Annotated in this window: 188 protein-coding genes, 3 pseudogenes and 1 riboswitch (1 of these 192 cut by a window edge); of the genes and pseudogenes, 77 read left to right on the top strand and 114 right to left on the bottom strand. The window is 67.5% G+C overall.

The genetic code is table 11. The features are described from left to right. The 4 genes in view from EX20_RS25665 to EX20_RS25650 are tightly spaced (at most 26 nt apart) and all read left to right on the top strand, a layout consistent with a single transcriptional unit that may run on beyond the window. A protein-coding gene (locus EX20_RS25665; RefSeq protein ID WP_034195164.1) for a transporter substrate-binding domain-containing protein crosses the window boundary here: on the top strand, window positions 1-271 show its 3' portion. It extends 533 nt beyond the left edge of the window; 271 of the gene's 804 nt are visible here — the last part of the coding sequence; the start codon falls outside the window, past its left edge; it ends in the stop codon at window positions 269-271. Between the two features lie 5 nt (window positions 272-276). Beyond that, entirely contained in the window at window positions 277-1,011 is a 735-nt protein-coding gene (locus tag EX20_RS25660; protein WP_034195163.1) for an ABC transporter permease, read from the top strand. Beyond that, the gene (locus EX20_RS25655; protein WP_014725212.1) at window positions 1,008-1,775 is read left to right on the top strand and encodes an ABC transporter permease; all 768 of its coding nucleotides are present in this window, start codon (window positions 1,008-1,010) and stop codon (window positions 1,773-1,775) included. The genes EX20_RS25660 and EX20_RS25655 overlap by 4 nt, the downstream gene beginning before the upstream one ends. 26 nt (window positions 1,776-1,801) lie before the next feature. Further along, entirely contained in the window at window positions 1,802-3,184 is a 1,383-nt protein-coding gene (locus tag EX20_RS25650; RefSeq protein ID WP_034195270.1) for an LLM class flavin-dependent oxidoreductase, read from the top strand. A 413-nt stretch (window positions 3,185-3,597) separates the two neighbouring features. Here the strand turns inward: EX20_RS25650 and EX20_RS32280 are convergent, their stop codons facing one another. Continuing rightward, a complete protein-coding gene (locus EX20_RS32280) occupies window positions 3,598-3,786 on the bottom strand; it encodes a hypothetical protein (RefSeq protein WP_072465314.1) in 189 nt (62 codons plus the stop codon). 156 nt (window positions 3,787-3,942) lie between these two features. Between EX20_RS32280 and EX20_RS25645 the strand changes: the two genes are divergently transcribed. Continuing rightward, window positions 3,943-5,130 carry a porin gene (locus EX20_RS25645; RefSeq protein WP_034195162.1) on the top strand — a complete coding sequence of 396 codons (1,188 nt, stop codon included), beginning with the start codon at window positions 3,943-3,945 and terminating at the stop codon, window positions 5,128-5,130. Window positions 5,131-5,366: 236 nt separating this feature from the next. Here EX20_RS25645 and tssE read toward each other — a convergent pair whose 3' ends face one another. From tssE to tssC, 4 genes are read right to left on the bottom strand one after another with little or no spacing between them, the layout of a single operon-like run. Further along, window positions 5,367-5,798 (bottom strand): type VI secretion system baseplate subunit TssE, encoded by a 432-nt coding sequence (gene tssE / locus EX20_RS25640; protein ID WP_011882424.1) that lies wholly within the window; start codon window positions 5,796-5,798, stop codon window positions 5,367-5,369. A 12-nt stretch (window positions 5,799-5,810) separates the two neighbouring features. Next, on the bottom strand, window positions 5,811-6,473 hold the full coding sequence (locus tag EX20_RS25635) for a DotU family type IV/VI secretion system protein (protein ID WP_011882423.1): 663 nt from the start codon (window positions 6,471-6,473) through the stop codon (window positions 5,811-5,813). Then, window positions 6,470-7,816 (bottom strand): type VI secretion system baseplate subunit TssK, encoded by a 1,347-nt coding sequence (gene tssK, locus EX20_RS25630; protein WP_072465318.1) that lies wholly within the window; start codon window positions 7,814-7,816, stop codon window positions 6,470-6,472. The genes EX20_RS25635 and tssK overlap by 4 nt, the downstream gene beginning before the upstream one ends. Window positions 7,817-7,872: 56 nt before the next feature. Further along, entirely contained in the window at window positions 7,873-9,195 is a 1,323-nt protein-coding gene (gene tssC, locus EX20_RS25625) for a type VI secretion system contractile sheath large subunit (RefSeq protein ID WP_034195160.1), read from the bottom strand. 289 nt (window positions 9,196-9,484) lie between these two features. Between tssC and EX20_RS25620 the strand changes: the two genes are divergently transcribed. The 11 genes from EX20_RS25620 (at window position 9,485) to EX20_RS25580 (ending at window position 26,270) form a co-directional block, all read left to right on the top strand. Beyond that, on the top strand, window positions 9,485-11,968 hold the full coding sequence (locus tag EX20_RS25620) for a type VI secretion system Vgr family protein (RefSeq protein WP_034195159.1): 2,484 nt from the start codon (window positions 9,485-9,487) through the stop codon (window positions 11,966-11,968). 414 nt (window positions 11,969-12,382) lie between these two features. Continuing rightward, window positions 12,383-13,252 carry a T6SS immunity protein Tli3 family protein gene (locus EX20_RS31410; protein ID WP_230939056.1) on the top strand — a complete coding sequence of 290 codons (870 nt, stop codon included), beginning with the start codon at window positions 12,383-12,385 and terminating at the stop codon, window positions 13,250-13,252. A 7-nt stretch (window positions 13,253-13,259) separates the two neighbouring features. Beyond that, window positions 13,260-15,236 (top strand): T6SS effector phospholipase Tle3 domain-containing protein, encoded by a 1,977-nt coding sequence (locus EX20_RS25615; RefSeq protein ID WP_014725202.1) that lies wholly within the window; start codon window positions 13,260-13,262, stop codon window positions 15,234-15,236. Window positions 15,237-15,256: 20 nt separating this feature from the next. Then, window positions 15,257-16,546, top strand: coding sequence for a hypothetical protein (locus EX20_RS25610; RefSeq protein ID WP_034195158.1), 1,290 nt, complete (start codon window positions 15,257-15,259; stop codon window positions 16,544-16,546). Then, window positions 16,546-20,082 (top strand): ImcF-related family protein, encoded by a 3,537-nt coding sequence (locus EX20_RS25605; RefSeq protein WP_034195157.1) that lies wholly within the window; start codon window positions 16,546-16,548, stop codon window positions 20,080-20,082. The genes EX20_RS25610 and EX20_RS25605 overlap by 1 nt, the downstream gene beginning before the upstream one ends. Before the next feature lie 16 nt (window positions 20,083-20,098). Then, entirely contained in the window at window positions 20,099-21,913 is a 1,815-nt protein-coding gene (gene tssF, locus EX20_RS25600) for a type VI secretion system baseplate subunit TssF (protein ID WP_034195156.1), read from the top strand. Window positions 21,914-21,975: 62 nt separating this feature from the next. Beyond that, window positions 21,976-22,992: a type VI secretion system baseplate subunit TssG gene (tssG, locus tag EX20_RS25595; RefSeq protein ID WP_011881747.1), complete on the top strand. Its 1,017-nt coding sequence runs from the start codon at window positions 21,976-21,978 to the stop codon at window positions 22,990-22,992. A 46-nt stretch (window positions 22,993-23,038) separates the two neighbouring features. Continuing rightward, entirely contained in the window at window positions 23,039-23,680 is a 642-nt protein-coding gene (gene tssJ / locus EX20_RS25590) for a type VI secretion system lipoprotein TssJ (RefSeq protein ID WP_011882412.1), read from the top strand. A 128-nt stretch (window positions 23,681-23,808) separates the two neighbouring features. Next, window positions 23,809-24,078, top strand: coding sequence for a PAAR domain-containing protein (locus tag EX20_RS31405; protein WP_224056530.1), 270 nt, complete (start codon window positions 23,809-23,811; stop codon window positions 24,076-24,078). A 311-nt stretch (window positions 24,079-24,389) separates the two neighbouring features. Beyond that, window positions 24,390-25,868: a sensor domain-containing diguanylate cyclase gene (locus EX20_RS25585; protein ID WP_034195155.1), complete on the top strand. Its 1,479-nt coding sequence runs from the start codon at window positions 24,390-24,392 to the stop codon at window positions 25,866-25,868. Window positions 25,869-25,937: 69 nt separating this feature from the next. Then, the gene (locus EX20_RS25580; RefSeq protein WP_011882409.1) at window positions 25,938-26,270 is read left to right on the top strand and encodes a cupin domain-containing protein; all 333 of its coding nucleotides are present in this window, start codon (window positions 25,938-25,940) and stop codon (window positions 26,268-26,270) included. 89 nt (window positions 26,271-26,359) lie between these two features. Here EX20_RS25580 and EX20_RS25575 read toward each other — a convergent pair whose 3' ends face one another. Together EX20_RS25575 and EX20_RS25570 are read right to left on the bottom strand one after the other, a co-directional pair. Continuing rightward, entirely contained in the window at window positions 26,360-27,280 is a 921-nt protein-coding gene (locus EX20_RS25575) for an alpha/beta hydrolase (protein ID WP_034195154.1), read from the bottom strand. A 61-nt stretch (window positions 27,281-27,341) separates the two neighbouring features. Further along, window positions 27,342-28,445, bottom strand: coding sequence for an OpgC domain-containing protein (locus tag EX20_RS25570; protein WP_034195153.1), 1,104 nt, complete (start codon window positions 28,443-28,445; stop codon window positions 27,342-27,344). A gap of 389 nt (window positions 28,446-28,834) precedes the next feature. On the opposite strand from EX20_RS25570, the gene EX20_RS25565 reads away from it, so the two are divergent. Continuing rightward, a complete protein-coding gene (locus tag EX20_RS25565; protein WP_011882406.1) occupies window positions 28,835-29,989 on the top strand; it encodes a porin in 1,155 nt (384 codons plus the stop codon). 55 nt (window positions 29,990-30,044) lie between these two features. On the opposite strand, the gene EX20_RS25560 is transcribed toward EX20_RS25565, so the two are convergent. Then, the gene (locus EX20_RS25560; protein WP_034195152.1) at window positions 30,045-30,431 is read right to left on the bottom strand and encodes an ester cyclase; all 387 of its coding nucleotides are present in this window, start codon (window positions 30,429-30,431) and stop codon (window positions 30,045-30,047) included. A 53-nt stretch (window positions 30,432-30,484) separates the two neighbouring features. After that, window positions 30,485-31,381, bottom strand: a complete 897-nt coding sequence (locus tag EX20_RS25555) for a LysR substrate-binding domain-containing protein (RefSeq protein ID WP_034195151.1) — start codon at window positions 31,379-31,381, stop codon at window positions 30,485-30,487. 517 nt (window positions 31,382-31,898) lie between these two features. Here EX20_RS25555 and EX20_RS25550 point away from each other — a divergent pair. From EX20_RS25550 to EX20_RS25540, 3 genes are all read left to right on the top strand, one after another. Continuing rightward, a complete protein-coding gene (locus EX20_RS25550) occupies window positions 31,899-32,759 on the top strand; it encodes a peptidoglycan DD-metalloendopeptidase family protein (RefSeq protein WP_034195150.1) in 861 nt (286 codons plus the stop codon). Between the two features lie 216 nt (window positions 32,760-32,975). Beyond that, a complete protein-coding gene (gene bla / locus EX20_RS25545; protein ID WP_011882401.1) occupies window positions 32,976-33,875 on the top strand; it encodes a class A beta-lactamase in 900 nt (299 codons plus the stop codon). Window positions 33,876-34,028: 153 nt separating this feature from the next. Next, window positions 34,029-34,901: a LysR substrate-binding domain-containing protein gene (locus tag EX20_RS25540; RefSeq protein WP_034195149.1), complete on the top strand. Its 873-nt coding sequence runs from the start codon at window positions 34,029-34,031 to the stop codon at window positions 34,899-34,901. 25 nt (window positions 34,902-34,926) lie between these two features. Here EX20_RS25540 and EX20_RS25535 read toward each other — a convergent pair whose 3' ends face one another. The 3 genes from EX20_RS25535 to EX20_RS25525 form a co-directional block, all read right to left on the bottom strand. Beyond that, a complete protein-coding gene (locus tag EX20_RS25535; RefSeq protein WP_014724751.1) occupies window positions 34,927-35,262 on the bottom strand; it encodes a hypothetical protein in 336 nt (111 codons plus the stop codon). A 359-nt stretch (window positions 35,263-35,621) separates the two neighbouring features. Then, window positions 35,622-35,930: a hypothetical protein gene (locus EX20_RS25530; RefSeq protein WP_034195148.1), complete on the bottom strand. Its 309-nt coding sequence runs from the start codon at window positions 35,928-35,930 to the stop codon at window positions 35,622-35,624. 336 nt (window positions 35,931-36,266) lie between these two features. Beyond that, a complete protein-coding gene (locus EX20_RS25525) occupies window positions 36,267-37,202 on the bottom strand; it encodes an NmrA family NAD(P)-binding protein (protein ID WP_034195147.1) in 936 nt (311 codons plus the stop codon). A 117-nt stretch (window positions 37,203-37,319) separates the two neighbouring features. On the opposite strand from EX20_RS25525, the gene EX20_RS25520 reads away from it, so the two are divergent. Continuing rightward, window positions 37,320-38,216 (top strand): LysR family transcriptional regulator, encoded by an 897-nt coding sequence (locus EX20_RS25520; protein ID WP_034195146.1) that lies wholly within the window; start codon window positions 37,320-37,322, stop codon window positions 38,214-38,216. A 147-nt stretch (window positions 38,217-38,363) separates the two neighbouring features. On the opposite strand, the gene EX20_RS25515 is transcribed toward EX20_RS25520, so the two are convergent. The 8 genes from EX20_RS25515 to sapR all read right to left on the bottom strand — a co-directional run bounded on the left by EX20_RS25515 (window position 38,364) and on the right by sapR (window position 45,628). Next, window positions 38,364-38,618, bottom strand: a complete 255-nt coding sequence (locus EX20_RS25515) for a GlsB/YeaQ/YmgE family stress response membrane protein (RefSeq protein ID WP_011882395.1) — start codon at window positions 38,616-38,618, stop codon at window positions 38,364-38,366. Window positions 38,619-38,755: 137 nt separating this feature from the next. Beyond that, on the bottom strand, window positions 38,756-39,517 hold the full coding sequence (locus tag EX20_RS25510; RefSeq protein WP_034195145.1) for an ABC transporter ATP-binding protein: 762 nt from the start codon (window positions 39,515-39,517) through the stop codon (window positions 38,756-38,758). Next, window positions 39,514-40,428, bottom strand: coding sequence for an ABC transporter ATP-binding protein (locus EX20_RS25505; RefSeq protein WP_034195144.1), 915 nt, complete (start codon window positions 40,426-40,428; stop codon window positions 39,514-39,516). Before EX20_RS25505 ends, EX20_RS25510 begins: the two co-directional genes overlap by 4 nt. A gap of 1 nt (window position 40,429) precedes the next feature. Next, window positions 40,430-41,344, bottom strand: coding sequence for a nickel transporter permease (gene nikC, locus EX20_RS25500; protein WP_011882392.1), 915 nt, complete (start codon window positions 41,342-41,344; stop codon window positions 40,430-40,432). A 66-nt stretch (window positions 41,345-41,410) separates the two neighbouring features. Beyond that, window positions 41,411-42,481, bottom strand: a complete 1,071-nt coding sequence (locus EX20_RS25495; RefSeq protein WP_014724756.1) for an ABC transporter permease — start codon at window positions 42,479-42,481, stop codon at window positions 41,411-41,413. Window positions 42,482-42,491: 10 nt separating this feature from the next. Beyond that, window positions 42,492-44,093, bottom strand: a complete 1,602-nt coding sequence (locus EX20_RS25490; protein ID WP_011882390.1) for an ABC transporter substrate-binding protein — start codon at window positions 44,091-44,093, stop codon at window positions 42,492-42,494. A gap of 64 nt (window positions 44,094-44,157) precedes the next feature. Then, on the bottom strand, window positions 44,158-44,721 hold the full coding sequence (gene ddpX, locus EX20_RS25485) for a D-alanyl-D-alanine dipeptidase (RefSeq protein ID WP_034195143.1): 564 nt from the start codon (window positions 44,719-44,721) through the stop codon (window positions 44,158-44,160). A gap of 16 nt (window positions 44,722-44,737) precedes the next feature. Next, window positions 44,738-45,628, bottom strand: a complete 891-nt coding sequence (sapR, locus tag EX20_RS25480; protein ID WP_034195142.1) for a sap1 transcriptional regulator SapR — start codon at window positions 45,626-45,628, stop codon at window positions 44,738-44,740. Window positions 45,629-45,883: 255 nt separating this feature from the next. Here sapR and EX20_RS25475 point away from each other — a divergent pair, with 255 nt between their 5' ends. The 4 genes from EX20_RS25475 (at window position 45,884) to EX20_RS25460 (ending at window position 50,443) form a co-directional block, all read left to right on the top strand. Continuing rightward, window positions 45,884-46,132: a helix-turn-helix domain-containing protein gene (locus tag EX20_RS25475; RefSeq protein ID WP_011882387.1), complete on the top strand. Its 249-nt coding sequence runs from the start codon at window positions 45,884-45,886 to the stop codon at window positions 46,130-46,132. Between the two features lie 3 nt (window positions 46,133-46,135). Continuing rightward, window positions 46,136-47,470, top strand: a complete 1,335-nt coding sequence (locus tag EX20_RS25470) for a type II toxin-antitoxin system HipA family toxin (protein ID WP_034195141.1) — start codon at window positions 46,136-46,138, stop codon at window positions 47,468-47,470. A 314-nt stretch (window positions 47,471-47,784) separates the two neighbouring features. Next, a complete protein-coding gene (locus EX20_RS25465) occupies window positions 47,785-49,041 on the top strand; it encodes an oxalate decarboxylase family bicupin (protein WP_034195140.1) in 1,257 nt (418 codons plus the stop codon). A 94-nt stretch (window positions 49,042-49,135) separates the two neighbouring features. Continuing rightward, window positions 49,136-50,443 (top strand): Nramp family divalent metal transporter, encoded by a 1,308-nt coding sequence (locus EX20_RS25460; RefSeq protein ID WP_034195139.1) that lies wholly within the window; start codon window positions 49,136-49,138, stop codon window positions 50,441-50,443. A gap of 211 nt (window positions 50,444-50,654) precedes the next feature. On the opposite strand, the gene EX20_RS25455 is transcribed toward EX20_RS25460, so the two are convergent. From EX20_RS25455 to EX20_RS25440, 4 genes are all read right to left on the bottom strand, one after another. Continuing rightward, window positions 50,655-52,244 carry an ABC transporter substrate-binding protein gene (locus EX20_RS25455; protein ID WP_011882383.1) on the bottom strand — a complete coding sequence of 530 codons (1,590 nt, stop codon included), beginning with the start codon at window positions 52,242-52,244 and terminating at the stop codon, window positions 50,655-50,657. A gap of 103 nt (window positions 52,245-52,347) precedes the next feature. Further along, complete coding sequence (locus EX20_RS25450) at window positions 52,348-52,680, bottom strand: hypothetical protein (RefSeq protein WP_011882382.1); 333 nt, start codon at window positions 52,678-52,680, stop codon at window positions 52,348-52,350. Window positions 52,681-52,877: 197 nt separating this feature from the next. After that, a complete protein-coding gene (locus EX20_RS25445; RefSeq protein ID WP_011882381.1) occupies window positions 52,878-53,798 on the bottom strand; it encodes a bestrophin family protein in 921 nt (306 codons plus the stop codon). 12 nt (window positions 53,799-53,810) lie between these two features. Beyond that, entirely contained in the window at window positions 53,811-56,135 is a 2,325-nt protein-coding gene (locus tag EX20_RS25440) for an FdhF/YdeP family oxidoreductase (RefSeq protein ID WP_034195138.1), read from the bottom strand. A gap of 162 nt (window positions 56,136-56,297) precedes the next feature. Between EX20_RS25440 and EX20_RS25435 the strand changes: the two genes are divergently transcribed. Then, window positions 56,298-57,719 carry an aminotransferase-like domain-containing protein gene (locus tag EX20_RS25435; protein ID WP_034195137.1) on the top strand — a complete coding sequence of 474 codons (1,422 nt, stop codon included), beginning with the start codon at window positions 56,298-56,300 and terminating at the stop codon, window positions 57,717-57,719. A 76-nt stretch (window positions 57,720-57,795) separates the two neighbouring features. Here EX20_RS25435 and EX20_RS25430 read toward each other — a convergent pair whose 3' ends face one another. The 6 genes from EX20_RS25430 to EX20_RS25405 all read right to left on the bottom strand — a co-directional run bounded on the left by EX20_RS25430 (window position 57,796) and on the right by EX20_RS25405 (window position 62,267). Then, a complete protein-coding gene (locus EX20_RS25430; protein ID WP_034195136.1) occupies window positions 57,796-59,235 on the bottom strand; it encodes a DHA2 family efflux MFS transporter permease subunit in 1,440 nt (479 codons plus the stop codon). Beyond that, window positions 59,232-59,795, bottom strand: coding sequence for an isochorismatase family protein (locus tag EX20_RS25425; protein ID WP_011882377.1), 564 nt, complete (start codon window positions 59,793-59,795; stop codon window positions 59,232-59,234). Before EX20_RS25425 ends, EX20_RS25430 begins: the two co-directional genes overlap by 4 nt. A 70-nt stretch (window positions 59,796-59,865) precedes the next feature. After that, window positions 59,866-60,321, bottom strand: coding sequence for a MarR family winged helix-turn-helix transcriptional regulator (locus EX20_RS25420; protein ID WP_011882376.1), 456 nt, complete (start codon window positions 60,319-60,321; stop codon window positions 59,866-59,868). Window positions 60,322-60,436: 115 nt separating this feature from the next. Continuing rightward, a complete protein-coding gene (locus EX20_RS25415; protein ID WP_034195135.1) occupies window positions 60,437-60,673 on the bottom strand; it encodes a DUF7661 family protein in 237 nt (78 codons plus the stop codon). 30 nt (window positions 60,674-60,703) lie between these two features. Continuing rightward, window positions 60,704-61,795 carry a serine hydrolase gene (locus EX20_RS25410; RefSeq protein ID WP_034195134.1) on the bottom strand — a complete coding sequence of 364 codons (1,092 nt, stop codon included), beginning with the start codon at window positions 61,793-61,795 and terminating at the stop codon, window positions 60,704-60,706. Window positions 61,796-62,000: 205 nt separating this feature from the next. Continuing rightward, complete coding sequence (locus EX20_RS25405) at window positions 62,001-62,267, bottom strand: hypothetical protein (protein WP_414629614.1); 267 nt, start codon at window positions 62,265-62,267, stop codon at window positions 62,001-62,003. A gap of 69 nt (window positions 62,268-62,336) precedes the next feature. On the opposite strand from EX20_RS25405, the gene EX20_RS25400 reads away from it, so the two are divergent. Further along, window positions 62,337-63,212, top strand: coding sequence for a LysR family transcriptional regulator (locus EX20_RS25400; protein WP_034195132.1), 876 nt, complete (start codon window positions 62,337-62,339; stop codon window positions 63,210-63,212). A gap of 71 nt (window positions 63,213-63,283) precedes the next feature. After that, window positions 63,284-63,568 (top strand): hypothetical protein, encoded by a 285-nt coding sequence (locus EX20_RS25395; protein WP_034195131.1) that lies wholly within the window; start codon window positions 63,284-63,286, stop codon window positions 63,566-63,568. 47 nt (window positions 63,569-63,615) lie between these two features. Here EX20_RS25395 and mgtA read toward each other — a convergent pair whose 3' ends face one another. Together mgtA and EX20_RS25385 are read right to left on the bottom strand one after the other, a co-directional pair. Further along, window positions 63,616-66,399 (bottom strand): magnesium-translocating P-type ATPase, encoded by a 2,784-nt coding sequence (gene mgtA / locus EX20_RS25390; protein ID WP_072465321.1) that lies wholly within the window; start codon window positions 66,397-66,399, stop codon window positions 63,616-63,618. Between the two features lie 720 nt (window positions 66,400-67,119). Beyond that, complete coding sequence (locus EX20_RS25385; protein WP_034195130.1) at window positions 67,120-68,766, bottom strand: S8 family peptidase; 1,647 nt, start codon at window positions 68,764-68,766, stop codon at window positions 67,120-67,122. A gap of 429 nt (window positions 68,767-69,195) precedes the next feature. Here EX20_RS25385 and EX20_RS25380 point away from each other — a divergent pair, with 429 nt between their 5' ends. Next, window positions 69,196-70,092 (top strand): glutamate/aspartate ABC transporter substrate-binding protein, encoded by an 897-nt coding sequence (locus EX20_RS25380; RefSeq protein WP_011882367.1) that lies wholly within the window; start codon window positions 69,196-69,198, stop codon window positions 70,090-70,092. An 87-nt stretch (window positions 70,093-70,179) separates the two neighbouring features. Here EX20_RS25380 and EX20_RS25375 read toward each other — a convergent pair whose 3' ends face one another. Beyond that, entirely contained in the window at window positions 70,180-70,719 is a 540-nt protein-coding gene (locus EX20_RS25375; protein WP_011882366.1) for a hypothetical protein, read from the bottom strand. Between the two features lie 422 nt (window positions 70,720-71,141). Here EX20_RS25375 and EX20_RS25370 point away from each other — a divergent pair, with 422 nt between their 5' ends. Beyond that, complete coding sequence (locus EX20_RS25370; protein ID WP_034195129.1) at window positions 71,142-72,389, top strand: multidrug effflux MFS transporter; 1,248 nt, start codon at window positions 71,142-71,144, stop codon at window positions 72,387-72,389. Window positions 72,390-72,436: 47 nt separating this feature from the next. Here the strand turns inward: EX20_RS25370 and EX20_RS25365 are convergent, their stop codons facing one another. The 3 genes from EX20_RS25365 to EX20_RS25355 form a co-directional block, all read right to left on the bottom strand. Beyond that, complete coding sequence (locus EX20_RS25365) at window positions 72,437-73,117, bottom strand: hypothetical protein (RefSeq protein ID WP_011882364.1); 681 nt, start codon at window positions 73,115-73,117, stop codon at window positions 72,437-72,439. Window positions 73,118-73,241: 124 nt separating this feature from the next. Then, on the bottom strand, window positions 73,242-75,470 hold the full coding sequence (gene pbpC / locus EX20_RS25360) for a penicillin-binding protein 1C (RefSeq protein ID WP_034195128.1): 2,229 nt from the start codon (window positions 75,468-75,470) through the stop codon (window positions 73,242-73,244). A gap of 10 nt (window positions 75,471-75,480) precedes the next feature. Further along, complete coding sequence (locus tag EX20_RS25355; protein WP_034195127.1) at window positions 75,481-81,531, bottom strand: alpha-2-macroglobulin family protein; 6,051 nt, start codon at window positions 81,529-81,531, stop codon at window positions 75,481-75,483. 302 nt (window positions 81,532-81,833) lie between these two features. Between EX20_RS25355 and EX20_RS25350 the strand changes: the two genes are divergently transcribed. The 5 genes from EX20_RS25350 to EX20_RS25330 all read left to right on the top strand — a co-directional run bounded on the left by EX20_RS25350 (window position 81,834) and on the right by EX20_RS25330 (window position 86,992). Further along, a complete protein-coding gene (locus EX20_RS25350; RefSeq protein ID WP_011882361.1) occupies window positions 81,834-82,340 on the top strand; it encodes a sugar dehydrogenase complex small subunit in 507 nt (168 codons plus the stop codon). Then, window positions 82,340-83,959, top strand: a complete 1,620-nt coding sequence (locus EX20_RS25345; RefSeq protein WP_011882360.1) for a GMC family oxidoreductase — start codon at window positions 82,340-82,342, stop codon at window positions 83,957-83,959. The genes EX20_RS25350 and EX20_RS25345 overlap by 1 nt, the downstream gene beginning before the upstream one ends. A 2-nt stretch (window positions 83,960-83,961) precedes the next feature. Further along, on the top strand, window positions 83,962-85,239 hold the full coding sequence (locus EX20_RS25340) for a c-type cytochrome (protein WP_034195126.1): 1,278 nt from the start codon (window positions 83,962-83,964) through the stop codon (window positions 85,237-85,239). A 166-nt stretch (window positions 85,240-85,405) separates the two neighbouring features. Next, on the top strand, window positions 85,406-85,825 hold the full coding sequence (locus EX20_RS25335) for a DoxX family protein (protein ID WP_014724781.1): 420 nt from the start codon (window positions 85,406-85,408) through the stop codon (window positions 85,823-85,825). 63 nt (window positions 85,826-85,888) lie between these two features. After that, on the top strand, window positions 85,889-86,992 hold the full coding sequence (locus EX20_RS25330) for a porin (protein WP_034195125.1): 1,104 nt from the start codon (window positions 85,889-85,891) through the stop codon (window positions 86,990-86,992). Between the two features lie 85 nt (window positions 86,993-87,077). Here EX20_RS25330 and EX20_RS25325 read toward each other — a convergent pair whose 3' ends face one another. Further along, window positions 87,078-88,400 carry an MFS transporter gene (locus EX20_RS25325; RefSeq protein WP_034195124.1) on the bottom strand — a complete coding sequence of 441 codons (1,323 nt, stop codon included), beginning with the start codon at window positions 88,398-88,400 and terminating at the stop codon, window positions 87,078-87,080. A 42-nt stretch (window positions 88,401-88,442) separates the two neighbouring features. Then, window positions 88,443-88,676: a hypothetical protein gene (locus EX20_RS25320; RefSeq protein WP_034195123.1), complete on the bottom strand. Its 234-nt coding sequence runs from the start codon at window positions 88,674-88,676 to the stop codon at window positions 88,443-88,445. A gap of 180 nt (window positions 88,677-88,856) precedes the next feature. Here EX20_RS25320 and EX20_RS25315 point away from each other — a divergent pair, with 180 nt between their 5' ends. Both EX20_RS25315 and EX20_RS25310 read left to right on the top strand, forming a co-directional pair. Next, window positions 88,857-89,759, top strand: a complete 903-nt coding sequence (locus EX20_RS25315; protein WP_014724784.1) for a LysR substrate-binding domain-containing protein — start codon at window positions 88,857-88,859, stop codon at window positions 89,757-89,759. Between the two features lie 163 nt (window positions 89,760-89,922). Then, window positions 89,923-90,243 (top strand): pyrimidine/purine nucleoside phosphorylase, encoded by a 321-nt coding sequence (locus tag EX20_RS25310; protein ID WP_011882353.1) that lies wholly within the window; start codon window positions 89,923-89,925, stop codon window positions 90,241-90,243. A 120-nt stretch (window positions 90,244-90,363) separates the two neighbouring features. Here EX20_RS25310 and EX20_RS25305 read toward each other — a convergent pair whose 3' ends face one another. From EX20_RS25305 to EX20_RS25290, 4 genes are all read right to left on the bottom strand, one after another. Continuing rightward, window positions 90,364-90,696 carry a hypothetical protein gene (locus tag EX20_RS25305; RefSeq protein WP_174479779.1) on the bottom strand — a complete coding sequence of 111 codons (333 nt, stop codon included), beginning with the start codon at window positions 90,694-90,696 and terminating at the stop codon, window positions 90,364-90,366. A gap of 401 nt (window positions 90,697-91,097) precedes the next feature. After that, window positions 91,098-92,885, bottom strand: a complete 1,788-nt coding sequence (locus tag EX20_RS25300) for a chloride channel protein (protein ID WP_034195122.1) — start codon at window positions 92,883-92,885, stop codon at window positions 91,098-91,100. 28 nt (window positions 92,886-92,913) lie between these two features. Further along, a complete protein-coding gene (locus tag EX20_RS25295) occupies window positions 92,914-93,327 on the bottom strand; it encodes a MarR family winged helix-turn-helix transcriptional regulator (RefSeq protein ID WP_011882350.1) in 414 nt (137 codons plus the stop codon). A 103-nt stretch (window positions 93,328-93,430) separates the two neighbouring features. Further along, window positions 93,431-94,606, bottom strand: a complete 1,176-nt coding sequence (locus EX20_RS25290) for an HPP family protein (protein ID WP_034195121.1) — start codon at window positions 94,604-94,606, stop codon at window positions 93,431-93,433. Here EX20_RS25290 and EX20_RS33220 point away from each other — a divergent pair. From EX20_RS33220 to EX20_RS25280, 3 genes are all read left to right on the top strand, one after another. Then, window positions 94,545-94,673, top strand: coding sequence for a hypothetical protein (locus tag EX20_RS33220; RefSeq protein ID WP_258959640.1), 129 nt, complete (start codon window positions 94,545-94,547; stop codon window positions 94,671-94,673). The genes EX20_RS25290 and EX20_RS33220 overlap by 62 nt on opposite strands. 294 nt (window positions 94,674-94,967) lie before the next feature. Continuing rightward, complete coding sequence (locus EX20_RS25285; protein WP_011882348.1) at window positions 94,968-95,936, top strand: LysR family transcriptional regulator; 969 nt, start codon at window positions 94,968-94,970, stop codon at window positions 95,934-95,936. A 171-nt stretch (window positions 95,937-96,107) separates the two neighbouring features. Continuing rightward, window positions 96,108-97,013: a LysR family transcriptional regulator gene (locus EX20_RS25280; protein WP_014724790.1), complete on the top strand. Its 906-nt coding sequence runs from the start codon at window positions 96,108-96,110 to the stop codon at window positions 97,011-97,013. Between the two features lie 79 nt (window positions 97,014-97,092). On the opposite strand, the gene EX20_RS25275 is transcribed toward EX20_RS25280, so the two are convergent. Further along, a complete protein-coding gene (locus EX20_RS25275; protein ID WP_011882346.1) occupies window positions 97,093-98,181 on the bottom strand; it encodes a calcium:cation antiporter in 1,089 nt (362 codons plus the stop codon). Window positions 98,182-98,710: 529 nt separating this feature from the next. Between EX20_RS25275 and EX20_RS25270 the strand changes: the two genes are divergently transcribed. From EX20_RS25270 to EX20_RS25250, 5 genes are all read left to right on the top strand, one after another. Further along, complete coding sequence (locus EX20_RS25270; protein ID WP_034195120.1) at window positions 98,711-100,264, top strand: 3-hydroxyacyl-CoA dehydrogenase; 1,554 nt, start codon at window positions 98,711-98,713, stop codon at window positions 100,262-100,264. A gap of 58 nt (window positions 100,265-100,322) precedes the next feature. Next, window positions 100,323-101,645 (top strand): phenylacetate--CoA ligase PaaK, encoded by a 1,323-nt coding sequence (paaK, locus tag EX20_RS25265; protein ID WP_034195119.1) that lies wholly within the window; start codon window positions 100,323-100,325, stop codon window positions 101,643-101,645. 40 nt (window positions 101,646-101,685) lie between these two features. Then, complete coding sequence (locus EX20_RS25260; RefSeq protein ID WP_034195118.1) at window positions 101,686-102,486, top strand: enoyl-CoA hydratase-related protein; 801 nt, start codon at window positions 101,686-101,688, stop codon at window positions 102,484-102,486. A gap of 115 nt (window positions 102,487-102,601) precedes the next feature. Next, window positions 102,602-103,276 carry a MarC family protein gene (locus EX20_RS25255; RefSeq protein WP_011882342.1) on the top strand — a complete coding sequence of 225 codons (675 nt, stop codon included), beginning with the start codon at window positions 102,602-102,604 and terminating at the stop codon, window positions 103,274-103,276. 164 nt (window positions 103,277-103,440) lie between these two features. After that, on the top strand, window positions 103,441-104,421 hold the full coding sequence (locus tag EX20_RS25250) for an aldo/keto reductase (protein WP_034195117.1): 981 nt from the start codon (window positions 103,441-103,443) through the stop codon (window positions 104,419-104,421). 48 nt (window positions 104,422-104,469) lie between these two features. On the opposite strand, the gene EX20_RS25245 is transcribed toward EX20_RS25250, so the two are convergent. The 4 genes from EX20_RS25245 to EX20_RS25230 form a co-directional block, all read right to left on the bottom strand. After that, window positions 104,470-105,336, bottom strand: coding sequence for a CPBP family intramembrane glutamic endopeptidase (locus EX20_RS25245; protein ID WP_034195116.1), 867 nt, complete (start codon window positions 105,334-105,336; stop codon window positions 104,470-104,472). Between the two features lie 86 nt (window positions 105,337-105,422). Continuing rightward, the gene (locus EX20_RS25240) at window positions 105,423-106,079 is read right to left on the bottom strand and encodes a VC0807 family protein (protein ID WP_011882339.1); all 657 of its coding nucleotides are present in this window, start codon (window positions 106,077-106,079) and stop codon (window positions 105,423-105,425) included. Between the two features lie 450 nt (window positions 106,080-106,529). Beyond that, window positions 106,530-107,594 (bottom strand): 2,3-butanediol dehydrogenase, encoded by a 1,065-nt coding sequence (locus EX20_RS25235; protein WP_034195115.1) that lies wholly within the window; start codon window positions 107,592-107,594, stop codon window positions 106,530-106,532. Between the two features lie 494 nt (window positions 107,595-108,088). Continuing rightward, on the bottom strand, window positions 108,089-109,288 hold the full coding sequence (locus EX20_RS25230; protein ID WP_034195114.1) for a GNAT family N-acetyltransferase: 1,200 nt from the start codon (window positions 109,286-109,288) through the stop codon (window positions 108,089-108,091). A 168-nt stretch (window positions 109,289-109,456) separates the two neighbouring features. On the opposite strand from EX20_RS25230, the gene EX20_RS25225 reads away from it, so the two are divergent. Beyond that, window positions 109,457-110,962, top strand: coding sequence for a MocR-like pyridoxine biosynthesis transcription factor PdxR (locus tag EX20_RS25225; RefSeq protein WP_034195113.1), 1,506 nt, complete (start codon window positions 109,457-109,459; stop codon window positions 110,960-110,962). Between the two features lie 140 nt (window positions 110,963-111,102). On the opposite strand, the gene EX20_RS25220 is transcribed toward EX20_RS25225, so the two are convergent. After that, window positions 111,103-112,356, bottom strand: coding sequence for an MFS transporter (locus EX20_RS25220; RefSeq protein ID WP_034195112.1), 1,254 nt, complete (start codon window positions 112,354-112,356; stop codon window positions 111,103-111,105). 154 nt (window positions 112,357-112,510) lie between these two features. Here EX20_RS25220 and EX20_RS25215 point away from each other — a divergent pair, with 154 nt between their 5' ends. The 3 genes from EX20_RS25215 to EX20_RS25205 all read left to right on the top strand — a co-directional run bounded on the left by EX20_RS25215 (window position 112,511) and on the right by EX20_RS25205 (window position 116,719). After that, the gene (locus tag EX20_RS25215) at window positions 112,511-113,386 is read left to right on the top strand and encodes a LysR family transcriptional regulator (protein ID WP_034195111.1); all 876 of its coding nucleotides are present in this window, start codon (window positions 112,511-112,513) and stop codon (window positions 113,384-113,386) included. 275 nt (window positions 113,387-113,661) lie between these two features. Continuing rightward, entirely contained in the window at window positions 113,662-115,290 is a 1,629-nt protein-coding gene (locus EX20_RS25210) for a trypsin-like peptidase domain-containing protein (RefSeq protein WP_034195110.1), read from the top strand. Window positions 115,291-115,516: 226 nt separating this feature from the next. After that, the gene (locus tag EX20_RS25205) at window positions 115,517-116,719 is read left to right on the top strand and encodes an MFS transporter (RefSeq protein ID WP_034195267.1); all 1,203 of its coding nucleotides are present in this window, start codon (window positions 115,517-115,519) and stop codon (window positions 116,717-116,719) included. 126 nt (window positions 116,720-116,845) lie between these two features. Here the strand turns inward: EX20_RS25205 and EX20_RS25200 are convergent, their stop codons facing one another. The 7 genes from EX20_RS25200 to cobA all read right to left on the bottom strand — a co-directional run bounded on the left by EX20_RS25200 (window position 116,846) and on the right by cobA (window position 122,927). Next, on the bottom strand, window positions 116,846-117,544 hold the full coding sequence (locus EX20_RS25200; RefSeq protein ID WP_034195109.1) for a fumarylacetoacetate hydrolase family protein: 699 nt from the start codon (window positions 117,542-117,544) through the stop codon (window positions 116,846-116,848). Window positions 117,545-117,672: 128 nt separating this feature from the next. Continuing rightward, entirely contained in the window at window positions 117,673-118,641 is a 969-nt protein-coding gene (locus EX20_RS25195; RefSeq protein WP_014724805.1) for a helix-turn-helix transcriptional regulator, read from the bottom strand. 132 nt (window positions 118,642-118,773) lie between these two features. Beyond that, window positions 118,774-119,556 (bottom strand): YkgJ family cysteine cluster protein, encoded by a 783-nt coding sequence (locus EX20_RS25190; protein ID WP_034195266.1) that lies wholly within the window; start codon window positions 119,554-119,556, stop codon window positions 118,774-118,776. Between the two features lie 61 nt (window positions 119,557-119,617). After that, window positions 119,618-120,223, bottom strand: coding sequence for a uracil-DNA glycosylase family protein (locus EX20_RS25185; RefSeq protein WP_034195108.1), 606 nt, complete (start codon window positions 120,221-120,223; stop codon window positions 119,618-119,620). Window positions 120,224-120,335: 112 nt separating this feature from the next. After that, on the bottom strand, window positions 120,336-121,379 hold the full coding sequence (locus tag EX20_RS25180) for a CmpA/NrtA family ABC transporter substrate-binding protein (RefSeq protein WP_034195265.1): 1,044 nt from the start codon (window positions 121,377-121,379) through the stop codon (window positions 120,336-120,338). A gap of 5 nt (window positions 121,380-121,384) precedes the next feature. Further along, on the bottom strand, window positions 121,385-121,978 hold the full coding sequence (locus EX20_RS25175) for an ANTAR domain-containing response regulator (RefSeq protein WP_011882325.1): 594 nt from the start codon (window positions 121,976-121,978) through the stop codon (window positions 121,385-121,387). Between the two features lie 178 nt (window positions 121,979-122,156). Next, window positions 122,157-122,927, bottom strand: coding sequence for a uroporphyrinogen-III C-methyltransferase (gene cobA, locus EX20_RS25170; RefSeq protein ID WP_034195107.1), 771 nt, complete (start codon window positions 122,925-122,927; stop codon window positions 122,157-122,159). 671 nt (window positions 122,928-123,598) lie between these two features. On the opposite strand from cobA, the gene EX20_RS25165 reads away from it, so the two are divergent. From EX20_RS25165 to EX20_RS25140, 6 genes are all read left to right on the top strand, one after another. Beyond that, the gene (locus tag EX20_RS25165; protein WP_011882322.1) at window positions 123,599-124,924 is read left to right on the top strand and encodes an MFS transporter; all 1,326 of its coding nucleotides are present in this window, start codon (window positions 123,599-123,601) and stop codon (window positions 124,922-124,924) included. A 21-nt stretch (window positions 124,925-124,945) separates the two neighbouring features. Beyond that, complete coding sequence (gene nirB / locus EX20_RS25160) at window positions 124,946-127,519, top strand: nitrite reductase large subunit NirB (protein WP_034195106.1); 2,574 nt, start codon at window positions 124,946-124,948, stop codon at window positions 127,517-127,519. 37 nt (window positions 127,520-127,556) lie between these two features. Then, complete coding sequence (gene nirD, locus EX20_RS25155) at window positions 127,557-127,904, top strand: nitrite reductase small subunit NirD (RefSeq protein ID WP_014724812.1); 348 nt, start codon at window positions 127,557-127,559, stop codon at window positions 127,902-127,904. Between the two features lie 16 nt (window positions 127,905-127,920). Continuing rightward, window positions 127,921-132,129: a bifunctional nitrate reductase/sulfite reductase flavoprotein subunit alpha gene (locus tag EX20_RS25150; RefSeq protein WP_034195105.1), complete on the top strand. Its 4,209-nt coding sequence runs from the start codon at window positions 127,921-127,923 to the stop codon at window positions 132,127-132,129. Between the two features lie 524 nt (window positions 132,130-132,653). After that, window positions 132,654-135,248, top strand: a complete 2,595-nt coding sequence (gene mprF, locus EX20_RS25145; RefSeq protein ID WP_011882318.1) for a bifunctional lysylphosphatidylglycerol flippase/synthetase MprF — start codon at window positions 132,654-132,656, stop codon at window positions 135,246-135,248. Continuing rightward, window positions 135,245-136,525 (top strand): virulence factor family protein, encoded by a 1,281-nt coding sequence (locus EX20_RS25140; RefSeq protein ID WP_034195104.1) that lies wholly within the window; start codon window positions 135,245-135,247, stop codon window positions 136,523-136,525. Before mprF ends, EX20_RS25140 begins: the two co-directional genes overlap by 4 nt. Window positions 136,526-136,704: 179 nt before the next feature. Here the strand turns inward: EX20_RS25140 and EX20_RS25135 are convergent, their stop codons facing one another. Further along, window positions 136,705-138,138 carry an aminotransferase-like domain-containing protein gene (locus EX20_RS25135; protein WP_034195264.1) on the bottom strand — a complete coding sequence of 478 codons (1,434 nt, stop codon included), beginning with the start codon at window positions 138,136-138,138 and terminating at the stop codon, window positions 136,705-136,707. Window positions 138,139-138,367: 229 nt separating this feature from the next. Here EX20_RS25135 and EX20_RS25130 point away from each other — a divergent pair, with 229 nt between their 5' ends. Beyond that, on the top strand, window positions 138,368-139,504 hold the full coding sequence (locus EX20_RS25130) for an extracellular solute-binding protein (protein ID WP_034195103.1): 1,137 nt from the start codon (window positions 138,368-138,370) through the stop codon (window positions 139,502-139,504). Continuing rightward, window positions 139,501-141,276: a diguanylate cyclase domain-containing protein gene (locus tag EX20_RS25125; protein WP_034195102.1), complete on the top strand. Its 1,776-nt coding sequence runs from the start codon at window positions 139,501-139,503 to the stop codon at window positions 141,274-141,276. The genes EX20_RS25130 and EX20_RS25125 overlap by 4 nt, the downstream gene beginning before the upstream one ends. 105 nt (window positions 141,277-141,381) lie before the next feature. Here EX20_RS25125 and EX20_RS25120 read toward each other — a convergent pair whose 3' ends face one another. The 4 genes from EX20_RS25120 to EX20_RS25105 all read right to left on the bottom strand — a co-directional run bounded on the left by EX20_RS25120 (window position 141,382) and on the right by EX20_RS25105 (window position 143,275). After that, complete coding sequence (locus tag EX20_RS25120) at window positions 141,382-141,684, bottom strand: DUF4148 domain-containing protein (protein WP_011882313.1); 303 nt, start codon at window positions 141,682-141,684, stop codon at window positions 141,382-141,384. Between the two features lie 218 nt (window positions 141,685-141,902). Further along, complete coding sequence (locus EX20_RS25115) at window positions 141,903-142,163, bottom strand: hypothetical protein (protein WP_011882312.1); 261 nt, start codon at window positions 142,161-142,163, stop codon at window positions 141,903-141,905. Window positions 142,164-142,271: 108 nt separating this feature from the next. Then, window positions 142,272-143,111: a sulfite exporter TauE/SafE family protein gene (locus EX20_RS25110; RefSeq protein ID WP_034195101.1), complete on the bottom strand. Its 840-nt coding sequence runs from the start codon at window positions 143,109-143,111 to the stop codon at window positions 142,272-142,274. Continuing rightward, window positions 143,108-143,275 carry a hypothetical protein gene (locus EX20_RS25105; RefSeq protein WP_156126951.1) on the bottom strand — a complete coding sequence of 56 codons (168 nt, stop codon included), beginning with the start codon at window positions 143,273-143,275 and terminating at the stop codon, window positions 143,108-143,110. The genes EX20_RS25110 and EX20_RS25105 overlap by 4 nt, the downstream gene beginning before the upstream one ends. Before the next feature lie 52 nt (window positions 143,276-143,327). Between EX20_RS25105 and EX20_RS25100 the strand changes: the two genes are divergently transcribed. After that, window positions 143,328-144,224, top strand: coding sequence for a LysR family transcriptional regulator (locus EX20_RS25100; RefSeq protein ID WP_034195099.1), 897 nt, complete (start codon window positions 143,328-143,330; stop codon window positions 144,222-144,224). Between the two features lie 125 nt (window positions 144,225-144,349). Continuing rightward, window positions 144,350-144,982 carry a LysE family translocator gene (locus tag EX20_RS25095; RefSeq protein ID WP_014724823.1) on the top strand — a complete coding sequence of 211 codons (633 nt, stop codon included), beginning with the start codon at window positions 144,350-144,352 and terminating at the stop codon, window positions 144,980-144,982. Window positions 144,983-145,119: 137 nt separating this feature from the next. Here EX20_RS25095 and EX20_RS25090 read toward each other — a convergent pair whose 3' ends face one another. The 4 genes from EX20_RS25090 to EX20_RS25080 form a co-directional block, all read right to left on the bottom strand. Then, complete coding sequence (locus tag EX20_RS25090; RefSeq protein ID WP_014724824.1) at window positions 145,120-146,823, bottom strand: purple acid phosphatase family protein; 1,704 nt, start codon at window positions 146,821-146,823, stop codon at window positions 145,120-145,122. Between the two features lie 488 nt (window positions 146,824-147,311). Continuing rightward, window positions 147,312-148,700 carry a DHA2 family efflux MFS transporter permease subunit gene (locus tag EX20_RS25085; RefSeq protein WP_011882307.1) on the bottom strand — a complete coding sequence of 463 codons (1,389 nt, stop codon included), beginning with the start codon at window positions 148,698-148,700 and terminating at the stop codon, window positions 147,312-147,314. Window positions 148,701-149,164: 464 nt separating this feature from the next. Beyond that, entirely contained in the window at window positions 149,165-149,536 is a 372-nt protein-coding gene (locus tag EX20_RS32275) for a hypothetical protein (RefSeq protein WP_131929060.1), read from the bottom strand. A 277-nt stretch (window positions 149,537-149,813) separates the two neighbouring features. Next, the gene (locus EX20_RS25080) at window positions 149,814-150,893 is read right to left on the bottom strand and encodes a linear amide C-N hydrolase (RefSeq protein WP_034195098.1); all 1,080 of its coding nucleotides are present in this window, start codon (window positions 150,891-150,893) and stop codon (window positions 149,814-149,816) included. A gap of 462 nt (window positions 150,894-151,355) precedes the next feature. Between EX20_RS25080 and EX20_RS25075 the strand changes: the two genes are divergently transcribed. Further along, window positions 151,356-151,559 carry a cold-shock protein gene (locus EX20_RS25075; protein WP_011882304.1) on the top strand — a complete coding sequence of 68 codons (204 nt, stop codon included), beginning with the start codon at window positions 151,356-151,358 and terminating at the stop codon, window positions 151,557-151,559. Between the two features lie 461 nt (window positions 151,560-152,020). After that, complete coding sequence (infA, locus tag EX20_RS25070) at window positions 152,021-152,284, top strand: translation initiation factor IF-1 (RefSeq protein ID WP_011882303.1); 264 nt, start codon at window positions 152,021-152,023, stop codon at window positions 152,282-152,284. Between the two features lie 277 nt (window positions 152,285-152,561). On the opposite strand, the gene EX20_RS25065 is transcribed toward infA, so the two are convergent. Next, a complete protein-coding gene (locus EX20_RS25065; protein ID WP_034195097.1) occupies window positions 152,562-153,950 on the bottom strand; it encodes an MFS transporter in 1,389 nt (462 codons plus the stop codon). Between the two features lie 374 nt (window positions 153,951-154,324). Here EX20_RS25065 and EX20_RS25060 point away from each other — a divergent pair, with 374 nt between their 5' ends. Continuing rightward, window positions 154,325-154,573 carry a hypothetical protein gene (locus EX20_RS25060; protein WP_014724831.1) on the top strand — a complete coding sequence of 83 codons (249 nt, stop codon included), beginning with the start codon at window positions 154,325-154,327 and terminating at the stop codon, window positions 154,571-154,573. Between the two features lie 20 nt (window positions 154,574-154,593). On the opposite strand, the gene EX20_RS25055 is transcribed toward EX20_RS25060, so the two are convergent. Next, window positions 154,594-155,757 (bottom strand): MFS transporter, encoded by a 1,164-nt coding sequence (locus EX20_RS25055; protein ID WP_034195096.1) that lies wholly within the window; start codon window positions 155,755-155,757, stop codon window positions 154,594-154,596. A gap of 278 nt (window positions 155,758-156,035) precedes the next feature. On the opposite strand from EX20_RS25055, the gene EX20_RS25050 reads away from it, so the two are divergent. Both EX20_RS25050 and EX20_RS25045 read left to right on the top strand, forming a co-directional pair. Further along, the gene (locus EX20_RS25050; RefSeq protein ID WP_034195095.1) at window positions 156,036-156,680 is read left to right on the top strand and encodes a DUF1326 domain-containing protein; all 645 of its coding nucleotides are present in this window, start codon (window positions 156,036-156,038) and stop codon (window positions 156,678-156,680) included. Beyond that, window positions 156,677-157,468: a DUF2182 domain-containing protein gene (locus EX20_RS25045; RefSeq protein ID WP_034195094.1), complete on the top strand. Its 792-nt coding sequence runs from the start codon at window positions 156,677-156,679 to the stop codon at window positions 157,466-157,468. The genes EX20_RS25050 and EX20_RS25045 overlap by 4 nt, the downstream gene beginning before the upstream one ends. Window positions 157,469-157,616: 148 nt before the next feature. Here EX20_RS25045 and EX20_RS25040 read toward each other — a convergent pair whose 3' ends face one another. After that, the gene (locus EX20_RS25040) at window positions 157,617-158,081 is read right to left on the bottom strand and encodes an Lrp/AsnC family transcriptional regulator (RefSeq protein ID WP_034195093.1); all 465 of its coding nucleotides are present in this window, start codon (window positions 158,079-158,081) and stop codon (window positions 157,617-157,619) included. A 115-nt stretch (window positions 158,082-158,196) separates the two neighbouring features. On the opposite strand from EX20_RS25040, the gene EX20_RS25035 reads away from it, so the two are divergent. Then, a complete protein-coding gene (locus tag EX20_RS25035; protein ID WP_011882285.1) occupies window positions 158,197-158,835 on the top strand; it encodes a LysE family translocator in 639 nt (212 codons plus the stop codon). Window positions 158,836-158,915: 80 nt separating this feature from the next. On the opposite strand, the gene EX20_RS25030 is transcribed toward EX20_RS25035, so the two are convergent. From EX20_RS25030 to EX20_RS25015, 4 genes are all read right to left on the bottom strand, one after another. Continuing rightward, window positions 158,916-160,844: a TonB-dependent receptor domain-containing protein gene (locus EX20_RS25030; RefSeq protein ID WP_034195092.1), complete on the bottom strand. Its 1,929-nt coding sequence runs from the start codon at window positions 160,842-160,844 to the stop codon at window positions 158,916-158,918. A 210-nt stretch (window positions 160,845-161,054) separates the two neighbouring features. Next, window positions 161,055-161,247: riboswitch (cobalamin riboswitch) on the bottom strand. Between the two features lie 246 nt (window positions 161,248-161,493). Next, entirely contained in the window at window positions 161,494-162,471 is a 978-nt protein-coding gene (locus tag EX20_RS25025; protein WP_011882283.1) for a threo-3-hydroxy-L-aspartate ammonia-lyase, read from the bottom strand. Window positions 162,472-162,516: 45 nt separating this feature from the next. After that, complete coding sequence (locus EX20_RS25020; protein ID WP_011882282.1) at window positions 162,517-163,155, bottom strand: helix-turn-helix transcriptional regulator; 639 nt, start codon at window positions 163,153-163,155, stop codon at window positions 162,517-162,519. Continuing rightward, window positions 163,152-163,673: a YbaK/prolyl-tRNA synthetase associated domain-containing protein gene (locus EX20_RS25015; protein ID WP_011882281.1), complete on the bottom strand. Its 522-nt coding sequence runs from the start codon at window positions 163,671-163,673 to the stop codon at window positions 163,152-163,154. Before EX20_RS25015 ends, EX20_RS25020 begins: the two co-directional genes overlap by 4 nt. A 396-nt stretch (window positions 163,674-164,069) precedes the next feature. Between EX20_RS25015 and EX20_RS25010 the strand changes: the two genes are divergently transcribed. Continuing rightward, window positions 164,070-165,656 (top strand): isocitrate lyase, encoded by a 1,587-nt coding sequence (locus EX20_RS25010; RefSeq protein WP_011882280.1) that lies wholly within the window; start codon window positions 164,070-164,072, stop codon window positions 165,654-165,656. A gap of 680 nt (window positions 165,657-166,336) precedes the next feature. Then, window positions 166,337-168,202, top strand: a complete 1,866-nt coding sequence (locus tag EX20_RS25005; protein WP_034195091.1) for a phosphoenolpyruvate carboxykinase (GTP) — start codon at window positions 166,337-166,339, stop codon at window positions 168,200-168,202. A 166-nt stretch (window positions 168,203-168,368) separates the two neighbouring features. On the opposite strand, the gene EX20_RS25000 is transcribed toward EX20_RS25005, so the two are convergent. The 3 genes from EX20_RS25000 to EX20_RS24985 form a co-directional block, all read right to left on the bottom strand. Continuing rightward, the gene (locus EX20_RS25000) at window positions 168,369-170,033 is read right to left on the bottom strand and encodes an acid phosphatase (protein WP_034195090.1); all 1,665 of its coding nucleotides are present in this window, start codon (window positions 170,031-170,033) and stop codon (window positions 168,369-168,371) included. Between the two features lie 678 nt (window positions 170,034-170,711). Continuing rightward, on the bottom strand, window positions 170,712-172,118 hold the full coding sequence (gene otsA / locus EX20_RS24995; RefSeq protein WP_014724847.1) for an alpha,alpha-trehalose-phosphate synthase (UDP-forming): 1,407 nt from the start codon (window positions 172,116-172,118) through the stop codon (window positions 170,712-170,714). A gap of 806 nt (window positions 172,119-172,924) precedes the next feature. Continuing rightward, window positions 172,925-174,946, bottom strand: a complete 2,022-nt coding sequence (locus tag EX20_RS24985) for a TonB-dependent receptor (protein ID WP_034195089.1) — start codon at window positions 174,944-174,946, stop codon at window positions 172,925-172,927. 474 nt (window positions 174,947-175,420) lie between these two features. On the opposite strand from EX20_RS24985, the gene adhP reads away from it, so the two are divergent. Continuing rightward, complete coding sequence (gene adhP / locus EX20_RS24980; RefSeq protein WP_014724850.1) at window positions 175,421-176,449, top strand: alcohol dehydrogenase AdhP; 1,029 nt, start codon at window positions 175,421-175,423, stop codon at window positions 176,447-176,449. Window positions 176,450-176,516: 67 nt separating this feature from the next. Here the strand turns inward: adhP and EX20_RS24975 are convergent, their stop codons facing one another. The 3 genes from EX20_RS24975 to EX20_RS24965 all read right to left on the bottom strand — a co-directional run bounded on the left by EX20_RS24975 (window position 176,517) and on the right by EX20_RS24965 (window position 179,778). Beyond that, the gene (locus EX20_RS24975) at window positions 176,517-178,001 is read right to left on the bottom strand and encodes a sialidase family protein (protein ID WP_034195088.1); all 1,485 of its coding nucleotides are present in this window, start codon (window positions 177,999-178,001) and stop codon (window positions 176,517-176,519) included. A 431-nt stretch (window positions 178,002-178,432) separates the two neighbouring features. Further along, a complete protein-coding gene (locus EX20_RS24970) occupies window positions 178,433-178,864 on the bottom strand; it encodes a MarR family winged helix-turn-helix transcriptional regulator (RefSeq protein WP_034195087.1) in 432 nt (143 codons plus the stop codon). Further along, window positions 178,861-179,778: an alpha/beta hydrolase family protein gene (locus tag EX20_RS24965; protein ID WP_034195086.1), complete on the bottom strand. Its 918-nt coding sequence runs from the start codon at window positions 179,776-179,778 to the stop codon at window positions 178,861-178,863. The genes EX20_RS24970 and EX20_RS24965 overlap by 4 nt, the downstream gene beginning before the upstream one ends. 299 nt (window positions 179,779-180,077) lie before the next feature. Here EX20_RS24965 and EX20_RS24960 point away from each other — a divergent pair, with 299 nt between their 5' ends. Continuing rightward, complete coding sequence (locus EX20_RS24960) at window positions 180,078-181,043, top strand: ABC transporter substrate-binding protein (RefSeq protein WP_034195263.1); 966 nt, start codon at window positions 180,078-180,080, stop codon at window positions 181,041-181,043. A 275-nt stretch (window positions 181,044-181,318) separates the two neighbouring features. Here the strand turns inward: EX20_RS24960 and EX20_RS24950 are convergent, their stop codons facing one another. The 16 genes and pseudogenes from EX20_RS24950 to EX20_RS24875 all read right to left on the bottom strand — a co-directional run bounded on the left by EX20_RS24950 (window position 181,319) and on the right by EX20_RS24875 (window position 197,042). Next, window positions 181,319-182,251 (bottom strand): ABC transporter substrate-binding protein, encoded by a 933-nt coding sequence (locus EX20_RS24950; RefSeq protein ID WP_011882269.1) that lies wholly within the window; start codon window positions 182,249-182,251, stop codon window positions 181,319-181,321. Between the two features lie 34 nt (window positions 182,252-182,285). Beyond that, complete coding sequence (locus EX20_RS33215; RefSeq protein ID WP_072465326.1) at window positions 182,286-184,070, bottom strand: amino acid ABC transporter permease/ATP-binding protein; 1,785 nt, start codon at window positions 184,068-184,070, stop codon at window positions 182,286-182,288. A 67-nt stretch (window positions 184,071-184,137) separates the two neighbouring features. Continuing rightward, window positions 184,138-185,496, bottom strand: coding sequence for an LLM class flavin-dependent oxidoreductase (locus tag EX20_RS24935; RefSeq protein ID WP_034195085.1), 1,359 nt, complete (start codon window positions 185,494-185,496; stop codon window positions 184,138-184,140). 7 nt (window positions 185,497-185,503) lie between these two features. Continuing rightward, the gene (locus tag EX20_RS24930; protein WP_034195084.1) at window positions 185,504-186,553 is read right to left on the bottom strand and encodes an LLM class flavin-dependent oxidoreductase; all 1,050 of its coding nucleotides are present in this window, start codon (window positions 186,551-186,553) and stop codon (window positions 185,504-185,506) included. A gap of 35 nt (window positions 186,554-186,588) precedes the next feature. Beyond that, window positions 186,589-187,530, bottom strand: a complete 942-nt coding sequence (locus EX20_RS24925) for an ABC transporter substrate-binding protein (RefSeq protein ID WP_034195083.1) — start codon at window positions 187,528-187,530, stop codon at window positions 186,589-186,591. Between the two features lie 67 nt (window positions 187,531-187,597). Continuing rightward, on the bottom strand, window positions 187,598-188,158 hold the full coding sequence (locus EX20_RS24920; RefSeq protein ID WP_034195082.1) for a GNAT family N-acetyltransferase: 561 nt from the start codon (window positions 188,156-188,158) through the stop codon (window positions 187,598-187,600). Between the two features lie 371 nt (window positions 188,159-188,529). After that, complete coding sequence (locus EX20_RS24915) at window positions 188,530-189,087, bottom strand: hypothetical protein (protein ID WP_231572289.1); 558 nt, start codon at window positions 189,085-189,087, stop codon at window positions 188,530-188,532. 200 nt (window positions 189,088-189,287) lie between these two features. Then, the gene (locus tag EX20_RS24910; protein WP_034195080.1) at window positions 189,288-190,322 is read right to left on the bottom strand and encodes a succinylglutamate desuccinylase/aspartoacylase family protein; all 1,035 of its coding nucleotides are present in this window, start codon (window positions 190,320-190,322) and stop codon (window positions 189,288-189,290) included. A gap of 207 nt (window positions 190,323-190,529) precedes the next feature. Further along, window positions 190,530-190,805 (bottom strand): hypothetical protein, encoded by a 276-nt coding sequence (locus tag EX20_RS24905; RefSeq protein ID WP_034195079.1) that lies wholly within the window; start codon window positions 190,803-190,805, stop codon window positions 190,530-190,532. A gap of 246 nt (window positions 190,806-191,051) precedes the next feature. Next, window positions 191,052-192,605 carry a sensor domain-containing diguanylate cyclase gene (locus tag EX20_RS24900; RefSeq protein WP_011882260.1) on the bottom strand — a complete coding sequence of 518 codons (1,554 nt, stop codon included), beginning with the start codon at window positions 192,603-192,605 and terminating at the stop codon, window positions 191,052-191,054. 536 nt (window positions 192,606-193,141) lie between these two features. Further along, entirely contained in the window at window positions 193,142-193,294 is a 153-nt protein-coding gene (locus EX20_RS32635) for a hypothetical protein (RefSeq protein ID WP_014724861.1), read from the bottom strand. A 445-nt stretch (window positions 193,295-193,739) separates the two neighbouring features. Then, window positions 193,740-193,823, bottom strand: a pseudogene (locus tag EX20_RS32270) (peptidoglycan-associated lipoprotein); the annotation flags it as partial. A gap of 94 nt (window positions 193,824-193,917) precedes the next feature. Next, window positions 193,918-195,063 (bottom strand): porin, encoded by a 1,146-nt coding sequence (locus EX20_RS24890; protein ID WP_226102887.1) that lies wholly within the window; start codon window positions 195,061-195,063, stop codon window positions 193,918-193,920. A gap of 520 nt (window positions 195,064-195,583) precedes the next feature. Further along, window positions 195,584-196,161 (bottom strand): annotated as a pseudogene (locus tag EX20_RS24885) (zinc-binding dehydrogenase); the annotation flags it as partial. A gap of 183 nt (window positions 196,162-196,344) precedes the next feature. Next, window positions 196,345-196,569 (bottom strand): hypothetical protein, encoded by a 225-nt coding sequence (locus tag EX20_RS24880; protein WP_011882255.1) that lies wholly within the window; start codon window positions 196,567-196,569, stop codon window positions 196,345-196,347. A 269-nt stretch (window positions 196,570-196,838) separates the two neighbouring features. Continuing rightward, window positions 196,839-197,042 carry a cold-shock protein gene (locus tag EX20_RS24875; RefSeq protein WP_006485974.1) on the bottom strand — a complete coding sequence of 68 codons (204 nt, stop codon included), beginning with the start codon at window positions 197,040-197,042 and terminating at the stop codon, window positions 196,839-196,841. A gap of 224 nt (window positions 197,043-197,266) precedes the next feature. Here EX20_RS24875 and EX20_RS33045 point away from each other — a divergent pair, with 224 nt between their 5' ends. From EX20_RS33045 to EX20_RS24855, 5 genes are all read left to right on the top strand, one after another. After that, the gene (locus EX20_RS33045) at window positions 197,267-197,551 is read left to right on the top strand and encodes a hypothetical protein (RefSeq protein WP_124259677.1); all 285 of its coding nucleotides are present in this window, start codon (window positions 197,267-197,269) and stop codon (window positions 197,549-197,551) included. Next, the gene (locus EX20_RS24870; RefSeq protein ID WP_034195078.1) at window positions 197,548-198,477 is read left to right on the top strand and encodes a TauD/TfdA dioxygenase family protein; all 930 of its coding nucleotides are present in this window, start codon (window positions 197,548-197,550) and stop codon (window positions 198,475-198,477) included. Before EX20_RS33045 ends, EX20_RS24870 begins: the two co-directional genes overlap by 4 nt. Before the next feature lie 43 nt (window positions 198,478-198,520). Then, on the top strand, window positions 198,521-199,576 hold the full coding sequence (locus EX20_RS24865; protein ID WP_011882253.1) for an ABC transporter substrate-binding protein: 1,056 nt from the start codon (window positions 198,521-198,523) through the stop codon (window positions 199,574-199,576). A gap of 73 nt (window positions 199,577-199,649) precedes the next feature. Next, window positions 199,650-200,645: an ABC transporter ATP-binding protein gene (locus EX20_RS24860; RefSeq protein WP_034195077.1), complete on the top strand. Its 996-nt coding sequence runs from the start codon at window positions 199,650-199,652 to the stop codon at window positions 200,643-200,645. Next, entirely contained in the window at window positions 200,642-201,529 is an 888-nt protein-coding gene (locus EX20_RS24855) for an ABC transporter permease (RefSeq protein WP_034195076.1), read from the top strand. The genes EX20_RS24860 and EX20_RS24855 overlap by 4 nt, the downstream gene beginning before the upstream one ends. A 294-nt stretch (window positions 201,530-201,823) precedes the next feature. On the opposite strand, the gene EX20_RS24850 is transcribed toward EX20_RS24855, so the two are convergent. Continuing rightward, the gene (locus EX20_RS24850) at window positions 201,824-203,233 is read right to left on the bottom strand and encodes an aminotransferase-like domain-containing protein (RefSeq protein WP_034195075.1); all 1,410 of its coding nucleotides are present in this window, start codon (window positions 203,231-203,233) and stop codon (window positions 201,824-201,826) included. A gap of 212 nt (window positions 203,234-203,445) precedes the next feature. Here EX20_RS24850 and EX20_RS24845 point away from each other — a divergent pair, with 212 nt between their 5' ends. After that, complete coding sequence (locus tag EX20_RS24845) at window positions 203,446-203,628, top strand: hypothetical protein (protein ID WP_034195074.1); 183 nt, start codon at window positions 203,446-203,448, stop codon at window positions 203,626-203,628. Between the two features lie 123 nt (window positions 203,629-203,751). Next, window positions 203,752-204,393, top strand: a complete 642-nt coding sequence (locus EX20_RS24840) for a LysE family translocator (protein ID WP_011882249.1) — start codon at window positions 203,752-203,754, stop codon at window positions 204,391-204,393. A gap of 5 nt (window positions 204,394-204,398) precedes the next feature. Here EX20_RS24840 and EX20_RS33275 read toward each other — a convergent pair. From EX20_RS33275 to EX20_RS24745, 20 genes and pseudogenes are all read right to left on the bottom strand, one after another. Beyond that, window positions 204,399-204,562 (bottom strand): annotated as a pseudogene (locus tag EX20_RS33275) (ISNCY family transposase); the annotation flags it as partial. A gap of 225 nt (window positions 204,563-204,787) precedes the next feature. Then, window positions 204,788-206,233, bottom strand: a complete 1,446-nt coding sequence (locus tag EX20_RS24835) for an NAD-dependent succinate-semialdehyde dehydrogenase (protein WP_034195073.1) — start codon at window positions 206,231-206,233, stop codon at window positions 204,788-204,790. 157 nt (window positions 206,234-206,390) lie between these two features. After that, a complete protein-coding gene (locus tag EX20_RS24830; RefSeq protein WP_011882247.1) occupies window positions 206,391-207,707 on the bottom strand; it encodes a c-type cytochrome in 1,317 nt (438 codons plus the stop codon). Between the two features lie 14 nt (window positions 207,708-207,721). After that, window positions 207,722-209,941, bottom strand: coding sequence for a xanthine dehydrogenase family protein molybdopterin-binding subunit (locus tag EX20_RS24825; protein ID WP_034195072.1), 2,220 nt, complete (start codon window positions 209,939-209,941; stop codon window positions 207,722-207,724). A gap of 1 nt (window position 209,942) precedes the next feature. Next, the gene (locus EX20_RS24820; protein ID WP_011882245.1) at window positions 209,943-210,398 is read right to left on the bottom strand and encodes a (2Fe-2S)-binding protein; all 456 of its coding nucleotides are present in this window, start codon (window positions 210,396-210,398) and stop codon (window positions 209,943-209,945) included. Between the two features lie 143 nt (window positions 210,399-210,541). Beyond that, window positions 210,542-210,841 (bottom strand): putative quinol monooxygenase, encoded by a 300-nt coding sequence (locus EX20_RS24815; RefSeq protein WP_011882244.1) that lies wholly within the window; start codon window positions 210,839-210,841, stop codon window positions 210,542-210,544. Between the two features lie 85 nt (window positions 210,842-210,926). Next, window positions 210,927-211,985, bottom strand: a complete 1,059-nt coding sequence (locus tag EX20_RS24810; protein WP_034195071.1) for an NADP-dependent oxidoreductase — start codon at window positions 211,983-211,985, stop codon at window positions 210,927-210,929. Between the two features lie 187 nt (window positions 211,986-212,172). Continuing rightward, window positions 212,173-212,793: a TetR/AcrR family transcriptional regulator gene (locus tag EX20_RS24805; protein ID WP_034195070.1), complete on the bottom strand. Its 621-nt coding sequence runs from the start codon at window positions 212,791-212,793 to the stop codon at window positions 212,173-212,175. Between the two features lie 202 nt (window positions 212,794-212,995). Continuing rightward, window positions 212,996-216,157 carry a multidrug efflux RND transporter permease subunit gene (locus tag EX20_RS24800; protein ID WP_034195069.1) on the bottom strand — a complete coding sequence of 1,054 codons (3,162 nt, stop codon included), beginning with the start codon at window positions 216,155-216,157 and terminating at the stop codon, window positions 212,996-212,998. A 142-nt stretch (window positions 216,158-216,299) separates the two neighbouring features. Beyond that, window positions 216,300-217,949: an ABC transporter ATP-binding protein gene (locus EX20_RS24795; protein WP_034195068.1), complete on the bottom strand. Its 1,650-nt coding sequence runs from the start codon at window positions 217,947-217,949 to the stop codon at window positions 216,300-216,302. Then, window positions 217,946-219,073: an ABC transporter permease gene (locus tag EX20_RS24790; RefSeq protein ID WP_014724877.1), complete on the bottom strand. Its 1,128-nt coding sequence runs from the start codon at window positions 219,071-219,073 to the stop codon at window positions 217,946-217,948. Before EX20_RS24790 ends, EX20_RS24795 begins: the two co-directional genes overlap by 4 nt. Next, window positions 219,027-220,079, bottom strand: a complete 1,053-nt coding sequence (locus EX20_RS24785; RefSeq protein ID WP_011882238.1) for a microcin C ABC transporter permease YejB — start codon at window positions 220,077-220,079, stop codon at window positions 219,027-219,029. The genes EX20_RS24790 and EX20_RS24785 overlap by 47 nt, the downstream gene beginning before the upstream one ends. Before the next feature lie 13 nt (window positions 220,080-220,092). After that, window positions 220,093-222,015 carry an extracellular solute-binding protein gene (locus EX20_RS24780; protein ID WP_131929062.1) on the bottom strand — a complete coding sequence of 641 codons (1,923 nt, stop codon included), beginning with the start codon at window positions 222,013-222,015 and terminating at the stop codon, window positions 220,093-220,095. A gap of 174 nt (window positions 222,016-222,189) precedes the next feature. Further along, window positions 222,190-225,015 carry a TonB-dependent receptor gene (locus EX20_RS24775; RefSeq protein ID WP_034195067.1) on the bottom strand — a complete coding sequence of 942 codons (2,826 nt, stop codon included), beginning with the start codon at window positions 225,013-225,015 and terminating at the stop codon, window positions 222,190-222,192. A gap of 345 nt (window positions 225,016-225,360) precedes the next feature. After that, window positions 225,361-225,936 (bottom strand): helix-turn-helix domain-containing protein, encoded by a 576-nt coding sequence (locus EX20_RS24770; protein ID WP_034195066.1) that lies wholly within the window; start codon window positions 225,934-225,936, stop codon window positions 225,361-225,363. A gap of 299 nt (window positions 225,937-226,235) precedes the next feature. After that, the gene (locus tag EX20_RS24765) at window positions 226,236-227,426 is read right to left on the bottom strand and encodes a tetratricopeptide repeat protein (protein WP_034195065.1); all 1,191 of its coding nucleotides are present in this window, start codon (window positions 227,424-227,426) and stop codon (window positions 226,236-226,238) included. A 16-nt stretch (window positions 227,427-227,442) separates the two neighbouring features. Further along, complete coding sequence (locus EX20_RS24760; protein ID WP_011882233.1) at window positions 227,443-227,874, bottom strand: ExbD/TolR family protein; 432 nt, start codon at window positions 227,872-227,874, stop codon at window positions 227,443-227,445. Between the two features lie 81 nt (window positions 227,875-227,955). Next, window positions 227,956-228,378, bottom strand: coding sequence for an ExbD/TolR family protein (locus tag EX20_RS24755; protein WP_034195064.1), 423 nt, complete (start codon window positions 228,376-228,378; stop codon window positions 227,956-227,958). Window positions 228,379-228,398: 20 nt separating this feature from the next. Further along, complete coding sequence (locus tag EX20_RS24750) at window positions 228,399-229,304, bottom strand: MotA/TolQ/ExbB proton channel family protein (RefSeq protein ID WP_011882231.1); 906 nt, start codon at window positions 229,302-229,304, stop codon at window positions 228,399-228,401. Between the two features lie 86 nt (window positions 229,305-229,390). Next, window positions 229,391-230,089 carry an energy transducer TonB gene (locus EX20_RS24745; protein ID WP_011882230.1) on the bottom strand — a complete coding sequence of 233 codons (699 nt, stop codon included), beginning with the start codon at window positions 230,087-230,089 and terminating at the stop codon, window positions 229,391-229,393. A gap of 302 nt (window positions 230,090-230,391) precedes the next feature. Here EX20_RS24745 and EX20_RS31370 point away from each other — a divergent pair. Next, window positions 230,392-230,686, top strand: a 295-nt coding sequence (locus EX20_RS31370; protein ID WP_156126944.1) for a helix-turn-helix domain-containing protein, incomplete at its 3' end; no start/stop codon positions are given.

The raw sequence follows: 230,686 nt of genomic DNA, 5'->3' as shown, positions 1-230,686 counted from the left end.
TCTGGTGTCCGGCCGCGTCGACTACGTGCAGGAAGGCAAGGGACTGTTTACGGCGTTCCTCGCGTCGCGCGACGGCAAGGACTTCGAGATCAAGGCCACATGCGCGGACAATCCGGTGCTGGGCCTCGGCATCGGCGCGGGCCTGCGTCGCGGCGATGCACTGCGCGACAAGCTGTCGACCGTGATCGCGCAACTGCAGCAGGACGGCACGTGGGATGCGATCACCGCCCGCTATCCGAACCTGAAGGGCTCGATCGAGAAGGGCCGCTGACGCCGATGGCCGCCGACGATTCACTACTTGCACTGCTCGCATTCGGCGACGGCGGTTATGGCCGCATGTTCGCCAGTGCGTTCGCGTTGACGGCCGGCGTCGCGGCAGCGTCGTTCTGCACCGGAGCGCTGCTCGGCGTTGCCGGCGCGCTGGGCAAACTGTCGCGGCACGCATCGCTGGCATGGCTCGCGCGGCTCTATACGACGCTCGTGCGCGCGCTGCCCGAGCTGTTGTGCCTGCTGCTCGCATTCTATGTGGTGGCGCCGGCCGTCGAGCGTGCGCTCCGCGACAGCGGGATCGTGTCCGACGGCTTCGCATTCGATCCGTTCGTCGTCGCCGCTTTATCGCTTGGATTCATTCAGGGTGCGTATCTGACCGACATTTTCCGTGCGGCCCTCGTCAACGTCCCGGTCGGTCAGGTCGAGGCCGCGCACGCGTACGGGATGACGCCGTGGCAGACACTGACGCGCATCCGCCTTCCGGCTGCTGCGCGGCTCGCATTGCCGGGCGTCGGCAACGTGTGGCTGAACGCGACCAAGGATGCGTCGTTCATCAGTGTGCTCGGCTCGTTCACGGATCTCCTGAAGGCGAGCCAGCTCGCGGCCGGCGCGACGCGACACTACGTATTCTTCTATCTGGTCACGGCCGCGCTGTTCCTGCTGCTCAGCATCGCGTCGACTGGCGTCTTCGCAGCGCTCGAGCGGCATGCGAATCGTGGGACGAGGCGCGCAACCGCATGATTTTCTCGCTGCCGTTCCTGCTCGATACGGTGATGCCGAAGCTGCTCGCCGCAGTGCCGACGACGCTCGCGCTGACGCTCGTGTCCGGCTCGGCCAGCGTGCTGCTCGGGGTACCGCTCGCGCTTGCGGCCGGCGCCCGCCATACGCCGCTGCGCTGGTCTGCACGCGGCTGGCTCATGCTGATTCGCGGCACGCCGCTGCTCGTCCAGCTCTACCTGTTGTATTACGGATTCGGCCAGATCGTGCCGCGCGAATGGATGCGCGACAGTTGGGCGTCGCCGCTGCTGCGCGACGCGTTCTGGTACGCGATCGTCGCGTTGAGCGTGAACGAGAGCGCGTATGTGGCGACGATCCTGCGCGGCGCGATTGCCGGCGTGCCGGCCGGCGAGATCGAGGCCGGTCACGCATACGGGATGACGCGCCTGCAGGTGCTGCGCCGGATCGTCGGCCCACGTGCTTGGCGACTCGCGCTACCGGCGCTCACCGGCGAGGCGATCCTGCTGCTGAAATCGACCGTTCTTGCGTCGACCGTCACCGTGTTCGACGTGATGGGGACGGCCAATACGCTGCGCTTCGAGACGCTGCGCGTGTACGAACCGCTGGCCGGCGCGGCGATCGTCTATGTCGTGCTGGTCGGGCTGCTCACTTTTCCCGCTGCTCGTCTCGAGAAGCGCGTCAATCGCCATCTGGCGCGTGCGCCCGAACCCGGAATGCCGGTCCAGCGCCGCCGCCCGTCATCCGGCGCGTGGGCGGCGCCCAATTGATTCCTGTCTTGATAGCGAACTACACGATGTCCGATCCTCGCCCCTTGTTGTTTTCCCTGTATGAGCAAGCCAGTGTCGGCTGCGGTGGCGCGCCGAGCCTGTGGACCCATCCGGCCGACGAGCGGCTGCGCGCCAATACGCTCGCGTACTGGTCGGACCTCGCGCGTACGGCCGAGCAGGCGGATCTCGACATGCTGTTCTTCGCGGACGTGCTCGGCCTGTACGACGTTTATGGCGGATCGGCCGACGCGGCACTGCGATGGGCGGTCGAGGCGCCCGCGAACGATCCGATGATGCTCATTCCGGCGCTCGTCGCGCAGACTGAGCGGCTCGCGTTCGGCGTGACCGCGAGCACGACCTATGAGCACCCGTTCGCGCTCGCGCGCCGCTTCAGCACACTCGACCATCTCAGCAACGGCCGGATCGGCTGGAACATCGTGACGTCGTACCTGACCAGTGCGGCGCGCAACTTCGGGCTCGACCGGATGATTGGCCACGACGAACGCTACGCGCGCGCCGAGGAGTTTCTCGACGTCGTGTACAAGCTGTGGGAAGGGAGTTGGGCCGACGACGCGGTCGTCGCCGACAAGCACGCGCCGTGCTACGCGCGCGGCGACCGCGTGCGGCCGATCGCGCACGAAGGCGTGCACTATCGCGTGCACGGGCCGCACGTCTGTGCGCCGTCGCCGCAGCGCTCGCCCGTGCTGATTCAGGCCGGCTGGTCGGGGCGCGGACGGGAATTCGCCGCGAAGCACGCGGAGGTGGTGTTCGTCGCGAAGTCGAATCCGCACGAGATTCGTGCGGGCCTCGACGAGATTCGGCGGCTCGCGACGGAACGCGGCCGTGCTGCGGACGACGTGAATTCGCTGACCGTGCTGCGGATCGTGACCGCGCGTTCGTCGAGCGAGGCGAAGGAGAAATATCATTCGCTGCAGCAGCACTATCACCAGCATGCGCAACTCGTCAGCTATGCGGGCGACACCGGCATCGACATCGACCGCTATGCCGACGACGAACCGCTGACGACGCAGACGGAAGGGCTCACGTCCTACGTGGTGCGCGCAGACGGAAGCGGCAAGCCGCTCACTGCCGGCGACGTGCGACGCAAGTTTGCGAGCGTCACGCGCGGCACCGACCTCATCCTCGTCGGTTCACCGGACGAAGTCGCCGACCAGATCGCCGAACATGCGCGACAGTCGACCACGAGCGGCTACATGCTCAATCCGCTGATCAGTCCCGGTACGCTCGACGATTTCGCCGAACTGGTCGTGCCGGAGTTGAAAAAGCGCGGCCTGTACCGGACCTCGTCGCCGGCCGGCACCTTCCGCTCGCGACTGACCGGTCGCGACAGGCTGCCGGATACCGCGCATGGCGCATCGTTCCGGCAATCGGCATCCGGCGGACGCTGACGAACGGTTAGCGACGGAGCAAAGATCGGCGCGTTGCGCGGCATGGATCGTGACGCGCTGTTCCGATTGCGAATCCGTCGCGCGCGCGAGCCGATTCTACCGGTGTCGCTAACGTGGCGAATGAGTGGAACGGTCCGATGCGCGGCGGTCGATCACATCGGCCGCCATTGCAGCCCATTCTCGCGGCGGCGAGCATCTGACGGTACGCTGACGAGCGACAAGACCGACGGGTCGTGCCGACGATCAGCTGCGTTTCCGTGAGCCGCACGGCGGCACTGCTCGTCGGCCGTGGCCGCCGCGATTAGCCGGCCCACGCAGCGGTGCCGGTATGTGCCGCGTCGATCCATGCGTGCCGACGGTGATCGGCGCGGTCCAACGAATCCCGCCACGATGCGCAGGCCCGTCGGTTTCTCTCACAGCGCACCGTGCAACGCGACGTGAGGCACGCCCCCGGCGAATCTGCCGCCCTGAATCGATGACGCTGTCAAACGAGAAATCTGGAAATCCATATAGATAAAAAGCGGATCGAGAGCTGCGGCTTGCACCGTATGGACACCGATGCGTTTGATGCACGCGACAAAGGACTCTTCCAGCTTTTGCACTATATCGAAACGTGCGTCGTCGCGAATATTTGCCGACTGGCAATCTTGCTTGCCGCAGCCGTGCTGCGTGGCCAGTGACAGAATCGTTCAAGCATGAATTCGTATTTACTAATTCGTAACCCGAATTGACGGTGACCGGAAGGCAGGCAGAGGAAGATGACGCAAGCAGCACTTTTCAGAACGAGCCATACCATTGCATTCGCGGGCGCGTTGTTGGCGACGACAAGTTCCGCGACGCAGGCGCAGAGCGCCGTCCAGCTGTCGGGGATCATCGACGCGGGCATTGCGTACGTGAACGATAGCGGCAATACCCACGGGCATCAGAGCGCGTGGCAGGCAAAGAGCGGGGACATCAACGGTAGCCGCTGGATCCTGTCGGGCAGGGAAGACCTCGGGGGAGATCTGAACGCGGCGTTCATGCTGGCGAACGGCTTTGCGCCGATGACGGGCACGGCTTCGCAGCAGGGCCGGCTGTTCGGATTCCAGTCCTGGGTTGCGTTGCAATCGCAACAGCTCGGCTCGCTGATTGCGGGGCGCCAGTTCGACGAGGTCGTGCAGTTCGTCGAACCGTTTTCCCTGGGAGGGACGCGATATGGCGGCACGGCGTTCGCGCACGTCTTCGACAACGACAACCTCGACAACTGGACGCGCATCAACAACTCGGTCAAGTACGTGAGCCCGCTGCTGGGCGGCCTCAAGCTGGGTGTGCTGTATGGCTTTTCGAACCGGGCCGGCGGCTTCGACGACAACCGCGCGTATAGCCTCGGCGCGTCGTATCAATACGGCAATCTCGATCTGGGCGCGGGCTATGTGCAGTTCAACAACGCATCGAACCTCTCCAGTGCCAACGTGAACGGCGCGGCACCGGCCGGCGCACCATTCAACGCGGCGCGCCAGCGCACCTGGGCCGCGGGTGGGCTGCTTCATTTCGGCAACGGTGCGGCCGGCTTCGTGCTCAGCGAGACGCGCCTCGATCACGCCACGTCGATCAACGACGTCGTGGACACGGCGGTCAGCCTGCCGGGCGACGATGTGCGGTTTCAGAACGTCGAGGTGAACGTGCGCTACAGCGTGCTGCAGAACTGGGACGTTTCGGCCGGTTATACGTTTACCGCGGGGCGCTTCGCGACGCCGGCGGGCGTTCGTTATCCGAAGTGGCATCAGGTCGGCATCGTCAACACCTACTTCCTCTCGCCGACGACGGACATCTACGCCGAGGCGGTCTATCAACGGGCCAATCAACTGGCCGGAACAGGTATCCGTGGCGCGCAGATCGCCAATTTTTCACGGGCGTCCGGCGCGAACCAGCTCATTGCGTCACTCGGTTTGCGACGCCGGTTCTGATCGTCTCGCCGGATGGGCACCTGTGGTGGATGCCGCGCGTTTTTCGTGGGCGGCTTGCATCCTGCGGCGAGTGGATACGCGAAGCGCTGCCGATTATGACTAAGGCCGGTACACGACGCCGGATCCATCTACGCCGCGAGCGGCACGCCGTCGTCGAGCGTGGACCGGTTGGCGTGCAGCGTGATGCAAGGTCGCCGATCATGATCGCGCTCATGTAACGCGTATTCGACGCTATTTCAGTATCGGTCGAGCGCTGCCTGCAGCATGCGCAGTCGGGTTTTGCCGTCCGGCATGAAGTTCGTGCCGAAGCGCACGAGCCCTGCCTGATGCAAATGACAGGCCATCGTGAAGCTGATCAACATACCAGGCTCGGGCGGATGAATTTCGATTTCTATTCGCTTCAGACGCGGTTCGTAAGCGAGCAGGGTCGCCTCGATCGCGCGCCGCAGCTTGTGCGCCGAGGACGGCAGATGCCGATAGATCTCCGACAGGTCGTCTAGGCCGTAGTCCGGAAGGTGCGCGAGAGACCCGCGCCGACTATTCAGGATGCGCTCGATGTTGTCGCGCACCGACAGGAAAACCTGCACTTCTGACGCGAAGTCGTCCACGCCAGAGCCGTCAGCGAAGTGCCCGGTAATCCGCTCGAATAAGCCAGGTCCTACCCACATCGTGGAGTTCCTTTATTGCGCGATCTGCGCAATCGACGCGATGAACCATCGATCGACCATGAACCAGGCGACGCCGACGGCGACGCACGAGGCGACCACCCAAGTCAGCGGAGAAATGCGCAGCGGGCGGGCGTTGGTGCGGTTCACCACGATCGAAGCAGGCGCTGCGTGGTTGTCCTCCGCTGCGGTCGTGCGCCCGAGTCGTTCGTCGAGGGTGCGAATAAGCGCCGCACGCGCTGTACTCCCGTCCATCGCAAACCGTCCGGTGAAGCCAAGCGACAGCACCGCGGCGAATATCGCAAGTAGCACCCGCGGCGACCGTGGCTCGAGCAAGCGATCCTCGATGCGTCGTACCAATTCCTCGCCGGCATCGTTTCTCGAGAAACGTTCCTCCTGGAGCGGCCGCTTCTCCCAGCTTTCGCGAGCTTCTCCCGTGAGGTGCTTCAATGCGGCCTCGTCGAGCAGCGCGCACAGCGCGTAGACCGCATCGTTGATCCCGTGATCCGGGAGGCCTCGCAAGCCCAGATCGGAGCGCAGTTGGTCGATCTGCGTGTTGCATTGGCCTCGAAGCGCGTCGAACGAAAGCGGCTCTTCGGCCAGTGCGGTGACCGTGCGTGCCGTGTCGCGTAACGCAACCGGGAGCAGGGGCGAATCTGCCATCGTCACCGCACTCATGACGGCAATACCGCATACAGCTCGAGCGACGCTTCAGGAATCGACGCCGGCACGTAGATCTGGCAGGCATGCGCGTCGATCATCCGCTTGAACGCGGCATCGTTGCTGTCCAGCGCGAAGTACTGGTTTTCTATCCGCACGGGAATCGCGGCAGGCAGGCGCGACATCGGTCGCAGTGCGATGCCGAGCAGTGCGGAATTGACGATCTGCTCGACTTCGTCCGGTGCGCCGACCTTGCAGAGGCGCGGCAGGTGCTCGATGAGGGCGTGTGCGGGCATGGCGGCCTGAACCGACAGATAGTATTCAGCGCCTTCCGTCAGCCGCTCGTCGTTGATTCGGCCGAGCCATGTGGTCGCGCGCACGCGCTCGAGTGCAATCGGCACGACTCGGGACGGAATCACGGCGTCGAGCAGTGTTCTGATCAGCGATTCGAGCTCGGCAAACATCGGCTCCGGCGCGTGGTGATCGTATAGCGGAATCGCCTGGAGCGACTCGGTCGTAGAGAACGTCAGCAGTGAGCCGGCCAAGCGGGCGAGCACGGCGTAGAGCCGTTCCGGATGCTGGTCCGGCGCCTGTACGAGACGGGCGAGTTCGGGCCAGGTGCTATTCACGCTATGTAACAGCCAGAAGAGCGCCACGTCGGACACGGCGAAATCGGCGATCTGATCCGAGCGCTCTTTGCGGCGCACCGCAAGGCTGGCGCTCTTGGCAGACAGGATTTCGGAGATGCGCTGCGCGCGATGCACGAGGCGATCGCTCGCCGACAGGAACAGGCACGGCGGGACGAAGCTCTTGTCCTGTTCGAACCGCCCTTGTGGCGTGCGCACGAGCCGCGCGATCGGACAGGTGACGTAGTCTCCGGCCTGCTCGAAGTCGAACAGAAGGGCTACCACGTTGCGCTCGACACTGATTTCTTCCTGTCCGTCGCCGTTCAGATCGGCAACGTGCTTGTATTCGCGGGTCACGCGCCGCGGCCGCGCAGGCTTTTCGCCGGGTTCGACGCAGTTGCCGCCCTGAGCGTCCATCAGTGCTACACCAGCAAGCACGGTCACACTGTCGACCGTTGTCGGCACGTCGTCGAGACTGCGTGCCGCAGGAAGCCAGTCGGCCGTTTCACTATCGATCAGCGTACCGTCCGGCAGGCGCAGCCCGAGCGCCGTGCACTGCAGTCGATTGACGCTCAGTGCTTCGCTGTCGAGCGCAACGTTGACGGCACCCCAAGCGTCGGGGCTCGCGATACGTGCTACACGGTCATGGACGTATTGTTCCCATATCGCCTGCTGCTGGAAGTGCTGCGGCGTCATGAAAATCCCCTTGGCCCACAGCGGTCTGGTTATCTTCATCTTGTTGGTTGTTCTGGAATGGAAGTAGCGGTGTAGAGGTGCGCGACGGAACGCGTTCAATGTTTCGCTTTCGGCATCTGCGAAACCAGGGAGAGGTTGATGTCGACGCCCTCGATCTGAAAATGCGGGACGATGAATAGCTTGATGCGGAAGAACCCCGGGTTGTCCTCGATGTCCTCGACCGTGACCTTGGCCTGCCGCAGCGGGTGTGCCGCCTGAAGTTCATCGCCGGGATCGGTCATTTCCGTGACAAGCGATTTAATCCAGGTATTCAGCTCGAGCTCCAGCAATCGGCTATCGCGCGTTGTGCCGATGTTTTCGCGCTGGATGAGCTTCAGGTAATGCGCGATCCGTGACAGCAAGAAGATGTACGGTAAGCGGGCATTGATCCGGCTATTCGCGGAGGCGTCGCGTGCATCGTAAGATCGCGGCCGTTGCGTTGAATGCGCCGAGAAGAAACACGTTTGATCGTGATTACGGGTATACGAAAGGGGAATTAGGCCGATATCGGCAAATTCATTCTCGCGAGTTTCTGAAATCAATGCGTCGGTGGAAATCTTACCCAGTTGCCCGGCGCCGAGGTTGTACCGATGCGCGGGAATGTCATTGATGACGCCACCCGCTTGCGGGCCGCGAATCTGCACACACCAACCGTTTCGTACGAAGCTGCGCACGATATTGACCGCAAAAGCGAACGCCGCGCTTGTCCACAGATATGCGCTGCGACCAGATTCCCTGACATTCTCGGTGTAATTGAATGCGCGCACGGGCGTCGTATCGAATCCGTACGGCAAACGTGCAAGGAATCGCGGCATTGTGAGCGCGATGTAGCGTGCGTCCTCAGTTTCGCGGAAGCCCTTCCACTTCAGGTATTCGGCTCGCTCGAACCAGCTCGGCAGATCGCGGATGCCTGCGACGGCTTCCATCGTGGTTTTCCCGAAGAACGCAGGCGAGACGGCGCCGATGAACGGCATATGGGCCGCGGCCGCGACTTTCGAGATATTGCGCAATAGTGCGATGTCCGGGCCGCCGTGATCGAATTCAAAGGCCGAGACGATCGCGGCGATGGGCTGCCCGCCCGGCATGTCGTATTCGCCGACGTATGTCAGCCGGAACAGGCCACTCTGGATGATGTCCGGTGCATCTTCGAAGTCTTGACGCAGCGCTTCTTTCGAGACATCAAGCACTTCGATTTTGACGTTTTGTCGAAAATCAGTCCGGTCCACCAGGAATTGCAGGCCGCGCCACGTCGATTCGAGTGTCTGAAATGCGCAGTGGTGGAGGATGGCATCGAGCTGTCTGCCGAGTTGATCGTCCAATTCAGCCAGATACCAATCGATCAAATCGGAATCGATGCACGCAATCGTATTTATGCGCATTTCAGAAGAAAATTTTGCGTCGGCGTATTGGTCGCACTGAGCGCCTTCACTCATCGGACGTTGCATCTGGCATGGCCGGATAACAGAGGAATGCGACATATAGCATGGCAAACATCTTAAAAATAGCGAAATACGTGAACAATTGTCAGACTTCGGACAAATACAACAAACGGCCTGAGTAATGCACGCTCGCTCTTCCACGACAAGTGCGAGTGTAGTTACTGTTCTTCCTCGGCTCTGAGCGCGATGCAGGTGTTTAGCAGCGCTATCTGGATACGGGGTTACAACAATGTCGAACCTGTTTGACGATACGAGGCGGTTCGTATCGGACTTGACCGGGGTGTCGGGGCGTCAGGCATATTTCTTCGAGGTGCCGGGGACCGAGAGCGCGGTTGCACTCTCGGTCGTGTCGGTGATGGCGGTCGAGCGGATGGGATATCCCACCGAGGTGCGAGTGGTGCTCACGCATCCGCTGCAGCTGGCCCGCACTGACTATCTGAATCGCGACGCGGTCTGCACGATCGTGCCTGACGATGGTGTGCCACATCGTTTCTCCGGTTTTATCGCGCGCTTCTCGACGCTGCAGACCACCGCGGACTTCACCAAGTACGAGATCGTGCTGAAGTCGCACTTCGCGCGACTGGAAGCGGTGAGCACCAGCCGTATCTACCAGCACCAGACGACGCCGCAGATCATTGAGGCAGTGCTGCGCAGCCATGGCTTGGAAGGCCACCAGTTCGCATTCCGGCTGCGCCGCGAGTATCCGAAGCACCTGTTCCGCTTCCAGTACAAGCTCGACGACCTGTCGTATGTTCAGATGCTGATGCAGAAGGCCGGCATCTACAGCTACATCGTCGAGACCGAGCATGGCGATCAGGTGGTGTTTGCCGACGACGTCGACCATTACCAGTGGGACCCGCACTTGACGGCGGCGTATCGCGAGACTGCGGGGCTGGAGGCGACCGGCGCCGAGGCGGTGACCGCACTCAAGACGCATACGGTGACCGTGCCGCAGTCGTTTGTCGTGGCCGATTACAACCCCGAGCAGGCGTGGGAGCGTTTCCGGGACGACGCAAACGTTGCACCGCAGGATCCGACCACGTACGGCCAGACCTACGTCTACGGCACTCACCATCTCGATCAGGACGGCGCGAAATGGGAGGCGCAACTGCGCCATGAAGCGGCGATCGCATGGCAGATCGTGTACGAAGGCGAGAGCAACGTGCTGGCGCTGCAGGCCGGGCGCGTGCTGAATCTCGACACGGTATTGCCCGATGCACCCGACGGACAGGTGGTGATCGAAGTGACGCATAGCGGCGCGCGCGATCGGGCTTACTCGAACAGCTACATCGCAATTCCCGCTAACCGGCGCTTCCGGCTCCAGCTCGAAGACGCGAAGTGGCCGAAGATTGCCGGGACGCTGAGCGCTCGGGTGACGAGCCCCGACAAGTACAAATACGCTTACCTGACCGGGGCAGGCTACTACACGGTTCGATTCGACGTGGACTTCGCGGACTGGCCGGCGGGCGGGGAAAGCGTGCCGCTGCGGCTGGCGAAGCCCTTCGCGGGCAAGTTGCAGACGGGCTTCCACTTCCCGGCGCTGGACAACGATGAAGCGGTGATCGCGTTCCGGGACGCGGACCCCGACAAGCCGGAGATCATCGGCTTCCACCATCACAGTCAGGCGCGCGATCTGGTGACGAGCGATCGCCGCTGGCTGTCGCGCAACGTGATCCGCACGCAGTCGAACAACAAACTGCGGATGGAGGACTGGGCGGGGCAGGAGGGCGTCAAGCTCAGCACCGAGCATTCGGGAACGAGCCATCTCGATCTTGGCTATCTGGTCAATCAGAGGCTGGAGTATCGAGGCGAAGGATTTGAGCTTCGCACTTCCGGTTACGGCGCAATCCGGGCGGGCAAAGGCCTGCTTGTTTCGGCGGACGACCAGCCCGATGCCGAGGGCAAGCAACTCGACATGAAGGCGGCCTCGACGCAGCTCAAAGAGGCGTTGCAATTGATGCGAAGCCTCGAAAAAGCTGCCCGTTCGGCCCAAGCTCAGGTGAACGCCGTCGAGCAACAGCGGCAGTTGCTTGCCGAGAGATTGGACCGCCTACAGCGTGCGGTCCTATTGGCGACTGCGCCGGAAGGTGTAGCCGTCACTAGCGGCGATCACCTTCAGTTGTCCGCGAAGACGAATCTTACGGCAACTGCGATCGAAAACGTCGATATTGGTGCGGGGAAAAACGTCTCGTTGTCTGCCGCCAACGCAGTATCGATTTTCGCGCAGAACGAAGGGGTCAAGGTCGTAGCTGCGAAAAATGATATTCAGGCCATCGCTCATTCGGGCCAGGTGCTGATGACGTCCGCGAAAGACATGAAACTCGTCAGCGTCGAAGGAGAGCTCCATGCGTTCTCCCGTAACGCAGTCGTCATCTCGTCTGGCGGTGCTTATATCAAACTATCGGGCGGCAATATTGAACTGGGGTGTCCGGGCTCGATCATTTTCAAGCGCGCCGGGACGTTTGCGCAGGGGCCAGCAAGTCTGCACGAATCGTATCCGCCGCTCGCCAATTCTGGGCCTAATTCACGCAAATTCGTACTTCATTATGACGGCCATCCTGACGATGTCATAAAGGGGCAGCGCTACCGCATTCATAAGGAAAACGGGGCGGTGATTGAAGGTGTGAGCAATGACAGCGGAGAAACGAGCGTTGCGCAAAGCGAGATCGCAGAAGTGGTCAGAATTGAACTGCTCGGTAAGGATAAATCGTGATTAAATTATTTAAAAATCGCGTGCGTGACGTAGGCCTAATCGCGGGAAGGCAGCGATTGTTCATGACTGCGTTGATGATGCCACTCTCTTTCACTGGGTCAATGAGTAATGGTCTCTATCGAGGCTATTGCGCTATTCGCTCTAGTCAAAAATACGTCGCCATTCCGTCGCTGGCATTTTCGGAAACACGGGAAATGCTTTTGCATATCAACTATTCTCACGACGGTGAGCGGACGTCTAGAGAAAAAATCTCGCATGGTGAATAACGTAACTATGAAAGTCGCGAAGCCAAAGTTCGCGGCTGAGTCCTCATGTGTTTCGGATGGCGGTGATGTGACGTTGGTGGCTGTTCCTTAACCAATACCGTGTATTTCATCTTCATCTATGGCATTGGCTCGGAGGGAGAGTGGTTTGATGGTGATGAAGTACGGCGAGTTTCATGCAGAGCAAGGTCGTGTTGATGCGTTAAATCAATCTGCTGGGAAAGGAGGGGTAATGCTTGGATTTCTCAAAAATGTTCCGTCCGGGCTGGATTCATTGGCGATGATGGTGCGATTTCGTTTGATCGCAGTGGTGGAAGTGGTCTCTTTGAGGCGAGGATTTATTTCGCCGATTATTTTAGTGTCATTTGCACTGGCGGCGTGCGCTAGTTTCGAGCAACGGAATGTACCTGTATCTTCCGCCGTTGACTTTCGCGAATACGAGGTTTATCGGATCGATAATAATCGCTACATTACGATTCGCAGCAGGCATCCTTGCATCGGCGGGCAAATGGATGGGCAAATTTTTTACTATGACGATAGCAAAAATGTTCGAACGCTTGTTTCATTTACGGGGGGTGAAAACACCGGGGTGTATCGTGGTTATTACGCCGTCCGTTCTTCGTCGAATTATGTTGCGATTCCCTCGAGGTCGGAGTCTGATGTAAGGGGTGGATTGTTGCACATCAATTACTCTCATGATGGGGGGCAAACGTTTCAGTGGTTTTTATTGGGGAATGATGACTCACATTATGCGGTAATTCAAAATGAGAGCGATCTTTATGTTACGAAGATTGATGATAAGGATCCGGCTGGATACTCGGATCGATATGATTATGTTCTAGATATTAATCAAAACGTGGATCCGGATGATTCGCATTATAGCAACACCCCACCAGCTCTCGGAAGATATGGTAAGCCTGTCTCTCGTCAGAAAATTCCATTAAGCATCAAATCTCCGTCTGGGGCTACTCATTGGACTTGCCCGGTGTTGCCTAAGGATGAAATATCGATCAGTAAGTGAATAAATTATGGAAATCGTGAAACCAAAATTTTCGGCTGAATCGGTATGTGTTCCCTGTGACGGTAATACTACGTTAGTGCCGGTTCCTCGCCCAATGCCGTGCGTTGTCATCTTTGTCCACGGTGTCAACTCAGAAGGTGAGTGGTTTGGGGATGCTGAGGTTGGTATAGTTAATGGTCTTAACGAGCGTCTTGGTCGAAGTGATCTCGAGGAAAATGGGTTTTCCAATGATGATCCTCGCTCTCTAAAATCATTGAATTTGAAAAATAGTCCGGTTATAAGATTTTACTGGGGGTATCGTGCACCCAAAGACCAAACGAATGCGGGAACGTTTCCGTGGCGTATTCCGCTCAAAACCCGGCTCGAGGCGAAGATAACGCCGAATAGTGCTCCCTACGCTTACCCGGCGTATTCATACAGACCAGATTCGCATCGTCCATCCACGCCGAATGTCCGTGGTGCCACATACTATTGGGGTGGTGGCCCTTTCCAGAATGGGACTAGCGCGCTGAGTATGTCGTGGTACGACGGCTTTAACCCGCACGTATTTGGTATCAATATCGGCAGTCCAATCATTAATCCGGAGCGCGACCGACCACTCAATGCCTGCCCCAAGCGCACCTACTACGTAAATGCCTCCAAGCGGCTCGCGAAGCTGATCGATACCATTTACGACAAGCATCCCAAAGATACGATCGCTGTCGTCAGTCACAGCCAAGGTACGATGATTGCGTCCCTTGCGATGTTTTACGTCAAGAAGGTCCCGGACACACTGTTCCTGTGTAACTCGCCATACCGGCTTAATGAGACCGCTATGGATGATTTCCAGATGGGAGACAAGGCACCTACTACAAAAGCGCGCGTCAAGACATTTTTCAATATGCTTGATCGCTTTCAGCAATCCCAGGCTGACGCCGAGGCCAAGGTGACACCCGAACAACTCGACGGCGTCGGCGGCTGGCTCGACAAGGCTTCGGTCATGCAGTCTTCTCGACCGGGCAGGATGTCTACGGGCGAGCAGCATGGCGGGACGGAGAGCGATGCCGAACTGGTACTCGAGGATCAGGCCGATGCCAAGCTCAAATGGAGCCCATCGATCCCGACCGAGGAGCCTGTTCAGGGCGACGCGATTTCAAGCCATCACAATCATGGGCGCGTGTTCATTTACTTCTCGCCACATGATCGCGTGATGGGATCGACGCCGCTTCAAAGTATAGGTTGGAAGGGCGTGGGCAAGAGTTTGCCTGATCCGGATCGTCCTCAATCTTTCGCCAAGATTGACCCTTTCGCCAAGTACAAGGGCGTGCTTTATCAGCGGCAATTCATGCGCTCGTCTGAAGTGGGCGGTGCACCCTGTGCGGAAACCTCCCGCTACCCGTCCAAGGGAGGAGGGCCGTGGAATCCGAAGCCTCCAAAAATCATGGGCGTCAAGGATGAGTTGACCGCCATCGATCCAAACGAGACGGTTAACGTCAATGGTCCTAAGGTTCCGTACCCTGTGCCGGCATACGATATGAATAACTTCGACGAAAATCACGAACTGGAAAACCATAAGACGCTCGCCACCGACGACGATTACAAATACTACAAGGAACTTTACGAAGATAAACCGAAGTATGTACCCGAGGCGACTTCACCTTACGACGTATCAAGCCAGACACGTTCGCGGCCCCAGACACCGAAAGAAGTGAACGATGAATTTGAGGCGACAATCGCCACGCCAACCAATCACAGCACGATTCTAAAGTACGGGAGGGGTATGCTCGTCGAACGCATTCTCGCCTACGACCTACCCATAGGTCGTGCCGACAGCTTCGCCGATCGCCCCTTCTGGAAACAGTTGCTAAAGATGGCTGATTGGCTCGAGGAAGATCCGGAATACGAGCAAGGTGGCGACTACGAAAATGCGGGTATTGCCCCGGAGGGCGTCGACTGCGAAACCAACGGTGACGTCCACGCGCGGTCGATTTATGCAAAATCTTGAGTTCAACTACTTAGACGTCTATGGCTATTGATGTCGACGCTCTTCCTCCGCGCATCGAATCGTACCCGCAGCCGCCATCGCTGCTGGTCTGGTCGATTATTTTCGTCGCCTGCACGGTGGGAGGCGGTACCGCTGCGCTCTTGGTCTGGCCCAAGCGGTTTCCTACTGCGACGCCCGTCTTCTGGATTGCCATAGTGATTGTCCCGCTTTTGGTGGCGGCTATCGTGACCCTCGTCCCTTTCCTGCGTCATGCCGGAAAGGTGCGCGCAATCACGTCATGGAATGATCGACGCGATCGCTATGTCGCGGGCGTGTTTGACGAGGAGAGTCGGCCTATAGCCGTGCTCGGAAGCTTCTGCCGATTTCCGGTCCACGATGCACGTAGTCCGGTTTCGAAAGTCGCTTCGGGGGAGATCGTTCTCGTTCCTCAACAGACGCCGGACAAAACTGCCACCGTTGCCGCGCGTTGGTTTGCGGCACCGGAGTTTTCCATCGAAACCGAGCCGCGTGAGTACGACGCGGATCGACAACGCGTCTTGTTGTTGGACCTCCTTTCCGGGATCCTCGATGCACTCGAACCCCGGATCGGCGCATTACCTGCGGCTCTGCCACTGAAAGTTGCGCTATTCATCGACGCGCCGTCGTTTGATGACGATATTCGCCAACATTTTCGGTCGTTCTGGAACGCCCGCGCGTTGCGTGCGTTCACGTTCGATGCCGAACAGAGCATCCCAGGCCTGATGTCGCTAGACCGGTGGTTGGACAGGCAGGCCGATAGCAATCCGGATTACGCGATGCTGCTGGTAACCATTCAGTTGCATGACCTGGTCACTCAATCTCCGCCGCCTGGCAGTGGCGAAGCCGCAATCGCGCTGCTAATGGCCCGGCACGACGTCGGAGAGCGTCCTCGACTCGGTGCCTCGGCGTATCTCCATCGTCCTAGACAGGGCACTCTTGCCTCGCTTCAGCAAGCGTTGTCGCTTGCGTTGAAATGGGGCAAAGCTAAACCAGCGGACATTCAACATCTGTGGCATACGGGCTTCGATAAGGTCGGGCAACAGGCGTTGATGGCGGCGGCGCGCACAGAAAAAGTTGCCCTGGTGGAAAGCCAGCAAGTGCCGGGCGAACACAATGTCGACCGTATCGTCGGCGACGCGGGTATTGCTGCCGACTGGTTCGCGCTCGCCTGTGCAGTCGAGTTTGCGCAGTCATTTGGTGGCCCGCAACTGGTGGCAAGGCACAACGAAGCCAACAGCATTGTGTCGGTCGTTCGTCCGGCCGTACCTTCTTCTCTTGAACCCAGTCTCTAATGGACCGCAAATTCTGGCTTGAACTCCTTTTTGTGGCGCTAGCGACCGCACTTGCAGCTCTGGGCATATGGCTCCTCGTGGAACTGGGCGGGATCAATACCGCTGATGCCGAGCGACTTGCGTGGTTGGTGCTGCTGGCCGTTGCGCTTCTGGTGCTCGTCGGTGTAATCGTGAGCTGGCGTATGCGCCATCGTTCCGCAGACGGCCGACTTGCGGGCTGGCCCGGTGTACGGCAAGCCGATTCTTTGGTCGAGGCCACCGACAAAAACACTCGCGCTCTGGCAGACCTGTCCCAGGTTTTGCGTTCGCGTTACGGCTTGCGCTGGCGCTATCGTTTGCCGTGGTTCCTCGTTGCTGGCGACGCCGCGACCATCGGGCGGTTTTCGCCCGAACTCAACGAGCAGGGATGGCTCCTTGCCGACGACGCAGTGCTGTTGTGTGCGCAAATCAAGGCCGACGGTAGGGTCGACGATATGTGGTTGACGCAGATCCGCCGCCATCGCACCGCCCGCCCCATCGATGCAATCGTGCTGGTACTCGACGAATCGACGATTCTGCCCGACTCGGTCCGAGGCACGAGCAGCCCCTGGGGCCTCCACCTCGCGCGCATCAGCAACTTGCTGAGGTGGGCCGCGCCAGTATTTGTGCTCGACCTTGCGGGTTCGGATGCCGTTCATCGTGCGGACACTCCCGTGAATGGCTGCGAGCTTTCACGAGCGAGCGATGCATCCGCCGTCGAAACCGCGCTACTCGAATTACGCAATCGATTGGCCGACGTCAGTGTCGGCCAGCTCGCGCACAACCCTGCCGACCGCTACGCGTCAGATCTCTCGACCCGTCTCGATACGCGTAGCGCACCGCTGGCTCGCTGGATCGCGAGTTTGTCCGACTGGCAACGTCGTGCCCAACCGGTTGCCGGTGTGATGTTCGCACCGTGGCCGGCATCCGGAGCGACGACAACGGGCACCGACAGTCTTCACTTTCCGTTGTGGCGCTATCTGACCGATGCAGCCAAGCGTACGCCGGGCCGCCGTACGGCGACGCATCCTCTCACGATGGTCTCGGGAATCGCGCTGGCGGCCGTCGGACTGTGGGGCGCCGGCATGCTCATCTCGGGCCTGACGAATGCCCGCGGCCTGGCGCTGACGAATGACGTGCTTCGCACGTTCAATGGCGCCAACAGTCCGGCGACCCGTCTGCGCGCCTTGCTCGCGCTCCAGCAGCGCATCGAGTTCTACGAAGCGCGCGTCGAGCGTCCGACGCTGTTCTCGCGCTTCGGCCTGAATCACGATCAGGACGTGCTCACCGCGTTATGGAAGCCCTATGTGCGCGAAGCGCGCCCGCAACTGCTTGCGCCCGTGCAACAGGACATCGAAGGGCAACTGGTCGATCTCACGCAGATGCCGACCGCCCAAGTCGATGACCAGGTCAATCGCCTCGCTCGCGACGGTCACGCCACGCTCAAGACGTACCTGATGATGGCGGACCCGTCGCGCGCCGATGCGGCGTTCATGACGCCGCAACTGGTGCGCCATTGGAACGGCGGCATCGGACTGTCTCCGGGCGAAAAGCTCGACCTGTCGCAGCGGCTGCTGGCGTTCTACGCGCAGCACCTCGGCGCGCATCCCGACTGGCGCATCGCCGCGCGTGACGAGCTCGTCGCGGGCGCCCGCCAGACCTTGCTCGCCGTGATCGGCGTGAAAAACTCGGAAGACATGATCTATCAGGGCATCCTCGAATCGGTCGGTCGCAAGTACCCGGACCAGACGCTCGCGTCTCTGACCGATGGCACCGACACGCGCGGACTGCTGAAAACCACGGCCAGCGTGCCCGGCGCGTACACGCGTCAGGCATGGGACGGGACCATCGAGGCCGCGATCGACGACATGGCGAAACGCAATGGCGTGACGGCCGACTGGGTGCTCGGCGCGACCGGCGCCAATCGCAACGCGTCGGCCGCGACGCCCGAGGCGCTGCGCGCGTCGTTGCGCACGCGCTACTTCGCGGACTATGCGGACCGTTGGCAAACCTTCATGAACAGCATCACGTGCGAACCGGCGCGGACCTTGCCGGCCGCCGTCGCGCAGTTGAAACTCATCGCCGATTCGCGGCAGTCGCCGGTGATCTCGCTGATGAAGTCGCTCGAGTTCCAGGGCGGAGCGGGCGTCGTGAAGACATCGCTGTCCGACACCCTGGTGAACAAGGCGCAGAACATGTTCGCGAGCAAGGACAATGCGCCGCAGCCGGCCGCGCCCGACCCGGCCGGCCCGCTCGGCGTGTCGTTCGGCCCCGTGTTGCATCTGATCGCACCGGGGAACGCTGCGACGGCAGGCGCAACGAGCGACCTGAGCCTGCAGCGTTTCATCGAACGCATCACGATGCTGCGTCTGAAGCTGCAACAAATCGCTGACAGCCCGGACGCCGATAGCGAGTCGCGACAAGTCGCGCAGTCGCTGTTCCAAGGCAAGAGTTCGGAACTGGCCGACACGCTCGCCTATGCGCAGCTTGTCGCCGCCAGTCTCGGCGAGCAGTGGGCGGGGATGGGGCAGTCGCTGTTCGTGCAGCCGGTCACGCAAGCCACTCAGGCCATTCTGGAGCCGGCACAGGCGAGCTTGAACGACGCATGGCGCCAGACCGTCGTCGCGAGCTGGAACCGCTCGTTTGCCGGCCGCTATCCGTTCGCCAACACCAACAACGACGCATCGTTGCCCGAGCTGTCGCGCTTCCTGCGACCGCAGGGCGGCTTGGTCGGCTCGTTCCTCGCCACGCAGCTGGCGGGCGTGCTGACGTTGCAGGGCGACCAATGGGTGCCGGCATCGAGCGGTTCGGGCGCGAGCAGCGCGGCGCGCACGATCGATCCGGCCTTTCTCAATGCGATCAACATGCTGCAGCGGATCGCCAATCACCTGCTGGCGCAGGGCGAGCCGCAGTACGCATTCGACCTCAAACCGGTACCCAGCCTCGGCGTGACGGACACGCGCCTGACGGTAGACGGTCAAAAGCTGCACTACTACAACCAGCAGGAGACGTGGCAGACGTTCACGTGGCCGTCGAACGAGCCGCAGAAGGCCGGCACGCGTCTCGAATGGCAGACCGAGCGAGCGGGCACGAACCTGAACATGGAATTCGGCGGCCGGTGGGCGCTGGTCCGGCTGCTGGAGCGAGCACACGTGAGCCCGGTGGATACGGCCACCTATCTGATCACTTGGCAGGCCGCGCCGCAGGCGCCGCAGTCGAAGGCAGGCGCCGCGAAGACGGACGATGGCGAGTCGTTGACCGCGCAGGCGCCGCTCGCTCCCGCGCCGGCATCGCTGGCGTATCCGCTCACCTATTTGATGCGTACCGATGTCGGCAAGGGGCCGCTCGAACTGCTGGCGTTGCGCGGGTTCGCATTGCCTTCACGCGTCTTTGTGCCCCGAACGACGCCGTCCCGAGCGGCCGGTACGGCGTTGCAGCCGCCGCCGCTTCCGCCGGGCGCGCTCGCCGCGGCGCGCCACGCGTCCGTGCCGATCCCCGGCGGGGCGCTGCCCGAATGACACAACAGGACACTGAATGACGAATCCGATCAAGGATAACGAGATCCTGCGCTATTACGAGGCGGAGATGCGCTATTTGCGCGACGCCGGCCGGGAGTTTGCCGATGCATTTCCCGATCGCGCGCGCGAGCTGGGCCTGGATCGCGGAGGCGAGCGCGACCCTCATGTGGAGCGGCTGCTCGAAGGCTTCGCGTTCCTGATGGGCCGCCTGCGTCACAAGCTCGACGACGAGCTGCCCGAGTTGACCGAAGGGCTCGTCAGCATGCTGTGGCCGCACTATCTGCGCATGATTCCGTCGCTGTCGATCCTCGAGCTCACGCCGGACATGGGTGCGCTGCAAAAGCACGAGACGCTCGGCGCCGGCCTCGAGGTGACGTCCGGACCGATCGCGACGGGCCACACAGACGGCGCACCCGCACACGTCGAATGCGTGTACCGCACGACGCAGCCGATCGATCTCTACCCGATCACGCTCACCGACGCAGGCGCGTGGGCGCGCGAAGACGGTCGCTCGGTCATCCGGTTGCGCCTGGCGATTCAGCCACAAGCTCAGCGTGAACGACTGCATGTACCGCGACTGCGGCTGTATCTCGACGCGGACCGGCCGATTGCGCTCGCACTGCATGCCGCGTTGACGGCGAAACCGCTGGCAATGCACGTGCGTGTGCCCGGTTTCCCGGAAGATCGCCCCGGTGCGCCTCAAGATATACCGGGGCTTCGGATCGAGGCGGCCGGCTACGCGGGCAACGAACGTCTGTGGCCGAAGGCCGACAACGCGTTCGGCGGCTACCAATTGCTGCTGGAGTACTTCACGTTCCCCGAGAAGTTCATGTTCGTCGACCTGCTCGGGCTCGACATCCAGGCGCTTCCACCGTCCGCGCCGCATGTCGACGTCGAGATCGTGCTGGCAAAGCCGTGGCAGGACGACATGCGTTTCAACGCGCAGAACGTGCGGCTCTACTGCACGCCGATCATCAACCTGTTTCCCGTTCAGGCCGATCCGGTCAAGGTCACGCAGTTCGAGACCGAATACCGGGTACGGGCGCGCGAGCAGCACGGCCCGTTGGTCGATATCTACTCGATCGACGCGGTGCACGGCATCGATCGCGGCCGACGCTTCGAATATGCGCCGTTCGCGGCATTCCGCCATCGTGGCGGCATGCTGCGCCATACGATGCCCGAGCGATATTTCCATTCGCACGTGCGACGCGCGCCTTCCGGACGGTTCGATACGTGGGTCGTGCTGGGCGGCCACGCTTGGGAAAGCGAGCATGCGCTGCCCCCGGAAACGCTGTCGCTGTCGGTGACGGGCACCAACGGCATGCTGCCGCGCAAGGCGCTGCGCGATGCCAGCATCACGCGGATGCGCGCGGGCTTCACCAACATCGCGGCAGTGCGCAATCTGACCGCACCGACGCTGCCGGTCTACCCGCCGACCGGCGATCGCTTCCAATGGCGTGTGCTGTCCCATCTGGCGCCGAACTATCTGTCGCTGCTCGATGCGGAAATCCTGCGCGGCTCGCTCGCGTTGTACGACTGGACGGACGGGGAGTTGAACCGGCGGCGCATCGAGGCGATCACCGACGTGCGTCACCGGCCATTGCAGAAGCTCGTGAAGGGCGGCTTGATGCGCGGCGTCGAGATTGCGGTGACGATCGACAGCACGCGTTTCGCGGGCAACGGCGATCTCGAGCTGTTCGGCGCCATGCTGAACCGGTTCCTCGGCCTCTATGCGACGGTCAACCTGTACACGAAGCTCGTCATCGTGTCGCAGCCGACCGGTCAGCGGCTCGAATGGCCCGATACGAAGGGCGAAGGAGCGCCGTTTTGAACGCACTTCCGACCCGGTCGGAACGCAGCTTGACGACCCTGCCGCCAGCCCACGCGGACCGGATGTTGTTGCCGGCGCTGTTGGATCAGGCGCATCGGATGAATTTCTATCGCTTCTGCGCGTTGATCGAACTGGCGTCACCCGATGCAGCGCCGCTCGGCGCCACCGATTCGCCCGCGACGGATCCGGTCCGGTTCCGCTCACGTGGCCAACTTGGGTTTCCGGCGCGCGAGATCGATGCAGTCGAATACGACGCGGACGATCCGGCGAAGCCGGTTGCGGTGCGTACGACGTTCCTCGGTCTGTACGGCGTCGACGCGCGGATGCCGACGTACTTCGTCGACGAAGTGGCGCAGAACCGCGACGGCGCCGAGCCGCTGTCGGCGTTCCTGGACCTGTTCCACCATCGTATTGCGACGCAGTTCTACCGGATTTGGCGCAAGTATCGCTATCCGGCCGGTTTCCGGCCGGATGGCTTCGACACGGTCTCCCGCGGTGTGCTCAGCTTTGTCGGTCTTGGGTTCCGGTCGCCGGACACACATGCGCCTGACTGGGGGCTGCCGCAGGGCGTTGGTGCACGAACGCTGCTGTCGATGCTCGGACTAGCCGCTCAGAAGACGCGTACCGCGGAAGGGCTCGCCGGCGTGCTGACACATGCGATACCGGATGCCGCGATCGACGTGGAGGAGTTCTATCCGGTGTGGCGTACCGTCAACGATTTCGAGCCTGCAGCGCTCGGCGAACAATGTCTGCTCGGACGCGGATTCTACGATCGGGCGAACACGGTACGCATCGTGATCACGCCGCACACGCGCGAATCGGTCACCGCGCTGGTACCCGGGCAACCGGCATACCGACAGATCACCGCGTTGCTGCGCTTCTACCTCGGCTACGAAAGCGAAGCGCTGCTCGAGATGCAGGTGCATCCTGACCTGATGCCGGAACCGTTGTTGGCCGCCGGTCAGGCGAACCTCGGCCTGACCACGCAGCTCGGGTCGCCGCCTGCGGTAGGGCGCGGACCCACTCGCGTGACACGGGTGCAGTTGGGGCGCTGGAGCGGGGCGACGGAAACCGTATAAGCCCGCAATACGATTCGCTGGCACAACGCGACGCAGAACTCGAAACATGGACAACAATCAGATGAACATTTTAAGGATACCGATTGGACGAAGCCTGGCCGGTGCAGTGGCCACCGTGGTGGTCGTTGCGACCGCCGGTTGCGGCGTCGGCCAGGCCGTGAAGGACAGCACGGTGGACGCTGCGAAATGGGCCTTCACGACGCAGGTGAAGACGATGAACCTGGACCTCGTCGCCCGCTCGTCGCTCAATGCCAACGCAGCGGGGCAGCCGTTGTCGACGGTGGTGAGGCTCTATCAGTTGAAGGACGCGAAGACCTTCGAGCAGCTCGACTATACCCAGTTGCAGACCAACGATCTCGATGTGCTGAAGGCGGATCTGCTTGCGACCAAGGATGTCGTGTTGCGCCCGGGCGCGAGCGCCAGCGTGGTCGAGCCGATGAACCCGGACGCGCAGGTGGTCGGCGTCGTGGCGTTCTTCCGTGAGCCGTGGGACGGCGCGGTGTGGAAACTGGCGGTGCCGAAGAAGCAGTGGAAAAAGACCGATCCGGTGAAGATCGAGGTGCGCGACAACACGCTTGTGCTGGTCGACGCGAAGGACCGGCCGATCGTGCGATCGGCGCCGCAGCAGAGCGCGCCGGCGCCGAAGCCGAAAGCGTCGGTGCAGCCCGGTACGCAGGATGAGGGTTGAGCAATTACGCTATTCGATCTTGAGCGGCGCAACGAGATGCGGTGTATCGGGCTACCGAATGATCCTGGATCGGCCGGATAGCAGATGACTGGGCTTGGAAAAATCGGAGGTAGCGGGAAATGCACAAAATGATGGCGCTGAAAGGCAATGCAACGACAACGGGCGGTCACGTGCTCGATGGTGACGAGTCCGATCTGGACCACGGACAACCCTATGCTTATCACATGGGCCGAGCGTCCTGCGGCCGTTGCGGCCAGACCGGGTCGATTTTCGGTACGGCGAAAACGTGGGGTGTAGGCAATACACACGGTGTACTCGACGGCGACATCGTCATGTGCGCATGTCCGCCCGGCGAAAATCGCGTCATTGCCCGGTCGACGTCGTACTACGGCGAATAGCCTGGCGGCCGGGAGTCTCACTTAGTCATATGCGGCCCCGGTAGGCATGGGTGCACCAAACGCCATCGAAACCGATCTGCATCAGCCCCCCGAAGTTCAACGCTTACCCGCCCACCCCGCACAGATCGCCCGCTTCACGCACTTGAACGATTTTCGATCCGCGTGAAAAAAATACAACCGGCGCCGGCCCCAACGCGCAACCCTCGCCCACGCACCAACTAACTCCGCCGCTTGATCTGCGCCCGCACCTTTTTTAGTATGAAGTAATCGAGGCATGCGCGTACGCACCCGTTCCGTCGCAAAGGAGACACATGCAGTCGAGGCCGGCGGCTCCCATAACCATCGTCGTGATCGGCATCGCGGTTGCCTGCGCGCTCATGGGCCTGTGCGTGCTGCAACTGTTCCAGAGCCGCACCGACGCGCTCGAGCGGGCAAGCGAAACGTCGCGCAACCTCGGCCTGATCGTCGAGCGCGACATCCAACGCAACTTCGAGCTCTACGACCTGTCGCTGCAGGCCGTCATCGACGGCCTGAAGCGTCCCGACGTGATGAATGCCCCGCCGAGCGTGCGCCGCGCAGTGCTGTTCGACAACGCGATGACCGCGCGCTTTCTCGGCTCGATGCTGGTGCTCGATGCCGACGGTAACATCGTCCTCGATTCGGCTACCGACGTGCCGCGCCGCGGCAATTTTGCCGATCGCAAGTACTTCACCGTCCACCGCGACCATCCGGATGTCGGGCTCTATGTCAGCGATCCGTTCGCGTCGCGGCTGCGCGGCGGCGCGCTGAGCATCGGCCTCACGCGGCGGATCTCGAATCCGGACGGCTCGTTTGCCGGCGTCGTCCTCATCGCACTGAACCTCGAATACTTCCACCAGCTGTTTGCCGGCCTGTCGCTCGGACAGCACGGCTCGATGTCGCTGATCCGCGACGACGGCGTCGTGGTGATGCGTCAGCCATACGATGCGCAAACCATCGGCCGCGACGTCAGCCGCGGGGCAACCTTCGGGCGCTTCCAGGCCGCGCGCGACGGCGTGTTCTCGGAAAAATCGTCGCTCGACGGCGTGCGCCGTCTGTACTACTTCAGGCATCTGCCGAAGCTGCCGCTGATCGTGATGGTCGCCGAAGCGGAGCAGGACATCTACGCGTCGTGGCGGCACCGCGCCGCGACGATCGGCGCGCTGGTCGCAACGTTCGGTGCGGCGTTCATCGCGGTGTCGGTGATGCTCGGCGCGCAGCTGCGGCATCGGATGCGCGCGGAATCGGAACTCGTGCTGCTCGCGCGCACCGACGGTCTCACCGGCCTCGGCAATCGCCGCAGCTTCGCGGAAGTCCTGGAGCGCGAATGGCGTCGCGCACGGCGCGCGCGCTCGGTGTTCTCGCTGTTGTTCGTCGACGTCGACCGTTTCAAGGCCTATAACGACACCTATGGTCATCAGGCCGGCGACGACGCGCTCGCGGCGGTGGCGCGCTGCATCGGCGACAACATTCGCCGGCCGGTCGACAGCGCAGCCCGCTACGGCGGCGAGGAGTTCGTCGTGCTGTTGCCCGACACGCCCGAGCCGGGCGCCGCGCGGATCGCCGAGCGCATTCGCGCGGCAATCGACGAGCTGGCGCTCGAACACGTCGGCAGCGAGCATGGGCACGTGACCGCAAGCATCGGCCTGGCCAGCTGGACGCCCGAGCGCGATGAGGAAGCCGACAACATGATCAAGGCCGCGGATCGGGCGCTATACCGCGCGAATGCGACCGGGCGAAACAAGGTTGCGGCGTTCCGGCCGTCGACATGACGCTGCGCGACAGTGGGCTACAGTGAGCGTCAACCGCCTTGACCCAAGGGCGAACACGAGGATCAGACGATGCAACTTCACACCGGCAACCTGTTCAGTCCCGAAGCAAGCCGCGGCAGCGACGAGCAGGTCGACGTGCTCGTCCACGGCGCGCGCGTCGATATCGAGCGAATCGTGTCGATGGGCCACGCGAGTCCCGCTGGGTTCTGGTACGACGATACGCGCGCCGAATGGGTGGCGTTGCTGTCCGGCGCGGCGGTGCTCGAGTTCGAAGCCGATGGGTCGCGGCTCGAGATGCGCGCCGGCGACTACCTGCTGATCGAACCGCACTGTCGTCATCGGGTCGCATGGACGCATCCGGACGAGCCGTCCGTATGGCTCGCCGTCTATCACGAACGCTGACGCGCAGGTCTGCCGCAAGCGATCGGCCCGTGACTGCGCCCACCGGTGCCAGCGCCGATGCCGGGCGGCCCGCGCAAGATCCCGCGTCCTTACCTCACGCATTCGAGTACGTATCTCAGCCCCTGGCCGAGCAGCCCGCGCCACACGTCCCACGTATGCCCGCCGTCGACGACGCGCAGTTCGGCCGGATTTTGCGCGCGGCGCAGCTGCGTGTACAACAGGCTCGATTCGGCCTGGATCGTGAGGTCGTCGTCGCCGGCCGCGATGAACATCGGCACGCGCCACGTGCGCGTGAAATAAGCGCGCATCAGCGCCGGATAGTTGAGCTCGTGCCATACGCGCGGATCGAATTGCCGGTCGCCGAACACGCCCACATAACGCGCGGCGGAATTCAGCGGCGGCTCGTTCGCGTAGATCGCGGGGCTCAGCAGCATCGCGCCGCAGAACAGGCCCGGTTCGAGCAGCGCGAAGCGCAGCGCGCCGAAGCCGCCCATCGACACGCCGCCGATCGCGCGGCCCGCGCGCTGGTTCGACACCGCGAAATGCGCCTCGACCTCCGGCAGCAGATCGTTGAGGAACGCGCTCTGCATCTTCTCCTTGCGGTCGACGTACCAGTCGGTGCCGCCCTGCGGCATCACGATCACGACGGGCGGGATCTCGTGGCGCTCGATCAGCGTGTCGGCCGTGACCTGCAGGCGGCCCTGCGTGATCCAGTCGTTCGCGTTGCCGGCGTTGCCGTGCAGCAGATACAGCACCGGATAGCGCGCGCCTTCCGCGTTGTAGCCGGGCGGCAGGTACACGGTGTACGACCAGTCGCGCTTCAGCGCCGCCGACCGGAACGAACGCAGCGCGATGCTGCTGCCCGGATTGAGCGCCGATTCCTGAGCGGCCGGCGCAGCCGCGGCGGGCGACGCGCTCGGCGACACCGCGGGCCCGCCGGGCGTGGCGTGAGCGGTGGCGAGCGTGGCGGCGAGCAGCACGGCGGTGATTGGCAGGACGAAGCGGCGCATGGCGAAGCGTTTCAATGGAGGCGACCGCTATCGTAGCAGCCGCGCATGACGGCTCGGCCGGTCATCGTCGCGAACGGAACGGCGACGGCAGCCGCGACACGAGCGGCCCATAGAGTTTCGCGACCAGATACAGCAGCCCCATCGCGACGACATCGGCGGTCAGCCCGAGCGGCACGTCGAGATAGCCTTCGGTCGCCTGGTACAGCAGCGAGTCGACCGCGAGCGAGATGCCGGTGCCCGCGACGAAGCACAGCAGCCCCTGGCGGCCGATCGTGCCGATCCACGGCATCGCATGCGCGACCTTCTTCATCCAGCCGAGGTGGACGAGCTTGGCCGCGAGCCACGCGATCGCGACGAAGTTCGCGAGCCGCAGCGCACCGAGGTTCTGCTTGATCGACGGATCGGTCGGGAACGGCTCGATGCGCAGCCGGTAGTACGCGCCCGCGGCGACGATCGCGAGCGAGACGGCCGTGAGCAGCCAGCCCTGCGGTTTCGGCGCGAGCGTCTGGTAGACGGGCTGGCAGCGCGCGATCACGCCGAGCACGAACAGGAACTGCCACGCGAACGGGTTGAAGTCCCAGGGCACGCCTTCGACGGTCGGCAGGAAGCGCGCGGCATGCGGCGCCGCGTACCACAGCGAGCCGCTGAACGCGAGCAGCAGCCACGGCTGCGCGCGCGCGAGCGGCAGCGCGAGCGGAACCAGCAGCGCGAAGAACGCGTACATCGGCAGCACCGACGCGAGATACGGCTGGCGACGGAACAGCAGGATGTCGCGCAGCGCGACGAGCGGCTTCTCGAGCAGGCCGTCGAGATCGTTGGTCGGCATGTTCGGGCCGTCGATCGAGAACGCGTTCAGCATGGCCGTGATCAGCAGCATCAGGCCGGCCGTCACGAGGAACGCACGATAGATCTCGAACGCGCGCCGGATGAAGCGCTGGCGCGCGGCTGCCTCGTCGTGGCGCTCTGCAAGCGAGTTGTAAGCGATGGCGGTCGCGAAGCCGCCGAGGAACACGAATACCTCGGCCGCGTCGCACAGCGCATACGCGTGCAGCGTGACGCGCGACAGGATGCTGCCGCCGATGTGGTCGACGACGATCACGAGCAGCACCAGGCCGCGGAAGAAATCGAGCTCGGCGTAGCGGCCGGCCCGGGCCGGCGCGGTCATCGGAGCGCCTCCCGGCGCCCGCCGCATGCGCGGCTGGCACGTGCCGCGCAGGAATCGGGGTGAAGCATGACTTCGTGAAGAAATGGCGAACGGATGCGCATTGTGCCACCGATGCCGCTGCCACCGGGTTTACGCGGATGGCGGCCCGTCCGGCCAACGCCGGCAAGCCGCGGCGGGCCGCCGGCGCAGTACGCCGCAGTACGCAGTTGGACGAGCGCAACGGTTTGCGCCGCGCACCCGCAGCCCGATGGACGGACGATTTCCGACGTGACACCATTTTGTCCTCACGCGGCCGCACACCGCGTCGTCCGCACGGCGGGCCACGTAAACAACAGACCAAACATGCGCCGGTTGCTCGACCAACCCGGCCCAGGCTCCGGAGATTCGTCATGAAGAAGCACGTCATTCTCACCGCCGCGCTGGCCGCTTGCGCCGCGCCGGTCCTTGCGCAGAACAGTGTGACGCTGTATGGCCTGATCGACGAAGGCTTCAACTACACCAACAACGTGAACGTCAACGGGCTCGGCAAGACCAATTACCAGCTCGCGAGCGGCTACGCGCAGGGCAGCCGCTGGGGCCTGAAGGGCAGCGAGGATCTCGGCGGCGGGCTGAAGGCGATCTTCACGCTGGAAAACGGCTTCGACGTGAACAACGGGCGGCTCGGCCAGGGCGGCCGCATGTTCGGCCGCCAGGCGTTCGTCGGGCTCAGCGAATCGCGCTTCGGTACGCTCAGCTTCGGCCGCCAGTACGACTCGGTCGTCGACTACCTCGCGCCGCTCACGGCCAACGGCAACTGGGGCGGCACGCTGTTCTCGCATCCGTTCGACAACGACAACACCGACAACTCGTTCCGCGTCAACAACACGGTCAAGTACGCGAGCGCCGACTGGAACGGCCTGACGTTCGGCGGCACCTACAGCTTCAGCAACAGCACCGGCTTCTCGAACAACCGCCAGTACAGCCTCGGCGCGCAGTATTCGCTGGCCGGGCTGCAGGTCGCGGCCGCGTATCTGCAGGCGAACAACCCGGGCGCCGGTAACGCCGGCGCGATCGCCGCCGACGACGCGAACTTCGTCGCCGACCGCCTGCGCATCTTCGGCGGCGGCATCAACTACACGTTCGGCCCGGCGACGGTCGGCTTCGTTTATACGAAGACGGACGTGAAGAACCCGGTGTCGACGGTCTACCTGCCGGCATCGACGTTCTCGGGGCTTGGGCTGAGCGCGACCAAGTTCCAGAACTTCGAGGTCAACGGCAAGTACCAGCTCACGCCAGATTTCTATCTGGGCGCGCAGTACGTGTACACCGACGGCAAGTTCGACGCTGCGGCCGGTTCGTTCAAGCCGAAGTACCACACCGTCGGGCTGATGGCCGACTACAGCCTGTCGAAGCGTACCGACGTCTATCTGCAGGGCGCCTGGCAGAAAGTGGCCGGCGACAAGACCGGCACCGCGGCGGACGGCGGCTATGTCGTCGGGACGGACGGGCCGTCGTCGTCGTCGAACCAGTTCGCGGTGCGCGCCGCAATTCGCCACAAGTTCTGAGCGGGCAGCGCAGTGCAGCGCCGGCCGCCGCTGCGCCCGCGGCGGCGCGCGACCATCACAGCTGCGCTTCGATCGCGGCCTTGTCGATGACCGACCAGACCTGCCGGATCCTGCCGTCGTCGAACTCGTAGAAGACGTTTTCGGCGAAGGTCACGCGCCTGCCGTCGACGGCCAGCCCCATGAACGTGCCGCGCGGCGCACACGCGAAGCGCAGCCGCGCCGCGATGCGCGGCGGCTCGCACACGAGCAGCCGGATCTCGAAACGCAGATCCGGGATGTCGCGGAAATCCTGCTGCAGCATCACGCGGTAGCCGGCCAGGCCCAGCGGCCGATCGTTGTGGATCACGTTGTCGGCGACGTAGTCGCCCAGCGCCGCCCAATCCTGACGGTTCAGGCAGTCGATGTATGCGCGATAGCGGATCGCGAGGTCGGATTCGGTCATGATGGCAATGCCTCCTCGTATGTCCTCCGGTTGCTTCGATGGCCGCGCGTCGCTCAGCGCGGCGGCGTGTCGTTCGACAGAAACGATACGAACGCCTGCGTGTATTTCGGCAACTGGTCGAACGAGCGCGCGCACAGCGTCAGCTTGCGATGGCTCCACGCATCGGACAGCTCGACGAGCCGCACGTCCAGCGTCTGCGCCGCGCGCTCGGCCGCATGGCGCGACACGATGCCGATCCCGACGCCGCTTTCGATCACGCGGCAGATCGCGTCGAAGCTCTTCAACTGGACACGGTAGCGGATTCGCTTGCCGAGCGCACGCGCCTGCTCGGCGAGATGGACCTGCAGCGCGCTGCCGTCAGTGAGCCCGATGAAGTCCGCATCGACGATTTCGTCGAACGCGACGTGCTCGCGTGCGGCGAGCGGATGCGCGGCCGGCACGACCGCGATCAGCCAGTCCTCGCGGAAGCGCTTCTGCTCGAGCCCGTCGAGGCCGACCGAATCGGCGACGATGCCGACCTCCGCGGTCTTGTTGCGAATCGCATGCACGATCTCCTGGCTCGAACGCTCCTCGACGCTGATCGACAGTTTCGGATGATGCGGCAGGTATGCGGCGAGCGCGTCGGGCAGGTATTCGCTCAGCGACGCCGTATTGCACAGCAGCCGGATGTGCCCGCGCAGCCCCTGGCCGTATTGCTGCAGCTCGCCGCGCATCTGATCGATCTGTTGCAGCACCGTGCGTGCGTGATGCTCGAGCGCATGGCCGGCATCGGTCGCCTGCACGCCCGACTTCGCCCGGTGCAGCAGCGGTACGCCCAGTTCGTCCTCCATGCCGCGGATGCGCTCGCTCGCGGCCTGCAACGTGATGTGGGTCCGCTCGGCGCCGCCCGTGATCGTGCCGGCCTCGCAGATGTTCAGAAAGAGCCGCAGGTCGGTCAGATCGAAGCGCATGGTCGGAGCGGGGCGTCAGGACGGGAATGGCCGATAAGTTAGCAGGAACGGCCGCGCCGGTCTCGGGCCGACCTCAGGCCTCAGGCTGAGCCTGAGACACGGTTCGCCGCTTCCGCATTTTCGGGGCGCGATCGGTCACCGATCATCGCCGCATATCGATCCAGGAGGAGACCGGGATGTGCGACGAGCCGTCGTGGGGTGTGTCGTTCAAGATCGCGTTGCACCTGTTGTTCCTGTGCATCGGCGTCGCATGGGCCTGCGCCGAGCTGGTCGACTGGCTGCGATGAAGGCCGCGCCGGCCGTCCGAATGCCGTTCCGGCGGTCCGCAGGCGAGAAAATTTCCGCCTGGCGTGCAGGAAACCGTCAAGTTTTTCCGATTCCGACCGTATTACCGAGAACGAAGGTCCCGCCGACGCGTGCCTCGTGATCGTTTGTCATCATTGTTTGCATCCGGTTACACGTCGGCCGTTCCGTTTTTGAGATGCTTGAAAGATTGTCAAACGGGAGTCGATCGTCCATGAAACTGTGCGAGATGTACCGCAACGCGGCCTGGCTGCCCGGCCTGGCCGCCGTGCTCGTCATGGCCGGTTGTGCAAGTACGGTACCCGTTCCGCCGAGCGATACGCTCGCGGGACCGTCGTCGGAGCAGCCCGCCGCTGCACTGCCGGCTACACCGGTGCCGCCGGCTGCCCCGATCCTCGTCGTACGGAAGTACGTGGTGAAGCGCGGTGACACGCTGAGCGCCATCGCGGCCGCCCACGCTTGCAGCGTGGCCGAGCTACGCACCTGGAACAAGCTCGATGCGCACGCCAGATTGCGGCGGGGACAGGTGCTGCACATCGTCCGGCAGCAGCAGCCGGCACCGGCGCAGCGCGCGAGCGACGCGACGGCTGGTGCCGTTCCGGCCGCTCCCGCCGCGCAGACCAATCCCGCGGCTGCCGCGCAGCCGAACGTGTCGCCCGCGAACGAGCGCCGGGTCGTCAACGAAACCAGGCGGCACGCGAGCGCGGTGTCGCTGACGTGGCCGGCCCGCGGCAAGATCGTCGATGCGTTCCGTCCCGGCCAGAACCGCGGCATTCAGATCGCCGGCCGGCCGGGCGACCCGGTGCGCGCGGCCGCCGACGGCCGCGTGATGTATGCGGGCACGGGCCTGAACGATTACGGCAGCCTGATCATCGTCCAGCACAATGCGGATTTTCTGACCGCGTACGCGCATAGCCGCCGGGTGCTCGTGAAGACCGGCGACATCGTGCGCCAGGGCGACGCGATCGCCGAAATGGGCGACGTGGACAACGCGCATGTCGCGCTGCTGTTCGAGGTGAGGCGCGACGGCAAGCCGGTCAATCCGATGCCTTATCTGCCTTCTTCGCAAGGCTGAAGCGGCGCGCCGCTGGAACGCGGCGGCGCTCGCTGCTACGCTAGGGCCTGTTCACGCGAGGGCCGCCGTTCGCGGCGGCGACGAACGTGTCGCGCGAGGCGCGGCCACATCGTCGCGAGCCGGCCGCCGCCATGAACGCGCGCGTGCCTCGCCAATGCCCGCGCGTATTGCGCCATGCACCGCTTCGCCACCGTTTCCGACTGAACGCCTTCATTCATGGACCATTCTCCGACTCGTCGTTCGCTGTTGCTCGCCGCCGTGTCCGCGCCGTTCGTCGCAGCGTGCACGTCGGCTCCCATTGCCGATCAGGGGCGCGCGCATGTTGCCCGCAGCGAGCTCGCCGCACTCGATAAGGCGTCGAACGGCCGGCTCGGCGTCGCCGCGCTCGACACGTCGAACGGCACGCGCATCGCGCATCATGCGCGCGAGCGCTTCCCACTGTGCGGCACCTATGCGGTCGTCGCGGCCGCCGCGATCCTCGCGCGTGCGTCGCTCGATGCATCGCTGCTGCCGCGTCGCATCCTGTATCGCCGTTACGAAGTCGTGGCCGGCTCGCCGGTGACGGAGAGCCACGTCGACACGGGCATGACGATCGCGCAACTCTGCGCCGCAATGCTGCAGTCGGGTGACAAGGGCGCGGGGAACCTGCTGATGAACGTGCTCGGCGGCCCGCAGGCCGTCACGGCGTTCGCGCACGAAAGCGGCGACACCGTGTTCCGGCTCGATCGCTGGGAGCCCGAGCTGAACCGTGCCGCGCCCGGCGACGAGCGCGACACGTCGACGCCGGTCGCGATGGTCGATACGCTGCAGCGGCTGCTGCTCGGCGACACGCTGCAGCAAGCGCAGCGCGCGCAGCTCACCGACTGGATGACGGCCGGCGCGCCCGACGCGACCGGCATCGCGGCCGGCGTGCCGCCGGGCTCGCGCGTGGCGGCCAAGCGCGGCACCGGCGGTTACGGCACGACGACCGAGGTCGCGGTGGTGTGGCCGCCGTCGCGCGCGCCGATCGTGCTCGCGGTGTCGTTCACGCAAGCGCAGGCCGACGCCGCTGCGCGCGCGGACGTCGTCGCGTCGGCGGCGCGCATCGCGACCGGAGCGCTCACCGCCACGGCCTGAGCGCGCTGCGCGAGCGACGCGGCTCGCGCAACGCCGCCATTTCGCTTATCGTGTCGGTCAGCCCGCGCCCGTCCCGGCGCGCGGTGTGCCTGCGCGATGCGCGCTTCATGCGCGCCGTTGGTTCGCGCAGTTCGTCTGCTTACCTGCCTCGCCATGCGCCGACTTCCGCCTCTGCACGCGCTGCAGATCTTCTCCACGGTGGCCCGCCACCGCAGCTTCACGCGTGCGGCCGAGCAGCTGTGCGTCACGCAGGGGGCGGTGAGCCGCCAGATCCAGGCGCTCGAGGCGCACTACGGTTTTCCGCTGTTCAAGCGGCACGCGAAGGGCCTTCTGCTGACGCCGGAGGGCGAGCAGTTGCTGCCGGTCGTCAACGAGAGCTTCGCGCGCATCGAGGACATCTCGATGAAGCTCACGCGGCAGCGCACCGATCTCGCGCTGAAGGTGCCGACCTGCGTGATCCGCTGGATGCTGCCGCGCATCATGCGGTTCCAGGGCGAGCATCCGGATCTGCACGTGCAGATCACGACCGCGTGGCAGCACGTCGTCGATTTCTCGACCGAGCCGTTCGATGCGGCGATCGTCTACGGTACGTCGCCGGGCGCGGGCGTCGTCGCGCTGCCGTTGTTCGACGAGCGGCTGACGCCGGTGTGCGCACCGGAGCTGCGGCACGCCGCGCCGCTCGACGCGGTCGGCGATCTCGTGCGCCATACGCTGCTGCATCCGACGCGCGATCATCGCGACTGGCGCGCGTGGCTCGAGCATGCGGGCGAGCGCGGCGTCGACGCGCAGCGCGGCCCGACCTTCGACACGCTCGATCTCGCGACGAATGCGGCGATGCAGGGCTTCGGCGTCGCGATCGGCGACGTGACGCTCGTCGACGACGACGTCCGCGCACACCGGCTCGAGCGGCCGTTCGACATCGTGCTCGAGACCGGCGCGCGCTACTACTTCGTCTATCCGGAGAGCATCGGCAGTCAGCAGAAGATCCGCGCGTTCAGCGACTGGATCGCCTGCCATCGCGACTGACGCGCGCAGTATCGGGCGACGCTTCCTACTGGTAGGTGACGACGGCGATCAGCGGCGCATGGGCGGTGCCGGCGCGCTCGGGGACGACGATCGTGCGCGAACCCTGCGAGAACGACGTGGTGGCGACCGTGCGCAGCGTGGCCGCGTCGACGAACGCGACTTGGCCGGTGGCCGGGCGCGGGCAATCGGGACGCATGCGCGCATGCTGCGCATCGGCGCTGTCGACCGTGAACGAGCAGGGCGGCTCGACGATCATGCCGGTGAAGCGAACTATGCCGGACGCGCCGGCCGCGAAGGAAGACGATGAAACCAGAAGCGCGGCAGCGAGGGCGAACGAGGCGGTAGCACGGCGATGCTTCATGACAGGCTCCAGAGTGGAAGCGCGTCGCAGCGAGGCCGCTCGAATGGCAGGCCGTCAACGCTGCGGTGCTGTATGCGTAAACGGCAAGTTCATCGAACCTCTTGAGTGAGAACGGGGAGACGACGGCACGCAAGGGACGTCGGGTTCCGGTGATCAATCTATCTCGAACTTGTACTACTGCAACTCGGGGTAGTACGGATGGCGCATGCAGCGCTGTGGAAGGAACGGCGGTTTGCCGGCCAATCGTTGGGGAGTCAACCAACGGCGATCGTGTGAATCGCAGTACCAACAATGGGTTCGTCGTGGTCGCCGTTGGCAAATTGCGCAGGTGGGCACTCGCGTGCCGACGTCGTGCACGCTCAAAACAAGCCTTCGCGGCGTACACGGCCGAAGTGAACCGATGAGAAGACACCTATGACCAGCACGCCGGCGAGCATCGCCGCGCTATCTACGTTCACCCCGGGCGGGAACGGATGATGGAGCAGCAGCGCCAAGCCGATCAGTGCGTTCAGAAAGCCCCAAAGGACATTGACGAGCGGCGACGATGGCCCCTTTCCGTGCGGCTTCGAAAACGGAGACGGAAAAACTTCGCCGCGCAGACCGGCAGTCAGGTGCGGCATCGCGTTGCACAAGAAGGCACCTGCAAAGAAGGCTGAAACGAAGCTCATGACTCGTCCTTTCGAAGGGAGTGAAACGCATGAATGGATAGGGACGCGCGGAATCGCCGAGTCGGCAGCCGAAAGGATTGGCAGCAGCCCGGGTCGCGACGTCGTGAGGCTCGAACTGTCTCGATCGACATCTGCGAGGAAGGCTCTCGCGGTCCAGGCGGGCAAGCCCGCTGGAGCGCGACAGATTCGGTTCGCCGGAATCGATGAACCACGACCGGTGCAAGAAAACTGGCCGACCGCCAACGTCAGGTCAGAGGCGGCACCTTCCAGCGCAAGGCGGCGCTCCCGAGCGCGGCCTTGCGAGAAGCATAGATCACGACAGTCTAACTTGCAAGTTTAGCTGTCGAATTTCGTGCGTGCGCCTTCGTAGTGACGTTTCATGAAGTCCAGGAGCGATGTCGGCCGCACGGTCGGATATTGGTCATTTGCGATGTCGCGCAAGGTGCCTTCGCCCGACATCATCGGCAGCAGATACTGGAGCGGCAGCATTGCCATCGGATGAGCACCGGCCTTCGCCATTCGCCGTAGCTCGGCATAGCCGTCCGCGATCGAGCCTCGACGCACCCGATGAAGCTCCTTGCCGGTCGCTGCTGCATAGTCCGCTGCGATCTGGGCAATGGTGCGGCAGTCGCCTGCCACGGACACTATCCTGTTAGCCGCCGCCGGATCCTCGACGGCAGCCACGGTCCAGGCTGCAACGTCGTTCATGGACGTGAAATCGAGGGGCACCTCGTCGTCGCCCCAGTAAGCGATCGTGCCCGCTTTGGCGTCGATCAGGCCGGGGTTGGAGAACACAGCCTCCATGAAGGCACCGTTCAGGATGTGGGTGTGGCCAATGCCGCTCGGCGCGACCTTGCGATCGAAGGTCCGCCGCATGTCGAGGTAAGGGTTGATGCCTTCCGGAATCGAGAACAGGTTCTCGGAGAAGTCCGACGGGACCAATCGCCGGACGCCTGCCGCGAGCGCTGCCTCGAGCAAACGGGCCTGGCCATCGACGATGATGTCGGGGCCACCCTGAACTGCCGAAATAACGGTATCGACGCCGGCACAGGCTTGCTCGAGGCTGAGCGGGTCGTCCAGGTCAGTATTGACGACGGTTACGCCGTTCGCAAGCCACTGCCTTGCACGATTGCCGTGCTTACCTGCTGAACCGCCGCGCACTCCCGCGCGGATCTCACCGGCGGGTCGCGTGCGAAGTAACGCATCGATGATTCGGTGCCCAAGATTGCCGGCGGCGCCGACGACCAAACAGCTCGTGTGTGTATTGTCCATGACTCCCTCGGTTCGTCACGACGCTCGGTGGACGGCGTCGAGGAGAAGTCTAGGTCGTGCCGAATTTGAATATAAGATGGCTGAATCGAGACTCCGCGTTCCGGAAAACGACACGAAATGGACCAGGCCGACCTCATCATATTTCTTTGCTTAGCCGATAGCGGAAGCCTTTCAGGCACGGCACGCACGCTGAAGTCGCCCAAATCGTCCGTAAGCCGGGCACTCGTCCGGTTGGAGACGGAGATTGGATCGGCGCTCTTCGACCGGTCCACCCGACACTTCCGGCTGACCGATGCGGGAAAACTGCTGCTGCCCTACGCGTCGCGGGCAGTTCACGACCTGCAGGAAGCGCAGGCGATCATCGATGGCTACGCGGGGGAACCGCGCGGGCTGCTACGCATCAACACGACGCAATCGTTCGCACAGGGGCTCGTTGCGCCCATGCTGCCCGAGTTTCTCGACCGCTATCCGGCGCTCACCGTCGAGCTGACGACGGACTCGAACTACGTCGACATCGCGCGCGAAGGTATCGACGTAGCGGTGCGCGTCGGTACACTTCCCGACTCGTCGCTCGTCGCACGCAGGCTGCCGCCGGTCGAATTGTGGCTGTGCGCAAGTCCATCCTACCTGTCGCGGTCGGGCGCGCCGATGGCGGCAAGCGAGCTTCATGGACATCGGCTCGTCGTTCGAGAGGCGCCCACGAGCTGGGTGTTTCAGGATGGCCAGGCGGAATTGACCATACGGCCGCGTGGTAGCGCAATTATTCCTGATGCGGCTGCGCAGAAGATCGTGCTTGAAGGCGGGGGCGGGATTGGTTTTCTTCCAAGCTACCTCGCTGCTCCCGCCTTGAGGGCAGGTACCTTGGTGCGGGTGCTTCCGTCATTGAGACGAGAACCCATCGAGCTTCACGCGCTGTATCCGACTCACCGCAGTATGTCGGCAAAGGTCCGCGTTTTCATCGATGCCCTTGTTGGTCACCTCGAGACAGTCGGGCTAACGTCCTCGCGCGTCTAGCGGCTGGGGTGTACCAGGCGAGCGCCAGGCAATCGATACAGGCAATTGAACTGGCCGATCACCGACGTGCCTCTTCTGCACTCCACGAAGAACCCAAAAAAACGGCCGCCCATTCCGGGCGGCCGCCTCGTGCTACCGCAGCTTCGCTCAGCCCGCGCGCTTGCGTACGGCCCCGACGATCACGAGCAGCACGATCGCGCCGACGATCGACGCGATCCAGCCCGCGCCCTGGCCGGGCGCATACCAGCCGGCGGCGCGGCCGACATAGCCCGCGATGAGCGAGCCGACGACGCCGAGTACGATGGTCATCAGGATGCCCATCTTGTCGTCGCCGGGTTTGAATGCGCGCGCGAGCAGGCCGACGATGAGCCCGACCACCAGCGTTTCGATGAATTGCAGCATGAACGCCTCCCTGTTGCCATTGAGTTGTTGACGAACAGCAATGGACCAGCGCGCGCTGCGCAGGTTCCATTGCTCGGCACACCGATGCACCGGCGCGCGGGGTGCCGAGTATTGCACGCCCATGCGTCGCGCGCGTGTCAGGCAACCGGATCGAGACGGCGATACCCTTCGGTCGCGCGCAGCAGCGTGCGCGTGTAGTCGCGCGCGACCTGTCCGGCACGCACGTCCTCGATCCGCAACTGCTCGACGATCTGGCCGTGCTGCATCACCGCGACGCGCTGACACAGAAAGCCGATCACCGCGAGATTGTGGCTCACGACGATCATCGTCAGCTTGCGTTCGCGATGCAGGCGGCGCAGCAGGTTCAGGATCTCGGCCTGCACCGACACGTCGAGCGCGGAGGTCGGCTCGTCGAGCAGCAGCACGCGCGGCTCGACGATCAGCGCGCGCGCGATCGCGACGCGCTGGCGCTGCCCGCCCGACAGCTGGTGCGGATAGCGGAAGCGGAACGTCGGCCCGAGCCCGACCTCCGACAGCGCCCGCGCAATGCGTGCATCGGCGTCGTCGATCCGGTGGATCGACAGCGGCTCGCGCAGCGTCTGATCGACCGTGAAGCGCGGATGCAGCGATGCGTACGGATCCTGGAACACCATCTGCACGTGGCGGCGCGAGGCGCGATCCGGCGTGCCGCCGACGGCCCGGCCGTCGATCGACAGGCTGCCGCCGGCGAGCGGGACGAAGCCGGTCAGCGCGCGCAGCAGCGTCGACTTGCCGGAGCCCGATTCGCCGACGAGCCCGAACACCTCGCCGTCGCGGACCGCGAAGCTCGCGTCGCGCACCGCATCGACGTGGCCCGTGCGAGTGGGAAAGCGGATCGAGACGTGGTCGACGTCGATCATCGTGTGGCCTCCGGTGGTTGCATCGGCATGCTTGCGGGCGGCGCGGCCTCGAGCCACGCCGGATCGCGCCGCAGCACGGGGAGTTCGTCGGGCGGGTTCACGAGCGGCGGATTCGCCGCGAGCAGCCCGCGCGTATAGGGATGCGTCGCATCGCGCAGGTCGCGCGCCGCGCAGGTTTCGACCACGCGGCCCGCATACATCACCGCGACGCGATCGCAGAACGACATCACGAGCGGCAGGTCGTGGCTGATGAACATCAGCCCCGTGCCGTGCCGCGCGATCATCGCGTCGAGCACCGCGAGCACCTGCATCGACACCGCGACGTCGAGCGCCGAGGTCGGCTCGTCGGCGATCAGCAGCCGCGGGCCGGTCGACACCATCATCGCGATCATCACGCGCTGGCCCATCCCGCCCGACAGCTCGTGCGGATACGCATCGGCGACGCGGGCCGGATCGCGGATCTGCACGGCCGCGAGCGCGTCGATGATCCGCTCGCGCAACGCGCGGCTGCGCAGCCCCGGCTCGTGCCGCCGGAACGCTTCGGCCATCTGCTTCGCGACGGTCATCACCGGGTTCAGCGAATACTTCGGATCCTGCAGGATCATCCCCATCTGGCTGCCGCACAGCCGACGGCGCTCGCCGGGCGTCATCGCGAGCAGGTCGCGGCCGGCGAAGCGCATGGTGCGCGCCGACCAGCGCGCGGCGTCCGGCAGCAGCCCGAGCAGCGCGCGGCCGGTCAGCGATTTGCCGGAGCCCGATTCGCCGACGATGCCGAGCCGCTCGCCGGGCGCGAGCGTCAGCGACAGGTCGCGCACCGCGTCGGACACGACGCCGTCGTGCCCGCGAAAGCCGATCTTCAGCCCGTCGATCTCGCAAAGCGGCGCGGCCGTTTCAGTGGAATTCGCTTGCATGTCACGCTCCATGACGCGGATCGAAGACGTCGCGCAGCCCGTCGCCGAGCAGGTTGAACGCTAGGCTCACCAGCAGGATCGCCGCGCCGGGCAGCGTCGCGACCCACCACGCGTCGAGCAGCACGTTGCGGCCCGACGCGACCATGAAGCCCCATTCGGGGCTCGGCGGCTGCGCGCCGAGGCCGAGGAAGCCGAGGCCCGCGACCGTCAGGATGATGCCGGCCATGTCGAGCGTCGCGCGCACGATCACCGACGACATGCACAGCGGGACGATGTAGCGCAGCAGGATGCGCGGCCCCGACGCGCCTTGCAGTCGCGCCGCATGAATGTAGTCGGCCTGCGCGATGCGGATCGTCTCGGCGCGCGCGAGCCGCGCGTATGCGGGCCACGCGGTGATCGAAATCGCGACCACCGCGTTGATCACGCCGGGCCCGAGCGCGGCCGCGAACGCGAGCGCGAGCACGATCTTCGGGAACGCGAGCGCGATGTCGGTGATGCGCATCAGCACGCTGTCGACGAAGCCGCCGCAATAGCCGGCCGTGGTGCCGATCAGCAGGCCGATCGGCACCACGATCACGACCACCAGCAGCGCGATGCCGAGCGTGATGCGCGAGCCGCCGATCAGCCGCGACAGGATGTCCCGGCCGAGCTGGTCGGTGCCGAGCCAGTGCGATGGCGAGCCGGGCGGCAGCAGCCGGTCGGACAGCACCTGACGCAGCGGATCGTGCGGCATGATCAGCGGCCCGACGATCGCGACCGCGATCAGCGCGACCAGGATCGCGAGCCCGAACAGGTTCAGCGGATTGGTGGCGAAGCGGCGCCAGCGACGGTACGCGAGGCCGAACGCGGCCTGCGAACGCGACGCGGGGGCGTCGGAAAGAAGCCACGCACGCAGCGTGGGACGCTCGATGTTCATGGGCGGACGATCTTCGGCAGGAAGGGAAGGACAGCGCAGCAGGAAGCGGTCATGGCGAAGCGGCCCTCAGCGCGCACGCGGATCGAACACGCGATACAGCGCGTCGGTCAGCAGGTTGACGGTGATGAACATCGCGCCGATCACGAGCGTCGCGCCGAGCACCGCGCTCATGTCGGCATTCAGCAGCGCGCCGGTCAGGTACGAGCCGAGGCCCGGCCACGCGAACACGATCTCGGTCAGCACCGAGCCCTCGAGCAGGTTGCTGTAGGTCAGCGCGATCACGGTGAGCAGCGGCACCGCGATGTTGCCGAACGCGTGCCGCCAGATCACGCGCCGCTCCGACAGACCCTTCGCGCGCGCGGTGACGATGTATTCCTGGCTCAGCTGGTCGAGCATGAACGAGCGCGTCATCCGGCTCAGATACGCGACCGAGTAATAGCCGAGGATCGCGGCCGGCAGCGCGATGTGCGACACCGCGTTGCGGAACACGTCCCATTCGCCCGCGAGCGCCGAGTCGATCAGCAGGCTGCCGGTGCGCGGGTCGACCATGCCGTCGTACACGGGATCGAGCCGGCCGGGGCCGGCCACCCAGTGCAGCCGCGCATAGAACAGCAGCAGCCCCATCAGCCCGAGCCAGAACACCGGCACCGAGTTGCCGATCAACCCGACGAAGCGCGCGATGTGGTCGACCGGCCGGTTGTGCCGGACCGCGGCCACGACGCCGAGCGGCACGCCGAGCGCGATGCCGATCAACGTCGCGATGGTCGCGAGCTCGAGCGTCGCGGGGAACACGCGGCGGATGTCGTCGAGCACGGGGTTCGACGTCAGCAGCGAGATCCCGAGATTGCCGTGCAGCACGTCGCGCACGTAGATCAGGAACTGCGTCGCGAGCGGCTTGTCGAGGCCGAGCGCGATGCGCTCGGCCGCGTAAGCGTCGGCCGACGCGCGATCGCCGAGGATCGCGAGCACGGGGTCGATCGGCACCTTGCGCCCGATCACGAACGTCAGCGCGAGCAGCCCCGCGAACGTGACGGCGAGCGTGAGCGCCCAGCGCAGCACGCGCAGCGCCCAGCGTACGGCCGGGCGCCGCGCGGGCAGCGTGCGCAGCGCTTCGAGGGAGGAGACGGGAGTCGACATGCGGCGAGTGTTATTGCTTCTTCAGGTTACGGTACGACACGAGATCGTTGATCGGCCCGACTTCGAGCCCGCTCACGCCCGGCCGCGTCGCGACCTGCGCGACCTTCTCGAACATGATCACGAACGGCGAGCGCGCGAGCATCGCCTTCTGCATCGCCTGATAGCGCTGCGCGCGTTGCGCGGCAGTGGGTTCGGCGAGCGCGGCGTCGGTGTCCTTCGTCAGTTGAGGAATGTCCCAGCTGTTGCGCCAGGCGAGCATTTTATAGCTCGACTTGTCGGAGTTGTCGGGGTTCCAGGCGAAACCCTGCGCGTTGCTGTGCGGATCGATGTAGTCGGCCGACCATTCGCCGATGTAGATGTCGTGCTGGCGTGCGCGGTACTTCGCGAGCGTCTGCTTGTTGTCGCCCGGAATCAGCTGCACCTTGACGCCCGCCTGCGCGAAGTTGGCCTGCACGGCCTGCGCGATCTCGGTGTACGGATAGTCGTTGCGCACGTCCATCGTCACCGAGAAGCCGTTCGGCACGCCGGCCTTCGCGAGCAGCGCCTTCGCCTTCGCGACGTCGAGCTTGTACGGGTTCGAATTGAGCGTGCCGAGGAAGCCTTCCGGCAGGAAGGTCTGGTGCACCTTGTAGGTCGTCTTGACGACGTTGGCCTGGATGCCGGAATAGTCGACCAGCCATTTCAGCGCTTCCTGCACCTCCGGCTTCGCGAGCGTCGGGTTCTTCGTGTTCAGGCCCAGATACAGCAGCGTCGCCTGCGGCGAGGCCGCGACCTTCGCCTTGCCCGACTTCACGACCGACGCGAGATCGTCGGGGCTCAGGTCGCGCGCCGCATCGACGTCGCCGTTCTCCAGCAGCAGGCGCTGGCTTGCCGCTTCCGGCACGTGGCGCAGCACGATGCGCTTCATCGCGAGCGGCAGCCGGTAGCCGTCGAAGCGTTGCAGCACGATGCTGTCGCCAGCCGTCCACTTGACGAGCCGGTATGCGCCGGAGCCGGCCTCGTTGGTCTTCAGCCACGCGTTGCCGAAGTCGTTGCCCTGCTGGTGCGACAGCAGCAGCTTGCGGTCCAGCACCGACGCCGGCCACGAGCCGAGCACGTTCAGCACGAAGGTCGGCGCGTATTTCTGGTCGGTCGTGATCGACACCGTCTGGTCGTCGAGCTTCTTCACGTTCGCCGCGACGTTCGCCTTCGTGAGGCCGATGCCGGTGAGCACGGCCGCCGGCCCCTTGTCGAGCAGCACCGTGCGCTGGATCGACCACGCGACGTCGTCGGCGGTCAGCGGATTGCCCGAGTGGAACTTCAGGCCCGTGCGCAGCTTGAACGTATAGGTCAGCCCGTCGGCGCTGACCGTCCACGATTGCGCGACGTCGCCGTTGAATTTCGACGGGTCGCGCAGGTCGACTCGCACGAGGCGATCGTAGGTGTTCGCCACGTATTCCTCGGGCACCAGCTCGTAGATCTCGCCGGGGTCGAGCGTCGTGAATTCGTCGAGCAGCGTCGCCATCACGAACATGTCCTTCGGCGTGGCCGCGTGCGCGGCGCGAAGCGGAACGGCGGCGAGAACGGACGCGGCGGCGAGCGCCGCGACGAGCCGGGAGATCGGGAGTTTCATGGGCGCTTCTCCATCTTTCGTTGAAGTCGTTGCACGTGCATCGAAACGGCGGCGTGCCTCGCCGCTACATCAGTCGCCACGGGCCGCTCGCGACGTTGTCGATCTGCGGCAACGCGCGTGAGCCGGGCAATTCGTAATGCCACCACTCGCTGTCGATATGCGCGAAGCCGGCCGCGTGCATCACGCCGAGCAGCAGCAGCCGGTTACGCTGCACGTGCTCGGGCAGCCCCGCATGGAAGTGGCCCGACGCGGCCACCATCTCGTCGAAGCCGGTGCCCATGTCGAGCGGCGCGCCGTCGGCGCCGACCAGCGTCAGGTCGAGCGCGGTGCCGCGGCTGTGGTTCGAGCCGCGGCCGAGGTCGGCGACGAAGTTCGGATCGGGCAGGAAATCCCACAACACCTGCTGCGCCTGCGGCGGCCGATACGCGTCGTAGATGCACAGCGTGAAGCCGGCCTGCGCGGCGACGTCGATCGCGCGACGCAGCGCGGCTTCCGCCGGTTCGAGCAGCAGGCAGTGCGTGTGGCGGTAGATCGGCTTGCCGGTCAGGTTGCGCGCGCTCGCGTAGACGAGATCGATCTCGACGCGATGCGTGGCGGGGGTGATTTCGACGAGGCGGTGAGGGTTCATCGGCGGTCCGGTTTGCTCAGGATTCGAATTGGTCGAACGTGCGCTGCAACTCGCGGTTGCGCGCGACGCGCCGGTCGATCGCCGGACCGAGGCGATCGACCACCGCGGTGATCAGCAGGTTGAACAGGCAGGTGAGCGGCGCGAGCGAATCCCAGAACTGGCCGACGTCGGTCTTCACCTGCAGCAGGTCGGCCGGCCATTCGCGCGCCCACGGGCAATACAGGTCGGTGACCAGCGCGAACGGCTGGCCGCGCTCGGCGGCTGCCTGGCAATAGCGGCGCGCGCTGCGCGAATACGCGCGCGTGTCGGTGACGATGCAGTACGGCCGCTCGAATTCGGAGTTCAGCGAATCGACGTACGAGCCCGACTGGCCGTCGGAATAGAACACGCGCGGGCGCAGGTATTCGAGGTAGCTGCTGAATGCGTTGCTGATGCCGCGCGTCGACTGGATGCCGAGGATGAACACCGCGTCGGCGTCGGCGATGCGGTCCGCGACCTGCGCGAACACCGGTTCTTCGGCAAGCCGGTACACGTGGCGGATCGCGTCGAGCTCGCGCTCGAGCGATGCGGCGAGCGGGCTGCCGCTACGATCGCCGTCGCGCGCGTCGGCGGTCGCAGGCGCGGCGGCGGCGCGGCGGTACTCGTCGAGCCGGTCGGTGATCATCCATGGGCGATCGTTGCCGCCGCCGCGCAGTTCGCGTTTCAGGTCGTCGAGGTTCCGGTAGCCGATGCTGCGCAGGAAGCGCCCGACCGAGATGCCGCTGGTGCCGGTCTGCTGCGCGATCTGGTCGGCGGTTTCGAGGCCGAGCCGATCGAGGTTCGCGAGCATGTAGCTGGCGATGCGTTTTGCGGTCGGCGTCAGCTCGGCAAAGTGCGATTCGACGGTGTGGGCGAACGTGCAGGTCATCGAAATGTTAGATCGCTGTCATTTGATGATTAGATGTCATCTATCTGACAAAGCCAAAATCATGAGCGCCAGCGAATAAAAACTATGGACGGACGAGGGGTGATAGGGGTTGGCATACGTGCTACGGCCGGCAGCAGCGCTCTGCAGTGTGAAAATATTACTGACAGGAATACTTTGCGTTTATGTCTGTTAGAGATAATTTGCGTTTATGCCTGTCAGAGATATACTGCATAGATTGCATCCAGGACGCCCGCCGTGAATCTCATCGTCAATACCCCTGCTCAACTGGGCGAAATCCTGTCGTCCGCGCGTCAGGCCAAGGGGCTGACGCAAGCCGAGGCGGCGGCACGCATCGGCGTCGGCCAATCGCGCCTGTCGTCGCTGGAAACGATCCGCACCGAAAGCCTGTCGCTCAAGCAGTTGCTCGAACTGACCGCGCTGTACGGTCTCGAGCTCAGCATCCGCACGAAGGACGGGCGCGACGCTGCCGACGTCGAGTGGTAATCGATGGGACGCAAATCGCACAGCCGCGCGCTATCGATCTGGGCCAATGGCGTGCGGGTCGGAATCTGGCGGATTCCCCCGCGCGGCGACATGGAACTGCTGTACGACGCCGGCTGGAAACAGTCGGATGCCGGCCGCCCGCTGTCGCTGTCGCTGCCGTTCGGCATCGGCCCTGCGCCGTTGCGCGGCGAGCGCGTGAATCACTACTTCGACAATCTGCTGCCCGACAGCGACGCGATCCGGCGCCGGCTTGCGTCGCGGTTCGGCACGGCGACGACCGAGCCGTTCGATCTGCTCGCCGCACTCGGCCGGGACTGCGTCGGCGCGGTGCAGTTGCTCGGCGAGGATGAAACGCCGACCGGCCATGACCGGATCGACGGTACGCCGTTGTCCGACGACGACGTGGTGCGCGTGCTCGATCAGGCGAGCGGGGCGGCGGGCGGTGCGCAGGACGACGACGACTTCCGCCTGTCGCTGGCCGGCGCGCAGGAAAAGACCGCGCTGCTGTTTCACGACGGGCGCTGGATGCGCCCGCATGGCTCGACGCCGACCACGCATATCCTCAAGTTGCCGCTCGGGCTGGTCGGCAACAAGCGTGCGGATCTGACGACATCCGTCGAAAACGAGTGGCTGTGCCTTGCGATCCTGCGCGCGTTCGGCCTGCCGACGGCGCACGCCGACATCCTGCGTTTCGGCGCACACAAGGTGCTGTCGGTCGCGCGCTTCGATCGCGCGCTGCATCGTGACGGCGGATGGCTGTTGCGCTTGCCGCAAGAGGATTTTTGCCAGGCGCTCGGCGTGCCGCCGCATCTGAAATACGAATCGCAGGGCGGCCCCGGCGTGCCCGATCTGGCCGGCATCCTGCGCCGGTCGGAAACGGCGCAGGCCGACCTCGACACGCTGTTTACCGCGCTGGTGGTGTTCTGGATGCTCGCCGCGCCGGACGGGCATGCAAAGAACTTCAGCCTGCGCCTGCTGCCGGGCGGCCGCTTCCGGCTGACGCCGCTCTACGACGTGATGTCGATCTGGCCGGTGGAGGGGGACGGCGCGAACCAGTGGTCGTGGCACAAGGCGAAGCTCGCGATGGCCGTGCACGGCAAGCGCAGGCACTATGCGATGCGCGACATCACGCGTCGGCACTTCACTGCGATGGCGGAATATTGCCTGCTCGGCGATATCGCTACGCCGATCGTCGAACGACTCGTAGCGATGACGCCGCACGTGATCGAATCGGTCGGCGCGGCGCTGCCGGCCGGGTTTCCGGCGCGGATCGCCGAACGCATCCTCGGCGGATTGCGCTTCGCTGCGCAACGACTTGCCGACCTGCCGCGGGAGTGACCCGGCCGCCGTCCGGACTCGGCAGCTGAAAGCCGGCGCATCCGCACTTTCGCGTTCCCGTCGATGGCGTCGAGCCGCCATCGCGCGGCGCGCATCCCGCTCTCTTCTCCTCGACATTCATCGGCTGCTGCATCGCAATAATTACAAAATTAAAGTCGATCAGTTTTATTCATTAATTAAGCTTAATAATTCATTTAATTTTTAGATGAATATGGATTTAACTTGCGTCACGGGATGTTCGATTTTGGATGATTCGAAAACGGCCGGTATTCCGTAATGGGAATTCTCTCGAATGTAAAAATGAAGAGGAAATCATGACGAATCTTTCTCGACGCAGAATGTTGACGAGTACGGCCGGCGCAATTGCCGCCGCGGGCATTGCGGTAACGGCGAAGGCCGCTTCGTTCGGTAACCCGGACAGCCCACCGGAAGGCGCGGTGAATGCCCGCAACCGCCAGAGCCTGTCCGACCCGGGGCCTAAAAATCCGGCCATCGCCAATCAATTCCCGTCTTTTCAGGATCCGCCGGCCACCGACATCAACGGGATGCCGTTATTCTGGGCATCTTTCAATAATTCCCATAAACGCATTCAGAATGGCGGATGGGCGCGCGAAGTGACGCAGGACGATTTCGCGATTTCCGAAACCATTTCCGGCGTCAATATGCGGCTGACGCGCGGCGGCATTCGCGAGATGCACTGGCACCAGCAGGCCGAGTGGGCCATCATGCTCGACGGCCGTTGCCGGATCACGGTGCTCGACGAGCTCGGACGGCCGTCGGTGCAGGACGTCAAGACCGGCGATCTGTGGTATTTCCCGCCCGGCCTGCCACATTCGCTGCAGGGCCTCGGCAGCGACGGCGCCGAATTCCTGCTCGCCTTCGATAACGGTCGCGCGTCGGAATTCAACACGCTGTTGCTGACCGACTGGATCGCGCATACGCCGCCCGACGTGCTCGCGCTGAATTTCGGCGTGCCGGCCGACGCGTTCAAAAACGTGCCGCTCGACAACCTGTGGATTTTCCAGGGCGACGAACCGGGTCCGCTCGCGGACGCGCAGCGTGCGTCGGCCGCGTCGGCCGGTGCGCCGCCGCATCCGTTCGTGTTTTCGCTCGGCGACATGAAGCCGGTCAGGAAGACGCGCGGCGGCGAAGTGCGGATCGCGGACAGCACCAACTTCAACGTGTCGACGACCGTCGCGGCGGCGCTCGTCACCGTGCACCCGGGCGGCATGCGCGAGCTGCACTGGCACCCGAACGCCGACGAATGGCAGTACTACCTGCAAGGCGAAGCGCGGATGACCGTGTTCGACACGGGGCCGAAGGCGCAGACGGCCGACTTCCGCGCAGGCGACGTCGGCTATGTGAAGAAGAGCCTCGGTCACTACGTGCAGAACACCGGCCGCACCGATCTCGTGTTCCTCGAGATCTTCAAGGCCGACCGCTATGCAGAGGTGTCGTTGTCCGACTGGCTCGCGCACACGCCGCCGCAGCTCGTCGAAGCGCACCTGAACATCGCGCCGGACGTGATCGCGCAGTTCCCGCGCAATCGCCCCGACGTCGTGCCGCTGTAACGCCGCCAGCGTCCTGCCGTGGCCGGCATGCGGCTTGCTGGCCTGGCGGGCCGAACCCCGAATCGGTCCACTTCATTCGAACGGAATACTCACCATGATTCCTGTCCCGAGCAAAACCGCCGGCGGCTTCGCGCTGAACGGCCGGTCCGCCGAGCCCAGCGACGGCGCGGCGCGCGCCGCGCTGGAAGGGCGCCGCACCGGCGTCGCCGCGCTGCTGCCGTTCGTCGGCCCGGCCGTGATCGCGTCGATCGGCTACATGGACCCCGGCAACTTCGCGACCAACATCCAGGCCGGCGCCGCGTACGGCTACCGGCTGCTCTGGGTCGTGCTGGCCGCGAACGCGATCGCGATGCTGTTCCAGGCGATGTCGGCCAAGCTCGGCATCGTGACCGGCCGCAATCTCGCCGAGCTGTGTCGCGAGCGCTTCCCGGCGCCCGTCGTGTGGGGCATGTGGATCGCGTCGGAGATCGCCGCGATGGCGACCGATCTCGCCGAATTCCTCGGCGGCGCGCTCGCGTTCGGGCTGTTGTGCCACCTGTCGCTGTTCGCGGGGATGATCGCGACCGCGTTCGCAACCTGCGCGATCCTGGCGCTCGAAAAACGCGGCTTCCGGCCGCTGGAGGCCGCGATCGCGACGCTGGTCGGCGTGATCGGCGCGTGCTATCTCGGCGAACTGCTGATCGCGCCGCAGGACTGGCAGGCAGCCGCGTTCCATCTGGTGGTCCCGCAGATTCCGGACCATGCGGCGCTGACGATCGTAGTCGGCATCATCGGCGCGACGATCATGCCGCACACGCTGTATCTGCATTCGGGGCTCACGCAGGATCGTGCAGCGCCGCGCAACGACGCAGAGCGGCGGCGGCTCGTGCGTTTCTCGAACCGCGAGGTCGTGATCGCGCTGGGGCTCGCCGGGTTCGTGAATCTCGCGATGGTGATGATGGCGTCGTCGGCGTTTCACGCGACCGCGCCGGGCATGACCGACATCGGCGACGCCTATCACACGCTGATCCCGGTGCTCGGGCCGGCGGCCGGCGCGCTGTTTCTCGTCGCGCTGCTGACCTCCGGTGTGTCGAGCTCGGTGGTCGGCACGATGGCCGGGCAGGTCGTGATGCAGGGCTTCATCCGCCGCCGCATGTCGATCTGGCTGCGGCGCGCGGTGACGATCGCCCCCGCGTTCCTGGTGGTCGCGCTCGGCTGCGACGTCACGCGGGCGATGGTGGTCAGTCAGGTCGTACTGAGCTTCGTGCTGCCGATGCCGATGATCGCGCTGCTGATGCTGTCGGCGCGCACCGACGTGATGGGCGCTTACGCGATGCGGATGCCGCTGCGGATCGTCGCCTGCGTGGCGACGGTCGTGATCGTCGGGCTGAACGCGTACCTGGTATGGGCGGCATTCAATTGAACGGATACGGGCGGGCCGCTTGCTGCCGCAGGTCCGGCGCTGCGCGGGCACGGCACGCGCATTTCGCACCACGCGCGGTCGTTGTCGTCGATCGCCACGCACACCGAGTGCCCGCTCCAATGCGTGTGTTCGTCCCGCGACGCGTACCGGGCGCGGTATCCGCGGCGATGCCGGTCGTTGAAGATCGCCGCCACGCGGCGCGCGGCGACGATTACTTCGCGAGCGTCCGGTACGACACGAGGTCGTTGATCGGCCCGATCTCCGGCCCCGTCGTGCCGGGACGCGTCGCGACCTGCACGACCTTCTCGAACATGATGATGAACGGGGAGTTCGCGAGCACCGCCTTCTGCAGCGCTTCGTAGCGCTGCGCGCGCTTCGCCGGCGACGGCTCCACCAGCGCGGCCTCCGTGTCCTTCGTGAGCTGCGGGATGTCCCAGCTGTTGCGCCACGCGAGCATCTTCGTCTTCGACTGGTCCGAGTTGTCCGGATTCCACGCGAAGCCGCGCGCGTTGCTGTTCGGGTCCATGTAGTCGGGCGACCATTCGCCGATGAAGATGTCGTGCTGGCGTGCGCGGTACTTGCCGATCGCCTGCTTCGCGTCGCCGGGGATCAGCTTCACGCGGATGCCTGCTTGCGCGAAATTCGCCTGCAGCGCCTGCGCGATCTCGATGTACGGGTAATCGTTCGGCATGTCCATCGTCACGTCGAAGCCGTTCGGCAATCCGGCCTTCGCGAGCAGCGCCTTCGCCTTCGCGACGTCGAGCTTGTACGGATTCGATTTCAGCGTGCCGAGGAAGCCTTCCGGCAGGAAAGTCTGATGGACCTTGTAGGTGGTGCTGACGATGTTGCGCTGAATGCCGTCGTAATCGACGAGCCACTTCATCGCCTGCTGCACGTCGGGCTTCGCGAGGTTCGGGTTCTTCGTGTTCAGGCTCACGTACAGCAGCGCGGACACCGGCCACGATGCGATCCGGATCTTGCCGGCCTTGCTCAATGCGGCGAGGCTGTCGGGGCTCAGGTTGCGCGCGGCGTCGACGTCGCCGTTTTCGAGCAGCAGCCGCTGCGCGGACGCCTCCGGCACGTGGCGCAGCACGATGCGCTTCATCGGATACGGCGTGCGGTACTTGTCGAAACGCTGCAGCACGATGCTCTCGTTCGGCGTCCACTTGACGAGCTGGTACGGCCCGGAGCCCGCGTCGTTGGTCCTCAGCCAGCCGCTGCCGAAGTCGTTGCCCTGCTGATGCGACATCAGCAGCTTCTTGTCGAGCACCGACGCCGGGCACGCGCTGAGCACGTTCAGCACGAAGCTCGGTGCGTATTTGCGGTCGGTTTCGAGCACGAAGGTTTGCGGATCGACCGCGCGCACCTTCTGCATCACGTTCGCCTTCGTCAGGCCGAGATCGGCGAGCACGCCGGCCGGGCCCTTGTCGAGCAGCACCGTGCGTTGCAGCGACCACGCGACGTCGTCGGCGCTGACCGGGTTGCCCGAATGGAACGCGACGCCGGGCCGCAGCTTGAACGTGTAGGTCACGCCGTCGGCGCCGACCGTCCACGATTGCGCGATTTGCCCGTCGAAGCGCGTCGGGTCCTTCAGGTCGACCCGCACGAGCCGCTCATAGGTGTTCGCGACGTACTCGGACGGCACCAGCTCGTAGATTTCGCTCGGATCGAGCGTCGTGAATTCGCCGAGCTGGGTGGCGACGACGAAGATGCCGGGCGGCGTCGCGGCCTGCGCCGGCAACGCCGGAACGAGTGCGACGAGCGCGGCGCTGACGAACAGGCGGGACAGCAGATGCTTCATGCGGGCTCCGTGGAAAGGCAATCGTGGTGCGATTCTCTCATCGACGCCGGCCCGGATGAAAATATTCGGCGGTGCGGGCGGACGCTTGCCGCCCGCGCGGCGCTCAGATCGCGCAGCGCGCGATCGCGAAGCGCATCGCTTCCTCCGCCGGCTCGCTGCCCGAGCCGCGCACGACCTTGATCACCGAGCCGTTGGCCGACGGCGTCAGCGTGACGAAGTAGGAGCGCGACCCGACGGTGATGTCGGTCACGCCGTTGTGCTGCGACCGCTCGGTGTCGGACAGGCGGTTGTCGAGGCAGCTCGCGATCGCATAGGCCGGGCGCGCCGACGACACGTAGATCATCGGCGCCGAGCCGGACGAAGCGGAGTCGGACGACGGCGCGGAGCCGCAGGCGGCGAGCAGGGCGGCGGGAAGGAGCAGCAGGAATCGTTTCATGGTCGGGATCGTCGTGCAGGTCGTGTCGGGGCCGGCGAGCGGGGGACGCGAAACGGGCGGCTTCGCGACGAAACCGCCGGCATCGCGCCGACGGTGACGGTCGACACGGCAGGCGGCTGGATTGACGTCGGAGTATACCTGCGGCATACGACGCGAGTTGACTGCTGAAACGATTCGATACAACCGGCGCGGCCGCATCACGTGAGCCGATACGACGGCCCCGGCGTCAGCTCGTCCGGCAGCGGCTCCTGATTCAACTCGAGCAACGAGCGCTCGATCGTCCGCGCGATCGCATCGAGTGCCAGATGGTTCGGGCCGTCGCCGAACGGCTCGGCGATCGCATGAGCGATCGCGTCGAGCGCGATCAGCGTATAGGCGACGAACACGGTGACGAACGGCGTCGCCGCGCCGATCGAGTCGACCAGACCGAACGGCAGCAGCGCGCAGTACGCATAGATGGTCCGATGCAGCAGCACGTCGTAGGAGAACGGGATCGGCGTCGACGCGATGCGCTCGCAGCCGCTCACCATCGCCACCAGTTCGTCGAGCCGCGCATCGAGCATCCACAGCCGCGTCTCGGCGAGCTTGCCCGCGTCCGCGCGTGCGCCGAACGCGCCGCGCAGTTCATGGACGAGCGCGACCGGCGCGAAGCGCGCGGCGGCGATGCGCGCGCAGGCCTCGTCGTCGAGCCGCGCACGCAGGTCGGCCGCCGGATCGGTGCCGCGCAGCTGATGCTTGAGCGCATAGACGAACGCGACGACCTTGTGCACGAACGCGCGGCGCGCGGCCGCGTCGTCGCCGATCGCGCCGTAGCAGAGCGCCTGCGACACCAGTGTGCGCGTGGCGGTCAGCATGCCGCCCCACAGTTGCCGCCCTTCGCGGTAGCGTTCGTAGCTCGCGTTGTTGCGGAACCCGGCGAAGATCGCGAGCGTGAGGCCGATCAGCGTGAACGGCGTCGGATTCAGCGGCACCTTCTCGCCGAGCACGCGGCCGCCGCCCCACACCGCGACGAGGCTGATCGCGAGCGTCAGCACCAGTTGCGGCAGGATCGTCGGCAGCACCGAGCCGTTCCAGACGAGCAGCATCCGCAGCCAGTGTTCGCGCGGGCGAATGATCATCGCGGCGCTCCGTCAGGCGGCGGCCGCCGCAGGCGCCGCCGCGCGATGCAGCAGCACGGGCACCGACTTCGACGTCGGCGTGTTGCAGACGTCGCCGACGCTGTCGAGCGGCACCAGCGGGTTCGTTTCCGGGTAGTACGCGCCGATGCAGCCGCGCGGGATGTCGTATTCGACCAGCAGGAAGCCGTCGGCGCGGCGCACGATGCCGTCGTGCCAGACGGTCTCCATGTCGACCCATTCGCCGGCCTGCAGCCCGAGCATCGCGAGGTCGTCGCGGTTGACGAACACCACGCGGCGCTGGCCGTATACGCCGCGATAGCGGTCGTCGAGCCCGTAGACGGTCGTGTTGTACTGATCGTGCGAGCGAGTCGTCATCAGCGTCATCAGGCGTTCGCCGTGCAGCGCACGGGCGCGCTGGATCGGCGTGTCGGCCGGCAGCGCGTGCGCGATGAAGTTCGCCTTGCCGGTCGGCGTCAGCCATTCGCGATCGCGCGACGCGACGCGCAGGTGGAAGCCGCCCGGCCGCGCGATGCGCGCGTTGTAATCGTGGAAGCCGTCGAAGGTCGCCTCGATCGCGTCGCGGATCTTCGCGTAGTCGTCCTTGTACGCGAGCCAGTCGATCGTGCCGCTGCCGAACAGCGCATGACCGAGGTGCGCGACGATCGCCGGCTCCGACATCAGGTTCGCCGAGGCCGGCTGGTTCATCCCGTACGACACGTGCACCATGCTCATCGAATCCTCGACCGTCACGCCTTGCGCTACGCCGTCCTGCAGGTCGATCTCGGTGCGGCCGAGCGTCGGCAGGATCAACGCGTCGCGGCCGTGGATCAGGTGGCTGCGGTTCAGCTTCGTCGTGATGTGCACGGTCAGGTCGCAGCGGCGCATGCCTTCCCACGTGCGCGGCGTGTCGGGCGTCGCCATCGCGAAGTTGCCGCCGAGGCCGATCAGCACCTTCACGCGGCCGTCGCGCATCGCTTCGATCGTCTCGACGACGTCGTAGCCGTGCGCGCGCGGCGGCGCGAAGTCGAACACCTTGCCGAGCCGGTCGAGGAACGCCTGGGTCGGCTTTTCCTCGATGCCGACCGTGCGGTTGCCCTGCACGTTCGAATGGCCGCGCACCGGGCACAGGCCCGCGCCCGGCCGGCCGATGTTGCCGCGCATCAGCATCAGGTTGGTCAGCATCTGCACGGTCGCGACCGAGTGCTTGTGCTGCGTGATGCCCATTCCCCACGTCGCGATCACGCGTTCGCTGCGCGCGTAGCGCTGCGCGAGCGCGTCGATCTGCTCGTACGGCACGCCGCTTTCGGCGCTCAGCGCGGCCCAGCTTTCGTCGCGCAGATCGGCGGCGAACGCGTCGAAGCCGGCTGTGTGCGTGTCGATGAACGCGGTGTCGAGCACGCGCGGCGTACCGGCGGCGCGCGCGGCGTCGTCGAGTTCGAGCACGCGCTTCGCGATGCCCTTGAGCAGCGCGAAATCGCCGCCGATGGTCGGCTGGATGAACGTCGAGGCGATCTTCGTGCCCGACATCGTCAGCATTTCCAGCGGGCTTTGCGGATCGGCGAAGCGCTCGAGGCCGCGCTCCTTCAGCGGGTTGATCGACACGATGGTCGCGCCGCGCTTCGCGCATTCGCGCAGCTCGCCGAGCATGCGCGGATGATTGGTCGCCGGGTTCTGGCCGAAGATCAGCAGCAGGTCCGCATGCTCGAAATCGTCGAGCGTGACGGTGCCCTTGCCGACGCCGACCGACGCCGGCAGCCCGCGGCTCGTCGCCTCGTGACACATGTTCGAGCAATCGGGGAAGTTGTTGGTGCCGTACCGCCGCACCAGCAGCTGGTACAGGAACGCGGCCTCGTTGCTGGCGCGCCCGGACGTGTAGAACGCGGCCTGGTTCGGGTCCGGCAGCGCGCGCAGGTGGCGCGCGATCAGCGCGAACGCGTCGTCCCAGGCGATCGGCACGTAATGGTCGGTCTGCGCGTCGTACACCATCGGATCGGTCAGCCGGCCGTGCTGCTCGAGCTCGAAATCGGATTGCTCGAGCAGTTCGGTGACCGTGTGCGCGGCGAAGAACGCGGGCGTCACGCGCTTGCTGGTCGCTTCGGCGGCGACCGCCTTCACGCCGTTCTCGCAGAATTCGAACGTCGACGCGTGCTGGCGGTCCGGCCACGCGCAGCCGGGGCAGTCGAAGCCGTCCGGCTGGTTCTGGCGCAGCAGCGTGCGGTAGTTGCCGCCGGCGACCTTCTCCTTGATCAGGTTGATCGTGACGGCTTTCAGCGCGCCCCAGCCGGCGGCCGGGTGCGTATATGGTTCGATGCGCGCGGTGGCGGTTTTCTTTTTCATGATGCGTGTGTCGGGGTTGGTGCGTGCAGGGTACGCGCGGCGCCGTGACCGCTGTGTGTACACCTTCTCATATCAAAAAAGAGTACAGTTGCGGCCATTCGGGCCGTACGAGCCATTCGGGCCCGCGACGGCATCGTTGAAGGGAAGCTGAAAGGAGCGCGCGTGAAGCGATACGAACGACTCGCCGACGATCTCCAGGCGCAGATCGAGCGCGGCGTGTACCGGCCCGGCGAGCGCATTCCGTCGGTGCGGCAGGCGAGCCGGCAGCAACAGCTCAGCGTGACGACCGTGCTGCGCGCGTACCTCGTGCTGGAAAGCCGCGGGCTGATCGAAAGCCGGCCGCAGTCGGGCTATTTCGTGCGCGCGCGGGCCGCCGCGCCGGCCGACGCCGAGTTGCACGTGTCGACGCCGGCCGCCGAGCCGTCGGCCGTCGACGTGAGCCGGCTCGTGCTGTCGACGCTGCGCTCGATCGCGCGCGACGACGCCGTGCCGCTCGGCTCACCGTATCCCGACGCGTCGCATTTCCCGGTGCAACGTCTCGCGCGGTACGCCCAGGCGATCGGGCGGCGCCGCACGCGCTGGGGCGTGATCGACGACTTGCCGCCCGGCAACCAGGAGCTGATCCGCCACATCGCGCGGCGCTATGCGGAGCGCGGCGTGGCGGTCGAGCCCGGCGAGATCGTGGTGACGATCGGCGCGACCGAAGCGATCAACCTGTGCCTGCAGGCCGTCGCGAAGCCGGGCGACACGATCGCGGTGGAGTCGCCGACCTTTTACGCGATGCTGCATGCGATCGAGCGGATGGGGATGCGCGCGCTCGAAGTGCCGACGCACCCGGGCGACGGCATCGATCTCGATGCGCTCGCACGGATCCTGGCGAGCGAGCGCATCGCCGCGTGCATGGTGATGCCGAATTTCCAGAATCCGCTCGGCTTCGAGATGTCCGACGCGCGCAAGCGCGCACTCGTCGAGCTGCTCGCGCAGCACGGCGTGCCGGCGATCGAGAACGACGTCTATCACGAGCTGCATTTCGGCGATACGACGCCGAGCGCGCTGAAGTCGTACGATCGCGACGGGCTCGTATTGCATTGCGCGTCGTTCACGAAGAGCCTGTCGCCGCGATACCGGATCGGCTGGGCGATGCCGGGCCGCTATCGCGACCAGGTCGAGAAGCTGAAATTCCTGAACACGCTCGCGACGCCCGCCATCGAGCAACTCGCGATTGCCGAATACCTGAAGTACGACGGCTACGATTTCCATCTGCGGCGCATGCGCAAGCAGTATGCGCAGCAGGCGAGCGTGATGAGCGCGATGGTGCGGCGCTTCTTCCCCGAGGGCACGCGGCTGTCGCAACCGCGCGGCGGCTACGTGCTGTGGGTCGAGCTGGCGCCGCAGGTCGACGCGATGAAGCTGTATGCGCTCGCGCTCGCGCAGCGCATCACGGTCGGGCCCGGCCATATGTTCTCGGCGAGCGGCAATTACCGGCACTTCATCCGGCTCAACTACAGCTACCCGTGGTCGCGGCAGATCGAGGAGGCGTTGAAGGTGCTCGGCCGGCTCGCGGCCGAATGCGCGGCGCGGTGAGCGGCGGGATGAGCGCGCGCTGTGCCGCGCCGCGCGATGGCGGGCGGCGGCCCGTTGCCCGCCGCTGCGTCGAACCTCAGCGCGTGCCGCCGGGCGGCCGTTCGCCCGCACCGCTTGCCCGCAGCGGCAGCCGCAGCGCCGTCGCGAAGCTCGCCGCATGCAATGCGCACAACAGGCCGAAGGCCCACGCGTACGCGACGCTCGGCGAGCCGCTCGTCGCCGTCTCGACGTGCAGCCGCCACGCGAGAAACAGCGTACAGAGCGTCGTGAAGGTCGGCCCGCCGAGGCGCTGCACGATATTCAGCGACGTCGTCGCCATCGGCAGGCTGCGCCGTTCGACCGACGCATACGCGGCGGAAATCGACGGCGTGCCGATCGCGCTCTGACCCATCCCGCGCAGAAACAGCGCGGGCATCAGCACGTCGCGATCGAAGCCGTGCAACGCGAGGTACGCGAACGGCAGCGTCGCGATCAGCGCGAGCAGCGCGCCGGCGGCGGCGACCCGCCGCACGCCGAACCGGCTCGTCAGCGCGCCCATCGACGGATAGGTGACGAGCATGCCGAGCCCGAGCGGTGCGAGCAGCCAACCGATCTCGCCGGGCGAGCGGCCGCACGCCTGGATCAGAAACACCGGAATCAACATCTGGCCCGCGTAGACCGCGCCGTTCGACAGGAACTGGGTGGCGGCGGCCGCGCCGAACACGCGCGAGCGAAACAGCGCGACGTCGATCAGCGCCCGTTCGCGCAGGCGCCGCTCGACACGCAGGAACGCGGCGAGCAGCAGCATCGCGGCCGCGACGGCGGCGATGCCGGGCGCGGCTTCGATCCGCTGCGCGCCGTACAGGAACAGCACGAGCGCCGGCGACAGCAGCGCGAGGCCGACCCAGTCGAGCGCGCGGCGCTGCGTCTCGTCGCGGTCGGCGGGCAGCAACCAGACGGCGAGCCCGAGCGCGAGCACGCCGACCGGCAGGTTCACGAGAAACAGCCAGCGCCACGAGGCGTGCTGCAGGACCGCGCCGGCGACGACCGGGCCGAGGAGCGGTGCGAGCAGAACCGGCACCGCCGCATAGCCGATCACGCGCGCCATCTGCTGGCCGGCCGCGCGCGCGATCATCATTTGCGCCATCGGCGCGAGCAGCCCGCCGCTGACGCCCTGCAGCACGCGGAACGCGATCAGCGACGCCGCCGACCACGCGAGCCCGCACAGCGCCGACGTCAACATGAACGCGGAGAAACACCACAGGTACAGCGCCTTCGCGCCGATGCGCCCGACCAGCCAGCCGTTCAGCGGCAACACCAGCGTGAGCGCGAGCAGGTAGCCGCTCGTCACCCATTGGATCGTCGACAGGCTCGCGTGCAGGTCGGTCGCGAGGCTCGACAGCGAGACGTTGACGATCGTCGCGTCGAGCTGCGACAGCAGCGCGCCGAGCGTCGCGACCGCGCTGACTTTCCAGACCGTCGGATCGAGCGGGGCGGCCGGGCGGTTCTCCACCGGCTGCGCGTGTCGCTCGCTCACGCGTCGCGGCGCGCGAGCAGCGCGACGATGTCGCGCGTCGAACCCGTTTCGCCGAGGCGCGGAAACACCCGTTCGACGCTGTTCGCGTGCGCGTCGGCGCTGAGGTCGGTCATCGCGTCGACGGCGAGCGTCACGTTGTAGCCGAGGTCGTATGCCTGCCGCGCAGTCGATTCGACGCCGATGCTGGTCGCGATCCCGGCGAGCACGATCTGCGTGACGCCGGCGGCTTTCAGGTACGCGTCGAGATCGGTCGCGGTAAACGCGCCCCAGGTGTGCTTCGTCACGACATGGTCGCCCGGCTGACGGTCGAGCTCGGGCAGCAGTTCGGTCCAGTCGGGCGGCAGCGCCGCGGTGCGCGGCGGTTGTTGCGTGCGGCCCGGTGCGCCGCCCGCGACGTTGACGAGCACGACCGGCAGGCCGCGGCCGCGGAACGCGTCGAGCAGTTCGCGCGCATGCGCGATCACCGTGGCGCTCGGATGGCAGGCCGGCAGCGCGACGATGCCTTTTTGCAGATCGATGACGACGAGCGCCGTGTTCGGGTCGAGCCGGGTCGTGCTCATGGTGTCGATGCTCCGTGAAGGGGACGATGGAACGCATGCGCGCGACGGCCGCGCGGCATGCGGGCGGCGGTCATTGCTCGCCGAGACGCCGGATCAGTGCGATCGCGTCGGCGAGCGTGCGCATTTCGTCAGGTTCGAGCTTGCCGATCGCGGCGCCGAGCCACGCGTGCTTCGCCGCGTTGCGCTTGCGCCGCGCTTCGCGGCCGGCCGCGGTCAGCAGGAACAGGATTTGCCGGCCGTCGGTCGGATGCGGCTCGCGTTCGACGAGCCCGTCTTCCTCGAGGCTCGCGAGGATCGCCTTCATTGACTGCGGCTTCATGGCTTCGGCGCGCGCGAGCTCGGCGGTCGTCATCGGGCCCTGTCGTTCGAGCCGCGCGAGCGCGCTCGTCTGCGACATACCGAGCCCTTCGGAGTCGATTTCGGAGCGCAAACGGCGGATCAACTGGCCGACCGCGAGCGTCAGGTCGGTGGCGACGGTGTCGGCGGTAACGCCGGATGTGCGTGGCGGATTCATGCGGCCAAGCATAGAACACGACAGGCTAACTTGCAAGTTTAACTGTCGATATGGGGCGGCATGCGGCTACGAGTTGAGGCAAACGAGAGGGCGTCGCGTCGCGGCTTTGACTCGGCGAGACGCGCCGCTACCCGCGCGCGGGCGGCGCAACGGGCACGACGTCGGGGTACTTCGGCGACGCATGCTCGTGGAGCAGGTCGCCGAGATATTGGGCGAGTTCATCTGCCGCGAGCGTCGCCGGAATTTGCAGCCCGGCCGGCCTGCGCTTGCCGTCGGCGCCGAGATCGAACACGCGCCAGCCGTCGCCTGCGCGGACGACGGCAAGCAGGCGGCCGAATGCGTTGAACCGGTACTCACGCTCCATCGCATCGCTCCTGCGCCGGAAGAGCGGCGCTTACTGAATCGAGCAGCTCAGCCAGCGATGGATTTTCAGCGCATCGCTGGACACGCCCGCGCGCGTCGGCGCGCCGAGCAGCACGATCGTTTCGCGCCGCCCGTGCACGCGCGTGCGCATCACGACGCCGTGCCCCGATTCGTTGATGAAGCCGGTTTTCTGCAAACGGATCGGCAGCCGGCCGTAGCGCACCAGCGGATCGGAATTCACGTACAGCAGCTCGCCGTCGCCGGCTTCGATGGTCGTCGACGTGTCGGTCGAGAAATAGCGGATCAGCGGGTCGTGCGCGGCGGCGCCGACGAGCCGCGCGAGATCCTCGGCGGTCGATACGTTGTGCGGCGACAGTCCGGTCGGTTCGCGGAAATGCGTCGCGCGCATGCCGAGCTGGCGCGCTTTGCGGTTCATCGCGCCGACGAAGGCGGCGCGGCCGCCCGGATAATCGCGGCTCAGCGCGGCGGCCGCGCGGTTTTCCGACGACATCAGCGCGATATGAAACATCTGCCGGCGCGACAGTTCGGCGCCGACCGGCAGCCGCGAGCCGGTGAACTTGATCGTGTCGCGATCGCGCGCCGTGACGCGCAGCACGCCGTTCAGCGGCCGGTCGGCATCGCGGGCGACGAGCGCGGTCATCAGCTTCGAGATCGATGCGATCGGCCGCACCGTGCGCGCGTTGCGCGCGAGCAGCGGCGTGCCGGAGTCGACATCGACGACGTACGCGGCGCGCGAGTGCAGTGTGCGCACGGCGCGCGGCGTGTAGCCGCAGCTTGCGAGCAGGCGTGGCGGTTCGATGCGACGCCGGCGGTTCGCGTTCGTGCGGGGCTTGCGATGCGTGCCTTTGGCGCGGCGATGCTGCGGCGCGGGCGCCGCGTGATGCTTGACCGGATGGTGCGTGACGCGCGGTCGGCGATGCTTGATGGCCTTGTGCGCGCGATGCGCGGCCTTGCTCTTGACGACTTTGGGATGCGCGTGCGTCGACGCGGTCCGATGCGCGTTCGCGGCCGACGCATTGGCCGCGAACGCGAGCGTCACGAACGACAGCGCGATGATCAGAGGGGTGCGGGCGCGGCGCAGGCGCGCGATGAGGCCGGTCAAGCGAAGTACTCCTTCTCGCGTGCGCGACGGCAGCGCGAAACACGTGGGCAGTGGACGGGAGCGGGAAATTATACGGTCGATCGCAGGGCGATGACTATACGGTCGATCGCAGGGCGATGACGATCGATGCATGCGGGTTCGTGAGGGTTCCTGCGATGCGTCGCGGCCGATCGGAGCGGAACGTGCGAGGTAATCGTCGGCGACGTCAGCGCGGCCAGTGTCGCCGCGACACGACCGCGAAGCTGAGCGCGATCGCGCCCGTGACGCGTTGCGGCGGCGCGTCGTCGGGCACGTCGCCGAAGCGCACGCGGCGGCCGCGGCCGCCCGTGCGCGCCGCGCGCCGCTCGTTCGCTGTCGCGTCGGCGTCGGGCTTCGCTGCGGATTCGTCGACGACCGCCGTGTCGGATGAATGATCGGCCGCGCATGCGGCCGCAGGATCGAAGGTCATCGCGGTATGTTCAAGGAAGGGCATGTGCGTATTGAACGCCATCGGATTCGATCAGTAAAATGAATGTTTTGATCGATTGGATTCCTTCGAAGAATGGAATTGAAACTGCTGCGCACCTTCCTGACGGTCACCGAGCTGAGTCATTTCAGCCGTGCGGCCGACGCGCTGCACATGAGCCAGCCGGCATTGAGCAAGCAGATCGGTGCGCTCGAGGCGAGCCTCGGCGGCCGGCTGTTCGAGCGCGGGCGTCACGGTGCAGAACTCACGGCGTTCGGCGAGCGCTTCCTGCCCGATGCGCAGGCGCTCGTGCACGATGCCGACGAGATGCTCGCGCGTGCGCGCGAGGTCACGAGCGGCCAGCGCGGGCAGTTGCGGCTCGGTATCTGCCTGTCCGTGCTGACGCTCGTGCCGAAGCTGATCGCGGAATTCCGGCGGTGCAATCCGGGCATCGCGATCACGCTGAGCGACCTGTCGTCGTCCGAGCAGACGCGCCGGCTGCGTTCCGGCAAGCTCGATGCCGGCTTCCTGCGCTTGCCGTCCGACGAAGGTCTGTCTTCGTTCAGGGTGACCGACGAGGCGCTCGCGCTCGCCGCGCCGCCGCATCTCGGCTTCAAGCGCGTGCCGACCGATCTCGACGCCCTCAACGAAATCGGCTTCATCGCGCTGCAGCGTGCGCGCGGCCCCGGCCTCGCCGCGCAGATCGAGCAGTGGTGCGGTGCGCGGCGCTTCGTGCCGCACGTCATGCAGCAGGCGGAAGACGTGCAATCGGTCCTCACGTCGGTCGCGGCCGGCGTAGGCGTTGCGTTCATCCCGTCGAGCGCGCAATATCTGCTGCGCGATGCGACCGTGCTGCCGCTCGCCGGTCGCGACGCGAAATGGCGCGTCGGCCTGGCGTGGTTGTCCGGCCGCGACGATCCCGTGACCACGCGCTTCGTGTCGTTTATACGCGCGGCGTTGAAGGGCGCGTGAGCGCACGCAGCGCGTCCGCCACGCACCTGCTGCCTGAATGCCGGTCGGCACCGGCGCACCGATCTCGATCCATGACTTCAGAACCTGACGACTCCCCGCTGGACCCCGCGCTCGTGGCGACGCTCGCGACGCTGAACGAGGCCGCGCACGCGCCGTCCGGCGGTACGTGGTCGCTGCCGAAGATCGCGAAGCGCGCGCAGTTGCCGATGAGCATGCTGCGTCGCGTGCTGACGCAGCTCGACGCGGCCGGGATCACCGCGACGACGTTGAACGACGACGGCACCGGCCGCGCCGCGTTGACCGACGAGGGCCGCGTGCTCGCCGCGCAGCTGTTCGGCGCGAACGATGCGCGATAAAAAGCGGGCCGCCCGAAGGCGGCCCGCTGCGCTACGTTCGACGCGGTTCAGAACCACTGCTTGTAACGGCGCACATAGAGCGTCTTGACGATCTGCGCGAGCAGGATGTAGCCGGCCATCGTCGCCGCGAGCCAAAGCCAGTACGTGCCGGGCAGATGCATGAAGCCGAGCGCGTCCGCGAACGGCGAGAACGGCAGCCAGCAGCCGACGGCGATCGCGGTGAACGTCGACAGCAGCACCGGCAGCGCGGCCGTGCTCTGCAGGAACGGGATCTTCTGCGTGCGCAGCAGATGCACGACGAGCGTCTGCGAGACGAGGCTCTCGATGAACCAGCCCGAGTTCATCACGATCTGGCCGCCCGCGCCGCCGTGCAGGTGATACATCGCGCCGGCGCCGAACACGGTCCACATCAGCACGTAGGTCGTGATGTCGAACACCGACGACGTCGGCCCGACCCACAGCATGAAGCGGCCGATGTTGCCGGCCTCCCACTTGCGCGGCTTCTTGAGGAACTCGGGGTCCATCCGATCCCACGGCAGCAGCATCTGCGACGTGTCGTAGATCAGGTTCAGCACCAGCAGCTGGGTCGCGAGCATCGGCTCCCACGGCAGGAACGCACTCGCGACGAGCACCGAGAACACGTTGCCGAAGTTCGAGCTGGCCGTCATGTTCAGGTACTTGAGGATGTTGCCGAAGGTCTCGCGGCCCTTGATCACGCCTTCCTCCAGCACCATCAGGCTCTTTTCGAGCAGGATGATGTCGGCGGTCTCCTTCGCGATGTCGGCGCCGCTGTCCACCGAGATGCCGACGTCGGCGTCGCGCAGCGCCGGCGCGTCGTTGATGCCGTCGCCGAGGAAGCCGACCGTATGGCCGTTCGCCTGCAGCGCGCGGACGATGCGCGCCTTCTGCAACGGCGTGAGCTTCGCGAACACCGTCGTGCGTTCGACGGCCTGCGCGAGCGTCGCGTCGTCGAGCCCATCGATGTCGGCGCCGAGCAGCGGCGTGCCCGGCTGCAACCCGACCTGGCGGCAGACCTTGATCGTGACGGTCGCGTTGTCGCCCGTCAGCACCTTCACCGCGACGCCGTTTTCGCGCAACGCGGCGAGCGCCGGCGCGGCCGATTCCTTCGGCGGATCGAGAAACGTCAGGAAGCCGCGCACGACGAGGTCGCGCTCGTCGGCGGTGCGGTACTGCTCGCGTTGCTCGGCGGGCGGGATCGCGCGCGTCGCGACCACCAGCACGCGGAAACCGTCGTCGTTGTACGCGCTCGCCTGTTCGAGCAGCCGCTCGCGCGCGACGCTGTCGAGCGCACGCACGCCGTGCTCGTCCTGCACGTGGGTCGACACCGCGAGCATTTCCTCGACCGCGCCCTTGCAGATCAGCAGATGCGCGCCATGCGCATCGCCGACGACGACCGACAGGCGGCGCCGCACGAAGTCGAACGGCAGTTCGTCGATCTTCGTGTAGCCGTGCGGCTTCACACGGTCGCCGAGCTCGTCCGCGCGCGCGACGATCGCGACGTCGATCAGGTTCTTCTGGCCGCTTTGATGGAAGCTGTTGAGCCAGCCGAGCCGCAGGATGTCCTCGTCGCGCCGTCCGGCCAGGTCGAGATGGTGCTCGAGGATGATGCGGTCCTGCGTGAGCGTGCCCGTCTTGTCGGTGCACAGCACGTCCATCGCGCCGAAGTTCTGCACCGAGTTCAGCCGCTTCACGACGACCTTGCGGCGCGCCATCGCGATCGCGCCGCGCGCGAGATTCGCGCTGACGATCATCGGCAGCATTTCGGGCGTGAGGCCGACGGCCACGGCGAGCGCGAAGGTCAGCGCGCTCAGCCAGTCGCCCTTGGTCAGTCCGTTGATCATGAACACGACCGGCACCATCACGAACATGAACTTGATCAGCAGCCAGCTCACGCTCGCGACGCCGCGATCGAAGCTCGTCTCGATGCGCTTGTGGCTCACCACGTTGCGCGCGAGCGTGCCGAAGTAGGTATCGTCGCCGGTCGCGACGACCACGGCCGTCGCGGTGCCGCTGACCACGTTGGTGCCCATGAAGCAGACGTTCTCGAGATCGAGCAGCGACGTCGACGCGGCGGGCGGCGTGTCATGCGGCGCGCCGGCCGCAGCCGGCGCATGTGCTTGCGCCGACTTGCCGGCGACCGCGCCGAGCGTGTCGTACTTCTCGACCGGCAGCGCTTCGCCGGTCAGCACGGCCTGGCTGATGAACAGGTCGCGCGACGTGATGAGGCGCACGTCGGCGGGGATCATGTCGCCGGCCGACAGATGCACGATGTCGCCGACCACCACGTCGCGCATCGGCACGTCGCGGCGCGTCGGCTCGCACCTGTCGGTTGCCGCGCGCTGCACGGTGGCCGTCGTCCGCACCATCGCCTTGAGTTTCTCGGCGGCGCGCAGCGACCGGAATTCCTGCACGAAGCGCAGCAATGCGCTGATCGTCACCATCGCGAGCAGGATCGTCATGCCGACGTAGTCGCGATCGTCGGGCGCCGCGAACCAGACGTCGGTGCAGAAGCTGATCGCGGCGAGCACCAGCAGCACGTAGACGAACGGATTGTGAAACGCGTGCAGCAACTGGCGCGTCCAGTGCGGCGGCTTGTCGTGCGCGATTTCGTTGGGGCCGTAGTGCTGCAGCCGGTCGGCGGCCTGGCCGTGCGTGAGGCCGCGTGCACCGGTGCGCAGCGCCTCGAAGGTCTGCTCGAGCGGACGGCCGGCTTCCTGCGCGATGCGCATGATGCGCGGTTCGTTCTGCCGGCCGTTGCCGGCGCCGACGAAGCCGCGCTGCGGGTTCCTGGATGGGTTTCGTTGTGTCATGACTCGCTCCTGGCGCATGCGGCGGCGCGCCGGGAGCGGTCGCGACGTTATCGACGCGCGAACGCTTCCCGCCGCGTCGCGACACGCGCGATCGGCTGTGGATCGGAAAAGGGGGAAACGCTCGCCGGCGCGGCGACTGCGCGCGCAGAGCCGATGCGCAACGCCGCACCGGCGAGCGGTAATCGACTACTGTCGTCTGCGTTCATCTGCGCTCCTTCGGTCGTGGATGGGCGGCACGAGCGATCGGCGGCCGCGCACGCGAGCGTGCGCACGGCCGGTCGGCACGTGAATGAAATACGCGCGGCAGCGCGCAGTGCGTCGCGCGAATGCACGCACGCGGCAGCGTGGCGCTGCGCGGCGACGCGCTTCGGCGTCAGCGAAAAATCGGGCGGGGATTCTGGCCGGTCAGGCCGGAAGGACGCCGCATCCTGCTGTCCAGGGATGCGGCAGAAGACGAGGCTCTGCGCGTTTCCTCAGGCAGCAGTCGGGTTGGTCGACGACCAACTACAACTCGCATCGGTGTTCACGGAACACTCCATGTAATCAGACGGGGGCGATGGTAATGGTTCGTTGCGCGAAGCGTCAACCCTTTACCGCCTTTACCCGCGTTTTTACGGCGTTTTCATCGATGCATCGGCGTGCAGCCGCAACTCGCGGCGATGAAAAAACGCGCGCACGCCGGGCCGGCATGCGCGCGTTCGTGTCGCGGCGACGCAGCGCTTATTGCGCGGCGGCCGTGACGGCCGCGCCCGCATCGGCGATACCGGCGCCGGCCGGCAGGGCGGTGCACGACGTCGTGGCGGCGGGCAGCATCGCCGCGCGTGCGCCGCCTTGCAGCTTCTGCTGAATCTGCGCCGGCGTGAGGTTGCCGTTCACCGCCAGCATCAGCGAGACGATGCCCGACACCTGCGGCGTCGCGAGGCTCGTGCCGCTCGCGGTGCCGTACGAGTCGGCGCCCGGCACGGTCGTGCCGCTGTTGGCGGTCGACAGGATGCCCACGCCCGGCGCGCTCAGCGAGACGTCGGCGCCGAAGTTGCTGAACGATGCGCGCCGGCCGGCCGCGTCGGTTGCGCCGACGCTGATGACGCCGCGGCAGTTCGCCGGCTGATCGAGGCCGGTCGACAGGCCGTCGTTGCCGGCGGCCACGACGACCGTCACGCCCTTCGCATTCACGTCGTCGATCGCCTGCTGGAACGTCGTGCTGCACGCACCGATGCCGCCGAGGCTCAGGTTGATGACCTTCGCGGGCGTCGGATTCGTCGGCACGCCGTTGACCGGAATGCCGGCCGCCCAGCGCATCGCGTCCGCGATGTCGCTGGTCGTGCCGCCGCACTTGCCGAGCACGCGCACCGGCAGGATGCGGCCGAGCCACGACACGCCCGCCACGCCGATCCCGTTGTTCGCGCCGGCGCCGATCACGCCCATCACGCGCGTGCCGTGCCAGCTGCTGTTGTTCGGTTCGCTCGCGCAGTGGTAGTACGGGCCGGTCGCGTCGTCGAGTTCCTGCTGCGTGACCCAGTCGCCCGGGTCCGTCGCGTCGTTGCTGCGCGCCTGGCCGTTGTTGCTGGTGTTGGCGTTCGAGATGAAGTTGTAGCCCGGCAGCAGGTTCGCGACGAGATCGGGGTGCGGCCGGTAGCCGGTGTCGAGCACGGCCGTGACGACGGTCGGCGCGCCCTTGGTGCGCGTCCACGCGGGCGGCGTGTTGATGCCGACCGCCGGGTCGGACAGATACCATTGCTGGCTGTACGAGGGGTCGCTCGGCGTGTCGCGGACGTGCATCGGGTGATCCGGTTCCGCGTAGTCGACGTCGCTGTCGGCCGCGAATGCGGCGGCCAGTGCGGCCGCGTCGTCCGATGCGATGCGCTGGCCGATCGACAGGACGGCCGCCCCGTTCGCCAGCGTGCGCTCGACCTGCACGTTCAGCGACGTCGTCGCGGCCGCATAGGCACGCGCGGCGCCGGTGGTCGTCGGCGCGCTCCAGCGCGTCATCGAGCGCTGGATCACCGCGTCGAGCCGCGTGCCGACGTCGAGCGCGGCCATCGCGCGCGTTCCCGTCGACGGCTTCAGCCGGACGATCAGATGATCGACAGGCGGCTCGGTCGGCGCGACCGTTTGCGCGGCCATCTGCACCGCGGCCTGCTGGGCCGCACAGGTGGTGCCGTTGGTCGGCGCGGGCGCGGGCGCCGGAGCAGGTGCGGGAGCCGGCGTCGGCGCGGGGGCCGGCGCTGCGGTCGCCGGGCTCGAGCCGTCGCCGCCACCGCCGCCGCAGCCGGCGATCGGGAGCAGGGCGGCTGCCGACAACATGCCGGCGAGCACGCGCGCGTGAGCGGAGCGGGCCAGTGCGAAATCGAAACGATTGGCTCTCATGGTGAAACTTCGTCCTCGTGGATAACCGTCGTGCCGGCGGTAGTGCGTGGTCCGGCCGATGCCGGATCTGGTCTTTTTTGTCTGGCGATTGCAGCGGCTTGCTGCGACGCGCCATGCATTGGGTAACGGCCGTCCAGCGGGGTTCTTGAGTATGTTTTGGTAGAAAAGGCAGCGTTTGCGCAAACGATTTCGTTGCTGCATCGCAGCGGTGTTTGCGATTCCTGTCGGGCCGCGCGCTCGCCCGTGCGCGACCGGATGCGCTGCGGCGGCCCTGATGACGGAGAGGACGAGGTTTGCGCGCCACGGCAACGCTCGCGCCCGCGCGGCGCGGGTCGCCGGCTCGACGTTTCACTACGCGTTGGCCGATGCGGCGCGAATATTGTCGGGCGTAGGATCGCGATTCGATCAACGTTTCGTCAGGAGAAAAGCATGGATCGCCGCTTTCGTTGGCTGGCCCTCGTGCTGGCCGGTGCGCTGGCTGGCGCCGCGCACGCGCAGGCGCTGACCGGCACGCTGAAGAAGATCAAGGACACCGGTGTCGTGTCGCTGGGTATCCGTGAATCGTCGGTGCCGTTCTCGTATTCGGACAACCAGCAGAACAACATCGGCTACTCGCGCGACATCGCGGCGCGCATCATCGACGCGCTGAAGGCCGAATTGAAGGCGCCGAACCTGACGGTGAAGGAGATTCCGATCACGTCGCAGAACCGCATTCCGCTGCTGCAGAACGGCACGATCGACTTCGAATGCGGATCGACGACCAACACGCTGGAGCGCCAGAAGCAGGCCGCGTTCTCCAACAGCATCTTTCTGTACGGGATCCGCTTCAGCACGCGCAAGGATTCCGGCGTGAAGGACTTCGCGGATCTGGCCGGCAAGACCGTCGCGACGACGGCCGGCACGTCGGACGAGCGGCTGCTGCGCAAGCTCAACGAAGAGAAGGCGATGAACATGACGATCATCAGCGCGAAGGACCACGCCGAAGCGTTCATGAACGTCACGACCGGGCGTGCGGTCGCGTTCGTGATGGACGAGCCGCTGCTGTACGGCGAAATCGCGAAGGATCGCAATCCGGGCGCCTACACGGTGGCGGGCACGCCGCTCGTCCACGAAAACTACGCGTGCATGCTGCGCAAGGACGATCCCGCGTTCAAGCAGCTGGTCGATCGCGTGATCGCGCAGTTGCAGACCTCCGGCGCGGCCGAGCAGCTCTACGACCGCTGGTTCATGCAGCCGATACCGCCGAAGGGCGTGAGCCTGAACTACCCGTTGTCGCCCGAGATGAAGCAGCTGTTCAGAAACCCGACCGATCGCGCGCAGTACTGAGCAGGCCGCGGCGACACGGTTGCAAACGAAAACCGCCGGCGCGGCGGCCGGCGGTTTCGGTTTTGGTTTTGTGCGGGGTCGCTCGCGTCAGGCCTTGATCTCCGGCCCGCGCGCCGCGGGCCTGGCCGGCGCCGACGGTGCAGGCGCGACCGTACGTGTGGACGGCTGCGCCGGCACGATCACGACGACCGGCTCCGGCATTGCCCACATCGGCATCGCGAAGCCGACGGGTTGCGGCGCCGGCATCGCGAACAGGTTGGCGAGCGCCGCGTGCTGCAGCGCCATCATCTGCTGCATGGCGGCCATCTGCGCCTGAGCGGCCTGCATCCGGTACTGCGCGGCCTGCATCTGCCGCCATGCGGTTGCGGGCGCCACGTCGCCCGACGTCGACGACGTCTGCATCTCGAAGCTCGCGCCGCCATGCGGGCTGTGCCAGCTCCACGTGCTGACCTTCATCGGGCCGAGCGCCGTCTGGACGACGCGCGTATCGGCCTTGACCGGCACGGCCTGCCCATCGACGTTGACGAACACCGGTTGTGCGGCCGGCGCCTGCGCGGCTTGCCCGGCGATCGCGAGCACGGGCATCAGCGCTACCGCGCCTGCCGCCATATACGAACGGAATCGCATATTCGTATCTCCATCAAACGATACTGATCGAATCAACATTGAACGAATCGTGCGGCTCACGGACGGAGCCATCGGCGACTATGCGTGGGTCGGCTTAAAACAGGATTAAAACCGCGGCGTAGCCGGTCGGATGGACGTAGGCGGGACGCTGCAGCCGACGCCTGCAACGCCGAGCCGACAGCTCGCAACGCCCAGCCGACAGCTCGAAGCTCGAAGCTCGCGGTGCACGGCGCACCGTGCCGCCATGCCACCGGCGCCCATGTCCCCCCGCGCCGCCGCCCCATTCAACCTCTCCCGCGCCAGGGGATTCCGGTCGGCGCCCGCAACAAAGGGCACAATCGGCGCTTCGCCGCGCACGGCCGTTCGCTATCCGAACACGCCGGCATGCAGCGACGCCGCCGCCCGTATCCTTCCCGCCCGTCATGAACGCCTCGCTCACTTCCGCGCGCGAATCGAATTCGCCGCGCTTCCTGTTGTTCCTGATCTGCCTGTTCTCGTCCGCCGGCCAGCTGGCGATCGACATCTACGTGCCGGCGCTGCCCGACATGGCGCGCTCGTTCGCGACCACGCCGCAGGCGATCCAGTCGAGCGTGTCCGGCTACATGGCCGCGTATGCGCTGGGCCAGCTGATCTTCGGCCCCATCGCCGATGCGTACGGCCGCAAGCGCGTGCTCGCGTTCGGTCTCGTGATCTACACGATCGGCTGCCTGCTGTCGCTCGGCGCGCCGAACCTCGAGACCTTCCTGCTCGCGCGCTGCCTGCAGGGCTTCGGGATCGCGACGACGAACCTGCTCGCGAAGGCGATCATCACCGATTCGTTCTCCGGTCAGGCGCTGATGCACGCGTTCACCTACATGTCGATCGCATGGGGCCTCGCGCCGATCGTCGCGCCGGTGATCGGCGCGCACCTGCAGGAATGGTTCGGCTGGCGCGCCTGCCTGGTGTTCCTGCTGGTGTACTCGCTCGCGATGTGGGCGCTGCTGTGGCGCTATCGCGAGACCTTGCCGAAACCGGTGCATCTCGCGCCGCGCACGCTGTTCGCGAATGCGGGCAGGGTACTCGCGAGCCCGGTGTTCCAGAGCTGCTTCCTCGCGCAGGGGCTGTGCTACAGCATCCTGCTGGTGTTCAACATCGTCGGGCCGTTCATGGTGCAGACCACGCTGCACAAGCCGCCGACCTTCTTCGGCTATCTGGCGCTCGGCATCGGGCTGATGTATTTCCTCGGCGGGCTGTCGAACCGGATTCACGGGCGCGGGCTGCCGAGCGCCGAGCAGCGCTTGCGTATCGGTGCGCGCGTGATGGCGGGCGCCGCGGTCGCGATGCTGGTGCTCGCGCTGACCGTCGGCCTGCGCGTGTGGACGCTCGCGACGCCGGTGCTCGTGATGGGTTTCTGCGCGGGCGCGATGTATCCGACGCTGATGGCCAAGGGCAATTCGCTGTTTCCGCATATCGCCGGGCTGACCAGCGCAATCCTCGGCTGCGCGCTGCTGCTCGTGTCGTCCGCGATGATGGGGCTGGCCGGCTTCGTGTCGATTCACGTGCTGACGCCGCTCGCGGTGTTCTTCGTCGTGCTGGCGTTCGTCGTCGTGTGGATGGTGACGAAGCTGCTGCGCCATCTGACCCAGCAGCAGCCGGTCAGCATCGCGTGCGCGAGCGGGGAAGCGACCTGAGCGCGGCCGGCGCGTGACTTGAGACTCGAGCGCGGCGCGCCGCCCGCTCACAGCGGCTGCGCGGCGCCCGCCTGCGTCAGCAGCGCAACCGCGGCCGCGGCTGGCATCCCGCTGGCGTCGATCGCGCCTGCGGTCGCGAGCGCGCCGAGATCGCCGTCGACGCCCGGCTGTCCGACCACGAACGGCGTCGTCAGGAAGGCGGGCGTCGACAGCGTGACCGAATAGCGCTGCTGCAGGTTCGCCACGACCGCCGATTGCGCGGCCAGCACCGTGTTCGCGCTGCCCATTGCCTGCTGGAAATGCGTATTGCGCGGAAAATTGCCGATCAGCCCGGCCGGGTTCGTGCCGAGCTGCGCGGCGAGATAGACGAGCAGCAGCTCGGTTTCGGGCGTCGTGTTGAACGTGCCGCCCGCGTACGCGAGCGAATGCAGGCTCGTGCCGCCCGACGCGACGGCGATCACGCACGGCAGCGCGGCGTTGAGGGCGACGCGGTAGTTGCCGCCGCCGTCGGTCAGCGTGGTGGCCGAGCCCTGCACGCAGCTCACCGTCACCGCCGCGCTCGCGAGCGGCGCGCCGGTGGCGGCCGTGCCGGACAGCGCGACCGATGGCAGGGTGTCGTTGGAGCACACGTCGACGCCGAAGCAGGCTTCGCCGTTGCAGCCTGCGAGCGTGGCCACGAAGGCGGCGCCCAGGATGGGCCGGAGCAAGCGCGGAGGTCGGAGGTTCATGGTCGGGCGATCGGCGGATCGTGAGAGGGGACGCGGCGCGCCGACGCGCCGGCGCACGCTTCGTATTCTAGGTCTGCGATCCGCGTACTGCTTACCCTTTCGTGCGCTGCCGGCGCAGACGGCATCACGGTTTGCGCGCGCCCTTGCGCGCGAACGCGCCGCGTACCTCGAAGCCGATCGCGTCGGCGACGTTGCCGCGCGCATCGACGAGTTCGAGCCGGTGCCGGCCCGGCCACGGCATCCACGCAACGCGGTCGGCATGTCCGATCACCCGATCGTCGAGCCGCCAGGCGAACCGCGCGGCGTGCCCCGACGAACGCTCGAACCAGATCCGCTGATTGTTCGGCGGAATGTCCGGATCGATCGCGAAGATCGTGCCGTCGGTCGGCGCGCCGATCGCGAGCGGCGCACGCGCGCCGTCGTGACCCGGCGTGAGGGGCGCCGCGAGCCGGATCGTGTCGAGCGCCGTGCCCGCGACGAACCACTCGTTGCGCGACGGCTCGACGTCGCGCTCGAACGTGATGCGCCGCGTTTCGACGCCGGCCGGCGGCGCCGGCGCGCGGCTCGGCAGCGCACGGTGCAGATAGCCGACCACGGCCGACCACACCGGCGACGCGCCCGTGACGCCCGACACGTCCCACATCGGCGAGCCGTCCGCGTTGCCGACCCACACGCCGACCGTGTAGCGCGACGTGAAGCCGACCGTCCAGTTGTCGCGCATGTCCTTGCTCGTGCCGGTCTTGACGGCCGAGAAGAAGGGCGTCGCGAGCGGGTTGTCGAAGCCGAACGTGCGCACGCGCGCGTTGTTGTCCGACAGGATGTCGGTGACGACGAAGCTGGCCGCTTCGCTGAACACGCGCGTGCCGCCGTCGGCGCGCGCCGACGGCGCAGCGGGCAGGTCGACGACCTTGCGCGCGACGCCGCCGTTCGCCAGCGCGCGATACGCGTTGGTCAGCGTCAGCAGCGTGACGTCCGCGCTGCCGAGCGCGAGGCTGAACCCGTAGTAATCGCCTTCCTGCGCGAGCGGCAGGCCGAGCGCTCGCAGCGTGCGCGCGAAGCGGTGCGGCGTGACGAGCACGAGCGTGCGCACGGCCGGTACGTTCAGCGAGCCGCCGAGCGCGCTGCGTACGCTGACCCAGCCCTTGAAATCCTTGTCGTAGTTCTGCGGAATGTAGAGGCCGCCGCCGGCCGCGAGGTTGATCGGCGCGTCGTCGAGTAGCGACGCCGCCGTCAGCCGCTTCTCGTCGAGCGCCTGCGCATAGAGGAACGGCTTGAGCGTCGAGCCGGCCTGACGCGGCGCGAGCACGGCGTCGACGTCGCGCGCGCTCGACAACGCGCCCGACGAGCCGACCCACGCACGAATCTCGCCGCTCGCGTTGTCGATCACCACCACCGCGCCGTCCTGCACGTTGCGCCGGTGGGCCGGAGCATTCAGCTCGGTCAACGCGCGCAGCAGCGTGTCGCGCGCGAAGCGCTGCAGCGGCGCATCGAGCGTCGTGCGCACCTGCGCGCCGGCCGCGGGCCTGACCTCGGCCGCGATCCGCCGCGCGAAGTGCGGGGCGAGCGCGGCGCCGTCGTCGCGCACGCTGTTGGCCGGGCGCGCGAGCACGAGCTGCACGTAGCCGTCGAGCGACGCGCAGGCCTGGCCTGCCTGCATGTCGCGCAGGATCCGGCACGCGCGTTCGGCGACCTTCGCCGGCGCGGCGTTCGGCGCGCGCACCAGCGCGGCCGCGATCGCGGCTTCGCGCGCGTCGAGGCCGGACGGCGCCTTGCCGAACAGCACCTGCGACAGCGCGGCGAGCCCCACCGTCTCGCCCCGGAACGGCACGAGATTCAGGTACGCCTCGAGGATCTGATCCTTGCGCCAGCCGCGTTCGAGCAGCAGTGCGTTCATCGCCTGCGTCGCCTTCTGCGGCAGCGAGCGCTGCCCCGAGCGGCGCGGCGAATCGCTGAGCAGCCCGGCCAGCTGCATCGTCACGGTCGACGCGCCACGGGTGCGCTCGTTCCACAGGTTGCCCCAGGCCGCGCCCGCGATCCCGCGCCAGTCGACGCCGCTGTGCGCGTAGAAGCGCTTGTCCTCGGACACGACGATCGCGTCGCGGAACGCGGGCGACACGTCGGCGAGCGACACCCAGTCGCCGCGCCGTTCGCTGAGGTCGACGCGGGTGCGCTGCAGCGGCGTGCCGTCGCGGGCGAGCAGCACCCAGTCGGAGCTGCGCCAGTTGCGGCGCACGTCGTCGTAGCCCGGCAGCGCGTGCGCGACGAGCGGCGCGGCCAGCAGTACGGCCGATACCGCGGCGGCCCACGCGCGGACGGCGAAACGCGCCGGCCGCGCCGATGCACGATCGTTCATCGCGCGCCCGTCACTTGCCCGCGTCGGCCGGCTTGACCGTCATCGGCGGGTTCGGCCACAGCCCGTACACCGACGGCGCATACAGCGCCTCGACGCGCGTCGGCGGCAGCCCGAAGGTGCCGACGTTGTTCAGCCGCACCGTGTACTCGACCGAGAATTTGCCCTTCGGCAGATAGTCGTAATACGCGCGGTAGCCGTCGAAGTCGCGCTCGACGAAGGCCGGCCATGCGCCGTCGGGCCGCTTCTCGTCCTGCGTCGCGGCTTCCGAATCGCGGCCGAGGCCCGAGCCGAGGATCGTCGCGCCGGACGGAATCGGATCGTTGACGACGACCCACGTCATGTCGCTCTGCGCGTCGATGTCGAGCCGCACGCGCACCACGTCGCCGCGGGTCAGCACGCCGCGCGCGGCCGGCGACACGGGCGTGATCGTCTTCGCGATCCGGTAGCCGGCCGCGAACGGCGCGCGCAGCGGCACGGCCGCGAGGCTCTCGACCGTCGCCCACGGGCGGCCGGTGCCGTCCTGCGTGACCGACAGCGTGGCCGGCCCCTGCGTCGCGCGCGGCCACGGCATCAGCACGCTGCGCGCGGCGGCCGCGCGGGTCGCCGCGGTGGCTGCGGTGGCCGCGGTGGCCGATCCGCCCGCATCGGCTGCCGGCGCCTGCGACCACGAGATCGCGCGCTCGCTGCCGCCGAGCGCGACCTTCGTCGTGCCGGCGACCGGCGTGCTCTCGTAGGTATGCGAGAAGCGCTCGACGGCGAGCTGGCCGAGTGCGTTCGACGTGGTCGTCTGCCACGCGCCCTGGCGTTGCAGCGCGAGCAGGCCGGCCGTCACGCGCGGCATCTCGTCCTTCCACGCCGGGTCGCCGGCGAACTCGAGCGCGAGGCGCGCGGCGTTGGTCTCGTTGCTCGTCATCAGCCACCACAGGTCGTCGTCGCGCGCGGTCGAGAAGACGAGCTGCGTACCCTGGTAGGTCAGGCGTGCGCGCAGGATCTGTTCGGCCTGCGCCAGTTTCGCGTCGCGCTGCGGGATGTCCTTCACGCGTCTCAGGATCGCGTGATAGTCGATCACCGCCGACGTCGGCCACTGGTTCGGCGCGATTTCGATCGAGCCGAGCATGCGGCCTTGCGCGGCGCCGTAACGCGACAGCGCCTCGATCGCGGCGAGCTTGCGCAGGTCGCGGTCCTGGCGCGGCGCCCAGGTGTTGCGCTCGACGCGGCCGTCGACGAAGCGCGCGAGGCCGGCTTCGAGCTGCGTGCGCAGGTCATCCGGCAGCGCGAAGCGCGGGTCGAGGCGGCCGGCCTCGTCGGCGACCACGAGCAGGTACGACGACAGCGTCGGGCTGCCGTAGTGCGCATCGTCCGACGGCGGCGGGAAGTAGCTGGCGAGCCCGTCGCTGTCGAGATAGACGGGCATGCGCGCGACCAGCGCCTGCCATTGCGCGGCATCGTGCAGGCCGATCGCGCGCGACGTCTGCTGTTCGAGGCAGCGGTACGGATAGCGCTCGAACCAGCGGCGCACGCCGGGCAGGCCGTCGGCGAGCTTCGCTTGCAGCGATACGGCGATGCCGCCGCGCGTCGCGCCCTGCGCGTCGCTCACGGCGCCCGCGGGTGGCGCGACCGGCAACGTCAGCGTGCCGTCGACCTGCGCGAGCGTCGCCTGCTGCACGGTGACCGGCAGCGCCGGCACGACCTTCTGCGTGACGGCGAGCGCGTCGGACGCATGCTTGCCACCTTGCTCGGCCGCGTCGATGCGCCAGTTCAGCGCGCCGGCCGCGTCGAGCGCCTGTTGCGGCACGGTGATGGTCCACGCGACCTCGGCGGCCGCGTTGGCCGCGAGCGAGACGGACTGCGGCGCGACGTCGAGGCCCGTCACGTGCGGCGTCACGACCACCTGCATCGCGCGCTCGGTCGTGTTGCGCAGCGTGAGCTGCGCGCGGAACGCATCGCCTTCGCGCACCAGCGGCGGCAGGCCGGAAATCAGCTGGAGATCCTGCGTGCTGCGGATCGACGTGCTGCCGGTGCCGAAGCGGTCGGGGCCGACCGCCGCGATCGCGACGATCCGGAAGCGCGTGAGCGCATCGTTCAGCGGCACCTCGACGGTTGCGCTGCCGTTCGCGTCGAGCGTCACGCGCGGATTCCACAGCAGCAGCGTGTCGAACAGCTCGCGCGTCGGCGCACTGCCGCCGCCGCCGCCGGCCGGCACGGCCTTGCGGCCGAAGTGGCGGCGGCCGACGATCTCCATCTGCGCAGTGGCCGTCTCGACGCCGTATGCACGGCGCTGCAGCATCGCGCCGAGCAGGTCCCAGCTGTTGTTCGGCATCAGTTCGAGCAGCGCCTCGTCGACGGCTGCGACGGCGATCTGCGTGCCGGCCGGGGCCGGCTGTCCGTTCGGCAGCGTGACCTTCACGTGCGCCTGCGCCTTGCCGCGCACCGTGTAGCGCGTCGCGTCGGTGGTCACGGTCACGCCGAGGCGATGCACGGCCGTGCCGACCTTGATTTCGCCGAGGCCGTAGCGGAACGCCGGTTTCGACAGATCGACGAACGCGGTCGGCGCCTCGTAGTGGCGGCCTTCCGTCCAGAACGCGCGCGCCCATTCGACCGGCGCCTTCCAGCCCCACGTGAAGAACGAGTACCACGGCACTTCGCGTATCCGGCCGCGCAGCGCGAGCACCGACACGTAGACGTTCGGCCCCCACGATTCGCCGACCTTCAGGTCGACGGTCGGGTTCTTGCCGTTCAGCTCGACGATGTGCGTCTCCATCACGCCGCCGCGTTCGACCGCGACCAGCGCGGTGGCGTAGCGGAACGGCATGCGCACCTGGAAGCGCGCGGTTTCGCCCGGCTCGTACGAGGTCTTCTCGGGGATCACGTCGATCCGGTCGGTGTTGTCGCCGCCGAACCACAGGTCGTCCTCGCGCGTGACCCACACCGACGTCGCCGCGTTCGACACGCGGCCGTCGCCGTCCTTCGCGACCGCGATCAGCTGCACGTTACCGGCCTGTTCGAGCTTCGCGTCGCAGGCCATGCGGCCCTTGTCGTCGGTCTTGCCCGAGCACAGCACGCCGAGCTCGCGCGTGTCGCTCTTGTTGTCGTACGCGTAGAAGCCGCCGACCATCCGCTTGCGCGACGACGTCGTGACGTGCGCGACGCCCCTGATCTCGATCGGCACCGACGCGCGCGGCTTGCCCTGCAGGTCGACCGCGAGCGCCTGCACCGGCACGCGCTGGCCGACCGACACCCAATGGCCGGCCTTGATGCCGGCCACCACGGCGGCCGGCCAGAGGATCGTGTCGCCGCGGATCGTCTGCACTTCGCCGTTCGGGTCCGCGAAGGTGGCCTCGAGCGCGACGCGCTTCGGCGCGTCGACGTCCGGCAGGCCCTTCAGCGTGACCGAGCCTGCGCCGTTGCGGTCGAGCGTGAGCGGCAGCTTGTCGGCGATCAGGCGGGTCGCGTCGGGATCGTCGTTCGCGGCCGGCGTGTTGTCGCCGTCCTGCGCGTCGTCGTCGGCGTTGCCGTCGCTGCGCTCGGGACGATAGGGCGCGAAGCTGAAGTCCTCGAAGCGGTCGGCGAACGGCGGCGACGCCCATTTCATCAGCGCCGACACCTGCACCGGCAGGTTCAATGCGCCGCCGCCCGACACGTAGTCGATCTGCACCGCGAGCGGCGCTTCCTTGACCGCGACGAGCGGGCTCTTCTGCGCGTCGCGCGCGCCGATGGTGCCTTTGAGCACCGGCAGGCGGAACGCCTCGACGCGGAAGCTGCCGCTGTAGTAACTGGAGGTGGGCGCGTCGTCCGGGCCGCCTTCGAGCGTGACGCTGTACTCGCCGAGCTTCGCCGCCTGCGGCAGCGTGAACTGCGTGTCCGCGCTATGGTCGGCCGACCACGTGAGCGGCAGCTTGTAGGTCTGGTCGGAGCCGAGGTGGCGGATCGTCACGCGGCTCGGGTATTGCGCCGGGAACGCGAGGCTCTGCAGCGTCTCGGTGCGCACGAAGTGCTTCATCGACACCGTCTCGCCGGCCCGCAGCAGCGTGCGGTCGAACACGGTATGCGCACGCACGGTCGGCGCGCTGTCGGTGTCGGTCGGCACGTTGAAGCGCCACGCTTCGATCCCGCGGTTCCAGTTCGAGCTGACGAAGGCCATGTCGGGGCCCGTCTTCGGATCGTCGACGCGCGCGGACACGAAGTAATCGTCGAAGCCTCGCTCCGACGTGTGGCATTCGCGCTGCGGCTCGAACGGGCCGTCGATCTTCAGCAGCCCTTGCGCGTCGGTCTTGCCCGCTGCGATTTCGTCGCCGTTGCAATCCGAGACGCGAATCTGCGCGTTCGGCACCGGCTTGCCCTTGTCGAGCGTCGTGACCCACACGAGGTTGTTCTCGCGGCCCTGTTTCAGGTGCACGCCGAGATTGGTGACCAGCACCGTGGTGCGCACGTACATGCTCGACGGCTTCGCGAGCAGCGAGCGGCCGAGCGCCGGCGACGCGAGTTCGAGCACGTAGAAGCCCGGCTTGTCGATCGGCACGCCGACGATCTCGAACGGGCGCAGCGTCTTCGGATCGGCCTTCGGCAGCGTCAGCGCGTGCGCGCCCGGTGCGCCGGCGAGCAGCGACAGCGAGCGCACGTCGATGCGGCGATCGGCCGGCGCGGGCATCTTTTCCCCGGCCTGCAGCGGCACGTAGACGGGGTGCTGGCCCTTGCGCCGCAGTAGCCCCGGCATCTGCTCGTCGATCGTGCCGGCCGTCATCGACCAGTTGTCGAAGCGCGCGACGGTGCGCATCCATTCGCGGATCGCGGTGTCGTCGTCGACCTTCAGGTTCGAGAATTGCGCACCGGCCGTGTTCAGGCCCGCGACGTGGAGATCGGCTTCGACGTTGCGCAGCGTGACGGGCACCAGCGCAGGCGTGCCGGGCTCCGCGAAGCGTTCGACGATGCCGAACGTGCCCGACGAAAATTTTGCAAGCGGCGGCATCGGCGCGGTACGCGTTGCAAGCGGGAACAGGTCGGCGTTCGCGAGCGGCCGGTCGGTCACGTCGCGCAGGCCGGACGGCAGCTCGAGCGTCAGGTTCGTCTGCGCGGGCAGCGGCGGGTTGAACGTGACGGTCGTCACTTCGTCGCTGTGGTCGTCGGCGGCGAAGGTCGGTGAAAGCGAACCGTCAGGGCCGCGCAGCCGGATCGCTTCGGCGTTCTTGCGGGTGATCGGCGCGTTGAACGACAGCGTGAGCGGCCGCAGCGGCGTGCAGGGCGCCTTCGCGTTCTCGCGCTCGCACGAGAAGCTCGCGGCGAACGGCTCGCGCACGGTGAAGTCGAAGCGGCGCTCGGTGTCGTTCGCGATGCCGCTCGGGCTCGCGACGCCGCGGCCGTAGACGAGCTGCATCTTCGCGCTGGCGGGCAGCGCCTGCGCGCACGACAGCGTCAGCACGCGCGCGGCGTCCTTCTTGAGCCCGAAGTGATCGAGCAGCGCGGCGCGGGTGGTGTCGTCGGCGGCGGTGACCGGAATCCGGTTGCCGATGCCGGCCGCTTCGCACCAGATGTTGGCGAGCGCGGAGCGCGGCTCGGCCGGGCCGTTCAGCTTCAGCACGAACACCTGGCGCTCCTCGATCTCGTGCGAGCCGGGGCGGACGCTGACCGGGAACGGGCCGCCGGTTTGAAACGTGAAGCGGCGGGGGCCGGCGAGCGCATTGCCGGCGACCGAGCGCAGCGTGTCGTTGAGCGCGAGCGAACAGCGCACGCCCGGCGGCAGGTCGTCCTCGAAGTCGTAGACCCAGGTCTTGTCGTCGAGCCAGTGGCCCTGGCCGCGCGCGGCGGCGGCATCGGTGCAGGTCATGCGCGCGGGAGCCGGCGCGGACGCCGAGCCGAACGGGACCATCGCTTCGTCGAACTTTACGACGCTTTGCCGGACTTGCGTGGCGGTGCCTTGCGGCGACACGCTCACGGTGCGCGCGGCGCCGGCGTGCAGCGACACCGCGGTCGCGGCGCCGAGTGCGGCGAGCGCGCCGATGCGCCAGAGCAGCCGTGTGATGTGGTGAGTTCGATTGGCTTTGTTGTGTTTGTCGTGCTGCTTCATCGCTCGATGCCCTCGGAGGGAAGCTTTCTGTTTGATTGCACGGGATTCTAACCGACGGGCAGGCGAGCGGAGGGCGGGAAGCGGTGTGTGACGGGCTTGCGACAGCGCGACCGGGCGCGCCCGTTGTCGCGCGGCCGACACACAATCGCGGCGAAATCCGGATCGTGTCGGATTGCGGAACAATTATTGAACTATAAAAGGATTGTCCAATTCGGATTGAGCGCGTACATTTCAGGGCCGCGCGAAAGTTTGATAAATATCAAGCGTGGTTTTCCCGAATCCGGTGTTCGAGAGAAGGAAACATGCACAACGACAACACCCCCCAATCGCGTCGCGACAGCGACGCAGCCGCAAGCGGCATCACGCGGCGTCAATGGCTGCAGGGCGCACTGGCGCTGACGGCGGCGGGCCTGACCGGCTCGCTGGCGTTGCGGGCCCTGGCCGACAGTCCCGGCAACGCGCCGCTCGACACGTTCATGACGCTCTCCGAAGCGTTGACGGGCAAGAAAGGGCTGAGCCGCGTGCTCGGCGAACGCTATCTGCAAGCATTGCAGAAGGGCTCCTTCAAGACCGCCGACGGTCTGTCGCAGCTCGCCGGCGCGCTCGCGTCCGGCTCGTTGAGCGCGGACCAGGAAGCCTCCGCGCTGACGATTCTCGGCGCGTGGTATCTCGGCATCGTCGACAACGTCGTGATTGCCTACGAAGAAGCATTGATGTTCGACGTCGTCTCCGACACGCTCGTGATTCCTTCGTATTGCCCCAACAAACCCGGCTTCTGGGCCGAAAAACCGATCGAGAGGCAAGTCTGATGGCCGGTACCGATACGCAAAAAGCCGACGTCGTGGTCGTCGGGTCCGGTGTCGCGGGCGCGATCGTCGCGCACCAGCTCGCGTCGACCGGCAAATCGGTGATCCTGCTCGAGGCAGGCCCGCGCATGCCGCGCTGGGAAATCGTCGAGCGCTTTCGCAACCAGCCGGACAAGACGGACTTCATGGCGCCGTACCCGTCGAGCCCCTGGGCGCCGCATCCGGAATACGGCCCGCCCAACGACTACCTGATCCTGAAGGGCGAGCACAAGTTCAATTCGCAGTACATCCGTGCGGTGGGCGGCACGACGTGGCACTGGGCCGCGTCGGCGTGGCGCTTCATCCCGAACGACTTCAAGATGAAGACGGTGTACGGCGTCGGTCGCGACTGGCCGATCCAGTACGACGATCTCGAACACTATTACCAGCGCGCGGAGGAAGAGCTCGGCGTGTGGGGCCCCGGCCCCGAGGAAGATCTGTACTCGCCGCGCAAGCAGCCGTATCCGATGCCGCCGCTGCCGTTGTCGTTCAACGAGCAGACGATCAAGAGCGCGCTGAACGCCCATGACGCGAAGTACCACGTGGTCACCGAGCCGGTGGCGCGCAACAGCCGGCCGTACGACGGCCGGCCGACCTGTTGCGGCAACAACAACTGCATGCCGATCTGCCCGATCGGCGCGATGTACAACGGCATCGTGCACGTCGAGAAGGCCGAGCAGGCGGGCGCGAAGCTGATCGACAGCGCGGTCGTCTACAAGCTGGAGACCGGCCCGGACAAGCGCATCGTCGCCGCGATCTACAAGGACAAGACGGGCGCCGACCATCGCGTCGAGGGCAAGTACTTCGTGCTCGCCGCGAACGGCATCGAGACGCCGAAGATCCTGCTGATGTCGGCGAACCGCGATTTTCCGAACGGCGTCGCGAACAGCTCCGACATGGTCGGCCGCAACCTGATGGACCATCCGGGCACCGGCGTGTCGTTCTATGCGAGCGAGAAGCTGTGGCCGGGCCGCGGCCCGCAGGAAATGACGTCGCTGATCGGCTTCCGCGACGGTCCGTTCCGCGCGACCGAAGCCGCGAAGAAGATCCACCTGTCGAACATGTCGCGCATCAACCAGGAGACGCAGAAGATCTTCAAGGCCGGCAAGCTGATGAAGCCGGCCGAGCTGGACGCGCAGATCCGCGACCGCTCCGCGCGCTACGTGCAGTTCGACTGTTTCCACGAAATCCTGCCGCAGCCCGAGAACCGCATCGTGCCGAGCAAGACGGCGACCGATGCGATCGGCATTCCGCGTCCGGAAATCACCTACGCGATCGACGACTACGTGAAGCGCGGCGCGGTGCACACGCGCGAGGTCTACGCGACCGCCGCGCAGGTGCTGGGCGGCACGGACGTCGTGTTCAACGACGAGTTCGCGCCGAACAACCACATCACCGGCTCGACGATCATGGGCGCCGATGCGCGCGACTCCGTCGTCGACAAGGACTGCCGCACGTTCGACCATCCGAACCTGTTCATCTCGAGCAGCGCGACGATGCCGACCGTCGGCACGGTGAACGTGACGCTGACGATCGCGGCGCTGGCGCTGCGCATCTCGGACACGCTGAAGAAGGAAGTCTGACCGTGCGGAAATCTACTCTCACCTTCCTCGTGGCCGGCTGCCTCGCGCTGCCGGGCTTCGCGCGCGCGGCCGACTCGGCCGATCCCGCGCAGATCAAGCGCGGCGAATATCTCGCCGTCGCCGGCGACTGCATGGCATGTCACACCGCGAAGGGCGGCAAGCCGTTCGCGGGCGGCCTCGGCATGCCGGTGCCGAAGCTCGGCAAGATCTATACGAGCAACATCACGCCCGACCCGGACACCGGCATCGGCAAGTGGACCTTCGAGGACTTCGAGCGCGCGGTGCGCCACGGCGTGTCGAAGAACGGCGACAACCTGTATCCGGCGATGCCGTACGTGTCGTACGCGAAGATCAACGACGACGACGTGCAGGCGTTGTACGCGTACTTCATGCACGGCGTCGAGCCGGTTCGCCAGACGCCGCCGAAGAACGAGATCCCCGCGCTGCTGAGCGCGCGCTGGCCGCTGAAGATCTGGAACTGGCTGTTCCTGAAGGACGGCGCGTACCAGCCGAAGCCGTCGCAGAGCGCCGAGTGGAACCGCGGCGCGTACCTCGTGCAGGGCCTCGCGCACTGCAGCACGTGCCACACGCCGCGCGGCATCGCGATGCAGGAGAAGTCGCTCGACGAAACGGGCGGCAGCTTCCTGTCGGGCTCGGTGCTGGCGGGCTGGGACGGCTACAACATCACGTCGGACCCGAACGCCGGGATCGGCGGCTGGACGCAGCAGCAGCTCGTCCAGTATCTGCGCACCGGCAGCGTGGCGGGGCTCGCGCAGGCGGCCGGCCCGATGGCCGAGGCGGTCCAGCACAGCTTCTCGAAGATGACCGACTCGGACATCGGCGCGATCGCGACGTATATCCGCACGGTGCCGGCCGTCGCCGACGGCGATGCGAAGCAGTCGCGTTCGTCGTGGGGCAAGCCGGCCGAGGACGGGCTGAAGCTGCGCGGCGTCGGGCTCGCGTCGTCGGGCATCGATCCGGCGAGGCTGTATCTCGGCAACTGCGCGACCTGCCATCAGATGCAGGGCAAGGGCACGCCTGACGGTTACTACCCGTCGCTGTTCCACAACTCGACGGTCGGTGCGTCGAATCCGTCGAACCTCGTGCAGGTGATCCTGAACGGCGTGCAGCGCAAGGCCGGCAGCGAGGACGTCGGGATGCCCGCGTTCCGCAACGAGCTGTCGGATGCGCAGATCGCCGCGCTGACGAACTACCTGACCGGGCAGTTCGGCAACCCGGCCGCGAAGGTGACCGAGCAGGACGTCGCGAAGGCGCGCTGACGCGCGCGGCAGTCGCGGCAACACGGACGACAGGAGGAGCACAGCACATCGGTTGGCCCCGATGCCGGTTGTTGCAGAGCGGGGCGGGCGGCGCGAGCGTCGTTCGCCCCGGTTCACAGGCAATCCGGTGCGTGCGGTTGCGCGCACCGCTTTCGTTGATCACACCATGACACCGAATCAACCGTTTCTCGCGTCCCAGCGCGATGTGCTGCTGCTGCTGTCCCGCATCCTGCTCGTGATCCTGTTCGTGATGTTCGGCTGGAAGAAGATCGTCGACTTCTCCGGCACGATCGCGTTCATGGGCAGCGAAGGCGCGCCGGCGCCGATCGTCTCGGCGGCGATCGCCGTCGTGATGGAGCTGTTCGCCGGCATCGCCATCCTGGTCGGGTTCCAGACGCGCGCGCTCGCGCTGCTGCTGGCGCTGTATACGATCGGCACCGCACTCATCGGCCATCGCTACTGGACGATGACGGGCGGCGCGCAGATCGACAACATGATTCATTTCTACAAGAACATCGCGATCGCCGGCGGCCTGCTCGCACTATGCGCGGCAGGCCCCGGACGTTTTTCGATCGATCGAGGATGAACGGGCCGCCGGCGCGCGCATGGGGCGCGTGCCGGACGGTCGAGACTCCGAGGGGGCATCATTTTGCGACTCAAACACTTCGCATGGCTGATGGCAGCCGCCGCGCCGGCCACCGCGCTCGCGCAGACGAGCGTGATGCTGTACGGCCGCATCGACGGCGGCGTCGAATACCTGAACCACATCGCGACGCCGAGCGGCAGCGCGACGCGCTGGAGCGCGGAGGGCGGCGACTGGGGCACCAGCATGTTCGGCCTGAAGGGCTTCGAGGATCTCGGCGGCGGGATGTCGACGGTCTTCAATCTGGAAACCGCGTTCCAGGTGATGAACGGCACGACGGGCGGCGGACGCATGTGGTCGCGTCGCGCGTACGTCGGCCTGAAGAGCGACACGTGGGGCCAGCTGCAGGCCGGCCGCAACCTGTTCATCGACAGCGACGGCGTGTGGGAATTCGATCCGTTCGTCCAGCAGGCGTTTTCGTCGGCGTCGCTCGTGCGCGGCCGCAACTGGCAGCAGAGCAGCAACAACGTCGAATATCACAGCCCGGTGATCGGCGGCTTCGACGTGCAGGCGCAGTATGCGTTCGGCAACCAGTCGCGCGGCTTCAACTACGGCGCGGCCGACGATTTCGGCCGCTCGGACGGGATCATGATCTCGTACCACTCGCCGCTGCTCGACGTGCGCGGCATCTACGACGAGCTGCGCGACCGCAACGGCAAGATGAGCAACATCTTCACGGCGTCGCGCGAGTATTTCGTCGGCGCGAACGTGAAGGTGTCGCAGTTCAAGATCCAGGGCGCGTATACGCACTACCAGGCGCCGGACAGCCCGGCCGGCGTCGCGGACCGTGCCGATCACTACTGGCTCGGCGCGACCTACACGGCCACGCCGCAGTGGGCGGTGACGGGCGGTGGCTACTACGTGAAGGTCGGCGACGGCGGTGGCGATGCATCGCACGATCCGTCCGGCCACGCGATGATGTATGTGCTCGGTACGACCTACAACCTGTCGAAGCGCACCTTCCTGTACGGCACGGTCGCGTACGTGCGCAACGGCGGCAATTCGAACTTCTCGCTGCTCGCATCGCCGCGCGACGCGACGTCCGGCACGAGCCCGCTGACCGGCGAATCGCAGACCGGCGCCTACGTCGGGATGATGCACACGTTCTGAACGTCGCACGAGCCGCGGGCAATGCACGGACGATGATGAGCCGTGCGTTGCCGCGGTCGTTCACGGCAGGTGCGTCACGCGCCGCTCAATCGAGCGATTTGCCGGCCTTCTCGTCCATGCAGCGGATCGCGAGCAGCGTCAGCGTGCCGCATCCGATCGCATACCACGCGGGTGCGTTCGGATTGCCGGTCGCCGCGATCAGCCACGTGACGAAGAACTGCGCGAAGCCGCCGAAGATCGCGACGCCCACGCTGTACACCAGCGCGCCGCCGGTGGCGCGCACCGCACGCGGAAACAGCTCGCCGAGCATCGCGCCGGTCGCGCCGATGTTGATCGCGTGCACGATCGACAGCGCGGCGATGATCGACAGCAGCGACGCGGCGCCCGGCCAGCGATTCAACGCGATGAACGCCGGATAGATCGCGACCATCAGCGCGATGCGCGTCCACCAGACGATCCGGTTGCGCCCGTACACGTCCGACAGATAGCCGCCGATCGGCGTGACCAGCATCAGGATCGCGCCGGCGACGCAACCGGCCGTCATCGACAGCCACGTCGCCAGATGCAGCACCTGCACGCCGTAGATCGCCATGTAGAACACGATGATGTAGTGGATCGACGTGCCGCCGATCGTCACGCCGAGCCCCGCGAACACGGCCTTGCCGTGATGACGCAGCACGTCGGCGAGCGGCAGCGATGCGACCGCGGGTTGCGCGACGTGCGTTGCAGGCGCGGCGGCCGGCACTTCGTCGACGGTGCGGCGCAGCCAGTAGCCGAGCGGCACGAACAGCGTGCCGATGACGAACGGCACGCGCCAGCCCCAGCTTTCGAGCTGCGCGGCAGTGAGCGTCGAGGTCAGCGCGACGCCGGTGAGCGCACCGGCCAGCGCGGCGAGCCCCTGGCTCGAGAACTGGAACGACGCGTAGTAGCCGCGGCGATGCTGCGGCGCCTGCTCGAGCAGCAGCGTCGTCGACGCGCCGACTTCGCCGCCCGATGCGAACCCTTGCAGCAGGCGCGCGAGCACCAGCAACAGCGGCGCGGCGATGCCGATCTGCGCGAAGGTCGGCGCGACCGCGATCGTCGCGGTGCCGAGCGCCATCAGCAGCAGTGTGACGATCATCGCGTTCTTGCGGCCGGCGCGATCGGCGTACATGCCGATCACGAGGCCGCCGAGCGGCCGCGTGACGAAGCCGACACCGAAGCTCGCGACGGCCAGCATCAACTGCCCGAACGACGAATGCACCGGAAAGAACAGCTTGCCGATCAGGATCGCGAAGAAGCTGTAGACCGTGAAGTCGTAGAACTCCAGCGCATTGCCGACGGCGGCGGCCGCGATCAGGCGGCGCTTGTGCGCGGCGGCGCGCGCATCGGCCGGCGAGCCGGCGAGCGGAAGGGCGGACGTTTCCATGAGGTTCCCCTGCTGAGGCGCAGAACTGCGTGATGAAGGCCGTCAGGCCGCGAGCCGGCGTTCGGCCGCGCGCACCCGCTCGCTCGCGGCGATCGCGACGATATCGTCATAGAAATCAGGGCCGCAGTCGTGCGCCATGCAGCCGCCGAACGCAGCGCTCGCGAGCGTCTTCTCGACTGCGGGGTGCGGGTGAGCGTGGATGCGGCGATGCGCGTCGACCGGCTCGGCGGCGATCGCGGCGATGCCCGGAATGACGGGGTTCACGGCTTGCAGCATGGACTCTCCTGGCGGCGCGGTGGGATGCTCGATAGGCATATGACGAGCAAGCATATAAATTTCTTTCGCGCACCAGAAGCTGCTAAATTGCTTTGGTGCTCACCACCGGTTGCCGCCCGGGAATACCCCGAGCCGGCCTGCGTCGCGGGGCGCGGGCTTCCCCGATTCACGCGTGTCCCCATGAAATACCATCAACTCAAAGCATTCGTCACCGTTGCGGACGAAGGGAGCATCCGCGCGGCCGCGCGGCGCCTGAACGTGTCGCCGGCAGCGCTGACGAAGGCGGTCAAGGAGCTGGAAATCGCGCTCGGCGTGTCGCTCGTCGTGCGTACCGCGCGCGGCGTGCAGCTGACCGCGTTCGGTCAGCAACTGCAGGTGCGCGCACGGCTGATCGTCGCCGAGATGCAGCGGGCGCGCGACGACATCGAGCAGGCGCAGGGCGCGATGACCGGCTCGGTCGCCGCGGCGATCACGCCGGCCGCCGCGGTGACGATCCTGCCCGATGCGTTCCGCGCGTTTCGGCGGCGCTTTCCGGTCGCGCGCGTCAACCTGATCGAAGGCTTTCCGGGCGTCGCGCTGCCGCGGCTGCACGACGGCTCGCTCGATTTCGCGGTGGCCGTCGTCGTGCCCGAACTGCTCGCGGCGGAATTCGATCACGCGGAACTCTACGCGAGCCGCTCGCTGATCGTCGCGCGCAAAGAGCATCCGCTCGCGTCGGCCACCTCGCTCGCCGAGCTCGTCGATGCCGACTGGTTGATGAATCCGTCGCCGGAAAGCTCGACCCAGGTGCTGTTCAATTCGTTCGTCGCGTATGGGTTGCCGCTGCCGCAGCGGATCGTCGAATGTCCGAGCTTCGGGCTCGCGCACAGCCTGATGACCGGCTGCGATCTGCTCGCGTCGATGCCCGAGCAATTGCTGCAAGGCGAATGGGCGCGCGACCGGCTCACGGTGCTGCCGATTCGCGAGCGGCTGCCGGCCGTGTCGGTTCAGGTCGTCACGCGCCGCGACAGCCCGCTCACGCCGGCCGCCGCGATGCTGCTCGACTGCCTGCGCGATTCCGCGCGTCGCAAGGGGCTGCGATGAACCGCATGGCACGTTGCGCACGACGGACTGGAGGGAAATCCGGATGATCCGGTACGGCGGCCGATCGACCGCCGCCTGCGAGCCGGTATCATAGCGGCCGGCCTGCCGCCCCGGCCGGCTTTCGACAACACGCCAACCGGCATCCAGCAATCAGAGGCATCACATGACCAGTGCAACCCAATTCGACAACGTATCGGTCGTCAAGCGCGCGAACGTCTATTTCGACGGCAAGTGCGTGTCGCATACCGTGCTCTTCCCGGACGGCACGCGCAAGACGCTCGGCGTGATCCTGCCGTGCGCGCTCAACTTCGGCACGGACGCGCCCGAATTGATGGAAGTGCAGGCCGGCAAGTGCCGCGTGAAGCTCGCGGGCAGCAGCGAATGGCAAACCTACGGCGCCGGCGAATCGTTCTCGGTGCCGGGCAACAGCCGCTTCGACATCGAGGTGCTCGACACGCTCGACTACGTCTGCAGCTACCTGTAAGCGCGAACGCAGGCACGCCGGCCGCGATGCATGGTGCGCGCGGCCGGCGCGCAAAAATGACAAGCCCCGCAGAAGCGGGGCTTGTCGCATCGGGACGGCGCAAGGCCGTCCGACTCGCCGTTACAGACAGGCGTTGATGTCGCCGGCCGATGCCGCGTCGCCGCGCATGCCGACCCACGTTTTCGCGCCGGGTTGCCGCGCCGGGCGCACCATCGCGGCCGCGCCGTTCGGCGGCTGCTGGCCCGGTGCGTAGACGTCGGTCGCGAGGCCATTGGCCAGCACGTTCTGCGAAATCACCTGTTGCTGCGACTTGTCGGCCCAGGTCTTCGCGATGCACGCAGACACGTCCTGCGCGGGCTTCTGGCTTTGTCCCACGTTCTGCATGGCCGGATCGGCCGCATGTGCAGAAATTGCCACGGTCAGTGCGATGAACGGTAAATATTTCAGATTCACGTTGTATCTCCCTCGAGTCGTGATTGATTGAGTGGGATGCGCAGCAGAACTGCGTGCTTGTGAGATTGCGTCCGACATATGCGGTTCCGGCGATTGCGCAACAAGTTGTTAACGCGCTTGCCAAACTGCAATTCGCACGTTCGCGGTGTCGCTGCATGCGCAACGATGCGCTGCGTGGTCCGCTCGCTGCCCCGAGGGTGTGGTGGTGTGATACGGCGGCGCGCTGCATGTGCCTGCAAGTCGCGCCGCGTCTTTATTGAATGACGAGTGGAATGGCTGAATGGTGGCCCCGTCGCATGAGCATCATGATGACAAAATTTCGTCTGACGAATTGTTAACGAAGTTTAAACGCGACGATGTTCGGGGCGCGGGACGGCGGGGCAGTGCGCACGCCGCGGCGCTCAGCCGGCGTTGCGTGCGCGGGCGTTGCGCAGGTTGACCGGTACGACGGGACGGAACCGCTCGCGCTTGTGCTCGTCGTCGAAGTGCTGGAGCGCGGGTTTGATCAGGTCGCTGCGCGACACGATGCCGACGATGCGCAGCGACTGCGGATCGTCGACGACCGGCAGCCGTTCGAGCCCGAGCATCGCGAGCCTCGACGCGACCACGCGGCACGTCTCGTGCGCCTGCGCGACCGCCGGCGCACGCTCGGCGAATACGCTGGCGAGCGTGGCGCCGGGGCCGGCTTGCGCGCGATGCGCGTCGAGCGTTGCACGATCGACGACGCCGAGCAGACGGCCGTTCTGCACGACGGGGTACGCGCGATGCGTCTGCTTAGCGCCGAAGTACTGCGCGTCGACGGCGTCGAGCGTCGTGGCGCCGTCGACCGCGACGAGCGCCTCGGCCGGCGTCATCACTTCGGCCACGTCGTGCCGCTCGAGCGGATCGACGCCGTATTCGCGATAGATGTGATAACCGCGACGCGCGATCTTCTCCGTCATGATCGAGCGCTTCATCACGACGGTCGCGAAGCCGTGCGCGACGAGCGTTGCCGCGAGCAGCGGCAGCAGCGCGTTCGCGTCGTGCGTGAGGCCGAACGCGAACACGATCGCCGTCAACGGCGCGCCGAGCGTGGCGCCGAGCGTGGCGGCCATGCACACCAGCGGCCACAGCGCCGGATCGCCGCCGGGCAACACCGGCGACAACACGGTGCCGAGCCCCGCGCCGAGCATCAGCAGCGGCGCGAGCACGCCGCCCGAGGTGCCGGAGCCGAGCGCGATCACCCACATCACGGCCTTCACGATCAACAGCGCGAGTGCGATCTTCAGCGCGATGTGCTGGTGCAGCAGATCGCCGATCACGTCGTAGCCGACGCCGAGCGCGCGCGGCTCGAGCCAGCCGCCGATGCCGATCACCACCGCGCCCAGCGCCGGCCACCACATCCAGTGGACCGGCAGTTTCGCGAAGCCGTCTTCGACGCGGTACAGCGCAGCGGACAGCCCGCACGCGAGCATCCCCGATAGCAAGCCGGCGGCGATGCACGACAGCAGCGCGACGGGCGTCGGCGACGCGGTGGTGAGCGCAAACAGCGGCTCGACGCCGAAGAACAGCGCGCGCGCGAAGCCGGCCACGGCGCACGCGAGCGCGACCGGCAGGAAACTGCGCGGGCGCCATTCGAACAGCAGCAGCTCGACCGCGAGCAGCACGGCCGCGACCGGCGTGCCGAACACGGCGGTCATGCCGGCCGCCGCGCCGGCCACGAGCAGCGTCTTGCGCTCGGCGGCCGTCACGTGCACGCATTGCGCGATCAGCGAGCCGAGCGCACCGCCCGTCATGATGATCGGGCCTTCGGCGCCGAACGGGCCGCCGCTGCCGATCACGACACCCGACGACAGCGGCTTGAGCACCGCCACCTTCGGCGACATGCGGCTCTTGCCGAACAGGATCGCCTCGATCGCCTCCGGAATGCCGTGGCCGCGGATCTTCTCGGAGCCGAAGCGCGCCATCCACCCGACGATCAGCCCGCCGATCACCGGCACCACGATCACCCACGCGCCGAGCGTGTTGGCGGCCGGCGAACGATCCGCAAACGAAAACTGCTGGAAGAAGAACAGGTTCGTGAACAGATGGATCAGGCTCAACAGCACGAATGCGGCCAGCGTGCTGAGCAGGCCGATCACGGCTGCCAGCAGCGCGATCCTGGGCAGGCGCTCGTTGGTCGAGAAATCGCGTTTGTGCGGTGCGTTCATCGGAGTCGGAAGGGTGATAATAGGTGGTTCAGAAATCGATCTGCGGGACCTGGAACGTGCCCTTGAGCGATTTGAGCTCGGCACGATGCATCGCCGCGAGGCGCGCGAGCAGCGTCTCGCCCGCTTCTTCGAGGTGTACCTCGACCTGGCGGCGGTCGGCTTCGCTCGTCTTGCGCCGCACGAGCCCCAGCGCCTCGCACCGCGTCACCAGCGCGACGACGCCGTGATGCTGCGCCTGCAGGCGCTCCGCGAGTTCGCCGATGGTCGCCCATTCGCGATGCGGATAGCCCTTGATGTGCAGCAGCAGCAGGTATTGCAGCGGCGTCACGCCTTCGCTTTGGGCGGCGCGTTCGGAGAAGCGTTCGAAGCGGCGCATCTGGTAGCGGAACTCGGATAGTTGCTGGAAATCGCTTTTGGTCAGGGCGCGTCGGGTATCGGTCATCGCAGTTGGTGTGCAGGCAGTTTCGATAGCGAAAAATATATCACAACATGATATAAATGACCGTTTTTCTGCGAAATGCTTGCATTTTCATCGTCGGTGGCGGTTACGCGGCTTCGCGCATGCGGGTTTGCTGGTACAGGCCCGTGACGAGGTCCGTCTGCGTAATGATCCCGACCAGCCGGCGCGACGCGTCGACGACCGGAATGTGGTGATGGCCCGAATGCGTGAACAGCGGCACCAGCGCGGTGATCGGCATGGTCTGCGGCACGCATGCGACGTCGCGCGTCATCACCGACGCGACGCTCGCCGGCTGGCCGCCGAACGATTGCGGCAGCCGCGCGGACAGCCGCTGCCACAGCGGCGGCGGGCGGCGCCACGGGCGCGTGAGGTCGGCGCGCGTGACGATGCCGATCAATCGGGCCTCGCCGTCGACCACCGGCAGCGCTTTCACGCGATGGCGATCGAGCAGCGTCAGCGCGGCAGTCACCGACGTGGACGGCGAGACTTCGATTGCGTGCTTCGTCATCAGGTCCGCGCAGCGCAGCTCGCCGAACGTGCGCGTATAGGCCTGCATTTCGGTTTCGCGCAGCAGCGTTTCGAGGTCGTCCGGATCGACGTCGAGCCATTCGCCGCGGCGCTTCAGCACTGCATCGAGATCGGCGCGCGTGAAGCCGCCGCGCGGCGCGGCGCCACCGGCTTGCGATTGCGCGTCGGGGCGCACGCCGCCGTGCGGGTAGCGATGGCCGGTGAGCGCGTGGTAGACGAGCGCCGCCGACAGCAGAATGGCCGATTGCAGCGCGATGGGCACGACCACGAAGCCGAAGCCGAGCGCGTGGATGGCCGGGCCGCCGAGCACGGCCGTCAGCGCGACCGCGCCGGACGGCGGATGCACGCAGCGCAGCGCGAACATGCCGCCGATCGCCAGCGCGACGGCGAGCGCGGCCGCCGTGATCGGATCGGTGATCCACTGCGCGCAGGCGACGCCGACCGTCGCCGCGACGAGATTGCCGCCGACGATCGACCACGGCTGCGCAAGCGGGCTGGCAGGCACGGCGAACAGCAGCACGGCCGACGCGCCCATCGGCGCGACCAGCAGCGGCACGAGCCCCGGTACGCCGGGCAGCAGCCGCATCGTCACGCCGACGGTCGCGATGCCGACGAGCGCGCCCGTGCACGAACGCATGCGCTCGCGCCAACCGAGCGTCATCGGATGGGGAATGAAGCTGTACAGCCATTGGCGCAGCGTGCGGCGCGGCGACGGAGTGGGGCCAGACGACATGGACGTATACAAAAAAGAGGCGGCGCTGATCCAGCGCAAGGAAGCCGCAGATTATATCGCGTTGTGATATAAAATGTGCCGCTGCGTCAACGCGTTGCGGGTGCCGGACGTACGGAGTGCGCGGCAAACATTTCATCTGATGAAAGATTCGCACGACGCAATTGCACAAAATTCGTGTGCGGCAGCGTACAATTCAGGCCACCGAATTCCCCGATATGCCACAAGCACGCACGCGATGACCGCTCTCCCGCCCGTACCCCGGCATGGCGATCGCGTGCGCTTGGTCTGCGCGCCCGAGTCGAACCCCGCCTGACGCGAGCGCTGCCGACGTTTCCTCACCGACACTCCCAAAGCCAATTCAATGGACATGCTCGAAAACATGCGCCTGTTCGTGCGCGTCGTCGAAGCCGGCAGTTTCACCGCGGTCGCGAAAGAAATCGATGCGACCACCGCGCAGGTGTCGCGCGCGGTTTCGAACCTCGAAGCGCACGTGCAGACGCGTCTGCTGCATCGCACGACGCGCCATCTCGGCCTCACCGAAAGCGGCGAGCGCTACTTCGAGCGTGCGAAGTCGATCCTGGCCGAGTTCGACTATGCGAATGCCGAAGCGCGCAACGCGCTGCTGCGGCCAAGCGGCAAGATGCGCATTCACGCGATGACGGGGCTCGGGCAGAGTCACGTCGTGTCGTCGATCGTGCGCTATCAGGAGGACAACCCGGACGTGTCGGTCGAGCTGACGCTCGCGCAGAGGATGCCGAACCTCGTCGAGGAAGGCTACGACGTGTCGATCGTGACGGCGTCGCAGCTGCCCGACTCCGGCTACGTCGCGCAAACCTGCGGCACCAGCTGCAGCGTGCTGGTCGCGTCGCGCGAGTATCTGGCGCGTCACGGCACGCCGCAGACGCCCGACGACCTGCCGAACCACGTCTGCCTGCGCCTCGATACGCCCGCGTCGCCGGCGAGCGAGTGGCGGCTCGAGCGCAGCGACGGCGAGGAGACGGTCTACGAGCTGCAGCCCGCGCCGTTCCAGGTCAACGTGCCGGACGCGCTGTGCGTGGCCGTGCGCGCGTCGCGCGGGATCGCCTGCGTGGCGCTGTACACGGTGCTCGACGACATCCGGGAAGGGCGGCTGATCCGCGTGCTGCCGGAATACCGGCTGCAGACGGTGAGCGTCTACGCGGTGTATGCGACACGCCGCTATCTCGACGCGAAGATCCGCACGTTCCTCGACCATCTGCGCACGACGCTCACGCCGGCGCTGGAGAACGACCTGCGCGAACTCGACCGGCTCACGCTCGCGCAGATGCCGGCTGCTCGTCAGAGCGCGTGACGCTCGCCGTGCGGGCACGCCGGGCGGCGCTGCCTGCACTTTCCGCGCTTCAAGCGGCGTGACGCCAATCCGCTCGAAGCTGCCGCACGCCGCGCATCGCGTCCGCTGCGGATGGGAATCGAATCGATATCGGTCTAACATCGATGCGCTATCGATCGATTCAGGACGCGAATGATTGAACTGAACCAGCTTCGCTGCTTCGTCGCGGTGGCCGAGGAGCTGCATTTCGGCCGCGCGGCCCGGCGGCTCTTCATCACGCAACCGCCGCTCAGCCGGCAGATCCAGCTGCTCGAACACGCGCTGGGCATCGCGCTGCTCGAGCGCAGCAGCCGGCAGGTGAGGCTCACGGCAGCCGGCGAGCGCTTTCTGCGCGACGCCCGCCACATCCTCGAATTTTCCGCGCGGGCCGAACAGGCCGCGCAGCGCGTCGCGCACGGCCGTGAGGGGCGGATCACGCTCGGCTTCACGGCCGTCAGTGCATACCGGATGATTCCGGCGCTGCTCGCGCACGCCGCCCACGCGCTACCGGACGTCGATGTCGAACTGCGCGAAATGGTGTCGACCGTGCAGATCGACGCGCTCGCGTCGCGCATGCTCGATGCGGGTTTCGTGCGCCAGCGCGCCGCGCGTCATCCGCTCGAATACCGGCTCGTGCAGCGCGAGCCGATGCTCGTCGCGGTGGCGCAGGGCTCGCCGCTTGCCGCGCATGAGCGGATCGGCCCGGACGAACTCGACCGCCAGCCGTTCATCGCCTACTCGCCGAACGAAGGGAAGTACTTCCACGACATGATTTCGGGGATGTTCGCCGGTGCCGGACGCCTGCCGAACTACCTGCATTACGTCGGGCAGACGCACACGATACTCGGCCTGGTGCGCGCCGGGCTCGGCGCGGCGCTCGTGCCGGCGTCGGCGCGCGAGCTGCACGTCGATGGGGTCGTGTTCCGGCCGGTGGCCGGCGTCGACGTGGCGGCGGAGCTGTATCTCGCGTGGCGCGCGGACAACGACAATCCGGCGCTGCCGGTGTTCAACGCGATGGTCGGTCAGTTCCTGACCGAAGGCGCGGCCGACGGCGTCTAGCACGGCGCGATGAAGCGGCGAGCGCGCCGCGCGTTGCGGGCGCGGCGCAGCGCCGCCGTTGCGCCGGGCGGCCCGCCGCTCAGTGCGTGACCGACAGGAACAGGTACGCGGCGAACAGCGACAGATGCACGACGCCGTGCAGGACGGTCGTGCGTCCCTGGCTCAGCGTGAGCGTGCTGACGAGCAGCGTGAGCGCCAGCAGCACGGTTTCCATCGGGCCGATGCCGAGCGTGAGCGGATGTCCGACCCAGATGAACACGGCGGCGACGGTCGGAATCGTCAGCCCGATGCTGGCGAGCGCCGAGCCGAGCGCGAGGTTCATGCTGGTCTGGAGCCGGTTTGCCCGCGCGGCGGTGACGGCCGCGAGCCCTTCGGGCAACAGCACGAGCGCGGCGATCACGATGCCCACGGCGGCCTCCGGCGCGCCAAGCTTCATCACCGCGTGCTCGACGGCGGGCGACAGCAGCTTCGCGAGCAGCACCACGGCGACGAGGCTCGCGAACAGCAGCAGCATGCTGACTGCCGCGGTGCGTGCGCTGGGCGGCGTCGCGTGGATCGATTCGTTCGCACTGTCGTGACTGGCGAGAAAGTAGTCGCGATGGCGAACCGTCTGCACGAACACGAACACGCCGTACAGCACGAGCGACGACACGCCCGCGAACGCGAGCTGCGAATTCGAGAACTGCGGGCCGGGCGCCGCGTTCAGGTAGTTCGGCATCACGAGCGACAGCACCGACAGCGATGCGAGCACCGCCAGCGCCTTGCTCGCGCCGCGGCCCTGGAAATCCTGCTCGCCGTGCTTCCACGCACCGACCAGCAGGCACAGCCCGACGATGCCGTTGCAGATGATCATCACGGCGGCGAACACGGTGTCGCGCGCGAGGCCCGACTTTTCCGGGCCGGCGCCGAGCATCACCGACACGATCAGCGCGACCTCGATGACGGTCACGGCGACCGCGAGCACGAGCGTGCCGAACGGTTCGCCGACGCGGTGCGCGACGACTTCGGCGTGATGGACCGCGGCGAACACGGCGCCGGCGAGCGCGGCCGCGAACACCGCGATGACGAGGCCTTCGGCCGGCACGGCGCGCGACAGCGCGAGGACGAGCCATGCGGCGAGCGGAGCCCAGAGGGTCCAGCGCGGCAGCTGATTGGACGAAATCGGCATGAACGGTTTCCTATGCGAGCGGCGGCGCGACACGCGCCGTCACGGGTTGACGAAGCCCGGCCGGGTGATGCGCCGAACGATGACGATGAAGCTCAACGGATGACAACACGAAGCCGTGCTGCGTCGGGTCTGCCGCAGCGGGGCGGCGAGGGGTGCGGGCGGGCCGAAGCCCGTCGCTGGATGAAGCGGGGTGATGCGACCGGGTACCGATGACGGGATGCGCGGGCCGACAGTCAGACCGGCCGACGACCGACCCGAACGCCGCCACGGCGACGAGAGGCGGCTGCGCGCGGTTCCCCAGGATACTGCAATTTGTCGGATTTTATCACACGTTGAAGGTCTACTGCGCGATTTTCCAGAGATTTAGTGAATTTTCGTTCGATAAAGCGCGCCGTTGCCGCATGATTCCTTTCCTGCAGTTTCCGTAAAGCTGCATTGCCCAACGAATTCGGGCTGGCCCTGACATAAATCTACCGACCGGTCGGTTTATAATCGCTCGCACTTCCACTTTCATGACGGATCGCAAGCGATGGCTGTTTCTTCTGCACATTCGGTGAACTCGGGCGCGCTGGCGCCATCGGCGCTCGTCGGCGTGATCGGCGCAGGTGCGATGGGCGCGGGTATCGCGCAGGTCGCGGCGGCGGCCGGTCATACCGTGCTGCTGTACGACCTCGACGAGGCCGCGTGCGACAAGGCGCTCGCCGGCATTCGTGCGCAGTTCGCGAGGCTTGCGGAGAAAGGCCGCCTCGAGCCGGCGCAGGCGGACGCGGCCGGCAGCCGCATCCGCGCGGTGCGCGCGCTGGCCGAGTTCGCCGGCGCCGCGCTGATCGTCGAGGCGGCGGCCGAGCGGCTCGACGTGAAGCGCGAGATCTTCGCGACGCTCGAACGCCATGTCGACGAGCGCTGCGTGCTCGCCACCAACACGTCGTCGATCTCGATCACGTCGATCGCAGCCGGCCTGCGCGCGCCGCAGCGCGTGGCCGGCCTGCACTTCTTCAATCCGGCGCCGTTGATGGCACTCGTCGAGGTGGTCAGCGGGCTCGCGACGGCCGCGGAGGTCGCACAGCTGCTGTACGACACGGCCGCCGCGTGGGGCAAGCGGCCGGTGATGGCGAAATCGACGCCGGGATTCATCGTGAACCGCGTCGCGCGCCCGTATTACGCGGAGGCGCTGCGCGTGCTGAACGAGCAGGGCGGCACGCCGGCGTCGATCGACGCCGTGATGCGCGACGCCGGCGGCTTCCGGATGGGGCCGTTCGAGCTGATGGACCTGATCGGTCACGACGTGAACTTCGCGGTGACCGAGTCGGTGTTCCGCGCGTACTTCAACGATCCGCGCTACACGCCGTCGTTGATTCAGCAGGAACTCGTGAACGCCGGCTTTCTCGGCCGCAAGTCGGGGCGCGGCTTCTACTCGTACGCGCCCGACGCGCCGCCGCCGGCGCCCGAGTTCGAAGCGCCTTGCGTCGCACCGGCCGACGTCGTGCTGTTCGAGCAGGAAGGCCCGGCTGTGGCGCTCCACGCGCGCTTTGCCGAGCGCATCCCGAACGCGCGGCAGAACGGCGCACACGCAGACGAGCTGATCGCGGTGGCCGGCCGCGCGTCGATCGCGCTGACCGACGGCCGTACCGCGACGCTGCGCGCCGCGCAAACCGGCGTGGCCGATCTGGTGCTCGTCGATCTTGCGCGCGACTACGCTGAAGCCGGCCTGGTGGCGCTCACGCGCGCGTTCCAGTGCAGCGACGCCGCGTACGCGGACGCCGTCGGCCTGTTCCAGCAAGCGGGGTTCCGCGTCGTGGGCGTCGGCGACGTGCCCGGCATGGTCGCGATGCGCACCGTCGCGATGCTCGCGAACGAGGCGGCCGACACCGTCAATCAGGGCGTGTGCTCGCCCGCCGATCTCGATCTCGCCATGGAAAAGGGCGTGAACTACCCATGCGGCCCGCTCGCGTGGGCCGATGCGATCGGCATCGGCCGCGTGCATCGCGTGCTGTCCCATCTCGCGGCGAGCTACGGCGAGGACCGCTATCGCGTGTCGCCGCGCATCGCCGCGCTGCACGCGGCCGGCCGCACGTTCCGTTAGCCGCCGCCCGCATCCCCTCGATCACGACAACGACATCACTCCACTGGAGGAGCACCCCATGACTCACCCGACGCATCCCGCCGCCGCGCTCGAGCCGATCGAGGCCGCCAGCCGCGACGAACTGCAGGCGCTGCAGCTCGAGCGCCTCAAGTGGTCGCTGCGCCACGCGTATGACCACGTTGCGCACTATCACCGGACGTTCGACGCGGCCGGCGTGCACCCGGACGATCTGCACACGCTCGCCGATCTCGCGAAGTTCCCGTTCACGACCAAGAGCGACCTGCGCGACAACTACCCGTTCGGCCTGTTCGCGGTGCCGCGCGAGCAGGTCGTGCGCGTGCATGCGTCGAGCGGCACGACCGGCAAGCCGACCGTGGTCGGCTACACCGCGCGCGACATCGACACGTGGGCGAACGTGACGGCGCGCTCGATCCGCGCGGCCGGCGGCCGGCCGGGCGACACGCTGCACAACGCGTTCGGCTACGGGCTCTTCACCGGCGGCCTCGGCATTCACTACGGCGCGGAGCGGCTCGGCTGCATGGTCGTGCCGATGTCGGGCGGGCAGACCGAGAAGCAGGTGCAGCTGATCCGCGATTTCGAGCCGAAGATCATCCTCGTCACGCCGTCGTACATGCTGAACCTGATCGACGAGATGGTGCGGCAGGGGATGGACCCGGCCGACTCGTCGCTGAAGATCGGCATCTTCGGCGCGGAGCCGTGGACGCAGGCGCTGCGCGACGAAGTCGAGACGCGCGCGGGCATCGACGCGCTCGACATCTACGGGCTGTCGGAAGTGATGGGGCCGGGCGTCGCGTGCGAGTGCGTCGAGACCAAGGACGGCCCGGTGATCTGGGAGGACCATTTCTATCCGGAGATCATCGATCCGGCGACCGGCGAAGTGCTGCCGGACGGCAGCGCGGGCGAGCTCGTGTTCACGTCGCTGACGAAGGAGGCGATGCCGGTGATCCGCTACCGCACGCGCGACCTCACGGCGCTGCTGCCGCCCACGGCGCGCGCGATGCGCCGGCTCGCGAAGATCACCGGCCGCTCCGACGACATGCTGATCGTGCGGGGCGTCAACGTGTTCCCGAGCCAGATCGAGGAGATCGTCGTCGCGCAGGCCCAGCTGTCCGGACAATTCCAGGTCACGCTGTCGCGCGACGGCCACATGGATCGGCTCGAGCTGGCGGTCGAGCTGCGCTCCGAAGCCGCGGCCGGGATGACCGACGGCGATCGCGCGGCGATCGCGCGCGAGCTGCAGCACCGGATCAAGACGATGATCGGCGTATCGGCCGGCGTGACCGTGCTCGCGGCGGGCGGGATTCCGACGACCGCGACCGGCAAGGCGCGGCGCGTGATCGACCGCCGTCAGGCGGCGTGAATCCGACCGTCACCCGTTCTACCCCAAGGAAACCCGTTCGATGGATGGATTGAAGACTTTGGCCGTCGCGGTCGACGCGCGCGGCATTGCGACCGTCGCGCTGCGGCGCGGCGATGTGCTCAACGCGTTTGACGAGACGATGATCGCCGAGCTGACCGACGCCTACACGACGCTCGGCGCGCGCGACGACGTGCGCGCGATCGTGCTGCGCGCGGACGGCCGCGCGTTCTGCGCGGGCGCTGACCTGCAGTGGATGCAGCGCGCGAGCGCGAACGATGCGGCCGCGAACCTGCGCGACGCCGAGCGCTTCGCGGCGATGATGCGTGCGATCCGGCAGTGCGCGAAGCCGACCGTCGCGCGCGTGCAGGGCCACGCGTTCGGCGGCGGCGTGGGCCTGTGCGCGGCCTGCGACATCGTGATCGCGAGCGATCAAGCGCGCTTTTCGGTGAGCGAGGCGCGCTTCGGCATCCTGCCGGCGGTGATCGGCCCGTATCTGGTCGAGGCGGTCGGCCAGCGCCAGGCGCGCCGGCTCGCGCTGACCGCGACGCAGCTCGGCGCGAGCGAAGCCGTCGCGATCGGCCTGATCCATCAGGCCGTGCCGCTCGATACGCTCGATGCGACGCTCGAGCGCACGCTCGCCGAGCTGAGCCGCAACGGACCGAACGCGCTGATGGAGATCAAGCGTTTTTTCGACGCGATCGGCGAATACCCGCCGTCGGCCGAGCGCGCGGCATTCACCGCGCAGACGATCTCGCGCGTGCGCGCGACGGCCGAAGCGAAGGAGGGGTTCGCCGCGTTCTTTGCGAAGCGGCCGCCGGCGTGGGAGCCGGGCGTCGAATAAGGCGGCGCGGGCCGGCTGCGGCGCCGCACGATTTGCGGCGCGCGCGCGGGCGCTTGCTCTACAATGCGTGACCCCCGGCACGCCGCCGGCCCAGCCCTGTCCGTTGATTTCCCCGATGATCGTCAACCGTCTTGTTTCCGAGATCCTGTTCGGCTTCACCGGCCTGATCGGCATCATCAATCCGATCGGCATCGCCTTCCTGTTCCTCGAGCGCACCGAGGCGCTGACCGAACATGAGCGCAACCTGCTCGCGCAGAAGGTGGCGTTCAACGCGTTCATCGTGCTGCTGGTCGCGTTCTTCGCCGGCACGCCGGTGCTGCATTTCTTCGGGATCTCGATGGAAGCGCTGCGCATCGGCGGCGGCTTCGCGGTCGCCGTCGCCGGCTGGCAGATGCTCAACGAGCCGGACGGCCCGGCCGGCGGCGGCGACACGCCGATCAAGCCGATCGATGCGAGCGCAATCATGACGCGCGCATTCTTCCCGCTCACCGTGCCGCTGACCGTCGGTCCCGGTTCGATCGCCACCGCGATCGCGCTGAACGCGAACCGCACGCACAAGCTGTCTGAATTCATGCTGTCGAGCATCGTGTCGATCACGGTGTCCGTGCTGGTTGCGGTCGTGATCTGGCTGACCTACAGCCGCGCCGCGCTGCTCGCGCGCTATCTCGGCACCGAAGGCACCAAGGTCGCGAAGCGCGTGTCGGCGTTTCTGCTGCTGTGCATCGGCGTGCAGATCATGCTGACCGGCTTCTCCGAGTTCCTCCAGCCGCTCGCCGACCAGATCAAGTAAGCCGCTTCGTCGTGGGCCGCATCGGCCGGCGCGGCGTCGGCCCCGCGTGGTGCGGCGGCGCCGCCGTGCGCCGGCGCGTTCGCGCGCGACGGGATACCATCCAGCGTCCGGCCGGCGCGCGATGCGCGTACGGCCGCCATTCCACTTCAACGACGAGGCGTGCGATGCAATACGTGAAATTCGGATCGACCGGGCTGGACGTGTCGAAGCTGGTGCTGGGCTGCATGACGTTCGGCCAGCCGTCGCGCGGCACGCATCCGTGGACGCTGCCGGAGGCGGACAGCCGCCCGATCATCCGGCGCGCGATCGAGGCCGGCATCAACTTCTTCGATACCGCGAACATGTATTCGGACGGCACGTCGGAGGAGATCGTCGGCCGCGCGCTGCGCGACTTCGCGAAGCGCGACGACGTCGTGATCGCGACCAAGGTGTTCTACCGGATGCGGCCGGGGCCGAACGGCGCGGGCCTGTCGCGCAAGGCGATCATGACCGACATCGACCAGAGCCTGAAGCGGCTCGGCACCGACTACGTCGACCTGTACCAGATCCATCGCTGGGACGACGCCACGCCGATCGAGGAGACACTCGAGGCGCTGCACGACGTCGTGAAGGCGGGCAAGGCGCGCTACATCGGCGCGTCGTCGATGTACGCGTGGCAGTTCGCGAAGGCGCTGTACACGTCGAAGCAGCATGGCTGGACGCGCTTCGTCAGCATGCAGAATCACCTGAACCTGCTGTATCGCGAGGAGGAGCGGGAAATGCTGCCGCTGTGCGAGGCCGAAGGCATCGCGGTGATCCCGTGGAGCCCGCTCGCGCGCGGCCGCCTGACGCGCGACTGGAGCGAGACGTCCGGCCGGCAGCAGAGCGACGCGGTCGGCCAGCGCCTCTATGACGCGACGGCCGACGCCGATCGCGCGGTGGTCGAAGCCGTCGCGGCGATCGCGGCCGCGCGCAACGTGCCGCGGGCGCAGGTCGCGCTTGCGTGGGTCGCGCACAAGCGCGGCGTGACCGCGCCGATCGTCGGGATCTCGAAGCCGCATCATCTCGACGATGCGCTCGGCGCGCTGCAACTGAAGCTGACCGACGATGAGATCGCGGCGCTCGAAGGTCCGTACGTGCCGCACGCGGTGGCCGGCTTCAACTGAGCCGTCGGCTGAGCCGGAGTGGCGCGGCGCCGCCGCGCGGTTCGGCGTTCAGTGCGCGGCGGCGAGCATCGGGTAGGTGAACAGCCCGAAGTGAATCGCGTTCAGCCCGGCATGTGCGAGCGCGGCGGCGACGAGGCCGCCGCGTCGCCATGCGAGCCCGTAGCCGACGCCGGCGAGCGTGCCGAGCACGATCCACGGCCAGCCGCCCGCCGCGTGCGCGGCGCCGAACAGCAGCGCGCCGACGGCCAGCGCGGCCCACGGCCCCCAGCGGAAGCGGCCGAGCGCGCGGGTCAGCCCGCCTTGCACGTAGCCGCGGAACAGCGCCTCTTCGGCGAGCGTCGCGAGCAGCACGTTGTTGACCAGCCAGAGCCAGCCCGAGGCCGGCCATTTCGGCGCCCAGCCGACCATCCCGAACGCGAGCGCGCCGACGAGGCAAGCGGCTGCCGTACCGACGGCCGCCATCGCGCCGACGCGCAGCGCGCGCCGGAGGGGCACCTCGGGCGCCACCCACGGCAGCGTCCACAGCAGCCACAGGCCGACCAGCGGCTTGTCGAAATTCAGGTACATCGTGAACGGCACGGCGTCCGGCGTGAAGCGCGTCGGCGCGATCACGCGCGGGTTGTGGAAGCCGGGTATCAGGTGCAGGCTCAGCGCGATCGCGAGCGCCGCGAACACGAGGTGCGCGGCGATCCGCACGGCGAGCGGCCGGCGCGGCGCGACACCCCACGCGGCGGCGGCCAGCAGCGCGAGGGGCGCGAGCGCGATCGGCGCCAGCTTGCCGAATGCGAGCGCGAGCGCATAACCGAACCCGGCGACGGCGACGCTGGTACCGTGCAGCGGGCGCAGCCAGGCGAGTGCGGCGGCCGTGAACAGCGCGAGCCAGATCGTGGCGAGCGGGAGCAGCGAGAGGGACATGGGGCGATGCAACGGGCGAACGGGACGCCGCGCATCATACCTCAGCGAAGTCGCGATGCTGCGCCGCAGCGTCGCGGCGCGAGCGCTCAGCGGCCCGCGGTTTCGGTGAGGCCGTCGCGGGTCGGGATGTCGACGCTGTTGCGCTCGCGGATGCGCCGCCGATACCAGAACGTCCACAGCAGCAGCGTGCCGAACACCGTGTAGCCCATGATCGGTGACACGACCAGCACGCGCTCGACGGGCCACGTCATCACCATCCATAGGCGCAGCAGCATCTCGAGCGTCATGCAGGTGCCCCACACGAACGTCATCAGCCGCAGCATGCGGCGCAGGTACGGTTGCTCGGCCCAGACCGTCTCGAAGCGCTCGGCGCCGCCGGCCATTTCGCGTGCGACGGTGGCACGCGCGAGATAGAAGATCAGCGGCCGGTCGCGAAACAGCGACAACAGGAACACGACGCCGATCGAGCCGGACGCGAGCGATTCGCGCATCAGCAGCGTGCGCGCGTCGCCGCCGAGCGCCATGCCGATGAGCGACAGCGCGATGCCGAGCAGCACGATCGCGGCCACCGCATCGACGCGGCGGGAGCGGACGAATTCGACGACGGACCAGACGATCGGCGGAACCGCCGACGCGTAGAGCGCGCCGGTTTCCCCGAAATGTGGATGCGCGACCCGGTAGGCGACCCAGGGCAGCAGCAGATTGACGACGAGTTCGAGGAGCAGGCCGGCGCGTGGTTTCACGGGAGCGGGGCGCGGCGGGCGCGCGGCTGTGAAGGCGTTTCGAGTATATCGAAGTCGGACCCCGTGCGTGGGGTGTGGGGCGCAGGGGCGGCTCTGAAGGCAGGCAAGGCAGCGGGCGATGCATTGGGGGCGGCTGGCGCGGCGGCGGCTCAGGGCGCAGCGGCCAACTGCCCGCTAAGTCGATGGCGGCTTGCCCGCCGCGACCTACCGCCGAGCGCCCAACGCGTAGCGCGAACGCCGAACGCCGAATGCCGGATGCCGGATGCCGGATGCCGGATGCCGGATGCCCAACGCCCAACGCCCAACGCCCAACGCCCAACGCGAACTGCGAATGGCCAGTCGCCCATCACCCATCGCCCGCGGCCCGCTGCGCGTTGCCCGTCATTCGCCATCCAGCGCCCATCGGAGCGCGGCACCCGCGCGCCGCGCCCCAGCCGCCTCGAGCGTCCGTCAGGCTGCCACGGGCTGGACGATGATTTTCACGTTGCGGTCCTTGTGATTGACCAGCTCCTCGAAGCCGCGCGCGACGATGTCGCCGAGCGCGATGCGTCCGGTGATGAGCGGCTGCACGTCGATGCGGCCGTCCGCGATGAAGCGGATCACGTCCGCGAATTCGCCGTTGTACGCGAGCGAGCCGATCACTTCCTTCTCGGTCGACACGATGTCGAAGAAGTTGAACGACGTCGGCTCCTCGAAGATGCCGACCATCACCGACTTGCCGGCCTTGCGGATCACGTCGATCGCGAGCTTCGCGGTGGCCGTGTGGCCGATGCATTCGAACGACACGTCGGCGCCGTAGCCGCCCGTCAGCGCCTTGACCTCGGCGATCGCGTCGGACGCCTTCGGGTCGATCACGACCGTCGCGCCCACTTCGAGCGCCTTCTGCTTGCGCGCGGCCGACATTTCCAGCGCGATCACGCGTCCGGCGCCCGCGGCCTTCGCGCACATGATCGTGCACAGGCCGATCGTGCCGGCGCCGACCACGACGACGGTCTGCCCGACGATGTTGCCGGCCTTCTTCACCGCGTGCATCCCGACCGCGAGCGGCTCGATCAGCGCCCCGGCCTCCGTCGGAAAATTGTCGGGCAGCTTGTACAGCAGTTCGGCCGGCACGTTCACGTACTCGGCGAACGCGCCGTTGTTCATCAGCCCGGTGAACGCGAGGTTCTCGCAGATGTTGTACATCCCGTGCCGGCAATACCAGCAGGTGCCGCAATGCTGGCACGCGTCGGCCGTCACGCGCTCGCCGAGCGCGAAGCCGGTGACGCCCGCGCCGAGCGCCGCGATTTCCCCGCTGAATTCGTGGCCGAGGATGCACTGGCCTTTCAGGCCCGTGAGCGGGTGCGGCGCGTCGACGGGGATGAACACCGGCCCGGCGACGTATTCGTGCAGGTCGGAGCCGCAGATCCCGCACCAGTGCACGCGGATCTGGACCCAGCCGGCCGGCGGGTGTCCGGGGACGGGAACCTCCTCGACGCGGATGTCGTTGCGGCCGTGCCAGACGGCGGCCTTCATGCTGGGGGCGGTATGCGGTGCCGGTGTACTCACGTTGCTGTCTCCGTCAGATTGTCGTCGGGCGCGCGGCAGGGTGCCGGTGCGTCCGTCGCGCGATTGCGCGAACGTCCGATATGCAGGAATGGGGCCAGCGGGATGAGGCAGCTTGCGCGGCGATGCGGCAGGGCTGTCGATGTGCAATGCAGCACGCCGCGCTGCGTCGACATCGCGCCGGTGGCACGCGAAACCGGCGCCGGATTTGCTGCAATTGCGACGGCACCGTGCGGATGAGACGACGCGACGGTCGTCTCACGCATTTGAGACGGAATGCGAGACGCGGTGCGTACTAGTCGCTGTTGGCGTGGGCGGTGGCACGAGCATTCCGCGCCGGGTCGCGAGGGGGAGCCGAGCGCCGTATACCAAGCGCCAGCCGGCGATCACCGCCGCCAGCGGCCAAAACGCTCCGCCCCATCGCACAGCCGCAGCGTGATCCACGTCGCGGCTGCGCCGCACCGTCAGCCGAGATCCTTCCGGTACTGGATGAATCCCGCGTTGTGCGCGAGCTTGTCGTACAGCGCGCGCGCCGTGGTGTTGGTTTCGTGCGTGAGCCAGTACACGCGGCTCGCGCCGGCTTCGCGGGCCCGCTCGTACACGGCCTCGATCAGCGCGCTGCCCGCGCCTTGCCCGCGCGCGTCGGCCGCCGTGAACAGATCCTGCAGATAGCAGTACGGCCCGTCGGTCCAGCACGAGCGGTGGTAGATCGCGTGCACGATGCCGACCAGCTTGCCCGCCGCGTCGAACGCGCCGAGGACGAACATCGGTTCGGCCGGGTCCAGCAGCCGCGCCCACGTCGTCGCGGTCACCGCGTCGCTCGCCGGCGACCGGTAGAACTGTCGATAGCCGTCCCACAGCGGCCGCCACGCGGCTTCGTCGGCGGCGGCGAGCGGGCGCACCGTGACGTGCGTCGCGCGGCTCCCGCGCTCGGCCGCGTCGCGCGCACGGGCTTGCCGCTCGCGGATCGCGACGAGCGATTCGCGCTGCACGCCGTCGGCGTCGAAGTTCGCGGGCGCGAGCCACGCTTCGAACGCGGCGCGCACGTCGGGCCACTCGCCGTCGACGATCGAGAACCATGTGGTGTCGCGATTGCGGCCCTTGTAGACGATCGCCTGCCGGAACGTGCCTTCGTAGCGGAAGCCGAGCCGTGCCGCGGCCTTGCGCGACGGCGCGTTGAGCGCGTCGCACTTCCATTCGTAGCGGCGGTAGCCGAGCGTGTCGAACGCGTACTTCATCAGCAGGTATTGCGCGTCGGTCGATACCGGCGTGCGCTTGAGCAGCGGCGAGAACGTGACCGAGCCGACCTCGATCACGCCGTTGGCCGGATCGATGCGCATCAGCGCGAGCGTGCCGACCGCGCGGTTCGTCGCGCGGTCGATCACCGTGTAGTGCAGCGGATCGGCGCTCGCCGCCGCGCCGCGCAGGTAGTCGCGGAAGCTCGACTCGTCGGCGTACGGCCCGTGTGCGAGATAGGTCCAGTCGCCGGCGTCGGGCGCTTGTGCATACGCGGCGTACAGCTCGGCGGCATGGCGCTCGGCATCGAGCGGTTCGAGCCGGCAGTAGCGGCCTTCGAGCACGATGCGCTCCGGGCGCGGGCGCGCGGACCAGTCGGGAACGGGACGGCCGATGGGTTGCTGCAAATCGTTGGTGGGCGTGGACAAGATCGATCTCGCGTCGGTTGGCGGTTGGCGGCCGGCGGCTTGCCGGCATGCAGACGATCGTAGTCGCGCCGAGGTACCATGAAAAGCGCCAGACTCATGCAAATTTATGGTGCCACGCGTGCCGCCTCGCGTGGTGCGCACCGCGATACCCCGATGCCGCGAGATTCGATGACGACCGACATTCCTTCCCACGACGCGCCCGCGTTGCCGCTCGACGCGCCGCTCGCCCGCACGGCCGGCGCGCCGTCGTTGCAGCGCCAGCTGCTGCGCCGCGTGCGCGATGCGATTCTCGGCGGCGCGATGCCGGCCGGCACGCGGCTGCCCGGCACGCGCGCGCTGGCCGATACGCTCGGCGTGTCGCGCAACACGACGGCGGCCGTGTACGAGCAGCTCGTCGCCGAGGGCTTCCTGCAGTCGGATCGGCGCGGCACGCGGGTGGTCGGCCTGTCGCGGCCGGCCGCGCCGCGCCGGCCCGCGGCGCCGCCGGCCGTCGCGCAGCGGCTCGGCCGGATCCGCCCGAGCCTGATCGGCAGCGGCGAGTCCGAATTTTTCCGGCCGGGCGTGCCCGCGTTGTCGCACTTTCCGGTGGACGCATGGCGGCATGCGATCGACCGCGCGCTGCGCCGCACCGGTCACGAGCTGCTCGCGTACGGCGATCCGCTCGGCGAGCGCACGCTGCGCGAATCGATCGCGCGACACCTGGCCGTGACGCGCGGCGTGCGCTGCGCTCCCGAGCAGATCGTGATCACCGAGGGCGCGCAGGGCGCGATCGCGTTGTGCGCGCAACTGCTGACGAACCCCGGCGATACGGTGTGGGTCGAGGAGCCCGGCTATCGCGGCGCGCGCAGCGCGATGCAGGCGGCGGATCTCGATGTCGTGCCGATGCCGGTCGACGCGGAGGGGTTGCGCGCGGACGATGCCGACTGGGCCGAACGCACGCCGCGGCTCGTCTACACGACGCCGTCGAACCAGTTCCCGACCGGCGCGGTACTGTCGATCTCGCGCCGCCTCGCGCTGCTCGAGGCGGCACGCCGGCATCGCGCGTGGATCATCGAGGACGATTACGACAGCGAGTTTCGCCATACCGGCGAGCCGATAGGCGCGTTGCACGGGCTCGCGGCCGATTCGCCGGTCGTCTATCTCGGCTCGTTCAGCAAGACGATGTTCCCGGCGCTGCGGATCGGCTTCCTCGTGCTGCCCGACGCGTTGCTCGCAGCCGTGCGCGCCGTGCTGCCCGAAATGCTGCGCGGCGGCACGCGCCACGTGCAGCTCGCGCTGGCCGACTTCATCGAGACCGGCGAATACGGCCGGCATCTCGGACGGATGCGCCGGCTGTATCGCGATCGGCGCCGGCTGCTGCTCGCCGCGCTCGGCGACGCGTTCAGCGTGCCGCACGAGGTCGAGGGCGGCCCGTGCGGATTGCATCTGACGCTGCGGCTGCCGGCGCGCTATCCCGACCGCGCGATCGTCGCGGCGGCGCGCGAGCACGGGATCGGGCCGTTTCCGCTGTCGGGTTTTTCGATCGCTACGGCGCCGGCCGACAACGGGCTCGTACTCGGCTTCGGCAATACGTCGGCCGATGCGTTCGCACCGATGCTGCGGACGTTGTCGACGATCGCGCAGCGTATCGCGCAAGCGCCGCGCAGCGAGCCGGTTGCGTATGCGGAGGATTAGCGGGGAGCCGGCGCTCGGTGAGCGTACGGTGCCGATGCTATCGGCCGTTGCCGTCCTACAAGATGTGCGATGCGCCGCGCAGCGCCGGCATGTCGTGCGCACGCTGCAGCGGACCCGTGCGCTTCGACAGCGCCCGACACTCAGCGCGCCGGTTCCGCACGCACGATCCGGTGCGCGGCGGCCAGGCCCAACAGCAGCAGAACCGCCACATAAGCGACGACCGCGCCCCACGCGCCGTGTTGCCAGAACGTGCCGCCGACCGAGCCGAGCACGCTCGACCCGACGTAATAGGCGAGCAGGTACAGCGAGGCCGCATGCCCCTTCGACGCCCCGGCGAGATGCCCGACCCAGCCGCTCGCGACCGCATGCGCGACGAAGAAGCCGATCGTGATGAGCACGATCCCGACGATGATCGCCACGAGCGACGGCGACAGCGTCAGCGCGAGGCCCGCTGCGAAGACGAGAATGCCGCTGACGAGAACCGGTGCACGCCCGACGCGATCGGCGAGCGCACCCGCGCTCGACGACGACACCATCCCGAACAGATACGCCGTGAAGATCAGCCCGCACGCGGTTGCGCTCAGGTCGAACGGCGGCGCGATCAGCCGGAAGCCGACGTAGTTGTACACGGTCACGAACGCGCCCATCACCAGGAAGCCGATCGCGAACACGAACGGCAGGCGTGGATGACGCAGTTGCGCGCTCCATAGCTGCAGGTGATGCCGCAGCTTCAGGTCGGTGCGTTTCACGAAGCGGCGCGACGGCGGCAGCAGCACGACGAACGCGATGGCGGCGGCGAGATCGACGACGCCGATCGTCAGCATCGCGGTGCGCCACGAGAAGTACTCTTCGAGCGCGCTCATTCCGATCCGGCCGATCATGCCGCCGAACGCGGTGCCACCGACATACAGCCCCATCGACAGGCCGAGCCCTTCGGGCGCGATCTCCTCGGCGAGATACGCCATCGCGACGGCCGGCACGCCGCCGAGCGCAAAGCCTTCGAGCGCGCGCCACACCAGCAGCAGGTGCCAGCTCGGCGCAACGGCGGCCAGCAGGTTGAACAGCGCGGCGAGCGTCATCGACGCGAACATCGGCCCGCGCCGGCCGACGCGTTCCGACAGCGCGCCGGCGCACAGGATCGACACGGCCAGCATGCCGGTCGACAGCGACAGCGACAGCGAACTCGACGCCGCGCCGACATGGAATTCGCGCGCGAACGCGGGCAGCAGCGGCTGCACGCAGTAGAGCAGCGAGAACGTCGCAAAGCCGGCCAGAAAGAGCGCCAGCGCGATGCGCAGGTAGGCGGCCGAGCGCGGCGACACGCCGGCCGGCAGCACATCGGGCGCGATGGTCGCGCCGCGCGCCGCCGCAGGCGGGTTCGTAGAAGAAGGCATGAGATGCACTGAATGGGCTGGGGGAGGCGGCCATTCTTGCGCATGGTCAAACATATGTCCAATATATGAAAGAAACCGTAGCGATATGTTTTGCATCTGGCTGCGGCCGCTCGTTGCGGCTGCATCTTCCCGTCCACCGTCGATCGCATTGCGCATGGAACTCAGGCATCTCCGCTACTTTCTGGCCGTCGCCGCCGCGTCGAACTTCACGAAGGCCGCGCAGGCGCTGGGCATCGGCCAGCCGCCGCTGAGCCAGCAGATCAGGGCGCTCGAGGACGAACTCGGCGTCGAGCTGTTCAAGCGAACCGCGCGCGGCGCCGAACTCACCGTTGCCGGCGAGGTGTTCGCGGAAGAGGCGCGGCGCGTGCTCGACGACGCCGAGCGTGCTGCCCGTGCGGCGAAGCGGGCGGCACGCGGCGAAATCGGGCAGCTGCGCGTCGGCTTCACCGGGACGGCGGCGTTCAATTCGAAAGTCGCCGACCTGATCCGCCGCTTTCGCGAGGCGTTTCCGGATACCGAGCTGACGCTGCTGGAGGCGACCTCCGGCGTGCTGTTCGACGCGCTCGAAGCTGGCCGGCTCGACGTCGGGATCGTGCGTCCGGAGCGCCGCATCGCCGATACGCTGCACGCCGCGGACTGGGACGAGGAGCCGATGTTCGTCGCGCTGCCGGTCGCGCATCGGCTCGCGCGGCGCCGTCGGATCGAGCTTGCCGAACTCACCGACGAGGCGTTCGTGCAGGTGCCGCGCGAAGCGGGCAGCGCGCTGTTCGACGACATCGTCGCCGCCTGCAATGCCGCCGGCTTCCAGCCGCGCATGGCGCAGCCGGCACCGCAGATCGCGTCGGCGGTGACGCTCGTCGCGGCCGGGCTCGGCGTGTCGATCGTGCCGATGGCGATCACGCAGGTGCAGGTCGCGGGCGTCGTCTATCGGCCGGTGGCCGGCGACGGCCTGCGCGCGCGGCTCGCGATCGCATCGCGGCGCGACGCGCAGTCGCCGGTGGTGCGCAACTTTCTCGCGTTGGCGTGGTAGCCGGCGTGCCGCGGCGCGTTGGCCGAATTGGCATCGACTCGCGGCTGCCTGCACGCCGTGCACCGTGCGGTGAATATGCCGATTGACGAACCGGCGACTTTGTCCGGAACGAACGCTGTCGCGGTTGCGGCGCGGCGCGCGTGGTAGGCATCCGGGTTTCGATGCGTAGGTCCGCGACGCGGCGTGGACTATAAATGGAGACGTGTACCGGTGCTTGTCGGGCGTACGCGCGTGCCGCGCGGCTCCGCGCCGCGATCGCCCGGGGGAGGTGCACCGTGGTTCGCCAGACGCTTGCTCGCGCCGTGCTTCACGGCGCGTTGATCGGCGCCGTATTCGCGTGGTCGTGCGCGCCGTCGCCGCTCGTTGCCGGGACCGTCGCGCCGCCGCGCACGCCGCCCGGCATGAAGGTCAGGACGGCCGCGCCGCCGTATTCGATGCCGGTCGATTTCCCCGCGATCGTCGATCGCTACGGGCCGGCCGTCGTGACCGTCTCGACGGCCGCGGCGGAGCCGCAATCCGGCGGCCCGTCGTTCATGGAACTCGATCCCGACGATCCGCTCGCCGCATTCTTTCGCCGCGCAGCGCCGCCGCCGGCCGCGCCACGCGCGCAGACGCCGGCGCAGCCTTCCGATGCGTTGCCGCGCGCGATCGCCGGCAGCGGGTCGGGTTTCATCGTGAGCGCCGACGGGCTGATCCTGACGTCCGCGCACGTGGTGGCCGATGCGACCGACGTGACGGTGCGGCTGGCCGATCGCCGGATGCTCAAGGGCACGGTGCTGGCCGTCGATCCGCAGAGCGACGTCGCGGTGCTGCACGTCGACGCGACGAAGCTGCCGGTCGTGCGTCTCGGCGACTCGTCGCGGGTGCGCGCCGGCGAACCGGTGATGACGATCGGCGCGCCGGACGGCGCGGGCAATACGGTCACGGCCGGCATCGTCAGCGCGACGTCGCATCTGTTGCCGGACGGCGGCGCGTTTCCGTTCTTCCAGACCGACATCGCGGTGAACCACGACAACTCCGGCGGCCCGGTGTTCAACCGCGCGGGCGACGTGATCGGGATCGCGATGCAGGTCTACACGGACGCCGATCGCTACGCGAGCACGACGTTCGCGATTCCGATCGCGCTCGCCGTGAAGGTGCGCGCGCAAGTACAGGCGCAGATGCGCAGCAATGCGCAGGCGCAGCGCGCGGCGTCGGGGGATGGGGCGGGCAATGGGTCGGCTAATGGATCGGCTAATGCACTGGGTGTGGACGTGCAGGATGTCGGCGTCGGACTCGCGGCCGCGTTCGGGTTGCCGCGCGCGGCGGGCGCGCTCGTGAACACCGTCGATCCCGGCTCACCGGCCGCGTTGGCCGGCGTGAAGCCGGGCGACGTGATCGTGAAGTTCGGCGACCGGCCGATCGGCCGCGCGGCGGAGTTGAACGATCTGGCCGCGGCGTTGCCGGCGGGCGGGAAGGCGACGCTGCGGGCGATCCGCAATCGCGTGCCGAAGACGCTGGTGGTCACGGGCGCGGCCACGGGCGCCGACGACGCGATCGACGACGCGGCGTCGGCAGGCGTGCCAGGTGCTACGGGGCCGGTCGGCGCCGCCGGTGCGACGGCGCTGACGGTGGCCGCCGCGCGGCCGGCCGACGGCGGCGATCGGCTCGGACTGACGATGCATCCGCTGAGCGACGCGGAACGCCGATCGACCGGGCTCGCCGTCGGAATGATGGTGGATGCGGTGCACGGGCCGGCTGCGCGCGCCGGCATCCGGCCCGGCGACGTGGTGCTCGAACTCAACGATACGTTGCTCGAAACGCCGGAAGACGTGCCGGCGCTGGAAGCGCACGGCGGCAACGTGATCGCGGTGCTGATCCAGCGCGACAACGCGCGCAGATTCGTGTCGGTGCGGGCGCGGTAGTGCGTTGACCGCCAAGCGGTCGAGCAACTAACATCGTTCGACATCGCTGCCCGCGATTCGGGCATTCGGAGCCATACGGAATGAACGCGGCAATCTTTTTCGTAGTAGTACACAGGCGCAGGGTCCGGTAGCGGCATCGCGCCGGCACCCATGCGCCCCCGACTTGCTCGGGGGCTTTTTTTGCATCGCGCACGGCCGCACGGCGCATGTGCGGGAGGGCATCCACTTGCAACCAGACCTGTCGAACGCTTCGGCCGCCGCGGCGCCGCGATATGCGACGTTGATCGCGCTGTGCGTGCTCTCGGTGCTGCCGTTGAGCTTGTTTCTGCCGTCGTTGCCCGCGATCGCGCGCGAACTGCGCGCCGACTACGCGCTGGTCGCCCTTTCCGTCGCCGGCTACGCGGCCGTCGCCGCAGCGCTGGAGTTCGTCATGGGGCCGCTGTCCGACCGGTTCGGGCGCCGGCCCATCGTGCTGCTGAGCGTAGGGGCGTTCACGTTCGGCTCGCTCGGTTGTGCGCTCGCAACCGACATTCGCGTGTTTCTCGCTTGCCGTCTGCTGCAGGCCGCGATTACGTCCGTCTACCCGGTGTCGATGGCGACGATTCGCGACACCGGCGGGGGCGAGCATGCGGCCGGGCGGATCGGCTATGCGGCGATGGCGGCGGCGTTCGCGCCGATGATCGGGCCGACGCTGGGCGGCGTGCTCGATCAGACCGTCGGCTGGCGCGCGAGCTTCGGGCTGCTCGCCGCAGCCGGCATTGCGCTGCTCGGCTGGTGTGCGGCCGATCTCGTCGAGACGCATTCGCCCCACGTCCGGACGCTCGCGCAACAGCTGCGCGCGTATCCGGCACTGCTGCGCGCGCGTCGGTTCTGGGCCTATGCGCTTTGCATGGCGTTTTCCACCGGCGCGTTCTATGCGTTCCTGGCCGGTGCGCCGCTCGCCGCCAAAGTGGTGTTCGGTATCCCGCCCGTGCAAATCGGCTTGTGCATGGGTGTGGTCACGGCCGGCTTCATATGCGGCAGCTTCGTCGCTGCGCGACGCGCACACCGGCATGCGCTTGCGACGACGATCCTGTGCGGGCGCGCGGTCGCCTGCATGGGGCCGGCGATCGCGCTTGCATTGTTGCTCGGCGGCGTGACGCATCCGCTTGCATGGTTCGGCCCGTGCGTCTTGATCGGCGTCGGAAACGGGCTGTCGAATCCGGCGGCGCACGCGGGCGCGATGGCGGTACGGCCGGATCTGGCGGGCAGCGCATCGGGGCTGGCCGGCGCCGCGACCATCGCCGGCGGCGCCGCGCTCGCGTCGTTGACCGGCGCCGTCCTGACCACCGGCAATGCGGCGTATGCGCCGCTCGCGATGATGTCGCTGTCGACGCTCATCGCGTTGGCGGCGGCAATGTGCATCCGGGCCTTCGATGCCCGCGCGTGAGTCATGTGCGCCGCCGCGCGCGGCCGGCGCGCCGATCGGGCGCAATGTGCGCGCCGTGCCGACCGGAGCCAAACGACGCGACGCGCAGCCGTTCCCGCCGGCGCCCGCGCATTGCCACTACAGCCGTTACGGCTTCGCGCCGACCACGAACTCGAACGTCGCGACGCCGTCCACCCCGCCCGTCACGCGATCGCCCGGCTGCAGCGCGCCCACGCCGGCCGGCGTGCCGGTGAAGATCAGGTCGCCGGCCTTCAACGCGACCGAGCGCGACACGTAGGCGATCACGTCGGGCACGGCCCAGATCATGTCGGCGAGATCGCCTTGCTGACGCGTGTCGCCGTTCACCGCGAGCCAGATCCGCCCGCTCGCCGGGTGGCCGGTCGCGCTCGCGGCGCGCAGCGGGCTCATCGGCCCCGACGCGTCGAAGCCCTTCGCCCAGTCCCACGGGCGGCCCAGCTTCTTGGCTTCGGCCTGCAGGTCGCGACGCGTGAGGTCGACGCCGACGCCGTAACCCCACACGTGCGACAGCGCGTCGGCCGGCTCGATCGAGCGGCCGTCCTTGCCGATCGCGACGACCAGCTCGATCTCGTGATGGAGGTCGTTCGTCAGCGGCGGATACGGGACGGTGCCGACGGCCGGCACGACCGCATCGGCCGGCTTCGTGAAGAAGAACGGCGGTTCGCGGTCGGGATCGGCGCCCATTTCCCGCGCGTGGTCGGCGTAGTTGCGGCCCACGCAGAACACGCGGCGTACCGGAAAGCGCGCGGACGATTGATCGACTTCGACGGAAGGACGCTCGGGAGCGTCGATGACGTATGCGGACATCGGATGGCCTCGTTCGAATGGAAGACGGATACCGGCCGCCACCCGACGGCGGCGGCCCGGCATGCCTGCAACGATACCGGAGCGCCGCGCGCCGCGATGCGACGCAACTGCGCTTTAACCGGACAAATCTACGCGTCCGCGGCCGGCGCCGCGTCGGTTGCATCGGCCGCATCGGCCGCGCCGACTGCATCGGGCAGCGCGGCGTTCGCGTCGCGGTACGCCTTCGGCGACACGCCGACGCGCGCGCGAAAGCGCCGCGCGAAATACCCTTCGTCGCGGAAGCCGACTGCACGGGCGATGTCCGCGATGCGCCGGCTCGTATGCGCGAGCAGCGATTGCGCGAGCGCGATCCGGCGCTCGGTCACCAGATCGGTGAAGGTGCTGCCGGTCTCCTTGCGCACCAGATGCGCGAGGTAGTTCGGCGACAGGAACGCGGCCTCGGCGGTGGCCGCAAGCGTCAGATCTTCGCGCGTGAGGTTGGCGCGCACATGGCGCAGCACGCGTGCGAGCGCGTCGCGCCGGCCCGCGCGCTGGGCGCCGCGCTGCGCGAGCTTGTCGAGCGCGCCGGCGTACTGCGTGCAGACGAGCCCGATCAGCTGCAGCAGATAGCCGCGCAGCAGCGTGGTCGACCCGAAGGTGCGGACCCGGTCGGCGTCGAGCATGCACAGCGCGAGGCGGCGTGCTTCGTCGAACGCGTCGCCGGTCAGGATGAAGTCGAGATGCTCCTGGAAGCGAAACGGCGTCAGTTCGGGGACGCGGTGCGCGGGCACGTCCTCGAGATCGAGCGGATCGACGTCGAGATCGGTGCGCAGGAACGCCTGGCTGAAGTTGATCACGATGAAGTGAGCGCCTTCCGGATGCGGAATCAGGTGTTCGCGATGCGGCAGCACGAACGCGAGCGCGCCGCGCGGAAACGGCCGCGTGACGCCGCCGATCCGCTGCTCGGTGTCGCCGCCGAGATTGAACTGGATCTGGAAGTAGGTGTGCCGGTGCGGTTCGGTGATCGCCTGGCGCGACGCCTGGTCGCGGATGTAGAAATCGAGCCGGTCGCTGCGTTCGGGCATCCCGTACAGGCGCGGCGGGGCGGAGGAGGGCATGAAGAATTCGGCTGGTCGAGACGCGGTTGAGCCGCGATGGTACAGCGAACCGGGCGCCGCCGGAATCGGCGGGCGCCGGGCGACGGCTCCGCGGGGCGGCTCGACGCTTCGCGCCTCGCTGCACCGGATCGGCTATGCGTCCGGATGGAAGCCGAGATAGCGCACGCACGGGCCGGCAAGCGCGGCGGCGCTGCGGCTCGCCGCGCCCACCGCCGCGAGCGCGTCGATCGTGGCGGTGCGATTCGACGTCAGCGTCCACGCCGCCGCTTGCGCGTCGTCGGCGGCCGGCGCCGCGCGCACGGCCGTCAGCGCGGCGAGCAGCGCATCCGCGGGCGGCGCATGAACCGCGAAGCCCTCGTTCGCGACGGCCGCCGTATCGATGCCGAGCATCTCGCACAGCCGCGCCCGCAGCGGCGTCTCGGTCTCGCTCGCCGTTCGCGAACGTGCGACGTGCTCGGCCGTCGCCGCGTCGACGAGCGTGCCGCCGCGGAGCAGCGGCGCCTGCTGCCATGCGTCCGACGGGCATTGCTTGCCGGGCGGCGCGAGCGGCACGAACGGGTTGATTTCGGCCGGGTAGATGCGGCATACGAGCGGCCGATCGTCGTAGATCCCGCAGCGGAGGTCGTCGCGCAGGTTGGGGCACGGCCCGGCATGCGATGCGACGAGCACGGCCGTCACACGCAGCGGCAGCGTGCCGCTCGAGGCGGGCGTCGAGCGCGCCCGCTTGTACGCGGCGAACGCGTTGCCGGCCTCGGGCTCCTCGAGCCACGGCATCGCGTCGCACAGCAGTTCGACGTGGCCGCCGCGGCGCAGCCACGCGATCGCTTCGTCGATCGTCAACGGAATGCGCAGGTCGCGGCAGCAGCCGCCGCAGCCGGTGCACGCGAAATCGAGGTCGGCCGGCGTGTCGTTCATGCGCATGTGTCGGGTGCCGCGTTCAAGCGGGAAAGGATGGCGCCGCAGCCGGCGGCCCGGTTCATGCGTCGCGCGCCAGCAGCGGCGCGACGCGCCGGCGCAGCTCGGGCACGACCTCGGCGTCGAACCACGGATGATGCTTGAGCCATCCCTGGCTGCGCGGCGACGGATGCGGCAGCGGCAGCACACCGGGCCCGTAGTCGCGCCACGCTTGCACGGTGTCGGTCAGCGTCGCCTTGCGCGCGTCGCGCAGAAAATGCCGCTGCGCATACTGGCCGATCAGCAGCGTCAGCCGGATCGACGGCAATTCGGCCAGCAGCCGGTCGAGCCACAGCGCCGCGCATTCCGGCCGCGGCGGGTTGTCGCCGCTCGCGCCGCGGCCGGGATAGCAGAACCCCATCGGCACGATCGCGAAGCGCGTCTCGTCGTAGAACGTGTCGGCATCGACGCCGAGCCAGTCGCGCAGCCGCTTGCCGCTCGCGTCGTCCCACGGGATGCCGCTCGCATGGACGCGCGCGCCGGGAGCCTGGCCGACGATCAGCACGCGCGCGTCGCGATGGGCGCGCAGCACCGGGCGCGGCCCGAGCGGCAGCTCGGCTTCGCATGTGCGGCACGCGCGGATTTCGGTGAGCAGCACGTCGAGCGACGTGCGCGTTCGTTTCGGCATCGATTCGGGAACGGGGACGGAGTGTCGATACGGGTACAGCGGTACGGGCATTGGGCGCCCGCGCATCGCGCTGGGCGGCGGGCCGGCCGCCGCCGCATCTCCGCGGAGGGAGTCAGCGGCCGGCCGTACCGTCGTCGGCGACGGCAGCATCATACAACGCCGTCTGCGCGAGCGCCGCGGCGATCTGCGCGTCGTCCTGCGTGCCCTCGAGCATGCCCCAGCGCCGGTATTGCGACAGGAACCACCGCGCCTCCTGCGGATCCGGCCGGTTCACGCCGCCGCCATCGTGGAAACGGATCGGCAGCGGCGGCTGCGCGAACGGGCCGGCGCCGTAGTCGCCGAGCAGGCGCGGCGCGATCAGGCGGGCCGGCACGCCGAGCGCGTCGGGCAACGCGAGCCAGTCGGCGGCGTCGCGGCGGTGCGCCGGGTCGTCGAGCCACGCGCACGCATCGACGACGGTGCGGATCAGCGCGCGCGCGGTCGCCGGATACAGCGCGACGAAATCGCGCCGCGTCGCCAGCACCTTCTCCGGATGATCGGGCCAGATCTCGCTGGTGACGGCGATGGTGCGGCCCGCGCCGCAGGCCTCGGCCACCGCGTGCCACGGCTCGCCGGCGCAGAAGCCGTCGAGTTCGCCGCCCGCGAGCGCGGCGACCATCTCGGGCGGCGGGATCACGACGCTGCGCACGTCGCGCAGCGGATCGACGCCGTGCGACGCGAGCCAGTGGTTCAGCCACATCGCGTGCGTGCCGGTCGGGAAGGTCTGCGCGAGCAGCGGCTTGCGGCCGAGCGTCGCGAACGCGGCGCGGACGTCGCCGCTGGCGCGGTAGGCGTCGGCGAGGCCGCGCGCGAACGTGATCGCCTGGCCGTTGCGGTTCAGCACCATCAGCGCGGCCATGTCGGCCTGCGGGCCGCCGATGCCGAGCTGCAGCCCGCAGACGAGCCCGTACAGCGCGTGCGCGGCGTCGAGTTCGCCGCTCAGCAGCTTGTCGCGCACGGCGGCCCACGACGGCTGGCGGTGCAGCTCGAGCGTCAGCCCGTGGCGCGCGCCGAAATTCAGGCGCTGCGCGACGATCAGCGGGGCCGCATCGCTCAACGCGACGAAACCGAGACGAAGATGCGCGCGTTCGGGCGCGGCGGGAATCGGAGGGTTCATGGTGGTCATTGTGAAGGCGCGTCGAGCAGTTGCCGCGCGACGTCGACGATGCGCAGCCCCTGATCCATCGCGCGCTTGCGCAGCTGCGCGTAAGCATCGTGTTCGGACAGGCTGCGCCTGTCCATCAGCAGGCGTTTCGCGCGATCGATCAGCTTGCGTTCGGCCAGCTCGCGCTCGACGTCGGCGAGCCGGCGACGCAGCGCATCGTCGTGGGAGAAGCGCGCGAGCGCGACTTCGAGAATCGGCGCGAGGCGCTCGGCCGACAGCCCTTCGACCAGATAGGCGCTGACGCCGGCGCCGACGGCCGCATGAATCAGCGCCTGGTCGGCGTCGTGGCTGAACATCAGCACGGGGCGCGGCGCGGTCGCATGCATCACGGCCAGTTGCTCGAGCGTGTCGCGCGACGGCGAATCGGTATCGATGATCACGACGTCGGGGCGCTGCTCTTCGACGGCGGCAGGCAGGCGCGCCGGCGTCGCGACGTCGTTGAGCATCTCGTAGCCGAGGCGTGCGAGCGCGTCGCCGAGCTCGCCGATCGGCTTGTCGGTATCGGTGACGAGCAGCACGCGCAGGCGGGCGGGCGGAACGGACGAACTCATGACGCGAACGGGGACGGACGGGCTTCGGTGCAACGGTTGAATGGATCAGCCGACGTGCGCGCGGAACTCGCCGCAGCGGACGCGTCGAGCGCGTCGGGCAAGCCGCACCGGCAGCCGGCGCGAGCGCGCCTGCCGTGAGCGCAATGGTGATGCGGACGATGCCGCGCGGCGCAGCCCATCACGCGGCCCACGACATCGGTGCGGCTGCGGTGTCGGGATCGGTGTCGGTGCGCTGCGCGCACGCTGCACCGATCGCGCCGCCCACGAGGATCACGGCCGGGCTGCCGAGCCGCGCGTCGTCGATGCCGCGCGCGAGGCCGCCGAGCGTGCCGGTCCAGCGGCGTTCGTGCGGCGTGCCGGCCCATTGCACGGCGGCGGCCGGCGTCGCGGCGGGCAGCGCGGCGAGCAGGCCCGTCGCGATGCTGTCGACGCGGCTCATGCCCATATAGATCGCGAGCGTGGTGCCGGTGGCCGCCAGCGCGGCCCAGTCGGGCTCGCCGTGATCCTGGCGGTGCGCGGTGACGAACGTGACGCCCTGGCAATGTTCGCGGTGCGTGAGCGAGATGCCGAGGCTCGCGGCGGCCGCGAACCCCGACGAGATGCCGTTGACGATCTCGACCGGGATCGCGGCGGCGCGCAGCGTCGCGAGCTCCTCGCCGGCGCGGCCGAACAGCAGTGCGTCGCCGCCTTTCACGCGCACGACGTGCGCGCCGCGCAGCGCGTAGCGACGCATCAGTTTCTCGATGAACGCCTGCGGCGTGGAGCGGCAGCCGCCGCGCTTGCCGACGCGGATCACGCGCGCCTGCGGCGCAAGCTCGACGATGCCCGGCGCGACGAGATCGTCGAGCAGCAGCACGTCGGCGGCGGCCAGCGCCTTCGCGGCCTTCAGGGTGAGCAGATCGGGGTCGCCGGGCCCGGCGCCCAGCAGCGTGACTTTTCCAGTCGTCATGTCGTGTTCCTGTGCCGCATGCGGCGGCGATAACGCGTTGTTGCTCGCGGCGGCGGGCGGTCGAGGCGACCACGGCGTCCCGCCGTGCCGAGCACGGGCTGGACGCCGTTGTCCACGTCGGTTCTGCCGGCCCCGCCTGGATCGGCCGGGACGGCATGGGGGAAAGACCGCCCACCGGCGCCGTTGCCGGTGTCGATAACGGATTCAGCAATAAACGGGCCAAGCGTCGCGTCGCGGCCCGCGCCCGCGGCGACGTGCGGCGCACGACGCCAGCGTGGCACGCGAACGCATGCACTCGCATGCGGCGGCGCCCCGCATGCGATGCCCGCACCACGTGCATCGCGACGCACCGGCACGCACCGCGAAGTCGCACGGCGATAGTGCTGCAGCGCACCACATCTGTGCCGCGATGCCTCCCGACATATCGCGGCCGATTCCGCGCAAGACGGCCGACGGCGCCCGGCGAGCCTTGTACGACAGGGCGCTCGCGGAGATTTCGGGTGGCATGGCACGCCGCTTGCGTTAGCTGGCTCGGGCGAATCAACGGCGATTCGTCCGCAGTACCGAATACTGACGCGCCCGGCAACGGGCTTCATGGGCAACGGCGTCCTACACATCGGGTCTCGACGAGATCGGATGTGCAGGACGCCGTTTTTCGTTTGGCGGATGACATGACCGACAAAGCTACCCGTATCGATCTCTTCAGCTTCCGCAGCGCGCCGATGCGTGCGTTCCACATGACGTGGATGGCGTTTTTCGTGTGCTTCTTCGCGTGGTTCGCGTGTGCGCCGTTGATGCCGCTGATCTCGCGCGAATTCCATCTCACCGCGGCGCAGGTCGCGAACATCAACATCGCCGCGGTGGCCGCGACCATCGCGGTGCGGCTGCTGGTCGGCCCGCTGTGCGACCGCTTCGGCCCGCGCCGCGTGTACGTCGGGCTGCTGCTGCTCGGCGCGATTCCCGTGTTCGCGGTGTCGTTCGTGCACGACTACCTGTCGTTCCTGATCTGCCGGCTCGGCATCGGCGCGATCGGCGCCGGCTTCGTGATCACGCAGTACCACACGTCGGTGATGTTCGCGCCGAACGTGGTCGGCACCGCGAACGCGACGACGGCCGGCTGGGGCAACGCGGGCGCAGGCGCGACGCAGGCGATGATGCCGCTGCTCGTCGCGGCCGGCCTGCTGCTCGGCTTCGGCGACGACGCGTCGTGGCGCATCGCGCTCGTCGTGCCGGGCATCGCGATGCTCGCGATGGCGTGGGCGTACTGGCGCTTCACGCAGGACTGCCCGCAAGGCGACTTCGTCGCGCTGCGCAAGCAGGGCGTGACGGTCGACAGCGGCAAGAAGGGCGGCTGGGCGAGCTTCTTCGCCGCGTGCGGCAACTATCGCGTGTGGATGCTGTTCGTCACCTACGGCGCGTGTTTCGGCGTCGAGGTGTTCATCCACAACATCGCCGCGCTGTACTACGTCGACCACTTCAAGCTGTCGCTGAAGGACGCCGGCTTCGCGGTCGGCCTGTTCGGGCTGCTCGCGCTGTTCGCCCGCGCGCTCGGCGGCTGGCTGTCGGACCGGATCGCCGCGCGGCGCAGCCTCGACGTGCGCGCGACGCTGCTGTGCGCGCTGATCATCGGCGAAGGGCTCGGGCTCTTGTGGTTCTCGCATGCGCAAGGCATCGGCATGGCGCTCGTCGCGATGCTGACGTTCGGCCTCTTCACGCACATGGCGTGCGGCGCGACCTATGCGCTCGTGCCGTTCATCGACCGCCGCGCGCTCGGCGGCGTCGCGGGGATCGTCGGCGCGGGCGGCAACGTCGGCGCGGTGGCCGCGGCGTTCCTGCTGAAGGGCGTCGGCGACGTGCAGCACGCGCTGAGCCTGCTCGGGCTCGTCGTCACCGCGACGGCGCTGTGCGCGATGGCCGTGCGCTTCAGCGCAGAACACAAGGCACGCGAGGCCGAGCTGCGCGACCGCGCGCTGGCCACCGCGAATGCCGCGAACTGATCGACCGAGGGAAACGTCATCATGAAACTGATCGTCATCGGCCACGGGATGGTCGGCCACAAGCTGCTCGAATGCCTCGCCGCGCAAGCGGACGCGGCCGGCACGCTGCAGGTCACGGTGCTCGGCGAGGAGCCGCGCCCGGCGTACGACCGCGTGCACCTGTCGGAATTCTTCGCGGGCAAGTCGGCCGACGACCTGTCGCTGGTCGAGCCCGGCTTCTTCGAACGGCATCGGCAGTTCGACCTGCGGTTGAACGCGCGCGTCGCGTCGATCGACCGCGACGCGCATACGGTCACGCTCGCATCCGGCGCAACGCTCGCGTACGACAAGCTGGTGCTCGCGACCGGCTCGCGGCCGTTCGTGCCGCCGGTGCCCGGCCACGAGCGTGACGGCTGCTTCGTGTACCGGACCATCGAGGATCTCGAAGCGATGCAGGCGCGCGGCGCGCACGCGACGCGCGGCGTGGTGGTCGGCGGCGGGCTGCTCGGCCTCGAATGCGCGAAGGCGTTGCGCGACATGGGGCTCGACACGCACGTCGTCGAATTCGCGCCGCGGCTGATGGCGGTGCAGGTCGACGACGGCGGCGGCCGGATGCTGCGCGCGAAGATCGAGTCGCTCGGCGTGACCGTGCATACGGGCAAGAACACGCTGGAGATCGTCGACGGCGAGCAGCACGCGCACCGGATGGCGTTCGCCGACGGCTCGCATCTCGATGCCGACATGATCGTGTTCTCGGCCGGCATCCGCGCGCGCGACGAACTCGCGCGCGCATGCGGCCTCGAGATCGGCCCGCGCGGCGGCGTCACGATCGACGACGTATGCCGCACGAGCGACGCCGACATCTATGCGATCGGCGAGTGCGCGGCGTGGAACGGCATGGTGTACGGCCTCGTCGCGCCCGGCTACGACATGGCGCGCGTGGTGGCGAAGCAGCTGGGCGGCAAGATGACCGATGCGGCCGATGCCGCATTCGCTGGCGCCGACATGAGCACCAAGCTGAAGCTGATGGGCGTCGACGTGGCGAGCATCGGCGACGCGCACGGCGCGACGGCCGGCAGCCGCACCTACCAGTACGCGGACGAGCGCCGCCAGGTCTACAAGAAGCTGGTGGTGTCCGACTGCGGCAAGTTCCTGCACGGCGCGGTGATGGTGGGCGATGCGACGGAATACGGCACGCTGCTGCAGATGATGCTGAACCGCATCGAGCTGCCGGCGCAGCCCGAGTTCCTGATCCTGCCGTCGTCGGACGGCGCGGCGAAGCCCGCGCTCGGCGTCGACGCGCTGCCGGACGGCGCGCAGATCTGCTCGTGCAACAACGTGTCGAAGTCGCAGATCTGCGCGGCGGTGGCCGACGGCGCGACGAGCCTCGGCGCGCTGAAGTCGTGCACGGGCGCGGGTACGTCGTGCGGCGGCTGCGTGCCGCTCGTCACGCAGATCATGAAGGCCGAGATGAAGAAGCAGGGCCTCGCGGTCAACAACCATCTGTGCGAGCACTTCGCGCATTCGCGCCAGGAGCTGTTCCATCTGATCCGCGTCGAGCGCATCACGACGTTCGACGAACTGCTGCACAAGCACGGTCGCGGCCTCGGCTGCGACGTGTGCAAGCCGGCCGTCGCCGGCATCCTCGCATCGTGCTTCAACGAGTTCGTGCTGAAGAAGGAGCATGCCGGGCTGCAAGACTCGAACGACTACTACCTCGCGAACATCCAGCGCGACGGCACGTACTCGGTCGTGCCGCGCATGGCGGGCGGCGAGGTGACGCCGGAAGGGCTGATCGCCGTCGGCCAGGTCGCGAAGAAGTACGGCCTGTACACCAAGATCACCGGCGGCCAGCGCGTCGACCTGTTCGGCGCGCGCGTCGAACAGCTGCCGTCGATCTGGGAGGAGCTGATCGCGGCCGGCTTCGAATCGGGCCACGCCTACGGCAAGGCGGTGCGCACGGTGAAGTCGTGCGTCGGCTCGACGTGGTGCCGCTACGGCGTCGACGATTCGGTCGGCCTCGCGATCGACATCGAAAACCGCTACAAGGGCCTGCGCGCGCCGCACAAGATCAAGTTCGGCGTATCGGGCTGCACGCGCGAATGCGCGGAAGCGCAGGGCAAGGACGTCGGCATCATCGCGACCGAGAAGGGCTGGAACCTGTACGTATGCGGCAACGGTGGGATGAAGCCGCGCCATGCCGAGCTGCTCGCCTCCGACCTCGATCGCGCCACGCTGATCCGCTACATCGACCGCTTCCTGATGTTCTACGTGCGCACCGCCGACCGGCTGCAGCGCACCAGCGTGTGGCGCGACAACCTCGAAGGCGGGCTCGACTACCTGATCGATGTGGTCGTGCACGACCGGCTCGGGATCGCGGCCGAGCTCGAGGCCGACATGCAGCACGTGGTCGACACCTACGAATGCGAATGGAAGAAGGCCGTCACCGATCCCGAGACGCGCAAGCGCTTCCGCCACTTCGTGAACAGCGATGCGCCCGACACGACCATCGCGTTCGTCGAGACGCGCGGCCAGATCCGCCCCGCGACGCCCGACGAGCGCCCCGGCGGCAAGCCGGTCGCGATCCCGGTCGTCGCGGAACCCGCCACCGTCTGAGCTGGCCGACGCCAGCGCCTCATTCAAGGAGCCCATCATGAACGATCGTCTTCCGCTGTCCTGGACCCGCGTATGCCCGCTCGACGACATCGTGCCGAACACGGGCGTATGCGCGCTCGTCAACGGCGAGCAGGTCGCCGTGTTCCACGTCGCGCACGCCGAAGCCGGCGGCGTGTTCGCGATCGACAACGTCGATCCGGTGTCGCAGGCCGCGGTGATGTCGCGCGGGTTGATCGGCAGCCTAGGCGAGCGCATCGTCGTCGCGTCGCCGTTGTACAAGCAGCATTTCGATCTGCGGACCGGCGAATGCCTCGAAGCACCCGACAAATCGGTGAGCGCCTATCCGTCGCGGGTCGAGGACGGTTTCGTGTGGATCGCCGCCTGAACGTCACGGAGCACGCATGAGCGCCACCCCCGTCAAGAGCGTGTGCCCGTACTGCGGCGTCGGCTGCGGCATGGTGCTGCACGTCGAGGATGACGAAGTCGTCAAGGTGTCCGGCGACTCCGAGCATCCGACCAACTTCGGGCGGCTGTGCACGAAGGGCTCGTCCGCGCACGTCGCGCTGCGCCGCTCCGGGCGGCTCGATCGCGCGTTCGTGCGGCGCGCCCGCGAGGACGACCTCGTCCCGTTGCCGGCCCGCGACGCGATCGCCGAGACGGCGCGCCGGCTGCGCGCGGTGCTCGACGCGCACGGGCCGGACGCGCTGTCATTCTATGTGTCGGGGCAGATGTCGATCGAGGCGCAGTACCTCGTGAACAAGCTCGCGAAGGGCTTCGTCGGCACCAACAACATCGAGTCGAACTCGCGGCTGTGCATGGCGAGCGCGAGCACCGGCTACAAGCAGTCGCTGGGCGCGGACGGTCCGCCCGGTTCGTACCAGGATTTCGATCGCGCGAACCTGTTCTTCGTGATCGGCGCGAACATGGCCGACTGCCATCCCATCTTGTTCCTGCGGATGATGGATCGCGTGAAGGCCGGCGCGAAGCTGATCGTCGTCGATCCGCGCCGCACCGGCACGGCCGACAAGGCCGACCTGTTCCTGCAGATCCGGCCCGGCACCGATCTCGCGCTGCTCAACGGGCTGCTGCATCTGCTGCACGCGAACGGCCGCACCGACGCCGCGTTCATCGACGCGCATACCGAGGGCTGGGACGCGATGCCCGCGTTCCTCGCCGACTACACGCCGGAGCGCGTCGCCGAGATCACCGGCCTTGCGCCGGACGACCTCCGCACGGCCGCGCAGTGGATCGGCGATGCGCCGGAATGGACGAGCTGCTGGACGATGGGGCTCAACCAGAGCACGCACGGCGTGTGGAACACCAATGCGATCTGCAACCTGCATCTCGCGACCGGCACGATCTGCCGGCCCGGCAGCGGGCCGTTCTCGCTGACCGGCCAGCCGAACGCGATGGGCGGCCGCGAGATGGGCTACATGGGCGCCGGCCTGCCGGGCCAGCGCTCGGTGGCGTCCGACGACGACCGCCGGTTCGTCGAAAACCTGTGGCGCGTGCCGGCCGGCACGCTGCGCCAGGAGACCGGCAGCGGCACGGTCGACCTGTTCGAGCGGATGGCGGCCGGCGACATCAAGGCGTGCTGGATCATCTGCACGAACCCGGTCGCGACGGTGCCGAACCGGCAGAACGTGATCGCGGGGCTGCAGGCGGCGGAGCTGGTGATCGCGCAGGACGCGTTCCTCGACACCGAAACCAACCGTTATGCGGACATCCTGCTGCCCGGCGCGCTGTGGGCCGAGGGCGACGGCGTGATGGTCAACTCCGAGCGCAACCTGACGCTGATGCGCGCGGCGGTGGCGCCGCCGGGCGACGCGCTGCCGGACTGGCGCATCGTCGCGGAAGTCGCGCGCGCGATGGGCTTCGGCGCGGCGTTCGACTATGCGTCGGCGGCCGACGTGTTCGACGAGATCGTGCGGTTTTCGAACCCGGCGACCGGCTACGACCTGCGCGGCGCGAGCCATGCGGCGCTGCGCGACGGGCCGGTGCAATGGCCGGTTGCGCCGGGCGCCGCGCGCGAGCGGCATCCGATCCGCTATCTGAACGACGGCGTGAGCCAGACGCCGCGGCCCGCGGCCGACGGCGGCGCCGCGCCGCGCATCGCGTTCCCGACGCCGTCGGGCCGCGCGCGCTTCTTCGCGCGGCCGCACGTCGCGCCGGCCGAGCTGCCCGACGACACCTTCCCGATCGTGCTGAACACCGGCCGCCTGCAGCATCAGTGGCACACGATGACGAAGACGGGCAAGGTCGCGATGCTGAACAAGCTGAACCCGCGTCCGTTCGTCGAACTTCATCCGGACGATGCGCGCGCGCTCGGCATCGCCGCGAAGGACAGCGTCGAGATCCGCTCGGCGCGCGGCCGCGCGGTGCTGCCGGCCGTCGTGACCGAACGCGTGCTGCGCGGCAACTGCTTCGCGCCGATGCACTGGAACGACGTGTACGGCGACGAGCTGTGCATCAACGCGGTGACGAACGACGCGATCGACGCGGAATCGCAGCAACCCGAACTGAAATACTGCGCGGTCGCATTGACGCGCGCGGACACCAACGCGTTCGCGCCCGCCGACGACGACACGGCGCGCCTCGATGCGGCCGCAGCCGATGCCGCCCACGCAGCCGCCGCAGCCGATGCTCAGGCTGCGCCGGTATCGCTCGCGGCTTCACAGGAATCCGACATGGCAGACCTCGACACTTTCGCGGCGGCGCTCGGCGTGGCCGATCTCGCGCCGCCGCCGCTCTCCGACGCGGAGCGCCTGTACGTGGCCGGCCTCGTCGGCGGGCTGCGGGCGAGCGCGGGCCGCCGCGACGGCGGCGTGCCGGTGCTGCCGGCCGGCGCGCCGCTCACGCCGCCGGTGCGCTACTGGCTCGACGGGATGCTCGCGGGGCTGTTCAGCCGCTCGGCGCCCGCACCCGCGACGGAACGCGCGGCGCCCGCGCTGCCGGCCGACGCGGCCGCGCCGGGCGGCGTGCGCATCGTGCGCACGCGGCCGAAGGTGACGCTGCTGTGGGCGTCGCAGACCGGCAACATCGAATCGTTGACCGAGGATTACGCGACGCAACTGATGAACGCCGGCTTCGAGATCCGCACCGCGTGCATGTCCGATTACCCGGTCGCGTCGCTGGCGAGCGCGCAGTATGTGCTGCTGATGACCAGCACGTTCGGCGACGGCGACGCGCCCGACAACGGCAGCGAGTTCTGGGATGCACTGCAGGCGGCCGGCGCCCCGCGCGTGGAAGGCATGCAGTTCGCGGTCCTCGCGTTCGGCGATCGCAACTACGACCAGTTTTGCGGCCACGGCCGCCGGCTCGACGCGCGGCTCGCGGAACTCGGCGCGACGCGGCTGTGTGCGCGCGTCGATTGCGACGTCGAGTTCCAGCGCGACGCGGACCAATGGCTCGAGCGCGTGGTGGCGCGGATCAAGGAGGCCGACGCGGCGCTGCACGCGGTGCCGAGCGCCGGCGCGAGCGCGTCGGGGCTGCTGCCGAGCAAGGCGCATCCGGCGCCGTCGAAGCTCGTCGCGAACCTGCGGCTGAACCGGCCGGGCGCGGCGAAGGACACGCGCTACGTGTCGCTGTCGACCGAAGGCGCGAACCTCGAATACGAGGCCGGCGACGCGCTCGGCGTGTGGCCGACCAACTGCCCGGAACTGGTGGACGAGCTGCTGGCCGTCACCGCGTTGAAGGCCGACACGCCGGTGTCGGTGGCGGGCGTCGGCGACGTGCGCCTGGCCGATGCGCTGGCGCGCCACTTCGACATCACGCGCCCGCATCCGGACACGCTCGCGTTCATCGCGTCGCGCAGCGCGAACGGCGCGCTCAAGGCGCTGCTCGGCGACGATCGCAAGGCGGACCTCAAGCAGTGGTTGTGGGGGCAACAGCTGGCCGACGTGCTGCACGAGTTTCCGGTCGAGCTGTCGGGCATGGAACTGGTCGGCATGCTCAAGCGCCTGCAGCCGCGGCTGTATTCGATCGCGTCGAGCCCGAGCGCGCATCGCGGCGAGATCCATCTGACGGTATCGGCCGTGCGCTATCACAACGGACGGCGCGCGCGCAAAGGCGTCGCGTCGACGTTCCTCGCCGATCGCGCGGACGACGGCCGCGTGCCCGTGTTCGTGCAGAAGTCCGCGCATTTCCGGCCGCCGGTCAACGGCGACGTGCCGGTCGTGATGGTCGGCCCCGGCACCGGCGTCGCGCCGTTCCGCGGCTTCCTGCACGAGCGGCAGGCGCGCGGCGCGCGCGGGCGCAACTGGCTGTTCTTCGGCGAGCAGCACGCGCAGACCGACTTCTATTACGGCGACGAGCTGAGCGCGATGCGCGACAGCGGCTTCCTCACGCGGCTCGATCTGGCGTTCTCGCGCGACCAGGCCGACAAGATCTACGTGCAGGACCGGATGCGCGAACACGGCGCGGAGCTGTACAGCTGGCTCGAGGACGGCGCGCATTTCTACGTGTGCGGCGACGCCGCGCGGATGGCCAAGGACGTCGATACCGCGCTGAAGGCAGTGGTGGCCGAACACGGCGGAATGTCGGACGAAGCCGCGAACGACTACGTCGCGCGGCTCGCGAAGGCGCGGCGGTACGTGCGGGACGTGTATTGAGCGGGTGGGGCGGCGTTCGCGCTTCTCCATCGCACGCGCGGCGGTCGCGTCGAGTGCCGTCGGTCGTGCGAGCCGCATCGACGTCACCGTCGGCGTCGGCCGCCTGCGCTCAAGGGTGCGCCGGCTTGGCGCGGGATACGCGCTGCGTCGTGCCGAGCGCTTCGCGCCCCGTTTTCCGCCGGCCGCGTCGCCGCACCGACGCCGCTCGCGGACCCAGCCGCCGGCAAGAATCTCCCGCCGCACACCCCTCCCGGTATTCTCCTGATGAAAACCCCGCCCGCTTCCCGGTATGATTCGCAGCGCGCGCATTCTTTTTACGGATTTTTGATGCGCGTGGCGTGTCCAACCCGCCCGACGCCAAATCGAAACATTCTGTAATGTAAATTCCGTATACTCGTAATTTCTGACCCAGGCGTCGCCTGCCATCGTCTCAGGCGGACCGCCCATGCAGAACAACCAGCCAGATTCGTCGCCGCCCGGCCGTCCCGCGCCGCGACTTGCTATGCACCACCACTGAACAACCTATGTCTTCCCGCCACCCTGGGCCGCCCGGCCGTGCCGCGGCGGCGATCGCCCGTGTCTCGGCGCTGTTGCGCAACGAGCGCGTGCTGTCCCCGCTGCTCGCGCTCGGCATCGGCCTGCTGCTGATCGTGGTCTTCCAGCACCTGTCGCAATCCGTCGACTATCGGTCGGTGATCCGTCAACTGCGTCAAATGTCCGCCCGCGAATGGGGCGCGTCGCTGGCCGCGACGGCATTCAGCTATCTCGCGCTCGTCGCGCGGGACGCGGTCGGCCTGCGCTACGTCGGCGCCGCGGTGCCGCGTGCGGCGCTGTGGACCGGCGCGATCGCCGGCTCCGCGCTCGGCAATGCGACCGGCTTCGGCGCGCTGACGGGCGGCGCGGTGCGCGCGCGCGTGTACGGCGTGTCGGGCGTCACGCCCGCGCAGATCGGTCGCATGACGGTCTTCACCAGCGGCACGCTCGCGCTCGCGCTGGTGCTGATGACGGCACTCGGGATGGTCTGCGTGCCGCAGACGCTCGCCGCGATGCTGCACGTCGCGCCGGCCGTGCCGACGTGGAGCGGCGCGGCGCTGCTCGCGGCGCTGGCTGCGATGACGGCGATGTGCGGCCGCACCGCGCGACCGGTCGTCACGCGCTTCAAATGGCTGTCGTTCGACGTGCCGGCGCGGCGCGACCTCGTCGCCCAGGTCGTGTATGCGGTGCTCGACGTCGTGGCCGCGGGCCTGACGCTGTGGGTGCTGCTGCCGGCCGCGCCGGTCGGCTTCCCGACCTTCATCACCGTGTACGCGGCCGCGCTGCTGCTCGGCATGATCGGCCACACGCCGGGCGGGATCGGCGTGTTCGAGGCCGCGATGGTCTTCACGCTGGGCCGCGAAGTGCCCGCCCATGCGATGGTCGCCGCGCTGATCGCGTACCGCGCGATCTACTTCGGCGTGCCGCTCGTGCTGTCGGCCGGCCTGCTGGCCGGTTTCGAAGGCCGTGCGCTGCGCCACCGGCTCGTGTCGCGGCAGGCCGCGCGCGTGTCGCAGCTCGCGCCGCTGTTCCTGAGCCTCGTGACGTTCGCGGTCGGCGGGATGCTGGTGATTTCGAGCGCGACCCCGGCGTTCTGGCATCGGATCGCGATCCTGCGCAACATCGTGCCGCTGTGGGTGCTCGAGGGTTCGCAGGTGATCTGCAGCGTGCTGGGCGTCGCGTTGCTGTTCGTCGCGCGCGGGCTGCTGCGCCGGCTCGACGGCGCATGGTGGATGACTTTCGCGCTGACGCTCGCGAGCCTCGCGCTGTCGCTCGCGAAGGGGCTCGCCTTCGTCGAAGCCGGCGTGCTCGGCACGCTGCTCGTGCTGCTGCTGGTGAGCCGCCGCCGCTTCAACCGGCATTCGTCGCTGCTGGCCGAACGCTTCACGGTGAGCTGGTTCGTGTCGGTGACGATGGTGCTGATCCTCGCCGTGTGGGTGCTGTGCTTCGCGTTCCGCGACGTGCCGTACACGCGCGACCTGTGGTCGCATTTCTCGTTCGACGCGCGCGCGCCGCGCGCGTTGCGGGCGACGCTCGCGGCCGGCGTGTTCGTCGCGATGTTCGCGTTGTGGCAATTGCTGCGGCCGGCGCCCGGCCGTTTCGTGAAGCCGGCCGCGCAGGACCTGCTCGACGCCGAGCAGATCATCCGCGCGCAGGAATGCAGCGACGCGGGCCTCGCGCTGATGGGCGACAAGTCGTTCCTGTTCTCCGAGTCGCGCCGCGCGTTCCTGATGTATGCGAAGAACGGCCGCACCTGGGCCGCGCTGCACGACCCGGTCGGGCCGCGCGAGGAATGGCCGGCGCTGATCAGCAAGTTCATCGCGCTCGCACACGCGCACAGCGGCCGCGCCGCGTTCTACCAGGTGCGCGCCAACGCGCTGCCGCTGTATCTCGACGCGGGCCTCACGCTGATGAAGCTCGGCGAGGAAGCACACATTGCGCTCGACCGGTTCGACCTGAAGGGCTCGAACCGCTCGCACCTGCGCTATGCGCTGCGCCGCGGCGAGAAGGACGCACTGTCGGTCGAGGTGATCGCGCCGCACGACGTGCCGGCCGCGCTGCCGGCGCTGCGCGACATCTCCGACGGCTGGCTCGACAGCCGCGACGCACGCGAGAAGAGCTTCTCGGTGGCCGCGTTCCACGACGGCTATCTGGCGACGCAGTCGGTGATGCTGGTGCGCCAGGCCGACAAGCCGATCGCATTCGTCACGTTCATGACGACCGACCTCAACACCGAGGCGACCGTCGGCGTGATGCGCCATCTGCCGGAGGCGTCGCCGTATGCGATGGAGTATCTGTTTACGCAGCTCGCGCTGCATCTGAAGGAAGCGGGTTTCCTCAAGCTGAGCCTCGGCATCGCGCCGTTCTCGGGCATGGGGGCGGCGAAGATGCCGTCGCCGTGGCACCGGTTCGGACTGATGGTGTGGCGCTTCGGCGGCCGCTTCTACAACTTCCGTGGCTTGCGTGCGTTCAAGAGCAAGTTCGAGCCGCACTGGGAGCCGCGCTATCTGGCGGCCTCGGGCTCGGTCGGCGTGTTCGTCACGCTCGCGGATCTGTCCCTGCTGGCTGGAGGTCGGCGTTCATGATGTTGAAGAAGGGTATCGCGCAGACGGCAATCGTCTGCGCGGCAATGATGCTGGCCGGCGCCGCGAGCGCCGCACAACCTGTCGCGGCGAAGCCGGAAACCGTCTCCGGCGGCCGCTACGGCCCGGTGACCGTCACGAAGCCGAGCGGCCCGCTGCGCGGCTTCGTCGTGCTGTTCTCGCGCGAGCGCGGCTGGGGCGCGGCCGACCAGCAGGCGGCCGATGCGCTCGCGCAAGCGGGCGCGATGACGGTCGGCGTGGATTCGGAGCGCTACGCGGCCAATCTCGCCGCGAAGCAGGAGACCTGTCACCACCTCGACGGCGACGCCGAGGCGGTCAGCCACCAGCTCGAGCGCCTCGCGCAATCGGCACGCTATTACACGCCGATCGTCGCGGGCGTCGGGCAGGGCGGCGCGATCGCCCGGCAGATCCTGTCGATGGCGCCGGAGAACACCATCGCCGGCGTCGTGTCGGTCGAGCCGGCCGCGAAGCTCGATGTGCGCTTCAAGCCGTGCCCGCCCGATCCGACGATCGTGCGGCGCGCGATGCCGGGCTTCGTCGAAACGGCCGCCGCCGGCGACACCGCGAAGCTCGTGTCGCTCGTCACGGCCCATCTGCACGACACCAGCAGCAGCGATGAACTCGACGTCTCGGACCTGCCGCTCGTCGAGCTGCCGGCCAAGGGCGGCAGCGATCGCCTCGCGATCGTGATCTCGGGCGACGGCGGCTGGCGCGATCTCGACAAGACGATCGCCGAGGCGCTGCAGCGCGACGGCGTGTCGGTGGTCGGCATCGACAGCCTGCGCTATTTCTGGAGCGAGAAGCCGCCCGCGCAGGTGAGCCGCGACCTCGCGCGCGTGATGCGCACCTACACGGCGCGCTGGCATGCGAGCCGCGTCGCGCTGGTCGGCTACTCGTTCGGCGCGGACGTGATGCCGTTCGCCTACAACCGGCTGCCGGCCGAGCTGCGCGAGAAGGTCGCGGTGATGGCGTTGCTCGGCTTCGCGCCGGCCGCGGATTTCCAGATCCGCGTGACGGGCTGGCTCGGGATGCCGGCGAGCGACAAGGCGCTGAAGGTCGCGCCGGAAATCGCGAAGGTGCCGCCGCAGCTCGTGCAGTGCTTCTACGGCGCCGAAGAGAAGGACACGATGTGCCCGGCGCTCGTCAATACCGGCGCCGACGTGATCAAGACCGGCGGCGATCATCACTTCGGCCACGACTACATCGCGCTCGAGAAGAAGATCCTCGGCGGGTTCGGCAAGCCGGTGCCGGCGCGCTGATCGGCGGCGCCCGCGTCGCGGCGGGCGCGGCACGCAGGATGAGCGGAACGGGCGGCCTGAGGGTCGCCCGTTTTCATTGGTGGGCGGGGTGGCCGCCGTGCTCACGCGTCGAGGGAGCGAAGGGCTTGCACCGCACCGCACCGCGTACGTGCGCCGCCTGCACGGCGTGCGCGTGACGCTCAGCCGGCCTTGCGCACCGACGGTTCGGCGACGAGCTCGCCGAGCACGCGAATCGCTGCCTCGATGTCGCTGCTCCACGGATGGCCGAAATTCACGCGCACGCAGCGCTCGAAGCCGTGCGCGGCCGAGAACAGCGGCCCCGGCGCGAAGCTGATGCCGCGCGCCATCGCCTGCCGATGCAGCTCCATCGCGTCGATCGCGTCGGGAAACGACAGCCACAGAAAATAGCCGCCGTCGGGCCGCGTCCATTCGACGCCGGCCGGCAGCCAGCGCCGCAGTGCGTCGTCCATGCGCGCGAGCTGCGCGTGCAGCGCGCCGCGCAGCTTGCGCAGATGACGATCGTAGCCGCCGTGCTCCAGATAGTTCGCGATGCCGGCCTGCGCCGGAATGCTGGCCGACAGCGTGGTCATCAGCTTGAGCCGCTGCACCCGTTGCGCGAAGCGGCCGGCCGCGGCCCAGCCGATCCGGTAGCCGGGCGCGAGCGTCTTCGAGAACGAGCTGCAATGCATCACGAGGCCGTGCCGGTCGAACGCACGCGCGGGCAGCGGATAGTCGGGGCCGAAATGCAGCTCGCCGTACACGTCGTCTTCGATCAGCGGCACGTCGCGCGCGGCGAGCATGTCGACCAGCGCGCGCTTTTTGTCTGCTGACAGCGTGACGCCGGTCGGGTTCTGGAAATTGGTCATGAACCAGCACGCGCGGATGTCGTGCTGGGCGAGCGCGTTCGCGAGCGCGTCGAGATCGAGGCCCGTGCGCGGATCGACCGGAATCTCGACCGCGCGCAGGTCGAGCCGCTCGATCGCCTGCAGCGCCGCATAGAAGCCGGGCGATTCGACGGCCACCACGTCGCCGGGCCGCGTGACGGCCATCAGGCACAGGTTCAGCGCCTCGAGCGCGCCGTTCGTGACGACGATCTCGTCGACGGGCTGCGCGATGCCGGTCGCGAGATAGCGCCGCGCGATCTGCCGGCGCAACGCCTCGTTGCCGGGCGGCAGGTCGACGACCGTGCTCCACGGACTCACGAGCCGCGTCGCGTGCGCCAGCGACCTCGCGAGGCGCGGCAGCGGGAACAGTTGCGGCGCCGGAAACGCGGAGCCGAGCGGCACGATGCCGGGCTGCGTCGCGGCGTCGAGCACCGAGAACACCAGATCGCTGATATCGACCTTGCGCGTGGCGCCCGCGCGTTGCGCGCCGTCTTGCGCGGGCGGCTGCGCCGCGGCGGCCGCACCGGGCGCGACGTAATAACCGGAACGTTCACGTGCGCGAATCAAGCCCCACTGCTCGAGCAGGTAATACGCGCGGAACACCGTCGACTGGCTCACGCCGTGCTGCGCGATGATCTGGCGCAGCGACGGCAGGCGCGTGCCGGCCGCGAGGTTGCCGTCGCGGATTTCGTCGGCGATCGTATGGGCGAGGGTTTCGTAGCGTTTCATCGGTACGGGCGCGGGCAGGGTGTCGCCGTGCAGGTGCGCCGATGCGGCGCGGCATCGGCGCGCCATTGTCCGATGCCCGGCCCGAAAAGGAAAGCGCGTGAGCAGCCGCGTCCATCGTTCCCGCGAAGCTCGACTGCACACCGCTTGCGTACGGCTTGTTCCGATTGCACACGCATTGTTTTTATGGTCTTGTGGCACGATAGGCATCGACTCTAAAAAGGACAGTCGGATGCATTCGGGGAACGCGGGCGGGGACCGATTGATCAGGGGAATCGGCGTGGGGCAGCACGTGCGTTGGCATGCGTGCCGGGTCGTGTGCCGGCTGTTCGTCACGGCGCTGCTGTGCTTGCCGGGCGGTCGCGTGTTCGCGGCTTCCGTCGAAGCGGCCGGCGACAACGTGCTGCGTGTGCTCGCGTGGCCGGGCTATGCCGACCACGATGTCGTCAATGCCTTCGAGACGCAATTCCATGTGCGCGTCGAAGTGACCTTCGTCGATTCGGACGAGGCGCTGTGGACCCGCATGCACAGCGCGTCGCCGCCGCCGTACGACGTGCTCGCGGCGAACACGGCCGAGATCCAGCGTTACGTGCGCGACGGCCTGCTCGCGCCGATCGAGCTTTCGCAGATCCCGAACCGCCGGCGGCAACTGCCGAATTTCCAGCAGCTCGACACGATCGGCGGGCTCGTCAGCAACGGCTTCGCTTATGCGATTCCGTTCACCTATTCGTCGATGGGCCTGATCTACGACCGCAAGCAGGTGCCGGTCGCGCCGCACTCGATGCTGGCGCTGTGGGACGCGCGTTACCGCGGCAAGGTGCTCGATTTCAACAGCGCGCAGCACAATTTTTCGTTCGCCGCGCTTGCCCTCGGCTATCCCGAGCCGTTTCGCCTGACGCCCGCGCAAACGCTTGCCGTCGCACGCAAGCTGGTCGACCTGCGGCGCAACCTGCTCACCTACTACACGCTGCCCGAAGAAGCGACCGCGCTGTTCGTCGCGCATCGTGCGGCGCTGATGTTCGGCAACTACGGGACGCAGCAGGTCGAGCAGCTGCGTCGCGCGGGCGCGGACGTCGGCTACGTGATTCCGGACGAAGGCGCGCTCGCCTGGCTCGATTGCTGGGGCGTCACGCGCGGCGTGCAGCATCGCGCGCTCGCGTTCGCCTGGATCAACTACATGCTGGAGCCGGCGGTCGGCACGCTGCTGACCGAGCGCCAGGGGCTCGCCAACACGCTGCAGCCGACGCCCGGTCTCGACGCCGGGCACCAGCATCTGGTGTGGCTGCAGCCGGTGGAGGACATCACGCGGCGCGAGGCATTGTGGAGCCGCATCGTGTCGGGCGATCGCCCGGAGCGGTTCGACAAATGATCAGGCTCGGGCTCACGTCGAAGCTGTCGGTGCTGTTCGCGTGCATCGGCGTGATCGCGGCCGGCACGACCGGCTACTACGCCTATCGCGCGAACCGGACGATGCTCGTGCTCGAGGCGCAGCACAGCCTGCTGATGTCGACGCACCTGCTCGGGAAGCGCTTCACGACCGCGCTGTCCGACGTCGCCGACGATGCGCTCGTGCTCGCGCAGCTGCCTTCGTCCGCGCGCGTCGCGCTCGGCACGGACCCCGACCGCGCGCCGCGCACGCGGCTCGAGCAGGTGTACGTCAGTTTCATGCGCAACCATCCCGAGTATCTGCAGATCCGGCTGATCGCGCGCGCGGATTTCGGGCTCGAGCGGCTTCGCGTCGACCGCGACGCGCACGGCGTGGTCGTGTTGCCGGAGACGATGTTTCAGGAGAAGGGCCAGTTTTCGTACGTCTTCGACACGCTCGCGACGGCGCCCGGCCACATCTACCTGTCGCCGATCGGAATCGATCACGAGAACGGTTCGCACGAAGCCGAAGGGTTGCCGATGCTGCGGGTGGGCACGCCGGTGGTCGACGTGCACGGCCGGATCGTCGGCGCGCTGGTGATCGACGTCGAGCTGTCGCGCATGTTCGAACGGCTGGAGCGCGACCTGCCGCAGGACTACGCGGTGTACATGGCGAACGAGTGGGGCGACTTCATCGTGCATCCCGATCCGTCGCAGACCTTCGGCTTCGATCGCGGCCGGCGCGTGCTGATGCAGGACAGCTTTCCAGCCACGCGGCTGCTGTTCGGCGGGGTGCGCACGAACGTGACGCTCGACGGGCTCGCCGAGCCCGACACGCTGCCGGGCGAGATGGCGGCGTTCGTGCGCACGCCGTTCGGCAACGCCGAAGGCAACCGCTTCGTCGTGCTGGGCGCCTCGCGCCCGCTCGCCGACGTGCTGACGCCGGCCGGGATTCTCGGTGAGCGGATCGTCCGGATGGTGCTGCTGATGAGCGTCGCCGCGGTGATTCTCGCGATCCTGTTCGCGCGCGCGATCACGCGGCCGCTGCAGATGCTCGCGCGCGCGGCGACCCACGTGTTCGACGAGCGGGCCACCGAGCGGCTGCCCGTCGCGCGCGCCGACGAGATCGGCGTGCTCGCGCGCTGCTTCGACAGCATGCGCGTCGAGATCCGCACGCAGGTTGCGATGTTGCGCGCGAAGCAGCAGGAGCTCGCGCATCTGGCCGGTCACGATCCGTTGACCGGACTGCCGAACCGCCTGCTGTTCATGGAGCGCCTCGAGGAGGCGATCGGGCACGCGGCCGCGACGCGCGACGGGCTCGCGGTGATGTTCGTCGATCTCGACCGCTTCAAGCAGATCAACGACCAGCACGGCCACGCGGCCGGCGACCGCGCGCTCGTCGCCGTCGCGACGCGGCTGACTCAGGTGCTGCGCACCGGCGACATGGCGGCGCGGCTCGGCGGCGACGAATTCATCGTGCTGATCGCCGACGTGCGCTCGCCGACGGTCATCGACGAGATCGCGTCGCGTATCCAGATCGTGATGGCGCAGGAGATGGAGTTCGGCGACCGGCAGCTGGCGGTGGGCGCGAGCATCGGCGTCAGCGAGTATCCGGCCGACGGCACATCGGCCGAGGAACTGCTGGTGAAGGCCGACGCGGCGATGTACGCGGCGAAGGCGTCGGCGCAGAGCGCATGCGTGCGGTATCAGACCTTGCTGGGCAGCGGTGTCGCGGCCGACGGCGCGCAGCGCGCGGCGGCCGAGGACGGCTGCTGAGCGCGGTCGCCGGGCAGTGGAAGCCCGACGATGAAACGGCGCGAGCCCGTCTCGCGACGGGCTCGCCGGATCTGCGTGGGCCGCGCGATGCGCGCGGCGGCACGCTTAGTGGCCGAAATAGACCGAGTCGTGTGCCGGGCGCACCTTGACTGCCGCCGGTGCGCCGCCCTCGACTACCGCAGCCGGCTGTGCGCCGTAGCCGCTGTCGTCGACCGCGTGTACGCGGGCTTGCGCGGCCTGGATGTCGGCAGGATAGTGCGGGCTCGACTGGCTCGGCGTGTAGCCTGCATGTTCGAGTTGAACCAGTTCGTTGCGCAACTGCGCACGGGTGACGGTGCTTTGCGCGTATGCGCCGACCGAAGCGGACAGGGCGACAGCGGCAACGACTGCGGAAACGAGCGACTTCATGATGACCTCCGATGTTCTATTGAGTTCGCCGGCGACACCGTGTCGTGAGCGATTGATTACATCGTAGGCGTCGGAAGATTCAGGGTAAACGCGGGTTTCGACGAAAGATTCTTTTGGTGAGGGCAACAATCGCGGGCGCAAACGAAGGCGAAACGGGATTCGTCCCCGCATGCGTCCACCGCGCGCCGACGGTAGGCGGCGAAGGCCAGCCGCCCGTTTCAGACGCCGTCCGCGTCGTCGATTTCCTTGCGCTCGCGGCGTTCCTCGTTGCCGCGGCGCGCGCGCAGACGCTGGCGCGACAGGACCGCGATCACCTGCTGGGTCGGCGCGTCCGACGGCAGTTCGTTGCGGATGCGATCGGGCACCATCGGCAAGCCCGCGCGCTGCCGGCGCAGTGCCTTCGCAATCGCGCGGCGACACTCGTCGCCGTGGCAATCCCATTCATCGCGGATTCGGTGGCAGTAACGGCATGGTTCCATGCCGGACAGTCTAACGCGTGTTGCGGATCGAGGCCGGATGGCGGTAGCGCGGCAATCCGAATCTCGCGCGTGCGGCGATCCAATGAACCGCGCGGCGCGCGGCGGCCGTCATTTTCCGTCGACGCGCGCGCGATCGGCATGAGCCACCGGCGCAGCGGCAGGCCGCAGCACGGCCGATTTCCAGATCATCTGCGCGGCGGCGGCCAGCACGAACAGCAGGACGACCGTGCGAAACACGCGCGGCGACATCCTGTCGCGCAGCGGCCGGACGAGCCACATGCCGGCGATCGCGGGGACGCTGGCCGCGGCCGAAATCGCGAGGTCCGCGCCGCTCGCATGCGCGGCGCCGCTGAACGTCGTGATCAGCGTGACGATCGACACGACGAGGATGATCGCGATCTGCTTCGTGAACGCTCGGCCGGTCGCGCCCGCCGAAATGAGGTATGTCGCGAGCAGCGGGCCGGGCACCGACGCGATGCTCTCCATCAGCGCGGCGCCGAAACCCAGGACGAAGCCGACCGGCCGTTGCCATGCGGGCGGCAGCGTCAGCTTCGGCGCGCTCAGCATCAGCGCGGCGGCGACGATCAGCAGCAGGCCCGATGCGGCCTGTGCGTGATGCGCATTCATCGCCAGCAGGATGACGACGCCGACGATGTTGCCGAGTACCGTGCCGACGATCGGCGCGGCGATCTTGCGCGCGGTGGCCAGCAGTTGGCCGCCTTCCAGCGCCTGCGGGATGTTGCCCAGGATGATCGGCATCGACAGCAGCAGCACCGCATCGCGAATCGGCAGGAACTGGCTGAGGATCGGCATCGCCACCAGCGGTACGCCGATCCCGGTGATGCCCTTGACCATGCCGCCCAGCAGCAGCGCAACCGCGATGCCGGCCAGATCGGGCAGCGAGAGCCCGTGCAGGGCGGATACCAGCACACCTTCTGTCAGATTCATGTCGATTGCCGACGCGTGCGCGCGTGCACGCGGTTGTCGTGTTGTCGGGTTGTCGGATCGAGCCGGCCGCGCTGTTGCAGCGCGCGGCCCGATGCGACGCCGCATGTTACCCGAGCCGCGCTGGCATCGCGCACATGCTGCAGCGCCGCTTCGATCTGGTTCATGCCGATCGACCGTATCATGCAGACAGTTCACGTATCGAAACAAGGAAACCAGATGACGCTTGCGCAGTTGCAGGCGCTGGCTGCCGTCGTCGAACTCGGTTCGCTGACGGCCGCGGCCGAGCGGCTCAGCCGCAGTCAGTCCGCGATCAGCCACGCGCTGACCGAGCTCGAGGATCTCACCGGCGTCAAGCTGTTGTTGCGCGACCGCCAGCCGGTCGTGCTGACCGCTTCCGGCGAACGCCTGTGGCCGTACGTGCAGAACGTCGTCCGCGACGCGCATACGCTGCGTCAGCAGTTCGCGCTGTCGCGCGGCAAGCTCGAAGGCCGGCTGGTGGTCGCGTCGCTGCCGAGCGTGTCGCTTGCCTTCGTCGTGCCGGCGCTGGAGGCGTTGAAAGCCGCGCACGCGGGCGTGACCGCGGTGCTGCTCGAAGGCACCGATGCGGAGGTCGAAGGCTGGATCGACGACGGGACGGCCGACATCGGCGTGGTCGCCGGCGCGAAGACGTTCCCGAACACGCTGCCGCTGCTCGACGAGGAGTTCGTCGCGGTGACGGCGCCCGACCTGTTCGAAGGCCGCCACAGCGTGTCGCCGAAGCGGCTCGCCGCGCTGCCCTTCATCTTCTCGAAAGCCGGCTGCGGGCCGGTGATCGCGGATTACTTCGCGCGCAACGGCGCGTCGCTGCGCGCGGCGTTCAACGTGGTCGAGATGCGTACGATCCTGTCGATGGCGGAAGCCGGGATGGGCGTCTCGATCGTCCCGCGCATCACGCTCATGTACTCGCGCTTCGGCGGTCGCGTGCTCGAGCTGTCGCCGCGGCTGCACCGGTCCGTGCGCTTGGCGTGGAAGGCGGCCGGCAACGCGGTCGTCGACGAATTCGTGGGGCTGGTCGACGCGCAGCGTGCCAGGACCGGGAAGACCGTCCGTACGCGGGCGAAGAAGGCGAAGTAGGGCGCCGGCCCGCGCGATGCAGACTGCTCATCAGAGGCTTGCAGTTTATTCATGCCGACGCAGGCCGACATGCACTACATTGTTCGACGTTCACCCGTCACCCGATATCGCGCAAGGAGCCCGCCGTGCCGACGCTGCCCACCCTGATTGCTTTTGGACTCGTATCGCTCGGCATGGCGCTCACGCCCGGCCCGAACATGCTGTACCTCATCTCGCGCTCGATCTGCCAGGGCCGGCGCGCCGGGCTCGTGTCGCTCGGCGGCGTCGCGCTGGGCTTCGTGTTCTACATGTTCTGCGCGGCATTCGGCATCACCGCGCTGTTGCTGACGGTGCCGTACGCGTATGACGCGCTGCGTTTCTGCGGCGCCGCATACCTGCTGTATCTCGCGTGGCAGGCGCTGCGGCCCGGCGGTCGCTCCGCGTTCGAGGTCCGGCAACTGCCGCACGACAGCGGCGCGCGACTCTTCGCAATGGGCTTCGTCACGAACCTGGCGAACCCCAAGATCGCGGCGATGTACCTATCGCTGCTGCCGCAGTTCATTTCGCCCGCATACGGCAGTGTGCTCGCGCAATCGCTGGCGCTGGGCTGCGTGCAGATCGCGGTGAGCGTCAGCATCAACGCGCTGATTGCCTGCATGGCCGGCTCGATCGCCGGCTTCCTCGCCGGCCGGCCGCTGTGGGCGCGCACGCAACGCTGGCTGATGGGCACCGTGCTGGCCGGCCTCGCCGTGCGTATCGCGGTCGAATCGCGCAACTAGCGCGCGGCACGGTGCGTGACGATCGGCATCGCGCGGATCGTCACGCCGTGCCAATGAGTCATCGCGCGCACCGAGCGACCGTCCGCAGCGTCGGCGCGAGGCCGCAGCGCCGCGCTGCGCGGCGTGCGGCCACCGGATCAATGCTCGCGGCGCTGCTTGCGCAACTCGATCGTCTCGAACAGCTCGTACTGCGGGCTCGGGTGCTGGTCCGCACCGGGCGCATGGTAGTAGCGCATCGTGATCGTCGTGTGGCCGCCGGGCTTGCCCGGATCGTGGTCGAACACCGCGATCCCGTAACCGGTGCCCGTATCGCGTCGCGCCGACCAGATCGCATCCTCGAGCGCGTCGGCGGGCTTGCGCACGAACGTGTTCGGCGCCGTGCCGGGCACCGGCCGGTTCGGTTTCGTGAAGACCTTCGCCTGCGCGTAGCCGGTCGCCGGGTTTTCTCCGTACACGTCGAGCGGCGCGCTGGTGCCGCCGCCGCCGAGGATCAGATGGATCGTGCCGGCGCTCGTGTCGAACGTGGTGCGGTCCGGTTCGGTCGGGCCGACCGGGCGCGGCTGCAGCGTTTCGACCACTTCGCCGGTCGAGGCGTCGACCCCCGCGCGGTGATTGCAGCCGCGCACCGGGTAGCTGCGCTCGTAGTCGTGATCGTGGCCGCACAGCACCAGATCGACGCCGTAGCGGTCGAACAGCGGCAGCCACGCTTCGCGGATGCCCTTGTCGGAGCCGTTGCCCGTCTTCGACGAACTCAGTGCGTCCTGATGCATCTGCACGACGATCCAGTCGATGTCGTCGTCGTGCGCCGCGTGGCGCAGCGTGTGCTCGAGCCAGCGCGTCTGCTCGCCGTTGCTGTAGCCGCGCACGTAGAACGACGTGCCCGGCTCGATCGGCGCGTGCCCGGTGCTCGCGGCCGGCACCAGCGGCGCGGGGCCGGCGACGAACGCGGCGGCGTCCTGGTAGACGACGTCGTCGGCGTCGAGCGAGATGAACAGGACCGAGCTCACGCGGAAGCTGTACCAGCGGCCCGGAAAGCGCGTGCCGTTCTCGGGCAGCTGGTAGCGCGCGAGATACGAGTCGAGCCCTTGCGGGCCGTTGTTGAACTCGATCTCGTGATTGCCGGGGCACGGCATCCACGGCCGGTTCGCGGCCGACGACTGGTTGTTGTTGCCGAAGTCGCGCCATACCTCGGGCTGGTGCGCGGGGTTCAGGTTCGCGTAGCAGAGGTCGCCGTTCAGCAGGTGGAACAGCGGCTGGAATTGCTCGACGGCCTGCACCGCGAAGCGGCTCTGCGGCGACGACAGCACCCACGCGCCGTTCGGCGTCGCGAGGTCGCCGTAGCTCGTGAAGCGGAACGGCGCGCGCCCGCGCGGAGCGGTTGCGAACGTCGCGGCGAACGGCTGCGCGGCGTTGCTGTCGTTGTCGGCGGTGAGCTCGTAGCGATAGCGCGTGTTCGGCTTGAGCCCATGCACGCGCGCGTGGTAGGTGAACACCGTTTCGCCGTTCAGGCCGTCGGTGTAGATGCGTTGCACGCCGTGCACGGTGCGTGCCGGTTCGCCGTCGGCGACGATGCGTGCGCGCGGGTTGACGGCCGGCGCGAGCGACGCCCACGAGATCGCGACTTCGGAGCTCGGGTCGTTGCCCCACGTCAGATGCACCTGCTCGGGGGTGCCGTCCGGCGTCGCGGCGGCCGCGCGTGCAGCGCCGAGGCCGCTCGCTGCGGTGGCGAGGCTGGAGACGCCGGCCAGTTTCAGGAAGCCGCGACGCGACACGGAAGCGGCCGGCTCGTTCGACGCGTTCGATTCGTTCGACTCGGCGGTGAAGGTGTCCTGGTTCGACATGATCGGATTTTCGTTGGATGACACGCGCAAGGCGGAACCGTCCGGCCGTGCGCATGCACGCCCGGAGGAGCGGCCGGAAACGAGCGGGAATCCGGTGCCACGCATTGTCGAAGCGCAGTTTTGCCGCGGTGTGACAGACGACTTTCGACACGTGGACGGGATGCTTCGGATGGCAGCGTCGCGCGTGCCGGTCGCCGGAGGTTCAACGGCGGTGTCGCGATCAGTTTTCCTGCGTGCAGCGTTGGACGGCGGTGCGGTCGCGTCGGTCGATTCGGTCACTTCCGCAGATGGACGGTGCTGCACCGCCTTTCATAGAGCCTTCCATTTCATTACGTTCTGGCGTGCGATGAACGGCTACGCTCGCTTTGGCTCGGGGGCGAGCCGGAACGCGCGATAGACGGTCAGATCGTCGTGCGAACCGACGTCTTGCGACGCCGAAGCTCGCTGCGCTGCTGACAGCTGCCGGCACGACGCAGCCGCGCCGCCGCTCACGCGGACGGCCGCGATGCGGCGGGCGTCGGCGACGCGCCGGCGTCGATGCGACGGAACACGACCGACGACAGCAGCGTAACCGTGCCCATGCAGACGAACGACAGCATGAAACCGCTCGCCATCGCGCCCGATTGCCGCGCGAACAGGTTCACCAGCCCGCCGCCGATCGACACGCCGAGCGCCATCGCGAGCATCTGCATCATCGTGAACAGGCTGTTGCCGCTGCTCGCGTCGGCGTGCGACAGCCCCTTGAGCGTCACCGCGTTCATCGCGGCGAACTGCATCGAGTTGGCCGCGCCGAACACGATCAGCAGCGCGATCTCCAGCGCCGGCGCCGGCTGCGCGCACACCAGCGCGAATCCGGCGATCGCCGTGCCGACGATTGCCGTGTTCACGACGAGGAACGCCGAATAGCCGAACCGTTTCGCGAGCGGCGCGATCCAGCGCTTCGCGATCACGCCGGCGATCGCGGCCGGCAACATCATCGTGCCCGACTGCAGCGGCGTGTAGCCGAGCTGCACCTGCATCAGCAGCGGCAGCATGAACGGCACCGCGCTCGTGCCGATCCGGCACAGCAGGTTGCCGAGCAGCCCTGCGCCGAAATTCGGCTCGCGAAACAGGCCGAGCCGGAACAGCGGCTGCACGCGGCGGCGCGCGTGCGGCAGATAGGCGAGCGCGCTCGCCGCGCCGAGCGCGGCAAGGCCGGCAGCCCACGCGGCGCGGTGTGCGGCCATCGGCGGATCGATCGCGAGCGACAGCGCGATCATCGCGGCCGACAGCAGCGCACAGCCGGCGAAGTCGAAGCGCGGCGGTCGGGCCGTCCGATCGTGCGGCAGAAAGCGCTGCACCATGACGAAACCGAGCATGCCGACCGGTACGTTGACGATGAACACCCAGTGCCATGAGATCGCCTGCGTGAGCCAGCCGCCGAGCGTCGGCCCGACGATCGGCCCGAGCTGCGCGGCGGTCGACACGAACGCGATCGCCGCGACGTACCGCTCGCCCGGCACGCGCCGCAACACGGCGAGCCGCCCGATCGGCAGCAGCATCGAGCCGCCGACGCCTTGCACGGCGCGTGCGAGCACGAGCTGGCCGAGCGAGTGCGACGCGGCGCAGGCGACCGATGCGAGCGAGAACATCAGGATCGCGACCGAGAACACGCGGCGCGTGCCGAACCGGTCGGCGAGCCAGCCCGACGCGGGCGTGAGCATCGCCATCGTCAGCGTGTACGCGACCACGACCGGCTGCATCGCGAGCGGCGATGCGTGCAGGCTGTGCGCGATCGACGGCAGGGCGGTGTTGACGATCGTCGTGTCGAGCGACTGCATGAAGAACGCGGCGGCGACGATCCACAGCAGCGCGGCGTGTGAGGGTTCGCGGGACATGAAGGAATTGGGCGAGCGGTGGCCGGCGACGCGCAGGTTGGCGCGGCCGCGGCGGGCGCGCGTCGGCGCGTGCGCCGGTTGACGAGACCACGATGGTACCGATTCCGGACGGCGCCGGAAAGCCGCGGCGATCATGCGGTGCACATGAGCGCTGGGTGGATGCTGGTCGATCGCGCCGTGCGGTTCGCGGCATGCGCGGTGGTGGACGATCTGATCGTCACCGGCTGCCGCGCAGTTGCGGGCCGGCCGGCGTAGAGCGCACGACGTGCACGGGCGCGAGGGGACGTCGGACGTGCAAGCCCGACCCGCAGCCTCACTTCGACAATGCCGGATCTGCGTCGCTCCGACGGGCGGGCCTGGCACCGGATGCGTACCCGTGCATGCCGATTCGTTTCCCGCAGACTGGTTGCGTGCGCATCGTCCGCGCGATTCGTTTCCGCTTCGCCCCGAGCCATCGCCCGTTGTCACATCGATGAAACGCTTTTCCCCGACGAATGCTGCCGCGCGAGCTTGTCTTCGCGCGTTGCAGTACGAGCCACGGCCGCTGCACCGCGCCGCCGCCCGTGAATGGCCGGAAACGGATGCGTTCCTGCAACATTTCCATCGGCTGCGCTGCCGAACGACAGCCTACGTTCAACGGCGATGCTTGCGCCGCAACGGTCTGCGCCGTCTGGCACGTGCCTTGCGATGATGCCCGTGCCGCTCGACACCGCGACAGATGGCAACGACGAATCGCGGGAGCGGCGCAAAACGACATCGAAATATCGGGGTATCGGATCGAGCCGCAGGATCGCGGCGGTTCGTGTCGGACGCAGGTTGCGTCGTATCGGCGACATGAACGGGCTACAGGTTCGCTCCGTCAAACAGCAAGCTTGCTTGCGGGATGTCGTGCCGGGGAGGCCCGCTGCGGGTGGCGCATGGCGCTGCACGCAGCGGGTCGGCGCGCTTCGAGGAAGCGGGCGCACGCGCGCGGAAAGCGGATTCTTCACAACCGAAACGCTGCACTCAGCACGAAGCCGACGCGGGCCGTTACCGTTCGCGCGTATTGTGAGCGAGCCCATCGCGGGTAGCCATGGACCATGCCGCCCGTGTCGAGCCGCGTGCGACGCGGTGTCAGCGCGCCTGCGCGGCGCCGAGCCCGAGAAACGGAAACGGCCTGGCCGGACGGAACGCGGCGGAAACCTCCCCACTGAACGTATTGCGCTGCTCTTTGCCGAGGTCGAGGCGCTTGACCGGCGCACCGGCAGCGAAGTCGACTTTCTTGAGATCGATCCAGAAGGTGTTCGGCGTCAGCGCCGATTCGAAGAAATAGAGCATGCGCTTGTGGTCGGCAACGGTGCGCCACCGCGTCGACGAGATGTTCGGCTCGTCCGGTGTCGTGATGCCGTACGGGACCGACACGTTGCGGATCACGCTGAACACGCTCGCGAGTGCGATGCCCGGATCTTCGCTCTTGGGTATCGCGTCGATGTAAAACGACGCGCGCGCAAACCGGTCGGCCGCGCGATTGGTCCCCGGTAACCAGACCGTGCCGCCGATCTGCTTCCAGTAGGCGTTCAGCGCGAGCTGCGCATCGAACGTCGGCGAGTTCGTCATGACCTGATACTGCCGGCCGTGATGGATGACCTGCCGGCCGTCGATGTATTCGACGATCGCGCTGTCGCCGGTGGCGTCCGACATCGACAGGTGCAGGGTGGCGAGCCGCTGTTCGCCGGGGACGTTGTCGGTGACGATCGTGAACGGCTCCTTCTCGAGCGCGCTGACCGCTTCGGCAACGGTCGCGAAGTTGTCGAGCACGTACTGCGCCCATGCCGCAATGGTCAGGCCCGGTTTGGAATTCCGGTCGAACGCCGGGTATTTCGATTCGACGAGCCAGAGCAACTCGGCCGCGAGCCCCTTCTCGTTCATCCCGTCGGTGGTCGACACGTCGTAGCCCGTCGCGACGACGCTGCCGTATCGGGCCACCCATTTCAGCGAGTTCGGCCCGGCCTCGCCGCTGCGCGCGATGCCGCGCGGCAGGATGTAGAGGTTCGTGGCGATGTCCTGTTTCCAGTCCATCGAGCGGGCCGTGATGACGTCGTCGTCCGCACCCAGATACACGACCCGCGTGCAGGCAGGCGATGAAACGGGCGTGGCGGCGAACGTCGCGGCGGCGACGATGCAGGGCAAGACCGAACGAAGCGGGCGGCGCATGGTGGCTCCTGTTGTGGTTATGAGACCCGGGATGCTCGACGCTTGGTGCGTGCCGCTCGGATTCGGCGCGCATCGGGTCGCACGAGTGTAATCGACGCGATGTGGTCACGCGGCCGATGCGAGCGCAGCGCGCGCGGGATCGCGAGTCGCCGCGGTTGCGTCGCGCATTCGACCCCGGCCCGCACGCCGCTGCCACCACAAAACGAGCCGCGTACCCCGCGTCACCACGCGGCCGACGCCTGTCGGGCAACGCGCAGGCACGCGTCGCGCGCGCCGGTCTCACCGAAAGAGCTTGACGTATCGCTCACTACCGCGTAGTGTCTGAGGCCGAAGTCTTCAAGAAGTCCGATTGCTCATCATTGGCCGCGCGATGTCGTGCGGTGCACGTTGGTCTCTCCCTCTTTGATTCTTTCTGTGCCCGTCACGGGCGCATGTCTTTTCATTTGTGTTAAGGAAGTATTTGTGGATACCGGTACCGTCAAGTGGTTCAACGAAACCAAGGGCTTTGGTTTCATCTCCCCGGATAACGGCGGCGACGATCTGTTCGCCCATTTCTCGGAAATTCGCGGCACGGGCTTCAAGACCCTCGCCGAAGGCCAGAAGGTCAGCTACGAAGTGAAGCGCGGCCCGAAGGGTCTGCAAGCATCGAGCATCACGCCGCAGTAAGCCGTGTCGGCAGCGGTCGCCCCAGGGCGGCCGCCGCGCCACGGATCGCGCACGGACGCCGGCTCGCGCCGGCGTGCTGCGCATTCGACGCACACGACCGATGCATCGCGAAATCGCGCGATGCATCGGTCGTGTGCTTCCTTCATCCTTCGCATGTCGATACGACGTGCGATCCAATGCCCTCGCGATGCGTTCGCCGCGTCGCGAGCGGCCGTGCTGCAACCCGAGTAGACCGTCGCCACGCTGCACGCGGCGCGGTCCCGACTTCGCGCGGTGCTGCTCGCATCACCGCCATCGACCGCCCGATCATCGCATCGCACCGGGCTCTGCTTGCAGGACGGGCGCGTCGCCCGTCCGAACGACTGGAATCCCGGCATCCGCCGGCTGCCGTCCCGTTGCCGGGTACGGCGCCGACGAGCGCGCAGCCGTCGCGGTCATTCACCTTGTCTGGAGGAATTGGTTTGGCAAAAGAAGAACTGCTGGAACTCGACGGGATCGTCGACGAAGTGCTGCCGGACAGCAAATACCGTGTGACGCTCGAAAACGGCGTCGTGGTCGGCGCATATGCGTCGGGGCGCATGCGCAAGAATCACATCCGCATTCTCGCCGGCGACCGTGTCACGCTGGAACTGTCGGTGTACGACCTGACGAAGGGGCGCATCAACTTCCGTCACAAGGACGCGAATTCGCCGCGTCCGCCGCGCGCCGGTCAAGCGCGCCGCTAAGTCGTAACGGTCGGGCGCGCCACGCTGCTCCGACCGCAATTACGTCCGGTCGCAACTAGCGGCCGGGCCACCGGGCCGCAGGCGGGCAGCGGGACGAGCCGCGCGATTCGCGTCGTGCACCCGATCGAATGCCCGTGTGTGGCCGTATGTGGGCCGTAGTGGGCCGCAGGTCGCGCGCTACTCCGCGCGCCGGCGTCGCCCCGTACACTCATCGGCATGCGCGATCGCGCTGCACGCCATATCGGCGCTGCGACCCTCCGTAACGCGACCCACGGCATCAAGCCGCCCGCTCCACACCCCGCACAGCAATCGCCGACCCGGCCGCGCCCGCAAGCTGCACCGCGGCGCCGACCAGCATCGCCACGCGCAAGCCTGCGACGCCGCCATGCGCCACCGCGAACAGCGTGCCGAGCACCGCGATCCCGAGCGTCGCGCCGGTCATCCGTGCGACGTTGACGAGCGCACTCGCGGTGCCCGAGCGCGCCGCGTCCACCGCACCCACGGCGACGGTCATCAGCGGGCCTGTCGCGATCCCCATCCCGAGCCCTGTCAGCGCCAGGCCGATTTCGGCGCCGAGCAGCTGCGGCGACGCGGCCGACGCGCCGATCGCCGCGAGCCCGCATGCGATCACCGCGACGCCGCCTGCCGTCGTCGTCCGTGTGCCGATGCGTTCCGACAAGCGCCCCGAGCACGGCGACACGGCGACGAACACCAGCGCCATCGGCAGCAGCGCGAGACCGGCCCCGGTCGAATCGAGGCGGCCGGTGCTCTGCCACATCAACGGCAGCAGAAACAGCACGCCGTACATGCCGAACGTCATCCCGGTGGTCGCGGCGATCGCGCCGCGAAACGCACCGGCGCGGAACAGGTCGAGCGGCACCAGCGCGGCGTCGCCGTGGCGCCGTTCGATCGCGACGAAGCCGATGAACGACGCGATCGCGACACAGCCCGCGATCGCGCTGCCGATCCGCGCATCGCGAAACACGATCGCCGCATACGCGAGCGAGCCCAGCGCGAGCGCACCCGTCACTTGCGCGCCGCCGTCGAAGTGCCGGCCGCGCGAATCCGACGACTCGGGCACGGCGCGAATCGCGAGCAGAATCGCCGCGACGCTCAGCGGCACGACCACGAAGAAGATGCTGCGCCATCCGAAATGTCGGATCAGCACGCCGCCGAGGGTCGGGCCGATCGCCATCGCCACGCCGTTGCAGGCGGCCCATACGCCCAGCGCGCGGCCGCGCTCCACCGGATCGCGCCACACGACGCGAACGATCGCGAGCGACGCCGGCAGCAGCAGCGCCGCGCCCACGCCGGCCAGCGCACGCGCGGCGATCAGCACCGCGACCGACGGTGCGAGCGCGCACAACAGCGACGCGACGCTAAACACCGCCGCGCCCGCGATGAAGATCCGCCGCCGACCGTAAAGGTCGGCCAGCAGCCCGCCGCTCAACAGCAGCACCGCGTAGGTGAGGTTGTAGCTGTCGACGACCCATTGCAGCGCGCCGACGCCCGCGTGGAAATACGCGCCGATCGCGTGCGTCGCGAGATTGACGACGGCCGTATCGACCTGCGCCACCAGCACGGCGATGCACAGGGTCACGAGCGTCACGCCGCGGCGCGTGGCAACGCGGCCGGCAGAAGCGGTGCGTTTTCCGGAATCGGGCATGGGGCCTTCCTCGACGGGAAATCACGTGAGCGTAGCGACCGCCTGCTGCCAGCATGGTGTCAGCAGGCCGGTGCGGAGCGCATGAAAACGGTGTGCACGCGCGGGCAAACCGCGTGCCCGCCGCACGTCGCTGCATGGCAGCATCGCGCGCCAGGGAAACGGTGCATCGACTTCGATTTCCACGGCTGCAGGCCACGCTGCGAGAGGGCGTCGCGCCACGCGTCCATTACCGTTGCCGAGTTGTCGCGCGTTCGATCGAAGATGGCGAACGGCCGCGGTGCACGCGGATCGAGACGTTCGTCTCCGATCGATTGCCAGCCGCGACGCCGCTGTCATAAGATCGTCGTCAGATCAGCCACCGCCTCCGGCGCCGAATGAAAACGACCTTACGTCTGCGCGTCGCCGTCATCGCTTCGGCCTTCGCCGTTTATCACGTGTTCATGCACGTTCAGTGGATTGTCAGCGGTTGCATCGAATTTCTTGGCAGCCGCCGTTGCAGCTTCGAGAACGACTCGAACTTCGAACGGATGATGAACGTCGACCTGCTGCTGACCTGCGCATGGACCGCCGGCGCGGCGATGGCGTGGTTCGCCGTCGCACGCGCGCGGAGGAAAGCCGGTTAACCGGCGCGTCCTCCGGCCGCTCACTGCGGGCGCGCCGAGACCGGCCGGTCGTGCAGAATCGCGAGCGACAGCGCGGCGAGCGCGCAGCTCGAGATCAGCATCAGCAACACGCCTTTGCCCGCGTGAACCATCACCCAGCCGCCGATCGACGGAAAGCCGAACGTGCCGACGAAGTACGCGGCGACGAACCACGTCAGCACGCCGTGCTGTTGCTCGGCCGCGCATCCTTCCAGCGCCTGCGCCTGAATCACCGGATACGCAAGACCATATCCCGCGCCGAGCAGCCCCGCGGCGAGCGACTGGAGCGACGGGTGAGCGGATGCGCCGAACATCGCGAGCGCACCGAGCAGCATCATCGCGAGGAGGCTCTTCGTCGCGGTGTCGGCGTTTGCGTGACGGGCCCAACGCCCGAGCAGCGAGCGCGCGGTCAACACCGCCATCGTATAAACGCTGAAGAATGTGCCGGCGCGCGCGTGCGGGTCCGGCATCAGCGACATCTGGAACGTCATCAGGCCGGCGAACACGCAGGTGCCGAGCGCGATCATCGCGATCGGCGCGGCAGCGCGCGCGCGCGATATCGCACGAAGTTCGCGTACCCAACGGCCGCCGCATACGGCGGCGGGCGGCCGAGGATGCAGGCGTCCGAATGCTTCGAGCAGCAGCGCGCCGATCACGCACATCGCCCCCACCGCATAGAGCGTGTCGTCGATCGACCAGTGGAGTGCGCGCATTGCATATGCCGCGAAAGCCGGCGCTGCGCCGACGCCGGTCATCTGGAACGTCGCCGACCGAAAGAACCATTCGGTTCGGGCCGCGCCGGCGATCCGCTCGACCAGCATCATCGGTGCGGCGAGGTGAAACGCGCCCCAGCCGAAGCCGACCAGGAACCCGGACGGAAGGTCGGTGTACGGCGCACGCCCGACCAGCGCGAAGCCCGCGACGCCCGCGCCGATGCACAGCGCGCACAGCGCGGCGAGCCGCGCGGCGCCGAGCAGGCGCGCACACCAGCCGACTACCGCGAGGCCGGCGAAGGTGCCGACGGTCGCGGCGGCGAGCGCCGCGCCGGTGTCGAGATCGCTGCCGCCCATCTCGTGAAACCGCATCGACAGCAGGAAGGTCGCTCCGTAGCCGCCCGCGGTGAGCAGGGTGCCGATGAGAAACAGCAACGCACTTTGCACGCGCATGACGGCATCCTGGACGGCGACGGTCGGACGATCGTCGACAGCGTGACAGTATGAACCGGGAACGCCGCGCGGTGCCCGCATTCGCGACGTTGCAGCCGGGCGTCGGCATTCGTCGGACATGGCGCGCAGGTATCCGAGGCGCATCCGGGCACGTATGTGTCGCGCTGCGCGTCCGTCGTCGGGCCGGTTCTGCGGCGCCGCTCGCGCGTCCTTTGCTTTCGCCTATCCGGTGCACTAGATTCGAAGCATCACGTACCGTCGACCGCGCGAGGTGAGCCATGACGCCGTGGGAGATTCGGGGAACCGAGCTGATGAACTGCAATTGTTCATACGGTTGTCCCTGCCAGTTCAATTCGCTGCCGACCCATGGCCGCTGCGAAGCGATGGGTGCGATTGCGATCGACAGCGGCTACTACGGCGACGTGGTGCTCGACGGCGTGCGCATCGCGGTCGTATTTCAGTGGCCGGGGCCGATTCACGAAGGGCGCGGCCGCTGCCAGCCGATCGTCGACGCGCGTGCGAGCCCCGCACAGTGCGACGCCGTGCTGAAGATCATGACCGGTCAGGATACCGATCCGTTCGCGACGATGTTCGCGGTGTTCGCGGCAACGCTCGAGCAGGCGTTCGAGCCGATCTTCGCGAAGATCGATTTCGACGTCGACGTCGATGCGCGCCGTGGGCGCATCAGTGTCGAAGGCGTGTTCGACGTGGTCGGCGAACCGATCCGCAATCCGGTGACGGGCGCCGCGCACCGCGCACGGATCGATCTGCCGAACGGCTTCGAATACGAGCTGGCCGAAATCGGCTCGGGCACCGGCCGCTCGCACGGGCACATCGCGCTGGACCTCGAGCGCAGCTATGCCCAGTTCGCGCGGCTGCATCTGAACAACCACGGGGTCATCCGGCATCGCGCCAGCGCATGATCCCGGTCGACGAGCTGTTCGGGCGCGAGCGCGTCGTCACGCTGCTCGGCATGGCCACGCTCGTCGCGGCCTGCTGGGGCTATCTGTGGACCGGCGCGGGGACCGGCATGTCGGCGCTCGACATGACGGCGGTCGCATTGTTTCCGCATCGACTGGCCGGCGGCATCGGCCGCATGGATCCGTCGGCGGCGACCGTGATCCTGATGTGGTGGGTGATGATGATCGCGATGATGACGCCCGGCGCCGTGCCGCTCGTGCTGCTGTACCGGCGCGTGCTGCGGCAAAGCGGCGGGCGGCGGGACGGCTCGGCGTGGTCGTCCGCGTGCCTGTTGGCCGGCTATCTCGCCGCGTGGTTCGCGTTCTCGGTCGCAGCGGCGACGCTGCAGATGCTGTTGCAGCCGGCCGGGTTGATCTCCGGCCTGATGCTGTGGTCGAAGAGCGCCGCGCTCTCGGCGATCGTGCTGGCGCTGGCCGGCGCGTATCAGTTCTCGCCGCTCAAGCGCGCGTGCTTGCGGCAATGCCGCTCGCCCGTACGCTTTCTTGCGACCCACTGGCGGCCGGGGATGTGGGGCGTGTTCGTGCTCGGCATGCGTCACGGCGCGTATTGCGTCGGCTGTTGCTGGATGTTGATGACGCTGCTGTTCGTCGGCGGCGTGATGAACGTCGTGTGGATCGTCACGCTGTCGCTCGTCGTGCTCGTCGAAAAGGTGCTGCCCGGCGGCGAGCGCGCCGGCCGCGCGCTCGGGGCGGTGTTGATCGGGTGGGCGATCGCGACGCTGCTGGTGTGAGGCGCGCGGCGGGCGTTGGCGACGCGCTGCGCGCGTTGCGATGAAACGCCGATGCACGGGCGGCCGCTGTGGGCGCGATGCCTCTCGCATCTCACAGCTCACATCGCGCGACTTGCCCCCACGTTCCCCCACGCCTGCCGAAACCGCTTCACCGCCTCGCCGGAAAATCGCTCGCGACGGCCGGCCGCGCGAGCCCGCGCGCCGGCAACGGCGTCGACATCACGATCGACGTGCGCGTTTCCCCATACAGATTGACGCGCTCGATCAACTGTTCGAGATGCGCCATGCTGACCGCGACGAAGCGCATCACGTACGAGTCGGCGCCGGTCACGTGATGGCACTCGACCACTTCGGGGATCGTCTCCAGCAGCTTCAGGAATTTCGCCTTCGCCGGCTGCGGCACGGTGATGCCGATCAGCGCGCTGACCGGATAGCCGGCGGCGGCCGGATCGATGCGCGCCGTGTAGCCGCCGATCACACCGGTCGACTCGAGACGCTTCACGCGCTCCGTCACCGCCGGCACGGACAGGTGAACCTGCCGCGCGAGTTCCGTATAGCTGATGCGGCCGTTGGCCTGCAGCAGCGCGATCAGCTTCCAGTCGAGTTCGTCCATCGCGTCGGAGTTTTTAAGGTGAAAGCGCCATTTTTCCTTAAAAACCGGCTTCAGCGGCGATCGGATTTTCCATACGATGCTTTCTCCAGTCATCACACATCGCCGGGAGCCGGTCATGCTGTTCATCAAGTCCGTCGTGATCGGGTTGTCGATCGCGCTGCCGGTCGGCCCGATCGGCATGCTGTGCATCCAGCGCAGCCTGAGCCGGGGCTTTCAAGCGGGGTTCGCGACGGGCCTGGGCGCCGCATGCGCCGACGCGCTCTACGGACTGCTCGGCGCGCTCGGTGTGGCCGGCGTCGTCACCGCGTTTCCGATGCTGACCGTCGTGCTGAAGATCGGCGGCGGCGCGTTTCTCATGTGGCTGGCCTGGACCATCGCGCGGCAGGGAGCGCCTGCGCCGGCCGCGCGCGCCGAACTGCCGCGCACGACCGCGCTGCGCGATTTCGTCACGACCTTCGGCCTGACGCTGTCCAACCCGATGACGATCCTGTCGTTCGTCGGAATCTTCGCGGCGCTCGGCCCGCTGGCCGGCGCGCACGACAGCGGAATGCGCGCGACGGTCGCGATGATGGTGGGCGGCGTGTTCGTCGGTTCGGCGGCGTGGTGGCTGTGCCTGAGCGGCACGAGCGCCGCGCTGCGCACCAGGATGCCGCCGGCGCTCATGTACGCACTCGCGCGCGTGTCCGCGGTCGTGATCGCGGGATTTGGCGCGATCCAGCTGATCGCAGGCGTGCGTGGCGTCGCAGGGGCGTGACGCGCATCGCGGCGCGACCGCGTATGCACGAGGACTCGATGCGGCACCGCCCGCGCGGGCCAGTGCCGTACCCGGCGCGATCAGAACGTATAGCTGATCTTGCCGAACGCAGTGCGGCCCAACGTGTTGTAGCCGTACGCGGTCATGTACTGGCGGTCGAACAGGTTCGACAACGTGGCCGACACCGTCAGATGCGCGTTGACCTTGTACGACGCGCGCAGGTTCACGCTCAGGTACGACGGCAGATAGGTCGTGTTGGCCGGGTCGTCGAACGTCGTGCCGCCGTAGCTAAGCGTGGCGCCGGTACTCAACGCATGCAGGCGCAATTCGTCCCACGTGTGGTCGACGCTCGCGCTGAAGGTCTGGCGCGGCCGGCGGCTCAGCCAGCTTTCGTTGGTCACGTCCTGCGGATTCAGGATGCCCACCGCGATGCTGACCGGCGTCGACCGGCCGATCGTCCCCTTGTACGACAGGTCGATGCCGCGGATATGCGCGCGGCCGATGTTCATCGGCGAGAACGTCGCCGGGTTGTACGCGATCAGGTTGTTGACGCGCGTGTCGTAAATCGCAGCGCTGAACGTGCCGTATGCCGTATTCGCATCGAGCGCCGCCTCGACCGAATCGCTGCGTTCGGGGTTCAGGTTCGGATTGCCGTAACCGGGGTAGTACAGGTCGTTGAACGACGGCAGGCGGAACGCATTGCCGTACGAGACGCGCGCCGCATACACCGGCGTGATCGCCCACGACAGCGCGACGTTACCCGTGTTCACCGCCTTGCCCATGATGATCTCGTGCCGGCCCGCGACGAACATCGTCACGCTGCCGAGCGTCGCCGACTGATGCAGCGAAAACGCCGAGTCGTTGCGCGTCGGTATGCCGTCCGGCAGGTCGGCAGGCAGGAACGCCTGCTCGCGCGTGAAGTCGTAGGCCAGCTTCGTCTCGCCCGACAGCGGCAGCCCGAACAGCCGGAAGCCGTGCTCCTGATGCGTGAGCGACGTCGACACGCTGATGCGCTGCGAATCGATCTGGTCGGTCGGGATGGTCGGATCGTTCGCATACAGGAACTGCCGGTCGCTCGCATAACCGAACGACTGCGCGAACTGCGTGTCGCGCGTGATGTCGAGATGGAACGCGACGCCGGTCGTCAGCTGATGGTCGAGTTGGCGATTCGCGAAGCCTGCGTTGTCGTAGGACAGGTCGGAGCGGTGATACAGCGCGAACGTCGAGACCGACCAGTTGCCGCGTGCATAGCCGAGACGCGCATCGAGATCCTGCGCGTGATACGGATTGCGTCCGGCCTCGTGGTACGGCAGCACTGGCTGCGTGGCGTCGATGCCGGCGGTGTTGTAGTCGTGCAGGCCGAGCGAGTAGGTGAGGCCGCCGAGCGCGGCGAGCGGGCCGGTGGACGGCACGGTGCCGGACGTGCGCAGCTGCGTATCGAAGGTCTTGTTCGAGCCGCCGCCGAACGACACGCTCGTCTGGTTCGGCTGACCCGCGGCGCGGCGCGTAAACAATTGCACGACGCCGCCCATCGCGTTCGCGCCGAACGACGCGGCGGCCGGCCCGGAGATCACCTCGACGCGCTCGAACGCTTCGGTCGGCAGGTCAGCCCACGGCGCGATGCCGGTGGTCGGCGAGCCGATCGGGATGCCGTCGATGAACACCGCCACCTGGCTCGCTGACGAGCCGCGGATGCTGACCGACGCGGACGAACCGGGGCCGCCGTTGGACGACACCGTCACACCGGGCAGCGTTGCGAGCGCCTGCGTGATGCTCGGCTCGCTGGGCGACAGCCGCTCGAGGTCGGCGCGCGTGAGTACCTGCGTCGTCGCATAGCGCTGGTCGAACGACTCGGGCAGGCGCCGCGTGTCGGTCACGGCGATGGTCGGCAGCTCCGTGCCGGCCGCGGGCGGCGACGCTTCGGCAGGCGTCGTGTCGCCGGCCGCGTGCGCGAGCGGGCAGAGCAGCGCCGATGCGGCGGACGTGGCGAGAAGGTGGCGAAGATTCATGATGCGGCGAGCGTGGTCGTGTTGCAGATGCGGCGTGCGCGCGAGCCGGCGCCGCGCACGCGGGCGGCGCAGCGGCGCGATGCTTCCGGCGCGGAAGCGAAGGCGGTAAGAATGGACATGCGAAGCGTTCAGAGGTCGGGGCCGTCCATGCAACGGGGCGACCGCCAACGGCGGTGCCGGCGCATCGGGACACCCCGCCCGGTGCGGCTGCTGGACCTCGGGTCGATGGCAGGTCTCCTGGCTTGCGGGTCGTCATCCGCGCCGGCCTTCCCGGTTTCCCAGTGGCGCGTGGTGGCGCGGATTCGCCGCTTACAGTTGCGGGGGCAGCCGCAGATTGGAGGCTCGGCCTCTGCTGCGTTCCCTTTTGATCCCGTCTCCGGGAACCATCGGTGCGCAAGCGTAAGGGCGAGCACGCCGGCACGTCAATCGTCGAATCGCGCAGGGGTGCGAAAAAACGTCACCGCGCGTCGAATGCTCGCGGATGGCGTGTCGCGGGCGCAACGGAGCGTATTTCACATCTGACGAAAGCGGCTGGCCGTGGCGGGGCGATATGAGGCTGGAACGCGCGCGTCCTCGTCGTTCGAACGAGGCGGTGGGGTGTTGCGCCGGGAGCGCGCGCCGCAGCCGCCGGCGCGCGCCCCCGGCGATTTCATGCGGCGGGACTGGAAACCAGTGCGGCGAAGTTCGCGAGGTCGACGTTGCCGCCGCTGATCACGATGCCGACGCGCTTGCCCGCGAGTTCGTCCTTCATCTTGCGTGCGGCCGCGAGCGACAGGCAGCCGGTCGGCTCGACGATGAGCTTCATCCGGGTTGCGAAGAACCGCATGCTGTCGACCAGTTCGGCGTCGGTCGCTGTCAGGATGTCGTCGACGTCGCGTCGCAGGATCTGGAACGTGAGGTTGCCCAGATGCTGCGTCTGCGCGCCGTCGGCGATCGTGCGCGGCGTGTCGATGTGCACGATCGCGCCGCTGCGGAACGATTGCTGGCCGTCGTTGCCGGCTTCGGGCTCGACGCCGTACAGCTTCGCTTGCGGCGACAGCGCCCGCGTCGCGAGCGCGGTGCCGGACAGCAGGCCGCCGCCGCCGAGCGGCGCGAACACCGCGTCCAGCGGCCCGACTTCGTCGAACAGCTCCTTCGCCGCCGTGCCCTGGCCGGCGATCACGTCCGCATGGTCGTACGGCGGGATCAGCGTGAGCCCGTGCTTCTCCGCCAGCTCGCGGCCGATCTGCTCGCGGTCTTCCGTATAGCGGTCGTAGGTCACGACGTTGCCGCCGTAGCCGCGCGTGGCGGCCATCTTCGCGGCCGGCGCGTCCTGCGGCATCACGATCGTCGCCGGGATGCCGAGCATGCGCGCCGACAGCGCGATCGCCTGCGCGTGGTTACCCGACGAGAAGGTGACGACGCCGTTGCGGCGCTGCGTGGCGTCGAAGCGCGACAGCGCGTTGAACGCGCCGCGGAACTTGAACGCACCCATGCGCTGCAGGTTCTCGCACTTGAAGAACACTTGCGCGCCGAGCGCGTCGTCGAGCGTGCTCGACGTCATCACGGGCGTGCGGTGCGCGTGGCCCTGCAGGCGCGCGGCGGCGGCCGCGACGTCGTCGTAGGTGGGAAGGGTCGGGTTGGTCATCGGTGGCTCTCGTCGATAGGGCGATCATCGGGGCGGGCGTGCCCGTCATTTTGCATCGTTGTATACGGTGGCGCGCGATACGCCGAGGTGCTGCGCGACGATTTCCATCGCGCGGCGCACCTCGAGAAAGCCGTCTGCCTTCAGCATCTGCATCAGCTCGCGCCGCTGGTCGGTCTTCAGTTCGCGCGGCGTGGACGCGAGACGCGTCGCGAACGCATCGATGCGCTGCCGGATCGCGTCGGCGCCGGCCGGATCGAGCGTGTCGGCGACCGGCGCGCCTTCGACGCTGCAGAACTGGTTCAGCATCCCCCGGAAGCCGCGGAACAGCGTGACGTCCGCGTTCAGGCACAGCGCGGCCACGTAATGGCCGCTCGAATCCTTGATGCCGATCGACGTGCTTTTCGCGGTGCGGCCGTCGGCGAAGCGGTTCGCGTAGTTCGCGAGCACCTGCGGGAAGTCGTCGTCCGCGATGCGCGCGAGGCCGAGTTCGGTCGCGGGATCGCCGACCGCGCGGCCCGACAGGTTGTTGTGGATCGCGAGGATCGCGTGCTCGGGCGTGCGCAGGTCGTGCACGACGACCTCGGTGAACGGCGCGAACATCGCGCCGAGCCCTTCGGCGATGCGCAGCACCTGTTCGATCAGCGATGCCTGCTCCGGCTGCGGCGTCGGGCGGGAACGGTTCATCGCGCGGCTTCGAGCGCAGGTGCGTCGGTGGTCTCGGGACGCGTGATGTCGGCGAGCAGCGGTCGGGCGATGCGCACGTAATCGGACGCGTCGAGCACGATCGAGCGGTCGAGGCGTCCGGCGTTGAACGCGATCGCGTCGTTGCGTTCGACCAGCGCCGGATCGACGACGAGCGTCACGCTCGCGTCGAACACGAACGGCGGCACGGCGCCCATCACGCAGCCGGTGACGGCGGCCGCGCGCTCCGGCGGCGCCAGCGTCGCCTTGCGACGGCCGAGCGCGTCGGCGACCTTGCGGAAGTCGATCTTCAGATGACCGGGGATCACTGCCAGCGCGGTCGCATCGCCGCCATCCTTGAACGTGCAGAGCATCGCCTTCGCGCCCTGTTCGGGACGCGTGCCGCGAATCGCGGCGATCACGTCGGATTTGCCCTCTGCGGGGTGCTCGAGCACGCGGAACCGCGCACCGTTGCTGGTCAGCAGCTCGCACAGCCCGTTGAAGACGGGGTATTCGGTCATGTCGTGGCAGGCCGTAGGAGTGCGCGCGCAGCGCGGTCGCAATAGATGAATCATCCAAGTATAGACGTTTTGTCGCGCCGCAGACAGAAAAGGGCGTTGGACGCACGGCAGGCAAGGCGCGCGCACCGTGTACCGAAAGGCCATTTCATGTTGCGAAATGGCGTGGGCGCTTTCGTGCCGCCTGTCTTTCCGTGCCTTGAAAAAGTGTTTTGCATCGCAAAAACGCGGACCTATCTCATTGAAAATTAACAGAAATTTATATCTTATGTCTTATATAAGAGTTGGCCGAAAGCGCGCCGTGCAGCGGTACTATTAAGTCCATGCAGTTCGCTTCGTCAGACGCGGCGGACACGCGGAACCCTTTACTCAAATGCGCTTCGTTCCCAGGAGATTGACATGTCCCAATATCAAGACGACATCAAGGCAGTGGCTGGCTTGAAGGAAAACCACGGCAGCGCGTGGAATGCCATCAATCCCGAGTATGCCGCTCGCATGCGCGCCCAGAACAAGTTCAAGACGGGCCTCGACATCGCGAAGTACACCGCGAAGATCATGCGCGCCGACATGGCTGCGTACGACGCGGATCCGTCCAAGTACACGCAGTCGCTCGGTTGCTGGCACGGCTTCATCGGCCAGCAGAAGATGATTTCCATCAAGAAGCACTTCAACAGCACCGAACGCCGCTACCTGTACCTGTCGGGCTGGATGGTCGCTGCGCTGCGCTCGGAGTTCGGCCCGCTGCCGGACCAGTCGATGCACGAAAAGACGTCGGTCAGCGCGCTGATCCGCGAGCTGTACACGTTCCTGCGCCAGGCCGACGCCCGTGAGCTCGGCGGCCTGTTCCGCGAGCTGGATGCCGCGAAGGACGCCGCTGCGAAGGCCGCGATCCAGCAAAAGATCGACAACCACGTGACGCACGTCGTGCCGATCATCGCCGACATCGACGCCGGTTTCGGCAACGCTGAAGCGACCTATCTGCTGGCCAAGCAGTTCATCGAAGCGGGCGCATGCTGCATCCAGATCGAGAACCAGGTGTCGGACGAGAAGCAGTGCGGCCACCAGGACGGCAAGGTCACGGTGCCGCACGAGGACTTCCTCGCGAAGATCCGCGCGATCCGCTACGCATTCCTGGAGCTGGGCGTGGATGACGGCATCATCGTCGCGCGCACCGACTCGCTCGGCGCCGGCCTGACCAAGCAGATCGCCGTGACGAACGCGCCGGGCGACCTGGGCGACCAGTACAACTCGTTCCTCGACTGCGAAGAACTGTCGGGCGACCAGCTCGGCAACGGCGACGTCGTGATCAAGCGCGACGGCAAGCTGCTGCGTCCGAAGCGCTTGCCGAGCAACCTGTTCCAGTTCCGCGCCGGCACGGGTGAAGCACGTTGCGTGCTGGATTGCATCACGTCGCTGCAGAACGGCGCCGACCTGCTGTGGATCGAGACCGAAAAGCCGCACATCGCGCAGATCGCCGGCATGGTCAACGAAATCCGCAAGGTGATCCCGAACGCGAAGCTGGTGTACAACAACAGCCCGTCGTTCAACTGGACGCTGAACTTCCGTCAGCAGGTGTACGACGCGCTGAAGGCCGAAGGCAAGGACGTGTCGGCATACGACCGTGCGCAACTGATGAGCGTCGAATACGACGACACCGAACTGGCGAAGCTCGCGGACGACAAGATCCGCACGTTCCAGGCCGATGCGTCGCGTGAAGCCGGCATCTTCCATCACCTGATCACGCTGCCGACGTACCACACGGCCGCACTGTCGACCGACAACCTCGCGAAGGAATACTTCGGCGAACAAGGCATGCTCGGCTACGTGGCCGGCGTGCAGCGCAAGGAAATCCGTCAGGGCATCGCGTGCGTGAAGCACCAGAACATGTCGGGTTCGGACATCGGCGACGATCACAAGGAATACTTCAGCGGTGAAGCTGCGCTGAAGGCAGCGGGCAAGGACAACACGATGAACCAGTTCTCGTAATCGTCATAGCCGCGGCACACGACGCCAACCCGTTGTTCACGGGTTGGCGTTTTTTTTCAGTCGCGCTCGGTCGTGAGGCAGTCGCAGCTCACCGTCGTAGCGGCCGTCGCACGTGTTCGCCCGAATTGCAGAAAGCGCGGTTTTGAGCGGTGCGTAGGCAGCGCGCTCGCAACAGATGTTTGTGTGCGCAACCTGATTCAGGGTTTGCCTGAGTAGCGAAAACACGGATCCGCGCAACGTGCGCTTGCGTACGTGGGCCACGCGAGGCGCCGACCAAAATTGCCGCTGGCGCGCAACCCTTGCACTGCAAAGCGCCGGGCCGTTTCGTCCGCGCGGAGCATGCAGCGAACCAGTAAAAACAACCCCTCTTCAAGCGACATGCCCGACCCATCGTCACGGTTGTTTCTTGTTGCAACGCAACGCCCGCGCAATATCGGCGATGGTATGCTGGCCTGCATGGAGTTGGACGGCAGGTTGTTCGCATGGCGAAACTCGCGTTCGTACACTCACGCGATCGTTCAGATAGTTCACATACGCTCGCCCGCATCGCGGCATCGACGCGCGCTCCGCTCGCGCGTCGCGCGCTGCGTGTCGCTTCAGTCTGCACGCCCACCGCAATCCCGATCTCGCGGGCTCGCCCCGCATCCTGTATCCCCGTCCAATAATCTGGAGACACCCCCATGTCGCAAAACTCATTGGCCGAAGCGACGCACGGCCCGCTGATCGCTCCTCCGGCATTCGTCAAACATCGCAAGCTGATCGACTGGGTGTCGCGCATCGCGGCGCTCACGGAACCCGAGCGCGTCGTGTGGTGCGACGGCTCGCAGCAGGAATACGACGCGCTGTGTCAGGCGATGGTCGATCAGGGCACGCTCAAGCGTCTGAATCCGGCGAAGCGGCCGAACTCGTATCTCGCGCAATCCGATCCGTCGGACGTTGCGCGCGTCGAGGATCGCACCTTCATCTGCACGGAATCGCCCGACGACGTGGGGCCGACCAACAACTGGATCGCGCCGGATGAAATGCGCGAGACGCTGAACGGCCTGTTTCGCGGCGCGATGCGCGGCCGCACGCTGTACGTGGTGCCGTTCTCGATGGGCCCGCTCGGCTCGCCGATCGCGCACGTCGGCGTCGAGCTGTCCGACAGCCCGTACGTGGTGGCCAACATGCGGATCATGACGCGCATGGGGCGCGACGTGTACGACGTGCTCGGCGAGGACGGCGCGTTCGTGCCGTGCGTGCACAGCGTCGGTCATCCGCTCGAAGCAGGGCAGCAGGACGTGCCGTGGCCGTGCAACCCGGTCAAGTACATCGTGCATTTTCCCGAGACGCGCGAGATCTGGAGCTTCGGCTCCGGCTACGGCGGCAACGCGCTGCTCGGCAAGAAGTGCTTCGCGTTGCGCATCGCGTCGACGATGGGCCGCGACCAGGGCTGGCTCGCCGAACACATGCTGATCCTCGGCGTGACGTCGCCGGCCGGCAAGAAGTATCACGTCGCGGCGGCATTCCCGTCCGCGTGCGGCAAGACCAACTTCGCGATGCTGATTCCGCCGAAGGGCTTCGATGGCTGGAAGGTCACGACGATCGGCGACGACATCGCATGGCTGAAGCCGGGTCGCGACGGCCGCCTGTATGCGATCAATCCGGAAGCCGGCTTCTTCGGCGTCGCGCCGGGCACCGGCGTGAAGACGAATCCGAATGCGATCTCGACGCTCACGGAGAACGTCATCTTCACGAACGTCGCGCTGACCGAGGACGGCGACGTGTGGTGGGAGGGGCTGACCGACACGCCGCCCGCCAAGCTGATCGACTGGCAGGGCAACGCGTGGACGCCGGAGCTCGGCAAGGAAACGGGCCGCAAGGCGGCGCACCCGAACTCGCGCTTCACCGCGCCTGCGTCGCAATGCCCGTCGATCGACGCGGACTGGGAAGATCCGGCCGGCGTGGCGATCGACGCGTTCATCTTCGGCGGGCGCCGTTCGACGACCGTGCCGCTCGTGACCGAAGCGCGCGACTGGATCGAAGGCGTATACATGGCCGCGACGATGGGCTCGGAAACGACTGCGGCGGCGGCGGGCCAGCAAGGCGTCGTGCGACGCGATCCGTTCGCGATGCTGCCGTTCTGCGGCTACAACATGAGCGATTACTTTGCGCACTGGCTGAAGCTCGGCAAGCAGCTCGAAGCGAGCGGCGCGACGCTGCCGAAGATCTACTGCGTGAACTGGTTCCGCAAGGACGCGAACGGCAAGTTCGTGTGGCCGGGCTTCGGCGAGAATATGCGCGTGCTGAGGTGGATGATCGAGCGCCTCGAAGGCAACGGCGGCGGCGAGGATCACGTGTTCGGCGTGACGCCCGCGTATGACGACCTGCACTGGGACGGGCTCGACTTCACGCGCGAGCAGTTCGATGCGGCGACGTCGATCGACGCGGCCGAGTGGCGCGACGAGCTGAAGCTGCACGCCGCGCTGTTCGAAACGCTGAAGTTGCGCCTGCCCGCCGAGCTGACGGAGACGATGAAGAAGATCGAGCAGCGTATCGGCAACTGAAGCGCGGTGTCTGCATGACGTGCCGCGCCGGCATGCGTTGCCGGCGCGGGACGTTTTCGTTGGTGCGCGCTGCCCGTGCGTCGACGCGCGGCATCGCACTGCATCGTGCGGCTGCTACACCGGTCGCAAGCCGCACGTCGTCGCTTCGACGAACCTCAGTGGGCCGTCAACCGAAATCGAGCGCGTTCGTCAGATCGCCCGGCGGCGGCGCGCCGCGCGAGGCGAACGCACGGTCGCGCGCGGCGACGCCGTCGAGCGGCGCGAGCCCATGCACGCGGCCGATGAAGCGCAGGATCGAGTTCGTGTCGTACATCGTGTGATCGACGTGGCCCTTCTTCGCGAACGGCGAGATCACCAGCGCGGGAATCCGCGAGCCCGGCCCCCAGCGATCGCCCACCGGCGGCGCGACGTGATCCCACCAGCCGCCGTTCTCGTCGTGCGTCATTACGATCACCGTGTTCGCCCACTGCGGGCTACGGCGGATGTGCTCGATCACGTTCGCGATGTGGCGATCGCCCGATTCGACGTCCGCGTAGCCGGCGTGCATGTTGAGGTTGCCTTGCGGCTTGTAGAACGTCACGGCCGGCAGCTTGCCCGCGTCGACCGCGGCGAGGAAGTGATTGGTCGAAGGATCGTCGCCGACGCCCGCGTCGCGCAGATGCTTGCGACGCGCATCGGTGCCCGGCGCGTAGTTCGCAAAGTAGTTGAACGGCTGGTGGTGATACTGGAAGTCGGGCACGCTCCCCGTGTCGCGATGCTCGAGCGCGTATTGCCACGCGCCGCTGTACCAGGCCCAGTCGACGTCCTTCTCCGACAGGCGATCGCCGATCGTCGCGTGAGCCTGCGGCGGCATCACGCGATGGTCTGCCGGGTCCGCATACGCGGCATTGCCGGGGTCCGCAGGCGGCACGTAGCTCGGCTGGTACGGCGGGGCCATCGTATTGACGCCGTAGCCGTCGGGCGTGAGGGCGCCGTCGGCTGCGAACTTCGGCGGGCCGTCGAGCGCCGACGCGGGCGAATTGGCGGCCAGCGCGAGGCGCGTGCCGGCCGGATCGTCGCCGTCCACCTTCGACAGCAGCTTCGTCGCCTGCGGATGCTTGTGTGCGTCGGGGTAGACCGGCGGCTGCGCGGAAATCAGGAACATGTGGTTGAGCCACGATCCACCGAATGCCGCCATGAAGAAGTTGTCGCACAGCGTGTACTGCCGCGCGAGGTTCCACAGGCGCAGCGTGTCGGCGGAGTTGCGGTAGTGGCCCATCACGAGGCCGCCCGAATCGGCCCATGCGGCGAACTGGTTGTTGCGGCCGCCGGCGATCTGCATCTGGTTCTGATAGAAGCGGTGCCACAGGTCGCGCGTGATCACGCCGTTGGGTAGCGGCTTGCCTTGCGCATCGGCGAGCCGGAACGGCGCGTTCGGCAGCTTGTCGATGTCGCGTTCGGCAATCACGTAACGCTTGCCGTCGACTTCCTGCGCCTGCGGCACGAGCCCGCCCCAGATTTTCGGGAGCACGGGCAGCGGCGTCTTACCGTCGCGGTCGAGTTGCTGTGCCTGCTCGGGCTTCACCGCGCTCAGCGGATACTGCACGCCCGGGAAATCGCCGTACAGATTCGCGAAGCTGCGGTTCTCGGCAAAGATCACGACGATGTGACGCACGTGTCGGCGCAGTGTTTCGTCGAGCTGCAGGTCGGCGGCCGTGCGCGGCGCACGTCCCGACGTGATCTCGCAGCCGCCTAGCGCGACGCCCGCACCGAGCGTGGCGAGGCCACCGAGCACACGGCGGCGCTCGGCATCAACGGGAAGATCGTCGGGGCGGTCGGGGGTGTCGGTCACGTCGTGGTCTCCTCGAATGGGCGATGGTCGTTCGATGTGGGGCGCGCTGGGTGGTGCATGCTGGCGTGCGCGCAGGTGCACGAGAGCCGGCGTCGTGCGGGCTCACGGCGGTGTGCTTCGCGCTGTCACGAAAATGTCATGCACGCGACTATAGCGCGGTCGGCTGGGGCGATGAAAGGGATTTGTCGGAGCTATGCGGCGACGGTGGGCGCGGCGGGCGGGAATCGAGGGTGGTGGGGTGGCAGGGCGGTTCGTGCGAGCAACATCCGCTTGTGGTGCGCTGCGTCATTCATCCGATTGAGCGACGTGGCGAGATGCGGGCGCGGTGGCATTTTTGTCTGCGTGGCTGCTCGCGTTTTGCGAATGGCGCGCACGCGTGCGCGGCCGGATGCGCGATGCGACTGATCGATACGATCTGAAGAAACGTCTTCGACAGGACCGGACTACGCAGAATTGCGGATCACGGCGGAACGTTCGCGGCGTCGGTGCTGTCGCGCGCGAACGATGCGAACGATGCGAACGATGCGAACGATGCGAACGATGCGATGCGCAATCGCACCTCGCCCGCGATCGTCAGTCAGGACGCAGCGGCCGCATCGACTTCGGTCGCTTCGGTCGGCGTATCAAGAAAGCGCATGCGCTACCCACGTCGCATAACGGCGTACCCGCGAACGCAAATCAGGACGCAGCCGCCGCCGCAACTTCGGCCGCTTCGGTCAGCGCATCGAGAAAGCGCGTGCGCCACCAGTGCACATCGGTCTTGCGCACGATCGCCATCAGCGCGTTGTGGCGCTGGCGGCGCTCGTCGAGCGGCATCGTGAGTGCGCGTTGAATCGCCTGCGCGGTGCCCTGCGTGTCGTACGGATTGACGAGCAGCGCGGGCTTCAGTTGCTCGGCTGCGCCGGCGAAGCGCGACAGCACGAGCACGCCGGGATCAGCCTCGTCCTGCGCGGCAAGAAACTCCTTCGCGACCAGGTTCATCCCGTCTCGCAGCGGCGTAACGAGCGCGACACGGCTTGCGCGATAGAGGCCGGGCAAGCGCTTGCGCGCAACGGTCCGATGAATGTAGCGCATTGGCATCCACTCGAGCTCGCCGTAGTCGCCGTTGATCGCACCGCACAGACTGTCCATCTCGCGCCGCAGGTCGTCGTAGGCGCCGAGATCCTCGCGGCTCGGCGCGGCGATCTGGATCAGCGTCGCGCGGTCGCGATTCTCCGGATACTGTTCGAGCAACTGACGGAACGCATGCACGCGTTGCGGCAGGCCCTTCGTGTAATCGAGACGATCGACGCCGACGAGCAATTGACGGCGCGAATATTCATCGCGCATCCGCTCGAACATGTCGATGCCGTCGCGATTCTCCGCCAGCGCCGCGAATTCGTCGACGTTGATGCCGATCGGAAACGCGCCGGCCGACAGCGTGCGGCCGAACGCACGCAGGCGACCGTCGGGCAGACGCGCGGCGCCGGCCTCGGCCTCGACGTAGTGCTCGAAGTGCAGCAGATCGGATTCGGTCTGAAAGCCGACGAGGTCGTACGCAAACAGCGCGCGCATCAGCCATTCGTGCTCCGGAATCGCGGCCATGATCGGCGGCGGCGGCATCGGAATATGCAGGAAGAAGCCGATCGGATTCGTGCAGCCCATCGCGCGCAGTTCGGCGGCGAGCGGAATCAGTTGATAGTCGTGAACCCAGATGGTGTCGTCCGGCCGCAGCAGCGTGCTGAGCTTGCGCGCGAACAGCTGGTTCACGCGTCGGTAGCCGTCGGCGAAGCGGCGGTCGAACTGCGCGAGATCGAGCCGGTAGTGGAACACCGGCCATAGCACGTTGTTCGAGTAGCCGAGATAGTACGCGTCGTAATCCTGCGGATCGAGATCGATCGTCGCGAGCTGGATCCCGCCGACGTTCTGGATCTGCACGTCGTCGCCCTGCGCGGGTCGCTCGCCCTCGCTGCGCAGCCTGCCGCTCCAGCCGAACCAGACGCCGCCCGATTCCTGCAGGCTGTCTTTCACGGCTACGGCAAGGCCGCCGGCGGCGGCTTTACGGGGATCTGCAATGCGATTGGATACGACGACGAGTCGGCTCACCAGCTCTCCTGCGAATGGTTGGGGAAGGTTCGTGCGGCCAGGGCGCGAGGCGGACGCCGCCACCGACGCGAGGCGCGATGGGGCCGCGGTACGATCGGCAGGGAATCAGGGGCTGCGATTCGCCGTCCGAACGTGGAGTGCTTTTTAAGCATACTCGTCATTCGCCTGATTTAAAAGTGCGCGTCCGGGTTGAACGGAATGGCGCGCGGTCGCAATACGCGTCGTGTGCCGTATCGGATCTTCGGGAATAAAAATTGCGCATCGAGCCGATAAAAACGCGCAAGCGCTGTTCGTGCGTCGCTGAATCGCGACCGCGATTGAGCCGATGGCCGGCGGCACGTTGCGCTCGGTTGCGCAGCGGTCGACGCATCCCTGCGCGATCACTACCCCGCGCTCATACGTGCAGGTTGCATACGCGTCGTCCGCACGAACAAGTTGCGCGAGCAACGGTTTGCAGAAGTCGTCGATATCGGCGCTCGCTTCGGCTTGCTTGCCGGTCCGTGCGCGAGTTCGACGATGTCGCGCGCGACGGATTCGTAGCCGGCCGCGCTCCACACGATCTCGGCGACGCGTTCACGTGCGCGATCGGTCGTGTCAGGCGCGCTCGCCATCGTGTCCTTCAGTTGGCGAGTTGATCCTGCGGATGCTAGTGCGCCTGTCGGACTTCGGTCAGCTCGAGCCCGCTGTCGGTGGTGTGTGTCCGGACCTCGTGACCACGCACTCAGTGCGCGAGACGCGCGAACGCGCAGTTTCCCGCCGCCGACCGGCCCGCGACCTGCGTCGCGGACCGGTCGGCGGTCAGAACGTCAGAACGTCGTACGCAGGCCGGCCATCACGCTGCGGCCGCCTTGCGGCGCGAAGGTGCGCACGACGGACGTCGCGTAGCGGATTTCCTGGTTCGTCAGGTTATCGCCGCGCAGGAACGCGAGCCAGTGCGTCGCGCCGACGCGGAACTTGTAGGTCAGCAGCACGCCGAGCGACGTGTAGCCGTCCGTCGGGAAGTCGTTGTCGGGCACGCGATGCTGCGCCCACGCGCGCGTGAGCTGTGCGCGTGCGCCGAACGGGCCGTAGCCGTAGTCGGCGGCGAGCGTCGCGCGCAGCGGTGCGATGCGCGGCAGCGGCTGGCCGGTGTCGACGTTGCGCGCGTGCGTGTAGTCGGCGGTGAGTTCCAGATCGATCGTGTGGCCGCGCTGCGCGAACGCGCGCCACTTGCCGTCGAGCTCGACGCCATAGAACTCCGCGCGCACGCCGCGGTAGATCGCCTCGTCGAGCGCATCGGCGGTGCCGGGCGCGACCGGGTCGCCGTGGTCGTCGACGATCCGGCCCGTGTTGTACTCGGCCAGGTAGTTGGAGAAGCGGTTGTAGAACACCGCGACGCTGCCGCGGTTCGGGCCGCTCGCATAACGCAGCGACAGGTCGGTCGATACGGCCTTTTCCTTCGACGCGTTCGGGTTGCCGATCAGGAACTGCCCGGTCGCATCGTGCGGGCCGTTCGAGTAGAGCTCGTAGAAGGTCGGGGCGCGTTCCGTGTACGCGACGTTTGCCGCGACAGACCACACGGGCGTCAGCGACAGCAATGCGCCGGCCGACACGCTGCCGGCGTTGAAGTCGCGCGCTCGCGCGTCGGCGAACTTCGCGATCCCGGCCGGATCGGGATCGACCTGCACGTGCTCGAACCGTCCGCCGACGCTCAGCTTCAGCGCCGGGGCGACCTGCCATTCCTCGAGGCCGAACAGCGCGACGCTGTTGGTGCGCGTCGACGGCACGAGCATTTCGTCGCCGAGCGCGGAGAACGTGTTCTGGCCGAACTGCACGCCGAGTGCGCCTTCGAACGGGCCGATGCGCCGGTGCCGCGCTTCGATGCGCGCCTCGTAGCCGCGGTTGCGGAACACGGTCGCGGTTTCGCCGTCGTCGACCTCCTTGTGCCGATAGTCGGTGTACGCGAAGTCGAATTTCAGCTTCGTGAACGGGCCGTCGAGATTGCGCATCTCGGACGCGAACGCGACGCGCTCCTGGCGCATCCGCAGGCGCACGCCGTCTTCCGCGACCGAACCGTAGTTCGATTCGTAGCCGCTGTACGACAGGCCGGCGAAACCGTCGGCCCACGTGTACGCGCTGCCGACCGCGCCGCCGTGCACGCGGCCGTCGCTGTTCGGAACGCTCCCGGAGGGTTGCGGCGTGTCGGCGTCGTCCGTCGAGCGCAGTGCGCTGCTGCGCGCATAGCCGGGAATCCGCAGCTTGCCGGTCTCGCGATCGAACGCGTCGACGTGAAACGCGAAGTGGCCGTTGCCGGCTTCGACCTGGGCGGCGCCGGCGCGCACTGCGTTCGCGCCGCCGTAGCGCGCGTCGAGCGCGCCCGTCACGCCTTCGATCGCTTCGCGCGGAATGCGGTTGTCGATCGTATTGACCACGCCGCCGACCGCATTACCGCCGTACAGCAGCGCGGCCGGCCCGCGCACGATCTCGATGCGCTCGATCGACAGCGGGTCCTCCGGCACCGCATGGTCGTACGACAGCGACGACGCATCGTAGGCGGCGACGCCGTTCTGCAGCAGCCGGATCCGGTCGCCGTCCATGCCGCGGATGATCGGCCGGCCGACCATCGGCCCGTAAGTCGTGGTCGACACGCCGGGCAGGCCGTCGAGCGTTTCCCCAAGCGAATCGGCCTGGCGGCGCGTGAGCGCGTCGCCGCTCAACTGCGTGGTGGCGGCGATCGGGTCGGTGTCGCCGAGCGGGTTCGCGGTCACGAATATCGGCGCCAGCGGCGCGGGCGGCGACGTGGCAGGCGGGTCGGCCGCATGGGCGGGCGTGACGGCGGCGAACAGCATCAGAGAGACGGGCTGAAGCCGGCGAAGCGGTAGACGGCGAAGGTCGCGCATGAGCGGTGAAGACATTGGAATTTGTGTAGAAATCGGATCGGAATGTCAGCCCGGCGAGCACACATCGAAACGATATATTGTTTCATCGCGTGCGCGCACCGACCCGCTGCGGATCCGATCCGGCGGCGCCCGGCCGTGTCGATAACGCACCATGACGACGGACGAGCATCGATAATGATACGTTATATCATTTCTGATTCAAACCGGGACGATGCCGCCCATGCGCCGACGTACCGCTTCATCGGCGACGCCGGCCAACGGCCCGAGGCGGTGCTGCGAGCGTGCGCACGGCCGCGCTGCACACGACGGCGCGCTGCGAACCGGCCGCAATCGCGTGCGTTTCCCGTAGCGTTGATACGTATCAAGTCGTTGCGGTCTCGAGCCCGGATACTGGCCCGGTCATCGACCAGACAGGAGCAGGGCATGACCCAAACCATGAAAGCGGCCGTCGTTCACGCATTCGGCGAACCGTTGCGTATCGAGGAAGTCCCGGTGCCGACGCCCGGCCCCGGCCAGATTCTCGTCAACATCAAGGCGACGGGCGTCTGCCATACCGACCTGCACGCCGCCGACGGCGACTGGCCCGTGAAGCCGACGCTGCCGTTCATTCCCGGCCACGAAGGGGTCGGCATCGTCGCGGCAGTCGGCGCGGGCGTCACGCATGTGCGCGAAGGCGATCGCGTCGGCGTGCCGTGGCTGTACACGGCGTGCGGCCATTGCGAGTACTGCCACACGGGCTGGGAAACGCTGTGCCACGGACAGGAGAACACGGGCTACTCGGTCAACGGCAGCTACGCGGAATACGTGCTGGCCGATCCGAACTACGTCGGCCATCTGCCGGCGCAGGTCGCCTTCGACGAGATCGCGCCGATCCTGTGCGCGGGCGTGACGGTCTACAAGGGCATTCGCGTCACCGATACGCGTCCGGGCCAGTGGCTCGCGATTTCCGGCATCGGCGGCCTCGGCCACGTGGCCGTGCAGTACGCGCGGGCGATGGGCCTGCACGTCGCGGCCATCGACGTGTCGCCGGCGAAGCTCGAGCTCGCGCGGCAACTGGGCGCGGAGCTGACGATCGACGCATCGGTCGACGATCCGGCGAAGGTCATCCAGAAGGAAATCGGCGGTGCGCACGGCGTGCTGGTCACGGCCGTATCGCGCAGCGCGTTCGCGCAGGCGCTCGGGATGGTCCGGCGCGGCGGCACGGTCGCGCTCAACGGCTTGCCGCCGGGCGATTTTCCGCTGCCGATCTTCTCGACCGTGCTGAACGGCATCACGGTGCGCGGCTCGATCGTCGGCACGCGCCGCGATCTGCAGGAGTCGCTCGATTTCGCTGCGGACGGCCTCGTGCGCGCGCATATCCATCGCGACCGGCTCGGCAACATCAACGACATCTTCACCCGTTTGCGCGAAGGGAAGATCGACGGGCGCATCGTGCTGACCGACATGCAGTGACGCGCCAGCGTCGGATGCGCAGCCGCGACGCGCGAAACGTCGCGGCTGCGCTGCGCTTACGTGCGCATCACGGCGCGAAGAACACGTCGGTGCGGTTCGTCAGGTTGCCCGCGTTGGTCTGCACGAACAGCGGGTGGAACGACGAAGACGGCAGCACGTCGAGCCCTTGGTAGTCGCCGATGAAAAAGCCTTCCGCGTTCGGCGCGAGCTTCATGTCGAACGGACCGCCGACGCGCCGCTCGTCGGCGAACGTCGCACCGCCGTCGTGCGAGATCTTGCGCCAGAATCCGGTCGGCAGCGTCGTCGTGTTGCCGGCCGCGAGGTCGCGGAAGTCGTAGTAGGTGACCATCACCGCCCCGGCGCTGTCGACCCGCACCGACGGATTGAACGCCGCACGCCCGGTCGGCGTGTTTACCTGCAGCGGCGCGCTCCAGCTCGCGCCGCCATCCTTCGACGTCGATAGCGCGATCTCGTCGTAGTTGCCGCCGTTGAATCGACCGTCCTGCCAGACGACGTAGAGCTGTCCGGACGCGGCATCGATCGCGGGCTCCGGAATGATGTCGCCGGTGCGCACCGGTTCGCCGGTGTTCGGGTCGGTCACGCCGGCCGTCTGCAGCGCGGCGATCACCTGCGGCTTGCTCCACGTCGCGCCGTCGTCGCTCGACTTGATGAACGCGACCTTGCCGGCCGCCTTGTTGAACGGCGGCTGGATCAGATCGAAGAAGTCGTACAGCGTGCCCGTCTTCGGATCGACGACGATCTGGTTGCCGATCGTCTGCTGGCGCGACGGCACGTCGACGATCACCTTCGCCGCGCTCCAGGTCTTGCCGCCATCGGTCGTCTTCGAGAAGAACGTCGGCCCGCGGTACGCCTGCGTGTGCAGGTTCGCATACGGGTTGCCGTTGGGCAGCTCGAGGCGGTCCCACACCGCATACGCGGTGCCGGCCTTCACCGGGTTCGCGGTGACCGATTCCTTGTCGTTGAAGAACTGCGTCGTCGGTTCGTCGTTCGCGATCAGCACGGCCGGGCGGCTCCACGTTTGCCCGCCATCGGCCGACACGGACGCCGCGACCGCGTTGCTGTTGTTCGACTGATTGAACGAGATCGACACGGAGTACGCGGTGCCGTCCGGCCCGAACGACACCCACGGATCGGACGCGCGCTCGTACTTCAATCCGCCCGGCGCGCAGGCGCTGAACGGTTGCGGCGTGCGCGCCCAGGTCGAGCCGCCGTCGAACGTGTAGCCGGCGACGAGCCCGTGCGCGCCGCCGTTCGACCAGCGGTCCTGTTGCCATACCGCGATCATGTTGGTCGGATTCGCGGGGTTCACCGACAGCCAGGGCTCGACCTCGGCGTTCACGTAGTTCGTGCCGGGGCCGCCGATGGTGCAGGCGGCGAACGGGCTGGGCCCCGACACGACGACCGGGTCGGCATGGGCCGCGGTCGCGACGGCGGCCATCGCCAGCGCGCCGGAGAGTCGGCTAAATCGGCTGAGTCGAGTCAGGCGGGTGAGGCGGGTGACGGGCGAGTGGAACACGATCTGGCGTCGCATGGACTGCTCCTCGTTGAGGTGCGGCAGCGATGGCATGGCGAGCCGACACGAACCGGCGCACGGCAACGGATGCCGTGCACGAGACGGATCGGGCGATCAGGAAGCCGCTTCGGTCATCGCAAGCCGCAGGTGCTGGATCCCGCCAGCACGTCGGTGAGACTCCGCTTCGTTTTCATTGCTTTTCGTTGCTTGGTCGGCGCCTACGACGAATGCATCGAAGTGGAATGGAATGTAGGTGATCCGTATGCGGCGCGGGGGGCAATTTTTTGTAACAGAGCGTAGCCGGAAAGCGTTGCCGAAACGGCTCGCGCAGGCGCGCAAAATTTTCCTTCGAAAAACTTCGGAAACCGAATCGAAGCGCGAATTGGAATCGCTATCGATTAGGTGCGGAACGCGGTGCACGCAGCCGATGCGGCGCGCCGCGCCGGCGGTCAGCGCTCGGCCGGAAAGCGCTGCTGCAAGGCGTTCAGCCAGCGCGCGACGACGTCGAGTTCGTCGTCGGAGAAGCCGTCGGACAGCTTGCCGTTCAGCTCGCGCAGCAACACGCGCGCGCGCTTGAGCGCCGCATGACCTTCGTCGGTGAGGAACAGACGCGTTGCGCGCCCATCGTCCGAATCGGCGTGGCGCGTGAGCAGGCCGGCCTTCGCCATCCGGTCGGCGAGCCCCGTCATCGCGGACGGCGCGAGTTGCAGCGCCGCGCCGACTTCGCCGATCAGCGCGCCGTCCTGCTTCGCGAGGAAGAACAGCACGCCGGCCTGCGCGGCGCTCGCGCGCGCGTCGGTCTCGGCCTTGCGGTCGACCCAGCGCTGTACGCGCCGCTGGCCGATGTTCAACAGAAAAAACAGTCGTCGATGTTCGCTCAAGCTCGGTTCCCGGCTGCGATGGAAAGGGATGGGCGGTCGGCGTCGCGGCGCGCGTCGAGCGCCTGCGCGAGCCAGTCGGCGACGCCCGGCCACAGCACGGCGCCCGGCCGGCTGCGGAAGAAGCCCATGTGCCCGACCGGGCCGGTGCCCGCCGCGTGCGGATCGATCTGCCGGCGTTCGACGGCCGCTCCGGTCAGGTAGCTTACCAGCAGGTCGATGGCGCGCCGATTGGCCCACGGATCGTCGTCGAAGCCGACCGCGAGAATCGGCAGCCGCTGTTTCGAAAAGCGCTCGGCCGCGCCGAGCGTCGGATCGTCGAAGAAGTAGTGCGGCAGCGCGGTCCAGCGGCTCCATTCGCGGAACACGCCGGCCGGCAGGTCCTCGCCGAGCCCGAGCCGCTTGCCCGGCACGTAGCCGAGCAGCGCCGACGCGAGCGGACCGAGCACGTGCAGGATCAGGCGCACCTTCAGGCGTTCGGCCGCACTTTCGATCAACCGCGTGCTGCCCGCGTGGGCGGCGACCAGCACGGCGGCGCGCAGATGCGCGGTGCCGGCCGACAGGCCGACCGCGTGGCCACCGACGCTGTGCCCGACCGCCAGCAGCGGCAGTGCGCGGTGCGTGTCGCGCGCCCATGCGATGGCCGCGCCGACGTCGAGTTCGATCCAGTCGCGCATGCGGGCCTGCAGCTTGTTGAGCCGCGCGGGCCGCGATGCGCCGATCCCGCGATAGTCGTAGGTCAGCGCCGCGAAGCCGCGCGTCGTCAGAAAGCGTGCGAAGCCGGCGTACAAGCGCTCGGGCACGGCGGTCGCCGGGTGGATCAGCACCAGCGCGCGCGGCGGCGCGTCCGGCGACCAGAGCGTGCCGCGCAGCGCATAGCCGTCGGCGGCGGAAAACGCGATGGGTTCCGATGTCATGTCCGTCCTCGTTCAGAAAGGTAATTTGCATGCGAAATATAGTTCTCGGTGTATTTCGCGTACGAAATATCTGTCGAGGATGTCCTCGAACGGCTTTCCCGTGGCGCGTTGCAACATCGGCATGCGCGCCGTCCTGCCATCGAAGATTTGCGCCTTTCGATAGCAGAATATTGCGTTTGTTCGATGCCGGCGATCGACGTATCGTCGACGGTTTCATGGCGTGCGCCGTGTGCTTCGTTCGATGCGCTATCCGGCGCTGCTGCGATGCGCACGCCAGTCAACTACCGGAGAAAATCACGTTGTCGAGCCGAATCGTCACCGCGCTGCTGCTCGCGCTCGCCGCGCAGCCGGGCATCGCGAAAGACACCGTCACGCTGCGCGTCGGTGAACAGAATTACTTCAACATCCAGGCGTCGATGGAAGCGTCCGGCGTGCTGAAGGACGTGCGTTACGCGATCGAGTGGAAGCACTTCCAGGCCGCCGCGCCGGTCGCCGAAAGCCTGAGCGGCAATGCGATCGACGTCGGCTTCCTCGGCGATTCCGCGCTGCTGACGCTGGCCGCACGCGGCGCGCCGGTGAAAGTGGTGGCGGTGTCGCGGCAGAGCCTCGACGGCGTCGCGATCCTCGTACCGAAGAATTCGCCCGTGCGCACGGTGGCCGACCTGCAGGGCAAAACCATTGCGGTGTGGCGCGGTGCGTGGAGCCAGCAACTGGTGCTGCGCGCACTCGAACACGCGGGCCTGCGGATGGATTCCGTCAAGTACGCATACCTGATGCCGATCGACGCGACCAATGCGCTCGCGAACGGCTCGGTTGACGCCGTGTCGTTATGGGAGCCGTTCGTCAGCACGCTCGCGCTGCGGCAGGGTGCGCGGCCGGTGACGACCGCGCAGGGGCTGATGCCCGCGCTCAGCTTCGTCGCCGCGAACGACGAGGCCGCAGCCGGCAAACGCGCGGAGATCACCGATTTCCTGAAGCGCGTGGTGGCGGCGCGCCAGTGGGTCGACAGTCATCCGCGCGAATACGCGCAGCTGTGGGCGAAGCGTGCGCAGCTCGAGCCGGACGTCGCGTATCGCTGGCTCGGCAATGCGCACCAGCGCGTGGGCCCCGTCGACGACGCTGCCGCGAAGGACGCGCAGAATACCGCCGACTTCCTGCACAAGGCCGGCGTGATCCCGGTTGCCTACGACACGACGAAACTGCTCGACCGCTCGTATGCGGGCGCGTTTGCGGCCGCCGCGCAACAGACGGCTGCCGCGCGGTGACGATGTCGCCGCGACCGGCGATCACCCGTGAACGGCGCCAGCGCAGCGCCGCGTGCGCATCGATCTCATCGTGATGGTTCGTGCGCATTCGCCGCGCATCGCGATCTGCGTGGCAGTGCGCACGCGCCTGAAGCCGCCGGCAGCGCGGCTCGACGGTATGCCGATCAAGCGCACGAGCCGATCGATCGAATTTCGCGGAAGACGCGCAACCCGAACCGCGCCACGTTACCCGCGCTGCCGGTAGCATGCGACGGCAGCCCCACCGCCGCATCGAATCAAAACGACGGCAGCCCCGGCGGATTCGTTTCCGCGCGCGCGAGCGCCTCGCTCTGCAATCCCCAGCGTGCCAGCGCCTGGCCGTAGCGGCCGTTGTCGATCAGCGTGTTGGTCGCGAGCGTCAGCGCCGGCGCCAGCCCGCTGCCGCGGCGCGTCGCGATCGCGACGTCCGCCTTCACCGGCCATCCCGCGTTCACGACACCCACTCGACGGATCTTGCCGTCACGCGCGGCCTCGTACGCGAGCGACGCATTCGGATTCAGTTCGGCGTCGGCGCGACCGGACAGCAGCGCGACGCGCGCTGCCGCATCGTCGTCGAAATAGAGCGGCTCGGTCGCCTTCAGCCCTTGTGCGACATTGCGCCGGCTCCATTCGAGCAGGATGCGCTCCTGGCTCGTTCCCGCGCCGGTGATCACGCGCAGGCCCGCAATGTCCTTCGGTTCGGCGATCCTCGCGATCGGGCTCGCGCTGCGCACGTAGAACCCGTGCAGTCCGAGCCGGTAGGTCGTGAAGTCGAACTTCTCCTTGCGCTTCTCGGTCACGCCCACGTTCGAGATCACGGCGTCGTACTTGCCGGACGCGAGCCCGAGCGGCCAGTCGGCCCATGCGATCGGTACGAGCAGCAGCGCGCGGCCCAGTGCATCGGCGACGAGCTGCGCATAATCCGGATCGGCGCCGACCACCGTGCGTGCGTCGGTCGCATAGGTCGACACGGGCGGCGCGTGCGGCGCGATCGCGACGGTGAATGCGCCGTCGCGCACCCAGCGATAGTTGCCGGCCGCGCGGATCGCGGCGGCGTCGCGCGCGGCGCGGATGCGGCCGGCCTGGCGCGGGTCGAGGTCGGCCGTCGCGGCTTCGGCGAATACGGCGTGCGAGCGCAGGCTCGCGACGGCGGCCAGCGCGGCGGTGATGAACAGGCGTCGGTCGGTCATCGGTGCAGGCCTCGCAGCGGAAGGGCGGCGCGCATCACAGGACGCGCGCCAGGAACGCACGCGTGCGCGGATGCGCCGGCGCATCGAGGACGACTGCGGGCGGCCCCGACTCGACGATGCGTCCGCGCTCCATGAACAGCACGTTGTCGGCGACTTCGCGTGCGAAGCCGATCTCGTGCGTGACGATCACGAGCGTCGTGCCGGAGCGCGCGAGTTCCTTGATCACGTCGAGGACTTCGTTGACGAGTTCGGGATCGAGCGCCGACGTGGGCTCATCGAACAGCAGCACCTTCGGACGCAGCGCGAGCGCCCGCGCGATCGCGACGCGCTGCTGCTGACCGCCGGACAGCTGGCGCGGATACGCATCGGCCTTGTCGGCGAGGCCCACGCGTGCCAGCAACGCGCGCGCGGTGCGCTCGGCCGCATCGTGCGCGACGCCGCCGACGGCGACCGGCGCCTCGATCAGGTTCTCCAGCACGGTCAGATGCGGGAACAGATTGAAGTTCTGGAACACCATGCCGACCGCCGCGCGGCGCTTCAGCACGTCGCGCTCGTTGAGCTCGTACAGCACGTCGCCTTCACGTCGATAGCCGATCAGCTCGCCGTCGATGTCGATGAAGCCGTCGTCGACGCGTTCCAGATGATTGATCGTGCGCAGCAGCGTCGACTTGCCGGAGCCGGACGGCCCGACGATTACCGTCACGCTGCCGCGCGGCGCGACGAACGACACGTTGTCGAGCACGTGCTGCGGCCCGTACTGCTTCGACACGTTGTGCACGGCCACGTCGCCGCCGACGAGCGGCGGCGCAACGGCTGCAGCGTCGCCGACGGCAACCGCGCGCGCGGTCGCGTTGCGTGCCGCGGTACGCCGCCACAGCGCGCGGGCGAGCGCCAGCACGAAGGTCAACGCCGACGGCGGCGGATTGCGCAGCGCGCCGCGCGCATAGTGGCGTTCGACCTGCACCTGGATCGCGGACAGCACGGTCAGGATGATCAGATACCAGACGGTCGCGACCATCAGCAGCGGGATCACGTCGAGGTTGCGGCGATAGATCACCTGCACCGTATAGAACAACTCGGGCATCGCGAGCACGTACACCATCGACGTGCCCTTGGCGAGCGTGATCAGATCGTTGAATGCCGTCGGCAGGATCGCGCGCATCGCCTGCGGCAACACGATCCGCGTGGTCTGACGGCCGCGCGGCAGCCCGAGCGCGGCGGCCGCTTCGAGCTGGCCCTGATCGACCGCAAGGATGCCGCCGCGGATCACTTCGGCGGAAAACGCCGCATGATTCAGCGTGAGGCCGAGGACGGCCGCGAAGAACGGGGAGATCAGGTCGGTGGTCGGTGTGTCGAACCAGACGATGTCGGTGAACGGCACGCCGAGCCGCACGTGCTCGTACAGATAGCCGAGGTTGTTGAGGATCAGCAGCAGCACGATCAGCGGAATCGAACGGAACAGCCACACGAACGTCCACGCGCTCGCGGCGAGCAGGCGCGAGCGTGACAGCCGCGCGAGCGCGACCAGTGCGCCGAGCGCGAAGCCGAACACCGCGCCGAGCGCGGTCAGCACGAGCGTGCGCGCGAGCCCCGACAGCACGGGCGGCGACAGGAACCACTCGGCGAACACCGGCCAGCCCCATTGCGGATTGCCGAGGATCGAATATAGCGCCAGCGCGATCAGCACGAGCGCGAGCATGGTGCCGGCCAGGCGCGACCGGTGCCGCGCCGGCACGATGCGAAGACGCGCGTGCGCGCCTTGCGCGTCCGGGGAAGGCAGCGGCGCCAGCGCGCCGCCGAGATGGGTCGTGTCGCTCATGTCGGTGAGAGTCCTCGATCGGGTCGTCGGTGGTAAGCGCCGCGCTCGACGCGGCGGCGCAGCGGCGTCATGCGTGCGCTTCGGCCGCGTCGCTCTGCTGCTGCACGGCGTCGCGCGGCGCGTAACGGCTCGCCTTGCGCGGCAGGCCGAGGTGATCGCGCAGCGTGCTGCCCGGCAGGTCGCGGCTGTAGCGGCCGCGCGCCTCGAGGATCGGAATCACGAGGTCGACGAAGTCGTCGACGCCCTGTGCCTGCACCGGGAAGCCGAGGATGAAACCGTCGCCTGCCCCGGCGTCGTGCCAGCGGATCAACTCGTCGGCGACGTGCTCGGCGGTGCCGATGAAGTTCGGCCGCGGCGTCGCGACGGCGAGCGCCGTCTCGCGCAGCGTAAGGTTTTTGCGCTTCGCGTCGGCCTTGATGCGGTCGGTGGTCGAGCGGAAGCTGTTGCGGCCGATCTCGCCGAGTTCGGGGAATGGCGCATCGAGCGCGTACTGCGTAAAGTCGTGGTGATCGAAGTAGCGGCCTAGATACGCGAGCGCCTCGTCGATCGTCAGCAGCGCACGGATCGCCTGGTATTTGTCTTCGGCTTCGGCCGCGGTGCGGCCGACGATCGGGCCCACGCCGGGGAACACCTTCACGTCGCCCGGCTGGCGCCCGTGCTCGACCGCGCTTTGCTTCACGCGGCGCGTGAATGCGGCGGTTTCGTCGAGCGACGGCGAATGCGTGAACACCGCGTCCGCATACTTGCCGGCGAGCCCGATGCCGGTGTCGGACGAGCCGGCCTGAAAGATCACCGGCTGCCCCTGCGGCGAGCGCTGGATGTTCAGCGGGCCGGCGACCTGAAAGAAGCGGCCGTGATGGTCGAGCGTGTGGAGCTTGTCGCGATCGAAGAAGCGGCCGCTCGTACGATCGCGCACGAACGCGCCGTCGTCCCAGCTGTCCCACAGCCCTTGCACGACCTCGAGATATTCATCGGCGATCTCGTAGCGCAACGCATGCTCGGGATGCACCTTGCCGAAATTCTTCGCCGTGCCTTCGAGCGGCGTCGTCACGACGTTCCAGCCCGCGCGGCCGCCGCTGATCGCATCGAGCGACGCGAGCTGGCGCGCGACCGTGAACGGCTCGCTGTACGACGTGGAGATCGTGCCCGCGAGCCCGATCTTCTTCGTCGCGACCGCGAGCGCCGACAGCACGGTCAGCGGCTCGAAGCGGTTCAGGAAATGCGGGATCGACTTCTCGTTGATGTAGAGGCCGTCGGCGACGAACGCGAACGCGATGCCGGCGGCCTCCGCCTTGCGCGCGATGCCGATCGCGAAGTCCAGGTTGATGCTCGCGTCCGGCGGGTTGCTCGGATGCCGCCACGCGTTCATGTGGCTGCCTGCGCCTTGCAGCATCAGGCCGAAGGGGATCGATCGTCGGGTCGTCATGGGCGTGTCACGCGTTGTGGTCGGGGGAAGGGGCGCGTTCGGCCGCGACGGCCGGTTGCGCGCGGCTGATCGACTGCGCACCGCCCAGCCATTCGGTCGACGCGAGCCGCGCGGCGTAATCGGTCACCGGTGAGTCGATCACGAACGCATCGACGTCGAGCCGGCGGCTGAGCGCGTCGAGCGCGCGATGGATGCGCTCGGGCGTATCGGCCAGCACGGTCGGGCGCAGTTCGTCGATCCGGTAATCGGACGCGCCGCTTTGCCGCGCGAATTCGGCGGCGGCTTGTGCGCTCGCGAGGTTGAAGCTCGAGCCGCCGGCGAATTGCAGCTTGAAGATCCTGAGCGCGCCGATCAGTCGTTCCGCTTCGTCGCGGGTCGCGGCGGCGACCGCGTACAGCGCAACGAGCGGTCGCGTGCCGCCCGCATCGCGGTATGCGGCGAGCGAGCGTTCGAGGTTCGCGTCGTCGCCGTTGAAGTGGCCGGCGTAGCAGAAGCGCCAGCCATGGCGGGCGGCGAGCGCGCCGCTGTCGGGCGAGCCGCCGAGCAGGATGCGTTCGGGCGCGTGCGGCGGCACCGGCAGCGCGACCGCGCCGGCGAGCGGATGATCTTCGGCGACACCCCAGCCGAGGAATGCGTCGAGCGTCGCGAGCTGTGTCGCGAAGTCGGGTTTGCGCGCGTGGTCGTGGCCCCATTGGAGCGCGCGCGTCGTCAGCGGCAGCCCGCCCGGCGCCTTGCCGATGCCGAGATCGACGCGGCCCGGCCCGAGCGCGGCGAGCAGCTTGAACGTCTCGGCGACCTTGAACGGGCTGTAGTGCTGCAGCATCACGCCGCCCGAACCCACGCGGATGCGCGACGTATGCGCCAGCAGATGCGCGACGACGATCTCGGGCGCGGAACTCGCGAGGCCCGGCGCGCCGTGATGCTCGGCGACCCAGAAGCGCTCGTAGCCGAGCTGTTCGGCGCGCTGCGCGAGTGTCGTCGTGAAACGCAGCGCGTCGGCCGCGCTCGCGCCGTCGGCGATCGGACTCTTGTCCAGCAAGGAAAGCGAATATGACATGGGCGTTCTCGCGGGGGCGTCAGGGAAGGGGCCGCTCAGCTCTTCGGCAGGCCGGGCGGATTCGTGCGCGACTGGTCGATCGCTTCGGCCCCGAGGCTCCAGCGCTCGAGGACCTGCCGGTAGCTGCCGCTGCGAATCAGCCCGTTGAGCGCGACGGTCAGCGGATCGGCGAGGCCGCTGCCGCGGCGCGTCGCGATCGCGATGTCGGCGGTGCGCGGCCAGCCGCCGCTGATCGCCCCGACCGCGCGTGTCTTGCCTTGCTGCGCGCTCTGGTAGGCGAGCACGGAGTTCACGCTGAACACGGCATCCGCACGGCCCGACTGCACGGCGACGATGCGCATCGCCTGGTCGTCGTAGTACTGGACCTGCACGGGCTTCAGGCCATGCGCGACGTTCTCGCGGTCCCACGCGAGCAGGATCTTTTCCTGGTTGGTGCCGGCGTCGGTCACGATGCGCAGCCCGGCGACGTCCTTCGGCTCGCGAATCGACTGGATCTTGCTGTCGTTGCGCACGTAGAAGCCGACCTGGTCCTTGCGGTAGGTCGAGAAATCGAACTTCTGCTTGCGCTCCTCGGTGACGGTCACGTTCGAGATCACCGCGTCGACTTTCCCGGATTCGAGCGCGAGCGGCCAGTCGGCCCACGCGAGCGGGATGATCTTCAGCTTGCGGCCGAGACTGTCGGACACGAGCTGGCCGATGTCGGCGTCGAAGCCGATCACCGTGCGCGCGTCGGTCGCGTAGGTACTGATCGGCGGCAGGCTCGGCGCGATGCCGATCGTCAGCGTGCCGGCCTCGGCGAACTTGAACGTCGGCGGCACCGCGCGTTGTACGGCCGCATCGGCCGTGCCGCGCGGGCGGCCGTGCTGCTCGGGGCTCAGGTCGAAGGTCGCGGCCGCCGCGGCGATCGCGGTCGCGCCGATCAGCGCGGCCGCCAGCGTGCGCACGGCGCGCGGCGAGAAAGGAACGGCTCGTTGCATGAATGCATCCTGGAGTTGACGGTTTTTCTGGGATGGAGTCGGAAACGCTTGCGACGACGCGGCGCGTTCAGCGCGGTAAGGCCGGTTCGGGCAGCGGCGCCCACAGGTCGGCGAGCGTCGACGTGCGCGACGGATCGACGAGGTCCTTGCCGAAGCGCAGGTGGAAATACGCTTCGGGGTCGATCGACGCATCGAACAGCCGCGTATAGCCGGTGCGGTCGTACAGCGCCCACGCCTCGGGTTGGCGAAAGCCGGTGGTGAGGTAGACGCGCCGATAGCCCTGCCGCGCGGCGCGCTGTTCGAGCGCGTCGACGATCGCGCGTGCGAGCCCCTGGCGGCGCAGGTCCGCGCGCGTCCAGATGCGTTTGAGCTCGGCGGTCTGCGCGTCGTAGCGCTTGAATGCGCCGCCGCCGATCGTCTCGCCGTCGCGCAGCAGCAGCACGAACGCGCCATCGGGCGGCGCGAACAGCTCAGCCGGGTAGCGCGCGAGTTCGTCGCGCGCGGCCGCGCGGCTGTCGGGGCGGTACGCGTCGTAGCGCGTCGCGTATTCGTCGATCAGCGCGTCGATCAGCGGCTGAGCGCGGACGTCGAGCGGCGTCGTGTCGATGATGCGGTCGTTCGTGGCCATGGGCATCGCGAGGGGCGTGCGATGCGGACGTTCCGTTCGAAGGCCGGGCATGCGGCCCGTCCGGTCAGTGCCGTTATCGCGACGCGGTTGTCATGATGGCGGCGGCCTCAGTGCTCAGTGCGTGCTGCGATGCATCGGGCGTGCCGCCGCCGTTCCGAACACGTTAGCGGCGCGGCGCGCAAAGGCGAACGAAGCAATTTCGATAAGGATTTCGCGGCGCAAGTCAGAAGGCTTGCAGCGGGCATGGAGTGTGCGCGTTGCGCGGCCGTGATCGCTCGGCCTGCATGTGATGCAGATACAGGCGGCCCACGCGTCGGTTGTCTCGCAGCTCATGCGCATCGAACCAAGGATGGCGATCAGGCGCGCAGCGCTCAGATATTGCAGAACACGACCGCGGGCTCGGCGCCTTCGATCGCCGAAAACAGCGTCTTCAGGTGTTTGGCCGCTGCGCTCGACGGACGCTCGACCAATCCCAGCAGGTGTTCGCCCCAGAGCGTCATCCCGAGATGGCCGGCCGCGAATTCGTAATTTACCGAGCGCCATTCGGACACCGGCGTGATCGAATCGCACGACGGGCAGCGTAGCCGCGCCGACTCCGGTTCTCGGCACCACGCGTCGAGCGCCTCACCGAGTTCGTCGCTGCCGTCTGCGCCGAGTTCGATCGCCGCTCGGCAGTACGGGCAATTGACGCTGAAACCGCCGTCGTAGTTCATGAACAGGCCGTTATTGTCCGCAGAAGCCACCAGTTCCGGCCGCCCCGTTGCGCCGGTCTGCCAGCCGTGACCGGTCACGTCGATCTGAATCGCCGTGATGCGTGTGACGACGGGACTGTAGGCATCGACTTTCCGCTCGGGCGAACCCCAGCCTTCGAGATCATCCAGCCCGCGGAAGTCGGCGCGCAACGGAAAGGCGGGCGCGCCCAGCGACAACCCGCTGCGGAGCTCGGGAACGATGACGCCGCCCTCGACGAGACGTGCGTAGAGCGCACGTGCCGCGTTCGGCGCCGACGCGCGCGATATCTTCGTGTCGATCAGCGCGGTGGTCGCGTCACCCATGAGCGTGTCCCGGAAGGTTGGGCATGGCGTTGCGGTCGGCGTTATGAAGCGGTTGTGCGGCGGCGAACGGCGAACTAGCCGATGACCGTCGGCGGCGTCGATGCTTCGGCGAGCTGAAACAGGCAGTCGCCGCGCTGCACCTGCGCGGGCACGCGCTTGCAGACCACTTCGCCGTCGCCTTTGAAGCGATGCAGCACCGGTTCGCGCAGCGGCGTATCGGGGAAGTGCACCCACGCGGCCGGCTGGCCGGCCGTCACGCGCTCGCCGAGCTCGACGAGCGGTTCGTACAGCCCGCGCTCGTATGCATAGACGAAGTGGCGATCGCCGTCCACGCGCAGGAAGCGCGTGACGGTCGGCGGCGCATCGGGCACGAGTGCGCCGTGCAGCAGCCCGACATAGCCGAGGTAGTGCAGCAGCCCGTGGCGGCCGAGCCGGATCAGCGCCGGATCGGCCATGCCCGCCCCGCCGAGTTCGGTGACGATCGAGATCGCGCGCTGCCGGCGCGCGGCCGACGCCGAATGCACGGGGTTCGGCGCATGCAGCAGCGCGTTCGGCAGCCCGAACGCGACGAGCAGCCCGTGGAGCTTCGCCGCCTCGTCGGCATCGAGCGGATCGATGGCGAGCATGTTGCCGCCCTGGTACAGCAGCGAGCTGCCGCCCGAGTGCAGATCGACGAGATACTGCGCGCGCGACAGCAGCGCATGCTCGATGTAGTCCGCGATGATCTGCGTCGGCGTGCCGGTCGGGTCGCCGGGGAAACTGCGATTCAGGTTGCCGCCGTCGAGCGGCGACACGCGCTGGCCTGCCTCGGCCGCCGGAAAGTTCGCCATCGGCAGCAGGATCAGTTGCCCGCTGATCATCTCCGGCTCGATCTCGCGGATCAGCTGCGACACGATGATCTGGCCTTCGTATTCATCGCCGTGGTTGCCGGCCATCACGAGCACGACCGGCCCTTCGCCGTTGCGGATCGACGCGATCGGAATCGGCAGCCAGCCATACGCGGAGCGATGCACGGAATGCGGCAAGCGCAGATAGCCCGCGTGCTTGCCTTGCGAATCGAGGTCGATTTCGCAATGGATCGGATTTCGGTGGGACGGGGAAGCGGTCATGGCGGCATCGTTCGATGAACGGAATCCGCCATCTTATCGGGAAACGCGTGGCAAGGCGGCGGCTCGATCGGCCGCCGCCCGGCAGTGCGCGTGCTGTACGCGCCGCGTGTTGCAGTGGTGAATCACCGATCGACGAGCAGCGGCCTGCCCACGCGCGTCGGACGAGGCCGCAGCCGCGCCGCGCGTGCCGTTCGACCGGCGGCCGCGTCAACGGCCGGCTGTTTCAGCTTCGATACGGCCTTCTTCCCACAGCGCCCAGAAACGGCTGCCCGCGCGATACGGATTCGCGCGGCGCGCCGCGTGATCGGCGACGCCCTGGCGAAATGCGCCGTACAGCGTCAGCGGCGGATTATCGACGCATGCGGCTTCGCGGGCGGCCGGCATGCGGCGCTCGGAAACGAGCCGCCGAATCAGCGAGGCGCCGTCGATCACGTCCGCTCGATCGACGGTTTCTGCGCGGCTGATGACTTCGACGGTATTCATGTGCGGGCTCCCTGACGTTCTGTTTTCCAGTCAAGGAGCAATAAGGGTGCCAAGCTCGAAAACCCGCGTGCGGCCGCGATCGTGCAGGCTTCTGCGGCGAACGTGCGGCGCGCGCGCCGGCGATGTTACGGAACACGTCACGTGACACGGGCGGCTGCCGCGAAACACGCGCACGCGCGCGGCGGCGCGCGATGCGTTGCAGAAATGAACCGCGGGATAGGCGCGAACGCGCGGACAGGCTACCGTTCAGTTCGCGGTGGCCGGGGCGATGGGGCGGTGGCTGCCTGCCGAATAGAAGCGATAGATGCCCTTGCCGGCCGACTTCGCGTCGTACAGCGCGCTGTCGGCCTGCCGGATCAGCTCGTCCGGGTTGCCGTGGCCGTCGTCGAGCGCGATGCCGATGCTGATCCCGAGGCTGACGGTCACGCCGATCGACAGCGTGTAGGGCGCCGAGATCTGGCCGATGATCCGCGTGGCGAGGAGCGAGCTTTCGTGCATCGTGGTGTCGTCGAGCGCGACGATGAACTCGTCGCCGCCCACGCGCGCCGCCAGCGCGCCGGGCGGCAGTGCGCGCGCGAGCCGCTCGGCGACCTGCATCAGCACTTCGTCGCCGGCCTGATGGCCGCAGCGGTCGTTGATCGACTTGAAGCCGTCCAGGTCGAGATACATGACCGCGAGCGCGGGACTCGGCAGGCGCGGCCGCTGCGAGAGCATCCGCTTCAGGGCAGCATGCAGTTCGTGACGGTTCGGCAAACCGGTCAGCGCATCGTGTCGCGCGAGGTGCCGGATATGCTGCTCGGTCTGGCGGCGGGCGGTGACGTCCTCGACGATGATCACCGCATTGCCGTCCGGCACACGATGGCGCGTGAGCTCGAGCTGGCGGCCGTCGGCAAGCTCGATGTCGAGCGGCACCGGCTCGTCGTGGCTCAGCCAGACGTCGCATTGCGCCGCGAGGCCGGCGCCGTCGGAATCGGTCGACGCGTTCGCGCCGAGCGCCGCGATCACGTCGGGCAGCGGCGTGTCGAGCATGATCTCGCGCGGCGAGCCGAACAGCTGCGCGGTGCGCCGGTTCGCGACGATCACGCGGCTGTCGCCGTCGATCATGCACAGGCCGTGCGGCATGTAGGTGAGCGCCGCGTCGAAGCGCGTGACGAGCTCGGCGTTGCGCTGACGCGCCGCGATCAGCGCGACCAGCACGCGGTAATGGCGTTGCACGACCGTGCGCATGGCGGCGAGATAGATCGCGAGCGGCGGCAGCAGCAGCCACGCGCCGGGCCGCTCGACCAGCAGCGCGCCGATGGCGATCGGCACGACGCCGAGCGTGACCTGCGTCATCGCGAGCCGCGGCAGCGCCGAATTGCGCGATGCGATCCCGCCGAACACCCCCCCCGCGACCATCACGGACAGCGTGCCGAGTTCGATGTCGGGCGAATCGAGGCAGCCCATGACGCCGAGGCCGAGCACGAAGCACGCGGCGAGCGACACCGGCGCATAGCGCAGCGCCCAGTATTCGGGGCGGCCTTCACCGGCGGCGTCGTGTACGACATAGGCGCGGGCAATGGCGAGCCGCGCGGCGAGCAGGCCGACGTCGACGCACAGCCAGATCAGACACCAGAGTTGCTGCAGCCGGATCAGGGCGATCGCCGCGACGAAGCCGCTCGCGATGCCGGACAACGCCATTGGGCGGACGTCTTCGAACAGCGTGACGAGCATCGACGGGCGCAGCGCAGCCGTCACGTGGTGATTGCCGCTGGGCGGCGTGGAGAGAACGGCGTTCAGCAGGCGGGCCTTGACTGCCATGGTTGTTTTTGACCTGGACACGAGGCGGTTTCCAACCGGTCGCCGGCGCGCGGCAGAGGGTGGGATGACCGGTGAGTCGGATGCGACGACATTACCATGAAACATCGCGCGTGCGAGCCTCGCGGATTCCCCGGTGCGGCGCCGCGGTTATGGCGCGTGGGACGCTCCGGACGACGGCTCGCGACTGGTCGTCGCGCCCTGCGGCGAGGCCGTCATCAGGATTTCAATAAGTATTTCATGTGGAAGGCGCGCCAGGGCTTATATCCGAACGATGTCGGGTGCGGGCCGTGCCGCGCTTCGGTTCGCGGGCGGGGAAAGCGCGCGGCGGATGCCGAGCGTCGCGCGCGTGCTCGGCGGCGGTGATCTCGCTCGTCGTCTGGGAATCTGTATGCAGCTAGCGGCGCGCCCGCGGCGCCACACCGACCGACGTGAAGGCATTTATGCGGACGTGGGCTGAACGGGGCGCCGCTCGCGATGCGGCAGCGTTACGGCGGCGCCCGCGCACGACGCTCCGCCCGCAAACGGCCGACGATGCTTCAGTAGCTACCGCCTCCGCCTGTACCGCCCGCGCCGCCGTATCGGCTCATGCCGGAACCTTGCGCAGCGCCGCCGTCCGCCGACGTGCATCCGGTCGTCAGCAGCAGCGCCAACACCGCGATCAGCGCCGCGGTCGCTCGTGCCGGTTTCATCTCAGCCTCCTTTCGCCGCGCAGATCGCTTGACGAGCCATTTCGTACGAGCGCGCGCAACGCAACGGCAACACGTATCGCGAGCGCCGCTTATTCCATGCTTTTTGCATATCGGGTTCAGCGCGCTGATCGTGCATGCGCGATCACGCGCACGGCTGCGGTCATCGGAGATTGATCGGGGCAAGCGCTGGTTCTTGGGTGGCGCGTCCCTGGGTGGAGAGGAGCGGATTGCTTTCCCTGGGCGCGCACGCGTCGTCACGCTTGGCCGGTTTCACCCACATGACCGGCCGCGCGCCTCGTATTCGCGGCTGACGAGCCGCACGTGGCGCGTGCAGGTGCGCCGACGGCGATTGCGTCGCGCGGGAGATCGGGGAGGATGGTGGTAGGCGCATCGGGCGTCGAACGCGGGTGACGTAGACGCCGCGTCGGCCGCGGCGTCCAGCCGATCGGCGATAGACGAGATCGGCCCTGCGGTTCTGCGCCCACGACGCTTCGTCGTGGGCGAGCGCCAGCGGCTTTCCCGTAGCGAGGAAAAATGTCGCGGTGCGACCAGCTTCCCGGCCGCCCCAGCACGGGCAGCGCGGGAAGGTTCCAGTGCCGCGCATGACGCGCGGCAGCACGGCATCAGAACTTGTGGCGCAGCCCCAGCGCGACGACCACCTGGTTGCTGTTGGCCGACGGCGTCAGCGTCCAGACGGTGGCGTCGAACGCGTGATTGCCGTGGCCGCCGCTGACGCTTTGATAGACGCCTTCGAGATACGCATCGGTGCGCTTCGAGAACGCATAGTCGACTTGCGCGACGACCTGATTCCATTTCGGGCGCGTCTGGCCGGTGCGCGTGTCGAAACGCGCCATCGTGTACGTGTACGCGGCCGACAGGCTCAACGCGGACGTCGCCATATAGCGGCCGTCGACCGAGAAGTTGTCGAACACCAGCGACTCGCCCTTCAACGGCGTGATGCCGCTGCCTTGCATCACGCCGGTCACGCCGTCGGTCGCCGAGTGCGACCATGCGGCGCCGACCGAGTGCGGGCCGAACGAATAGCGTCCGGCGAGTGCCCAGATCTGCTGGTTGCCGCCGGTGATCGTCGCCGAGCCGTCGATCGTGCTCAGCGCACCGTCGGGGTTCGGCGCATTGCGATCGCGGCTGATCTTCAGGTAGCCGGCGCCGAGCTTCAACGGCCCGTTTTCGTACGACACGCCCGCGCTCCACGCGGCGTTGTTCGAGAACTGGCCGGCGGCGTTGGAGAACGCGTACATCGCGCCGAACCTCAGCCCGCGATACGTCGGGCTCACGTACTTCACCGCATGGTTGATGCGCAGGTTGCGGTTCGAATCGTCGTTGTCGTACGGATGCACGGCCAGATTGCCGCCCCAGCCCGGACCCGATGCGCCGAGCGGCGTGACGAAGTCGATGATCAGGTCGTACTGGCGGCCGAACGTCAGCGCGCCGGCCGAGTGCGAGCTCAGGCCGACCCACGCCTGGCGGCCGAACATGTCGACGCCTTTCTGCGACAGCTTGCCGTTCGTACCGGAGAAGCCGTTTTCGAGCGCGAATATCGCGGCCATCCCGCCGCCCAGATCCTCGCGGCCGCGCAGCCCCCAGCGCGATGCGTTCAATGCGCCGCTCGTCAGCCCGACGCTGCCGCTGCCGTGCGAGCCGGCGCCGCCGGCGCGCTGGCTGGTTGCGTAGGTGATCGACGTGTCGATCAGGCCGTACAGCGTCACGCTGCTCTGCGCGTTGGCGGCGGCCGGAAGGAAGCCGGCCATGCAGGCGACGACGGCCGTCCCCGCGGCCGTGCCCGCGCGGCGCGCGCGTTGGGTGGATTGCAGCGCGGCGATGCGAGCGCGGGCCTTTCGTTTGGTCGTGGAATGCATAGGAATATTTATCATTAGCGCGGCAGAACCGCCGTGCGGGCCGCGTCGGCCCCCCCGGCCGACGAATCGAGCGGCAATTATTGGAGATCGCGCAACGGTCGATTAAGTCGCTGCACAGTAAAGGTCTTCTGCGAAATCGGGTGGAATCGATGGGCGGGAAGGGGTGTTGACGGGCGCGGGCGGTGGGGACTCGCATCGGGAGAGCGCTGGCAGACACCCGCGCTGGGTGCTCGCATCGAAGGGGCGCTGAGAGGCGGCAGCGCTGGTCGCTCCAATGGGAGCTCGATGCGGTATACCCGCGCAACGACCGCCGCGCGAGGCTTCACGATGTCGATTGGGGGAATCGCTCTGCGCGCGTCGGTACGGCAGTGATCGCGCAGGCTGCCGTCGTCAGCGACCGCGACGCACCGCCTCAAGGTTTCATGACGACCTTGATGCACCCGTCGCGCTTGTCGCGGAACGTCTCGTACATTCCCGGCCCTTGCTCGAGCGGCACCGAATGGGTGATCACAAACGACGGATCGATCTGGCCGCGCTCGATCCGCGAGAGGAGGTCGGCGCTCCGGCGATTCACGTGCGTCTGGCCCATGCGGAACGTCGGCCCCTTGTTCATCGCTGCGCCGAACTGAATCTTGTCGAGCAGGCCGCCGTACACACCCGAAATCGACAGGATGCCGGCGGCCGGCATACGTAGATCATCTCGCGCAGCACGTGCGGACGATCCGTCTCCAGCATGACGGCCTGCTTCACGCGGTCGTACAGCGCGTCGATGGAACGTGTCGCGTGCGATTCCATCCCGACCGCATCGATGCATTTCTCCGGCCCCTTGCCGCCGGTCAGTTCGTTCAGGCGCTCGACGACGCTTTCCTCGTCGAAGTCGATCGTGACGGCGCCGCCCTGGCGCGCCATCTCCAGCCGCTTCGGCACATGATCGATGACGACCACCTGTTTCGCGCCTGGCAGTACCGCGCTGCGCACGGCCATCTGGCCTGGTCGCAACCTGGAAATGTTGCGCATCCACGGCGTGAGCAAGGCGTGGGCCACGTGCTTGTGTTGTCGCGACAAGCCGGCGCGGCGTGCGGCTTGGCTGCGCCATGCGCGGCCGAAGTCGTAGAGCGAGGATTGCTGTCTCGCGTTCCGCCGCGAACGAACGACGCCCGCGCGGTGTTGCGTTCAGCCGCGCGTATCGACCCAGTTGCGGGCCCAGCGAGCCGAATGCTGCAGCGCCTGCCGTTCGCTCGGGAAGTAGTCGAGCGAATAGAACTGGTAGCGGCGATCGGCGCAGCGGCTGTCGATCGGCTCGAGCAGCAGGTTGGATGAATAACTGCCGTCGGGCAAGCGATGCGCCGAAGGCTGGATGGCATAGCCGTTGTACTGTTGTGTTTGGTTGTGTTGCATTTTGATTTTAATAATATTCGAGCGCGCGCATGCCGTGCTGAACGGGCGCGGATTTACAGCCGTTACTAGCTGAATCCGGCGCAATAAGAGCGCGCAAAAGAGAGTCGCCGGCCGACGAAAGCGCGAGACGCAACGACGCATGCGACGCGTGGCAGGCGGCCGAATCAACGGCCGCAGCCTGGCACCGAGCGCGTGCGCTTCAGGAAGACGACGTGTCGTGGAGGGGCGCTGCGCCCCGCGTCCGTTCCCGGACGTCGGGCGCTTGAGACTTACAGCGGCTTGATGTTGGCCGCTTGCAGACCCTTCGGGCCCTGCTTCGTTTCGAAGCTCACTTTTTGATTTTCGGCGAGCGTTTTGAAGCCGTCGGCGCGGATTTCGGAGAAGTGAGCGAACAGGTCGTCACCGCCATTGTCCGGGGTGATGAAGCCGAAGCCTTTGCTGTCGTTGAACCATTTGACGATACCGGTATCCATGATGAATCCTTGAGCAGTAAATAGGAGATTTGCCCTGTTGTAGAGCGTTTGAAGCGTCAAGGAGAGAGAGGACAACGAATACCGCTGAGGGGCGAGACATTGATGAACAGCAATCGGACTTCTTGGACTTCGGTGCGTACACTAACCGCCGCGAATGCTTGAGTCAACGCTTATCTTGTAACTGTGTCGCCGGGCCGTCCGTTTTCGCTGCGACGCGATGTGGCATGTCGCATCGCGCACGCGTCGGCGGAGCGACAAACGCTTCGACCCTCGGCCGTCCTTTCAACCGAGAGCACACCGAAGGCGTGCGTCGCACGATCGCTGCATATCGACGCGCGCCGACATCCGACAGTCGGCCGCATGACCTGATTTCCTCGTCCGACAGGCCCGCCGCCCGAGCGCCGATCCTTATCGCTGCGGCAGATAAACGTATCGAAATCGCTTCGTTGACGCCGTCCGGCATGGGCTCGAAGATTCGCCTTTTCATCGAATCAGGGGCGCTATCGTGACGACTCCCGCCATCCACGCCGCAACAGCGGCGCGCGTCGGCCATCAGCCTGCACCGTCGTTCGAGGCCGCCGCGCAGCGGTTCGACATCATCCCGCTCGATGCGCCGGTCGGCGCAGAAGTCGTCGGGATCGACCTGTCGCAACCGCTGGACGCGGCCGCTTTCACACGCATCCATCGCGCGCATCTCGACCATCACGTGCTGGTGTTTCGCGACCAGCGCATCACGCCGGAACAGCACATCGCGTTCAGCCGCCGCTTCGGCCCGCTGCAGATCCACGTGCTGCACCAATTCGCGCTGGCCGGGCATCCGGAAGTGCTGATCGTGTCGAACATCGTCGAGAACGGCAAGCCGATCGGGCTCGGCGACGCCGGCCATTTCTGGCACTCCGATCTGTCGTACAAGGAAAAACCGAGCCTCGGCTCGCTGCTGCATGCGCAGGAACTGCCGGCCGAAGGCGGCGACACGCTGTTCGCCAACATGCATCTCGCATGGGATACGCTGCCGGCGCACCTGCGTCGCGCGGTCGAAGGGCGGCGCGCCGAACATACCTATCTCGCGCGCTATGCGGAGCTGCAGGCACGCAACCGGTGGCGGCCCGTGCTGTCGGCCGAGCAGCTTGCGCAAGTCGAAGCGGTGGTGCACCCGATCGTGCGCACGCATCCGGAGACGGGCCGCAAGGCGCTGTTCGTGAGCGAGCATTTCACGACACGCATCGTCGACCTGCCCGCCGACGAAAGCCGCGCACTGCTCGACGAACTGTTCGCGCACAGCGTGCGGGACGAGCACCTGTATCGCCATCGGTGGCGCGATCACGACCTCGTGTTCTGGGACAACCGCTCGCTGATGCATCTCGCGGCCGGCACGCCGGACCATCTGCGCCGCAAGCTGTACCGCACGACGATCGAAGGCGACGCGCCGTTCTGAGCGCCACGTTTCGTCCCGACGCCTCGTTTCTGCTGGAGTTCCGATGTCGTTTCCTGTTTCGCCGGCCCTGCGCCGCACGACCCGTTCTGCGCGCCGCGCCTTGGCCGTCACGCTCACCGCCGCGCTGGCGTTCGTGGTCGCCGGCACGCCGCGCCCCGCACACGCGGAAGGCCGCATCCGCATCGCCGAGCAGTTCGGCGTGGTTTACCTGATGCTGAACGTCGCGCGCGACCAGCAACTGATCGAGAAGGAGGGCCGCAAGGCCGGCGTCGACATCAAGGTCGACTGGGTGCGGCTGTCGGGCGGCGCGGCCGTGAACGACGCGCTGCTGTCGGGCGCGGTCGATATCGCCGGGGCGGGCGTCGGGCCGCTGTTGACCGTATGGGACCGCACGCGCGGGCGGCAGAACGTGAAGGGCGTCGCCTCGCTCGGCAATTTCCCGTACTACCTGGTCAGCACCAATCCGAACGTGAAGACGATCGCCGACTTGAGCGCGAAGGACCGTATCGCGGTGCCGGCCGTCGGCGTGTCGGTGCAGTCGCGCGTGCTGCAGTACGCGGCCGCGAAGCAGTGGGGCGACAAGCAGTTCGATCGTCTCGATGCGCTGACGCAGGCGATCCCGCACCCGGATGCAACGGCCGCGATCCTGGCGAACAGCAATGTGATCACCGGGCACTTCGGCAACCCGCCGTTCCAGGATCAGGAGCTCGCCGGCAATCCGAAGGCGCACATCGTGCTCAATTCCTACGATGTGCTCGGCGGCCCGAGTTCCGCGACGGTGCTGTATGCAACGGAGCAATTCCGCGACGCCAATCCGAAGACGTATCGCGCGTTCGTCGCGGCGCTCGCCGACGCCGCGCGCCAGATCGCAGCCGACCCCGAGCGCGCGGCCGACACGTACCTTCGCGTGAACGGTTCGAGGATCGATCGCGCGTTGTTGCTGAAGATCCTGCGCAATCCGCAGGTGCAGTTCAAGACGGCTCCCGAGAACACGCTGAAGCTCGCGCAGTTCATGTATCGCACCGGCGCGATCCGCAACGAGCCGAAATCGTGGCGCGATTACTTCTTCGACGATCCGGCGACGGCCGGCGGTAGTTGATCCGACGCCGAGCCGACGCTGCCGCGTCGCGATCGCCGCTTATGCGGCTGCGCGGTTTCGATATGCGCAATCGTTGGTTGGGCCGTGCGCCACACCGCCGTATGTTGACGATTTACCCGCGAGAGTTTCCATCGTGAACGCCACTTCTCCGTCGATCGGCTTGCCGCCGTACGCGATGCGCGGTGCGGCTGCAGCGGCCGCCCATCCCGTCACCGACGCGCGCGACGCATCCGCGCCTCAGGCCGCAGCGGCCGGCGCGTCCAGCGAGCGCCTGCTGGCGATCGAGCGCGTGAGCCTCGAATACCGGGCGGGCGCACGCATCGTGCGCGCGACCCATCAAGTCAGCTTCGACGTGTACGGCGGCGACCGTTTCGTGCTGCTCGGCCCGTCCGGCTGCGGAAAATCCACGTTGCTGAAGGCGATCGCGGGGTTCATCGAGCCCGTCTCGGGTTCGATCGCGCTCGACGGCCGGCCCGTGAACGGCCCGGGCCCCGATCGCATCGTCGTGTTCCAGGAATTCGACCAGTTGCCGCCGTGGAAGACGGTCGTCGAGAACGTCGCGTTTCCGTTGCGTGCTGCCGCGAAGCTGTCGCGGGCCGAAGCACGCGAGCGTGCGCTGCACTATCTCGACAAGGTCGGGCTCGCCGCGTTCGCCGATGCCTATCCGCATACGCTGTCCGGCGGCATGAAGCAGCGCGTCGCGATCGCGCGTGCGTTGGCGATGCAGCCGCGCGTGCTGCTGATGGACGAGCCGTTCGCCGCGCTCGACGCGCTCACGCGGCGCAAGATGCAGGAAGAACTGCTGCGCCTCTGGGACGAATTCCGCTTCACGCTGCTGTTCGTCACGCATTCGATCGAGGAGGCGCTCGTGGTCGGCAACCGGATCCTGCTGCTGTCGCCGCATCCGGGACGCGTGCGCGCCGAGCTCAACAGCGACGAGCATTCGTTCGACAGCGTCGGTAGCGGCGACTTCCGCGCGAGCGTCGCCCGCATTCATCATCTGCTGTTCGATGCCGACGCGTTGGGCGAAACGCACGCCGCATCGACCACGGAGGCCACTGCATCATGACCACGATCGATCCTGTCCTGCCGCCGTTGCCGCCCGTTCGTGCCGAATACGTGTGCACGCTCGACGCGCTGCCCGAAGCCGCGCGTGCGGCGCCCGCGCCCCTGTTGCGCCGTATCGCCGGTGCGAGCGGCTTTCGCCGCGCGGTGATCGCGCTGGTGCTGATCGCCGTATGGGAAACCGTCGCGCGCATCGTCGCGAACGATTTGCTCGTACCGACGTTCGGCGCGACGCTCGTTGCGTTCGTGCAAGGCATCGCGTCGGGCGAACTGCTGGTGAAGACGGCCATCTCGATGTCGGTGCTGTTGCGCGGCTATGCGCTCGGCGTCCTGTTCGCGTTCGTGCTGACGTCGCTCGCAGTGTCGACGCGCGTCGGTCGCGATGTGCTGTCGATGCTCACGTCGATGTTCAATCCGCTGCCGTCGATCGCGTTGCTGCCGATTGCGTTGCTGTGGTTCGGGCTCGGCACCGGCAGCCTGCTGTTCGTGCTCGTGCACGCGGTGCTGTGGCCGCTCGCGCTCAGTATGTATACGGGCTTCGCCGGTGTGCCGGCCACGCTGAAGATGGCCGGGCGCAACTATGGGCTCAGCGGCCTGCGGCAGATCGCGCTGATCCTCATGCCGGCCGCGCTGCCGTCGATCCTGTCCGGGTTGCGCGTCGGCTGGGCTTTCGCATGGCGCACGCTGATCGCGGCGGAACTCGTGTTCGGTGCGAGCGCCGGGCAGGGCGGCCTCGGCTGGTACATCTTCCAGAACCGCAACGAGCTGTATACCGACCGCGTATTCGCAGGTCTCGCGGCCGTCATCGTGATCGGGCTGCTCGTCGAGCATCTCGTGTTCGATACGCTCGAGCGCGTGACGGTGCGCCGCTGGGGCATCGCGCACTGATACGCAGCGGTCCGAGCGGGCATTGGCTGCGCCGGCGTCAACGCATGGTTGCGAACCGTGCCGGTTACCGACAACACGGCCGAGCTGGCCACATCGGCTTGTCCGAAACGGCGACGACGGCGTCGGGTCATGCAATCTGAAGTCCGGCGGCGAAATCGGCAGCGAGGTATCGTCGATCGCACGGACCCGCAAATGACGACGTGTTGTCGCGCAGCTGACCGGCTGTCTGCGACCGGCGCGGCCGTCGGAAGCCGGCCGCGTTTGCATCGCATCACATCCGCGCAAGACGGTCCGTCACGTGTCTCGAGCGAGGCCGGGGGCCGCGTCGATGAACGGCTCGGCAAGCGGATCGCTCGCCGCTGCGACGTTGAGCCGTACCCACGGCGTCGCCTCGCCGTTCGGCCGGTATTCGCGCCCGGGCGCAAGGTCGAGCCCGAACGTGCGCGCGGTGTCGCACAGCAGCGCGGAATCTTCCACGCCGGGCACGCGCGCCCACACGAACATGCCGCCGCTCGGCTGTTCGAACACTTCCCAGCCCCCATGGCGTAATCGCGCCACCGCGTTGGCCGACGCCTGCGCGAGGCGCCGGCGCAGCCGTTCCAGATGCTTGCGATGCGTGCCACGCTCGAGCAGCGACGCGACGATGCTTTCCGCGAGCCGCGCGCCACCCATGCTCGTGAGCGCCTTCAGCTCGACGAGCGGCTTGATCAGCTCGGGCCGCGCGGCCAGGTAGCCGATCCGCAGCGACGACGACAAAGCCTTCGAAAACCCGCTCAGATAGATCACCCGTTCGAACTGATCGAGCGTCGCGAGCCGCTGCGACGGCGCCGCTTCGAAGTCCGCGTAGACGTCGTCCTCGACGAACGTGAAGTCGTGCCGATGCGCGAGTTGCAGCAGCCGGAACATCACCGGCGGCGCAATGTTCGTCGCCGTCGGGTTGTGGAACGCGGTATTGACGAAGAACAGCTTCGGACGATGTTCGCGCAGCAGCGCCTCGGTGATCTCGACGTCGGGCCCCGTCGCGCGGCGCGGCACACCGACGAGCTTCACACCGTGCAACTTCAGCAGCCCGAACAGGTTGAAGTAACCGGGATCCTCGACGAATACCGTGTCGCCCGGCTTCAGCATCAGGCGCACGACGAGATCGAGCGCGTGGCTCGCGCTGTGCGTGACGAGAATCTGCTGCGGCTGCGCGTGGATGCCGAGTGGCGCGAGATACCCGCTCAGGTACTGCCGCAGCAGCGGGTCGCCTTGCGGCTGCGCATAGTCGACCAGGCTCGCCGCGTCGCTGCGCACGACGTGCCGTATGGCCTGGGCGATGCCGTCGACGTCGCGCCACGCAGCCGGCATGAAGCCGCTCGACAGCTTGAGGCGATCGTTGGTCGACGCGAATTGCTCGAGGATGTGGCCGGATTCTTCCTCGGCGATCTGCGGATCCGTGCCGCCGACCGGCGCGCTACGGTCGAACCGGTCGGTCACGTAGAAGCCCGCGCCGTGACGCGGCTGGATCAGGCCGCGTGCCGCGAGCGTGTCGTATGCCTCGATGACGGGGAAGCGGCTGATCTGCTGGTCGGCCGCCATCTTGCGGATCGACGGCAGTTTTACGCCGCTGCGCAAATGTCGCGAGCGAATCATCTGTTCGAGCTGGCGAGCGAGTTGCTCGTTGAGCGGGACGCCGGTCGTCGTATCGAGCGCGAGTTTCATTTGACACCATCGTCAGGAAGGGCGGGCAAAGTGTTCGGCGAAATGCGCGAACACTTTGATGGTGATTGTTCGGTTGTGTTCATTCCGGTAAGCGGATTCTAGTCGAATAATCGCTACCGCAGGCGTTCGGTGGGGCCGCTGTCGAACCGTAGCGGCTAGGGCGATCACATGCGCGAAATCGGGCTGTTCCGAATGGAAAAGGCGGTACGCCCATGCGCCTCGGTAACACCCATACTTTCAACGTCGAGATGAGCGTGCTGCCGGTCGTCTCGCGGGTGTCGGCACTGCACGGCGTCGTCGTGAAGGAGGGCGCGACGACGCCGCTCCGCATCGGTTCGGCCTGTCATCGGGCCGTGCGCTGCCTCGACCGAGAACGCCGGGACGAGCGCCTGTAAGGGCGGCGTGAGCCGCGGAGGTGGATTTCCGACGGGAAGAAAACTCGATCACGGTTGTTTCACACGAGCACGGCGGCGCGCAGCGGAACGGCCGCGCGTGGCGATGAGCACAAGGACCCTTAGATGAATCTCGCGCACTTCTCCAGCTTCGGCGTCGCGGTCGCCGTCTACCTGATCGGCACGGCGATGCCTGGGCCGGGCAACCTGTCGATCGCGAACGCGTCGCTCAACTACGGACGCATGCCGGGCCTCGCGACGGCGGCCGGCGTGATCTCGGGCTCGCTGTGCTGGGGCGTGACCGCGGCGGCCGGCGTGTCGGCGATGCTGTTGTCGTACCGGCCGCTGCTCATGTGGCTCAAGATCCTCGGCGCGCTCTATCTGCTGTGGCTCGCGCACAAGGCGGTTCGGACGGCGTTCTCGTCGCGCGATCCGATGAAGGCGGCCACGCAGACGCGACGCGGCGGCGCGGCGGTGTTTTATCTGCAGGGACTCGGCATCCACCTCACCAACCCGAAGGCGATTCTGTCGTGGTTGACGGTGACGACGCTCGGTTTGTCGGCGAACTCGCCGGCGTGGACGAGCTTCATGCTCGTCGCCGGTTGCGCGACGCTCGGCTGCATCGTGTTCACGACGTACGCGCTTGCGTTCTCGTCGCATTCGGCCGGGCCGTTCTTCACGCGCACGCGCAAGCCGTTCGGTCTGTTTTGCGGCGCGTTCTATTGTGTGCTCGCGGCGGGCTTCATTCGTTCGATCGCCTGGCAGTGACGTGGCGGCCCGTGATCACGCAATCGGCCGACCCGTCGCCGGATCTGCCGGCTCGTCAATTCCAGCCGTTCGGCTGCACGCCACGGCTTGAGCTCGCCGTTACGTCCTGAATGATCTTGAATCGGTCCAGTTCGCGCATCGTCATCGAGATCCGCTCCGTTGCAGCCATCGCAGCCTCCGGCGCCGGGAAATCGGCAGCCGGACAGCTTACGCGCCCGAAAGCGGACATTTCTAAATGGCTAGAACACGACATTTCTAGAAAGCTACTACATCGCTCAGATTGATAATTCACGTTATGTAAAGTTTAAAATAGGCAACTCAAACCCAGCACCACCAACCACCCCTCAACCGCGCGCCGCACAAAACGCGGCGCGCGCACGGCATCACCTGACCATCAAACCGCCATCACCGTCACCGACTTCGTGACGAGATACGGTTCGAGCGCTTCCGGCCCGCCTTCCGACCCATAGCCCGAATCCTTGACGCCACCGAACGGCATTTCCGGCCACGGCGTAGCCGGCTGGTTGATCCACAGCATCCCGACCTCGAGTCGCTGCGTCAGCAGATGCACGTTCGCGAACGAACGCGTGAACGCGTAGCCGGCCAGCCCGAACGGCAGACGGTTCGCTTCCGCGATCGCATCCTCGAGCTTGTCGAAGCCGCGAATCGCAGCAACGGGGCCGAACGGCTCGTTGTTGAACACGTCGGCTTCGAGCGGCACGTTCGCGATCACGGTCGGCGCGAAGAAGTTGCCTTCCGAGCCGATCCGCTCGCCGCCGGTCTCGATGCTCGCGCCGACCTTGCGCGCGTTCTCGACGACCGACGCCATCGCGGTCAGCCGGCGCGGATTCGCCAGCGCGCCGAGCGTCGTGCCTTCGTCGAGACCGTTGCCGATCTTGAGCCCCTGCGCATGCGCAACCAGCGCACGCGTGAATTCGTCGCGGATGCTGTTGTGCACGAGGAAACGCGTCGGCGAGATGCACACCTGGCCCGCGTTGCGGAACTTCGCGCCACCGGCAGCCTTCACCGCGAGCGCGACGTCCGCATCCTCGGCGACAATCACCGGTGCGTGGCCGCCCAGCTCCATCGTCGCGCGCTTCATGTGCTGGCCGGCCAGCGCCGCCAGCTGCTTGCCGACCGGTGTCGAACCCGTGAACGTCACCTTGCGGATCACCGGATGCGGAATCAGATACGACGAGATTTCCGCGGGATCGCCGTACACGAGACCGACGACGCCCGCAGGCACACCGGCGTCGACGAACGCGCGCAACAGCGCAGCCGGCGATGCCGGCGTCTCCTCCGGCGCCTTCACGAGGAACGAGCAGCCGGTCGCGAGCGCCGCGCACAGCTTGCGCACGACCTGGTTGACCGGGAAGTTCCACGGCGTGAACGCCGCGACCGGACCGACCGGCTCCTTCACGACCATCTGCTGCGCGCCGAGATTGCGCGGCGGCACGATGCGGCCGTACACGCGGCGGCCTTCGTCGGCGAACCATTCGATGATGTCGGCCGCCGACAGCACCTCGATGCGCGCTTCCGTCAGCGGCTTGCCCTGCTCCTGCGTCATCAGTTGCGCGATCGCATCGGCGCGCTCGCGCACCAGCGCGGCGGCCTTGCGCATCGTCGCCGCGCGCTCGTGCGCGGGCACCTTGCGCCACGCTTCGAAGCCGCGCTGTGCCGCGGCAAGCGCGCGGTCGAGATCGGCGATGCCCGCGTGGGCCACCTTGCCGATCGCCTTGCCGGTCGCCGGGTTCACGACGTCGATCGTCTTGCCGCTCGCGGCGTCGACCCACTCGCCGTCGATCAGCAGTTGTGTATCCGTATAAGTCACGTTAGCCATCCAGACACCCCTACTTTGCGTCGATAAATCGCGCGCTGCCGCGAACGGCCGCGCGCCGGTTGACAGAAAAAGCCGCGCTACCGCGCGTGGCATGCGGCAGCTCGACGACAGGCACGCGGTACGCGCGCCCGTCGTGGTTCGCCGCACCCGGCCGGGCTCAACGCGCGGCCGCCGTCGCCTTGCGGAGTTTCGCGACCTCCGCAGCCTGCACGGCCGGCGCGCCGTTGTTCCAGCCTGCGCGCATGAACGTCAGCACATCGGCGATCTGCCGGTCGTTCAACTGGTCCGCGAACGCCGGCATCGGATACGCCGACGGCACGCCGCCGATGACGAGCGTGTCGCTTCCGTTCAGCGTCACGTTGATCAGCGACGACGCATCGGCTTCGAGCACGTTCGGGTTGCCGGCGATCGGCGCGAGCAGCGGCGCATAACCGCGACCGTCGGCGCCATGGCAATGCAGGCAGTAAGCGTTATACACCTTCGCGCCCGGATCGTTCGCCGGCCGACCCAGCGCGACCTGCGTCGCCTTGGGATCGTAGCTGTAAGGCGGCGCACCCGTGCCGCCCGCCGCCGGCAACGATTTGAGGTAGCGCGAGATCGCCGCCAGATCGTCGTCGCTCAGCGCCTGCGTGCTGTGGTTGATCACGCCGACCATCGCGCCGAATGCGGTCGCATGCCGGTTCGCGCCGGTCTTCAGGAACTGCGCGACCTCGGCGTCGCTCCAGCGGCCGAGCCCGGTATTGGGCTCCGCCGTCAGGTTCGACGCGAACCAGTTGTCGAGCGCCGCACCGGACAGGAACGCACTGCCGCCCTCGTCCAGCGCCTTTTCCTGGAAGCCGACGCCGCGCGGCGTATGGCACGACCCGCAATGGCCGAGCCCCTGCACGAGATACGCGCCGCGATTCCACGCCGCATCCTTGGCCGGCTTGTCGGTGTACGGCGTCGTGTCGAGGAACACGGCGTTCCACAGCGCCAGCGGCCAGCGCATGTTGAGCGGCCACGGAATGTCGGAAGCACGATTGGCCTGCTTCACCGGCTCGACGCCGTGCATGAAGTACGCGTACAAAGCCTTCACGTCGTCGTCGCGCAGTTTCGCGTACGACGGATACGGCATCGCCGGATACAGCCGATGGCCGTCCTTCGCGACGCCCGAGCGCAGCGCGGCCGCGAACTGCGCCTCCGTGTAGCCGCCGATGCCGGTGTCCGGGTCGGGCGTGATGTTGGTCGTGTAGATCGCGCCCATCGGCGTGGCCATCTTCAGGCCGCCGGCGAACGGCGCGCCGCGCGGCGCGGTATGGCACGCGATGCAGTCGCCGGCTTTCGCGAGATACGCGCCGCGCTCGACGAGCGCGCTGTCGGCCGGCGCGGCCGTCGCGGCGCGCGCCGCGAACGGCGTCAGCGCGGCAAGCGCCAGCAGCGACGCACCGAGCATGCGCACGGCACGATTCACGGGATTCAGAGACAGATTTTGCATGGTTCGTTCTCCCGTCAAGCCGTCTTCAGCTGGGCGCCGACCGGCAGCTTGCGCAGCCGCTTGCCGGTTGCCGCGAAGATCGCGTTCGCGACGGCCGCCGCGGTGGCCGCGGTGCCCGGTTCGCCGATGCCGCCCGGCGCCTCGGCGCTCCTGACGAGGTGAACCTCGATCGGCGGCGTCTCGTTGATGCGCAGCACCCGGTAATCGTTGAAGTTGCTCTGCACGACGCGCCCGTCCTTGATCGTGATCTCGCCGTACAACGCCCCGGTGATCCCGAAGATGATGCCGCCCTGCACCTGCGCCTCGATCGTGCTCGGGTTCACCACCATCCCGCAGTCGACCGCACACACGGCGCGCTTGACCTGCACTTCGCCGTCCTCCACCGCGACGTCGATCACGATCGAGAAGAAGCTGCCGAACGCGTGCATCACCGACACGCCGCGCCCTTGCCCCTTCGGCAACGGCGAACCCCATCCGGCCGCCTTGGTCGCGACGTCGAGCACGTTGCGCGCGCGCGGCGTCTTGCCGAGCAGCGCGCGGCGGTATTGCGCGGGATCGGTGCTGGTCTGCGCGGCGAGTTCGTCGATGAAGCTCTCGACCACGAACGTGCTGCGGGTCGGGCCGACGCCGCGCCAGAACGCGGTCGGCACGTGGCGCGGCTCCTGGCGCACGTAGTCGACGAGCTGATTCGGCAGGTCGTACGGCAGATCCGCCGCCACCTCGACCGCATCGGGATCGACGCCGTTGCGGAACGCCGGCGGCGCGAAGCGGGCAAGAATCGACGAGCCGACGATCCGGTGCTGCCATGCCACCGGCTTGCCGTTCGCGTCCAGGCCGGCCGAGATCTTGTCGTAGTAGTACGGGCGATACATGTCGTGCTGGATGTCTTCCTCGCGCGTCCACACGACCTTCACCGGCGCGTTCACCTGCTTCGCGATCTTCACCGCCTGCGCGACCATGTCCGTCTCGAGCCGACGGCCGAAACCGCCGCCGAGCAGATGGTTGTGCACGACGATCCGCTCGGGCGCCAGGCCCGTCAGACCGTGCACGGTGTCGCGCACGCGCGTCGGCACCTGCGTGCCGACCCACACGTCGCAGCCATCGCCGCGCACGTGCACCGTGCAGTTGACCGGCTCCATCGTCGCGTGCGCGAGCAACGGTTGCTCGTAGACGGCATCGATGCGCGTCTTCGCGTGCGCGAACGCGTTGCCGACGTCGCCCTCCTTGCGCGCGACCGCGCCCTTGCCGTTCGCGGCGGCGTGTGCGAGATCGGCGACGATGTCCTGCGTCGACACCTTCGCGTCGGCACCCTCGTTCCACTTGACGACCAGCGCGGACGCGCCGCGCTTGGCGGCCCACGTGTGGTCGCCGACGACCGCGACCGCGTCGTCGGCGCGCACCACCTGGCGCACGCCGGGAATCTTCTTGGCGGCCGTAGCGTCGACGCTCGCGACGGTCCCGCCGAACACCGGGCTGTTCACGATCACCGCGTACAGCATGCCGGGCAGCCTCACGTCGAGCCCGAACTGCGCGGTGCCGTCGACCTTCTCCGGCGAATCGAGCCGCTTCACCGGCTTGCCGATCAGCTTGAAATCGGCCGGCTTCTTCAGCGCGACGTCCTTCGGCACCGGCAGCTTCGCTGCGGCGTCCGCAAGCTGGCCATACGATGCGCGCCGGCCGCTCGGCGGGTGCCGCACTTCGCCGTTTTCCGCACGGCATGCGGCCGGATCGACGCTCCATTGCTTCGCTGCGGCAGACACCAGCAACGTGCGCGCGGTCGCGCCGGCGCGCCGCAGCGGCTCCCAGGCATAGCGCACCGACGTCGAGCCGCCGGTCAGCTGGCCGCCGAGCAGCGGATCGGAGAACAGCTTCTCGTTCGGCGGCGCATGGTCGAGCGTGACGCTCGACAGCGGCACCTCGAGCTCCTCGGCGATCAGCATCGGCAGCGCCGTGTAGACGCCCTGTCCCATCTCGACCTTCGGCATCACGAGCGTGACCTGGCCGGCGCGATCGATCTGCACGAACGCGTTCGGCGCGAATACGCCTGGGCGCGCGGGTTCATCCGCGTCGCCGCCGATCACCGAGCGCCGCGCTTCGCCGCCCGCCGCCGGCATGCTGAAGCCGAGCAGCAGGCCGCCGCCCGCGGCCGCGCCGAGCGACATGCCGGCCTTCAGAAATGAACGGCGCGACACGCGCGCGCCGGCCCGCCCTGCTTCGATCAGTCCTCGCGACATCTCAGCCTCCGTTCGCGGCGTGTTTGACCGCTGCGCGAATCCGGTTGTAGGTGCCGCAGCGGCAGATGTTGCCTGCCATCGCCGCGTCGATGTCGGCGTCGCTCGGATGCGGGTTCGACGCGATCAGCGCGGTGGCCGCCATCACCTGCCCGGACTGGCAATAGCCGCACTGCACCACGTCGAGCTCGCGCCATGCTTCCTGCACCTTCTGGCCGGCCGGCGTTGCGCCGACGGCTTCGATCGTCGTGATCTTGCGGCCGGCGACGGCTGCGACCGGCAGCACGCACGAACGCGCCGCGACGCCGTCGAGATGCACGGTGCATGCGCCGCACTGCGCGATGCCGCAACCGAATTTCGTGCCGGTGAGGCCGACGACGTCGCGCAGCACCCACAGCAGGGGCATGTCGTCAGGCGCGTCGACCGTGCGGCTTTCGCCGTTGATATTGAGGGTGACCATTCAGCCTCCGGGGCCGGTTTATTGGGGAGACGGCGCGGATGATCTGCTGCGCCGCGTTATTGTCGTCATTGCCGCTGCGTGATGCGCAGCGGCTGCCGTGCGGCTCGGGGCGGGAGGCGAGCCGCACGGGTGCTGCTGCGGCGTCAGTCGGCCACGTCGAGGCCGGCCAGCACCTTGATGACCGGCGGCGCCGAGAACCAGTCCGCCGACTTCGTCCGGAACTGCGTGAAGTGCGGGCTGGCGAGGTGCGCATCGAATGCGGCCTGGTCGTCGTAGACCTCGTACAGGTGCAGGTTCGGCGAACCGTCCTGCTCGCGGAACAGGTCGTAGCGGCGGTTGCCCGGCTCGACCCGCGTCTTCGCGACCATGCTGCGCAATTCGGCCTCGGCAGCCTGGAAGTGTTCGGGTTTCACGAACAATGAAGCAATCACGTGTAGCGCCATCTTTCACTCCTTTGGAAACGGAAACGAGCATGCCACAAGCCGGCGTTGCGCGACGCCAGCGTGCAGTGGAGGTGCGGCTGCGGTGTCAGTCGAGCTGGTCTGGGCCGACACGCACGACGACCTTGCCGAAGTTCTTGCCGGCGAGCAAGCCGATCAGCGCCTGCGGCGCTTCGGCGAGGTCGGGGACGACGTCCTCGAGCGTCTTCACCTTGCCCTGCGCGACCCATTCGCTCATCTCCTTCAGGAACGGGGCATAGCCGGTCGCATAGTGGTCGAGAATGATGAAGCCCTGCATGCGGATGCGCTTGCGCAGGATCGTCCCCATCAGCGCCGGCACGCGATCGCGGCCGGCCGATACGGCGGTGTCGTCGTATGCCGCGTCGTTGTAATGCGCGATGATGCCGCACACGGGCACACGCGCGTGATCGTTGAGCAGCGGCCATACCGCGTCGAACACGGCGCCGCCGACGTTCTCGAAATAGACGTCGATGCCGTCCGGACAGGCATCCTTCAGCCGCGCGGCGAATTGCGGATCGCGGTGATCGACGCAGGCGTCGAAGCCGAGCGTGTCCTTGACGTACGCGACCTTTTCCGCGCCGCCCGCGACGCCGACCACCCGGCAACCCTTCAGCTTCGCGATCTGGCCGACCACCGAGCCGACCGCGCCGCTCGCCGCGGCCACGACCACGGTTTCGCCGGCCTTCGGTTCGCCGATGCTCAGCAGCCCCGTGTACGCGGTGAAGCCCGGCATGCCGAGCACGCCGAGCGCATATGACGGATGCGCGAAGTCGCGGCCGAGCGGGATGAGATCGCGGCCGTCGGACAGCGCATAGTCCTGCCAGCCGCTGCCCGCGACGACCAGATCGCCTTCGCGATACGCGGGCAGGTTCGATGCGACGACGCGGCTGACCGTGCCGCCGACCATCACGTCGCCGAGCGCCACCGGCGGCGCATACGACGGCGCGTCGCTCATGCGGCCGCGCATGTACGGATCGAGCGACAACCAGACGGTGCGCAACAGCACCTGGCCGGCGCCGGGCACCGGCACGTCGGCGGTTTCGACACGGAAGTCATTCGCGGTGGGTGCGCCGACCGGGCGCGCGTTTAGGACGATTCTGCGGTTTGCTGTGTTGCTTTGCGGCATGGGAACCTCCGTCAACAGGTTGGCAAGTGCGGGTTGGCAGTTGCGATTGGCAGGATCGGATCGGTGGCCGATGCGGCGACGTCGTCGGCGAAGCCGCGGCCATCGGGATCGAGCAATGAGATTTCGGTTTAGTAGACCAGTCGTCTAGCGTTGGAGCAAAAACAAGGCGCGCCAGTGCGCGCCTGCATCACACCTGCGTCCCCTCCTCCGTGACGGGTGGCAGGTTCAGCATCCGTCGGGTTTCGCGCATCGCGTGTTCGAGCGGCTTGCGGTTGCGGTGAATCTTTTCCAGCAGCGTTGCGCCGAGCCACAGTTCGTAGAGAGTCGCGGCCGTGTGCGCGGGATCGTCGACGCCGTGCAGCGAACCGTCGGCCAATGCTGCGTCGATGCCGCCCGCGATCCGCTCGATGATCTGGCCGGTGCCGCGCCGCAGGACCGCGCGCATCGCCTCCGACAGATCGGACACCTCGGCGCCGAGCTTCACGGCCAGGCATTTGCCTTCAAGATCGTCCGCGCACTGCGTGTGTAGCCAGTTGCCCCAATACGTCATCAGGCGCTGCGCGCCGGTGCCTTCGTGATGCTTGAGCAGGTTGTCGAGATGCGCCAGATAGCCGTCGAAATACGCTTCGAGCAGCGCTTCGCCGAACGCCTCCTTCGAGCCGAAATAATGGTAGAACGAGCCCTTCGGGATGCCCGCCGCGGCGAGAATCTCGTTCAGACCGACCGCCGAAAACCCCTTGTGGAGCATGATCGGCTTCGCGATGTTCAGGATGTGCTGGCGGACTTCCGCGCCCGAAGATGCATTCATGATGGCGTATCTTAGCAACGATTAGACCGGTCGTCTAGCAAGGCTGGGCCGGGGGATTTCAGCGGGACTTTACCTGAAGCGCGCCGCATTACAACTTCGCTCTTACGAACAAAAATTCTCGAGAAACGATTCCGTCGAACGAGAAAAGCTGCAGAAAATGCGGTCGGCCGCCATGGCTACTTGACGTTCGCTGCCCTCGAATTCACTCGCGAACGGCCTCGGCCTGACGGTCGTCCCGCTTCGTCACCCCCACACGCGGGCCACGCCGACCACCCGACGCCACGACCCGAAACGCCACCGGCGCGAACACCAGCCCGAACACCGTCGCCGCGAGCACGCCTCCGAACGCGCCGGTCCCGATCGAGCGCCGGCTTTCCGCACCCGCGCCGGTCGCCAGCACCAACGGCACGACGCCGAGCAGAAACGCCATCGACGTCATCACGATCGGCCGAAACCGCGCGGCGGCGGCCTCGACCACCGCCTGCCGCAACGGCACGCCGCGCCCGCCCAGTTCGCGCGCAAACTGCACGATCAGAATCGCATTCTTCGCCGACAAGCCGATCACCGTAATCATCCCCACCTTGAAGTAGACGTCGTTCGGCATTCCGCGCGTGAGCGCGGCCGCCACCGCGCCGACGATCCCGAGCGGCACGATCGTCAGCACCGACAGCGGAATCGTCCAGCTTTCATACAGCGCGGCAAGCGCCATGAACACCGCGAGCACCGACAACCCGACCAGCAGCGGCGTCTGTCGTTCGGCGATCCGCTCCTGGCGCGCCGCGTCGACCCAGTCGTAGCCGATCCCGGCCGGCAGCACCGCGGCAAGCCGCTCCATCTCGGCCATCGCCGCGCCCGAACTGGTGTGGGCCGCCGCCCGGCCGCTGATGTCGAGCGACGGATATCCGTCGTAGCGATTCAGCATCACGGGCCCGACCGTCCAGTGCGGCGCGGCGATGGCCGACAGCGGCACCATGTCTCCCGTCCGGTTCGGCACCGTGAGCGCCATCAGCTCCCCGTCGGTCGCGCGCGCGGCCGGATCCGCCTCGATGATCACGCGGCGCATCCGGCCCGATGCCGGAAAGTCGTTGATGTAGTTCGAGCCGAACGTGCCGCCGAGCAGGCCCGCGATGCGCTCGAACGGCACGCCGAGCGCATACGCCTTCGCGCGGTCGACGTCTAGTTCGATTCGCGGCGCATCCGGCAAGTCCTCGAAATGCACGGACGCGAGCGCCGGGTCCGCCTTCGCGCGCGCTGCCAGTTGCTCGCGAGCGGCCTTCAGCACGTTGAGCCCGACCCCGCCACGATCCTCGAGACGGAACGTGAAGCCGTCCGCGTGACCGATGCCGGGCACCGATGGCGGCAGCGTCGCTTCTACGTCGCCGTCGAGAATCTCGCCGAAACGCCGATTGAGACGATCGCGCAGCGTCGTCGCATCGACGTCGCGCTGCGCCCAGTCCTTCAGTTCGACGAACGCCATCCCGACGTTCTGCCCGCTGCCGGCAAAACTCCAGCCGATCACGCTCGTCACGTTCGCGACGGCCGGCTCCGCCCGCAGGAGCGCCTCGACGCGCTGCACGACCGCGACCGTGCGCGCCTGCGTGGCGCCGGCCGGCAACTGGATCATCACCTGCAGTTGCCCCTGGTCCTCGGTCGGCAGGAAACCGCCCGGCATCATCCAGTACAGCAGTCCGCACACGGCCACGAATACGACGTAGATGCCCGCGACCGTGCCCGTGCGGCGCACCGCCGACACGGTCATGCGCCGATAGCCGGCCTCCGCGCGAGCGAATGCGACGCCGAAGCGGTCGGCCAGCCGCGTGCCGAGGCCGCGTCGCGGCACGCGGCGGCCCCCGTCTTCGCGACGGCCGACCGGTTTCAGCAGATTCGCGCACAGCGCCGGCGTGAGCGACAGCGCCATGAACGACGACACGAGCATCGACGCGATCATCGACACCGCGAACTGCCGGTAAATGCCGCCGACGCTGCCCGGAAAGAATGCCATCGGCACGAACACGGCCGTCAGTACCGCCGTCACGCCGACGATCGCCCCGCCAATCCGCTTCATCGCGCGGCGCGTCGCCTCGCGCGGCGACACGCCCTCCTCCATCACGCGGTGCACGCTCTCGACCACGACGATCGCATCGTCGACGAGAATGCCGATCGCCAGCACGAGACCGAACATCGTGAACACGTTGATCGACAGCCCGAACGCCCACATCGCGACGAATGCACCCATCAGCGTGACGGGAATCACGACGGTCGGCACGAGCGTGTAGCGCAGTTCGCGCAGGAACAGCCACATCACGCAGAACACCAGCACGACGGCCTCGGCGAGCGTGAGCACGACTTCCCGGATGGCGATCGTCACGAAATGCGCGCCGTCGAACGGAATCTCGATCGCGACGCCCGGCGGCAGCGTCTTCGATAGCGCGGCAAGCCGCGCACGAATCGCGTTGGAGGTTTCGAGCGCGTTGCCGCGCGGGCCGAGCTGGATGCCGACGGTGGCCGCCGGACGGCCGTTCAGCCGGGAATAGAACGAATAGTCGTCGCGGCCGATTTCAACGCGGGCGACGTCGGCGACGCGCACCACCGAACCGTCCTGCTTCGACTTCAGCACGATCCGGCCGAACTCCTCCGGCGACGTCAGTTGTCCCTTGACGACGATCGTCGCCGTCAACTGCTGGCCGTACACGGACGGCGCATCGCCGATCGCGCCGGCCGTCACCGTCGCGTTCTGTGCGCCGATGGCCGCGATCACGTCGTCGGCGCCGAGGTCGTATTCGCGCAACTTGCCCGGATCGAGCCAGACCCGCAGCGCCTCGTCGGCGTCCCACAGCTGGGCCGAACCGACGCCCGGCGCGCGCTTCAGTTCGCGCAGCACGTAACGGTTCAGATAGTCGCCGAGCTGCGCGGAGTCGCGCGTGCCGTCGGTCGACGTCAGCGTGACGAGCATCAGGAACGTGTTGGCCGCCTTGAACACGCCGATGCCCTGCTGCACGACCTGCTGCGGCAGCCGCGGCTCGACCTGCTTCAGCCGGTTGTTGACGTCGACGAGCGCGATGTCCGGATCGGTGCCCGGTGCGAACGTCACGTCGATCTCGAGATTGCCGTGACCGTCGCTGTTCGTCTCGTAGTACTGCAGGCCGTCGGCGCCGTCGAGGCTTTCCTCGATGATGCTGCCGACGTCGCCGTCGACCGTCTCGGTCGACGCGCCCGGATAGGTCGCGGTGATGACGACGCGCGGCGGCGCGAGGCGCGGATACTGCGCGATCGGCAATTGCGGAATGGCCAGCACGCCCGCGACGACGATCGCGAGCGCGACGATCCACGCAAATACCGGGCGGTCGATGAAGAACGACGGCATCGCGGTGCGTCAGCGAAGGGCCAGCGGCGCGACTGCGCTTGCCGCCGGGCCGAACGACCGGTGGCAGGCGTCGTCGCGCCGCATCGAACCTGCGTCGCTGCGCGACGCCCGGGCGGCAAGGGCGCCCCGCGCCCGGCTCACGTCAATCATTTGCATTCCCTTCCCTCCGCTCAGGTTCCGGTGCCGGTTCAGGTGCGAGCATCGACGACGCGAGCAGCGCCCGCGTATACGGATGGGACGGCGCGTGCAACACGTCGAGCGTATCGCCCTCCTCGACCACGCGTCCGGCCTTCATCACGATGACCCGGTGGGCCATCGCGCGCATCACCGCGAGATCGTGCGTGATGAACAGGTAGCTCAGTGCGTACTTCTTTTGCAGACGCGTCAGCAGATTCAGCACCTGCTTCTGGATCGACACGTCGAGCGCGCTCGTCGGCTCGTCCAGCACCAGGAGCTCGGGCTCCACCGCCAACGCGCGCGCGATCGCGATGCGCTGGCGCTGGCCGCCGGAAAATTCGTGCGGATAGCGCAGCATCGCTTCGGCCGGCAGGCCGACCTCCTGCAGCAGCGCGGCGACCCGCGCGCGCCGCGCGGCGCCGGCCACCGCCGGTTGGTGCACGGCGAGCCCCTCGCCGACGATCTGCTCGACCGTCATGCGCGGCGACAGCGAGCCGAACGGATCCTGGAACACGACCTGCATGCGGCCGTACAGCGTGCGCCGGCCGCGCGTCGTGCGCAGCGACGCCAGCGGCATGCCGTCGATCTCGATGCCGCCCGACGCCGGCCGCTGCAGCCCGAGCACGGCCGCCGCCAGCGTCGATTTCCCCGACCCCGATTCGCCGACGATGCCGAGCGTCTCGCCGCGTTTCAGGCTCAGCTTCACGTCGTGTACGGCCCGGAACGAAGTCTTGCCGAACACCGCGCGCCAGCCCTTCGTCGCGATGCGGTAATCGACGGCGAGCTGCTGCACGTCGAGGATCGTCGGCGCGCCGGCCGCCACCGGCTCGATGGCGCGTTGCGGCGCGCTGTCGAGCAACCGGCGCGTGTACGCGTGTTGCGGCGCCTCGAACAGCGCACTCGTCGTGTTCGTCTCGACGAGCACGCCCTGCTCCATCACCGCCACGCGCTGCGCGAAGCGCCGCACGAGGTTCAGGTCATGCGTGATCAGCAGCACGGCCATCCCGCGCGCGGCCGCCTCCTGCTCCTGCAGTTCGATCAACAGGTCGACGATCTGCTGGCGCACCGTCACGTCGAGCGCGGTCGTCGGCTCGTCGGCGAGCAACAGCCGCGGCCGGCACGCGAGCGCCATCGCGATCATCGCGCGTTGCCGCTGGCCGCCCGACAACTGGTGCGGAAAACTGTCGATGCGCCGCTCCGGCTCCGGAATCCCGGTGCGCCGCAGCAGCGCGATGCCGCGTTCGCGCGCGTCGCCCGAGCGCAGCCCCTCGTGCAGCCGCAGGCTCTCGGCGATCTGCTTGCCGATCGTATACAGCGGGTTGAGCGCCGTCATCGGCTCCTGGAACACCATAGCGATATCGGCACCGCGGATGCCGCGCATCTGCTGCTCGGTCTTCGCGAGCAGATCCTCGCCGTCGAACAGCATCTGCCCCGACAGCGTCGCCTGCTGCGCGAGCCGCAGGATCGACAGCGCCGTCACGCTCTTGCCCGAGCCCGACTCGCCGACGAGCGCGACACGCTCGCCGCGCCCGACCGCGAGGCTCAGATCCTGCACGGCGGCTTTCGCGCCGAAGTGCGCGGAGAACCGCCGGATGTCCAGCAAGGGCGCGGTCATCGTTGTTCCCCGCCGAAGGCCGAGCCGCGCGCGCGCATGTCGAGCGCGTTGCGCAGCGCGTCGCCCATGAACGTGAGCAGCAGCAGCGTGACGACCAGCGCCGCGAACGCGGAGATCGAGATCCACCACGCGTCGAGGTAGTTCTTGCCTTCCTGCAGCAGCTCGCCGAGGCTCGGCGTCGGCGGCAGCACGCCGAGGCCGAGGAAGTCGAGGCTCGTGAGCGACAGGATCGCCGCGCTCATCCGGAACGGCAGGAACGTGATCACGGGCGTCAGGCTGTTCGGCAGCACGTGCCGCCACATGATCTGCCGGTTCGACAGCCCCATCGTGCGCGCGGCCTTCACGTAGTCGAGCGCGCGGTTGCGCAGGAACTCGGCGCGCACGTAGTCGGACAGCACGAGCCAGCCGAACATCGACAGCAGGATGAACAGCAGCCACAGCGACGGCTCGAAGATCGACGCGAAGATGATCAGCAGGTACAGGTCGGGCAGCGCGCTCCAGACTTCGATCAGGCGCTGCCCGACGAGATCGGTGCGCCCGCCGTAGAAGCCCTGCAGCGCGCCCGTCAGCACGCCGATCGCGACGCCCGACACCGTCAGCGCGAACGCCATCAGCACCGACAGCCGAAATCCGTACAGCAGCCGCGCGAGGACGTCGCGGCCGAACTGGTCGGTGCCGAGCCAGTTGCTCGCGGACGGCGGCGCCGGGTACGGCCGCGACGCGAAATAGTCGATCGTGTCGTAGCGGTAGCGGTTCGGCGGGTAGATCGCGAAATTGCCGTGCGACTCGATCTTGGCCCGGATGTACGGATCGAGATAATTCGTTTTCGCCGGAAAATCGCCGCCGAACTGTGTCTCCGGATAGTCCTTCACGATCGGGAAATAATAGTGGCCGTCGTAGCGCACCACCAACGGCCGGTCGTTCGACAATCCTTCGGCCAGCAGGCTGAGTGCGAACAGCGTGACGAAGATCACGAGGCTCCAGTAGCCGAGCCGCTGCGCGCGAAACCGCAGCCACGTGCGTCGCCATGGCGACGGCGACGGCGACGGCGACGCCGCGTCCGCGACGGCGGCCGGATCAGTGGTCCAGCCGGCTGAACTGGATACGGGGGTCGACGAGGACATAGCAGATATCCGCGATAAGCTTGGTCAGCAGACCAATCAGGGTGAACAGGAACAGCGAGCCCAGCACGACCGGATAGTCGCGGCGGATCACCGAGTCGTACGACAGTTGCCCCATCCCGTCGAGCGAGAACAGCGTCTCGATCAGCAGGTTGCCGTTCAGGAAGGCACCGACGAACGCGGCCGGCAGCCCCGTGAGCAGCGGGATCGCGGCATTGCGCAGCACGTGCTTCCACAGCACGTCGCGTTCCGGCGCGCCCTTCGCGCGGGCGGTCAGCACGTATTGCCGGCCGATTTCGTCGAGGAACGTGTTCTTCGTGAGGATCGTGACGATCGCGAAATTGCCGACCACCGACGCGGTGACGGGCATCACGATGTGCCACAGATAGTCGAGGGTCTTGCCGAGCAGCGTCAGGTCGTCGAAGTTGTCCGACGTGAGCCCGCGCATCGGAAACACCTGCCAGAACGTGCCGCCGCCGAACAGCATCAGCAGCAGCACACCGAGCACGAAACCCGGCACGGCGTAGCCGGTCAGCACCAGCACGCTCGTCACGGTGTCGAACCGCGAGCCGTTGCGCACCGCCTTCGCGATGCCGAGCGGCACCGATATCAGGTAGGTGAGGATCACCGTCCACAAGCCGAGCGTGATCGACACCGGCAGCTTCGAGCGGATCACGGCCCACACGCTGCGGTGCGCGAAATAGGACTGCCCGAGGTCGAACGTCGCGTAGCTTTTCAGCATCAGCAGATAGCGCTCGAGCGGCGGCTTGTCGAAACCGAACTGCTTGCGGATCTGCTCGATCTGCTGCGGGTCGACGCCCTGGCTGCCGTGGTAGCCGCCGCCGCCTCCGCCCGCGTCCCCGCCGCGCGCGCTGCCGTGGCGCAACTGCGCGAGCACCTGCTCGACCGGGCCGCCCGGCACGAACTGCGTGACCGCGAACGTGATCGTCACGACCCCGATCAGCGTCGGGATCATCAGCAGCAACCGCCTCAATATGTATGCCAGCATCGTAGCTCCCTCGTCAGGCCGCCGGAGCGGGTTGGGCCGCCGGCCGCTTCACGTACCAGTAGTCGATGATCCAGTCCTCGTACTGATAGGAAGCCGGCACGACCGGCGGATGGCCGAGCGCCGTCTTGTACGCGATCCGCGCGTTCGGCAGGTAGTACTGCGGGACCAGCACGTACAGGTTGATCAGCACGCGGTCGAGGGCATGCACGGCCGTCTCGAGATCGTCGAGCGTACTGGCCGTGAGCGCCGCTCGAATCAGTGCGTCGACCGCCTTCGACTTCACGCCCGGATAGTTCTCCGAGCCGGGCTGCGATGCGGCCTCGCTGCCGAACCGGCGTGTCAGCTCCGCACCCGGGATCGTCACGGGCAAGTAGATATAGGTCGTCATGTCGTACTCGAAATTGTCGAGCCGCTTCTGGTAGAGCGCGCTGTCGAGCTCGTGCAGGAACGCATGGATGCCGAGCGTCTCGAGCGCCTGCGTGTACGGCAGGATCAGGCGATCCATGCCGGGCTGGTCGTCGATGATCTCGATCGTCATCGGCGTGCCGTTCGCGTCACGCAGCGCGCCGTCGCGATAGTGCCAGCCGGCCTGCGCGAGCAGGTCGCGGGCTTGCCTGAGGTTCGCGCGCAGCGAGCCGGGCGGCAGCGTCGACGGCTGTTTGATCATCGGGCCGAACACCTCCGCCGGCAGCGTCGACCGGTAAGGTTCGAGCAGCGCGAGCTCCTTCGCGCTCGGCATGCCGGACGCCGCGAACGGGCTCGCCTCCCAGAAGCTGTTGGTGCGGCGATACTGCCCGTAGAACATCATCCGGCTCATCCAGTCGAAGTCGAATGCCAGCGCGAGCGCATGCCGCACGCGCACGTCCCGGAACATCGGCTTGCGCAGGTTCATCATGAAGCCCTGCATCTGCGCGGGGCCGTCCGGGAATTCGCCCTTCTTCAACAGCCCGTTGCGGAAGTTCTTGCCGACGTACTTGCGCGCCCACTGCGTCGAGCTGTATTCCATCCGCGCGTCGACATCGCCGGCCTTGAACGCCTCGAGCGCCGTGTACTGGTCGAGATACAGCTTGAACGACACGCGCGCGAAGCGGAACATCCCGCGCCGCGACGGCAGGTTCGCGGCCCAGTAGTGCGGGTTGCGCACGTATGCGATCTGCTTGTCGTTTCTGCGCTGCTCGATCAGGTACGCGCCGCTCGCGATCGGCGGCACGTTCGCGATCTGGTCGAACGGTGGGCGCGTACCGTCGGCGCGCTGCCCCCACTTCGGCGAGAACACCGGCAGGTCGCCTGCGATCAGCGCCGCGTCGCGCTCCGCGTGCTTGAATTCGACGCGGATCGTGTGGCTGTCGACCACCACCGCGCGCTTGATGATCGAGAACTGCGCGTTGTAGATCGGCGACGCTTGCGGGCTCGCCAGTGTATCGAGCGAATACTTGACGTCGGCCGCGGTGATCGCGTCGCCGTTCGAGAAGCGTGCGGCCGGATTGATGTGAAACGTGGCCGACAGCCCGTCGGGCGCCACTTCGACGTCGTCGGCGATCAGCGCGTATTCGGACGCCAACTCGTCCCAGCTGCGCTGCATCAGCGTGTCGAACATCAGGTTCTTGATGTCCGGCGCGGGCGAGCCGCGGGTCAGGAAGGGGTTCAGCGAGTCGTAGCTCTGGGCCGTATCGTAGTTCTCGAAGTTGAGCGTGCCGTCATTCGGCGCGTCGGGATCCGCATAATCGAAATGCGTAAAGTTGGCCGAGTACTTGGGCTGATCGTATTGAGAGATCGCGTTGGCGGCCTCGGCGGCCGAAGGCGCGAAAGCGTTCAGCGTCGACGCCACGCACACGGCAGCTGCGATGCGAGCGATTCGCCCGCGTTGCCGGCCGGCCCGCAGCGCAAAGCGAACCGATTGCGGCGCGTGCGGCAAACGCAACGTTACAAGTCTCATCTTCTGCTTGTCCTGGGATGCGCCGGTTGGCTGCCGGCACGGATTCAGTATGGTTGTCGCAACGGCTCGACGCCGCCGGATCGCACATAACGGCGTCAGGCCGGAAAGGGCCGCTCCCGGCCGGTAAAGGGAAGCGGAGCGGCCCATCGCGTGCCATTCAAACCGATTGCAGCATCAGAACTTGTAGGTCGCGCCGATCTGCGCGAATCGACCGACATACGTGTACAGCGATGTGTCATAGCCCGTCTGGTAGCTCGCGTTCATAAAGACCGGATCGAACGGCGGCGCACGATTGAAGATGTTGTCGATGCCGGCGTAGATCGTCCAATGCTTGAAGCCGGTGTAGCTGACCATCAGGTTGAACTGACTGTACGAAGCCACGCTGTCCTGCATGTTCGGATACTGGCCCGGCGACAGGATGGCCTGGCTGTACGGTCCCGTGAACATCCACGTCAACGTCGCATTCCATTGGTTGTGGTAGTTCCAGTTCAGACTCGTATTGCCCTTCCAGCGCGGGAAGCTGCCGCCGAACGGCTCGTTCAGCGAACCGTTGTTGCCCGCGAAGTCGGTCGTCTCGCCGCCCACCGGCATCTTGAAGTGCCATACGTAGGCCCAGTCACCCGACAGCGTGAACGTACCGATCTTGGTCGACACCGATTGGCGGAAGGTCGTCTCGAAGCCGTCGGTGTCGAGCGACGACAGATTCATATACGGCAGCACCACATACGCGATGGAGCCGTTCGGGTTACGGATCACCTTCGACGGATCGTTCTGGTCGACCACCGTCTGGATGTCTTCCGTGCCGATCACGTTGTCGATGTGGATCTTGTACCAGTCGAAGCCGAAATCGGTATTGCGGGTGGGCGACAGCTGGAAGCCGATGTTGTAGTTCTTGGTGCGCTCCGGTTGCAGCTTGCTGTTACCGGCCTGCACTTCCTCGACGAGGTTGTATGCGTTCGGGTTGTTGGGATCGTTCGAATCGACCGCGCCCTGCGCGCTGTAGGTCCTCGACGAAGTGTTTTCGATCAGCGTCGGTGCGCGGAAGCCGCGGTTGTAGGAACCGTACACCGTCAGCTCGCGGATCGGCTGGAAGCGCAACGCGAAGCGCGGCGAGAATGCGCCACCGAAGTCGCTGTAGTGGTCGTAGCGACCCGACTGGCTGAACGTCAGGTTCTTCAGGATGGGAATGTCGATCTGGTAGTAGACCGCCGCGACGTTGCGCTCGCCGTTGACCGATTGCAGCGACGGCTGGATGAACGTGCCGTTCACGTAGTCCGCGCCTGTACCGATGTACTGGCTCTGGTGCGTGAATTGCGTACCGAGACCGAGGCCGACGTTACCCGTGGGCAACGTGAACAGGTTCGGCGTCGACAGCGTCGCATCGACAGCGTCGAGCTTCGTGATGGCCTGCGTCGACGTGCTTCCGTAAAGGCCGTTCAACCCGTTCGGTGTCGACGACGGATTGGCGAAGTTGAACACGCCGTTCTGGACGATGTTCTCCAGCGCGGCTGCGTTGATCAGGTTCGAATAGTTGTTCGACACCGTGTTCTGCGAATGCGTGTAGGACGCGGTCCAATCCCAATCGCCCACGCGCGGCGTGCTGAACGAGCCTTTCACACCCGTCGCGGCACGCCAGAAGTTCGAGCTCGTGTGCACGGACTGCGTGGCCGGGAACGAGTAGACCAGCTTGGCCGGCACGCCGAACGGGTTATACGGGTTGCTGCCCGGCACGAGGTTCGAAATCGGGTTGAGACCGCCCGTCGCCGGATCGTAGGTCTGCGTGCTGTTGCCGAGGCGGCCGACGAAATTGTTCGTGACCGTCGTATTGTTGCTTTCCCAGAGATCGGCGAACGCCTGCATCGCGTCGCTGATCTTGAAGTCGGCGTGCACCTTCGCGCTCAGGCGTTCGGTCCACGGCGACAGCGACGACGCGTACGCGGTGTTGTTTGCGCAGACCGTGCCCGGACCGTTGACCTGCGCGACGGAGGTGCCCGGCACGGCCTGGCCTCCGTTCGGACACGGGCTCAGCGGCACCTTCGCGCCGGTGGTCGGATTACGCCAGTACGACACGTTCTGGTTCGACAGGCCGCCCGGGAAATTGGAGAAGTCCTGGTTCTGCGTCGTGTCGCGATCGGCGATCGAGATGCCGTTCGACTTGTAGTAGCTGAGCGCCGCCGTCACGTTGAAGCGGTCGGCGTTCAGGTCGCCGATGCCGCCGAGGACGCTGAACTGCGTCGTGCCCTGGCCGCCTTCACCGTTTGTCGCACCACCGTAGCTGCCGCCCAGTTCAAGACCCTGAAAGTTTTTCTTCGTGATGATGTTCACCACGCCCGCGATTGCGTCCGAACCATACTGGGACACCGCGCCGGTCTTGACGATTTCGATGCGGTCGATGATGTTGAGCGGCAGCGTATTCAGGTCGAAGAACTGATCGCTGCCGTTCACGGCGAACGCATACGGCGACACCCGCATGCCGTCGATCAGCACCAGCGTGTATTTCTCGCTGAGGCCGCGCAGCGCGATACCTGCGCCGCCCGGCGCGAAGCTGTTCGTCGAACCTTCGCTCCAGCTGCTTGCCGAATTCGCCGAGGTGCTGCGCAGGTAATCAGCGACGTTGGTCTGACCGCTGTTCTGGATGTCCTTGCTCGTGATGGTCTGCACCTGGTTGAAGCCGACCTTGTCGGCCTGCCGGATCAGCGAACCCGTCACTTCGAATCGCTTGATCTGCGCGACCTTGCCTTGTCCGTTCGCGCCCGGCGCGGCAGGCGTCGCCTCGGCTGCCGCGCTCGATGCCGCGGCACCCGTGGCAGCGACAGCGCCCGCCGTGCCGTTCGCCTGCGAAACGGTCACGGGTGCGCCGTTCGCGACCGCATCCGCGATCGATGCGGCTCCCGGCGCCGGCTGGCTCTGGGCGAACGCCGGCGGCACCAGCACGGCCGTCAACGCCAGCTCCGCCCAGACTATCCTCTTGATGGCCAACGCCAAAACTTTCTGCTTCATCTTGTTCCCTCTCGCTCGTAGTAAGACCCCACCTGCTGCACGCCGGAACTTTGTGAGTTCCTTGCGCGTCCTGGGCGCCCGTGTAACGGACCCCGCCATAGCCACCCTTTCGACTGCCACGACTCGAACGGATCGGCCTCGGGCACCCGTGCCACTCGGCATCACCGTCTCTTAACGTTTTTATTCGCAATACTTACTACATGTAATGAGCGCACTTCCTGCAATTTCCAATTCGATGGACGACGGGCAGTGAAGACGTCTGCCGGCCGTACTGCGTACTGCGTGCTGCCTTCCATCGATTGGATACTTCTTCTGCGTCGCGGCGTGCGGCGCCTGCCGCCTCCGCTAGAACAGCCTCGGCGTGCCAACCCAGACGATCACCGCCTCTTCGTCGGCCGTGTTGTGCCACGCATGCGGCACCGTCGATTCGTAATGCGCGGTATCGCCCGCGTTCAGCGTGAACGTGCAATCCTCGAGCGTCAGCGCGACCTGCCCGCGCATCACGTAGACGAATTCCTCGCCCGCATGGGTCGTTATCTCGGACGGCGACTGCCCCGCCGGCATCCTGACGAGAATCGCGTCGAGCTTGCGGCCATCCGCCGGGTTCGTCAGCTTGGCGAACAGGTTGGCCGAGTTCGTGAACTGGAAATACTGCAGCGCGTGCGCACGGCATACCGAACGCGCTTCTGTCGGCGTGTCGATGAAGTACTGCATCGTGACGCCCAACGCTTGCGCGATCCGGACCAGCGACGTGATCGACGGCGTCGCGCGCCCGCGTTCGACCTGGGACAGGAACGGCTTCGAAATGCCTGCGATCCCGGCCGTTTCGTCGAGCGTGAGCTTCAGACGCTGGCGCAGCGCCCGGATCTTGTTGCCTAGCGATACGGCGACCAGAACCGACTCATCAGCGGACACAGTCATGGAAGTGCGGGGCCTCGCAGTCGAAACTGGTTTGATGTCGTCGATCCTTGACCGATGCGATGACGCGACCGGCTCGGCGGGATACCCGGCCGCGCGCTGCCGCGGGCAGCCGGCGCGTGGTGCGGCGTGGCGCCGTCGTCGCCCGTCATCGGATGTTTCGCAAATTTGATTCGCCTTGCTAATCAACAAGATCGCCCCTTTCCATCTTCATGTCCGACCTTCGACGGCTTGTCCTTCTGCCGCGCTACGCTGCTCGTCGATTGCGTGCGTGTCGCACGCCGTCGTGCCCTTACGTCGCGCTACGGGGATGCCACCGCGATCCACAGCTTCGCCAGATCCGCCGAACCGTCGTTACCCTTCACCGTGCGCAGCACCTGGACCGCATGCGCCTTCTGGCCCGCAACGTAGTACGCCTCGCCGAGCCGCAGCCGCGCCGCATCGGGATGCTCGAGCCCGCCCTTCGCGATCACCTGCTCCATCGTCGACAGCCCCTGCGCCGCGTGGCCCGCAAACACCAGATTCATGCCGACATCGAGCGGCGCCACCGGATTGGCTGCGTCCGCACCCGCTTGCGTACGCTTGGCAGCCAGCGCCTGCAGCCGCTTCTCGCGGTCCGCCTGCCCATCCTTGCCGAGCACGCCGGACGCGAATCCCTGGTCGATCACCTGCCTGCCTTCAGCTGGCGTTCCTGCCACCAGCGCGAGCTGCGTCATCTCCATGTAGGCGTCGGCCGTCGTCAGCGTGCCCGTCGCTCTGCGCAATCGGTAGATGTCGAGGTCGAGCGACGACAGGTAGCCGGGGCTGCCGCGAATGGCCGAGATTATGTCCGCCCAGTACGCGGGGCTCGGATGATAAGCGACCAGCATGCCGAGCGCGCTGCGATAGGCACCGGCATCCTTGCTCTTTTGCGCACAGGTCGCCAGCATCTGCAACTGCCCTTCGTCGGGCGCATGGCCGGCCTGCGCCTGCGCCTCCGTGCTGGCCTTCAACTGGCTCACGACCTGGCTGCAATCGTTCGACAGGTAATACGACTGTGTGAGCAGCGTGCGCATGTCCGGATCCGTGCCGCCCGCCTTCAGGTAGCGCTGCGCGACGCGGATCGCCTGCGGATAGTTCTTCTGCTGGAAGTAGATCCCGGCGAGCGCCGCCGTGGTCCGCTGCTCGTCCGCGCCCGACAGGCGCCCCGAGTTCACGACGGTTTCGTAGGCCTGCGCGGCCACGCCGGTATCGCCGGCCGCCATCGCCGCCGCGCCGCGCGTCGCTTCCACCATGTAGGTTTCATACGGCGTGCGATTCGGCACGGCGGCCGCCTGCGCGATCTTGCCGAGCGCGTCGCGATACTTGTGCGCGCGATACAGGTCCTGCGCCGCCGCCAGCGGCTTCGCCACATCGGGCCGCAACGTGTCGGCCGCCCACGCCGGCCGGCCGAGCACGCAGGCCGCCCCGAGCGCCGTCAGCGCCATCATCCGTTTCCATCGTCGCTGGTTCATCGGTCGGCCTGTTCCGTCATTGCATGAACTGCTCGTTTCCGATCAAGCCGATCTTCGTCGCGCCCACACGCTGCGCGGACGCCAGTACGGCCGCCACGTCCTTGTACGGCGCCAGCTTGTTCGCCCGCAGATGGATCTCCGCCTGCACGGGCTCGTGCGCGACCGTCGTCAGCTTCGCCTCGAGTGCCGCGCGATCCGGCACCGGCGCGCCGTTCCACGTGGTCGTGCCGTCGAAGTCGATGTCGATCTGCACGACCTCCGGCGGCGTAGCGGGCGGCGGAGGGTTGCCCACCGGCAGATCCATCTTCACCGAGTGCATCTGAATCGGGATCGTGATGATCAGCATGATCAACAGCACCAGCATCACGTCGATCAGCGGCGTGGTGTTGATGTCGACCATCACGTCCGGCTCGCTGCCGCCCCCGCCCGAAGGCACGTTCATTCCCATCGTCTGCTCCTGTCGATGCTCGCTCCGATCCCATGCGTCGCCGTCAATCGGAATCGGCGCGCATGCTGTTCCCCCGCAAGGCTAACCACCCCGCACCGGCGGTTCCGTAATGAACGACACCTTCGCGATACCGGCCCGCTCGCACATCGTGACGACCCGGCCGATGAACTCGTAGCGCGTGTTCTGGTCGCCCCGCACGTGCACGCTCGGCTGCGGTTGCTGCTGAGACACCCCCTTCAGCTTCGCGAGCAACGTCGACGCATCCACCAGTTGCTCGCCCCAGAAGAAATCGCCGTCGCGGTTCACCGCGATCTCGACGCTTTTCGGCGTCGTCTGCAGCGGCTGCACGACCTCCTTCGGCAACTGCAGCTGGATCGTGTGCGTGACGACCGGAATCGTGATCAGGAAGATGATCAGCAGCACCAGCATCACGTCGACGAGCGGCGTCGTGTTGATGTTCGCGATCACCTCGTCGCTTTCGTCCTGCCCGACGTTCATGCCCATCGCGCGCCTCCGTCAGCCGGTCAGTTCACGAGCGACGCGGCACGCGACGGCGCGCGAGCGGCACGCTTGCCGCCGGCCAGCAGCACGGTATGCAGCTGGGCGCCGAAGTTGCGGACCCGCTCCATCACCGACTTGTTGCGCCGGACGAGGAAGTTGTAGCCGAGTACGGCAGGCACCGCGACTGCCAGGCCGATCGCCGTCATGATCAGCGCCTCGCCCACGGGGCCCGCGACCTTGTCGATCGACGCCTGGCCCGCGATCCCGATCGCCGTCAGCGCGTGATAGATGCCCCAGACAGTCCCGAACAGCCCGACGAACGGCGCGGTCGAACCGACCGTCGCCAGGAACGCGAGCCCGTCCTGCATGCGGTTCGACACGTTCGTGATCGACCGCTCGACGGACACGTCGATCCACGTGTTGCGGTCCACGGCTTCGAGCAATGCCTCCTCGTGATGCTCGCCCGCCTCGATCGCCGTTTCGGCGATGAAGCGGAACGGCGATGCCTCGTCGAGCAGCTTCGCGCCCTCCGCCAGCGAAGGCGCGCTCCAGAGTTGCGCGTCGGCGAGCTTCGCGCGGCGGTTCGCCCGCAACTGCTCGACGAACTTCGTGACCATGATGTACCAGCTGCCCATCGACATGATCACGAGCAGGATCAGCACGAAGCGCGCGACGAAGTCGCCGTTCTTCCATAGCGCGCCGAGCCCGTACGGATTCTCGACCGCTTCAGTGGCGGCAGGCGCCGGCGGCGGTGCCGGCTCGGCGGCGGCAGGCGCCTGCGCAGGCGCCGCAGCCTGTGTCGACGCATCGGATGCCGCCGCGGATCCGCTCGCTTGCGCGTAAGCGAATTGCGGTGCAACGAGCCCGTCGATCGCGGCGACGGACATCAACAGGCTTGCCGCCAGCGCGGCCAGAGAACGCTTGGTCATAACCCACTCCGATTCTTTCGTATAACTTATGATTAAATTTCAGGCCGGTTTTCTCCGGTCCGGCTCCCGCCGGACCGCCCACTGCATCAATTCAGGTTGAACGAGAACGGCACCTGCACCCGTACTGCCTGGCCTTGCGCCACGCATTTGAACCGCTTCACGGTGTTGTAGGCGGCACGATCGAGCACGGGGTCGGCCGACTGGGCCACGCGTTCGTTCGTGATGTTCCCTTCCGCATCCACGACGAACTCGATCGTCACGTCACCGGTGATGTTGTTTTCCTGCGCTTCCTTCGGGTACTGCATCGATGCGCGGATCGTGTCCGAATTCGGGCAGACGACGCCCACTTCGTGACTGACCGGCTTGGCAGGTGCGGGCGGTGCGATGACGGGCGCTTGCACGGCCGGCGCGGACTGCACTGGTGCCGACTGATGCGTGATCGTCGCCTGCGGCGGCGCTTGCACCGGCACTTCAGGCGGCGGCACGAACGGCGGCGGCGGGGGCGCGAACTTCGGCGGCGGAAGCTTGACGACCGGCATCGGCGGGGGCGGCGGCGGTTTCACCGGCTCGATGATGCGGGTTTCGATTGGATGCTGGATCACCTGCACGACTTTCGTCGCGAGGCCGTTGAGCAATGCGTAGATCAGCACTGCGTGCAACAGGAGAACGACTGCGATGCCGCCGAAACGGCGCACCGGATTCTGCTGCTTCTTGCCGAATTCCCGCGGACGCCCGAGCGTGGCAAGCCCGCTGTTCGAAGCAATCAGATGCTTTTCGACTTTCATGCCCACTATCCATCCCCCAAGCGAATCGCCCAGTTTCACGATGATGGCCGGCCCAGGAACCGGGTCGGTTCCGTCGCCGCCTCAACGCGAAATCTAATTTTTAATGCAATTTGCAATCCGAATCGAAAGCATCGATTTCGGATCCGAATTCATTCAATTTCAAGGAATCGTTTCAACCGCCACGGGATAGCCGCCTTATCCGGCATCCACCCCGCACCAGCGTTCAGGCAATTGTCAGCTGCGTCGACACAGCTTAGACTCTAGCTTCAAGTGCAACACCTTTGATGAGATAGGGTGTTGCGATGACGAATTACAAGCATCTGAGCGCCGAAGAGCGCGCGGTGATCATGATCGAGAAGGCCCGGAACACGAGCGTCAGAGCGATTGCAAGGCTGCTTGGCCGCAGCGCGTCGACGATCACACGAGAACTGGCGCGCAATCGTACGGAAGCGCCTCGCTGCTATGACGCCACAAGCGCGGCCAGAGCCTATCGGACGCGCCGCGAGCGAAGTCGGCGTCAGGCGAAACTGGCAGCAGGAAGCACGCTGTACTGGCGGGTGCATCACGATCTGGTTTATCGGTGCTGGTCGCCGCAGC

This window comes from Burkholderia sp. WP42 (assembly GCF_000745665.1).
Taxonomy (GTDB): Bacteria; Pseudomonadota; Gammaproteobacteria; order Burkholderiales; family Burkholderiaceae; genus Burkholderia; species Burkholderia vietnamiensis.
The sequence above is the reverse complement of the archived record's forward strand: the minus strand, read 5'-3'. Positions and strand labels throughout refer to the sequence as shown.

What these genes read in the sequence shown, in the direction of transcription:
- EX20_RS25215 (WP_034195111.1), top strand. Translation starts at nt 112,511, where the DNA reads ATGGAACTCAGGCATCTCCGCTACTTTCTGGCCGTCGCCGCCGCGTCG.
- EX20_RS25510 (WP_034195145.1), bottom strand. Translation starts at nt 39,517, where the DNA reads ATGATCGACGTCGACCACGTCTCGATCCGCTTTCCCACTCGCACGGGC.
- EX20_RS25190 (WP_034195266.1), bottom strand. Translation starts at nt 119,556, where the DNA reads ATGAACGACACGCCGGCCGACCTCGATTTCGCGTGCACCGGCTGCGGC.
- tssF (WP_034195156.1), top strand. Translation starts at nt 20,099, where the DNA reads ATGACGAATCCGATCAAGGATAACGAGATCCTGCGCTATTACGAGGCG.
- EX20_RS25495 (WP_014724756.1), bottom strand. Translation starts at nt 42,481, where the DNA reads ATGTCGACTCCCGTCTCCTCCCTCGAAGCGCTGCGCACGCTGCCCGCG.
- EX20_RS25405 (WP_414629614.1), bottom strand. Translation starts at nt 62,267, where the DNA reads ATGCCCTTCCTTGAACATACCGCGATGACCTTCGATCCTGCGGCCGCA.
- EX20_RS24760 (WP_011882233.1), bottom strand. Translation starts at nt 227,874, where the DNA reads ATGGGAATGAACGTGCCTTCGGGCGGGGGCGGCAGCGAGCCGGACGTG.
- EX20_RS25150 (WP_034195105.1), top strand. Translation starts at nt 127,921, where the DNA reads ATGAGCGCCACCCCCGTCAAGAGCGTGTGCCCGTACTGCGGCGTCGGC.
- EX20_RS31405 (WP_224056530.1), top strand. Translation starts at nt 23,809, where the DNA reads ATGATGGCGCTGAAAGGCAATGCAACGACAACGGGCGGTCACGTGCTC.
- EX20_RS24950 (WP_011882269.1), bottom strand. Translation starts at nt 182,251, where the DNA reads ATGACCGACCGACGCCTGTTCATCACCGCCGCGCTGGCCGCCGTCGCG.
- EX20_RS25395 (WP_034195131.1), top strand. Translation starts at nt 63,284, where the DNA reads ATGACTTCAGAACCTGACGACTCCCCGCTGGACCCCGCGCTCGTGGCG.
- EX20_RS25125 (WP_034195102.1), top strand. Translation starts at nt 139,501, where the DNA reads ATGATCAGGCTCGGGCTCACGTCGAAGCTGTCGGTGCTGTTCGCGTGC.
- EX20_RS25555 (WP_034195151.1), bottom strand. Translation starts at nt 31,381, where the DNA reads ATGCGCTTCGATCTGACCGACCTGCGGCTCTTTCTGAACATCTGCGAG.
- EX20_RS25465 (WP_034195140.1), top strand. Translation starts at nt 47,785, where the DNA reads ATGACGAATCTTTCTCGACGCAGAATGTTGACGAGTACGGCCGGCGCA.
- EX20_RS25315 (WP_014724784.1), top strand. Translation starts at nt 88,857, where the DNA reads ATGAAATACCATCAACTCAAAGCATTCGTCACCGTTGCGGACGAAGGG.
- EX20_RS24935 (WP_034195085.1), bottom strand. Translation starts at nt 185,496, where the DNA reads ATGACGACCCGACGATCGATCCCCTTCGGCCTGATGCTGCAAGGCGCA.
- EX20_RS25020 (WP_011882282.1), bottom strand. Translation starts at nt 163,155, where the DNA reads ATGAACCGTTCCCGCCCGACGCCGCAGCCGGAGCAGGCATCGCTGATC.
- EX20_RS24850 (WP_034195075.1), bottom strand. Translation starts at nt 203,233, where the DNA reads ATGAAACTCGCGCTCGATACGACGACCGGCGTCCCGCTCAACGAGCAA.
- EX20_RS25415 (WP_034195135.1), bottom strand. Translation starts at nt 60,673, where the DNA reads ATGGAGCGTGAGTACCGGTTCAACGCATTCGGCCGCCTGCTTGCCGTC.
- EX20_RS32275 (WP_131929060.1), bottom strand. Translation starts at nt 149,536, where the DNA reads ATGTCGCCGATACGACGCAACCTGCGTCCGACACGAACCGCCGCGATC.
- EX20_RS25455 (WP_011882383.1), bottom strand. Translation starts at nt 52,244, where the DNA reads ATGAAGCATCTGCTGTCCCGCCTGTTCGTCAGCGCCGCGCTCGTCGCA.
- EX20_RS25490 (WP_011882390.1), bottom strand. Translation starts at nt 44,093, where the DNA reads ATGAAACTCCCGATCTCCCGGCTCGTCGCGGCGCTCGCCGCCGCGTCC.
- EX20_RS25120 (WP_011882313.1), bottom strand. Translation starts at nt 141,684, where the DNA reads ATGAAGTCGCTCGTTTCCGCAGTCGTTGCCGCTGTCGCCCTGTCCGCT.
- EX20_RS25450 (WP_011882382.1), bottom strand. Translation starts at nt 52,680, where the DNA reads ATGAAACGATTCCTGCTGCTCCTTCCCGCCGCCCTGCTCGCCGCCTGC.
- tssG (WP_011881747.1), top strand. Translation starts at nt 21,976, where the DNA reads ATGTTGTTGCCGGCGCTGTTGGATCAGGCGCATCGGATGAATTTCTAT.
- EX20_RS25275 (WP_011882346.1), bottom strand. Translation starts at nt 98,181, where the DNA reads ATGCCGATTTCGTCCAATCAGCTGCCGCGCTGGACCCTCTGGGCTCCG.
- EX20_RS24805 (WP_034195070.1), bottom strand. Translation starts at nt 212,793, where the DNA reads ATGAATGCATCTTCGGGCGCGGAAGTCCGCCAGCACATCCTGAACATC.
- EX20_RS25270 (WP_034195120.1), top strand. Translation starts at nt 98,711, where the DNA reads ATGGCTGTTTCTTCTGCACATTCGGTGAACTCGGGCGCGCTGGCGCCA.
- tssC (WP_034195160.1), bottom strand. Translation starts at nt 9,195, where the DNA reads ATGCGCATAAATACGATTGCGTGCATCGATTCCGATTTGATCGATTGG.
- EX20_RS25220 (WP_034195112.1), bottom strand. Translation starts at nt 112,356, where the DNA reads ATGCCTTCTTCTACGAACCCGCCTGCGGCGGCGCGCGGCGCGACCATC.
- EX20_RS25165 (WP_011882322.1), top strand. Translation starts at nt 123,599, where the DNA reads ATGACCGACAAAGCTACCCGTATCGATCTCTTCAGCTTCCGCAGCGCG.
- EX20_RS24840 (WP_011882249.1), top strand. Translation starts at nt 203,752, where the DNA reads ATGAATCTCGCGCACTTCTCCAGCTTCGGCGTCGCGGTCGCCGTCTAC.
- EX20_RS25610 (WP_034195158.1), top strand. Translation starts at nt 15,257, where the DNA reads ATGGCTATTGATGTCGACGCTCTTCCTCCGCGCATCGAATCGTACCCG.
- EX20_RS25130 (WP_034195103.1), top strand. Translation starts at nt 138,368, where the DNA reads ATGCATTCGGGGAACGCGGGCGGGGACCGATTGATCAGGGGAATCGGC.
- EX20_RS25185 (WP_034195108.1), bottom strand. Translation starts at nt 120,223, where the DNA reads ATGCCGAAACGAACGCGCACGTCGCTCGACGTGCTGCTCACCGAAATC.
- EX20_RS24815 (WP_011882244.1), bottom strand. Translation starts at nt 210,841, where the DNA reads ATGGCGCTACACGTGATTGCTTCATTGTTCGTGAAACCCGAACACTTC.
- EX20_RS25050 (WP_034195095.1), top strand. Translation starts at nt 156,036, where the DNA reads ATGACGCCGTGGGAGATTCGGGGAACCGAGCTGATGAACTGCAATTGT.
- EX20_RS24780 (WP_131929062.1), bottom strand. Translation starts at nt 222,015, where the DNA reads ATGAGACTTGTAACGTTGCGTTTGCCGCACGCGCCGCAATCGGTTCGC.
- EX20_RS25400 (WP_034195132.1), top strand. Translation starts at nt 62,337, where the DNA reads ATGGAATTGAAACTGCTGCGCACCTTCCTGACGGTCACCGAGCTGAGT.
- EX20_RS24880 (WP_011882255.1), bottom strand. Translation starts at nt 196,569, where the DNA reads ATGCAACACAACCAAACACAACAGTACAACGGCTATGCCATCCAGCCT.
- tssK (WP_072465318.1), bottom strand. Translation starts at nt 7,816, where the DNA reads ATGAAGATAACCAGACCGCTGTGGGCCAAGGGGATTTTCATGACGCCG.
- EX20_RS24900 (WP_011882260.1), bottom strand. Translation starts at nt 192,605, where the DNA reads ATGGCAGTCAAGGCCCGCCTGCTGAACGCCGTTCTCTCCACGCCGCCC.
- cobA (WP_034195107.1), bottom strand. Translation starts at nt 122,927, where the DNA reads ATGACGACTGGAAAAGTCACGCTGCTGGGCGCCGGGCCCGGCGACCCC.
- EX20_RS25115 (WP_011882312.1), bottom strand. Translation starts at nt 142,163, where the DNA reads ATGGAACCATGCCGTTACTGCCACCGAATCCGCGATGAATGGGATTGC.
- EX20_RS25005 (WP_034195091.1), top strand. Translation starts at nt 166,337, where the DNA reads ATGTCGCAAAACTCATTGGCCGAAGCGACGCACGGCCCGCTGATCGCT.
- EX20_RS24820 (WP_011882245.1), bottom strand. Translation starts at nt 210,398, where the DNA reads ATGGTCACCCTCAATATCAACGGCGAAAGCCGCACGGTCGACGCGCCT.
- EX20_RS24910 (WP_034195080.1), bottom strand. Translation starts at nt 190,322, where the DNA reads ATGACCGCTTCCCCGTCCCACCGAAATCCGATCCATTGCGAAATCGAC.
- EX20_RS25525 (WP_034195147.1), bottom strand. Translation starts at nt 37,202, where the DNA reads ATGGACAATACACACACGAGCTGTTTGGTCGTCGGCGCCGCCGGCAAT.
- sapR (WP_034195142.1), bottom strand. Translation starts at nt 45,628, where the DNA reads ATGACCTGCACGTTCGCCCACACCGTCGAATCGCACTTTGCCGAGCTG.
- EX20_RS25325 (WP_034195124.1), bottom strand. Translation starts at nt 88,400, where the DNA reads ATGGAAACGTCCGCCCTTCCGCTCGCCGGCTCGCCGGCCGATGCGCGC.
- EX20_RS25585 (WP_034195155.1), top strand. Translation starts at nt 24,390, where the DNA reads ATGCAGTCGAGGCCGGCGGCTCCCATAACCATCGTCGTGATCGGCATC.
- EX20_RS25105 (WP_156126951.1), bottom strand. Translation starts at nt 143,275, where the DNA reads ATGAACCAGATCGAAGCGGCGCTGCAGCATGTGCGCGATGCCAGCGCG.
- EX20_RS24825 (WP_034195072.1), bottom strand. Translation starts at nt 209,941, where the DNA reads ATGTCGCGAGGACTGATCGAAGCAGGGCGGGCCGGCGCGCGCGTGTCG.
- EX20_RS25175 (WP_011882325.1), bottom strand. Translation starts at nt 121,978, where the DNA reads ATGAGTTCGTCCGTTCCGCCCGCCCGCCTGCGCGTGCTGCTCGTCACC.
- adhP (WP_014724850.1), top strand. Translation starts at nt 175,421, where the DNA reads ATGACCCAAACCATGAAAGCGGCCGTCGTTCACGCATTCGGCGAACCG.
- EX20_RS25650 (WP_034195270.1), top strand. Translation starts at nt 1,802, where the DNA reads ATGTCCGATCCTCGCCCCTTGTTGTTTTCCCTGTATGAGCAAGCCAGT.
- EX20_RS24845 (WP_034195074.1), top strand. Translation starts at nt 203,446, where the DNA reads ATGCGCCTCGGTAACACCCATACTTTCAACGTCGAGATGAGCGTGCTG.
- EX20_RS24855 (WP_034195076.1), top strand. Translation starts at nt 200,642, where the DNA reads ATGACCACGATCGATCCTGTCCTGCCGCCGTTGCCGCCCGTTCGTGCC.
- EX20_RS31410 (WP_230939056.1), top strand. Translation starts at nt 12,383, where the DNA reads ATGGTGATGAAGTACGGCGAGTTTCATGCAGAGCAAGGTCGTGTTGAT.
- EX20_RS33215 (WP_072465326.1), bottom strand. Translation starts at nt 184,070, where the DNA reads ATGAGCGACACGACCCATCTCGGCGGCGCGCTGGCGCCGCTGCCTTCC.
- pbpC (WP_034195128.1), bottom strand. Translation starts at nt 75,470, where the DNA reads ATGAACGATCGTGCATCGGCGCGGCCGGCGCGTTTCGCCGTCCGCGCG.
- EX20_RS24795 (WP_034195068.1), bottom strand. Translation starts at nt 217,949, where the DNA reads ATGACCGCGCCCTTGCTGGACATCCGGCGGTTCTCCGCGCACTTCGGC.
- EX20_RS25605 (WP_034195157.1), top strand. Translation starts at nt 16,546, where the DNA reads ATGGACCGCAAATTCTGGCTTGAACTCCTTTTTGTGGCGCTAGCGACC.
- EX20_RS32635 (WP_014724861.1), bottom strand. Translation starts at nt 193,294, where the DNA reads ATGAAACCGGCACGAGCGACCGCGGCGCTGATCGCGGTGTTGGCGCTG.
- EX20_RS25260 (WP_034195118.1), top strand. Translation starts at nt 101,686, where the DNA reads ATGGATGGATTGAAGACTTTGGCCGTCGCGGTCGACGCGCGCGGCATT.
- EX20_RS25575 (WP_034195154.1), bottom strand. Translation starts at nt 27,280, where the DNA reads ATGCGCCGCTTCGTCCTGCCAATCACCGCCGTGCTGCTCGCCGCCACG.
- EX20_RS25035 (WP_011882285.1), top strand. Translation starts at nt 158,197, where the DNA reads ATGCTGTTCATCAAGTCCGTCGTGATCGGGTTGTCGATCGCGCTGCCG.
- EX20_RS24790 (WP_014724877.1), bottom strand. Translation starts at nt 219,073, where the DNA reads ATGTCCTCGTCGACCCCCGTATCCAGTTCAGCCGGCTGGACCACTGAT.
- EX20_RS24745 (WP_011882230.1), bottom strand. Translation starts at nt 230,089, where the DNA reads ATGAAAGTCGAAAAGCATCTGATTGCTTCGAACAGCGGGCTTGCCACG.
- EX20_RS25045 (WP_034195094.1), top strand. Translation starts at nt 156,677, where the DNA reads ATGATCCCGGTCGACGAGCTGTTCGGGCGCGAGCGCGTCGTCACGCTG.
- ddpX (WP_034195143.1), bottom strand. Translation starts at nt 44,721, where the DNA reads ATGAACCCTCACCGCCTCGTCGAAATCACCCCCGCCACGCATCGCGTC.
- EX20_RS25530 (WP_034195148.1), bottom strand. Translation starts at nt 35,930, where the DNA reads ATGAGCTTCGTTTCAGCCTTCTTTGCAGGTGCCTTCTTGTGCAACGCG.
- EX20_RS25535 (WP_014724751.1), bottom strand. Translation starts at nt 35,262, where the DNA reads ATGAAGCATCGCCGTGCTACCGCCTCGTTCGCCCTCGCTGCCGCGCTT.
- EX20_RS24835 (WP_034195073.1), bottom strand. Translation starts at nt 206,233, where the DNA reads ATGGCTAACGTGACTTATACGGATACACAACTGCTGATCGACGGCGAG.
- EX20_RS24755 (WP_034195064.1), bottom strand. Translation starts at nt 228,378, where the DNA reads ATGGGCATGAACGTCGGGCAGGACGAAAGCGACGAGGTGATCGCGAAC.
- EX20_RS25110 (WP_034195101.1), bottom strand. Translation starts at nt 143,111, where the DNA reads ATGAATCTGACAGAAGGTGTGCTGGTATCCGCCCTGCACGGGCTCTCG.
- EX20_RS25420 (WP_011882376.1), bottom strand. Translation starts at nt 60,321, where the DNA reads ATGCTTGGCCGCATGAATCCGCCACGCACATCCGGCGTTACCGCCGAC.
- mprF (WP_011882318.1), top strand. Translation starts at nt 132,654, where the DNA reads ATGTCTTCCCGCCACCCTGGGCCGCCCGGCCGTGCCGCGGCGGCGATC.
- EX20_RS25055 (WP_034195096.1), bottom strand. Translation starts at nt 155,757, where the DNA reads ATGCGCGTGCAAAGTGCGTTGCTGTTTCTCATCGGCACCCTGCTCACC.
- EX20_RS25010 (WP_011882280.1), top strand. Translation starts at nt 164,070, where the DNA reads ATGTCCCAATATCAAGACGACATCAAGGCAGTGGCTGGCTTGAAGGAA.
- EX20_RS25550 (WP_034195150.1), top strand. Translation starts at nt 31,899, where the DNA reads ATGAAACTGTGCGAGATGTACCGCAACGCGGCCTGGCTGCCCGGCCTG.
- EX20_RS25365 (WP_011882364.1), bottom strand. Translation starts at nt 73,117, where the DNA reads ATGAACCTCCGACCTCCGCGCTTGCTCCGGCCCATCCTGGGCGCCGCC.
- EX20_RS25300 (WP_034195122.1), bottom strand. Translation starts at nt 92,885, where the DNA reads ATGAACGCACCGCACAAACGCGATTTCTCGACCAACGAGCGCCTGCCC.
- EX20_RS25350 (WP_011882361.1), top strand. Translation starts at nt 81,834, where the DNA reads ATGCACAACGACAACACCCCCCAATCGCGTCGCGACAGCGACGCAGCC.
- EX20_RS25520 (WP_034195146.1), top strand. Translation starts at nt 37,320, where the DNA reads ATGGACCAGGCCGACCTCATCATATTTCTTTGCTTAGCCGATAGCGGA.
- EX20_RS33220 (WP_258959640.1), top strand. Translation starts at nt 94,545, where the DNA reads ATGAAGCTGTACAGCCATTGGCGCAGCGTGCGGCGCGGCGACGGAGTG.
- EX20_RS25310 (WP_011882353.1), top strand. Translation starts at nt 89,923, where the DNA reads ATGACCAGTGCAACCCAATTCGACAACGTATCGGTCGTCAAGCGCGCG.
- EX20_RS24865 (WP_011882253.1), top strand. Translation starts at nt 198,521, where the DNA reads ATGTCGTTTCCTGTTTCGCCGGCCCTGCGCCGCACGACCCGTTCTGCG.
- EX20_RS25445 (WP_011882381.1), bottom strand. Translation starts at nt 53,798, where the DNA reads ATGATCATTCGCCCGCGCGAACACTGGCTGCGGATGCTGCTCGTCTGG.
- EX20_RS25250 (WP_034195117.1), top strand. Translation starts at nt 103,441, where the DNA reads ATGCAATACGTGAAATTCGGATCGACCGGGCTGGACGTGTCGAAGCTG.
- EX20_RS25620 (WP_034195159.1), top strand. Translation starts at nt 9,485, where the DNA reads ATGTCGAACCTGTTTGACGATACGAGGCGGTTCGTATCGGACTTGACC.
- EX20_RS25655 (WP_014725212.1), top strand. Translation starts at nt 1,008, where the DNA reads ATGATTTTCTCGCTGCCGTTCCTGCTCGATACGGTGATGCCGAAGCTG.
- EX20_RS25140 (WP_034195104.1), top strand. Translation starts at nt 135,245, where the DNA reads ATGATGTTGAAGAAGGGTATCGCGCAGACGGCAATCGTCTGCGCGGCA.
- EX20_RS24925 (WP_034195083.1), bottom strand. Translation starts at nt 187,530, where the DNA reads ATGCAACGAGCCGTTCCTTTCTCGCCGCGCGCCGTGCGCACGCTGGCG.
- EX20_RS25440 (WP_034195138.1), bottom strand. Translation starts at nt 56,135, where the DNA reads ATGAAAAAGAAAACCGCCACCGCGCGCATCGAACCATATACGCACCCG.
- EX20_RS25645 (WP_034195162.1), top strand. Translation starts at nt 3,943, where the DNA reads ATGACGCAAGCAGCACTTTTCAGAACGAGCCATACCATTGCATTCGCG.
- bla (WP_011882401.1), top strand. Translation starts at nt 32,976, where the DNA reads ATGGACCATTCTCCGACTCGTCGTTCGCTGTTGCTCGCCGCCGTGTCC.
- EX20_RS25335 (WP_014724781.1), top strand. Translation starts at nt 85,406, where the DNA reads ATGACACCGAATCAACCGTTTCTCGCGTCCCAGCGCGATGTGCTGCTG.
- EX20_RS25195 (WP_014724805.1), bottom strand. Translation starts at nt 118,641, where the DNA reads ATGCCCTCCTCCGCCCCGCCGCGCCTGTACGGGATGCCCGAACGCAGC.
- EX20_RS25570 (WP_034195153.1), bottom strand. Translation starts at nt 28,445, where the DNA reads ATGACCGCGCCGGCCCGGGCCGGCCGCTACGCCGAGCTCGATTTCTTC.
- nikC (WP_011882392.1), bottom strand. Translation starts at nt 41,344, where the DNA reads ATGAACATCGAGCGTCCCACGCTGCGTGCGTGGCTTCTTTCCGACGCC.
- EX20_RS24830 (WP_011882247.1), bottom strand. Translation starts at nt 207,707, where the DNA reads ATGCAAAATCTGTCTCTGAATCCCGTGAATCGTGCCGTGCGCATGCTC.
- paaK (WP_034195119.1), top strand. Translation starts at nt 100,323, where the DNA reads ATGACTCACCCGACGCATCCCGCCGCCGCGCTCGAGCCGATCGAGGCC.
- EX20_RS25560 (WP_034195152.1), bottom strand. Translation starts at nt 30,431, where the DNA reads ATGACCGAATCCGACCTCGCGATCCGCTATCGCGCATACATCGACTGC.
- EX20_RS25090 (WP_014724824.1), bottom strand. Translation starts at nt 146,823, where the DNA reads ATGTCGAACCAGGACACCTTCACCGCCGAGTCGAACGAATCGAACGCG.
- EX20_RS25540 (WP_034195149.1), top strand. Translation starts at nt 34,029, where the DNA reads ATGCGCCGACTTCCGCCTCTGCACGCGCTGCAGATCTTCTCCACGGTG.
- EX20_RS25100 (WP_034195099.1), top strand. Translation starts at nt 143,328, where the DNA reads ATGACGCTTGCGCAGTTGCAGGCGCTGGCTGCCGTCGTCGAACTCGGT.
- EX20_RS25580 (WP_011882409.1), top strand. Translation starts at nt 25,938, where the DNA reads ATGCAACTTCACACCGGCAACCTGTTCAGTCCCGAAGCAAGCCGCGGC.
- EX20_RS24810 (WP_034195071.1), bottom strand. Translation starts at nt 211,985, where the DNA reads ATGCCGCAAAGCAACACAGCAAACCGCAGAATCGTCCTAAACGCGCGC.
- EX20_RS25565 (WP_011882406.1), top strand. Translation starts at nt 28,835, where the DNA reads ATGAAGAAGCACGTCATTCTCACCGCCGCGCTGGCCGCTTGCGCCGCG.
- EX20_RS25385 (WP_034195130.1), bottom strand. Translation starts at nt 68,766, where the DNA reads ATGAGAGCCAATCGTTTCGATTTCGCACTGGCCCGCTCCGCTCACGCG.
- EX20_RS24765 (WP_034195065.1), bottom strand. Translation starts at nt 227,426, where the DNA reads ATGAACCAGCGACGATGGAAACGGATGATGGCGCTGACGGCGCTCGGG.
- EX20_RS25255 (WP_011882342.1), top strand. Translation starts at nt 102,602, where the DNA reads ATGATCGTCAACCGTCTTGTTTCCGAGATCCTGTTCGGCTTCACCGGC.
- EX20_RS25245 (WP_034195116.1), bottom strand. Translation starts at nt 105,336, where the DNA reads ATGTCCCTCTCGCTGCTCCCGCTCGCCACGATCTGGCTCGCGCTGTTC.
- EX20_RS24920 (WP_034195082.1), bottom strand. Translation starts at nt 188,158, where the DNA reads ATGGCCACGAACGACCGCATCATCGACACGACGCCGCTCGACGTCCGC.
- EX20_RS25295 (WP_011882350.1), bottom strand. Translation starts at nt 93,327, where the DNA reads ATGACCGATACCCGACGCGCCCTGACCAAAAGCGATTTCCAGCAACTA.
- EX20_RS25355 (WP_034195127.1), bottom strand. Translation starts at nt 81,531, where the DNA reads ATGAAGCAGCACGACAAACACAACAAAGCCAATCGAACTCACCACATC.
- EX20_RS24800 (WP_034195069.1), bottom strand. Translation starts at nt 216,157, where the DNA reads ATGCCGTCGTTCTTCATCGACCGCCCGGTATTTGCGTGGATCGTCGCG.
- EX20_RS25660 (WP_034195163.1), top strand. Translation starts at nt 277, where the DNA reads ATGGCCGCCGACGATTCACTACTTGCACTGCTCGCATTCGGCGACGGC.
- EX20_RS25370 (WP_034195129.1), top strand. Translation starts at nt 71,142, where the DNA reads ATGAACGCCTCGCTCACTTCCGCGCGCGAATCGAATTCGCCGCGCTTC.
- EX20_RS25015 (WP_011882281.1), bottom strand. Translation starts at nt 163,673, where the DNA reads ATGACCGAATACCCCGTCTTCAACGGGCTGTGCGAGCTGCTGACCAGC.
- EX20_RS33045 (WP_124259677.1), top strand. Translation starts at nt 197,267, where the DNA reads ATGTCGCATCGCGCACGCGTCGGCGGAGCGACAAACGCTTCGACCCTC.
- EX20_RS24750 (WP_011882231.1), bottom strand. Translation starts at nt 229,304, where the DNA reads ATGACCAAGCGTTCTCTGGCCGCGCTGGCGGCAAGCCTGTTGATGTCC.
- EX20_RS25235 (WP_034195115.1), bottom strand. Translation starts at nt 107,594, where the DNA reads ATGAAGGCCGCCGTCTGGCACGGCCGCAACGACATCCGCGTCGAGGAG.
- EX20_RS24975 (WP_034195088.1), bottom strand. Translation starts at nt 178,001, where the DNA reads ATGCGACGCCAGATCGTGTTCCACTCGCCCGTCACCCGCCTCACCCGC.
- EX20_RS25180 (WP_034195265.1), bottom strand. Translation starts at nt 121,379, where the DNA reads ATGAACCCTCCGATTCCCGCCGCGCCCGAACGCGCGCATCTTCGTCTC.
- EX20_RS25380 (WP_011882367.1), top strand. Translation starts at nt 69,196, where the DNA reads ATGGATCGCCGCTTTCGTTGGCTGGCCCTCGTGCTGGCCGGTGCGCTG.
- EX20_RS25290 (WP_034195121.1), bottom strand. Translation starts at nt 94,606, where the DNA reads ATGTCGTCTGGCCCCACTCCGTCGCCGCGCCGCACGCTGCGCCAATGG.
- EX20_RS25135 (WP_034195264.1), bottom strand. Translation starts at nt 138,138, where the DNA reads ATGAAACGCTACGAAACCCTCGCCCATACGATCGCCGACGAAATCCGC.
- EX20_RS25470 (WP_034195141.1), top strand. Translation starts at nt 46,136, where the DNA reads ATGGGACGCAAATCGCACAGCCGCGCGCTATCGATCTGGGCCAATGGC.
- EX20_RS24985 (WP_034195089.1), bottom strand. Translation starts at nt 174,946, where the DNA reads ATGCTGTTCGCCGCCGTCACGCCCGCCCATGCGGCCGACCCGCCTGCC.
- EX20_RS25515 (WP_011882395.1), bottom strand. Translation starts at nt 38,618, where the DNA reads ATGCTGCAATTCATCGAAACGCTGGTGGTCGGGCTCATCGTCGGCCTG.
- EX20_RS25025 (WP_011882283.1), bottom strand. Translation starts at nt 162,471, where the DNA reads ATGACCAACCCGACCCTTCCCACCTACGACGACGTCGCGGCCGCCGCC.
- EX20_RS25635 (WP_011882423.1), bottom strand. Translation starts at nt 6,473, where the DNA reads ATGAGTGCGGTGACGATGGCAGATTCGCCCCTGCTCCCGGTTGCGTTA.
- EX20_RS24875 (WP_006485974.1), bottom strand. Translation starts at nt 197,042, where the DNA reads ATGGATACCGGTATCGTCAAATGGTTCAACGACAGCAAAGGCTTCGGC.
- mgtA (WP_072465321.1), bottom strand. Translation starts at nt 66,399, where the DNA reads ATGACACAACGAAACCCATCCAGGAACCCGCAGCGCGGCTTCGTCGGC.
- EX20_RS25425 (WP_011882377.1), bottom strand. Translation starts at nt 59,795, where the DNA reads ATGAGCACGACCCGGCTCGACCCGAACACGGCGCTCGTCGTCATCGAT.
- EX20_RS25225 (WP_034195113.1), top strand. Translation starts at nt 109,457, where the DNA reads ATGACGACCGACATTCCTTCCCACGACGCGCCCGCGTTGCCGCTCGAC.
- EX20_RS25080 (WP_034195098.1), bottom strand. Translation starts at nt 150,893, where the DNA reads ATGCGCCGCCCGCTTCGTTCGGTCTTGCCCTGCATCGTCGCCGCCGCG.
- EX20_RS25615 (WP_014725202.1), top strand. Translation starts at nt 13,260, where the DNA reads ATGGAAATCGTGAAACCAAAATTTTCGGCTGAATCGGTATGTGTTCCC.
- EX20_RS25320 (WP_034195123.1), bottom strand. Translation starts at nt 88,676, where the DNA reads ATGCTGCAAGCCGTGAACCCCGTCATTCCGGGCATCGCCGCGATCGCC.
- EX20_RS25040 (WP_034195093.1), bottom strand. Translation starts at nt 158,081, where the DNA reads ATGGACGAACTCGACTGGAAGCTGATCGCGCTGCTGCAGGCCAACGGC.
- EX20_RS25060 (WP_014724831.1), top strand. Translation starts at nt 154,325, where the DNA reads ATGAAAACGACCTTACGTCTGCGCGTCGCCGTCATCGCTTCGGCCTTC.
- EX20_RS25200 (WP_034195109.1), bottom strand. Translation starts at nt 117,544, where the DNA reads ATGTCCGCATACGTCATCGACGCTCCCGAGCGTCCTTCCGTCGAAGTC.
- tssE (WP_011882424.1), bottom strand. Translation starts at nt 5,798, where the DNA reads ATGTGGGTAGGACCTGGCTTATTCGAGCGGATTACCGGGCACTTCGCT.
- EX20_RS25460 (WP_034195139.1), top strand. Translation starts at nt 49,136, where the DNA reads ATGATTCCTGTCCCGAGCAAAACCGCCGGCGGCTTCGCGCTGAACGGC.
- nirD (WP_014724812.1), top strand. Translation starts at nt 127,557, where the DNA reads ATGAACGATCGTCTTCCGCTGTCCTGGACCCGCGTATGCCCGCTCGAC.
- EX20_RS24965 (WP_034195086.1), bottom strand. Translation starts at nt 179,778, where the DNA reads ATGACATCGGAACCCATCGCGTTTTCCGCCGCCGACGGCTATGCGCTG.
- EX20_RS24930 (WP_034195084.1), bottom strand. Translation starts at nt 186,553, where the DNA reads ATGTCATATTCGCTTTCCTTGCTGGACAAGAGTCCGATCGCCGACGGC.
- EX20_RS25375 (WP_011882366.1), bottom strand. Translation starts at nt 70,719, where the DNA reads ATGCGATTCCGTTCGTATATGGCGGCAGGCGCGGTAGCGCTGATGCCC.
- EX20_RS25030 (WP_034195092.1), bottom strand. Translation starts at nt 160,844, where the DNA reads ATGAATCTTCGCCACCTTCTCGCCACGTCCGCCGCATCGGCGCTGCTC.
- EX20_RS25505 (WP_034195144.1), bottom strand. Translation starts at nt 40,428, where the DNA reads ATGCAAGCGAATTCCACTGAAACGGCCGCGCCGCTTTGCGAGATCGAC.
- EX20_RS25345 (WP_011882360.1), top strand. Translation starts at nt 82,340, where the DNA reads ATGGCCGGTACCGATACGCAAAAAGCCGACGTCGTGGTCGTCGGGTCC.
- EX20_RS25280 (WP_014724790.1), top strand. Translation starts at nt 96,108, where the DNA reads ATGATTGAACTGAACCAGCTTCGCTGCTTCGTCGCGGTGGCCGAGGAG.
- EX20_RS24770 (WP_034195066.1), bottom strand. Translation starts at nt 225,936, where the DNA reads ATGACTGTGTCCGCTGATGAGTCGGTTCTGGTCGCCGTATCGCTAGGC.
- nirB (WP_034195106.1), top strand. Translation starts at nt 124,946, where the DNA reads ATGAAACTGATCGTCATCGGCCACGGGATGGTCGGCCACAAGCTGCTC.
- EX20_RS24775 (WP_034195067.1), bottom strand. Translation starts at nt 225,015, where the DNA reads ATGAAGCAGAAAGTTTTGGCGTTGGCCATCAAGAGGATAGTCTGGGCG.
- EX20_RS25285 (WP_011882348.1), top strand. Translation starts at nt 94,968, where the DNA reads ATGGACATGCTCGAAAACATGCGCCTGTTCGTGCGCGTCGTCGAAGCC.
- EX20_RS24890 (WP_226102887.1), bottom strand. Translation starts at nt 195,063, where the DNA reads ATGGCCGGCTTCCTTCCGGCCGCCGCCAACGCGCAGAGCAGCGTGACG.
- EX20_RS25085 (WP_011882307.1), bottom strand. Translation starts at nt 148,700, where the DNA reads ATGTCCCGCGAACCCTCACACGCCGCGCTGCTGTGGATCGTCGCCGCC.
- EX20_RS25065 (WP_034195097.1), bottom strand. Translation starts at nt 153,950, where the DNA reads ATGCCCGATTCCGGAAAACGCACCGCTTCTGCCGGCCGCGTTGCCACG.
- EX20_RS24905 (WP_034195079.1), bottom strand. Translation starts at nt 190,805, where the DNA reads ATGAATACCGTCGAAGTCATCAGCCGCGCAGAAACCGTCGATCGAGCG.
- tssJ (WP_011882412.1), top strand. Translation starts at nt 23,039, where the DNA reads ATGGACAACAATCAGATGAACATTTTAAGGATACCGATTGGACGAAGC.
- EX20_RS24785 (WP_011882238.1), bottom strand. Translation starts at nt 220,079, where the DNA reads ATGCTGGCATACATATTGAGGCGGTTGCTGCTGATGATCCCGACGCTG.